Origin of the sequence: Paenibacillus intestini, from assembly GCF_030803945.1 — a bacterium.
GTDB classification, from domain to species: Bacteria; Bacillota; Bacilli; order Paenibacillales; family Paenibacillaceae; genus Paenibacillus; species Paenibacillus polysaccharolyticus.
This window is the reverse complement of the sequence record NZ_JAURUN010000005.1, coordinates 115344-346029: the sequence shown is the minus strand read 5'-3', so window position 1 is coordinate 346029 and position 230686 is coordinate 115344. Positions and strand designations below refer to the sequence as shown.

Here is a 230686-nt window from a genome sequence, read left to right as displayed (position 1 = left end):
TGGATCAGGCATGCAGCTATGGGTGATTTCGGACAATCGTTCCGTTTTAAAATGCCAGTAACAGATCTTATTGGTCAACGGATTGCCAATACATTCTGGCTTGCATTGGCAACACTGATTCTCACATATCTTATTGCTATTCCACTCGGTATCATCAGTGGTCGTTATAACGACACCTGGTCTGACCGTTTAATTACAGGATATACGTACCTGGGTTTTGCAGCACCACTCTTCATTTTCGCTCTGGTCATGGTCTGGATTTTCGGGTTCCGTTTTGGATGGTTCCCGACAGGGGGAAGTGTGGCACCAGGCCTTACACCAGGAACATTTGAATACGTCATAAGTAAGATTCACCATTTGCTATTACCAGCGTTATCAATGGCACTAATCTCCACTGTATCCACGGTACAATATTTACGCAGTGAGATTATTGATATCAAGCACAAAGAGTTCGTAATCACGGCGAGAGCCAAAGGTGCTTCGGAATCCCGAATCTACAACAGACATATTTTGCGAAACTCCCTGTTGCCGATTGCTGCATTTTTCGGGTATGAGATTACGGGGCTGATCGGCGGAACCATCTTTATTGAAAGTATATTCAGCTACCCGGGTATGGGACAGTTGTTCCTGAATTCCATCTCATTACGGGATTTCAGTGTAGTCACAGCACTCGTATTATTATATGGGATTGCTACGATTCTAGGCTCACTGCTGTCTGATATTATTCTGGGATTGGTCGATCCGCGTATTCGCATTAAGTAAGAACTTGAAGATTTCGGGGTGAAAACAGATGAGCAAGACCAATGATGTTATTGTAACTTCGCAGAAGGTTGATAAAAGTCCTTCCGGCTTAAGCATTGTGTGGCGAGAGTTGGTCAGGGACAAAGTAGCCCTCGTTTCGCTCATATTCCTGGGGCTTGTCATTCTTCTTGTATATGGAACCTCTATGATTCTGAATCAGGACGATATTGTTAAAGTTGATTTGTTTGCACTATATGAGCCACCTTCCGCACAATACTGGCTGGGAACAGACTATGGCGGACGAGATGTATTTGGTCAGCTTGTTATTGGGACAAGAAACTCTTTAACTATCGGTATTCTGGTAACCTTAATGACTGGATTTATTGGCATTTTGGTTGGTGTGCTCTCGGGATACTTTGGCGGAATGATTGATAATATGTTCATGCGTGTGGTGGACTTTTTCATGATCTTGCCATTCCTGATGATGGTTATCGCCTTTGTAACGGCTGTACCGAAATATAATATCGTTTCATTCTCGCTCATTATGACCGCCTTCCTATGGATGGGAATCGCCAGATTGATTCGATCCAAGGCGCTTCAGGAGGGTGAACTCGAGTATATTAAAGCATCCAAAACACTTGGATCTTCTCACTTTAAAATTATTGTATCGCAGCTTCTTCCTAACCTAAGTTCGATTATCATTGTAACGATGACATTGAACCTGGCAGCTAATATTGGTCTTGAATCCGGGTTGTCTTTCCTGGGATTTGGTTTCCCGGAAAGCACACCAAGTCTTGGAACACTCGTAAGTTATGCACGTAATCCGCAAACCTTGGAATACAGATGGTGGATTTGGCTACCTGCATCACTACTGATCCTGGTATTGATGTTGAGTATAAATAATGTCGGACAGGCCTTGAAACGTGCGACGGATGCAAGACAAAGAAGAGGTTAAAAAAAGGGAGGAAAGGTTCATGAAAAAGGGATTATTTTCACGAGGACTATTTTTCACGATGATGCTGGTCTTTGTATTGGCGCTTGCGGCGTGCTCCGAGAAAGAAGCAGCAACTCCTGCACCAGGAGCAAAAACAGAAGAAGGAAAAACAGAGGAGAAACCTGCGAAAGAAGAAGGGGTTTACTCTATTGAGGATTTCAGTAATGTCAAAAAGAATGAAGGTACAGCCATTGCAGGTGGGTCACTTACCTTTGGTCTCGTATCCGATACTGCTTTTGAAGGTACATTGAACTATAACTTCTATTCCGGTAATCCGGATGCGCAAGTTTTGCAATGGTTTGACGAAGGTTTGCTGACTTGGGATAAAGACTATGTTTACACCAATGATGGTGCAGCAACATACGAAACTTCCGAAGACGGCAAAACGTTTACGCTCACGATTCGTGACAATGTAAACTGGCATGATGGCAAGCCGGTAACGGCTGAAGATTTGCAGTTTGCTTATGAAGTCATCGGTGGCAAAGGTTATGACGGCCCGCGTTATGATTCCAATTTCACAAGTGTTGTAGGTATGGATGAGTATCATGCTGGAAAAGCAAAAACAATCTCTGGTATTAAAGTGCTGAGTGACAAAAAAATCAGCATTACGTATAAAGAAGCAACGCCATCCCTGTTGACAGGCGGCGTGTGGACATATCCATTAGCGAAACATATTTTTGGTAACATGGATATTGCGAAAATGTCTTCTTCCAAAGAAGTACGTGAGAAGCCAATCGGTTTTGGTCCGTTTAAAGTAGAAACGATCACACCAGGTGAGTCTGTAACGTTTGTTAAAAACGATGACTACTGGCGCGGAACTCCAAAACTGGACAAAGTAACATTGAAAGTAATCAACCCGACAACGGTTGTTCAAGAGCTGAAATCTGGCGGTGTAGATCTGGTAGACTCCTTCCCGACAGACCAGTATAAAGACAATGCGAACCTCTCCAACGTTGAATTCCTGGGTGCAATCGACCGTGCGTATACGTACATCGGATTCAAACTGGGAACATGGGATGCTGAGAACAATAAAGTTAAATCCAATCCTGACGCAAAAATGGGTGATAAAAACCTGCGTAAAGCGATGTGGATGGCTGTAGATAATGACCAAGTAGGTAAACGTTTCTACAACGGTCTTCGCTGGAATGCAACAACACTGATTCCACCTTCTCACCCTGAATTCCATGATTCCAACAATCCAGGTGTGAAATATGATCCGGAAGCTGCAAAGAAATTGCTTGACGAAGCTGGCTATAAAATGGACGGAGAATTCCGTACGAAGCCAGATGGTTCACCACTTGAAATCAATTTTATTTCTATGACAGGTGGCGACACAGCTGAGCCACTTGCACGTTACTATGTTCAATCTTGGGCAGCAATCGGTCTGAAAGTAAACTTGGAAATGATCGAGTTTAACAACTTCTACGACCGTGTAGGTAACACAGGTAAAGATGATCCTAATGTCGATGTGTACCAAGCGGCTTGGGGTGTTGGTATCGACGTTGATCCATCAGGTCTGTATGGACGCGATGCACTCTATAACTTCCCTCGTTTCTCCAGTGAAGAGAACGACAAATTGCTGGCACGTGGTATCTCTGCTGAAGCATTCGACGTAGAGAAACGTAAAGAGATCTACAATGAATGGCAACAATACATGGTAGATGAAGTTCCAGTATTCCCAACGTTGTACCGTGCTGTGGTATCACCAGTTAACAAACGTGTAATGAACTATGCGATTGGTGATGGAACTGGCGTATACTTGAGCGATCTGGCTGTAAATGCAGATAAAGCGGTTGTTGCTCAGTAATTATTAATAAACATGGATTCCAACACTCTGGCATGGGGTGTATGGAGTCCATGTTTTTTTTGTAACCAAAAAATAAAAAAAATTTAATTTTTTCTCAAAAAAGTGCAGACAAAATGCCTCTTTGCTACGTCTATATAGGTAAGAGGTGATGAATCGATGAAAATATGGTGGAAACGCGCAGGAATGTTATTCACTTTACTAGTTATTATATATTTGGGAGTAAAACCGGACATGCTGGTTGGTAAGCCAGGCATTAAAGCCGAGTCGGCTGTTTTGATGGATATGAATTCGGAACAGGTGCTGATGGATTACAATGGCTCCGAAGAGATTGCTCCTGCAGGTATCAGCAAGCTAATGACCGAGCTACTTGTAATGGAGGCTGCAATGAGAGGAGATATTCGTTGGGATGATCCTGTTAATGTTAGTCGTTACGCCAGCTCTGTTGGCGGGAATCAGCTTGCACTCAAACAGGGGGATCGATTCACTGTTCAGGAGTTATTCCAAGTGGTGGCAGTATATTCTGCCAATGATGCTACCGTTGCTTTGGCGGAACATATCAGCGGTTCAGAACATCAATTTGTACAGCGGATGAATCAAAAGGCTGCTGAGATTGGTCTGTCAGGGGATACTCACTTCACCAACTCTACAGGTCTAAGCGAGACTATGCTTGGTCCTTATCGTCCACATAATATCCAGGGTCAAACGTTAATGACTGCGATGGATGCCTGCAAGCTTGCCCAATATTTGCTTAACCATCACCCCGAGATTCTTAAAGTTTCCAATCAAATGCAAGTCTCGTTGCACCAAAAGGGGATCTATATGAGCAATACAAACTGGATGTTATCTTCAATCGGGGGTCCATATGCTTATGAAGGTAATGATGGATTAAAGACTGGATATGACAAGGATACGGGGTATCATTTCGTTGGGACGGCTGAGCGAGATGGCAAACGGCTAATATCGGTTGTATTTGGATCAGATACGAGGGAAGGGCGGTTCGTTGAGACGCGCAAGCTGTTGAATTACGGATTTTCGAACACAAAAGTAAACTAAACATACCACCCGTGTCAAGGAGAGTTGCCGCTGTTCCGAAATGGATAATCATAGTAAAATAGGATACGTATAGTTCCACATTATCCTGTAATTCACTTATAAGGGGGAAAACATTTGAACTCGATTAGCAAAAAAGTGTATGCACTCACGCTGTCCATGGCCATGTCGATTGCCTTGATTCAGCCTGCCGTACAGGCGGCCGAAGCAGTCAAACCTACGGCGGCTGTCTCGGAATCTATCGTTTCCAAGGCAACACAGACACTGCAACAACTGGGATACATAGATGGCACCACAGATGGAATGAAAGAAACGGCAACACCTATTACACGTGCTGAAGCTGCGATTATTCTGCAGCGTGTGCTTGAACTGGATGCTCCGGCAACCCTTACAGGTTTTGCAGACGTTCTGTCCGATCATGCAGCAGCACCAGCCATTTATGCGCTGAAACAAGGTGATCTCATTCAAGGTAATACCAAAGGGTATGCGCCAGATGCTCCGCTCACACGTGCCCAGATGGCTTCGTTGTTCACACGAGCTTTCGAATTGAAGGATAACGGGATACAGGTGATCTACAGTGATGCTGACCAAATCCCGGCTGTACATGCGAATGATGCTGTCCGAGTTAAACAACATTTCATTATCGAAGGTAATGCATTTCATGCAAAACAAGCAGTAACGCATGGGGAATTTGCTAGTGCACTGTACCTTGCCCTAGGGCTTGATGTGAAGAAAGCAGGGGTCACACCGCTTGAGGACTTCTTCAAACAGCCTGCTCAGGCAGGTTTTCAAATGTCCCCTGATGGCAAACATCTGGCTTACATGGAGCCGTGGAACAATCGGATGAACATCGTGGTTACGGCAAATGGTCAAGATAAGCCTGTACGTATTACAAGTGAAACAGATCGCAGTATTGCTAGTTTTGCATGGGCAACGAATGACAAGCTGTTGTATGCAAAGGATGCGGCTGGAGATGAGAACTACCACCTGTATATTACAGATATCGATGGAAAAAATAGCAAAGATCTGACGCCTTATCCAAATACAAGAGCGATGCTTGTCGATCCTTTGGAGAATATTCCAGATGAAATTTTGGTAAGCATGAACAAGCGTGATGCGAGAGTTTTTGACGTATACCGTATCAATATCAAGACAGGGGAGGCAGTTATTGCTGCCGAGAATCCGGGTAACATTACAGGCTGGATGACAGACCATGAAGGAAAAATTCGTGTAGCCATATCCAGTGATGGCAATGTATCTTCCTTATTGTATCGTGATGCGGAGAATCAGCCGTTCCAGCCACTGCTCACAACAGATCTGGGAGATACGTTTGTTCCTGTCATGTTCACAAGCGACAACAAAAACCTGTACGCAGTATCCAATCTGGAGCAAGACAAGATGGCTGTCGTGGAATATAGCCTGTCAACAAAGAAGGTAACCAGAACTCTTTTTGAAAACAAAGATGTGGATGTCAGCAATGTTATTCCTTCCAAAGAAAAAGGCAAGATCCTTGCAGCAGTCTATGAGACAGACAAGGTCAATTATGAGTATTTTGACAACGAGTTCAAGACACTCATGCAGGATATCAAAGCCAAGGTGCCTGGCAAAGAGGTTGGTATTATAAGCACAAGTGATGATGGGCAGGCACTCTTTATATCATACAGTGACAAATCGATGGGCACATATTATTTCTATAATTCCAAAACAGGCAAGCTCGATAAGCTGGCGGATACGGCTCCATGGATTGATGAGACCAAAATGGCAGATATGAAACCAATTACGTTCAAGTCTCGGGATGGCCTGGACCTTCATGGATATCTGACACTGCCACAAGGTGCGACGGCATCGAATCTTCCTTTGGTTGTTCTTCCGCATGGTGGACCTTGGGCCCGGGATTCATGGGGATATATTCCGGATGTCCAGTTCTTGGCAAGCCGCGGATATGCAGTCCTGCAAGTGAACTTCCGTGGATCAACAGGTTATGGTAAGAAGTTTCTAGAGGCAGGCAATAAGCAGTGGGGTAAAGCCATGCAGGATGATCTCACCGACGGTGTGAACTGGCTGGTAAAAGAAGGTACAGTTGATCCGAAGCGAGTCGCAATTTATGGTGGATCATATGGGGGTTATGCGGCTCTCGCTGGCCTGGCCTTCACCCCGGACGTATACGCTGCTGGTGTTAGCTATGTAGGCCCATCCAACATCTTTACACTGCTTAACTCGCTACCGCCATATTGGGAATCAGGGCGCAATCTATTTTATGAACGTGTAGGTGATCCTGTGAAGGATAAAGAGTTGCTTACCGCAATCTCACCGCTCTTCCATGTTGATCAGATGAAAGCACCACTATTTGTTGTTCAGGGTGCCAATGATCCGCGTGTCAAACAGGCTGAGTCCGATCAGATTGTCGAAGCACTGCGTAAACGTGGAGTAGACGTGCCATATATGTTGAAAATGAATGAAGGGCACGGCTTCGCCAATGTAGAGAATCAACTGGATCTCTATCGTGCGATAGAGAAATTCCTAAACCGTCATCTGATGCAGTAAAAAAATAAGAGCTAAGGTTGTTCTCTCATTCCGATAAGGATCAGAGAACAACCTCTTTTTTTAAAATCGTGAGACTGAAGAATACATCATTGAAATGGAATGCAAGTGTTACATAAATTGGGTCTAATCGATATTCATCAATTGACATATAGACTCGCTTTATTTTAAAATGACCAGTGAGTCATTCTTATTCATTCAGGTTTATATAGATGGTATTAAGAGTTGTACGAGAGTGTACAGAATCAGATGAAGGAGGAATCCGGGATGCAAAAAGAAATGAAATGGCCATTGATTCTCTTTGCCGTGGGTGTATTTATGGCCGCGCTGGATAACGGAATAATTACATCGTCGCTGACCACATTAAATGCCTCGTTTGGTGTTTCGCCAACATGGGGTGCTTGGACGATTACGCTATACACGCTTGGGCTTGCAATCAGTGTACCCATTGCGGGTAAGCTGTCAGATCGATTTGGACGTAAAAAACTGTTTCTCATTGAGGTTGCTTTATTCGGAATCGGATCGCTCCTTGTTGCGTTAAGCACTTCGTTTACCTTTTTCTTGATCGCCCGGGTCATTCAGGCGCTTGGTGGAGGCGGGATATTTATCATCGCAAGTTCTTATGTGCTTAGCAAGTTTCCTGCTCAGCGGCAGGGTACAGCTCTGGGGCTACTGGGAGGCATGAACGGCATTGCAGCTATTCTTGGCCCTAACATCGGAGCATTGATCCTTGATATTACAGGCAACTGGCACTGGTTGTTTCTCATCAACGTACCGATTGCAATCCTGCTGTTCATTGCCGGAATCCGTTATATCCAGGAAGAACAGGAGCTCAGCCGGGCAGCTGTCGATTGGAGCGGCATAGCGGTCTTAACAATAGGCGTACTGAGTCTGATGTACAGCTTCAGTAATCTCGACGGTGTGAACATGCTTCAAAGCTTGGCTTCGCCAATGTTTTATAGCTTCTTTCTAGTGGGTGTAGCTGTGCTGGTGATCTTTTATTTTATGGAAAAAAGGTTGGAGGGGTCCGACCGTGAACCGGTCGTTTCCACAAAACTGCTTGGCATAGCGTCCTTCCGCTGGACGTTGCTCATTGCCTTTTTCTCAGGAGCCATTTTGGCCTCTGTTATCTTTATTCCGGGTTTTGTAGAGCAATATCTAGGCGTATCCAGCACAGCTTCAGGCTACTGGTTTACACCGCTCGCACTGGCTTCAGGGATTGGAGCAGGAGGAGGAGGATACCTCGTTGACCGGAAAGGACCAATCTGGACATTGTCGGTAGCTGGCTTGCTCTCTGCGATTGGCTTCCTATTATTCCCGTTGTGGGTAGAGCATATCTGGCAGTTTGTTATTGCGAGTACCCTTGTCGGTATTGGTTTTGGCATGATGCTGGGTGCGCCAGTCAACGTTCTTGTAACCGAACAGGCAGGTGAGAACAATAGAGGTATTGCAGTAGCAACCAGCTCTTTGTTCCGTCAAATGGCGATGGCGATTGCACCGACGATCTTCGCCGGATTCCTGGCACGTTCTTTTTCTAACCTGGGCTCGAACATCCAGTCAGGTCTGGCGGATCGAGGAATTGAAGTACCACCAGCCGCGCTGGAGCAATATGCTTCTGGTGGAACATCAGGAAATGATGTCTCCAGTCTCATGGCGGGGTTGTCCAAGATTCCAGATGCCAATATACGGGAGACGTTGCTTCAGGCTGTACATCAAACGACAGGTCAGGGGTACAATGGACTTTTCTGGTCAGCAGTTATTTTTAGCGTGTTAACCTTGATCGTGGCTCTAGTAACGGGACGTCTTCGTCAAAAAGAGAAACAGAAGCAGCAACCGGAGGGATCGTTGGGATCCACATAATATGTAGAGAGTAAAATGAAAAGATACGGAGGAACAGTGAACCTTTTGTAACCGAAAAAGGGGGCGCTGTTCTTTTCAATTTAACCCGATTGTAACTTTTCATGATGCAGGAATGATTACAATAGAACGAGCATAAGCGGTACTCCGGCCCAAAGAGAAATAAAAGTTTGGAGAACGGCGTGTCATCAGACGTTGCTCACGTTTAATGGGTAGTAATGAATTTCAATTTCGAGAGTGAAGAAGGAATCGACGGATGAAAAGCAGAACTAAAGAAAAGAAGAAAAAAAGTCGCAAAGGCCTCTATATAACACTTATCTCCCTAGTCGTTCTGATCATTGGCGGTTATGTTTTCCGTCAGCAGCTCGCTGTGGCCGCTTTTGACCTGTTTCTGGCGGATACAGTAGAAGCGCAGCTAACGCAATCTTACGTGCCGCAGGAAGGTAATAAAACGCCTGATCCAACGGTATATCGTAAAGAACCATTTTCTGTGTTGCTCCTGGGCTCCGATAAACGAGACTACGAGAAGTCACGCGGACGTTCGGATGCAGTCATCTATGCTGTGGTACGTCCGAAGGAATCTCGGGTGCTTCTGGTATCTATTCCGCGTGACACGTATGTGCAGATCGTAGGAAGAGATGCGGACAAGGACGGGACGGATGATTATGACAAAATCGCGCATGCTTACGCCTTCGGCGGGGAGAATATGTCCATCAATACGGTGGAAAAGTTTCTTGATGCAGACGTAGGTTATTACGCAACGATTAACTTTCAGGGGATCAAAAAGGTGGTTGACGCCCTCGGAGGCATATCACTGCCAATTGATAAGGATATCGTGAACAAAGATCCAAACCATGAAAAGTTCACGGTAAAAGGCGGCAAACCGATCTATGACGGACAGGAAGCACTCTATTACGTGAGATATCGGGAAGACAGTGACTTTAACCGTACGAATCGGCAGCAAATTTTCCTGAATGCTTTTGCAGACAAAATGTTAAATCTGAATCAGATCGCGAAGATCCCTGAGTTATTCCAGATCATGGGGGATAATTTTCAGACCGACATGCAGCCGAACTTTATCATTGATCTGGCGAAACAAGTTCTGACACAGGAAAAACCACAGGTTTCCAGCTTTACGATTTTGAGCGAAGGTATGCGTAAAAACGGCATTTATTATGGGCGTGCCGATGAGAAAGATGTTCAATATGCTAAAGAGCTGATTAAAAACTGGATGGATCAATCGACCCCAGCCGGTGAAGTCATGATTCCTGACCGGCAGAAGATTGAATAGTTAACTCCATACAGATGGTTTGTCTTACACAACAATCAGCAGTACGTTTAAGCGGGCTGCTGTTTTTTTCTTTGTGTGAGGCTTTTCATCGTGTAAGAACTTCATCCTTTTGGAACATCCTTCGTTCTATAACGTATAATATAAGTTGAGCGATCTAGTTGAACGAGAAATAGACAAGGAGGATATATGAGGGTATGAACATCGCGTTTTTTTTGCTACCCAAACAAGAGGTTACATGTGTCACGTCAGACTCTACACTGCGGCAAACGCTGGAACGGATGGAATATCATCGGTTTACAGCAGTGCCTATTTTGAATAAGGAAGGCAAATATATTGGTACGGTTACGGAAGGCGATCTGTTGTGGTATATGAAAAATGCCGAGGGGAAGATATCATTTGAAAACGCTTCAAAATTTCTTCTCAAGGACGTTCCGTTGAGACTTGATATCAAGCCGGTATCCATTGATGCCAATATGGAGGATTTAATTAATCTAGCCAAGGTGCAGAACTTTGTCCCGGTCGTGGATGATATGGAACGTTTTATCGGCATTGTGAGACGCAGTCAGATCATTGAATACTGTGAAGGAATTGTGGCCAAGGAGTCCATGAAAGCTAAATAGTTGATTACTTTTCAGAAATGGCGGGCTTGCAGGGATAATCAAAGCGATTATTACGAATATATATGATAAGACAAACGGGGCTCGGCATCGCACCTGTCATGGAGTTTCGGAGAATTTCTCCGCTTTTGGGGGTAATTTTGCAGGCCCCTTTTTTATGCTATAATCGAGAATAAAGCTTTTTCGGGGGAGAGTGACTTTCGCCAAATGCCTAAAGAACTGGATGTAGCCAAGCGTGCTAAAGTGATTGAATGGCTGAAAACCGAAGTACTTGATCAAGTATCCCGATTATTCAAAGCATTGTGGGAAGGCAGCACGATTCGAATCGGAGATAGTCTTGCCAGTTTAATGATGAGCAGTTACATATTGGGCCGTCGGCTCGGTATTCCATTTAAGGATCTCGATGCTCTGCTTGTAGAGAAATTAAAAAAGCATAAACAGGAAGGTCACCAGCTGGAAGACTGGTACCAGGATATTTCCGCGCTAGAAGATCATATGCGTAAGAGGTGAATTTGTTGAAATTTAGCTTTAAATCAGCTGTCTGGAGTGCAGTGCTTTTACTTTTGCTGCTTTCGCTACTAACTCCTTTATCGGTGCTCTCTATATTTTTTATGATGATTCCGGGAGTTATTTTGTATGCCTCACTATCTGTAAAATCCTTTATTTTGCATCTAGTGCCGGTTGCTATTATTTTGGTGATGGTCCATCCGATTTATCTGTTGTTCATGGTGATCTTGATTTTGCCAGCCATCGCTATGGGTCACGCGTATAAGAAACAAAAATCGGCCTTGTTTGCTCTAATGACAGGTGCCGGAACGATGCTGGCGGAATATTTGTTGTTACTGTTGGTGGGCAGTCTCATTTTCCAATTTGATCTGTCCAGTTATATCAGAGATGTGGTGCAATTAACGATTGAGCCACTCACGAATTCTTCGAATCAGATGATCAATGGTTTCGTTTGGACACCTGAAATGACTGAAGATATCGCGAAACAAACACAGTTAATGATTCCTTTTGCCCTGGTCGTTACGTCGATGGTCATGGCATTCATTACACATATCATTGCTCGTCCGATTCTGAGTGTTATGGGCTTGAACGTATCCAAACTTCCACCTGCAAGAGAATGGCGTATGCCACGTGCATTGATCTGGTATTACTTCCTCGCGTTGATTATTGAGGTAGTATCCAGACAAAACGACGGATCATATTGGAAGATGATTGCGATGAACTTGTCACCATTAATTAATCTTGGTTTCATGATTCAAGCCATCGGTTTCTTCTTTTTCCTCTCATATACAAGAAAATGGAATCCGATTATCCCATTTTTATTGGGAGCGGCAGTGTTTTTCATTGGTCCACTTCGCATTGTCGGAATTATTGATCTGGCGTTCCCGATCCGTGAGGCAATATCGAAATCAAAACGATAGGGTGATGAGTCATGCCTAAATTTCTAAAGAAACGCTGGCACGGCTATTATACCGTATGGGCGTTCATACTGCTGTTGCTACTAGTGATGTTAGTTACTATCTATAACTGGACGCTTGGTTTGATTAGTCTGATACTGGCTTCGGCGCTGGGAATCGTCATGATCAAGGCGGAACTCGCATTCCGCCGCGAGCTTAATGACTATATTAATGGCCTTACCATTCGTATTAAACGTATGGAGGGTGAGGCGGTTAGCATGCTTCCCTTCGGAATTGTGCTGTATAGCGAGGATCGTACGATAGAGTGGCACAACCGCTTCGTTGCAGATATGTTCCATGAGAAGACGGTTGTCGGCAGCTCACTGCTTAACTTGTTCCCACATCTTCCCCAGCCGAAGGAGAAGAAGGATAAGGATGGATCGAAAGAACCTTCCCCCAAGGAATTCCATGATGAATTCCAACTGGATGATCGCTATTACGGTGTAATTCACAACCCGCAGGAGCGGTACGTATATGTGTACGAGATCACCGAGTTAGCTATATTGCGGGATAAATATGAGAACGAACGTATTGCGCTGGGCATTCTTGTTCTGGACAATCTGGATGAGGCTGCTCAAGGCATGGATGACCAACAACGTACAGCGCTGATCGCACGAGTTGCCAGTGAGATTACAGCCTGGGCAAAGCAATATGGCGTGTATCTCCGTCGTCTTTCGTCGGATCGTTACTTGATGATGCTGAATCATAAGTCTCTGCAGGAGCTTGAACAGAGCCGGTTTGTTATTCTGGATGAAGTTAGGGAGATGACAGCCGATCTGAAAGTACCGATGACGCTAAGCGTTGGCCTTGCATCGGGTTCAGACAGCATCAGCGAGATGGGAGAACTGGCACAATCCAGTCTGGATATGGCACTTGGACGAGGCGGGGATCAAGCGGCTGTGAAGTCGGGTCAGCGTTTATCGTTTTACGGTGGTAAGTCCAATGCAGTGGAGAAGCGCACACGCGTCAGAGCGCGGGTTATTGCTCACGCCTTGCGGGACTTGATGCAGGAAAGTGACCGTGTAATCGTTATGGGTCATAAAATGCCGGATATGGATGCCATCGGTGCATCCATTGGAGTATGGAAGGCAGCGAGTCTGTACAACGTTGAGGCTCGTATTGTGCTTGACGGTATGAATCCTTCTATTGAACGGCTGATGGAACAGGTCAACAAGGACGAGAAGTTGTCCAAAGCTTTGATATCACCGGAGCAAGCGACGCAGCTGATGACAGAGCACACACTGCTGGTTGTTGTGGATACCCACAAGGCTTCAATGACGATGGAACCTAAACTGGTGCAATCTGCAACGCGTGTGGTGGTAGTGGATCATCATCGCCGGGGTGAGGAATTTATTAATGATGCAGTACTGATCTATCTGGAACCGTACGCTTCGTCTGCCGCTGAGCTTGTTACGGAGCTTCTGCAATATATTCACGAAAAGGTACAGTTTACTCCACTTGAAGCAACGGCCCTACTTGCCGGCATCACGCTGGATACGAAGCATTTTGCACTGCATACCGGCTCTAGAACGTTTGAAGCAGCGGGCTTCCTTCGTCGCAGTGGCGCAGATACCATTATGGTCCAGAAGCTGATGAAAGAGGATCTGTCAGAATATATTGCTAAGGCAGAAATCATAAAGCATGCTAAAATGGTATATGGGAACATCGCGCTGGCGGTCACTGGCCCTGGCAACAAGATCTCACAGATGATGATCGCCCAGGTGGCGGACACATTGCTGAACATGACCGACGTGGTCGCTTCATTTGTCATCAGTGAGCGAACAGATGGATTAATTGGCATCAGTGCAAGATCACTGGGTCGCATGAATGTTCAGGTCGTTATGGAACGATTAGGTGGCGGCGGTCACTTAACCAACGCTGCGGTGCAGCTTGAAGGAACGCTGGGAGAAGCGGAGAAACGGCTAATGAACGTCCTGGCTGAAATCGAAAAGGAAGAGGGGTTATTCGAATGAAAGTCATTTTTATAAAAGATATGAAGGGTCAAGGCAAGAAGGGGCAAGTGAAGGAAGTATCTGAGGGTTATGCACAGAATTTCCTGTTGCCACGGGGAATTGTTCGTCCAGCAACGGAGGGTAACATGAAGACTCTGGACAATCAGAAGGCAGCGGAAGAAAGACTTAAGCAGGAAGAGAAAGCGGAAGCTGAAGCACTTGCGAAAAAGCTGGAGGCAGAAGTAACGGAACTCAAGGCAAAAGCGGGTGAGGGCGGCCGTCTGTTCGGTGCCATTACGAGCAAACAGATCGCGGAAGCTTTGTCCAAAAAGGGCCTGAAAATAGATAAGCGCAAAATTGAGCTGGATGATCCGATCCGTACGCTCGGTGTAACGCAAGTGATCGTCAAGGTTCACCCTGAAGTGAAGGCAACCTTGAAGGTACAGGTAACGGAGGAGTAAGATGGGCGGCGAAATGTTATTCGACCGGGTCCCCCCGCAGAACCTAGAGGCCGAACAGGCTGTGCTGGGTGCAATTCTGTTGCAGGGCGAAGCTCTGATTACAGCGATGGAACGGGTGCAAACCGAGGATTTCTACGATAAGCCCCATCAATTGATATATGAAGCGATGATCCAGCTAGGTGAGGAAAATCAACCGATTGACCTTGTTACGCTGACTTCGCGTCTGAAGGATAAAGGTGAGCTGGAGGACATCGGTGGCGTTAGCTACCTTGCCAAGCTTGCTCACGGTGTGCCAACAGCGGCCAACGTGGATTATTATGCGCAGATTATCGAAGAGAAATCGATGCTTCGTCGTCTGATTCGCACAGCTACGCAGATTGTAAGTGAAGGCTACACAGGTGGAGAAGATGTTGCAGGTATGCTCGGGGAAGCGGAGCGCCGCATCTTGGAGATTTCCAACAGACGCTCCAGTAGTGGTTTTATCGCCATCCAGGATGTTCTCATGGAAGTGTTCGACAAGGTCGAAACCTTGCATCAGAACCGGGGAACGACAACCGGCATTCCTTCCGGCTTCATCGATTTGGACAAGATGACCGCTGGATTCCAGCGTAGTGACTTGATTATTGTAGCGGCGCGTCCATCTGTAGGTAAGACCGCCTTTGCTTTGAATATCGCTCAGAACGTAGGCATCAGGGCACAAGAAACGGTAGCCATCTTCAGTCTGGAGATGTCCGCGGCACAGCTCGTACAACGGATGATCTGCGCCGAGGCCAATCTGGATGCGGGAGTTCTTCGTACAGGGGAATTCAAAGGCGATGAAGACTGGCAGAAGCTGACCATGGGGATTGCTGCTCTCAACGAAGCCAACATCTACATCGACGATACGCCAGGGATTACGGTAGCTGATATTCGTGCGAAATGCCGTCGTCTGAAAAAAGAGAAGGGTCTCGGTATGATTCTGATCGACTACCTTCAATTGATTAGTGGACGTGGTAAAGCCGGGGAGAACCGTCAACAAGAGGTATCCGAGATTTCACGTACGCTGAAACAGATTGGCCGGGAACTGGAAGTTCCGGTTATCGCCTTGTCTCAGCTTAGCCGGGGTGTAGAGCAACGGCAGGATAAACGTCCGATGATGAGTGACTTGCGGGAATCCGGTTCGATCGAGCAAGATGCTGATATCGTAGCCTTCCTGTACCGGGATGACTACTACAACCAGGAAACCGAGAAGAAAAATATTATCGAGATCATTATTGCTAAACAGCGTAATGGTCCGGTAGGAACCGTAGAATTAGTCTTCTTGAAAAACTTTAATAAATTCGTCAATTACGAGAGGGCACATAATGATGCCTTCGCGATGTAGCGGATAGACTGCGATTACTCTAAGCAGGGGTGCACAGGCTATCCGGTACAACCTGTAATAGGTGAATAGCTCGGTTGTATATCAGGATGTATACCATATATAGCGTCAATCCATTGCAAATGTAAAAGTACCGGTGAGAATGCAGTCAAGGCAACAAGACTGGAATCACCGGTTTTTTACTGTGAAATTCGGTCATAATTCCGAACATTAAGCAAGTGGCATATATAATTGTTCGCCATTTCATTTGACTTTGAAAAAGGGGACTGGTACACTAATATTGCTGCGTTAAAGCAGCGCAAACCTTCCCTTGAATGTAACGGAAGGACATTTTTACTGTCCGTTAGCACGCTTCTCAGTCGGTTTATTGCGTAACATGCCTGCCGGGATAGAGGACGGACAGACCAATACAAAGGTGCGCAAGGCACCCACGGAGGTATGTTAACTATGTCAACGGTAGTTGTAGTGGGAACGCAATGGGGAGACGAAGGAAAAGGTAAAATTACGGATTATTTGGCGGAGAGCGCTGATGTGGTGGCTCGTTACCAAGGAGGTAACAATGCTGGCCATACGATCCTGATCGACAACAAAAAATATAAATTGACGATGATTCCATCGGGTATCTTTTACACAGACAAAGCTTGTGTGATTGGTAACGGTATGGTTATCAACCCGAAGGCACTTATCGAAGAAATTAATTATATTCATGACAACGGATTTACAACGAAAAACCTGTCCATCAGTGAGCGTGCGCATATCATCCTGCCTTATCATATGGTTCTGGATGCACTGGAGGAAGAGAGCAAAGGACCGAACAAAATCGGTACAACCGGCAAAGGCATCGGCCCTTGTTACATGGACAAATCTGCCCGGATCGGTATCCGCATGGTGGATCTGCTGGATGCAGAAGATTTTGAATTGAAGCTGCGTCATTTGGTAAAAGAAAAAAATCGTGTTATCGAGCAAGTATACAACGGTACTCCGGTTGATGTAGAAGAGATTCTGAAGGATTACCTCGGCTATGCAGAAATTCTTCGTCCTTATGTGAAGGATACATCGGTTGTGCTGAATGATTCCATTGATGAGAATAAAAAAGTACTGTTTGAAGGCGCACAAGGCGTGATGCTGGACCTTGACCAAGGTACGTATCCATATGTGACTTCTTCCAATCCGTCTGCAGGCGGCGTATGTATCGGTTCGGGTGTTGGTCCAGCACGCATTCAGCAAGTTATTGGCGTAGCGAAAGCATACACAACTCGTGTAGGTGACGGCCCATTCCCTACCGAATTGCATGATGAGATTGGCGACCAGATCCGTGAGACAGGTCATGAGTACGGAACCGTAACCGGGCGTCCGCGCCGTGTGGGCTGGTTTGACAGTGTGGTTGTTCGTCACGCTCGTCGTGTAAGCGGCATTACAGGGCTGTCCTTGAACTCATTGGACGTTATGACAGGTCTGGATACCGTAAAAATCTGCACAGGTTACAAATTCCGTGGTGAAGTAATCACTCACTACCCGGCGAGCCTCAAAATGCTGGCTGAATGTGAAGCCGTATACGAAGAAATGCCAGGTTGGAGTGAGGACATTACAGGAGCGAAGAAGCTGGAAGATCTGCCGGTGAACACACAGAACTACGTGAAGCGTGTATCTGAACTAACAGGTATTCCGATCGCGATCTTCTCTGTAGGTCGTAACCGTGAGCAGACAAATCAGGTTCTGCCAATCTACGTATAACATGATATATGAATGATAGATCTACCTCCAGTTGTTGCTACTCAGCGGCGACTGGAGGTTTTTTGTGTCTGTTTCGGATATAATCCCGAGATTTCCGTCAATACTGGCTAACAGGATATACGTTGAACGAATGAAATGTATATGGAGGGAGAGAAACAGAGATGAAGTTGCTGATGTGGTTTGTCAAAATGGTGCTTATCGTGTTGCTGGTCAGTTCACTGACGTTGCTTACGACAGGTTTAATCGTGCAATCGTATGCCAAGTCATTGCTAGCCAGTTTTAATATACAGTGGGAAGGTCAGCCCATGGGTCTGATGGGCATGTTCCAAGGGGCCTTGGGAGACAAGCAGTCTAGTGAGGGAGAAAAGTCAGAGGATCCGTCTACGGATCAGCGAGCGGGAACGAAAGAGGAAAAGGCTCCGGAGAATTCAATTTCGGTGATGGGCAACGGAACGACGAACTCCGGAACCTCCAGCAACGATGAAACGGGTGGAGCAGGAGCAAGCGGGGATTCTGGAAATGGAACAGTAGATGGCAACGGAACAGCGGCTGGACGTGACACGTCGAGTGGTCAAGAAGCGAACAGTAACCATGCAAAGGGCAATGATGCAATCGTTGTTACACCGGATGATATTACAGGCGCCAAAAACAAACTGCCGGCGGAGGAAAAAGAACGTATTTTCACTCTGCTGATGAACAAGTTACCCCAAAAGGAAATGCAACAGATCTCAGGAGCGATGGAGGGTGGACTGACCGAGCAGGAACTGCGAGAGATTGAACAGGTGATATCGAAGTATCTTACGAGTGAAGAATACGATGATTTGATGCAAGTACTGCAAGCGGAATAAAAAGGGTCGCGGTACCTTCTTAGCCCCGTATCCTCCAACTAATAACCAGTTAAACTGGGGAAATGTTACATTCATGTTGAAATCCATGATTCTTTCCCCATATAATTGCATGAAATAGTAGAGAACGTACCCAGGAGGAAGAGTATATGAGAATGAACCGTAAAGAACACGATATATAACAACAGAACCTCTCCTTAACACCGGCTCTCAGGCCAAGGAGTCGTGGCCCTCCGTTCATGCCTTTGTACCAAAGGTACGTTGTACCGATACCGGAGAAAAGCATGAAATGGACTATTGGAGGCCTAATAACTATGAAGACATCGAATAATGCAGGTTCTAAAAATACGATAAATACATCATCAATGATGCCGGCTGAACAACTTGCTGCAATGAAGGAACGATTTGAGCAAGGATTAAAGGAAGCAGAACAGCCCTTCCATGGTTGGGATTTTGGATATATTACGGATAGTGGGCGGATGCAGAGTGGTGTGTTGTGCTGGTCTTACGACGAGATGGCACGGAGTTGTATGAAGGATGCGAAGCGAATGCTGGATATGGGCACAGGCGGTGGTGAGCTGCTGTCGAGTCTGCATCCGTTACCGCCATACACTTGTGCAACGGAAGGATACGCCCCAAATATAGCGATTGCGAAGGATCGTCTTAGCCCGTTAGGCGTAAATGTGTATCCTGTAACGGATGATTCTCAGCTTCCTTTTGCAGATGGGGAATTTGATCTAATTCTCAATCGGCATGAATCGTATAATCCACGGGAAGTCTGGCGCTTGCTTTCAGAAGGTGGAGTGTTTCTGACTCAGCAGGTAGGTTGGTCGGATTGCCGTGAGATCAATGATCGATTAGGCATCCCAATGCCATCTGATTATGCTGGATGGGAGCTCGATTTCGCCGTAGATCAGATGGTGAGAAACGGTTTTCACATCTGGAATCAGCGTGAAGCTGCGCCTGTACAGCGTTTCTATGATATCGGGGCTCTGGTTTATTATCTAAACACCATCCCGTGGCAAGTACCAGATTTTACAGTAGAACGATTCCGTGAACCATTATGGGAGATCCATCTGGAAATGGAGCGGCATGGATTCTGGGAAGTGCAACAAAAGCGGTTTATTATAGGTGCAGCCAAGAATAAGTGAAAATGAATCTTGCTTTAAGCGTGATGAGCCTGCCAGACTAAGAATAGGACAAGTCGATTTTAATCCTTCATCAGAGGTATTCTGATGGGGGATTCTTTTGTATTTACATGAAAAATTGAATGCAATTCAGTAGGTCTTAGAACCTAGTCTTAGATTGAGATAAAAAGTACATAGTATAACTGGAGTTGAGGCATAATGGGTGATGGAACAAACGCTCTAACCAATGGATATATCAGGGAAACCAGATAGGACGCGGATTTTTCTTGTGAGGATAAGAGTTGAAATGACTGTAAAACCTGTGTTAAAGTATACGGGTGTAATAAAAGGTTAAAATTTTGACACTTTTAAGAGCACAGCTAAAGTCCTGCTTTTTTAAATAATCATAACAATGAACTTACTTGCATAAGACTCACCATGAGTGAAGTCCGATTCAAATGCGGATTAAGAAGTGCTGAAAAGGAGAGAATCATGAAAGGTTTCAGAGGCAAACGCCAACCGGATCAACACCGGGTACACGAACAATCCGGAGAACACCGGACGGCCGAAGACAAAAACAGCATGAGCATGTCCAACTTCAGTTCAAATAAGAAAAGAATTTTGTCATCGCGCAAATGGATCATTACCGCAACTTGTGGCATTCTGATTGCAGCATCGGTTGGATTCGGAGTTAAGCAATATGTGGCTTCCAATACGGTTCCTTATTATAAGGTTATAGTCAAAGGCACTGAAGTTGGAACCATTGCCAACGAGGCACAACTGCAGCAGTTGTTTGCGAAAAAAACCGAAGAATACCGGGAGAAGTATCCGGATGCAGAGATGGTGCTGAACACAGACGGAATTACAACGGAAACGGTAAGGGCATATAAACCCGAAGTGAACAGCGAGCAAACGCTGGACAAACTGGGCAACATGTTAACGGCTTATGCCAAAGGCGTGGAGCTTAAAGTGAACGGTGAAGTCGTCGGCATTGTGAAGGATCAGGAAACGGCAGACAAGATCCTGCAACAAGTACAGAGCAAATACATACCGGCATCGGCTGTGCGAAGCTCACTGAAAACCAAGTCGGTATCGGCGAATTCTTCTAAAAAAGATAACGGGCCAAGTACAACGTTAAAATCCGTAGACATCAAAGAAGAAGTGACAACGGATACGGTGAAGGCGGACCCGAATAAAATATGGGATGAGTCCGAGGCGGTTAAAGCTTTAACCGTTGGTAAAGACGCGCCTGTAACCTATGTAGTGCGAGAAGGGGATACGATCTCTTCGATCGCAGCCAAATATGAGATTACACAAAGCGAGATTCGCAAACATAACCCGGGTATCAAGGAGACATCCCTCCAGATTGGACAGGAGTTGACTCTGACCGTACCAAAGCCGGCAATCACGGTTAAATCGGTGGAGCAAGTGGTAGAACAGATTGAAGTGAAACCACAGGTTGAGGTGCGCAAAAGTGCTGAGCTGAAGGCAGGTACGACGAAAGTGGTTCGTCCAGGCCAAAGCGGGCTAAAAAATATGCAGTATCGCATCACCAAAGAAAACGGCGAAGTCGTTCGCGAAGAATGGCTGGGTCAGGAAGTTCTCAAAACTGCGGTGACTGAGGTAGTGCTGAGCGGAACTAAAGTGGTTGGCGAAGGCACAGGACAGTTTGCATGGCCTGTATCCAATGCGACGATGAGCAGCAGCTTCGGTCAACGTTGGGGGCGTCAGCACAAAGGTGTCGATCTGGTCGGTAATCGCGATGTGAAATCTGCAGATGAAGGTGTAGTTACTTTTGCAGGCCAAAAGAGCGGTTATGGGAATGTCATCATTATTAACCATCGCAACGGATATGAAACACTTTACGGTCACTTGAATAGCATCAGTGTTGATGTTGGCCAAGTGGTGGAAAAGGGCGACAGTATCGGCGTGATGGGCAATACCGGACGTTCCACAGGAACACATCTGCATTTTGAGATTTTGAAAAATGGTACAGCAGAAAATCCGATGACTTATCTGAATTAAGGATATATCACGATATTGAGTATAGTACACAAGGCATCGCTTCACGATGCTGAGATAAGAACAAGGTCCGCTGTAAAGCTGGCCTTGTTTTTTTGGTGTGAAATATTTCTACAGGAAACGGCTTCCAAGAGGGGGATCGGGATGTGACGGTGCCTCAGGTATGTTAAACTAGAGAGTATAAGTCGTTGACTATATTCAACACACAACATGATATGGACTATAAGCAATACAATAGATTAGAGAGACAGCGCCAGTGGCGGATTAAGCAGGATATAGGGGTGAATTCAGCCGATGCAGGGAAAGATTTTGGTGGTGGACGACGAGCAGCCCATCGCAGATATTCTGAAGTTTAATTTGGAAAAAGAGGGATACGAGGTCATCTGTGCGTTTGATGGTATTCGTGCGGTCGAACTGGCGTTATCCGAGAAACCGGATCTGATGCTTCTGGATCTGATGCTTCCGGGCAAGGACGGGATGGATGTGTGCCGCGAGGTGCGTGCTCATCTGGAGGTCCCGATTATTATGCTGACAGCCAAAGACGGAGAGATCGATAAAGTACTCGGTCTGGAACTAGGCGCAGATGATTATGTAACCAAACCTTTTAGCACACGGGAGTTGCTCGCACGGGTCAAGGCTCAGATGCGCAGACAACAGAAACCTACAGCGATTGTAGAAGCGCCAGAGGAAGAAGGGAAGCAGATCCTGCGGCTGTTTGATCTGGCTTTTGATATGGACATGTATACGGCGTACAAGGGCGGAGAACCGCTTGATCTGACGCATCGGGAATACGAGCTACTCTATTATATGGCCAAGCATTCGGGCAAAGTCATGACACGAGAGCATCTGTTGCAAGCCGTATGGGGATACGAGTATTTTGGAGATGTGCGTACAGTGGATGTGACGATTCGCAGGCTACGGGAGAAGATTGAAGAAAATCCGAGCAAGCCGGAAACGATTCTGACTCGCCGGGGGCTTGGTTATCTCGTGCGCAGTGCCAAAAGCGTGGGGATATAATGGGCCGATTCTCGCAATTTTCGTTCTTTCGAACGATTCAGGCGAAATTAATTATTATATATGTGCTGCTGATTCTAATTGCGATGCAATTGATCGGGGTTTATTTTGTAAGTGCGATGAAGAACTCGCTCACTAGCAACTTTACAGAAGATTTGCAGGCACGGGCAGAGATGCTGTCGGTGTTAGTCGGTCAGACGATGGCTGGTGGAGAAGCGGAGGGTGGAGAGGACAAAACGGAGAACCTGCGTGTCCTGGTAAACAATCTGTTCAACATCAACGGTGCCGAGATTCAGGTGCTGGATGCCAGCGGCAAGGTGCTTACGACTTCGCTAAGTTCACATTCCGATTATATTGGGCGAAAAAATACCCAGACCGTTGTCAGCCGTGCATTGCAAGGCATTCGGGATAATGAGGAATATATCGTAGACGAGGATAATGTCCGCAAAAAAGTCGTGGCCAAGCCGGTTTTAACCGGCGGCAAAATTATTGGTGCAGTCTACATCGCCGCTTCGATGAACGAGCTGTACGCGACGATGGAAGGCATTAACAAGATTTTCATATCCGGTATTCTGATTGCCTTGGTATTAACGGCGGTGCTCGGTGTCATTCTGTCACATACGATCACCCAGCCGATTAAGGAAGTGACAAGGCGGGCAACCGCGGTTGCAGAAGGGAACTTTGATCAGCAGACACCGGTATTTGGCACAGATGAGATTGGTCAGCTTAGCCAGGCATTTAACTATATGACCAGCAGGCTGCGAGATGCTCTTTCCCAGAACGAAGAGGAGAAAGAGAAGCTGACCTCGATCCTGACCAATATGAGTGATGGTGTTGTTGCGACGGATGAGCATGGCAAAGTCATTCTCGTCAACCGCCGTGCCAGCAACATTCTCGGCATGCGCCCATCGGAAATTGAAGGCAGGCACTTTGCTGTCCTGCTGGGTATTGATCCGGAGGACGCGGAAGCACTGGCAAGTGGTTTCACCGGCTCAACATTGCTCCAGATTGCTCCGGCAGGTCAGGAAGAGCCGGTCGTGATTCGCATGACGTTCACTCCTGTACACCGGCGTGAGCTGGGGATCACCGGCACAATTGCGGTACTTCAGGATGTAACGGAGCAGGAAGAACTGGAAAACTCCCGGCGTGAGTTTGTAGCGAATGTATCGCATGAGCTGCGTACACCGCTCACCACGATTAAAAGTTACGCCGAAGCGCTGGATGATGGGGCATTGGAAGACCCGCAGCTGGCGGGACGTTTTGTCGGTGTAATTCAGAATGAGACCGAGCGCATGATCCGTTTGGTGACGGACCTATTGCACCTGTCCAGACTGGATTCCAAGGAAGCGTTGCTACGCAAGCAACCTATCGATATTTTGGAGATGCTGGAGGAAGTCACGGATCGATTCTCCTTCCAGATGCACCAGAAGGACATTCAGTCTGTCTTGTCTGTGGAAAATGATATTCCAGCAGTTCCACTCGATCGGGATCAGATTGATCAGGTTCTGGACAATGTAGTGTCCAACGCATTGAAATATACGCTGGAGGGTGGCACCATTACGATCGCTGCCCGGCGCAGCGATGAGCATACGTTAGCTATCTCCGTATCTGACACAGGTATGGGTATTCCGCAGCGTGATCTGGATCGGATATTTGAGCGTTTTTACCGCGTTGACAAAGCACGCTCTCGCAGCATGGGGGGCACAGGGCTTGGATTGTCCATTGCCCGGGAAATTGTAAAAGCTCACGATGGAAGCATCTCTCTTGAGTCTGAGGTAGACGTTGGCACAACGGTAACGTTCACATTGCCAATGCGTGATAAGGGAGGTGAGCACCTTGAAGGAACGGATTAAATCTCTGGTGCTCGCTTCACTGGTTGCAGCCAGTCTGATCCAGAGTTATTTCCTGATCTATCGTCTTCCTGGGGGCGGTGACTCTGTGGTGACCTCGGAGACAAACTACGTGAAGACCGAAAATATGGGTCAAGAGCGTAATATTGAGGAGTTAATTTTCCCGAATCAGATGATTATTCATCTGGGTCAGGATAAACATACGGTGTTTTACCCTGGCAACACGTTCTATCAATTGATCTATTCCAGGCTGAAAGGCCGGACGTTCGAGGATTTCCAGCGTCGCAATGTGCAGTCGGTGAATTGGGATCAGATTCGTAAGGAGAGTCCCGGCTTTGAGTTGTCGTTTAAGGAAGGCATGCCAGTGGCCTTGTTACAGCGAGTGATGCGCTTAGGAACAGATTCTCTTTTTCAAGGAGAGACAATCAACCGTATCGCTATATATACAACTCCAGATGAGACAAAGGCTCATGCGCTTTTTTTCAGTGCCAAGGGAGATGTGGTCTATGAGGCCACACAGGCGGATTTGACGGTGCAGGATGTGCAGCAACATGTCGATTTTGGGACGAGCTGGACACCGTACACGCTAATGGAAGGCGGATATTATATTCCGACGCAGGCACTGGATACGATTGAGGCAGATGTGCCGACAGGGCAGTTCACGGTAGAGCAGATGCAGCGCAGTCTGTTCACTGATCCAAGCATGACCCGGAATATTCGGGAAAAAGATGGATCAGAGATTTATACCGATAGCAAACGTAGTCTGCAAGTGAAGCAGGAGCAACGCTGGATCAGCTATACAGACCCGGCGGCACCGCCAGCTGGACAGAGTGATGCGTCCAAGGACGCACTGTTTGCGGTTGACTTTGTCAATCAGCATGGTGGCTGGAAAGGGCGCTCACGCATGATGCTCAAATCAGCTGACAACAAAACGAAGTTGCAGTTCCAGCAGTATTACGGCAGTTACCCAATCTTGGATTCGATGCAATTCCGTTTCGGCACGATCAACATGGAAATGCAGCAGGAGACGGTATCTAGTTATGAACGATCTTTGGAATATTTGAACGAAGGTGCGGAGACGAAGAAGTCCATCAAGTTGCCCGGCGGGGATAAACTGAAAAATCTGATCCGCAAAGTAGCGGGTGAAAACCGCAAAGTCGTGGATGTATACCCGGCATATCGTCCATCTGCGATGGAGGACGGGTTGCGGCTGATCCCGGTTTGGGTGATCCGCTTTGGCAACGGTGAGGAAACGACGGTGTCTTAGCAGAACACAAGAAGGATGTTATCCTTCTATAAACAGGAAAATTAGAAGCTGGGACTAAATCGAAAGCATTTATGCGCGGCTGGAATTCTAACGATCACCAGAGACGTTATATGCTAGACTTGCGACGTTTTGAAAACCTAACGATCACCACAGACGCTATTTCGGTGGAAATGAGCTAATTATGGCTGAAAAGTCTGAATTTACGCGAAATAAGGCTTCTCCTGATCGTTAGAATTAAAATGAGCCTGAAATGGGGCAAATAAGGTTCCTGGTGATCGTTAGCCTGAAGGGGCCATCGGCATAGAGGTAAACAAAGCCAAGCCAAAACAAGTCAAACCAAGCCAAGCAAAACCAAAGTCACATAAGACAAAATGAGCCCAAACAAACTCTAAGTAGCTGAACAAGAAGGCGAAACGTGTGACTGGCTACTGGTTATTAGGATACGAGGATGCGTTGGCAACGTGGAAGCAAGGATATATTAGGCGATCAGGTAAATAAGGAGGTGAATGGTCTGGATTGGGGACGGGCGAAAAATGTATTAATATATGCATTTCTGCTGCTGAATCTGGTGCTGGGATATCAGATCTGGATGGATGCACGCGAGACGGCCGGAGCCAATCTGGATTTCACCTCGCTCGCAGATAATACACAGCAGGCGATGGAAGAGAAAGGCATCCAGGTGCTGGCACCGATTCCGAATGAGACGCCGAAGCTGCCGAAGTTGTCCTATGAGTTTACCGAAGAGGATAAGTCGGGGATTGAAGTGGAGCTGGAGGAGCCGGTGGACAGCAAGCTGATCTTCTCGCCAAGCGAGCTGGCGGACGCGCTGCAGGCGGAGATTCCGCAAATCGGCACGTACCGGCTGGATCAGCTGATGGCGGAAGATGGGGCTTTTGTGCTCCACCCGCTGGTGGACGGCAAATGGCCGCTCTTTAACGTGAGTCTGGAGCTGTTCTACAGCGATCAGAAAATCACGGGTTATCATCAGACTCCCGTGCGGATTACGACCGCCGAGGAGAGCGATCAGCAGGTACTTCCGGCGTCAAAGGCGCTGGGAACGCTGATCGAAAACTTTTTGCCAAACAATGCAATTGTGAAAGACATACAGCTGGGCTATTACGGCCAGTTGTTCAATTCAGATATACAGGTAGCGATGCCGGCATGGCGGTTCGTGCTGGAAAGTGGCGAAGTGTTGTACGTGCAGGGCATCAGTGGGGATGTATTCAGTCCCAAGTCAGATAAACCAGGGGAGTAATGCGTTATGGGGATATATTTTACGGTGTTATCCAGTGGTTCGACAGGTAATGCCACAGTCATTCAGCATGGGGGCACTTCACTCATGATTGATGCGGGTCTTAGCGCGAAGCGGCTGGAGGCATTGTTTCTGGAACGGGAGATTTCGGGAACGGAACTGGATGGCATTCTGGTGACACATGAACATTCGGATCATATTAAAGGACTAGGCGCGATGTCTCGGAAATATAATTTACCGATCTATGCAAATACGAATACGTGGGCGGCTTTGGAGAAGTCGGTCGGAGCAATTCCCGAGGAGAACCGGCGGATTTTTGAAACGGGTGAAAAGCATGATTTTGGCTCGCTGCGCGTAGAGTCGTTCGGTATTTCGCATGATGCGGCTGAACCGGTAGGTTATACATTCGACGATGGTAGCGAGAAGCTGTCTGTGGCAACAGACCTCGGTTATATGAGCGACAAGGTTCGCGATGCGATCTCGGACTCGGATGTGCTTGTGCTGGAGGCGAATCATGATGTCGAATTGCTCCGCATGGGGCGGTATCCGTGGAACACCAAGCGCCGGATTTTGAGTGACATCGGGCATTTGTCGAACGAAGCCGCAGGTGCGGCGCTTAGTGAACTGATGAACGGACGTATCAAACGTACGTATCTGGCACATCTCAGCCGGGATCATAATATGATGGATTTGGCTAAAATGTCGGTGCGTGATGCGATGGAAAGCCGTGGCTGTTTTTATCGGGATCATGAGTTCAAGCTCTGTGATACGTATTATGATCGTCCTACACCATGGGATAGGGTGGGTGAGCCATAAAGCTGTCCAGTTCGGCGGCTTTGCGCTCCACTTCCTCGCGTGTGAGGATGCCTTTATCAATAAGCAGTTCAATGATGGTGCTGAGCGCCAGTGTGTTACGATAATGTTCTTCTTTGAGATCAGCCAGCTTGGCCGCCATATGAACTTCGTCCATAGCTGTGAGTGTTCGCGTGCGTTCCATTGTGGAATCCTCCTTCATTCTATGAAGCTTTGAATTGTTCTTTTACTATTATTGTAGTCAGGCTGGGTGGAAAACATTCCTCTTTTTGCCGCTAACATTCTCCGGGCGGGATGTGTATGCTGAAATTGTAGCTGTACCGCTTGTAATTTGGAATGAGTTGGGATGGAAAAAGTTTAATGAATTCGAAAGAATAACGCTTAGCGTATCCCATTTTGTGGTGATAGATAGTATGGACCTTTATTGTTAAGGGAGTTATCGCGAAAATTTACGTTTATTTACGTAATTATGCAACTTTTTGGGATATAAAGTGTTTAGTATATAAGGAGTATTATGATTTTGGCTGTTTTTGCGTATGAAATGGAATCTCGAATCTCGCAATAGGCGAGAGCATGATTGATAGAGCACACGGATGCAGTGCCATCCTGTTGTATATATACGTTCGTTCCGGGCCTTGTTCGGGAATGTAGCGATGTGCAAGACCATTTTGTTAAAAAGCAAAAAGGCATGGGGAAACAGGGAGTTTCACTGGTCATCCATGCAATAACTTGGGCGGCAGTCAGGGTCTTGATGCGTGACAACGAAGGGGAGAGGATCACGATGGGATTGTTTGGAGACGATTTTTATTCAACCAAGGTATCAAGACGCGCCGAACCTGAACAGAAAGGCAAACTTCAGATCATCCGCCCGGGAGGCGGAAAACGCGCACGTGATCGCTGGAGCAATCCGCGTAGATCACGCTCGGAATTCAGTTCTACCGTCAAGGTAGCTGTGATCAGTTCGGTGATTAGCTCCATCGTGACGGTTACGCTGTTCAGCTTCATCAGCCAGCCTGCAACGCAATTACCTCTGGCGAATGCGGCAGGTCAAGGTAGTGGAACTGCACAGACCGCACAGGTCGCTGATCCTTACGACCGCATCATCAACGCGGCGGCAGAAGTACGTCCTTCTGTTGTCAGCATCGTGAATCATAAAACAGGCAGTAGCCTGTCGATGGAAGATTCCGCGCTGGGGTCTGGGGTTATTTTCAAAAAAGAAGATGGCAAAGCCTACATTATGACCAATCACCACGTCGTGGAAGGTGCCAGTGATCTGGAGATCGTGACGGTGGACGGGGAAACACATAAAGCCAAACTGGTAGGTAAAGACCGGGTGAGTGACATCGCGGTACTGTCAACGGACGACAAAGGCCTCGGAGCGGCGGCAGAAATCGGTGATTCCAGCAAGCTGCAACGCGGCCAGACGGTGCTGGCGATCGGTAACCCGCTGGGACTTGGGGGTACGCTGACCTCGGGAATCGTTAGTTACACAGATCGGATTTTGCCTGTATCCATTAATCAGGATGGGGTATATGACTGGGAGCAAAACGTCATTCAGACGGATGCAGCCATTAACGAAGGCAACAGCGGCGGAGCACTGGTTGATCTGAATGGCAAGGTTGTAGGCATCAACACGATGAAAATTTCGGATACCGGCGTTGAGGGTCTCGGCTTCGCGATTCCGATGAACGAAGTGATGAAAACGGTGGATTCCCTTTTGCTGAACGGCAAAGTATCCCGTCCTTATCTTGGCGTGTACACCGTTGATCTGAGCAATCCGTATGCTCCACTGGATGATGATCAGCGCAAGGACCTCAAACTGCCATCCCACGTGGATAGCGGTGTGGTCGTACTCGAGGCTTCCGGCCCGGCATCCGAGGCAGGCATGAAGCTGAACGATGTGATTACGGAATTTGATGGGCAAAAAATCACCTCCACGCTGGACCTGCGGAAATTCCTGTACGATAAGAAAAAGATCGGCGATTCAATAGAGGTCTCATTCTATCGGGATGGCAAAGCGGAGAAAGTTTCTGTGAAGCTGACGGATAAGCCGGAGTAAGGCTTGATGAGTTTATGAAGTTTGTGGGGCTGTGACAGTGGAGCATGAGGTGCAGGTTGTTTCACTGAAATGATCATATGTCATGGAACATGGTCATACTGATAAGGTGATCATGAGTCAAGATGAGAGTGGAGAGAGTGATCAGAATATCTGACCACTCTTTTTATGTTAGTGGAGCATGAGGTAGAAGCTAAGGGTAGGGCAGAACACAACTATATAAGTTGAACTATTCTTTTACACGTTAACGAAGAGGACAGAAAAAACCTGGAAAAGCGAAGCGCTCGCCTGAAAGCTTTCTGCAAGAAAGCTACATCGGAAGCATACGCTTATCACCGGATTTTCCCTTTGGAAAAGGGAATTAAAAAAAATCTGGGGATAACCGCTACTTTCCAGGTTATTCTGTCATCGGAGTGGACTGTGTAAAATCTTTAGTTCAATTTATATAGACAGAAAGACTTGGAGCGAAAGGCGCAGATACATTTGTTCGCCTGTATGGTAAACTGTTCTTAATGTGTTTACATAGATCGTTGTTGCAAATAACAGCTGGATAACGTGTGATCTGGCTAGCTAATCTGAAAATGGAGGGATTCGGAGATGAATCTGTTGAAGAAAAAAGTACTTGGAGGAACAAGCTTGGCACTATCGATGCTGTTGTTATCTGCTTGTGGATCGGAGAGCACACCAGCTGCATCAGTAGATACGAGCGCGTTGCAGGAGAAGATTGCTGGCCTGGAGAAAAAGCTGACCGAGCAGGGAATTAAAAGCGATGAGCAGGCGCAGAAAATTGCTGCACTTGAGAAAAAGCTGAATGAATTTGGTACAGCTGGCGTTGCTGGACAAGGGACGGGTGGCAAAACACCGACAGCTGGAGGAAACAACGGATCTGCTGGAAAAGGAGACGGGGTACTGATTACGTTTGCCCAGTATGAGAAGCTGGAGGTTGGCATGACCGTGGAAGAGGTCATCAATATTCTAGGCGGTGAAGGTGAAGCACTAAGTGAAGCCGAGAACATGGTGGTGTACAACTATAAAGGCACAGCTGGCAACGGCGGCAACGCGGTAATTGCTTTTCAAGGCGGGAAACTGCTTACGAAAGCTCAGTCGGGATTGGAGTAGGCTGGTAGCTGAGGAGTAAGGTTAAGGATAGAGCAAAGGTAACGACAAGGGTAGAGTAAGGATGAAAGTAAGAGCGTGAATGCGCTTGGAGTTAAATTAAAGTTGAAGCATTCCAGCAAGGATACCTGTGGGTGGGTATTGTTGAGGGGGTGCTTTTTTATACGCGGTGGTGTGCCTTGGTATCTTAGGTGCTATAGGAAATAATTCTGGTTTTTGAGTTTGGTAAGACAGAAGAGGGCAAGATATATCTGCTAATGCTAAGAGGAAGGCTTTTCGGTGTAAGAGTGGCAAGTTTTTGCGCCGATCTGCGAGGTGGGGGTTTCTTTTCCGCGGCAGGTGTGATAGAACTGAGAAGTGGCTATCCTGTAATGGGATAAGCGGTTGTGAATCGGGAACATAGCTGGTGACAGAAAGGATGCTTGACGGATGTACGTTGTATGCAAAGAACACGTGGACATTGCCATCGACATGTTTGTGGATGAATATGAGGACGCTCCAGATATCGTGGATCTGAAGGAGACGGAATTTGCCGACTGGGACCCGCCTGCCAAATGCGCTGAGTGCGATCAGCACGCGGAATTCCTTGTCGTTTAGCGTACTGTAGAGCAGGCCGCCAGGGGTGCTATTGGATGTTGCTATGGGATATCGTTGGCATGGCGTAGTAGCGTAGCGGTAGTGCTTCTGGCGTTAGACTTGGTTCGATCCGGTATGAACATCACAGCAAGGTGCAGAGAGAGCGTGTTGAGCGCTCTTTTTGCGTTTGTAGGGAGCGAGCGGCTGTGGCATGGGAGATTTTAAAAGTGGGCGATTCGAGCTGAATAAGGTTTGTGGTGATCGTTAGAGTTTTGGAATGAACTTGGTTTGCATGAACGATGCGATTGAAGCATCTAACATATAGATGGATGGCAAGACGACGATTCAGGAGGAATGATGAGATGTTAATTCAAATTATTGGCGTAGGCAAATTGAAGGAAAAATATTTAACGCTGGGCATTCAGGAATATGCCAAGCGGCTCGCCCCGTACATCAAGTTTCAGATGATCGAGGTCGCAGACGAGAAAGCGCCCGATACCCTGAGCGAAGCTGAGGTGCGGGCGGTAAAAGAGCGCGAGGGCGAACGCATCCTCGCGCATCTGAAGAGCGAGGCGCATGTCGTCGCGCTCGCACTGGATGGCCAGCTCTGGAGTTCAGAGGAGCTGGCTGTAGAGATCGACAAGCTCGGCACATATGGGACGAGCCATGTCGTGTTTGTCATCGGAGGAAGCCATGGGCTCTCCGATGAGGTGTTGCGCCGCGCGAAGCAGCGCTTAAGCTTCGGGCGCATGACCCTGCCGCATCAGCTTATGCGGCTGGTGCTGGTGGAACAGATTTATCGTGCAGTGAAGATAAATCGGGGTGAACCATACCACAAGTAAGGGAGAAATTTCTACATTTTATACTTTCCGAGCGTGGAAGTGTACCCACTTCGTGAGGAGGGACTGCCCTGCCTATTGGTTATAAAGACTGTCACACAAGCAAGTGAGAGTTCTTTCATTAAGTAATCAATTAAATTTTTAATTTTATATGATACCATGTAAACTGAATTTGAATGAAGAGCGAGGAGAAATACTAGGTCTCAGCCCTCAAGCACTTTTTATAAAAAGAAATGTCGCCTAAGTAAGTCTCTATTTTTAATCTATATAGGATTTGAAAAATCTACAGTAAATAAAAGGATAGATATAAGGCCGATTATAAAAAAAGAGGTGATTGTTTGAACTCATCAAAAAATCGCGTCCAATTAATTGATGGGCTACGTGGATTCAGTCTGATAGGCATTGTGTTGGCGAATATGCTGGCTTTCCAATACGGAATGTTTGGACAGAGTGAACCCCAACTGTTAGGAATCGATGGTGCAGACCGCACTCTTCACTCCTTACTTCTTATCACTGTGGTGGGTAGTTTTATGCCGATTTTTGCATTTATGTTCGGTTTTGGAATGATTAAGCTGGCTGAAAGTCTAGAATCACGAGATTTACGACCGAAATACCATTTGGCTCGTCGTTTCCTACTGTTGTTGGTTACTGGGATACTTCACATAACTTATCTATGGGAAGGGGATATCTTGACGATCTACGGTGTACTCGGATTCTTCTTGCTTCTGTTTCTAAATCGAAATCCAAAAACGTTATTTATCTTGGCGTTAATGCTACTCACCGGAGTTGGATTGCTGGATATTCTGAAGTTCAATCCAATGAATCCAATTGCTGATGTATCGACACATATGGAGAGTTATATCATACAGAGTCAGAATGTTTTTGGAAACGGTAGCTACACAGAGATTAGAGATTTTAGTAATAGTGTTAGTCCATTCGGTGGGGAGTCGGATAAAGGGATACTCCTGTTAGCCTTGGTGTTAGCTCCTCTTATGACACTACCAATGTTTCTGCTTGGCATGCGTGCTGCTAGAATTGGTACATTTAATGATCCACTAGCGATGCGATCTATGTATATTCGCCGTGCTTTGTTTCTGCTACCAATCGGTTTGCTGCTTAAAGTTTATAGTGTGCTACGACCCAAATTCAATGCCGAAGACTGGTTGTGCATCGAATTTGGATCGATGTTGGGAGGGATACTGCTCGCACTAGGCTACATTTACTTGTTTGCTCTACTTTATTCTGTAAACAGTCGAGCTAGTATATTCGTCAAGTTCGAGGCGGTTGGTCGTCTCTCATTGACCAATTATCTAATGCAGAGTGTAATCTGTACAACGATTTATTATGGATATGGATTGGGGCTGTTTGGCCGTGCTGGAGTATTTGCTGGAGTGATTATTGCACTCTCTGTATATGGTATTCAATTATTGTTCAGTCATCTATATCTCAAAAAATTTAGTAGCGGACCAGTGGAATATGTCCTAAGGATTGGGACATATATGTCCTTGAGAGGGAAGCCAAGAAAAAAGGAATGAAATCACCAAACTTCTCCAAAAGCAATGTGTTGAATCGTTCTGAAACAAACAAAAGGCTCGTATAAGTAGGATAATTTACTCTCCCTACGTAATTACGAGCCTTTACGTCTAATCTAATGTACATAAAGGATGATAAATAATTGTAATGATTTGGGGTGTCGACATTCTAATTAATATGAAATGGGCAGCCCCATTTGGTCAGAAACTATATAATTCCCCAAATCCTTTAAAGGTAGTAACTGTATTCTTGCTATTTTCAATTGAAAATTTGATATAACAGTTAGTTGCTTTTAAAGTATCTCCAAAAATTTCAGCTTTGAAGCCAACTCCTTTTTTTTCTCCGTATACATCAGTGTATCCCCAAAGATTATCTCCAAAGAACTTAGTTTCAAATATTTCATATTTAATAAGAGGAATAATTTTATCTTTATGATCGTTATACTGTTGAAGATTTAGAGTTGTTCTATAGTCTTTGGTAGATAAGTCGAATTTTTTGCACAAAGAGGTGAATGTGCGTCCATCTACTCTCTCTGAAAAGCTCCAAGTGCATTTTGTGCTAGGCTGAGGTTCAGCTAGGGCTTGATTCTTTTGGATCATCAGATTGTCATCAGCGTGCTCTATTATTTCGTAACCCTTTTGCTCGTTGACTGGCTGTGTACTTATAATTACTTTCCAGTTTTCATTGATATTTTTCATGTTTATTGGTAGGTTTATTATTTCATTGTCTGGAAATTCTAGCTTCACACTATAATTATATTCCTTATCACTAACTCTTTGTTGATCAATGATTGTAAATGAAAGAGGTACTTCTGAAGGATTCTCCAGAGAAGATTTATACTCTTGTTGCTTCTCTTCTAAACTGTTATAACGATGGTCTTCAGTCAATCTACTAAGTCTCTCATAGTCTTGATTAACCGAGGCCTCAAGATACTCTCTCAATATAAATTCCGAAGCTTCACTATTTGAAGTAGACTCATTAGCAAAGATAGTGGTAGAAATTCCAAAGAAAAGAACACAAACAATACTAAATACTTTTAATCTTCGCATGCAAAAAATCGCCTCACAATTCTTTCGAATATGTTTGTTTTAACAACTCTATTGTTTGAGAGAGGAAGTTCAGTGTTTTTTTACTTGTATGGATATTGTAGCTATTCATATAAGCATAAAAATTGGATGCTCCAGTAATGAGTTGTTGAAGAAAATCACGTTCTTCTAAAATAAATTGAGATATAGTCTTTTCTACGTGCAATGGATCATATTTTAGAGTTACTTCTATCAACCTATTATCAATCTTTTTAAAGCATATCAACTTTGGATCGATACCGTATATTCCTTCACCATATTCAAATCCACTTTCAATATAAATTTTTAAGACTGACAAATAGCATCCCCACAAATCTAATCCCCACTGTTCAAATCCAATCAGTAGTTGGTGAGTATCTTGAACAATAACGGCAATATTAAGCTCATTACTCTTCATAGGAATTTCATCACTCTGGCCAACATATAAACTTTCAAAATGTTCAACTGCGACAAAAAGCTCTCGCAACTCTTCAGTCCCCATACAAGAATATACTTCTGGAAGTGATTGTTGCGGTGGAATAAGAAACGTTTGAATGGAAACCATAAGCCCTCCAAATATCGATCCTCTTAACGAAATATATTTATTAAAAATTATTTAGATTCAGCTACGTTCCAGCCCAAAGGATATAAAGTTACTACTTCATAGTCGCTACTAACAACAAGTCTATACTTTTTACCGTCATAAGTACCATCTACTGAAACGTTACCACTGTTGTTTGCGATTATTTTATTTTTATTGTTTTGGGTTTGATTTGCTACTACTGCAATAATACTTATAATATCTCTCATGCTGGTGGTGTCGTTGAAAAATGAATTATATTCTCTGTATCCTAGACCAGTCCAATATTTTGGATGATGTTTGCTTAAGATATGTTCTAATCCTCGGTCACTAGTACCGAATTTAAGTTCCACATATTCATTCGTGCCAATAAGCCAAAATTCCTCAATTAAAGAATTCCGAGTGACTAAGAAAGGAAGTTCATCTTTAAACTCATTTTCGATAGCATTCTCAACATAGGCCTCTGTAACTTTATTATATGTTTTAGTTGCTCCAAAGAGCAATTTAGCTGCCTCCATAACAATCCTAAAGATATTAGCTGGACGAACTTCACTCTGAGGTTGGACACTATTTGAACCTCTAGAGTTTTCTATTATCTCTAAAGTATCACTCTTTATTTTTTCAGTGAGCACTCTTTCAGTGTTGGGATTTGGATCAACTGCACCGTTAGCAAATGTTTGTGGAGTGGATACTGCGAACAAAGAAACACAAAGCAACAGTGATAAAATTTTATTTTTGATCAAGTTATTCTCCTCCTAAATATAATTTTATGAAATACTTACTGTTATTCCCTTTGGATATATTACCATTATTATTTAAATTGTAAATATACAATAAAATACATATATATTAATATATATGTATTTTTAATTTCCATGTAAAGTTACAATATAGTATTTAGAGAAAAAAAGTTCCGTTGAGCAGTTGCAAGTCAAAAGTGATCTTCACACTTATTTTCTTATGTTTTGAAGTAAGAGGCTATCCCAAATAAAATCAGAGCCTCGTTTCAATTAGAGCCTTATTTCCTGATTATCGGAATATAGGCTTCACACAAAAAAGATCCAGTCACCCAAAGTGACTGGACCCTCAATAACAAACTAAATCCCAAACTCAACAATACCCTTCTCCCTTAACTCAAACGGACCTGGTGTAACATCTGCATCCGGTCTTTTTGTGCCGATAAAGTCAGAATCTAAGCGATAGGGAGTGCTGTCGGGTTCCTCGTACTTCATATCGGCGTGATACGTTTTTCCGAGCAGGTCGGTAGTAATCACCATGGCAGAGGTACCTCGAAGCAATTCGGCCTCATTGATCTGAATCTGCACCTTACCTAGAGCAGGATCAATCTCAACGTTTATGCCCTTCTGTTTAGAGACCTTCCCATCGGATTCGTGAGTACTTGGAACCGCATGATTGAGATATACATTGCCACCCATAGCTACCGGGAGAACGGCATTGCCTATAAAGAAATCCTTCGCGGCATCGCCAAGCTCCATAAGCTCTTCTTTGGTGTATTCCCACCACTTCTTATCTTTCACATTCGGATGTTGATCGTAGCCACCAAGTCCCACAGCATGCAGATAACAAATGGAATCGTCCGGCACACCATCCATAACCGTCTTCCCGTTCTCTCCAACGGCATCCCTTGGTTTGAGGGGAAGATGTTCAAAAAAGGTGATTGGAACAGGTTCCTTATTGGCGTCGGCGTCATTATCACCCAAGAAGATATTGTTGTAATACCTGTCATCGCCCCCCGTGATATTGGAGTATCCCGCCATGGCTGTCTCATGAGGGAAGTGATATGGCGTAATCCGTGTGATTTCGGAACGAACGACAAATCGGCCTGCAAATAAATTATGGGCAAATGCCCCGCCCTGAGCCATATTTCTGAAATTCATAGGTGAGAGGAATAGATTGTGATCCACCATATATGGACCATGGCACACCTCAACGAAGAGGTCTTCTGAAATGTTGTCAAAAAATACATTGCGGCTGATCCGAGTGCCCTGTGCCTGCCAGTCAAGCCAAAGCGCTCGGTAACAACTGTACATTATATTTTCGCTAATTTGAGTATCCAGTGCAGCATGCAGTTTAATTCCCGCAACTTCAGCACCGTGTCTGAGCCGTTTATGATGAATATTATAAATCCGATTCTGGTAAATGTGGCTGAAGGCTGCTCCCATATGGCCCACAATACCGGCCTGTTCACAATCATGAACTACATTACCTCGAACGATGTGACTGCCGACGTGATCTTTATGCCAGCCGGAGCGTAATGCGCGTAAAATAACCTCCTGCTCCCGTTGTGTCCCGCCTTTACTACGCTTTTCCAAAGAGTCGGTGTGACCTGTACCCATTTCGGTACCCAGGCTAATACCAACGCATTTGGATTCACTGATTATATTATTTTCAATAACCCAGCCCTTGCTCCAGTGTGGTCCAACCAGACCTTCCTGGTAGTCTGTAGGTGGCGCCCATTGAGGCGAAGCTTGACGCAATATGAAGCCACTCACGGTGATATAGTTCAATCCTGGCTTCTCAGGCCAGAAGCAATAAGGACGTACATTAATTTCTACATTTTCTTTTCTAGGATCTTTTCCGCCAAAATTAGCCCAAATCTTCGTCGTCGTAGAATCGACCTCGGCATACCATTTCAACAGTGAATCCTCGGAATACCTGGCTTCGGGCCAAACCTCCGGATTGTGAACGCTTTCAACATTAGCACATTCATACAATGATTTGCCATCCAAATATACATCGCCGAGATGAACTGGGAAGGGCCCGTCGAACAACCAGTCTCCACTAAGCTCCACTTCAAAGGGATTACGAACGGAAAAGATGGAATTCAGCACTTCTGTGCTCCAAACGTCATTTCCTTCGGACTTCCAGTCGGTAATCCGCTCAGCTCCTGTAATGACGACTTCCCCGTCTCCTGCGGATCGATACACGATTCGATGCTCGGCTGTTCCTCCATTCGCTGGGTTAACCCATTCCCTGTATACTCCCGCATGAACAATAACTGTATCACCAGCCATGGCATGAGCCGCAGCGCGTGATATGGTACGAAGGGGTTGATCTGCTGTTCCTTTTCCCTGATCATTCCCATGTATGGATACATGATATTCCATAACAGCTCTCCTTCTATTTCAAAATGTTTGTTGGTTTCCACTATTATACTAGTAAATAAATGTATTGGGATATACAGGAAGATGGATGTTTTATGAACAGGTGTTCAGGTGACATTGATCTCGTGGGGATGACCCTGAAGAGATAAAGAAGCCACTCCATTTTTGAAGTGGCTTTTTACTTGGCTATTATTTTGAAATCTGCTATTCATACGGTGAACGGCAGCCATCTTATCTTCTACCTAGTGTCTCCCAAATACCATGGAGCCAGGAGTCGAACTCAGCATCTTTGTCGCCCTCGTAAGTATCATAGAGATCCAGACGTGTTTTTTGCAGTTTTTCCTTGAATTCCTCAAATGTGTGACCTTCGGGAAGGCTTTTTTTGATCCGTAGCAAAATTTTGTTCGTACCTTTAAACAGCTCGCCTTTGTTTTTGGCAGGCATTTGTACTTCTTCACCCAACTGTTTGAGCTTGAGATATGCGGCTTCGCGCACTTGGAACACTTGATCATTTTTCAAAACATTCTGCAGTAACTTAATGGTAGGTTCTGTGTCCCAGTTCCCCAATTCGTTCACCGCGTTCAGTCTGTCTCTCCAGCTTGAAGACCGATTAGCCGCTCGTTTGAGCTCTTCAAAGTTCTCTGGTAGTCCGTTAACTGCTCCACTATCATGGTTGTTCGTCAAGATTCAATCTCCTTAATCATCGCCATCTGGCAAATGATGAATGTTATTTATGTGATCCCTATTATAGCACGAACCTGACTAAACTACTCATACGAAGCCGATGGGTTAGCCTAAAACCATGTTCACCCAACTCATAAAGATGTACCAACCCATCTATTCTCCTTGGCCATCTTTTTCTCCTGAATAGAGTTTACCATGTACACCCAACCAATCAATCCGCATAAGACAAAACCAAACGCGTGTAGAGCTCCGTAAATAGGAATAAAGTCGAGTATGGTTAAGGAGTACATATTTTTCAGTAACGGATAGAAGATGGAGATGACAACAACCGTGTAAAAGGCTAGACAAGAAAGGCCTAGGAAGAAGGATGCCTTCATATTCAAAGCGTTTTTCCTTAAGTAAGCCAGGAGATAAGCCGTATAAACCACAATATTACAAGCGAACAAAGCGACACCAACGTACTCGATCGGTTTGGAGAAAATCATACCAAAAGCAATCAATAGCGGTCCGATAATATCGATGGCAACGACCCAGGGATACCAGTTTTTTTTCGCCATAATCCGTCCCAGTGCACCAATGAAAATCGGAACGATCGCAGATGAGAAATGAAAGTGAACCGAGCTCAAGGCATGCGTAGTAACATTGGCATTGAAAAGCTCCACTTGATATTGATATAACGTAAACCATATTCCCCCGATAAAAAAGTAAACGAGTCCCGCACCAATGGCGATTTCCGCTGCTTTTCCTTTAGCCATCACAATCGTGGTCAAGCCATAGATGCCCAGCAGTAGTGTGAACAGTAGCCAACCCAGGGAGAGCATGCCTGGTATTGCCGTGCCTTCGAAACCCCACATCTTATTGCTCATGACGGAAAATAGGGTAAGAAGCGCGGCAGGATATTGAAGCCACTTCATAAGAACAAACATTATTCGTTGCTGTTTATTCTGTGCATCATATCTCAAAAGTAAAATGACAAGAGGGACAATGACAAATGCCGCAAACAGTATGAACTTCTCAACAAGCTGGAATTGGAAGTAATCCAAATAAAATATAAGAATTGTCATGATTCCACCGGGAATTACAGGCATTAACAATGACTTCATTGGTTGCTTCGGAGAACGCTTCATGGCAGCTCCTTTCTAACTATATTTGTTGTATAAACGGCCTATATTCAGTTATGTAGCATTCATTAGAATAGACAGGCAATGCTCGTTTAAGTTTAACACATTTGATTTTCAAAATATTGTCTAGCATATAAAACGAGACCCTCTAGACAACATGGTCAACCTTACCACCACAAGTCACAGCAAGTATTCGAGCAATCCCGTGCAATTGGAAAAATGTTGTTCTTGGATTTCTTTCCCGATGTGCTGCTGTGTCTGAGATCATGGTATCTTATATTCGTCAAAAGAATTAAACGGTTCAACGAAAAGGGGAGATTCCCGTCGAACAGCAATTTTTGAATACAATCGCGACCGAATTTAAGAAAAACCAGAAGGTACTGAATGCCATCGGAGACGAGACTCGGCAGGCGATATTGATGGCTTTGATTCAAGGACCGCAGAAACCTGGCATGCGTGTGGGTGAGATTAGAGTGCAAACACACCTCTCCCGTCCTGCTGTATCGCATCATCTGAAAATATTGAAAGAAGCGCAGATTATTAGCGTTCACAAAGAAGGAACTCGTAACTTTTATCGGCTGGACGCCGGAAGCAAGCTGAAGTCGTTGAAAAACTTGGCGAGCGAGATTGATAAGCTATTTGAACAATGTGAGGAGCCAGCCACAGAATCACGATCCCGAACCAGTGAAAGGGACGATCTTCGATGAAACGTACAATGCAAGCAGCAAACGGAGTCGATATTCCGCAACTCGGATTCGGCCTATATAAGATCAAGCAGGGGGAATCTTTCGAAAAAACGGTTGAAGAGGCGATTCGAATCGGATACCGCCATTTTGATACAGCGAAAATTTACGGGAATGAAGTAGCGCTAGGCCGAGTCATTCAAAAAAGTGACATTCCTCGGGAAGATTTCTTTATTACCTCGAAAGCTTGGACAACGGATCTCGGATATCATGCGACGAAAAAGACATTTGAGCGAACTTGCCAAAGACTAAACGTAACGTATCTCGATATGTATTTAATTCATTTTGCCGGTGCCCATTATGTGGATGCCTGGAGAGCGATGGAAGAGTTATACGACGAAGGCCGGATCAAAGTCATAGGCGTAGCTAATTTTGAGATCAAGCATTTGGAGCATCTTAAGAAACATGCCCGGATTTTGCCCATGGTGAATCAGATCGAGACACACCCGGAATTCCAACAACGAGAGTTGCATGAGTATATGGTGAAAAATCAGATTCTGCACGAGGCCTGGGGCCCGTTAGGTCAGGGGAGCAAAGAACTGCTGGAGCACCCCGAACTGCTTACAATCGCTAATAAACACCGAAAATCGGTGGCACAAGTCATTTTGCGCTGGCATCTGGAGCGGGGAATTATTGCAATCCCGAAATCATCAAATCCTGAGCGGATAAAAGAGAACAGTGAATTATTTGATTTTGAGTTGAATGCTGAGGAGATGGAACACATTCGCTGCTTGGATACGGGAAAAAGATACTCCGTAAGCCCGACAGGTCTTATGGTCCATCCGATTTACATCAAATTAATGAAGCTATTCAGTAGACCGTAATCACTTATAACGAAAGAGCCATCCGACAAAGGATGGCTCTAATCGTACTGTTACAAACAACGCAGAGAAATGTACCACAAACACTAATAATATTGGAGCCGTAAGCTCCTAAAAGAAAAATATCTTACGTTTAGGGACAATGATTTCTAATGTAATGTACTCTTAACGAATTCTGAATCTAAAAAGTGCGGAGACAAATCCATGTAAAACTGCACCTAAGAAACAAAACAATAATACAACTAGCTTGTTGTCCATCTCATTGGTGAAAAAAATAATAATAAAAGCAAATGAAATACATATCGCCAAGGCATAAGTAATAGCTAAGCCTAAGTAGAATTGTACTCCTCTTGTTTGTATCTTTAATTTATCAAATACAACAGAACAAATGTATCCTAATACAAAATATAAAGGAAAGCTGTATAAGAAAAACAATAAGTAAGTGTCACTAAATGATGAATAGGACGAATTGGGAAGTCTTTTATCTAGCGGTACATAAGAGCAAAAGGCCAACAGTAAATTAAATAATAGAGCTGAAATTAGATTAATAAGTGCTCTTTTCATTTGTATATACCTCCTGATAACAAAACAAACTCTTCTCGACATTCTAATTCCAGAAGAGTTTGTTAAACAGTTTTTAGAAATTCGATTTAGACCATTTCTTGTTTGGCATAGGCGGAGCGAGGTAAGAAAGACCCTTGCTTTCAGCTTGGTGCATTGTTTGATAACTCACACTATTATTTCCTATTAAATAAACCTCATGATGGGGTGCCTGATCATGTTCTCCGGCAAGCTTATAATTTCCATTACTGTAGAACTCCCCATTTACAACATAATCGATATCTAGAGCCGTGACTAAGGGATTACCTACTGCATGATTTAATTTGAAAGTTATTTTAGAGCTATTGCTCGTATCAACATTACTTAATTCTATTCCAGAAGAAGATGCAGTACCGCTCTCTAAGAATTTTTTGTTTGAATCGTAACCATGTGTTGTTCCTACAGCCTTAGACAAAGATACGGAACGACCTGCAGAACAAAAACAAATGCTTATGTCCGCTCTTGTTCTAAAGCTACTTCCTGTGGCGGTAAATCCTCTATTGTCTCCTGTAAACCAAGCATATTTAGATAATATATTAGGATTGCTTACCCACGGATCTGCTAAAAAAGTTGTATATCTCATACTCCAAGATTTCGTTGAAGTTGAGCTTTGAAGTGTGGAAAAATCAATTTTATTCGTAGCCAGATTAATATCTGTTGAATCAATCTCTTTTATTAGACTGATTTCATCATAGAATAACATATCTTCTTCAATAGGAGTTAACTTAAGAGAATTCTCTTCAATATACTTTTTAACAGCAGTCATTCTTTCTTCATCAATAAGTTTCTTTCCTACTATGTTATAAGACGTCAAAGAATTCGATTCTATCTCATCTTCTATAACATTATCCTTTACTGTATTGATAAGTTGACCATTCTTGAAAACTTGAAATGTATTAATCCCATCAATATCTTCCCAAATAATTTTAACCTTATTGTCATTTAATACAGTTGTAATGATGAGATCATTCAAATTCTCATTGATATTTTTATCTACTTTATCTGTAGATGTTTGCAATCTTAAATTATCAATAACAGTTCCTTGTTCATCAATTGCCTCAATTTTATAGGAATAGAGGGAACCTGAGTCTAATGAATCTACTATGAAGTTACTATCTGAACCTGAATATATCAATTTCTTATCTTGATACACATTATATGTATTACCAATATCATTCCAATCAAGATGTATCTCATTACTGTAGGGTACGATTGATTCTATCTCTAGTTCATTAAGCCTTTCTGCATTAACCTCCGAGGTGAGTATAAATAGTGATAGTACCAAAGAAAACAAATATAGAAATCCTTTTCTCTTAAACATAAAATACCTCCTTTTTTTACAATATAATACACTTCATTTCTTTGCTTATCAACTTAATTTTGTTTAAATTTGAAATAATGGGAATAATAAAGTAAAATATTGGCGTTTAAGGGTGTAACTTAACTGTGTTGAGAATTAGAGATAGATTCATTTCGGATCGTAGTTAACGTGACTTCTTTCAGATAATTCATATAGTAGAATTACATTATTAATGGCTACTAGACGGAGTAAGTTAAGATAAAAAATGACTGTCCTAAACTTGTTTCTTCATAATAGCACTTAGAATCGTATCACAAGATACGACACAGCCAAACTTTGGTTTCGGCCTAGAAATACAAATCAATTGTACTTGACCTCAATCGGTGTTACGCTGAGAATCGACAACCTCAGGTTTATTCAAACTTACGTTCTGTAACAACCCCAAACAATAAATTACTATTCTAGATACCAAGAAAGGTAACACCATGATCAAAGCCCAAAACTTATCTTTTTCTTTTCCGCAGAAGGAACTTTATAAAGACATTTCATTTACACTCGAAGAGGGCCAACACTGCGCTTTTATTGGCACAAGCGGTAGTGGCAAGAGTACGTTGATTGAAATCTTGATGGACCCGGAAAGACATTTGTTCGAGGGGAAGCTGGAGATCGATCCGGATTGCACAATCGGGTATATGAGTCAGTTCTCACAGGTAGACCCAACGACAGAAATGACGGTTTTTGAATATATCGCAGAAGAATTTATCAAGCTTCAGGATGAGATCACAGCGATTTATGCGGAAATGGCCAACACATCGGATATGGATTCACTGATGGAAAAAGTGCAATTGGCTTTGGACGCACTGGAGGCCATGGGCGGAGATGATTATGAAAACACCATTCATAAACAGCTAAACCTGGCCAACCTCATGAAGCTGAAGGATGCAAGCATATCGTCCTTAAGCGGCGGGGAATTCAAGCTTATTCAAGTCATGAAGGAAATGCTCCACAGTCCGGATCTGATGATCATGGATGAGCCGGATGTATTTCTAGACTTTGAAAATCTCAATGCGTTAAAAAAATTGATTAATTCCCATAAAGGCATGTTACTCGTCGTTACGCATAACCGCTATCTGTTGAATCATTGCTTCAACAAAATCATTCACCTTGAGAACATGGAGCTTCAGGAGTTTGACGGACGATATATCGAGTATAATTTCTCCTTGCTTCAGACGAAGATTGAACTGCAGGAAATCGCAGTTGCTGAAGCGGAAGAGATCGAAAGATACGATGGTGTCATCGAAAATCTCAGAGCAATCGCAACGATTAATTCGGAAGCTTCCAGAGGAAGAGCGTTAAAAGCGAGAGTGAAATTTCAAGAACGTTTGGAAGCGCGCAGAATCAAAGCACCGTTTGTCGACATCAAGCAGCCGAATATTCGGTTTGGCCTGGATCATCAAGTGGAAGACAGCATCGCGATCAAGGTCAATAACTATAGTGTTTCCTTTGATGAACTGGTTCTGCAAGATGTGAACTTCGAGATCAAATCGACAGATAAAGTGGCCATCATCGGCCCCAATGGTACCGGAAAAACAACGTTGCTTCGGGATATTTTTAAAAACAATCAGCCATCCATCGAAATCAATGAGGATCTCAAATTGGCTTATTTATCACAGCTTCAAGGCGAAACGCTCAAAGATTCAAATACAATCCTACATGAATTCATTGATGCCGGGTTTGAAACGTATGATGAGATCAGAGCCTATCTTGTGAACTACGGCTTTGAAGGCGAAATCCTGGATCAAAAGATCGAATCACTGTCCGGCGGCGAAAAAAACATGCTTCAACTGGCTAAAGCTGCCGGGGTGCAAGCTGACCTGTTGCTTCTTGACGAACCGACAAGCCATCTGGATATCTATTCGCAGATTGCACTGGAGAGAGCCATCGAAGAATATCAAGGCGCGATCCTCATGGTTTCGCATGATTTCTATTCGGTCGTCAACGGTATGGATTATGTACTCATTATTGAGAATAAGACGATCAGAAAAATGAGCATGCGCAAATTCAGACAGATGATATACGCCAGTCATTTCGATAAAGACTATTTGCAAAATGAACAAAATAAAAAGGCTGTTGAAATGCAGATTGAATTGGCTTTGAAAAATACCGATTTTGAACGGGCAAAAGGCTTGGTCGATGAGCTGGAAGGCATTATCAAGCAACTATAATCATAGTAGTTGAGGACGGGTACAATTTTATTAATGAACGATGATTTAAAAATAGGGCTACACCCTGTAAATCCATGACCCTATGCGGTTGTGGATTTTTTGCTTTCTAAGGTCTTCTGGCTATTGCTAAAAGCTATGACCAGTCATGCTTTTTTCATATTACAGGTAATCATTTTGATCATGCTATACTCAGGAAACTAAAAGTTAGAAGGAGATTTTTCTATGATACCATTTCGTAACGATCATGTTGGAAGCTTCCTACGTCCTGCGAACTTAAGTCAGGCACGTGAACAATATAAAACAGGCACTATTACATATGAAGAACTAAGAGATGTCGAAGATCAAGAGATTATCCGATTGATTGAAAAACAAAAAGAAAATGGCGTACTCGCGATTACGGATGGTGAGTTTCGCAGAAGCTGGTGGCACTTTGATTTCCTGGGTGGTTTAGACGGTGTAGAGCTGTATGAGGAAATTGATGGACCTAAATTCCATAACATGCAGACTCGCAAGGGCGGAATTCGAGTTGTGGGTAAGGTCGATTTCTCTACGCATCCCTTTGTGGATCATTTTAAGTTTTTGAAAAAACATGCAGGGGACGCCGTGGCAAAACAAACTATTCCAAGTCCGAATATGCTTCTCTATCGATTGGAAAACGGCGCCAACAGCTATACGGATCGGGAGCAATTCCTTCAGGATACGATTGCAGCATATCAAAAGGTCATTCAATCCTTTTATGACGCAGGATGTCGTTATCTGCAATTAGATGATACAGCTTGGGCAGACCTATTCTCAGAGGCTGGTCATGATAAACTGCGCGCTAAAGGGTTGGAACCGGCAGTAGAGTTGAAAACGATGCAACGCATGATTAATGAAACTTTGGCTTATAAACCGGCGGATTTAGTTGTGACGATGCATATTTGTCGGGGAAACTATAAATCCAACTTTTTCTCAACAGGTGGTTACGATTATGCTTCTGAAGTTATTTTTGGAGGCTTAAATGTAGATGGGTTATTTTTAGAATTTGACGATGAGCGCTCAGGTAGTTTCGAGCCATTAAAATATGTGAATCGAACAGATTTGAAAATCGTGCTTGGTTTAATCACATCGAAAACCGGCGAGTTAGAAAATAAAGAGCAGATTAAAGCCCGGATTGCAGAAGCAGCAACTTACGTTCCCCTTGATCAACTTTGTTTGAGCCCACAATGTGGCTTTTCTTCCACCGAGGAAGGCAACATTCTAACTGAAGAACAACAATGGCGTAAACTTCGTTACGTTAAGGAAATTGCAGAGGAAGTATGGAGTTAAGGGAGGGGATTTCATATGACAATTCAAGCAGATCAAGAGACAGTTACAGTTGAAGCCTTCATTAACGGTCAACATGTAAAATCCCTTTCGCAGTTAGCAAAAGAGAATCCGGCCAATCCAACTGAGATCGTAGGTTATTTCCCTGTCACGACCAAAGAACAAGCGGTCACCGCCATTGAAGCGGCGGCAGGGGCTTTTAAAACGTGGAAACAGACCTCCATTGGTGAACGCATTACTCGGATGCGCAAGGCGATAGAGAAAATTAGAGCAGCGGAGAATGATATTGTGCATTTGCTGTCCAGAGAGCATGGTAAGCCTCTGTATGATGCACACGGTGAAATTTTTGTTTCGCTGATGTGGATGGAGTTTGCTTGTAATGAAGCTGCATCCGTTCTGGCGGACGAGGTTCAGGAGCATGACCATGGTAAAACGATTGTATCCTATGATCCAATCGGTGTGGTGGCAGCGATTAGTCCATGGAACTATCCTATTGCTTTATCTACAATCAAGATCGCTCCTGCCTTACTTGCGGGCAACACGATTGTGCTTAAACCGAGTCCATATGCACCACTGGCGGCGGCGAAGGTGGCAGAGATTATCGCGAGTGAGTTCCCGGCTGGCGTAATCAATGTTGTATACGGTGATGCGGATGTGGGCGTTGAACTGACGAGTCATCCTCTTGTGACGAAAATCGCCTTTACAGGTGGAACTGCAACAGCGAAGCATATTATCAAAGCCGCTTCCGAAACGATTAAAGATATGACGCTGGAGCTTGGTGGGAATGATGCGGCAATCTTTTTGGAAAGCTTTGATGTTCAGGATGAGCGAGCGATGCGCCGAATTGTCATCTCTAATTTCTTGACAACAGGCCAAATCTGTATGATTGCCAAACGCGTATATGTACACCGTTCGATTTATAATGAATTTGTGGAAAAATATATAGAGGCAGCTAATCGCTGGATTCGAATTGGTGATCCTTTTGATCCAAACACGACGGTGGGGCCCGTTAATAACCTGAAGCAGAGAGAGTACGTGAATGGTCTGGTTGAAGATGCGCAGAAGCGCGGAGCCAAGGTCATCCCTCTCGGCCAAATCCTGGATCAAAAGCAGTTTGAACAAGGTTACTACCTGCAACCTACACTTGTTTTGGATTGCGATGCTCATGATCCGATTGTTGTGGAGGAACAGTTTGGTCCGACGGTTCCGGTTCTGCCATTTGACGATGAAGAGCAGGTTATTAAACTGCACAATGAGAGCATATATGGACTTACGAGTTCTGTGTGGGGAAAAGAAGAGGATGCCATCTCTTTGGCACGTCAACTCGAAGCTGGAACAACCATGATCAATACAGCTGCTGTGCAGGGGCTTGATGTTCGGTTCCCTTTTGGTGGCTTCAAGCAATCAGGTATTGGCCGTGAATACGGCGCAGAGGGTATTCTTACGTATACGGAAAAACATGTGATCAACGTTCCGAAGATGCTGGATCTTCCATATATACCTGAATAGATTTAATCGAATAACACACCACATCGACAGTGTGCAGGGAATAAATATGATGTGAAATTAGAATTAAACATTGAATGTAGGCTCTTCATTTGCGCTTTGTTTACTGATTGTTAATCAGTAGACAGGGCGCTTTTTTGCTTACATATAAGATTCTTAACCAATATTATAACGCTATAAATGTAGTACTTATTTAATGGAGGCAACTCAGTACATATCATCTCTAAAGGGCAAATATACGGGTGGTCAGAATTTGGTTAGACCTCTAATTTATAATGGTCAGGTATGCCAGTTTCGCCATAAATTTTAGAAATGGAGGAGATTCTCGTATTGAAGCAAAGACGCAATGTAGGTAAACCGCTATTGTCCTTATTTCTGGCAATTATGCTTGTTATGCAGACAGTGATGTTCTCCACTGCCGCATATGCAGAGAGTGTACCTAACGATAATGGAATGGGCGCAGTTAGCGAATCTGACTCGATGAGTATGGAAGAACCAACTTCAGTATCCGAGGCAGTATATGATGTACCCAACAATTCCATAATGCTGGCAGCTGTCCCAATGGATAAAACAGCAGTTTTTATGGAATCTAATGTATCCTTTCCGCTGGAGTTGAAGCAAGGGAATGTGGTCATTGATCTGAACGGTATTATTAAGGGACGACAACCATTTACGCTCAAATCGGAAGGGCTCAAGATACCTGTCAATGGAGATGATGCCAATCCAACGAATGCAGATCCTGAGAAATACATTCAAAAGGGTGACTGGATTGAGCTGAAAAGAGAAGATCACTTCAAGGAAGTCGTGCTTCCAACAGCGACCAGAACCTTGTATGCACAGACTGACTCAGGCACTAAACAACTGGGTACTACCTATTTTACTCCAAATAGCATTCGAGTTGTCTTTGATGGTGATGATAACTTTTTCAATGGTGTTGGACGAGGTGTTACTTTCAGTTTCGAAACGACAGCTGATGCAGATGTAACGGGATTGAATTATGGAGATAAAAAGCCTGTCAACATCTTTGGTAGTACATATCAGCTAGAGAATCCAAATGTTACAGCAGAGTACGGTATCACGTTAACCTCGCCTGGAATGATCAGGTGGGATCAATATAGTTATCGCGGAATTCAACCGGCCCAATTCGTAGAAGGCGCGATTACTTGGCAGTCAACCGTATCCGCATCCGATCAGTTTGATAAAACGATCAAATTGCCATTAGACGGGAAGACATTTTATACGAATCCCTCAGCATATAATACAAACCCTGGAAATTCACGCGGTATTTATATGGAGGGCTCCTTCAAAGTTAACGATCAGAACGTAGCACCAGTTGTTGGAGCAGACGGATCGCTGACTTACATTTTTCCACAGGGAACAGGTTTGGAACCAAAAGTAGAATATAAAACCTGGATTCCTAAGGAATCGTATTATTACGAGTATCGGAATCCACCAACCAATCTGGGACGTAACCACCGGGATATGAATGGTAAAGTGGAACTGAGACAAGACGATAGCATGCTGGTGCAGGCTGGGCTGGAGATGGCCTTTGCTCCCGACTGGATTCAATCCAGTGCTTCATACGATCATGCGAGTGAGACCATTACCTGGAAAGTCACAGTTAACCGATATAACAAAAATGGGTTGAAAGACTTTACGATTACCAATGGTTTACCTGCCGGGCTGAATTTTGTATCGGCTGAATGGCAAGAGGATGGTACCGAATCTGGATTAACACCCATTACACCAGATGCAAACGGTGTGTATTCTTTTGGAAATATTAACGGTAAAGTGGATTTAATTATTAAAAGCAAAGTAATAAGTGGTTCCAGCTTCAGAATCGATCCTCGCGCCAACTGGAATTTGGATACACCGGCTGGTATACAGAACAACGATGTAACGACGGGTAAATGGCCTGTAGCAGTAACGGACGAGGCCATCGTTAACATCGGCGCGCATAATTTCACCAAATCAGGTGCTGTTTCTACAGAGGATTATAACCAAGGTAGCATCACGTGGACGGTTAACCTTGCCCCACAATATGCTCTGCCGAATGCAGCGGTATATGATGTCCTTGTACATGGCGGTAGTTTGGACGTCTTGGACAATGCCGTAGATGTAAGTGGTGAAGTGAGTGCAGAAACCATTGCGAAAATCAAGGCGAATGTAACTTCCGCACAGCTTTGGAAGCAGTATAAGGCAGGAACGCTGAAAACGAGTGAAGCCAATCTGACGATGAAGGCAATCCCTTTAACGGTGGATGGTAAAGTGGTGGCGGATTTAATCAAGGTGACTGGATATACGGATAGTTCCGCATCCTTCAGCTTCCGTGCACTGGAGACCAACCCGGACATCCTTTTCAGACAGGACATCAACGTAGGCAAAACAAGTTCTAATCGCGCTTTGCTCATTGATGGTGAGAACGTAAGACAAACGCAAAACAATGCCAATCTTCACCTGCGTATGCTGAACAAGGATATGCTCTTTGCTTCAAGGCCGTTGAAAGTCGATGGCACACTTGAAAATGTTAGCCCAAATAACGTTAACAGTTACATTAGAAACGATAGTAATGATGCATGGACGATTTCTGCTTATGACCGGACAACCAAGACAGTCACCTTCCGTCTAGGGGTAAACATGCCCGGATATAACACAGAAGAAATGGCTAAAGATGGCGGTAATCGAGTCATTAGTAATATGAAGTTAGTGGACACATTGCCTGAAGGCTGGGAGTTTGTTCCCTTTTCCGAAGGTAAAGACTATGAGCTTTGGAAAGGATATTCCGACAACGGTTCAGGTACAGATTACGGTACGAGAAACGATGCCAAGAACATTATTGAACCAGGCACTGACGCTCATGTCGTAAGCTCCTTCACCCATAATGGCAACGTAGGAACGTTCACTTTCTCTAAATTGGAGAGTCCTTATGTGATCTTGGTGAAGGCAAGACCTTCTAACGAAGCTTTAGAGGAATATTTGAACGAATACACGACGAATGGCACGGACAAGCAAGTGGTATATAACAAAGCTGACCTCCATATGTCTTGGGGTGGAGTAGAAAAGATTGTCTCTGAACAGCGTAAGATTATCGTACCGATCCAGACTCTGGGCAAGTCGGTAACTAAACCTGTTCCAGGTGTGTTGGAATGGACAGTAAACTATACTCCGCCATTTAACATGAAGCAGGGCGTTTATCTGGAGGATACCCTGGGTGCAGGCATGAACTTACGTTATGAAGTTAACGGAAAGCTTGTGCTGACATCACCTAGTATGGCCGTCTACCCTGCTAAACTAACAGCTAGCGGTACTCTGGAACGAGGTGAAGCCCTCGACCTGAGCGATCCTAATAGCGAAGTTCAAGTAGAGGTTGCACCAGGTGCAGAGGGGACTACCGTCCTCAAATTCAAAATGAACAACCCGAATAAGTTTTACCAGTTTGTATACCAAACTGAAGTTGATCCTTCGAAAGCGAAAGCCGGAGACAAAATGGGCAACGAGGTAAAACTGAAGGGCGATGACAGTCTGAGTGCTGTCAGCGCTAGAAGTGAAAGTACACTGGACAGTTCAGACGTAGCAGGTAGTTCAAGCTCCAATGCCTTGTTGCCTCTGAGAAAAGTAGATCCGAATGGAAATCCGTTGAAAGATGTAGAATTTACACTCTATAAAAAAGACAGCGGAACTACAGTGATCAAAGGAAAAACCGATAATTTAGGGAAACTTAATCTTCTATTCCCTGACCCAGGCTACTATGAGCTGAAGGAAACATACATTGATACAAATACTTGGTTGCCTACAACAAAGATTTATCAAGTATATGTAGGTAATACACCGGGAAAACCTCTCTGGGTAGACGGGGTAAAAGTAACCTCGGATCAGCCACTGATTGTGCCAACACCTGCCCAAGGCAAGCTGACCATTACCAATAAGGTAGAAGGCAACGGCAGTGATCCGAACAAAGGGTTTGTATACACTGTGACCTTCACTGGTGAAGGTCAGGACGAAGAGTATGTCTATAAGAAATCGGATAATACGTCTGGAACGCTCAAAAATGGAGACAAGATCGTCCTCAAGCATGGGGAATCTGCAATACTTCCTGCTTTGCCTGCGAATCTGGTCTATACCGTGACTGAGGACGATTATACGACCGTTGATGGCTATACGACCACACCTGATACGAGAGAGCTGTCCGGCTCCATTGTGAACAAAGGTGATCATAAAGCGGACTTCATCAACGAACGAATCGTTAACAAGCTGACTATTAGTAATACGGTCATGGGCAACGGTGGCGATAAGACGAAGGAGTTCGAGTACACCATTCACTTTGAAGAAACAGGCAAAGATGAAAGTTACTCTTACATGAAGTCGGATAATAGTACAGGTACGATCAAGTCTGGCGACACCTTCCGCCTCAAAGACGGAGAGACACTGGATATTTCAGGCCTGCCTAAACATCTGAGATACACAGTTAGCCAAAAAGATTACACAACCGATGAATACATGACTACTCCTGAGGAACGGTATTATTCCGAGGTGATGAAAGGCATGGATGAAGAAGCTCCATTCACGAACGTGCGCGTTTTGAAGGGCGGACTACTCATCAGCAACACAGTGAAAGGCAAAGACGAAGATAAGAGCAAGCTGTTTAAGTACACCATCACCTTCACAGGTGAGGGATCAGATGAGTCCTACGCCTATGAGAAGTCAGATGGCAGCAAGGGCATGATCAAGAACGGCGATAGCTTCGAGCTTACCGATGGCCAGACACTTATTGTGCAAGGACTCCCTTCATCTCTCGAGTATACGGTAACGCAGGACGATTATACGAAAGATGGTTATGTGACAGACCCTGAACGTTTTGTTCACACGGGTGTGATTCCGGAGAAAAAAGCGGCTGAAGCTAAATTTAAAAATACTCGCCCTTATCTGGAAGGTGTACTGCGTGACAACAATACAGGAGAAGTCATTCCGAATGCATCCATCACGGTGACTGATCTGAAGACAGGTGAAGAGCTTCAGATTGAGACGAATGAGAAGGGTGAATATGCAGTCCCAGCCGTAGCTGATACGGACTACACGATCACATATACGAAGTTGTATCGGGTAGGCGGAAGAGATGTACCTGTTAAGTTTACACAAAAAGCAAATGTAAACAGCAGTGTTACAGACGAGACCATTCCAGCGGATATCACTGCTGTAGGTATCATTATGCTCAAACAAATGGACGGAACAACAGAGCTATTTAACAGCTTGCATACCAGCCATATGTATATCTACCTGAAAGACAGAGACGGTAATTATATTACGGAAAATGGTCGTCCTAAGGCTTTTCCAATGGCTTCGAACGGAACGTTCTCCGTGGAAGGCTTAAGCGAACAGAAGTACACCATGGAAGTTCGTTATCAAGTGGAGACGGGTGAGGAGTTGCTCCTCAAAGTAACGCAACTCGACGTGAAAGCTAACGGAGAGCTGAATATTTCTGAGGAATTAGTCGACCCTTACGGTACGGTCTACGATGAAACTACAGGAAATGCGAGCACGGGCAAGAAAATTGAAGGAGCCAAAGTTACACTGTATTATGCGGATACACAGCGGAATAGAGATAAAGGTCGCATTCCGGGTACAAAAGTAACACTTCCAGCGGTTCCAAATTTCCCGCCGCACGACAACAAGAGTCCAGAGCAGGATAGCGATGTCAATGGATTCTATGCGTACATGGTATTCCCTGAAGCAGATTACTATCTGGTTGTAACGAAGGATGGATACGAAACGCACACTAGCGGTACGATTTCTGTAGATTTTGACATTGTCAAATACGATGTGCCAATGAAGCCGATCCGTTCAGGTGGTGGCTCCGGTGGTAACAGCGGAGGCAACACTGGCAACAGTGGAACCGGCAACGGCACTCCAGGAACGAGCACTGGCAACAGTGGGACCGACCCTGGTATCCCAGGAATCAACAACGGTACTCCAGGAACGAGCAATGGGAACGGTGGGACCGATAATGGTATTCCAGGAACCAACAACGGTACTCCGGGAACGAACAATGGGAACAGTGGAACAGATAATGGTGTTCCAGGAACCGATAACAGTATCCCAGGAACTGACACTGGCAACAGCGGAACCAATAACGGTAATCCGGGAACGAACAACGGCAACACCGGAACCAATAGTGGTACTCCAGGAACAAACACGGGCAACATCGGAACCAACAATGGCAACGGTGGAGCGACCAAAGGTGACCAGGTTACGGATAACGTCAGCAACGAGTTGGACGATGCTCCGAAAACAGGGGACAACAGTATATCGCCAATGTTCTATATGATTTTGGCACTGATGTCCTTGATCACGATCGCTTTCTGTCTGCTCGGTAACAAGAAGAAAAAGCACATTTAATGACCGGAAAGGCGGTAAGAACATGAGCAAAACCAAAAAAATTCTTATCGCCATTTCCTCCCTTGTGTTGGTATTCTCTCTCATCGGTATTTCAAGAACGCTGCTGCGAGATTATGCTGAGCAACAGAAAATAGATGAGTTGGCGAACATGTGGGAGGAAGGGTCGAATAAAAACGGAGGGGATGCAATCCCCTCTTTTTTGTTCAATAAGAAGAAAAAGCGAGTCATGCTTCCTGAATTTCAAGTCCTTTACGAGCGGAATTCGGACATTGTGGGCTGGCTGAAGATTAACGGCACTCGAATTGAATATCCTGTCATGCAAAATCCACAGGATGCGGATTATTATCTGGATCATGATTTTGATAAAAAGGAGACCCAAGGTGGCCTTCCTTTTTTGGACAGGCATAGCCAGATCAGGGGTTCAGATATTTTGCTAATTCACGGACATCATATGAAAAGTGGCTGGATGTTTAAAGACCTAATGAAATACAAGAGTGAAAGCTTTTATAAAGAGCACGCTACATTCGAGTTTAGTACGCTTTACGAAAAGGAAGAGTACGAGATTGTTGCTGTGATTCTATCCAAAGTGTATCGTAAATCAGATGACGTGTTTAAGTACTATCAAATTGGGGATGTACAGACGTCCACTGAGTTTGATTCATATGTTCAGAATATCAAAAAACTCGCTCTTTACGACACAGGTGTAAACGCTCAGTATGGTGATAAACTTGTTGTACTGTCCACATGTGAATATTCGACTGAAAATGGCCGGCTAGCGGTAGTTGCTAAAAAGCGTTAAGGTCGATGACCAAACACCAAATGAATGGGTTTCATCTCGCGTGCTCTCTTTAGAGGACGCGACTTTTTATGTTGTCCCCTAACTTTTAATGAAGTTCCAGGAACGAGGTTAAACGTAGGTGGATTAGAGAGGAGTCTTCTTTATAATGGAGATGAGTGTTATACGCGAATAAACAAGTAAATATCAGATTCTGGAGAGGGAGTTGTAAAGTGCCGATAGAGAATCAAGCGAATATGTTGACGACTAGAGTAGAATCTATTCTTTATTATGCCAAACCGTTCTTAACCAGTGAACATAGAGCAGGCTGGATCGGCGGTAATGCACCCGAGTTTTTTGACGACCAATCTGAACTCATCCATGAGGGTAACCAAAAGTATGCTTTCTATCTGAGCCTTAACCATCCCTTCAAACCAGAGAGCATGATCTCGATCTTTATCCCTGAAAATTGTGAAAGCTATCTGGAAAATAACATCTATCCTGATTGCTCGATCAAGGTGATTGAACATCCTGTTTCAGCAGAAAGCATCCAGGGGTCCTTTACTCACAAGGATCTGATAAGACACTCCATCTCACACGGAGAACGAAGCAAGGACGAAGAATCAATGGAGCAGCCCTTTTTGATCAAGGTGGGCGGTAATCCGAGACTGATTCAGGATGAAGACTATTATTTTGCAAAACTCAAAAAAGAGTCACTATCATTCTTTTTCCAAGTCGATGAAGATGGTTATCCCGATACATTGATTCAAGAGGATGGCAATTATCCATTTGGTTTTGGTTCTCTATATATTTTCGCCAAAATGGGTACTGAAATAGAACACCCTGTAGCCGGTTTCTGTCAGTTTTCTTAAGTGCAATAGACCAAAATCGCATGAAATCCTTAACCGTCCTGTTCTCTGCAGCGGTTATTTGGGGAGAGGCGAATTGGAACGTCTCTGCTTCGTGATATGTAAATCCAAAGAGTACCTATAAACGCTACTGACATAACGTTGTCAGTGGCGTTTTTTTATAATCAGATCAGTGCAGCAAGGGAGACAGGTAAGTAACAAGATTTAGGGATAAATAATGTAGAAAATTAGGGAGGATGATCTGTTATGAATTTTGCTTCTGTACGTATCATTACTGACAATGTAGAGGGTCTTATGGCGTTCTATGAACACGTTCTTGGGGTTACAGCGGAGCGCCCTGCACCTGTATTTGCAGAGTTTGTTTTACCATCATGCACGCTTGCCATCGGGCACACCCAGACCACAACATTATTTGGGGTGGACGCTGAAAATGTAGCCGAGGCCATGAATCATCCGGTCATTTTGGAGTTTCATGTTGCTGATATCGAAGCGGAATACGTGCGCCTGAAAACATACATTCATGATTGGGTGCAACAACCAACCACAATGCCGTGGGGAAACCGCTCAATGCTATTTCGTGATCCGGATGGCAACATGGTAAACTTCTTTCAACCGATAACCAAAGAAGCGATTCAACGATTAAATGATAGACATTAACTTATAAATATACGCATAAAATCAAATCACGTCTTGTTTACGATTTTCAATAAATCAGTAGACAGGGCGTTTTTAAATCTGTATTTGGCGGAAAAAAGCAACTCATAACTACGGCAGCGATTCAGCTCCTAAGTATTTCCTTCTTGTGGTAATATAAGTGAGTCAGTACATATTCTGCGCTTTGGGAACGAAAAGATCAGCTTGAGTACGAGACATCAATGGATAGGGAGTGATTTTGAATGAGTCAGTTTCTTCAGATGGGAGCAAATACAACTTTAAGTGCGGCAAAAGGGAGTATCAAGATTAGCCACGAGATTTCGAATCTCATCGATGTTTCACTAACGGCCTTCCTTTTAACGGAGTCCGACAAGGTGCAAGGAGATAGCGGGATCATTTTTTACAATCAACCAACAAGTTCCACAGGTGTAGCCACTCTTTTACCCTCCGAGCAAGCAAGTAATACCAAAGTACATAGAATTGATTTCGATATGGATAAAGTTCCTGAAGGGATAACCAAAATAGCAATAACACTGACAGAGGATCATAACACAGGATTTTCGAATGTGAAAAATCTGACAGCTGAAATATGTACTGATAATACAGTTATTCAGTTATCTCCCTCCAGCTTCACGAACGAAAATGGAATCGTAGTTCTGGAATTATATTTAAGGAATGGACAAACCAAGGCAAAATCAATCTGGCGCGGATTTAATTCAGGGCTTGAAGGATTGTGTAAAAACTATGGTGTTGAGGTTGAAGCGGACGAACCAAGCAAACCTGCTGAGCCTCACATTACTCCAAATCCATCACCAAAAGTGTCTGATTCAATGAGTGGAGCTGCTGCTGATCAGACAAATACCCAATCATCTAAATCATCATTAAATCTTCAAAAGGTAACGGGTAAGATTAACCTCGAAAAAGGGCAAAAGTCAGTACTCATAGATAAAACACCAGAGATTACAGCTACAGTATCATGGGAGACTGGAACGGATTATGATATCTACGCTTTGGTCTACACCAAGGATGGTAAGCAGATTGATGTAGCTATGTTTGGTGCGAAGGGCGTACCGCCACTTCAAAGCTTTGGTAACGGTGCTGTAGAACATAAGGGTGATGTGGGGAGAAGTAACCAAGCCATTAAGACAGAGGTGATCAAGTTAAGATTAAGAGATGATATCCTCGCGGTTGTTCCTGTCGTTTATTCAGCTCAGTCCAATGGGACAGGTTCTTTCTACAGATACAAGGTCTCGATGAGTATAGATAATCATGAGGGAACCTCTGTTACGATCTCGGCTAAGAATGCTAATAACAATGATAAGATATATACCTGTGTACCAGGAATACTGTATAACACACCAGACGGTGTAATCATAAGTCCATTGGAGCTTTATAGTAAGCCTAATTCAGAGAATAGGCCCAAGCTCAAGATGGGATCTTCCAAAATGGTAGAAGTGATCATGGATAAAGGGCCGATGAATGACTATAAATAATCAAATGGTTCGTTCAAGTTAACTGTCCCACAAATCTGTGCATGAAATGTCGGATGTGAACATTCCACTCTTGATATTCTATACCTGAAAGGAGGTCATTTGGATGGATTCGCTGGCCAATCTGAATAGAGCCTTACAGTATATTGAAGATCATCTTGAGGAAGACATCGATCTGAAGGAAGCAGCGAAACGGGCACATTGTTCAGACTATCATTTTTCAAGAATGTTTTCCTTTCTTGCAGGCATTCCGTTGTCGGAATACATCCGGAGGAGGCGTCTGACTCTCGCGGCATTCGAACTTCAAGCTGGAGATTTAAGAATTGTGGATGTGGCAGTGAAATATGGTTATCGATCAGCTGATGCTTTCTCCAGAGCTTTCCAAGCATTGCACGGAATAACGCCATCATCGGTCAGGTCGCATGTGTCGTCTTTAGTAGCCTATCCACGAATGACCTTCCAATTAACTGTTCAGGGAGGAAATGCAATGAACTATCGTGTTGTTGAGAAGGAATCGTTCTATATTGTAGGCATAATGAAGAGGGTACCCATTCAATTTGACGGGGTGAACCCGGAAATTGCATCAATGTGGCAAAGCTTAACCAGTGAAGATATTGGTGAATTGAAACAACTTTCCAATGTTGAGCCACAGGGATTAATTTCAGCTTCGGTGCATTTTTCTGAAGGGCGAATGGAGGAAAGAGGAGAGCTGGACCATTATATAGGTGCTGCTACATCATCCAAGGAGTTTCCTGAGAGATTTGCAAAGTTAGAGGTTCCCGCAATGACGTGGGCCGTCTTCGAAGCGGCTGGACCTTTCCCGGAAACGTTACAACAGGTATGGGGTCGAATCTATTCCGAATGGTTTCCTTCTGCCAGCTATGAAGTGGCGGAAGGACCGGAAATCTTATGGAATGAAGGTAAAGATGTGTCATCTCCCAACTTTAAGAGCGAGATTTGGATACCTGTTATTCCAAGATAATAGAATAGTAGTGCGGTTACTTGTATTTAAGGCCATCCATCAGAGGATGGCCTTAAACGTATGTTTGAACACAGCATGGTAAACCCTGATCCAAGTATAGGGGAATTTTTATAGAGCTATGTAAAGTTCACCTAAGATATTCATTGCCTATATCCCGCATCATTCGAGTGGTATCCTTTTCTTATGTCAGATGCGCACCTGATGAGTCTTAATTGAGAAAAGGAGAAGAAGAGATGAGTAAGGACCACATGATTCGTTCGATGTTATCTGAAAAAGTAAATATGACGCCGAATGGACGTATCGCTGATCAATTAAACCTGGAAGAGTTTGCGGAGTGCCACGAGCTATTTTTTGACAAGATCATGGAAATTCATGTATCTGATATCCAGGGAATTGAGGGCTACGGTGAATTTGATGAGGAATGCAAAACAGAATACGAGAGTTGTAAAGAATTTCTGATCGAAACATTCGCAGAACCTCAAGAGGGCTATTGGTACAATTGGCAGGAGATGTTCGAGACAACGATACTTGATCGTGAATTTTTTGAAACATATTTGCAGGAAATGAAGGATAGAATCCCGTATTGTGAGGGGAAACGCTATTTGGTCTATAACAATACATTCTTCGTTAATCTGATCACGGATGGCAAAACGACGGTTGGATTCCCTGACTGGAGCAGATCCGGCATCGGCGATTTTCTTCTCGATTTTGTAATTATGGATTTAAATAAGCCATACTTGCGTATTCCAGAATTATTATTTGATTACTGCAAAAAAAGGGAGATTGTCATACCCGATTTTCAGGAAAGATTTCTATGTATGGCTTATTATAAAGGCATTGATGTCTTGCGCTGGCACGCATCTATTGATGATACGGAGTCCTGCCGGTCCATTATGAAGTCTATCAGTGAACTAAAAGATCGAATTTACGCTTTATAGATGGTGATATTATGAAATATATCAATGCTAGCGATGTTCTTCCCGAGGAGCTGATGAAAGAAGTTCAGAAGTATGCGGCAGGCAAACTATTGTATATTCCTTCCGGGGAGGAAAAAAAGGGTTGGGGCGAAACGTCGGGTTACCGAACTCAACTCAAAAAGCGCAATCGAATGATCCGAAATAAGTACGCTCATGGGCTCACTGTATCAGAACTTGCGGACGAATATTATTTATCTCTGGACTCCATTAAGAAAATCATCTACTCGAAGCATACCGATGCACAATTAACGTATTCTCCGACACTAGAATCAGCTGTAAGCTATGCCAATACCGGCATGCTTGAAGAATGGATACAATGCTATTTGTTGCTCACTTGCCAGGCCTCTCCCGATGTGCAGGGACTCATAAAGGAAGATGGTTTATACTTTGGAGTGGTGCAGTTTCCATTACGCCTTATTCAGTATGAAGAATTCGATAACGTGGAGAACGTAGCAAGCGAAAGTGATGATACATCGATGTCCCCACCACTTCTTATTCAGTATAGGGAAGGAAAGTTTCATTGCATGATGCAGAAGGGATTGCTCGCTTCGTTGAAACAAAGCAAAATAAATGCCTATCCCTCCATCATTGTATTAAAAGAAAACGCCGAGTATAAAAGATTCATGAAACATTTCGGCAATGTATTCATTTTTGTTAATAAAGTTTGATTTAATAGCTGGGCCATCCTGTAAAGGAGGCCCTTAATGTAATTGGGAAAATGATATTCTTTCTTTTTAATCTACAAAGTTTAGTAGTAAAGCAAACATTGTGCAGTTTATCCTACGCCATCACTTTCTAACAGGGAGTAAAAATTATCGCGGTCTTCATCATCTAATTTGCCAAGCGTCCGCACCTTGACCATTGCATGCCCGCCAAACAGGTCGATCTCTTCGCCATAATTGTTGTAGAGAGCAATCATATTGCCATCCTGATTTATCTCCATATACCCGTAACAAGTTGCCTCAGGCACTTCGCCATAAAAGAGAAAAAATTGGATTTTATCCACGCTGTTCATGTAAAGCTCCTTTCTTAATTCCTCATCAATCTGAACAATATTTTACGTGATATCGGATGAATTGAAAAAAGTGATATTGCCCTGCATATCCGGAAATTCATTACTGTATAGAAAGAATAGAGGGGGGCTCGCTCGTTATATCGCTCATTCGCACATTATTTCTTGACGAGAGGGGATTTGGGGAGTATTATAACGTGCCGGTTTTTACAAGGTCTATCCATAAAAATAAGAACAATCTTACGTCCTGTTTACGGTTATCAACAAACCAGTAGATAGGGCGTTTTTCGTTCGTTAAGTTGAACGTAGCAACAGGCGAGGTATAACCCCAAAAAAGCATCTGGCACCCTCACTCTCTCACAGAGCAAAAATCAAGGGTGCTAGATGTTCGTGATCTGCAAGTTTTTGCGATAGGAGCGCGGGGTTGTACCAGTCTCTCTTTTGAACATGTTGCAGAACTGAGCATCATTCACGAATCCAGCCTCGGCGGAGACATCCGAGATGGACATCTGTGTGCTGGCAAGCAGATGCTTTGCGTAATCCAGGCGTTTGATTAGCATATATCGAGAAGGGGAGGCTCCGTATTTCTCTTTGAACAGATGCCGGAAGCGATCATAGCTATATCCGGACATGTTCGCTAACATCTCGATGGAGAGACGTTGTGTGAAATGTTCATTTATATATGAAAGCACATGTTGGAGTCGATCTCCGGAGAACAGAGGGTACATGCTGTTACCTCCACGATGGAGCAAGTGCAGTAACATATGGTGTAGACGGTCGTTCAGGTAGTCCTGAGCACCTTCACCCCGCCGTGTATATTCCGTGTTCAACTGTAGCATGTAGTTATAGATGTTATGCTCCCGGTCATCCTGATGCATGCCTTGCAGCTCGGCAATTTCGGACAGATCCGTCTGAAATCCAACAAAAAGTACCTCAGCGTCCCCGCGATGATCCTCATCATGCTGTTGGTGTGGCGGAATAAGTGCATAGGTTCCAGCTTGAAAATGGTAGTTATGTTCTCCAATCATGGATGTCCCGTTCCCTTTAAAATAATATACCAACTCATAACATTCATGGTGATGAGGGATGATATGTGTGAACCGGGCATGTTCGGCTCTGACAACATATAGAACTTGATCCATTATTGTTTTCCCCCTAATTTCGACAATTAGCCGAATCGTACAAAAAAGCGACCGAAATCATATAAATATAATGGCTTGATTTTGTTATGATCATACTCATAAACGAATGTTAAACAGAAGTGATAGTTTATACGTTCGGTTATAGCTGTAAAGAAAACGCATTACAATTCAGAATTAGGTTTTAATTTACATGATTTATAAAGCTGGGCTGTAAGCACGACAGATTATCCATGATTTTAACAACAAACAGGGGTGTGAGTAAAGAACATGAAGAAGAATGCGTTGGTAATTTGTATGGTAGCGTTGTTGTTGCTTCTGTCCGCATGTGGAGGTAAGAAGGGTACAACAGGTGAAACGGGTTCAGCAGGAACGGGGAATGGCGGTGAGCAGACCAATCAACTGAAAGTGGTATTGCTGATTCCAGGTACACTGGGAGACAAATCCTTCTTCGACGCTGCTAATCATGGTCTTGAGCTAGTTAAGTCCGAACTGGGCGCTAAGACCAAGGTCATTGAAATGGGTGCAGACAAAACAAAGTGGGAGCCAACGTTTAACGATATTTCTGCTGAGGACTGGGACATCGTCATTTCTGGTGGCTCTGAAATTACAGAAATGTTTAATGCTGCTGCGGAGCAGCATCCGGATAAAACGTTCATTAACTACGATACAGACATCGAGGATGCCCCGGCCAATGTATATAATATGTCCTATTCTACTAATGAAGTATCCTTCCTGGCGGGAGCGGTTGCGGCGCTCACGACCAAGTCGGACATGCCAAATGCAAACAAGGACAACCTGATCGGTTTCCTGGGCGGGATGGACATTCCCGGTATCAATGCTTTTCTCGTCGGTTACATTGAAGGAGCTAAGTACGTAGATCCAAATATTAAGGTCGCTGTATCTTATGCTGGTGATTTCGTCAATCCGGCCAAAGGAAAAGAACTTTCCCTTATTCAATATAACTCGGGAGTTGACGTGATTTTTAACGTAGCGGGCGGTACAGGCCTGGGGATTTTTGATGCAGCCAAGGAAAAAACCAAGTATGCGATCGGCGTGGACTCGGACCAGGCTGCGTTGCTCAAAGAGACAGACCCTGCCAAAGCTAACCTTATCATTACTTCTGCGATCAAAAAGATCGACACTTCGATTTTGGAAGCCGTGAACCAGGCGAAAGAGGGCAAGCTGGAGACAGGAAAGCGCCAGGTGATGGGCTTTGTCGAGAACGGTGTTGGTATTGCGGAGAATGACATCTATACAAGTGTATTCCCTGCTGATCTGCAAGCGAAAGTAGAAGAGATCAAGAAGAAACTTGAAAACAAAGAGATTAAGGTATCCAATGCGATGGGCATGGAAACCTCAGAGATCGAAGCGATCCGTAATAGCGTGAAGCCATAAGATAAGCATAAACATTCGTTTACTGGATAGGATCATCGGAGTGAAATAACCGAGTGTATGTTGTACAGCTGGAGATGTAGTCATGATCATTGATGCATTTTCGGCTGTACATTTTTTGTGCACATTGCTAGTAGAGAGGAGCAACCCGACATGTCCGGCGCACTGTTGGAAATGCGTAATATTTCAAAGGTTTACCCCAATGGGGTGGTCGCTAACAAGAATGTTCAGTTCTCCTTGCAGGAGGGAGAGATTCATGCCATCGCCGGGGAGAACGGGGCGGGCAAGTCTACATTGATGAAGATGATGTTTGGCATGGAAGAGCCGAGCGAAGGCGAGATTTTGTTAAAAGGAAAACAGATCAAGCTTGGCAACCCTCAGGATGCTATTGCGCTTGGAATCGGTATGGTGCATCAACACTTCATGCTCGTTCCTTCCTTCACCGTGGCTGAGAATATGGTGCTCGGCATGGAGCCGAGACGCGGTGTGGGCATTCATTATGCAGAAGCTGTCCGCATGACGGAGGAAACGGCGCGCAAGTACAATCTGTCCGTGAATCCAAGGGCCAAGGTTGAGGATTTGAGCGTAGGGATGAAGCAAAAGGTAGAGATTTTGAAAGCTCTGCTACGTGGTGCAGAAATACTCATTCTGGATGAGCCTACAGCCGTACTAACTCCACAGGAGACAGAAGAGTTGTTCCGAGAGTTGAAGCTGCTGAAAGAAAAAGGACATACGATTGTGTTTATCTCGCACAAGCTGAAAGAAGTGAAAGCGATCTGCGATAGAATTACCATTTTGCGTGGCGGACGTACCGAGGGTGTGCTTAACATTGCAGATGTGACAGAACAGGAAATATCACGGCTAATGGTTGGACGGGATGTTGTGCTTAAGTATGACAAGACGCAGAAGAATTATGGTGAGCCTGTACTGTCTGTGCAGAATTTAGGGGCAGTTGATCCCGAAGGCAAGGCACTGTTGTCGGATATCAGCTTTCATGTTCGTGCAGGAGAAATTGTCGGGATTGCTGGTGTAGAAGGCAATGGGCAAAGTCAGCTCGTAGAAGCACTGACTGGAAGCTTGGGGAACCGCTATGCAGGCGGCAAGGTCGAAATGAAGGGAAAGGATATTCATTCACTCGGTATCCGTGAGATTCGTGGGCTCGGCGTCTCCTACATCCCGGAAGACCGGATGCGCCAGGGGTCAGCTGGTGAGGCAAGTATTGCAGACAATCTGATCTCCACCCGGTACCGTTCGAAATTGCTGAATAGAGGGCCGCTCCTTAGTATGTCATCCATTCAAAAGCTGGCAAGTTCTCTGGTGGAGGAATTCAAGGTTCGTTGCTCCGGCCCGTCACAGCCAATCGGTATGTTGTCAGGAGGCAATATGCAAAAGGTAGTCGTTGCCCGTGAGTGCTCAACCGAACCGGATCTGCTCATAGCAGAGCAACCTACGCGGGGGGTGGACATTGGAGCGGCACAGTTTATCCATCAGAAGTTGCTGGAGCTACGGGATGCGGGCTCTGCAATTGTGCTTGTATCGGCTGATCTGAATGAAATTCTGGAAATGAGTGATACACTGCTTGTGTTATATGACGGCAAGATTGCCGCCCGGTTGGATTCGCCGTCAAGCGTCAGCGAAGAGGAGCTGGGTCTCTACATGCTTGGGATTCGTGAGCAGCAGGAGCAGTATGAGGAGGAGGCTTCCCCATGATCCGATTAAAATATTTTGAAGTATACCGCACGGCAGCAGTCATTCTTATTTCTTTAGCTATTGCATTTATTATTATCTCTCTGGTGAGCAGCCAGCCTGTAGAGACTATCCGCATCTTCCTGTTTGAGCCGCTGTCCACCTTAAGCCGCATGGGCAATGTTGTGGAAATGGCAATCCCGCTCATGTTTACAGGGCTGTCGGTGTCACTCCTGTTTAAAACGAACATGTTCAATTTGGGCGCAGAAGGCATCTTTTATATCTCAGGTATTGTTGCTGCCATTCTGGCTATTCATCTAAGCATGAACGGAATTATGCACCCGATCGTGGCGATTGGAGCGGGTTCGATTGTGGGTGCACTACTCTCAGCTATTCCCGGTTATCTAAAGGCCAAATGGAATGCCAATGAACTGGTCACATCACTGATGTTTAATAGCATCTTTTTTGGAATTGGCTTGTATCTGTTGAATTATCACCTGCGGGATGCCAAGGCGTTCTCGAATGTATCTTATAAATTTGCCGAGACGGCACAGCTGGACAAAATAATGCCAGGCACACGGCTGCATACCGGACTGATCATTGTGCTGGTGTTGATTGTTCTTGCTCATTATTTCATGTATCGCACGAAGTGGGGATATGAGCTGCGCATGACGGGAGCCAACCGCGAATTTGCTGGATACTCCGGTATGAAAACAGCAAAAGTCATCATTCTGGTGCACCTAATTGCAGGTTTTATTGCCGGTATGGGTGGTTCGGTCGAAGTGCTGGGCATGTATAATCGCTTTCAATGGACGGCATTGCCGGGATATGGACTGGATGGTGCACTTGTGGCCATGCTTGCCAAGAACAATCCTCTTTCCGTCATTGGTGCCGCACTCTTCCTCGCCTATATTCGTATCGGTGCGGACCTGATGGCTCGTTTGTCGGATGTGCCTTCCGAGATGATTTCCATTATTCAAGCAGTCATTATTTTGCTGATCTCTGCGGAGCAGTTCTTGAAATTCTGGAAGAATCGGATGCTGCTGAAGGAGGCCAAACTGCATGAATAGCCTGCTGAACGTCATTTTAACGACGGATTTTGCCTTCTCTGTATTACGGGTTACTACTCCGATTTTGTTCGCGGCTTTAGGTGCATTGATCTCCAATCGAGCTGGGATCATCAACATTGGTATGGAGGGAATCATGCTCGTATCCGCACTGGCGGGGGTTGTTGTCAGCTCATACACGGCCAGTGCCTGGATCGGATTACTTGGCGCAGTGCTGTCGGGTACGGCGATTGCCGGAATGCTTGCTTTCTTCACCCTTAAATTCAAGACGCATATTATTCTCGGCGGCGTTGCCATCAATATGTTTGCATCAGGGGGAACGGTGTTTCTACTGTACTTGCTTAGTGGTGACAAAGGTTCATCTACGTCCTTGCCGAGCAAGGTGCTGCCTAGTATAGATATTCCCCTGTTGCAACAAATTCCGGTGCTCGGCCCGATTCTGTCAGGGCATCATATTTTGACATATGCTTCCATTCTAGCCGTTATTGCCGTCTATTATTTATTAAAACGTACGCCACTAGGTCTGCAAATTCGTTCCGTCGGTGAGAATCCGCATGCGGCACAGTCGGTTGGTGTCAGTGTGGTGAAAATTCAGTATATGGCTTTGTTGCTGAGTGGATTCTTTGCCAGTTTGGGTGGTGCCTACATGTCGATGGGATATTTATCTCTATTCACCAGAGATATGATCGCTGGCCGGGGCTGGATTGCCATCGCAGCGGAGTCTATGGGACGCAGTACAACCGTAGGCACAGCCCTGACCTCACTGCTATTCGGTGGAGCGGAGGCACTGGCTAATGCATTGCAGGTGCTCAAGATACCGGCTGAGTTAATCGGTACATTGCCTTATGTAGCCACCGTGATCGGACTAATTGTTTATGCGATTGCTGAGACACGTAAGAAGCGGCGTAAATTCGCACAAAAAACGAACTGAGGAGAGAACAATGACAAAACCTATAATTATTGACTGTGATCCAGGACATGACGACGCAATTGCCATTTTGCTGGCGCTGGCTAACCCAGAGCAGCTGGAGATTAAGGGCATCACAACAGTGGGCGGCAACCAGACCTTAGAGAAGATTACGAATAATGCGCTCAAAATTCTCAGTTTTGTCGGAGCGGATATCCCGGTAGCGAAAGGAGCGAAGGGGCCGCTGTTGGGTTCCTTAGTGACGGGAGAGGAAGCCCATGGTGAATCGGGAATGGACGGCCCTGTACTTCCGCCAAGCCGCTTTCGGGCAATTGAAGAAGGGGCTGTAGAGTTTATACGAAATCTGTTGCTGTCTTCGGATGAGCCGATCACCCTTGTGCCCATTGGCCCGTTGACCAATATTGCTACCCTCATTCGTGCGTATCCTGAACTGAAGTCACGGATTGCGGGCATTTCCATGATGGGTGGAGGCATTGCTTATGGAAATGTAACTCGTACAGCAGAGTTTAACATCTATGTTGACCCGGAAGCGGCCCAAATTGTATTTGAATCAGGAATTCCGATCACGATGAGTGGACTGGATGTGACGGATAAAGCGGCTATTTTTGACGAGGAGATTGAGGCTTTGAAAACACGCGGCCCCGTATCAGTTATGGTTGGGGAACTGCTGGACTTCTACTCGATTTACGGCAAAAAGATGGGTTACCATGGCAATGCCCTGCATGATCCGTGTGCCATTGCATGGCTGCTTCAGCCTCAGCTGTTCCAAAGCAAAATGCTGGACGTGACGATCGAAACCCAAGGAACGCACACACGCGGGATGACCGTGGGCGACTTGCGCACCAAGACAGATCGCGAGCCTAATGTGAACGTACTGCTAGATGTTGACCGTGATGCCTTCATTCGTCTCATCTATGATGCACTTGCTATCCTGGACGCTCGTGTAGAGCAATCTCCACAAGGGGATTCTTAATATGGCAGGCTGGACTGACTTGCGAGAGACGGTGCGACTTGAACTGCTTCAACGGGGTGAGGAAGGCTGTGACACTCAGGGATATATGCAAAAGTGGGACGAGGCCGCTGATGATGAGAGCACGCTGTTGCAACTCTACCGAGAACTGATGGAACTTCAGGTATCGGCTGATTTTCCTTTTGCAGAACCTTCGAATTTGGAAGACATCCGTGCTTTGCGTCCAGAGGGACCTCGCGAGCTTCAAGCGGACTGGAGTGAGCAAGTATGGCGAGATAAATTCTACGGGGCTTGGCTCGGGCGAAGTGTTGGGTGTGCACTAGGGAAGCCATTGGAACACCCCGATTACCTCTACGGTAAGGATGGACGCCCGGGCTGGGAAAATATTGAGCTTTGGTTCAAGGGAGCTGACGCCTGGCCAATTCGAGGGTATACTCCTGAACATTCCCGTGCGGAGCAGGAGTATGGCTTGAGTTTGACAGAACTAGGGCCTTTAAGTGTCCGAGAGAAAATTCGGTTTATGGAGAGCGATGATGATATTCGTTACACGATTCTGGGCTTGCTGTTGCTGGAGGAAAAAGGGCTGGACTGGGATTCGTGGGATATCGGAAAACTGTGGCATCACCGTCTCACATACAGTCAGGTATGTACAGCGGAGACACAAGCATACATGAATTTCGCTCAGGAGACCTCGCACCTGAAATCGGATAAACCTGTAGATTGGGCGCAACGCCAGGAGTGTGTGCGTATGTATCTTAATCCATACCGCGAGTGGATCGGAGCTGCAATCCGTGCTGACGGATTAGCATATGGTGTAGCCGGACGACCTGAACTGGCAGCCGAACTTGGCTGGCGAGATGCCTCCTTTTCTCATGTCAAGAATGGTATTTATGGTGAGATGTTGAATGCAGCGATGATCGCTGCGGCGTTTGTGGAAAATAATAGCGAGCGTATCGTAGAAATTGGACTCAGCGAGATTCCGAAGACAAGCAGACTGGCCGCAGATGTGCTTCAAGGCATGGAGATTGGACTCTCTGCTCGGAACGAGCGGGAATTGGTCAGCAGGATTTGGGATACGTTCAGTCATTATGATGCGGTGCATACCAATAACAATGCTGCACTGGTAGCAGCATCTCTGGTGTATGCTGGCAATGATTTTGAGAAGGCAGTTGTCACGTCTGTTTATGGTGGGCTCGACACCGATTGTAATGGAGCTACGGTTGGGTCGATCATGGGTGCGCGCCTTGGGGCAGCACAGTTGCCCGAATCCTGGACAGCTCCACTAAACGACACGCTGTACGCCGATCTGGTTGGATTCGATCCGGTGTCGATCTCTTCCTGTGCTGAACGCAGCTATCAGGTGTTTTTGAAGCTTCACAATCAAGCGCGTAACTAGGGCGTGTCTTGAAACCTACTGAAGTACATCTTTTACCGCCTTTTCGTCCCTGATGCGTCAGTTTCCTTTGCTTGGAACGATCCTATCATAAAATAGAACTCGAATTAATTATATTAATAGTGTGTAGCCTTAGGATTTTCCTAAGGCTTTTTTGTTGTTCAGTATTTGTTTAGAGACAGAGGTTATACTGAATCTCGCTAATCATCTTTTATATAGAAAGTAGGTCATAAACAATAATAGATTCAGTAGATTGCTTTGTGAATGCACGTTTGTAGATCAGGCACAAGAATTCCCTATAGCAAGTTAACTGGGTTGCATATATGAAAGGGGATTCAGAATTATCTACAGCAAGAAACCAGTTACATTTCAATTTTATATGGAGGCAAAAAGGATATGACCAAAGGCATCAAAAAAATCATTTCTATTGTGCTCACGGTATGTTTAATCCTGGGGGGGAGTGGCCTATCTGCATTATTAGGTTCAGTAGCCTATGCAAATAACGCTCCAACCACAGCAGAGGCAAACTACAAGCAATATCGTGTGAAGTTAATGGCCGATCCGGTCACAGATACAGCACCTGCTGGCTTCGGTACAGCTGCCTCAGATGGAAGGATCTGGACAGACAAAAGTGTTACGGCAGAGAATGATGGTACATTCAATATTCAGTTATCTGCACTAGCACAAGAATATATGACATCCAACTCCACGAATCCAGGCGTTGGCGGTAACAGCAATGCGAACGGATCTGCGGCAGACGTAACTTTTATTTTGGATATGAGTTCTTCAATGGGTACCCGCAGCGGTAAAGAAATAGCGCTCACAGCTGGAGATGCAGGCGTTTATTATCGCGTAGAAGCTATGGCTAAGGCTGCAAATGACGCCATCCGTACAGTCATGAACGCCAATTCCAACAACCGTGTTGCGGTATATTGGTTCGGCGGATCAGCTGATGCTAACCATCTCGGTACATTTATGGAGATGGGACATTACGAATTTAGTTCGGGTCATGGTACAGAAGACTATCTGAAATATGTAGGTGGCAATACTCAAACGGTTACTTTGAACAGTAATCTAATCAAAGATGGTAGTTCCGTTGGAACACAACCTGCAGTTGGACTAGGGCCCGGCACTCCCACTCAGGACGGCATCATGTACGGTGTCTCGAAGACGATGAGTAAGGTGGGAACGAAGGGAGCAGGCCCAAAGCGACAGCCTTATTTATTCCTTCTATCTGATGGAGCGGCAATTCATGCCAAGAAAGCATGGTCTCTTTCGCCGAAAGGCAGTTCATTTGAGACCGATTTTGCCAATGCATTAGCTGAGGCTATAACAATCCCGAATTATAATCAAAGCGGAACGAATGTTAACAAGTATGTGCCAGCTACAGCGGGCGTCGGTTTGGCAAATACAGGTGATCCGGAAATTGCTGCGTTAACCATTCTTACCGGTGCATATATGAAGGATCTTATGGACCGTAAATACACCGAATACAATGGGGGAGAAGCCACTCAGTCCAAAGTGTATACTGTAGGGTTGGGTTCCACAACGGCGATCAATGGACCGTATAACGGTAACGAACCTGTGTATGCGTGGGCAGGACTTGATCCGAAACGAGTCAACGAGAATAAGGAAGATAGTAATTATAACTATGGTACTGCCAAGAACACATATGACAAACTGAGTGCATATGCATCTCAGGGGCCTAATGGATTTAACTATGCCAATTCATTTGTATACAGTAGTTATTACACATTTGCCCCAACGTATGACATTGTGAAATCAGCTTTCTCTGGTTTAACCAATGATGTCGAGGCTACTACAACGATACTTCCGCTTCTCAACATACCGGAAACCACGGATTTGGGGAACGGTGGGGAGACGGCAGATATCGCGAGTGCTATCGTTGTTGCAGACGATATCAGCAATGATTTTGCTGTGGATCTGTCCACGTTAAAAATCGGGGATGCTGTTGCGACAGTAGACACAAATACGAATATAAACGGTGGTACAGCGTATGCATTCGCGGGGTATGGAAGTAAGGCGGTCATTAAAACCGTCGCAGGCGTTAGCAATCTTACATGGTATATTGACGCAGATGATATGCAATCGCATATTTACCGTTTCAAAAACCGGACAAGTCCGCAACCTGGAGACTATAGTGCGCCAGCAGGCGGTTCTTTTAAAATCAGTTATAAAGTAAAACCGACATTTCAGGTAGCACCTGATCAGGTGACGGACATATCCCGTTACATCAATGCGGGCAATGCGAATGACGGAGCCAAGACGGCAGCGTACTTCCACCCACCTGCTGACAGTCCCTATTATCAGGCTTTAACAAGTAAACAGACCATTTCCAAAACGGGTGGAATCGGCGCAACGTATGTAACCGAGGAATCGCTGAATAATGGCAAGGCCATTATGAGACTTGGAAACAACGGGAAGCTTGATTTGCAGATGGGAATTATGAAGACAGGCCCGGCAACCGTTCCAATTAACGGGTCTATAGATTACAAAGTGACCATCTATAACTATACAAATATAGCTATTACAGGGCTCAGCGTCATTAGCGATGGCCAAACCCAAACAGGGATTGATGTTCCAGCCAATGACAGCAAGGTGCTTACTTTTACGAAAACTGCACCGGGCACGCCGCAGACGTTAGATAGCGATAATGCTGTCATTTCAGGAATTAACCTTGCGTCGAATACGGTATCTACGGATGTAACCAACGTGACCACAGCTGTAATCAACACGCATGTTATTGGAGCCGTTGGTGGTACATCTGTAGGGGATGCCACCTATAACATTGGTGATTCTGCAACAATTACAGCTACTCCGAATCAGGGTTATACATTCGCAGGGTGGTATGATAACCCGGGAGGAACAGGAACTCCTGTAAGTACGGATGCAACTTATCAGTTCAATGTTCAGACGAATCAGGATTACTATGCAAAGTTCACAACGCTACCCGTAGCCCATGATGATACTTATAGCGTTGTGAGAGGAGAAACTCTCAGTGTTCCAGTGGAAGAGGGCATTTTGCTCAACGATACGGATAGCGAGGGACGTACACTTACTGCTGCAAGTATCAGTTCAATCAGTGATGAAGGCAAGGGGACACTGAATGTATATTCAAATGGATCATTCACCTTTGTGGCGGAAGCAGAAGCATCGGGTAGTGTGACGTTCACCTACAAAGCTAATAATGGTTCTGCCCTATCGAATGAAGCGACGGTAACGATTAACATTACACCACCTGCACATAAACCAACCGCGAAAAACGACAGCTACAACGTTAGAAGCGGAGACACACTGGATGTTCCAGCGGAGAAGGGCTTGCTCTCTAACGATACCGATGATGAGAATCATCCGCTCACCGTGGACCATGTCAGTTCGCTTAGTGATACGAGCAAAGGTACACTACATGTAAATCCGGACGGATCGTTTACGTTTGTTGCGGAAGCAAATGCATCGGGTAATGTGACATTTACTTATGAGGCCTATGACGGGACAGCCTACTCAAGTTCAGCTACGGTTACCATCACCATCAAAGTGCCGATCACGACTCATGTCATTGGTAATGTTGGTGGCGTAACAGAAGGTGACGGTGTCTACGCACTTGGTGAATCTGCAACGATTAAGGCAGTTCCAGCTTCCGGTTATGCCTTCGCAGGATGGTATGACAACGAGGAAGGTACAGGTACACCTGTAAGTACGGATAAAGTTTATGCATTGACAGTTTCCTCAGCTGGAGACTATTATGCAAAATTCAGTAAGCTGTCTACAGCTGAGAATGACAGCTATCAGGTAGTGAAGGGCCGTACGCTGAACGTTCCTGCGGCAATCGGTATTCTATCAAATGATACCGTTGTAGGGAACGGTACGCTTACTGCCGTGAGCATCAGCTCCCTGAGTGATACAAGCAAGGGTACACTGAATGTTAAAACCGATGGTTCATTTACGTTTGTGCCTGCTGGAGAAATATCTGGCAGTGTGACGTTCACTTATCAGGCTTATGATGGAGTAGGTAATTCCAACGAAGCTACGGTTACAATCACATTTATCAACCCTAGCATTGATGGAACAATCAGAGATAAAGAGACCCAAAATCCGGTATCCGGTGCTACTGTAATTTTGCGCGACCTTGCGGGTAAAGAGAAGGGGCGTACTACGACCGATACAAATGGGAAGTACAATTTCGAAGACGTCGTCATCAATAATTATATTTTGGAAGTTGTGCGTGATGGATATAGCCCGGCGCATAGAGAAGTCTCTGTGTCTACAGCCAATGTGAATGGAAACGGACGTATCACCGAAGATTTTGAACTTGTGGATTACGAGATAACATTAACAGCCAACCCCTCATCCATACTTGGTAATGGTACGGCTACATCCGAATTTAAGACGGTGATAACCGATAAAGAGGGGCGTCCTCAGGCAGGCGTTGAAGTTGTGTTTGAAGTACCGAATACAACGTACGGTCATTTTACCGGAAATACCAATACGATAACGGTTCTGACGGATGCACAAGGCGTTGCTAAGACAACCTTTACTGCAGCGGTTCTTGGGGGTGCGGGATCGGTATCCATACCGCTGACGGCAACCGTAGATGATAGCCAAAAGGGTATCCAGGTTAGTGACACGATCTATATCACGATTACTCCTGGGGTTATTACAGGTGTTGTCACAGACCAGGCAGGACATCCGTTAGCAGGTTCCACGATTAAAGTAAGTAAAGATTTTGACGGAGATGGCATTGCTGATTTTCACGCGGTTGCTATTACAGGAGTTGATGGGGCATACACCATTGCTATACCGCAGGGGAATGTGACGTACGATGTATCGATTACAAAGCTGGTTGAGATCAACGGTCAGCAGAAATCGGTCACGTTTAATCAGAACGTCCCCGTAAACGGAAGTGTGGATGGCCATTCCTTTGATGGAAATAAAACGGTATCAGGTATTGTCCTGGTTGGAAAAACGCAAGGGGAATCCGCAACGCTCGATGGGACTGTGGGCGGTGGCTACAACGTATTGATCAATGATGGCAATGGCGATCATACAGGTCCAGTTGACCACAACGGTATATTTAATATTGACAGTGTGCTCAAGGGCAGCTATACGGCAAAAGTTATCTATAACATTCCGCTTCCAGGAGGCGGGACACAACCTATCGTTGTAGGGCACATGAATGCCGAAATTAATGCAGACGGACAGATTAGCATCAGTGAAGTGCTTATTGACCCGTATGGTACAATTACAGATTCCGTAACAGGTCAACCGATAACCGGTGCTGTTGTTACACTTCATTACAGTAACGGAACAGTTGTTAACTTGCCGCCAGTGAATAACTTCCCACCAGCGGATAATGCCAACCCGCAGACAAGTGATGCGACAGGGCAATATGCCTTTATGGTATTTCCGCATACGGACTATTATTTAACTGCGAAGAGAGCTGGATATAAGGATTTTGATAGCAGAGTTGTTGATCCAAGCCAACCGCTGATTCATGTGGGTACGGATATTGTGCTGTATAACTTTAGCATGACACCTATGCCAACATCTGGAGGAACAGGATCAGGAGCAGGAACGAGTGCGGGTGCATCAAACTCACCGACAACTTCAACTCCACCAGCAACTGTTCCAACAACTACGACGCCTTCGGGGTCTATCGATCTCGCTACAGCGATTCTGGTTGACAAAATGAAGGGTGGCGAAGGAGATACACTTACCTTCACCGTGATCTATGCCAATAAAACCTCGATCGATGCCGATGGTGTGTACATCAAAGTTAAGATCCCTTCAGGGCTAAGTTTGGTGGATGCGAACGGCGGTGTTTTGACAGGCCAAGAACTCAAGTGGAATGTTGGTAAGCTGACGGGAGGAACGCAAGGCAAGCTGACGTTCAAACTCAAGGTTAACGATATGAACGAAGGTGAAGATTTTGGGACCATAACGGCTAGTATAGGCACGGATCACAAGCTTACACTTACGAATACACAAGATGATGCATCCTTGATCAAGGTGATGTTGTATTCTAACCGTTATGAACATAAGCATGCCCGTTACATTATGGGATATCCAGATGGTAACGTTAAACCCGGACGACTCATTACCCGTGCAGAGATTGCTGCCATCTTTGCCCGTACACTGCAATTGCAAGATGAGGTTCGTCACGTACAGTTATTCAGCGATGTTGCTACAAGTTACTGGGGAGCCGATTATATCGAAGCAGTTGTAAACAAAGAGATATTTAAAGGTTATGCAGATAACACGTTCAAGCCAGATCAACCGATCACACGGGCAGAGCTGGCAACAGCCATTGCTCGTTATCTCGGAGTTGCAAGAGAGCTGAAGATGAACAATGTATTGAGAATCAGCTCGTTTACCGATATTGAAGGGAGCTGGGCGGAGCAGTCTATCGATGAGGTATACCGTTTTGGATTCCTATCAGGATACAAAAATGGCTCCTTCCAACCCAACAGTCAGCTTACCAGAGAGGAAGCTGTCAAGATGATTAACGGTATGCTGTACAGAGGTCCATTAACCGGGGTTGAAGCTTCTTATCCAGACAACCGTTTGGGCAGATGGTCATTCGGACATCTTGAGGAAGCGACAAGAACGCATACGTACAAGATCAATCCAGATGGCTCCGAAACGATGTTAAAATACATTCCGGAAGATCTGTGGTAATTCGCGAAAAATAAAAAAGCCGAAGCGGGGATAAACTCCTGCTTCGGCTTTTCATATATTCATTGCGAGTATCAATCAACATAAATATAAGGCTTCTGTCGATCCCCTATTAACGGCCGCCCGTATTGGAAGCCCAGACAGGAATCCAGCTATTCGGGTAATATTCGTTGGTCAGGGTAGTATTGTAGAGAACTAGGTTACCGTCATTTTGCATGACGAAAGTGTCCCCTGTTGTGTTCGTTGGTAACGCGCTTCCATGGTGACCAGGAATCCATGCTGCAGTATTCGCAAACCAGGCATCTACCAGCTTGGTTGTATCTGTTACCAGTACGGTATCCCAGCCCGGGCCATAATAGTATTCATACTTCCCTGTGGCCGGGTTGGTTCCCCAACGATAAGCATATTGATAAACCGTTTGCCACTTCGTTCCATATTTATAGATGACAGGCTTCCCATATTGTTGTTCGAATTTAAACGAAAGTGCTCCGCTTTTACTTGTGCCACTGCTCCATAGAGAAGAGCCGTTCTGGTAGATTACGAAATTCCCGTCATCCTGCCAGATGGCTGAAAACCTGCCGTCTTGGGAGGTAAGATAGTCCCCTTTTTGCATACTCTGACCGATCAACAATTTATCTCCAAGGTAGCCTGCGGAAGCTGTTGTAGGTACAGCAAAGGCCAGGATCAACAAACATGCGATCAAAATGCGGAATGATTTTGGGAAAAATAGCTTTTTCATTGGACACTCTCCTATATTCCTTAGAATGGTTGATGCAAATTGCGTAGTACAACAAACGCTTACGGGTATTGCCGTAATGCAACATAGCGTTCGGTCAGAAGTGGTGAAAGAGCAATCAACACATCCCCCAGTGGTCATTTATGGGACAGCCATATGTACAGTGCTCTCAGGGTCACCTCCTTTAATGGACATCAAATGCTAAAATAGATGGTTTATATCGTTGTGAGCTTAAATATGTTTGGTAGAAGTTGCAGGAAGGCATAGTGGTAGTGAAAGAGGATGATTCATTCATTTAACAGAGTTAGAAAGTGATTACAAAGAGAATATATAACATTTTATTCCACTATAGCAAGAGAAAAATATAAAATACAACATTTTCAATATAAAGAGTTATGTATTCTTTTGTAATTTTTTTTACATAGATTTAATAGAATTGGTCACTTTTATGAATTGAACTATGGTAAAATGTTTCAGGATTTGAAATTGGAGAGGGGTTTGGTTTACTCATGTCTTGGAAAAAAGTTTTGGGGAAAAGCACCATTCGTGTGGCAGCTGCTACATTATTACTCACTCAGCTGTTCGGAGCAGCCGGTTCCGTTTCTGCCGCAGGTAAAGATGTAGAGGTACATTTGATAGGAATCAATGATTTCCACGGCCAATTGGATACAACATCTATGGTTGGTGATAAGAAGGCAGGTTCTGCTCCAATTCTAGCAACCTATCTCAAAGAAGCTAAGGCCAAATATGAGCATTCCTTGCTGTTCCATAACGGCGACTCGGTTGGTGCATCTGCTCCAGTCTCATCTATGGATCGTGATGAGCCTACCATGGAATGGATGAATATGATGGGATTTGATGTAGGTTCTCTGGGTAACCATGAATTTGACCAAGGGATTGCTGCATTGAAGGCTCAAATTTTTGGCGGACTTGATCCAAAAGAAGGTAAAGTAACCCATGCTGGTGCGAAATTTGATTATGTGAATGCAAACGTGATTGAGAACTCCACAGGTAAACCCTTGATTAAACCGTATGTGATCAAAGAAGTAGGTGGCGTCAAAATCGGATTCATCGGACTCGTGACGAAATCAACGCCAAACAAAGTATCTCCAGCGGGTACAGCAGGTGTACGTTTCCTGAGCGCTGAAGAAGAGGTTGAAGCCGTTAATAAATATGCAAAAGAACTGCAAGACCAAGGCGTTGAAACGATTATCGTTCTGGCACATGACCCAGCATCGACCAAAGAAGGGGTAACAACTGGAGAAGCAGCTGATCTGGCAAAAGCGTTGCCTGCAAACTCTCCTGTTGATGTCATCGTTGCGGGTGATAATCACGCTCTGGCGAACGGTGTCGTGAATGGCAAACTGATCGTGCAAGCATACTCTTATGGTACAGCGTTTGAAGATATCAAGCTGATGATTGACCCTGTTACGGGAGATGTAACTGAAAAATCGGCTACCGTGACAACCACGTTCCAAGAGGGTGTAAAAGAAGATCCTGAAACACTAGCAATTATCAAAAAGTCTTTGGATAAGCACCCTGAGCTGACCAAGCCAGTAGGTACAACAGATGGTACCGTTTTGCGTACGGATGCTTACAATAACGAAGCTCCACTGGGCAACCTGATTGCAGATGCGATGCGTCAAGCAGACTTTGGCGATAAAGCAAGTAAGGCTGACTTTGCATTCATGAATCCAGGTGGTATCCGTGCAGACCTGCCAAAAGGGGATGTGACCTTTGCAGATTTGGCTAAAATCCAGCCTTTCGGCAATACACTCGTGAAGCTGGAGCTGACAGGTGAGCAGGTAAAAACGTTGCTACAACAGCAATGGGGAACCAATGCTGACGGTACACCAAATACAAAAACGTTGCAAATTGCTGGTTTGAAATACACAGCCGACTTCAGCAAGCCGGTTACTGAGCGTGTGACGGCTCTTACGCTTGAAGATGGTACACCGATTGATCCTAAAAAATCATACACCGCTGTCGTGAACAATTTCATGGCTGCAGGTGGAGACAACTACAAAGTACTGCTGGATGCAAAATCCTCCTTGGCTGGCCCAATTGATCTGGATGTGTTCTACAAATACATCACAGATACATTCAAGGGTGGCGATATTCAAGCTAAAAAAGAAGCCCGCATTACAAACATCGGTGTCGCTACAGAGCCAGCAGAAACACCAGCACCAGCGAACAATGAACCTATTTCTCGTGCTGAATTTGTCACTGCGCTCGTGAATATGCTGAAGCTTGACGCAGTATCTACAGCACCTGCATTCAAAGATGTTGCTGCGAATGCTGCATATGCCGATGCCATTGCAGAAGCTTCCAAAGCCGGATTTATTCAAGGCTACGGCGGTAACTTCTATCCTGAGCGTGATATCACTCGGGAAGAGGCAGCAACCATTTTGGCGAAATTGGTGAATAGCCCGGCATCCGAAGCGAAAGCGGCAACGATCATTGCTGGCTTCGAAGACGGAAAATCGGTGGCTGCTTACGCGTTGAAACCACTAGCAAAACTGATTGATAAAGGCATTTTCAGTGCAACAGACAAAAAAATGCTGGAACCTAAGCAAGGCCTTTCAGTGAATGATGCCAAAGCGTTGATTCAAAAAGCAGCGGCGGCGAAAGCTTCCTAATTCATCATTGCTACAGCAGTTGCAAACCACTCGCTAACATGGCGGGTGGTTTTTTTTGTAAGGCAAATACACTTTTTCAGCCTTGTCCACGTCTATCCCTCACCAAAATCGCTCTATTGCATCTAATAAACTATCAACAATAAGGAGGTTTTGAGAATGGGAAATCGTAGACCAACAGGTGGGTATGATCCAGTTCAGATTTATAACTCTACTTCGTTTAATGCGTATGGAACGGTCGAGTATGCGTCTATTTTCTGTAGCAATGACCGTTACAGTGTTCAACGTGAAGGGACTTGGCAGTCATCGGGGCGTGGGGTTTGTCTGGTGACTCGAATTACTGCAACTGTGATCACACCGAGTGGAAATATTGAAGCAGAACCTTACACGTCATCAGGAACATCCTACAGCCAGTTCGCGATTATCCAAGTGGGCCCGAATCAGTTCCGGGTAACGCGTGTAGTAAGTTCAGCTAGACGCCGTCGGAAATGTTAATAATATCGGCAATCGGTTGAACAAAGAAACGGATGTTAAGAAGCGACTCTCCAGGTCAACGGGGAGTCGCTTCTTGCGTCGTAACGATTGGAATTAATGCTTCTGATACCACAAGATTCGGCGATACATCGAAGAGTCCTTCAAGTGCCGGAACGGACGAAGGTCAGGGCGGTAATTGCCTTCAATAATCCAGATCCCGCCTTTCTTATCGATTCCAATATCAAAACCGATCTGTCTCAGATCAGGGTAGTGTACCTCCAGGCTCTTGGCGGCCAGCAGAGCAGTGCGCTCTACTTGAAGGAGCAGTTTCCGTCCACCTACACGTGCTAGTTGCAACGCTTTGAGCACAGGAATGGTACGGTTGGTCACATTAGTCACCAGATACCCGCGTGATGCGATCTTGGCGTAGGAACCGGTTACCTTCCAGGCAGATGAAGTTGCTTTTTGACGTTGAACCATGATACGAAGGTCGAACGGTCTTTGCCGAATACGAGCTAAATACAGACGCTGCTGGATGATATACTCACGATCCTTGTCAATTTGATCAAACCAATCCTGTAAATCACTTTTGTTTTGCATGGTAATGATATTATTCTCATTTTGGATTTGATAGGTACCTGTTTTCAGCCGCCGGATGAACACAATATCTCTCCCATAACGTCCGTCGCAGGGTTTCAGTACGACACTTGAATGTTGTAGAAGCATATGGTCTAAGGTTTCTTTCTCAAGCAACTGTGTTTCTGGCAATCGTCTGGCGAGCAAAGGGACATTGCGAAAGGCCCGATACTGTAGCCATTTGTCCCGTTGAAATAACATTGACATCACAGCCTTTAATCAGGGTCAAATCAGGGTCTACGACTCTCATCTTATTTTAGTTCAAACCTGTGTCTGGCATAAGCTGCCATTCGTCTAAATATGAGAATCTTTCCCCTGTCAGGTAACTACAAAAAAATCCTTGATAAAGCTATACATGTTGTCATAGATGGATATAAAAAGCTGTGCTACACTTTATCGCATAAGTTAGTGAATTATTTCACAATACAATCATGAGGGGAAAAGATCTCAGTGGAACTGACAAAAAAGAGATGGATTATTCTGATTGCAAGCTGTTTTATCAACCTATGTATTGGCTCCATTTATGCATGGAGTGTATTTGCTGCCCCAATGGCAGCTTATCTAAGTGGTCTCACAGGACGTACATTGACGCCAGGGGATTTGGCTATTGCGTTTACCATCTGCAATTCAGTCGGACCCATTACGATGATATCGGGTGGATGGATTAATGACAGATTCGGACCCAAGAAGGTCATTCTGGTTGGAGGGATTTTATTCGGGGGTGGTATGATTCTATCGAGCTTTGCCACATCTGTAGGTTTTCTGGTATTTGCTTATGGAATTGTGCTTGGTTTGGGAACAGGAATGGTTTACGGGTGTACGATCAGCAACTCCATCAAATTCTTCCCCGACAAACGCGGATTGGTTGGGGGCGTAACGACGGCTGCTTATGGGTTAAGTTCTGTGATTATTCCTCCGGTCGCCAATGTGTTGATCAGCAACTCGGGGGTAACCTCTGCATTCTTGATCATAGGGATTGCCTTTCTCCTTATTATTTGCGTAGCGTCGTTCTTTATTGAGAAATGCCCGGCTAATTTTGCTCCGTCAGGATGGACACCAAGTGCTGTCCAACTTGCCCGTTCTCCGCGAGAAGAGAAGAATTGGAAAGGCATGCTTGCAAGCCCGATCTTCTACGTGATGATCTTGCTGTTGATCAGTGGAGCTTTTGCCGGACTGATGTGCACCTCTCAAGCTTCACCTATCGCTCAGAAAATGGTTGGTTTATCGGCTGCTGCGGCAACAACAGTTGTATCGATCTTGGCGCTGTTTAACACAGGTGGCCGGATTCTGGCCGGATATATCTCAGACAAGATTGGCCGAATCAATACACTTGCCATTACGTCTCTCTTATCTGTGGCCGGCCTGATCATGCTTTATTTTTCAGGAGAGAACAGTGTAGGTACATTTTATATGGGGATTTCCATGATTGGTTTAAGCTTTGGTTCTTTAATGGGGGTATTTCCCGGCTTCACGGCAGATCAGTTTGGGGCCAAAAACAACAGTGTCAATTACGGAATTATGTTTATCGGATTCGCACTGGCCGGCTATTTCGGACCCTCAATCATGAGAAATGTGTATAGTGCAGATGGCAGTTATCAGAGAGCCTTTGTTATTGCGGCCGTCTGTGGCCTGACCGGATTTATTCTGACCTTCGTATATAAGTGGGCTGTCAGATATCAGAATAAAAATGTGAATAACAACCACAAAGTGACAGTCTGAGCAAAAGTATATCAATAGCATGTGAGTAACCCGAACCTTCCGTTTAATAGACGGGGGTTCTTTATTATTTATAAGGTAGCTGAATGATTAATATATCAGAGTGATATAGTCTGTTACGACTATCACATGTACATGAAAATGTAAAACTTTTTTACCATTAGATTACAAAAGTTCTCGTTTACGCCCCACCTTTTCGATGGTATACTCTCCTATATTCAAGGAAGATATTAACGCTAATATACAACAGATTTTCATGAAAATATGTCGAATTGGGGCTCATTTCGGATGATTATAGCAGAAGAAAAGGACGAAACGATCATCCTCATTCCTTCTCTGGAACCAGATGATAGACTTTTATCCTATGTACGTCAGTTGCGGGATTACGGTTTTATGAATTTGGTCATTGTAGATGATGGTTCTGGTGAGAAATATCAGCACATTTTCGAAGAATTAGAAGATAATGGATGCTCTTTGCTGCGACACGCACAGAACCAAGGAAAAGGTGAGGCGCTGAAGACCGGATTTCGTTACATAGCACAGCATTATGGGCAGGCTCATTACGTAGTTACTGCGGATTCAGATGGGCAGCACGCTGCAGAGGATGTGTATCGGATTGCTCAGGAAGCCAAACGTCGTCCGAATGACTTACTACTCGGCGTGCGGGATTTCAGTGAGGGCGATATTCCGCCTAAATCTTTATTTGGTAATCGGATGACATCATTTATTTTTGCGCTGTTATATGGAAAAAAACTGTCGGATACCCAGACGGGACTTCGTGCCTTCGGTACCGAGTTATTGTCATTTATGCTGGATGTACGCGGCAAGCGATTTGAATATGAACTGCAGATGCTGATCTCCTGTATTCAGTCAGGTATTGGCATTCATACGGTACCCATTCAAGTGATCTATGAAAATGGCAATGCGGGTACCCATTTCAAAGCGATTCAGGATAGTGCCCGGGTGATGGGGGTGCTGTTCTCGAATTTCTTTCGTTTTATATCATCGTCGGTTGCCAGTTCTGTCGTTGATTTGGGCATTGCCTGGTTTTTGATCGATTTCCTGCGCCCCATGATGGGGGATCAGCATTATTTAAGAATTTTGCTCGCGACGGTTATTGCCCGAGTCATCTCGATCGTCGTGAATTATGTTCTGAATCGATATTTTGTGTTTCGCAAGGAAGACAGCCGGGGCAGTCTATGGCGTTACTTAACGTTGTGCGGCCTGGTTATATTGTTGTCGAGTACAGGCGTGTATTTATTCCATACCCTATTCCTCGTGGATGAGAAGGCAGCGAAATTCGTCTGTGATGCCATCCTGTTCCTGCTAAGTTTCCAACTGCAGCGGAGGTGGGTATTTGCAGCAAGGAGGAAGCAGCTGTAGTGCAAAACGAGAAAAGGCAAAATGTATTTTTCATCATCACGATGATCCTCATGACCATCTATCTGATCTGGCGTATGTTCTTTACGCTGCCATGGGGCGAAGGGGTGCTGAATGTCATCTTTGGCATACTGCTCATTATGGCGGAGGCGGTTACGGTCGGCACGACCTTCGAGTTGTTTTTTCAAAAGATGCAAAAGAAACGGGCACAACTCGATTTTCCGGTGATCCCGGACGAATATTACCCGCACGTCGATGTGTTTATCGCCACACATAACGAACCCGTTGACCTTTTGTATAAAACGGTGAATGCCTGTACGTTTATGGATTACCCGGACAAATCGAAGGTACATATCTACCTGTGCGATGATGGTGCCAGACCTGCGGTAGAAGAGTTGGCGAAGCAGTTCGGCATTGGTTATCTAGGGTTTCCTGGTAATAAGGATGCGAAATCCGGCAACCTGAACAATGCACTGAGCAAGACATCGTCTCCACTTATTGCAACCTTTGATGCAGATATGATTCCGCAGCATACGTTTCTGATGAAAACCGTACCCTACTTCATGCTCTCCACGTTTATCGAAGAAAATGGGGAATGGCGCCTTCGCCGTGAGGAGGAGATCGATCCAACCTTTAAGCTGGGGCTGGTACAGACCCCGCAAAGCTTTTACAACCCGGATCTATTCCAGTTCAATCTGTATGCGGAGCAGGGTATTCCGAACGAGCAGGACTTTTTCTCGCGCGAGGTTAACATTCTGCGCAATGCGTCCAATGCCGTAGCCTATACGGGCAGTAATACAGTGATTGCCCGGCAAGGGATGGTAGATATCGGTGGGTTTCCGCTGAACACCATCACGGAGGATTTTGAGACAAGTATCCGTTTGCAGCAAGAGGGGTATATCACGTATGCCACGCAAGAGGTTCAAGCTGCAGGACAGACGACGACCACGATTCCGAGCATGATCAAACAGCGGATACGATGGGCGAGGGGCATCATTCAGAGCTTGCAAAATACGCGTGCACCGATCTCCAGAAAGTTGCCTTTCTGGACGAGAGTGACCTATGTGAGCAGTTTTTTATACTGGTGGTCTTTTTTCAATCGTTTGATCTTTATCTTGTCTCCCATTCTTTTCGCTTTATTTGATTTCCAGATCGTAAATACGACCTTCTGGCAGATTCTGATCTTCTGGTTGCCATCGTATTTCTTCTACAGTCTATCAATGCGTTATCTGTCCAGTAATATACGGAATCAGCGCTGGAGTCAGGTCATCGATACCATCTTCATGCCGTATCTGATCTGGCCGGTTATTCTGGAGACGGTGGGCATCCGCGAGCGTAAGTTCAAGGTGACGAATAAAAATCGTTCAACCGGACGCGAGTGGATTGCCTCGATGAAATATGCACTGCCGCATATTTTTCTGGTGATCCTGTCCATCGCTGCGATTATCCGGTACGTGAATGGCAAGTACGGCATTGCTTTATTTTTCAGCAGTATTATCATCTTCTGGCTCGTTCACAATATGATTGCCTTGTTCTATGCGCTCTTCTTCATGATCGGGCGGCGAGCATACCGGGAGAATGAACGGATACGGGCGCAAGAAGATGTGATCATCCGTTATCCGGACAGCACGCTACGTTACGAGGCCAAGACAGTGGATCTTTCGGAAAATGGCATTGCATTTTATGTGCCGTACCCGATTTATCTACCAGAGCAGAAGACCATCTCTCTGGTCGTCAAATCCAGTCGATATGAGGCCAATCTTGATGCGGTTATCGTATACGTCAAAGCAGATGGCGAAGGATGGCGTTATTCCGCAACGGTGAAACCGCTCAGTGAGGCGGATAACCGGCAGTACATGCAGCTTATCTATGACCGGAAGCATTCGCTACCGGAGCAAATGAACCTATGGGACACTGCATATGACGACATGTTGCGTAATGTGAAAAAACGGATTGTGCAGCCCAAATCGGATCAGCGGAAGATGCCAAGGCTTTCCCTTCATCTTCCCGTAACGTTTACGAATCATGCGAGCTGTACACTGCTCAGCTTTAATTATCGTTTCTTCTCTGCCACGAATCTGCAAGGCAAGATAGCAGAGGGGTCAGAGGTTACCTTTTACACCGAAAGCAACATTGAATTGGTCTTAAAACATACGGGAAAAACAACGGCAAACAAACGTGAAGTGCTTCTCTCCGTAGAGAATATCGATGAGATCTTGGGGCGTGGTTTGATTGATCAGTTACTGAGTGATTTGATTCGTCCACAAGCTGAGCGGTTCACCAAAGAGGGTTAGGAGAGATAGACATGCTGTTTTTGCTTCAACTTGTGATGGGCATTTTACTCATAATATCGATGATCGGTTATATGCAGTTTGTCCGTAAGGTGATGTCCATCCGGTGGGAGTTCATTCCGATATTTGTGTTCTCGGCTATCGCCTGTATCGTCTATTTTGCCGGACTAGCAGGGCAGCTCTTCACGGGCAGCATTGTTGTGCTAGTCACAGGCTTATTGTTGTTTAGAGGCAGAGTGATACAAGCTTTGTACCAGAGTAAACGGGGCTCATGGTCATTATCATTTTCGTTATTTCAATTGAGTTTTTTGAGCGGGGTTTTCATATTTTTGCTCATTTTGTTCCACACGGAGCTTACTCACTACGATAATTTCTCACATTGGGCGATTGTGGTGAAGGAGATGCTCAGTACCAATGCGTTTCCAACACCGAATTCGGACCTGATTGAGTTTAAGAATTACCCGCTCGGCACGTCGTCGTTTATATACTACATCTGCCGATTTATGGGACATGCCCAGCCAATTATGTTACTGGCGCAGGGGTTGCTGATCTTTTCATGTTTCTACGCCATGTTCGGCATCGTGTCAGAGAAAAAACGTTTCCTATTATATGCTTTTCTCGGGTTAGGTTTATCGACCTTATCCTTCTTCAACCTGACGATTCGTATCACCAACCTGCTAGTAGACTTCCTGCTTCCAATCTTTGCACTTGCGATTGTGGCGGTGATATACCAGTATCGTCATGATCTTAAGCGAGCTTGCATCATTATTCTGCCTCTGGCGGGTCTGCTGACGGTGATCAAAAGTACAGGAATCATCTTTGCTGCCGTGGGCCTGATCTTTCTCGTATATGTCTGGCTTACGAATAAGCAACGTGCGAACTGGAAGATTGGGCTCGCTGTACTCGGTACGATTGCAGGGGCATTATTGCCGTATTTCAGTTGGAGCTTGCGTATGGCAACGGTATTCCACGGTGTGAATAACAAGTTCGAGGGAGCAGCTGCGGCCCTAAAGCCGGGTAAAACAGCTGAGCAAAAGTGGGACATCCTGGTGCTCTTCTTGAAGTCTAGCGTGGATATTACATCCAGACCTGTGCTGGGCATTGTTATTTTTGAAGTTGTTGCGATCGCGGCTTCAATTGTAGCCTATGTGGTGCTCAAGAAGAAGTGGAACCTGTGGAAAGTGCTGATTGCACTGAATGTGGTCGTGGTACTGTACTATGCCGGAATTCTGGCACTGTATCTGTTCTCCATGCCTGTGGATGAGGCTGTTCGACTGGCTGGGTTCGAGCGTTATGCATCAAGTATCGTGGTGTTGTTCGCTGGTGGACTGGTGCTTTGTGCAGCCGTTGATATTGAGCGAACGTTCCATTACCGCATTGGTGAGGTTCCTGATTATCAATCATTCAAGACGGTACAGACGAAGAGGCATTATCAACAGGGAATCATCGCGTGTATGGCACTCGCGGCAACAACTCTCTTGTCCGAATATAACGGGATGATCTCGATCAACAAAACGTACGACAAAACCCTTCCCTACGAAGTTCATGCGGTGACAGGGGATCGGTGGTATACGGGCGGCAAAGAGGATCGAAGCAAGTATCTGTTTTACGGCTCTGACCGAGATCAACAGGTCACCAGTTATTACATGCAATACGTGGGTAGATACTTCTTATATGCTCCCAATGTGGACGGTATTGTGCTGTTCTACGAGGATAATATGGACAATCTGCTAAGTAACTACGACTACCTTGTGGTGATTGAGACAGATCTTAACGCGAAAATGTTACTGAAAAAACACTACGGCATTGATATGCAAAAAGGGGTCTATAAGATCACTCGATCCGGCGATAAAATTATGCTGACGTTGCAGTAGCAACAAGAACGAATTAAACAAAAGCTCCACTCCCATGAAACCGGGGAGTGGAGCTTTTTAATATGCAGTGAGCGGAACGACTAGTTAGGTAGCCTTACCCTCGGGTTTAAGCTTTCGCATAAAAGCTTCAATATTATCGATTAGCAGCTTGTTGTTTGGCGAATCGGTCCGGGTAATGATCTCTTTCACCGCATGGACAAATGAGCTTAGGTTGGTCGTGTCAGCCTTTTCAAATCGGTTCGGGATGGGCATGTTATCAGCAGAACGGGCCGCATCCTCACGGTATTCTTTGATCCATGCCTGATTCGTGGAGGCCTGTTTCGCAAAGTTCTGTAGAATGCTGCTCCAGTCCTTGTTGTTTACGATGGCGTCTTGCAACTTATCATAGGTCTGAGGCTGGAATTTACGCATCATATAATTAAGATCCACGTAATCCTCTGGTGCACCAACCGGCCGTTGTGGTGGTGTATCATACTGAACTTGCTTCGTTTCAGGGTTGATCGTTCTGGTTGTGGAGATTGCTCCAATCTGACGGAACGTATTCATGAACTCGGTGGCCTGATCGCCTTTCATGTAGTTGTCCGCTATGTATTGTGCTTGAGTTAGACCCAGTTCGAGTAAAGCGGATCGATCGTCCTTATCTGTTACATCCGTAATCAGGTTAGATTGAATAATGCCATAGACCGTTCCTTTAACCTCAGAAGATTGGCCCTTGAGCAGGCGTTCCAGTGACTCGTTGATCTGAACGGTGCCGAAGTAAACGGCTGAATGGTTCACGACATCCGAGGAGGCAAGCTGTCTGGAAGCGTTACTGATCTCCACGGTATCTATGTCATGAGACAAATCGAACTTCCCCGTAATCATCGTTGGTTGATTTGATGGATTCGCTTGTCCTGTGCGTTGTTGTGAATGAGTGTAGGCATTGAGGTCAAACGGCGTTGTGCTTGAAACCTTCATTCGTAAACACCCCTATTCGTCAAAAATAAATGCTCTAGTTTCCATCTCAGACATGTCTCTTTATGTTATCGGAATAATATTCCATATTTTTAATATAAATGGACAAAAAAAGAGCAACGAACGGTTATCTTTCACCACTCGTTGCTCTCCTTGATTCAATCAACCGCCATAAATACTGTAGGCGAAGTGATACACAATATCGGTCGTATTCACACTTGGGCGACTTGTCACTCTAGCCACCACAGCACAAAGATCATAATAATGTGTGAAGCTTATGGCTCCTGGCAAGTACTGACTGAGGCTACCGGCGGAAGGAGGCAGGGACAACGTTGCTGTGAACTGCCCACTGCTGTTGGTCATAACTTTGGCACTGCGATAACGATTGTTGCTGCTTTCAGACCAGGCATCATTCGCCCAGATGACCTCGACTTCCGTATTAGCAACGGCATAGTTATCGGAAGTAGCCGCAACCCCTGTCACCGTGAAGCTTGATCCTGTGATTCGGTAGTAGCGTCCATAGGCGTAAGAAGGATAATCATTGGGGCCGCCGTTTGAGTTGTAGCCCGTAATGACAATTTTGTCTGCACGTAATACAGGCTGCAAATGCAGTGAATAGTTGGTGTCCGAATAAGTGTTGGTGGTATACACCTTCAAATAATAAGTGCCTGTACCTAACGATACATTACCGTTCGTGGTCGGCATCAAGGCCATTCGATTGTTACTTAAAGCCCCGTACAATTCAGCTTTGTAACCATTCGCCGTTGAAGCCTGGTCCAGCGTGATGCGCATCGCATCATAGTTTCTGCTCTCAGGAACGGTGATTTTGTACCAATCCTGATCAATCTCCGAATTCAATGAACGGGTTGCGAGTGTAGAGCCGCCAACAGCAACGGTAAGCGGATAGGCACGTAGCGCGTTCTCGTCCGTCTCGAAGGCATCATATGTCGAGCTTGTGGAGACCGTCAGGGTAAACGGCTCATTAATGCTGGCACCAACCTTGCCGTAGGCTTCAATTAAGTAGGCTTTGGCGCCGGAAGTGATATTTTTCGTGCCTACATTTTCAGATAAGGTTCTGAACCCGTTCCCGTAATTGTTCAAATATGTCCCGTAGATGGAGTAATCAATAGGATTCGGATTCACTTCCCCGGTGGACATATCGAATTCATAGAGATATAGATCGTAATCAAGCTGCGCAGATGCGGGGGTATCCATCTGTACTTGCAGAATGTGCCCCGGCTGTACATAGATCGGGTATAAATAGCTGGAGGTGCCTTGCTCCTGGATGTAGCCAGTGTATGTAGTGGTCTCAGCTGCAGCTGTTGTGTTATCTGTATCCTCCGATTGCGGAGTAGCCAGTAGACTTTGTTGCTTATGTGTTTTGGAAGTGACAGAAGTTTCATTCAGGTTGACCGTTTCCTTGAGCTGATGTTCCTTCAATGGAGCGGAATCCAACTCGGTGGGAGCCTCGGTCAGCTCAGTGATGATCTCAGTGTCTGGCTGTATGACCTGTTCCGTAATGCGTGCCTCAGGCGAATTTTCTCCCTCAGGATCATTGTTAGCAGAAGCGCTGAAACTAAAAGCAAAGGTAAGAACTAAATTCATGACGATAAGCATGGAGAGTGTCTTTTTCAAAGTGTAAACTCCTCTCTTCTTATAATTTTTTGCTGCAATTCTATAATATACCAAATGTATGTATTTGTTAAGTGATGAATATCATGGTACAGTTGGTCGATTCATCGACAAACATGGGTTTCTATGATAGGCTGGAAGCATCCCAAGGGCATTCTACTTTTCCAAGTAGAGTGCCTTGCTGTATATTATGGGAGTTTACATTTAATGGTTATAAAATGAGGCCGTGTGGAGGTGGTGATGCTATGTTTCTCTCTTTAGCCCCCGTAGGGGAATGTTGGATGATGGTAAGTGAACGTGTACAGAAAATCATAGAATACAGAGGAGCGAACATAGCATGACTACTCTTATACAAGCGGAAACTCGTATCAAATTAAAGCCGTCCAGACTTCAGAATTTGCGCCAATCTGGCCGCCTGCCAGGTATTGTTTTTGGCAAAAACACAGAAAATGAAATGATTCATATCCCGTCGGTACCATTTCAAAAATGGTTGAACCAAGGTGCGTCCGGATTCATCGAACTGCAATTCGAAGAAAAACCTTCACTTACCGTATTGCTGGAAGATCTGCAGCGTGATCCGGTTACACGAGATTTGATTCACGTCGATTTTCAGCAGGTACAGAACGATGAGGTGCTACGTACCAAAATCCCGGTCAAGTTCAACGGAACCCCAGAGGATGCGAAGTACGGCGGGGTTGTGCAGATTCAGTTAGCTACTATTGAAGTGGAGGCTCTACCTCGTCATTTGCCAACCGTGGTCGAGTTTGATATTAGTGCAATGAAAATTGGTCAAACCCTACATGTTGAGGATGCCGAGTTCGCGCCGGAAGTAACGGTGATCTCAGAGGGCAACGAATCACTTCTCTCTGTGATTAAACCTTAATAGGTAAATACTTGCGTAATCGGGGTTATTCTTTAATTACGAGTACATTTTTTTAAATAGAATGTGCTGTAAATATACAGTTGCATTAATCGAAATAAGCTGTATGGGCTAAATGTCCATGCAGCTTATTTTGGTATGACTAAAATAAAATATTTCTCATCCATGGAAGGTGATACAGGAAATAAGCTACAATACTATATATAGAAATTCACGAACAAGGTGGTGAATAGATGAAGGAATTGCATAGTCCAATGAACCGGAAGACCTATTATATATCGATGTTTCTAATGATCCTTCTAATGGTAGCCGGTTTAGCCGTATCTACCGCAGAGCTTCAGGGTATGACCATCGGATATGTCATTCATTTGTTATGTGTTGTGACGATACCTGTATGTCTGCTCATTTACCCCAGATATGAGACATTTGCATTTCGATTGAGCATTATTTTACTTGGGTTTGTCTATTTCTACACGCTAGCTTTGATCTATCCTCAGACGTGGACAACTTACATTATGATCTGTTTGCTTCCAGCACTCGCGATCTTGTTCTATGATTTCAAGTTGTTTTATATTTCGCTCAGCTTGAATACAGTCATGCTGGTGATTGTAACGACGTATATTCACAAGCAAGATAATTTGTATAAATATATACATATAGATCTGGCCGGAAATCTGATTAATATCATTGCGAGTCAACTGCTCCTGTTTCTCATTTTCTATTTAACTTTTGATCGGATCCGCAAACAGGAACTATATTTGGAACAGGTACAACAATCCGAACGTCTCCAAATGGTTGCACATCTAACGGCAGCGGTTGCGCACGAAATTCGTAATCCGGTAACGGTGGTTCGGGGATTCCTGCAGTTGTATCAACAAAATCCGGCCTTCGATGCTGCCGATCGATCCAAGTTCGCGCTGATGATCGATGAGCTGAATACGGTGGAACAGGTGACCTCCCAATTTTTATCCATTGCCAAACCAAACCGAGAGATATTGGTTGATGAGAAAGTACATGTGCAAGAGCTACTTGAGGGGGTAGCTAGCCTACTGGGCTCCTACGCCATGTTGTCCAATAAACATATCGATATCGAGATTGAAGAGGACTGCACGATCTTCATGAATGCCGTTGAGTTTAAGCAGGTGATCATTAATCTGATCAAGAACGCTCTGGAAGCCTCGGATACGGGAGCCATGGTTCATGTAACAGCAAGACTTGTGAAGCAGAAGGTGGAGATCAAAATTGTGGATCAGGGGTGTGGGATGACGGAGGAGGAAGTTAAAGCTTTGGGTACCCCGTTTTACTCGCTGAAAACGAATGGTACGGGACTCGGGCTGATGATCTGCTTCAACATCGTGGAGAAGGTTAACGGAACGATCAAGTATGTGAGTGAGAAGGGCGTGGGTACGACGGTGATTCTGACGTTTCCGGCAACAGACCGCGGCTGAAGGGCACGGAGATTGGCAGATTCCTTGTTAAGAGGAGTAAATAAAAGAAGAGTATAAGAATAAGTATAAAATAGCTCTAAAAAGTGAGTTAAGAAAGGCTGCCGAACGACAGCCTTTTTCCTGTTCTTATTCTTTATTCAACTCTGACCTCAGGAAAACGAAGGATAGCGCTCACCTGCTGCGAACCCTTTGGGCGAGATGTGTTCGATCTCGGCCAATTCTTCCGGTGTGATCGTGACCTGCAATGCACCAAGGTTCTCCTGCAACCGCTCTAGACGTTTCGTACCGGGTATAGGTACGATTTGCTCCCCCTGCGCCAGCAGCCAGGCTAGAGCCAGTTGAGGTGTAGTACAGCCTTTTCGTGCGGCAAGCTGCTCAATCAGCCGAACGACCTCCAGATTTTTATTGAAATTATCTCCTTGGAAACGAGGGAAGAAGCGGCGGTAATCATCCGCAGGCAGATCATCAAACGTCCGAATCTGTCCAGTCAGGAATCCGCGTCCCAAGGGACTATAGGGTACAAAACCGATACCCAGTTCATCCAGCACAGGCAGCACCCCATCCTCTACTTCGCGGCTCCAGAGCGAGTATTCTGTTTCTACCGCCGTGATGGGGTGAATGGCATGTGCCCGCCGGATCTGATCCGCCGTTGCTTCCGAGAGACCGAGAAAGCGGACTTTACCTTCCTGCACAAGTTGAGCCATAGCGCCGACAGTCTCTTCAATGGGGACGTCCGGGTCAACGCGATGCTGATAGTACAGGTCGATGTAATCGGTGCCCAGTTGAAGCAGGCTGGAATCGATTGATTTTTTGACATACGCCGGGTGTCCGAGTACCTTCATGTTTGGAGATACAATGCCGAATTTGGTCGCCAGAATGGCTTGATCACGACGGCCTTTCAGAGCTCGACCAACCAGCTGCTCGTTACCTCCGAACAGTCCTTGTTGCATGAAATGTTCCCCATATATATCAGCTGTGTCGAACAAGGTAACTCCGTGATCCAGTGCACCATGAATCGTACGTATAGAATCCTCGTTGTCAGGCATCATCATGGTACCAAGTCCCAGTGCGGATACCTCAAGTCCAAGTGAACCTAACTTTCTTTTCACCACTCCATTATTATTAAACTCCATCCGATCATCCCTCTTTTCCGCAAATTAAAGAATATAGTACCTTCATCGTTATGCTTAAGGCATGATTCCATTCTAATTCGCAGTTACTACCCCAACCACAGCATGCTAATGCTAGTAACGGCAGTACCAGGATGGCATGAATCTGGTTGTCTTGTATAGGACTACGGTGGTAAATGAAGTGTAGATCATACGATTTGTGAAAGAAGAGGGGCAAGCGCTGTTTAAGATTCCTGTTCCTTGACTGGAGAATAGATGCACAGATGCAGATCCGGGTGATCCAGCGTGAAGGATAACGAATTAATGTCATATGCGATAGCTTGTTCTTGGTCGGGCAGTTGGTAGTAAACGCGCGTAACCCTCTTTGCCTCTACGTGGTGCAGCTCCCATAACGATGCAAATTCAGAACTTTCTTTGGAAAGATCATCTACAAACTTGGGAAACCACGGATCATGTGTATATCTATCATAAGAGGTACGGAATATGGCAACGGAATGTGCCGCCATCTCCTCCCAATTGATAAGGCGAGCGCGCATTTCCGGATCTGTAAATAGGCTAAACATCATGTTCCGTTGTTCTGGAGCACGTGAAGTGTAGTCCAATACGTATTTGTCGACAGATGTGTTCCAGGCAAGCAACTCAGCACGATCATTCGTGATGAACGCAGGAAACGCCATCTGATTCACAATATCCCGCCAAGGTTGAGTGATCTCCGAGGTAATTGGCGGGGCCATTTCAGGTTCATTGCCATTCCATAGGCCGAGCAGATGGGTGTGCTCATCGGGAGACAATTGAAGTGCCCGGCCGATACTCTCGATAACTTCTCGGGAGACGGCGACCTCTCGCCCCTGTTCCAGAAACGTATAATAGGTTGCGCTAACCCCTGCCAGTATGGCAACCTCTTCTCGGCGTAACCCAGGTGTCCGGCGTTGACCATGAGTCTTGGCGAGCCCTGCTTGCTCCGGTTGAAGCCGTGCGCGCCGTGATTTCAGATAATCTCCCAACGTTTTGGCACGCATGCTGTTCAAGTCCACAGGTGACAGATGTGCTGGTTGCGATAGGCCGTTCGTTTCAACCATGACGAGATCACCTCCTGAACTCTTTTTATCCCAAATTGTATTGCTCATGTAAACTTAAAAAAACGTAAATCGTATGGAACTCTACGCCATCCGTACGATATATATTACTCCGTGCCCCATCTAGTATATCACTTGCTACTGGCTCGCGTTGCAAGCATGAGAATACTTACTCAATCTCCATCTCTTTCACTGTTTCTCCCTCCACCAGTTCAGGCTGATAGTAGGTTTGAGTAGGGAGGTCTTTCTTCCCCTGAAGCTTGCGGATAACCCAATCGGCAGCATCACGCCCCATCTGCTCTTGGGGATGAGTGAGTGTGGTCAGCCTGATGTTTGCATTTTTGGCGATGTACGAATTGTCCTGACCAATAATGGACAGCTCATCCGGGATCGAAATACCGAGCTGGCGGCAAGCGTGTACCACTTCCAGCCCAACTTCATCGTTGTAACAAACAATTGCGGTGAGTGCTTCCCGATTTTCTTGCAGATATGCTGTCACGTTTGCGGACAGATCTGTTTTTGATGCGGTATCAAACGAGAGCACATGCTCGGGGTGGAACCTCAGTTTTGCTTCCCCTAGTGCCTTGATGTATCCCTTCATCCGGTACTTGCCCTGCAGATCATCCATTTTGGCAATAATCCCGATCTGGGTGTGGCCTTTGGAGATTAGCTCCTTAGTGGCGAGATAACTGGACTGTACATCATCCAGACAGAAAAAGGGCACCTCTAACTCCTCATAAAATGCATTGATCATCGCAAACGGCACATCCTGCTCCTTAAAAGACAGATAGTACGCAATATTCGGGTTGTACAGATTGCTTTTCGTCGGTTCAACAATCAGACCATCTACGCCGTAAGATAACATCATCTCAAGTGCCTTTTTCTCTTGTGCTACATCATTATTCGTACTGGCGAGCAGAAGCGAGTAGTTGTCCTCATTCAGACGACGCTCGATACCGCGAATAATGGAAGGGAAAATATAGTCCGAGATATAGGTGGTAATGACCCCGATCGTCTTCTTCGAAGTGTTGCCACCTGCTCGCGATCGGTACTGATTGCTGACATAGGTGCCCGAACCCTTTTCGCTGCGTAAAAAACCTTCGTTAGACAACTCCAAAATGGCCTTACGAACGGTCTGACGGCTCACGTTATAACTCTCCTGCAAGGCTGATTCAGTAGGAATCTGCTCGCCGATGCTGTAAGTCCCGGACAGGATATGGCTCTTTATATCATCAATAATCACTTGGTATTTAGGTTTCAATTCGTCCACTTCTTTCGTTGTAACGTCTATATTATATCAATATGGCTCAAGTTGTACGTACATATTCTAGCATGATTCACTTTACTTGCAAGAGAAACCGTACATTTTATTAAATGTTACGTACAACTGACTGCGATTTTGTCGAATTAAACCTTACATTTATAGGGGAAATAAATTAAAATGCGTTGATGTAATTGAATATTTTACAAAAATAGTCCTTTGTGAGTATAACTTCGTTATCTCATTGACAAATGTACGTACAAAAAATATACTAAGGCTGTCAGTACAGGAAAGCGCATTCTTGGAATGCTGAAATAGATTATAGCCACGAACGTAGGTGGTGGATTGCACCTTACGAGGGTGCAGTTGGAATAGATGCCGTTCCACGGACGTAGATGGCGAGCAGAGAGGGGATATGCGGAAGTGACGAGTCATGTGGATGAGAAAGAAGCTATTGCCAAGGGAGCAACCTCACTTGGGATTGAGCTTGGATCAACGCGGATTAAAGCGGTATTGATTGATGAGCATTTTGAGACGATTGCCTCCGGCAGTTATGAATGGGAGAACCTGCTGAAAGACGGCTATTGGACGTACAATCAGGAGGATATCATCACGGGTTTGCAGACGGCGTACCGCGAGTTGAAGCAGGATGTACAGCAGAAGTATGGTGTACCGCTGACGACTGTAGGTTCAATCGGCTTCTCGGCGATGATGCACGGATATATCGCGCTGGATCAGGCGGGGGAAATGCTCGTACCGTTCCGTACGTGGCGTAACTCAACGACAGGTGCGGCTGCACGCGAGCTGACAGAACTGTTGCAATTCAACATCCCTGAACGCTGGAGCATTGCCCATCTGTATCAGGCGATTTTGAACGGAGAGCAACATGTGCCTCAGATTGATTACCTGACCACACTGGCGGGTTACATCCACTGGTTGTTGACTGGCAATAAGGCGATTGGGATCGGCGATGCATCGGGTATGTTCCCGATTGACGAGACAACGCATAATTACCATCCGGCAATGATCAACCAGTTCAATGAGCACATTGCTGGCAAAGGTTATCCGTGGAAGGTTGAGGATTTGCTACCTAAAGTGTACCTCGCAGGTGAACATGCAGGTGCATTGACGGAAGCTGGAGCGAAGCTGCTTGATCCGTCAGGAGAACTGGCATCGGGGATTCCGCTCTGTGCACCAGAAGGTGATGCGGGAACAGGTATGGTCGCGACAAACAGTGTGCGCAAACGGACAGGGAACATCTCCGTGGGCACGTCAGTCTTTGCGATGATCGTTCTGGAGAAGGAATTGTCCAGCGTGTATCCCGAGATTGATATGGTGACTACGCCAGATGGCAGTCCGGTCGGCATGGTACATGCTAACAACTGCTCCAGTGATCTGAACGCATGGGTCGGATTGTTCCGCGAGTTCGCTCAGGCGATGGGCATCGAGGCCGATTCAGGCAAGCTGTTCAGCGTGTTGTTTAACAAGGCGCTTGAGGCCGACCCGGACGGGGGCGGATTGCTCAGCTACGGGTACTACTCCGGTGAAAATATTACAGGGCTGGAACAAGGTCGTCCGTTGTTCGTGCGCTCTCCAGAAAGCAAGTTTAACCTCGCGAATTTCATGCGCACACATCTGTTCAGCGCCTTTGGCGCGCTTAAGATGGGTATGGACATCCTGACCGAGAAGGAGCAGGTGGCGATCGACAGCATTTTGGCACATGGTGGTCTGTTTAAGACACCTGTAGTTGGTCAGCGAATCGTCGCGGCGGTCATGAACGTTCCGGTATCGGTAATGTCTACCGCTGGTGAAGGCGGCGCGTGGGGTATGGCTTTGCTGGCTTCGTACCTGAAGGACAAAGGCGAGCAAGAAACGCTGGATGTTTTCCTGGAGCAAAAAGTGTTCAAGGATGTCGAAGGGGTCGAAGTGGCTCCGGAAGCTGCCGATGTGAAGGGATTTGAAGCATTTATTGAACGCTATCGGAGTGGACTTGCCATTGAGCACGCCGCTGTAGAGCATCTGGTAGAGAACGGAGGAAACTAAACATGTTAGAGCAACTGAAACAAGAGGTATTCGAGGCCAATCTGGAGCTTCCGAAGCACGGACTGGTGAAGTTCACTTGGGGCAATGTGAGCGCAATTGATCGGGAAAGCGGTCTGTTCGTTATTAAACCAAGCGGAGTCGATTATGAGAAAATGAAAGCCAGCGACATGGTTGTCGTCGATCTCGACGGTAACGTGGTGGAAGGGGAGATGAGACCTTCCTCGGACACCGCTACCCATGCCGTTTTATACAAACACTACAAGGAAATTGGTGGCATCGTGCATACGCACTCCACATGGGCAACGATCTGGGCGCAAGCCGGTCTGGACGTACCTGTCATGGGAACGACTCACGCGGATACGTTCTACGGAGCCGTGCCATGTGCACGTTTCCTGAACCAAGATGAGATTGATCGCGGATACGAAGCAGAGACGGGCCGTGTAATCATTGAAACGTTCGAACAACGCGGGCTGGATGTAATGGCGATTCCGGCAGTGCTCCTGCATGGTCATGCACCGTTTACTTGGGGTAAAGACGCCAAGTCAGCCGTGGTGAACAGCGTTGTGCTGGAGGAAGTTTGCAAAATGAACCTGTACGCGCGTCAACTGAATAACTTTGCCAAAGAACTGCCACAAGGTATTTTGGATAAGCACTACCTACGCAAACATGGCAAAGACGCATACTACGGCCAGAAATAATCTGGAACTGTAGAGGTTGGGACGCTGCAATCGGAGTGACCCGGTGTAACTACCCTGCCCAACCCGCAGTTAAATAGAACTTTTTTACACCACTAACGGAGCAGACAGAAGAAAGCTGTAGAAGCGGAGCGTTCACCTTTATCACCGGATTTCTCCTTATACATAAGGGATTCAAAGAAATCTGGGGATAACAGTGATCGAAAGATTATTCTGTCTGCGCAGTGTCCCGGTATAACTACCCTGCCCAACCCGAAGTTGAATAACCTTTTTACACCATTAACGGAGAGTGCAGAACCAATCTGAAGAAGCGAAGCGCTCGCGTTTATCATCGGATTTCCCCCTTAAAGAGGGGAATGGAAAGAAATCCGAGGATAACCAGCGATCGAAAGATGGTACTGCAATCGTAGTGACCCGGTGTAAACCCATCTTATCCAACTATAAACTAACGAAATGAGGATGATTCCATGTCAGCAACAGCAGCAAAAGAGTTTTGGTTCGTTGTCGGTTCACAACATTTGTACGGTGAAGAAGCACTCGGTGAAGTTAAAGCAAACGCACAGAAAATTACAGATGCCCTTAACGCTAGCGGCGTACTTCCTTACCCGCTTGTATTGCAAGATCTGGCTGTAACCGCAGATAAAATCACCAGCATCATGAAAGAAGTAAACTACCGCGACGAAGTAGCGGGTGTAATCACTTGGATGCATACTTTCTCTCCAGCGAAAATGTGGATTCGCGGTACGAAATTGCTGCAAAAGCCATTGCTTCACCTCGCAACGCAATATAACGAGAGCATTCCATGGGCAACCATCGACATGGACTTCATGAACCTGAACCAAGCGGCACACGGCGACCGTGAATATGGCTTCATTAATGCCCGTCTGAGAAAACAAAATAAAATTGTTGTGGGTTACTGGGAGCGTCCGGAAGTGCAGCAACAGGTTGCAGACTGGATGGACGTAGCGGTGGCATACAACGAAAGCTTTAACATCAAAGTTGCTCGTTTCGGCGATAACATGCGTAACGTAGGGGTAACAGAAGGGGATAAAGTCGAAGCTCAAATCCAGTTTGGCTGGACTGTAGACTACTACGGCATCGGCGACCTTGTTGAGTACGTGAACGCTGTAACTGAGCAAGAGATTGATGAATTGATCACACAATATGCGGACCTGTATGAATTCGATTATGGCACTAACAGCAAAGAAGCATGGGAAGCTAGTGTACGTGTGCAAGCAAGCTATGAAATTGCGATCAAAAAGTTCCTGGATAACGGCGGTTACACGGCCTTCACAACGAACTTCGAAGACCTGCACGGCATGAAGCAACTTCCGGGTCTGGCAGTACAACGCCTGATGGCTCAAGGCTACGGATTTGCGGGTGAAGGGGATTGGAAAACAGCGGCGCTGGATCGTTTGCTGAAAATCATGGCGCATAACGAAAACACAGGCTTCATGGAAGATTACACGTATGAAATGGCAGCCGGCCAAGAAGCGATTCTTCAATCTCACATGCTTGAAGTTGACCCGACACTTGCTAGCACAAAACCAAGAATCATCGTGTCTCCACTGGGGATTGGCGATCGTGAAGATCCGGCTCGTCTCGTCTTTGACGGCAAAGCTGGCGAAGGTGTCGTCGTATCCATGGCAGACTTCGGTACACACTACAAATTGCTGATCAATGAAGTATCTGCCTTCGAACCAACGGTTCCTGCACCAAATTTGCCAGTCGCTCGTGTATTGTGGACAGTAAAACCGAACTTCCAAGACGGCGTTAAAGCTTGGATTGAGAACGGTGGCGGACACCACACGGTGGTATCCTTGAACCTGACGACAGATCAGATCGTAACGTATGCGAAGCTGGTGAATCTGGAGTACGTGATTATTAAATAATCATACTGACAAACATGGAATTATATATGGTATATATCGTTCTAGAATAATCACTAAGGTCTTTAATCCACGCCTTGATTCCAATTCCAAAGGATAAATCTCGGTTGTACTCTGCTCATACCTGAAGTATGATCAGAGTATCAGAGATCAAATTCATAAGCGTATTCAACGTTAAAGCGAGCATCTGCTTGCCGTATAAAAGTGTAATTACAGAGGCCGAGAACCTATCTCGGCTCTTTGTTTTATTTTTCGATACATCACATCGATTCCTAAGGAGGTTATTCCAAGATGACACATACATACGAAAGTCTTATCGCGCAGCTAGAGGAATTAGGCATAGATCGTCACGGCACCTTGCTGATGCATTCTTCGATGAAGAGTATGGGGGAGGTGGAAGGTGGAGCAGATACCGTGCTGGATGCGCTGAGTGAGTATATGAAGGATGGGTTGCTCGTTTTGCCTACGCATACGTGGTCTACCATTAACAAAAGTAATCCATTGTTCCACGTGGAAACGTCTTCCTGTTGTGTAGGCATTCTGCCGGAGTTGTTTCGTAAACGTCCTAACGTTGTCCGTTCCTGGCATCCTACACACTCTGTAGCTGCATTAGGGAAGGACGCACAGGCGTTCACACAGGACGATCATCTCTTCGATACGCCATGTGCACGAGGTTCTGCATGGGGCAAGTTACTCGATCGCAAAGCGACAATACTGCTGGTGGGGGTGGACTTGAAGCGGAACACGTTTATTCATGGGATCGAGGAATGGGTGGACATTCCAGGCAGAATGACCGATGAACATGAGATGCTGTATACTGTTTTGCCAGATGGAACTAAAATTTCCGTACCTTCACGCAGACATTGCGGACTATCTTGGTCAGAGCACTTCTGGAAGGTGGATGAGGTGCTGGTTCAAGCAGGCGCGATGCATAAAGGGAGTTTTGGAGATGCCGTCGCAAGTGTCTGTGATGCTGAGAGAACAACCGAGGTGCTTACGGAGATGTTGAAGGAAAACCCGGATATGTTCTCGGACAATGAGCCTTTGGCAGATGTGAAGTAAGTGGAATTGAAGCGTTGATATCAGGTATGAAAAGGGAGTCTGATTTTTATGGGAAGCAAACGGTTTTCTAACGAATTTCATGGAAATAACGGATTAACTGAGGCAAGACACGAGCTTCAACTTCGTTTAATCGTTGCGGAGAAACAGATTTCTGCTAAAGAACCTTTGATGGATCATGAGCTAGTCATGAATAGATTGAAAAGAAAAATAGAAATAGCACGGACGTAGGAGAGTTACCAGTAGTGAAGCTTTTTTTTTCAATAAAATAGATTACGTATTCCGTTACGGGCTGGATGACGCTCAGTTGCAAGCTGGGCGTTTTTTTGACGTGGAGTCTTCAAATAAAACGTTCACAAAAGTGCAAAAAATGAATACGATTTCAATCAGAGGTTGGGCAGACTTCCAGTGAATGGGCTACTCAGCGTATCAGGGGTGTGGTACGATATGGGTAATTTAACCAGAACAAATTCAAAGCCTAGCAGATGTATCTCATATAGTTGTTTGTAGAATGATCCGAAGAAAAATCAAAGTTCAACGTTTGGTAACGTATCAGAATTCCGCTGATAACTATGGAACAGTGTCACTTCCAAGAAGGAGAAGATTTGTGAACCCATTAGTGTGGTATGATCTTTCGTTATTCGTGCTATTGTTTGGTGTGGGCGTGTATGTGTTTGCTACCGTTAGAATTACGAATTTACATAAGGTGTATTTTTTGTTTCACGGTTTGATGATGATGTGGCCTTTCTGTCAATTTGCGAGTACGCTCACCGATGATCCGGGCCTGCAATTATTCTATGTTTTGCTGTCCTTTGTAGCGGTCTCGCTGCTGGGGAGCGGGTGGCTGCTGCTGACGTTATTTATTACCGGTTATGCGGAACGACTGAGCCAAAGGCGGTTGGTATTGCTGTTTGTACCCGCTGTGATCGGAGCGATTGGGGTTGTTGCGAACCCTTGGCATGATTTTGTCATGCCTCTGGAGGGTGGTTATATCGAGCGTGCTTACGGCCCATGGTTCTGGGTGGTCATGTTCATTTTGGTGAGCTATTTCGTGACTTCCCTTGTTATTATGTTTCATGCGGTATTTTTCTCCAAGACACCAGCCATGATTCAAAAGCAGGTCAAAATCACCCTTTGGGGAATTTTTGTGCTGGGTGCGTTTGCCACGTTGGATGCCATCCTTAATGTATTGCTGAGCCGCTGGTTGCCGATTATTCCGGGTCTGACCTCACTGGGTATTTTCCTGTCCGACCTGTTCTTCGTGTATGTAATCAAAAGGTACAACGTGTTCAATCTGGTCTCCATCGCCCATGAGGACGTCATTAATACGATTCCGTATGGCATCCTGGTGCTGGATGAGAACGAAGTGATTGTGGAGGTGAACAAAGCCTCTCGTTTTTTCATAGAACAACATGTAGGGGATGTCTGGGACATGGAGGCATTTCTCGCTGGGGTGTCTGTGGAGGGGAATAGTCGGAAGTTCCTGAACAAGTATCGCTTGAAAAAAATGGAGCTTTGCCAGATCGAAGTGATCGTGGAGAAAGACGGCCAGCTCTGCCACTATATTCTGCAGTCTTCTCCGATTGTGGACTCGGCTCTTGCACCGCTAGGGCACCTGCTGACGTTCCAGGATGTCTCTCAAGAGCGCTTCTATGCTAAAACGATGAACCAGCAGTACAAGACGCTACAAGAGCGCAATGAGGCGCTCGATCTGATTGGTCAGGAGTTATCCGATGCCAACCGCAAGCTGGAAGAGCTGGTGCTGACGGACAGTCTGACGCAGTGTTTTAACCGCCGTTACCTGACGCAACATCTGAATCATGAAGTACTCACGAACCTGCAATATAAAATGCCGTTTTCCCTCATGCTGCTTGATATTGACCACTTCAAAGCTATTAACGACCACTATGGTCATGTGGTTGGGGACGAAGTGCTGGTGCGCACGGCAGAGGCTCTTCGGCAATCAGTACGCAGTACCGACATTCTAACCCGCTATGGCGGAGAAGAATTCATGATCTACCTGCCGCATACGGAGCATGATCTAGCGATTGATATTGCAGAGCGTGTAAGACAGACCGTGGAATCCAACCGTATTTCATTGAATTATGGGATGGGGGAAATAGCAATTACCATTAGCGTCGGTATTCTATCGATTGATGATTTTGCGTATGAGGACGAAGACGTGCCGGAAGATGGCGAACGCTATTTAATTCAGCTATTTGATGCAGTGGACAAGGCGCTGTATCAGGCGAAGCAGAATGGGCGTAATCGGGTGGAGTATGGGGTATTGGCGCGGGGGGTGGTGTGAGTTTTTGAAACTTTAATCTATTTCTCTTGAAAATTAAGGAAGGTGTTCATGATAGAGTGTAGAATACGATTCTCAAGGGAGGAAATTAAAATGTGTGAGAAAAAATATGAGTGATCACTTAAAACCTAGTTACTTAAAGTATGCAGAAGAAATAGGTTTTAGTGTTGCAGATAAGGATTTTTTTTATAAAGAAGATAATGGAGAAATGGTTGTAGTGAAAAGATTATTTATGCAAACTTCACCATCCTCACCTATTGGCCTACGCTCAGATATAACTCATAATGATCCAAATTGGAACTCCTTATGGGGCTACATTCGTACAAGCTCATGGGCGTTTGATGGTGAGAGATCAGATTTAAACGATTTAATCTCCGTCATTGTATCCATAACACTGAGAACAATTAATAACATTTCTTCATCATTATTAACTCAAGATCATCCTCTAACTTACTTAGACGAAACTGATATGTCGAGTGAAATTTATTCTAGATTACTCTCATTTGAAAGACATAATTTAATGCTTTTTCAATCAACTGAGACAACAGATTCTACTGTGAAAAACATAATTGATGCCTTATTCATATCAGGATACATAATGGATAACATTTTTCTGTACTCTTATCCACATACACCTGATTACAGGGCATACAGAGAGAAAGCCGAAAATATAGCAAAATATCTTGATGGAACATATGAACAAGGGAAGCACAATTACATGTCAAGAAGTAAGCCTTTCTGGGGATGGTTTAGGAGTTTTGAATCAAAAATAAGTGTATTTGAAGTGGGAGAAGAAATATTAAGTAGACTTAGTTCTTTGATTTACAATAATTATAATCCTATTAAACTTGATGGAGTAAGCAAGAAAATTATTATTACAGATGGTTTAGGTAATGCTATTAGTTATAAAAAATTAGAGCGTGGGTATGAACTTTTAGAATTCTTAGAAGGAGATATAACCCAATATGAGGTTATCGCTATTGAAGATAGATTTTTCATTTTTGGAAGGGAACATATAATATGTGTCGATGATGATTGTAGTGAAAGATCCTTTAAAGATGAAGTTAATAAAATTAAATCAAGAAATGTAATAGAACGCTCTGTGTTGTTCCCTAAAATGCGATTCATTTGGAACGAGCATATCAATGGAGAGAGATTCGAGTTGTTGATTAGAGATATTTTTACAGCAGATTCGAATGTTAGATGGGTTAAAAGAGTAGGGAGTGGCACACAAGCAGATGGTGGGAGAGATTTAGAGGTTGAGATGATTTTTAAAAAGAAAATACTCATTGATTCTAATGAAACACCTTACGAATTAAAGAAAATTTTAGTGCAATGCAAGGCTTATCGCAAAAGTGTAAATAAAAATAATGTACAGGATATAAGGGACACCATAGATATGTATGGAGCAGATGGGTACTATCTAGTAGTTTCAAGTCAAATTACAAGGCAATTACATGAATACTTAGCAGCTTTACGAGATAGAGGTTTAATTGTAGATTGGTGGAATAGAGAAGATATTGAGGATAAGCTAAGATTACATCCTGAAATAGCTGAAAGATATCCTGATATATTTCAAATAGTCGAATGAAGTAATTTTAAATATATATAAAATCATGCAAAAGCTCATATTCAAAATTTGAATTAAAAAGTCCAAATATTAATAATTAGGGGTTGTTTAAATGATTCAGACGAAGTTGAACTCTAATAGTTTATATAATGCTAAGGATATTGAAAGAATTAAAGAACTACCTGCTCGCTCTGGACATCCAGTCAGGGACGATTTTGAAAGAGATTACAGTAGAGTAGTTCATTCAGCCGCTTTTCGCAGGTTACAATCAAAAACACAAGTAATAGGTGTTGGTGAGGGAGACTTCCATCGTACACGGTTAACGCACTCTATGGAGGTAGCCCAAATAGCAAGGGGGATTGTTTTATCTCTTAATCTTAAATCAAATCATTTAAATAAAGAGCACAAACAAATCGATACATCCCTAATAGAAGCTGCGGCTCTTGCACATGATTTTGGACATCCTCCATTCGGCCACCAAGGAGAGCGTGCATTAAATGAGATGATGTACAAAAAGGCTAAATCCGGTTTTGAGGGGAATGCGCAGACACTTAGAATTTTGACGCGGCTTGAAAGAGGAGTTGGGTTGAATCTGACACGCGCAACATTGCTAGCAATATTGAAATACCCAATTAAATTTGATGAAGCAGTTGAAGAAAGTAGATACAAAGATCTATCACAGTTCAGTCCGCCTAAATCCAATATATATCCAGAAGATTCTGAAATATTTAATTGGCTTTTATTACCTTTTAATGATAAGGAAAAAGATTTCTATCTTACTTTGGAAGCTAAACATACTAAGGAACATAAACAAACTAGTTATAAAACCTTTGAATGTTCAATTATTGAGTTAGCAGATGATATTGCTTATGCAACACATGATCTTGAAGATGCCATGAGATTGGATTTTATTAAGGTAGAAGAAGTTATTGAATTGTTGGAAAATAATAATCAAATTAATGGAGTACCGGCAGTAATTGAAAAGTTTAAAAAGAAAGTTAAAGGTCATTTATCTGAACAAATCAAAGATGCAACAGCTGATTTAATATCTATTTTTATTTCTAGTGTTGAAATTAAAGTTCGGGATGAAATAAAACACCCCCGATTGAAGTATTATGCTTATCATGATAAAGAGATTAGAGAACTTATTAAATCATTTAAGAATTTAGTTTATGCTAATGTAATCAGATTACCAAGAGTACAAACTATTGAATGGAAAGGTGGGCATATTATAAGAGAAATGTTCAATGCCTTCTTTGATGAGATTAAGTTATTACCGTTAGAAGACCAGGAACTAATTAAGAATGGTTACGATAAAGCAAGAGTAGTATGTGATTATATAGCTGGTATGACCGATTCTTATGCATTGAAAATGTTTTCTAGATTATATGAGGCTAGAGAGAGCAGGTTATTTGATATTTAATATGATGTGCGTAAAAGGCCCTCAAGGGCCTTTATGCTTGTATAGAGATAAATCTAATGGAAAGCTAATTTAACTTTATTCAGAATTTCTCTTAAAGTTTCAACTTGAGCAGAGTCAAGTTCGCTTATAATTCCAATATATTCTACAATAGCATCTTTATGAGAAGTGTCCTCGTTGTTTAAAGCTATTAAATCTCCGAATGATATATTTAAACCTAAAATAATTTTTTCTAAAGTATCAATCGAGAAGTTTCTTTCCCCACGCTCTAGTGATCCTATATAAGCATCGTCCAATCCCGATAATTCTGCTAGCTGTTGTTGTGTAAAACCCTTCGCTTTCCGTATTGCTCTTATCCGTTCTCCAACCGAATTACGTAATTTTGTCATATTAACCACCTCTCCTAAAGGTTAGGAGAGTATCGATGTATTTAGCAGAGACTTAAAGGCGGTAAAATCTATTGAAAAAACTGCGATTAAGTACTATATTTGATTTATTGTACTACTTCTTTGGAGTTTCTGAAAGTGAATAAATGAAAGGCTGTATCTTAAAGCACAAATAGCTTTGTTTCATTATCTCTAATATTCATATTATAAGGAGGCTTCCTTTTTTGAGATCATCGATCCTGAAATCACTCAAACCGGACATTATTGTTGATATGCTGGATATGGCTGTGGCTTTTGAAAATTGGAACAAGGTGCTGGAGACGGCGGATGTGTTGTACCAGTGCGCGCAGTGTATATATGAAGAACGGGTGGAGTGTCAGCAGGAAGGTGAGTATAAACTTCATATCCATACGGAACGTCCATTGGTTTATTACATGGGATGGAGTCATATGATGCGAGGTATGGCTTATCAGAAGCTGGGGCAGATCGATAAAGCACGAGGCTTGTATCCAGCAGTATGCAGCATTGTGGTGTATGGAAGGAACGGATGAGGCAGAGCGACAAGTTATGCAGGAGTTCAAACGTAAAGCCGAAATCCATCGGTATGCACTTGAGATTGAAGCAGGACAGGTTGAGTTGCTGGAAGGGTACGTGAACCTGTTGCTAGAGTATCCGGAGGAACGTTTGTCAGGATTGAAGGTGATCACAGAGGCCGCGGTGCGGCATGGATGGCGGATTGATTTTATCATACAGATGATTGAGGAGAAGGTTGATGGGTCAGGAGTGGGAATGGATTTGTTAAACAACGATGATATGTACCATTATTGTTATCAAAGGGCCCTATATGAACAGTGGATGGGAAGTTCGCAGGAGGCGGTGGAACTTATTTTGAAGGCGATGTGTATAGCGGACAGACTGGGACTGGAAAGGCATATTATCAAGTGTACAGCGGCGCTGGAATCTTTGCGAGAAATAGCGACGGAGGAGCAGATTGAGCGGTATCTGGTGTTTTTGGCGGGGATAAAGTAGGGGGCGTTATTGGGTTTACTGAAAGTGGTAGGATGTGCTTGGATGTGGGTATATGCATACAGGACTATAGCACCGATGAGTGGTGTGTCAGATGTCGGGGTATAGGTAAATTCAGGATGTTAGCCGGATGGTTTTACATATTATACTTCTGCTAACATAGGATAATCCTATTTCAGATGAGCGGAGAAAGCGTATGAGTACAATCAAAGTGACCCCTGAACAATTACATCACGTATCGAATCAAGTGGATCAGGCGAGACAGCAGTTGGAGCATATCCAGGATAACCTTTCAAGGCAGATCATGTTCCTTCAGGCCATATGGCTGGGGGTGACGCAGGAGCGTTTTTATGGTGATTTTGCAAGATCACGTACCGTGTTACAGAAAGCACTGGAGAGCATGGTGTATACTTCGAAAGAATTAACGGATATTGCTACGAGGTTTGAGCAGGCAGATGCCGAGAAGGGCAGTCTGGGTGGTGTTATTGGCGCTGTGGGTGCGGCAGCGATGATGCAGAGCTCGGGGAGTGATGCGGGTTCGGAGGATAAAGGCTACCGGATGGCACAAGTGAATGTGTTTGGGAGACTGGTGCAGATGCCTGTGAATGAGGATGGCGTTACCGATCAGGCAGCTCTGCAGGCGTATCAGAAGGATCAGGGGCATTTGGATTTTAAACGGATGCAAGCTGTGGGGACTGAGGAATCAGGGGAGGATATTATTGCCTTGCAGATTAAAGCCTTTGAAAATGGAATTCATCCCTTCACAGGCGAACCAGTGAACGATCGATATGCACAGATGATGGTGACTTCTCTGAAGTTTAGTCAGATTTTAATGGCTTTTCAGATGGTTCGCGGAAGTATGCCTGGGCGCAAAGGCCCGTTTCACTTGCCTTCCTCTCATCCGACTGTGGCGAAGATGAAGAAGAATTTAGAAAAGGTTGAACAGAAAGCAAGTAAAGGCATCGAAAATGATAAAGGTTTGTATCGCAGAACATCTAATACTGGAGCTTTCAAGGACTTGTCTGAGCCAATGCAATTAAGACATGTTGATAAGGTAGCTGAAGATGCAGGGATCGGACTACAAGGTGTTAAAATAGAGATAGTTCGTGATGCAGAGTTGATAGGTAAAGATTTATATGGGTGGGCAGATCCTAAAGGTAACAGGATAGTTCTCTATCCAGATGCATTTAGTAGTAAAGAGAACCTTGTTAAGACATTGGGTCACGAGAGGATTCATATATATCAAACGAAGATATTTGGTAAGCCACATGACCCTGAGACATTGCTTGAGTATGAGAAAGGAGCGTATGGTTCCGAGAGTTCATGGTGGGAGTATTACCAATGGAGGCGAAAATAACTAATGACAGATTCTAAATTTAAAGATTGGATCAGGGTTAATACAGAAATCATCGATAATTACAATAATATATCTAATATTAAATGTCCTAACTGTAAAATGGCAGAAATTAATTATCAGTATGTAGGAGACACGAGTTCAAGAGTAGGTTTTTTAGATCTATGGTGCAATGCATGCCTTCAAGGAATCCACATTTCCCGAACAAAAGTACCCGAACATATAAGCATGATCTCATTTGACGATGTAAATGAGTATAAAAGAGTAGTGCCGAAGTTTACCGTAATAGAACCTTTCTGAAGACTTGGAGTAAATAGCAGGAACCTGGGAAGCTGTAATTCGGAGGGGTGAATCTGAGTAAACGGATTATGGACATTTACTGTATAGATTACGATAGCCAGATGGACAACGGTAATCCTGTGGCTTTGGAGCAGTGGTACGGTAGGCTGCTTAACAAAAAAATAGATGATCTAAACTTAGAAGATGTAAGCCGAATGCTGGGTCAGCGTGTATTTTTGGAACTGGGTATAGAAAAGGCGATGGAAATTTTGTCCGAGGACCCTCTTGCTGGGGAGATGTACGACGGTCATTTGCTAGAGCTCTTGTATGGTATCGAACTGGATGAATTTCAAGATTTGGAACATTTGAACATATTACTCCAGCATATTCATGCTAGTCTTTCACAATTCGAATGGACTCATCAAGAGGAACAAGAAGAGTACGCTGACTTAGTGCAACGGTTTATAGCAAAATTTTGAGAAGAGAATACTATCTGAGATGTCAGATCATAAGGTCACCTTTTGTGCCGAAATTAGAGGATGAATGCTGAGTATTTGCTCCTAAGAACGGAAATGAATAAGAGGTGGTTGGAGTGAATCTACAAGCGGCAATAACAAGGATTAATACGATTAATTGGGAAAGCGTAGGAACGCGTTCTTCCGATATAGAGGCCGATTTAGCGCCGGAGTATCTAAGAAGATTAGCGCTCTTCTTTAGAGATACGTCTACTAAACCTCTACCTCCTTTCACAGCCAATGTTGCTAATATACTTGGGGATGAACAAGAGATTGAAATCTCAAATTATTGCAACGTAGAAGCCATGCGAACACACGGTAGTAACGTGTATGTGTATAAAGTCTTTGAATACTACTTGCAGTTAGCGAAGTTAGCTGATCAGGATCATGCTTATGTTGATTACTTACTTATATATGAACCATTCATCAAAATCTTTGAAAGAGAAGGACTGGTTGTACTCAAGCCAGGAGAATTAAACGTGGTAGGATGTGCGCATATTCCATTAAATCATTGGTACGATAAGTTTATAGATATGGAACCGCTCGACTTAAACAACTTGAAAGGATAATGTTCTGAATAGGTCTTCTTATGGAACTAGCATTGTAGTTTTTGAGTAACAAGACGGATGCAAAGTATATATTGAATACGATTGAGTGAAACCGGAGTGTGCTCAAAATATGTTCACGATTTCATTTAAAGCAATAGATGATTTGGACTCGTTAGAGCAAATGTCTGCAGAGCAGTTTGATCAGGCCAAACAAGATATAGATGGAATGATTGAATTGGATTTCAACGGAAGTACGTATGGTATGTTTTTTGATGATTGCCCATTCGGTAAAGAGAGACTAATCAGATGGTTTGTTGACTTACTGACGGTGGCTCAGATGGTGAGCGTGAATCCGTATGTTGCTTATCGAATTCCTGATAGTGCTCATCTATGGTTGGAGTTTAAAGCACATGGAGAAGAACTGCTAGTTAGCTTAGTGGAAGATACGGATCGTGAAGTAGTTTTGGACTTATTTATTACTGAACCGCTTGAGGAATTCAAGTACTCAACATGGAGTGGGGTTTCTATAAATTTGGAGTCGTTTGTAAAAGAAATCATACGTAATACACATCTGTTTCTGGATTTCATCTCTGAACTCAACGCAAAACTATTGAAAAGTGAGAACGTTGCAAGAATAAGTGAGAAGTTATCTGATTTAGAGCAAGAATCCTCAACGTGAAATATATCAGCAGAACTATATATGCACCAAGAAGTTATCAAGATAATGCGAAAGAGCAATTCTTCATATGAATGATCCCGCATTTGGTGCAGTACAGTAACCCTGAATTAAAATTAAACAAGACAGCTGTTTCTTACATGGATTAGAGGACGAGGGACGGATGAGAAACGATATGTATAACAGATTCGAACTTCATTGAAAATGGGTTGATACTAGCGGTCAGGAAGGTGAGCAACTTCGATTGCAAGATGTTGATTTTCGCGAATTTGATGTTTCTAATATTTGTTTAGAACAGTCATTTATGGCTAGTTGTACTTTTGAGGGTCTGAGTCTTAACAACATGGATTTTCATGCCTCTGTTTTAAGTTCGTCATTATATAAAAATAGCAACGTGATGCATTGTGATTTTTACAAATCAGACTTGTCATATGTAGATTTCTCTAACTCCAATGTGGATACAGTTTGATTTTCAAGAGGCGATCTATAAGAAACACTATTTGATAATGCAACTATTAAAAACAGTAATTTCTCAGCCTGCAACCTCTCTTTAACTGATTTTAGCCATGCCTTATTAGCAGATGTAGACATAAGTGAAGCAAGGTTTGAAGGGGTTTTGTTTTACGGAGTAACGTTAAGAAACATCGAAGGAATAGAAGAGGCCAATTTCCACAGTATTCATATTGGTTCAGCCGATAAACCTCTAATTCTCAAAGGGCAGGAAGCAAGGGACTGGCTTCGCATGAAGGCCGAAGAAAGCATATAGAATCGAAAGTAATCCATCACCTATGTATCTTTTTAATTTGGAGTGATCCATTTGATAAAATATATGAATTTCGATTCCTTCAGAGGATATTTACTTAAGACACTAGATGAGCTGTCTACTTATCATAATGTGGAGCTGGGGAATCACAGCACGTTTATCGTTACTCCTGTCGAAGAGAGGGGGAAGACGTTGAACTCTACAGATGAATATATTCAACGTGGAATACTGAACTATGATAATTTAGAAGGTCGTTTTTTTGATTTCGATTCGGTTATTAAAATGTTAGGTTGCAGAGTTCCGCTATGTCCCATTTGGGTAAAAGTTTCACTTCAAAATCCAGGGGATGAAGCACTTATCGTAGAATTGCAGACAAGCTTGAGATTCCGCAAGCCCAGCTTATTGCAAAATCAAAAAACAGGGCATCCACCATTTATAGCAGTCCTCCCGTCTCAAAACGAATGAATTTCGATGGACGCACAGGCGTCACATTGCCGAGAGAACCCGGACATCTATGACTGGCCTTTTGATGCACTGGAAGGCGATTTTATTGAAAAGGACATGGCGGGATTACTTCTGAAAGGATCACGAGGAGAGGGGTAACAATATGGGGGCTACATTAGCTAAAGGGATCGAGCGTTTGTCTGCGATTTCGTTTCAAATGGATAGCTTTTCTCCCCAAAACTCACATCACATATTAATCAGTGAGTATCTAAGACGTGTGAATGTATTCCTAGACAAGCTGAGCCTATTCCCAGATGGTTATCCCCTATTTAGCTTTGCCAAGATGATTGGAAGAGAGATAGATGCTCATGTGTACCGTGCTTGTCCCCAGTTGGATACACTTCATAATGTCTATATGAAGGCCGTTTGTTATAGCTATCTGGAAGTGTGCGAATTAATCGATCTAGGAGTAGATGATGCGATTCAAAATGCTCATTTGCACGAGCCAATGTTGAAATTCTTCGAACGAGGTGGGACGTTTACTATACGAAAGGGTGAACTGGAAGTAGGTGATGCAGCATATCCACTAATGTATTGGAGAACTCTGGTGATCCCCGTTCAAGATATTAGCGATAATTCCTTGGATCTTATAGATTGTAATGGGCTGGAGGGATAATGATGTCGGTGGGGCTGTATAGATACAGCGGAGAACTAGATGACCGGGAATCGGAACTAACGCTTAGTGAGAATATCTCCACTCAGGACTTTTATGATGAGCACTGGGAGAGAGCTATTCATGAACTGGGCATCTTGATTATACAGGACGGCTCCGAGATTGCCTTTCATCAGCTTGGGGATGCACTGGATGAATTGGAACGTTTGAGAGAATGGGCTATCCAGCGGTTGGAGGGAGCCAATCTGGAGTATATGAAAGGTAGAGTAGAGCATTTACAGCGGATTTTACCGAATGCTTTTTACAGTGAGGAAGTTATTTTGTACATATTCTAGGGTTGTCGGCTTGGTCAACTAGCTCCGGGTCCCTACGGCATTCTTTACGTAGATGAGTGCTAATAAAAAAGACAGGGAAGTATTACTTTTGGAAAGGAGAGTTTGCTTGTGGATGCATGGCTGAGCAATGAGAACCGCGCATATGTTGGTCTTGAGCCTGTTGAATCGCACTGGGATCGGGTGGACATCAAGAAGGGTTACTATGTTTATTTTGATGGAGACGTTATTCGTAAACGAATATCGAGCCTGCCGGAGAGTTATGTGGAAGAAGATGTGTATATTGAGGTGCGAGATCGGCAATTTGTTGTGCCCAAAAACAGCAGGGGCAAGGAGAAAAAATTGACCTACACGACCGTATCCGGCTTCAAGGCAGAAGGTGTTACGTTCTCCGCTGGAATCAGTCCGTATGATGGCAAGAGCTATGTTACAGCTTATAATAAACGTAACAGCGTGAGTCTACCGATTTCGGACTGTTCCCACATGACATCCAAAGCAGAGATCATCTCCTGGCTGGAGCATTTTCCGGGCACCGTGCCAGATGACTATGACCGCAAGCTGGATCGGTTGAAAAATATGCCAAACCAACGTTATCAGGCGGTGCCAGGTGATATTTTCAGAGTAGAGCTGGATCTGCATACCGATGGGTATGTGCTTGTGATTGGCAATCTTCGTCAGATGGAAAAGGATGATTTATTTTCCGAGCAAAGCATCTGGAGATCGGTCATGACCATGCCGCTATTTGTACGGCCCTTCTTATGGAAGACAACGGAGCGTTCCCCTTCGCTAGAGGATATTTTGGCGGCCCCTATGTCGGAGACAACGAGGATTGTGATGGATGACTTTTTTCTGCGCGGAGGATATGAGTTTGTGTATCATAAACCATTGGAGGAAGAGGATATCCTGTTTCCTATAGGGTACGGACCGACAACGAGCGTGACGAATGAGCGTGTAGTCCGTTTGAGCTGGGGCTTGGGCACGTTACATAAACCAGAGGAGCAAACGCCGTTTAGGCTGGAACGGAATTTCATGAATCACGGAGTCTGCTCGGGTCTGACTACCGAATGCTTTGGGCCGCCATCTGAGCGTATGCATGAGAGGGACCTGGCCCATCCGCAGTATGCGAAGGAGCGTAAACTGGCGTTGGCGGAATTCGGATTATCGGAGGACATTACATATGATGAATTTTGCCAGAAAACGGGGGCTATGACGCGCTTGCAGTATATCGATTATGTAAAAAGAACGTATCACATCCCAACAGATGGAGAGAATTAAATCCCTTGCCTCTCATATACAAAAACATACACATCCCAAATCCGCCCTCTTTCGAGAGTCGGATTTTTTTGCGTCCAATCAACCAAAAATATCTTGTCAAAACGTAATCATTACGATAAGATAATACTCATTGTTTAGATGATAATGATTACGATTAACAACCATATGAAACAGAATGAGAGAGGGGCATGACCTTGTTTACGAAAAAAAAGCCTTTGCTGGCGCTAATCTCCTTGGCCCTAAGTGCGGCAGTCTTACTTACCGCTTGCGGAGCATCCACATCTAGTCCGGCAGCGCAAGGCGATACCAATACCCAAGGGAATAAGAACGTTCACTTCCTATATAACTTTTCCACCAGTTCACTTGATCCACATGTGGATTCCAGTTATGTGCCGCTACGTGCGGGCATTACGGAAACGCTCTTGCGTCTGGATGAGGACAATCTGACCGTTGCACCGTGGCTCGCCGAGAGCTGGGAGAGTAAAGATGGTCAGCACTGGACGATTAACTTGCGCGACAATGTGACCTTCCAGAACGGCAAACCGATGACAGGGGAAGCGGTTAAGGCATCTCTGGAGCGGTCGCTGAAAGAGAACGTAGCCATCCAGAATACATTGAAGGTGGATACGATCAAAGCCGAGGGGAACAAGCTGGAGATCACAACAACCCAGCCATTTCCGGAGTTTGCTTCGGAGCTGGTGAACCCGAACACGGCGATTATTGATGTCAGTGAGCCGGATATTGTGAACAAGCCTGTCGGAACAGGCCCGTTCAAGCTGACTTCCTTCACGGCAGGCAGCAAGCTGGAGCTGAGTCGATATGACGGATACTGGGACGGGGCCTCGCCGCTGGATTCCGTAACATTTTCGTTTAATGAAGATGCTAACGCACGTTCACTTGCACTGAAGTCCGGTCAAGTAGACGTCGTCTACCGCCCGGAAGTGGAAAGTCTGGAATCCCTCAAAGCCATCGACGGGTTGAAAGTTGAATCCACATCCACATTCCGCGTGCACCAGTTAACGATGAATATGCAGCGGGAGAGCATCAAGGATGTGAATGTCCGCCGAGCGCTGGATGCGCTAATTGACCGTAAAGGCATTGTCGATACAATCCTGCTTGGATACGGCGAGCCTGCCATTGGCCCATTCTTGCCCTCGTTGCCATTTGCACCTAAATATACACATGCAACAACCGAGACCGGTTCAGATGTGGCCGTGAAGTATCTTGGCGAAGCTGGCTACACCCAACAAAACGGTGTAATGACCAAAGACGGAAAACCATTGAAGCTGACACTACTGACCTATTCGTCACGCGCCGATCTGCCTCTGATTGCACAAGTGTTCCAATCGGATGCGAAAAAGATCGGAATTGATGTGCAGATTCGTCAGATTGATGCACCGGAAGAATACATGGCTTCCAACCGGGACTGGGATATCGCTACATACAGTAATCTGACCGCTCCACGCGGGGATGCGGGTTATTATCTGAATGCGACATATCATCCGAAGGGTGCGCTGAACTTTAGCGGATCGGAGGACCCGGCACTGACCAAGATCATCGACGAACTGAACCTTACCGTTGAACCGCAGAAACGCGCGGAGCTGGCAGAGAAAGCAGCCAATTATGTGCACGATAACGTGCTGAACTCCTTTGTACTGCATCCGGCAACGATTGTGGCCTACAACGGCAAAAAGGTGAAGAACTGGGTCACCACGCGTAGTGAATATTACATGATCACAAACAAGCTGGACGTGATGTAATGTTTCGTATTTTGCTTCGCAAGTTTCTGGAGGTATTTGTATTCCTGCTCTTCATTATGTTTGTAAGCTTCCTGTTCATCCGGCTTGCTCCCGGCGATCCGGTGCTGACCATCCTGAATGTTGAGGAATTATCGGTGAGCAAGGAGCAAGTCGAAGCACTGCGCGAGGAGATGGGCTTTAATGACTCGCTTCCCGTGCAATTTGGCCGCTGGCTGCTTGATTTTGTACGGATGGACTTTGGTGTATCCTATTCAACAGGTCAGCCGGTAATGCAGACACTGATGCGCGCACTTCCGGCAACAGCGGAGCTGACGATCGGTTCACTGCTGGTCATGCTATTCGTGGCTATCCCGCTGGGCTCCCTGTCCGCACTATATCGGGGTAGCTGGATTGATCAGGGTAGCCGCATTCTGTCGATTTTGGGCGCAGCGGTTCCGAGTTTCTGGCTGGGACTCATCCTGATTGACCTGTTCGGCGTGCGATTCGGCAGTCTGCCGACGATGGGACGGGACGGATTTACTTCACTTATTCTGCCATCACTGACGCTCGGACTTGCTATCTCCAGCGTTTATGTACGTCTTTTACGTTCTAGCCTACTGGACTCTTTGAGTCAGGAATTTGTGCGCTCTGCCCGGGCCAGAGGGCTTTCGGAGGGACGTATTTTCTTCCTGCATGCTTTCAGACACAGTCTGCCTCCGGTGATCACCGTATTTGGGGTCAGTCTGGGAAGTCTGATTGGCGGCGTTGTGGTGATTGAAGTGTTGTTTGCTTATCCGGGCATCGGCAAGCTGGTGGTTGATGCCATTCGCCAGCGCGATTATCCATTGATTCAGGGATACATCCTGATCATGGCGGTTGTCGTGTTCCTGGTGAATACGGCGGTAGATCTGTCTTACCGTTATTTAAATCCAGAGATGAAATTGAAGGAAAGGGAGGCCCACCGATGAAAACGATGCCCCTGAGCATGCCGTCAACCAAAACAAAAAAGCACAGCTGGCAGGCCATCATCGGCATGCTGTTTGCATTGCTGGTTATCGCGGCCTCACTCTATGCCTTTCTATATTTGAAACATGATCATACCCTCACCGACCTGCGCAGCAGGTTGCAAGGAATGAGTGCACTTCATCCGCTTGGCACCGACCACTTGGGCCGTGATGTACTGACACGTCTGCTTCTCGGCGGCGGTCAGACGCTGGGTTACAGCCTGTTTGCACTCGGCGCGGCACTGCTTATCGGCATTCCGTTTGGCCTGATCGCAGGTTACAAACGCGGCTGGATCGATAAGCTGTTCATGCGTATTGCAGATGCATTTCTGGCTTTTCCGGACACCATTGTCGCAATTGTACTGAGTGGTCTGCTTGGTGCAGGCATTGGCAATCTGGTGCTGGCGATTGTTATCGTGAAATGGGTGAGTTACGCGCGTCTGGTTCGAAGCACTGTCCTATCCGAGTCGCAAAAGGATTACATCCGTGTAGCCCGAACGAACGGTCTGTCCGATGCACGAATCATGACCAAACATCTGCTACCGCATATTGCAGGTCATGTGCTGGTACTGGCGAGTCTGGATCTCGGCAAAATCATCCTGTTGATCTCATCCTTATCCTACATCGGACTAGGCGCACAGCCGCCGACACCTGAATGGGGAGCGATGCTGAATGACTCGCGTCCTTACTTCCAGTCCAGACCTGAACTAATGGTCTTTCCGGGTCTGGCTATTGTATCGGTTGTACTACTGGCGAATATGCTGGGCGACTACTTGCGAGATCGGTTTGATGTGAAAAAGGAGGTGCAGTCATGATTCTCTCTACCCAGGAACTGAGCATCTTCAGCCGGGAGCGGACGATTGTGGATCAGGTGTCCCTTGCCGTCCGCGAAGGGGAATTCATGGCGCTCGTGGGACAGAGCGGCAGTGGCAAGAGCCTGCTCTCGCAGGCGATCGGACAGCTGCTGCCGCCCAACCTGCGCGCATCTGGACGTATCCTGTTCGAAGGCAGTAATCTGCTCGAACGGAAACCGAAGGAGATGCGTGCACTGCGTGGACGCGATATCTCGTATATTTTTCAGGACTATCAGGGAGCATTTACACCTTTCCGCAGCATTGGCGGACACTTTGATGAATATCAGAAGGTGCATGGCGAGAAGTCTGCTACGATCCGTAAAAAGCGTGCCGCGGAAGCGCTGGAGTCCGTTGGACTCAGCCCGGGGCTGCTTCGCCGCTATCCGTTTCAGCTGAGCGGGGGTCAGTTGCAGCGCGCATCCATTGCTACATCGCTGATGCTCTCCCCACGTCTGCTCATTGCCGATGAAGCAACGACAGCGCTGGATAGCATGTCCGCGCATCGCGTAATGGAACTACTCGCACGCAAGCAAGCCGAGACGGGCTGTGCGATCCTGTTCATTACGCATGATTGGCGGCATGTGCGCCGATATGCGAACCGCTTGTCTGTCATGAAAGAAGGGAAGATTGTGGAATCAGGCGGCAAACACCGGATTCTGGATCATCCCCAGCATGAATATACACGCCAATTGATTGAAGCAGCGCCTGTATTGAGTAATGAATTGAAGTCTGGTTTGAAGGAGGTGGGCGCGGAGTGAGAAGCCAAGCCAGCCAAGTCGTGTTACACGTGGAACAGCTCACCCGCACCTATGCTGGTGCGGAACACCCTGCCATCAACGCTATCTCGTTCACCCTGAATCGCGGCGAATGCCTGGGTCTTGTCGGAGAGAGCGGCTGTGGCAAAAGCACATTGGCCCGCTGTCTGCTTCGTATTGAGGATGCGGACCATGGCTCGATCCAGCTTGGCGGGCAGGATATTGCCCGGCTGGATGGACGCCGTTTGCGTCCGCACCGTCGCAAGATTCAGATTGTTTTCCAGAATCCTTCGGCTGCACTAAATCCGAAACTTACCATTGGAGCATCCTTGATCGATCCCTATGAGCAACTAGGTCGGGATGCGAAGCTCACACACTTCACCTATACATCGAAAGAAGCTTACATCCGTCAGCTACTGGAGGCCGTAGAACTGCCGAGTGAACTGGCGAACCGCTACCCGCACGAGCTGAGTGGTGGTCAGCGGCAACGTGTTACGATTGCGCGAGCCATCGGCATTGAGCCGGATGTGGTTGTGCTGGATGAACCGACGGCTAGTCTGGATGTTATTTCGCAGGGAGCGATTCTGCAGCTACTCACCGACCTTCGTATATCTCTCGGCCTGTCCTATGTGTTCATCTCACATGATCTGGCGGCGGTGCACCGAATGAGCCAGCGAATTATCGTGATGCAATCCGGACAGATCGTAGACCAATTTGGCGCGGATGCGTTGTTTGCCGAGGAACGCCACCCGTATACGAAGGAACTGATTTCGATATTCTGAGGGCACAGCGCGTATGAGCGTGTGGGCTGACTTCTTTCTATAACAAGAGCCGTTATGCGAAGGTTATCATGCATGCGGCTCTTTGTGCACTCTTTTTCACAGCGAATCATAGGCTTTAAAAACAGGCCGTTTGCCTAGCGAATGCAAAGTTCCTTCTTTGCTTTGAACAAATAAATCTTTCAGGCCTATAACCGGGCTAACGAACCGCGGCAAACTAGCGTATACTGAGGGAATAGCAAATATCTTGAAATTGCATATTTAAATTGCTCCATATTATTGATACACTAGTTCAAGGTTATATTCATTCAGACAAGGCGTGAACCCTCGAAGAGTGGGCTTGCAGCCAATGCCAAATCGATAACGCTTACATCCTTTTGGCAAATATAGGATATAAGGACGGTAGACATGAGCCAGGGACAAACGAGTACAGATGTAATCTTGATCGGTGCCGGAATTATGAGTGCAACTTTGGGAACTTTGCTTAAAGAATTGGCACCAGACTGGAATATTAAGGTTTTTGAGAAGCTTGCCACGGCAGGAGAAGAAAGCTCGAATGAGTGGAACAATGCCGGAACCGGGCATGCTGCGCTGTGCGAACTTAACTATACTGTTGAACGACCAGACAAAACCGTAGATATTAGCAAAGCCATTAAGGTGAACGAGCAATTCCAGGTTTCCAAGCAATTTTGGTCCTATCTGGTGAACAGTCGTCTGATTCGGAATCCGAGGGACTTCATTATGCCGATTCCTCACCTCAGTTACGTGCATGGCGAGAGTAATGTGCAGTTTCTGAAAAGACGGTACGACACCTTGTCAAACCATCCGCTGTTCGCAGGCATGGATTTCTCGGACAACCGGGAAGAGCTGGCGAAGTGGATGCCGCTAATGATGAAAGACCGCACAAGTAGCGAGCCGGTAGCGGCGACCAAGATTGACTCCGGTACGGACGTTAACTTTGGTGCTTTAACGCGTATGCTACTGAAACATCTACAGGAACAAAAGGTGGAAGTCCACTATAAACATAGCGTGAAGAACATTAAACGCAAAAGTGATAAGTCATGGGAATTGACCGTGAAAAATCTGACGAGTGGAGCTGTTGAACGTCATCGGGCGAAATTTGTCTTCATTGGCGCGGGCGGCGGAAGTCTGCACCTGCTCCAGAAGTCCGGTATTCCGGAAGGTAAACATATCGGGGGCTTCCCGGTAAGCGGGATCTTCATGGTCTGCAAAAATCCGGAAGTCGTGGAACAGCATCATGCCAAAGTATATGGCAAAGCTTCCGTAGGTGCTCCACCGATGTCCGTACCGCATCTGGATACACGTTACATCGACAACCAGAAGTCACTGCTGTTTGGTCCATTCGCCGGTTTCTCACCGAAGTTCTTGAAGACCGGATCGAATGCAGACCTGATTGCTTCGGTGAAGTTGCATAACCTTTTAACGATGCTTGCGGCAGGTGTGAAGGAACTCTCGCTCACCAAATACCTTATTCAACAACTCATGTTAACGAAGGAACAGCGCATGAAGGAACTGCGTGATTTCGTACCGAGTGCGAAGAGTGAGGACTGGGATATGGTGCTGGCGGGTCAGCGTGTGCAGGTGATCAAGGACACCGTTCAGGGCGGCAAAGGCACGCTGCAGTTCGGAACCGAAGTTGTAACTGCGGCAGATGGCTCCATTGCGGCATTACTAGGCGCATCGCCGGGTGCTTCGACGGCGGTTCAAGTTATGCTGGAGATTTTGGAGCGTTGTTTCCCGCAGCACATCAAGGAATGGGAACCAAAGATCAAAGAGATGATCCCGTCTTACGGCATCTCGCTTGCAGAGAACCTCGATCTATTACGTGAGGTGAATCTGTCTACGGCGAAATCGCTGGGATTGTCGGATGAGAAGCAAGCATTGCATGTGTAAGTGATAAAGTGCTTCATGAAGCCAGAAAATGAATCAAAAAAGCTGAGTCCGGATCAAGTCCAGGCTCAGCTTTTTGTGGTTTGTTTTTCCCGAAAATGAACTTATAACGAATCCATATCGGTCTGGTCAGGGATAAAAAAGGAAACCTTCGTCCCTTGCCCAGGGGAGCTGACGATCTTTAACCCTTGTCCATAGAGCTGATTCAAGCGCCGATGGGTATTGGTTAAACCAATGCCTCCAGGCTTTAGCGGATTCGGTTTAGGCCATGCGAGCGCTCGTTCAATCTGTTCCGGATGCATGCCTGAGCCGTTATCTTCGATCTCGATCAGTGTGCCTGTGGTTTGGGTAACGATGCGAATCCATACCGTCCCGCCTTCCACTTGGCTGAGGACACCATGGCGAACAGCATTTTCAATCAGCGGCTGGATGGTGAGCGGAGGGAGAATCACATCGATGTCTTCTGGAATGTCCCAGACTACGTTTAATCGTTCTGCGAATCGTTCCTTCTCAATGTAGAGATAGGCCTTCGAAAGGTCAATCTCGTGGGTGATCTCCACCATTTTCTCCGAATTCACAAAGTGGAAGCTGGTCTGCAAATATTCAATAAAAGCATCCCCCAATCGCTGCATTCGATCCGTATCGATCTCACTGAGCATCATAATGGAATTGAGTGTGTTAAACAGGAAGTGAGGCTGGATCTGTGCCTGCAAATAAGCGGCTTCCATCCGCAATCTCTCATCAATCGATTGTTTCAACACAATCAATGAACCAATGCGATGTCTCAACTCTACAGCGTCAACAGGCTTGGTCACATAATCAGTAGCACCCGCCATGAATCCGGCATAAATATCAGCAGGTTCGTTTCGGGCCGTTAACAACAGAATAGGAAGCTCAGATACGGAATAACGTTTACGCACGCTCTCTGTCAGTTCATAACCGGACATATGAGGCATCATCACATCGGCAATTAATAAATCCCATGACTGCGTATTCAGAAGTTCAAGTGCTTCTAACGCTGAAGTGGCAGGTTGTATATCATAGGGTTCATTCGACAGCATCGAGATGAGAACACGTAAGTTGACCGGATCATCATCGACAGCGAGAATGCGAGCAGTGGTTTTCCCAGGTAAGACGGGGTTCACAGGAGGTTGCTCTTCATCTAGGCTCACAGCAACCTCACTCAAATGCTGGACACCCCATCGCGAATGCTCCGTCTGATCGGTCTGTTCGGTTAAGGCAGGTGTATCTTTTCGTGGCAACGAAACTTGAAAAGTAGATCCTTGTCCAAGCACGGACTGCACAGTAAGTTCACCATCATGAAGCTCAGTGAGCTGTTTGCTGATACTTAACCCGAGCCCAATCCCACCACTCAAACGTGCTTGAGCAGTACCTTGCTCGTAAGCTTCAAATATTCGTTCTTGTAGCTCCTCGCTGATTCCCGTGCCCGTATCCGAAACTTGCATAATGACGCTATGTTCATCTGCCCTAACCGATACCGTAATGGTACCCTCATCCGTGAATTTGAGCGCGTTATGCAGCAGATTGTACAAGATCTGAACAAGTCGTCTCTCATCTGCCTGAACCAGCGGTAATCCCTCGGGTGTATCTACGATGATCTGGACTCGCTTGCCCTCCGCCATAAATCGGAACATTCCAATGACACCGGATATGACAGAGGCGAGGGATAACGGTTTTTTCTGCAATATGATGCGTTTTTCTCTCAGACGAATGACATCCAGAAGATCATCAATCAATTGCGACATCTGTCTCCCGATATTGACGAGCAGTTTCATGTCTTCCGTATGTTGTCCTCCGGATTGACGCTGTTCGCGCACCGCAATACTTTCGGCAATGTTAATAATCCCATGCAGGGGAGTGCGCAGTTCATGCGCGGTGTTCACCAGGAATTGATCTTTTTGCTGGTCTTCCACTTTGAGCTGTTCATACAGTTTTTCAATTTCAGTGGCATTGCGGAAATATTTTCTGAACCAGTAGGCCGCAAAGCCAAATATGGCAGCAATAACATCGATCGGATAATACACATTGGTGATTTCGTTGTGTGAGTTTACAATTCCCCACAGCACACTGGACATACTGCTCATTGCTGCAAAGAGCAGAAAGCTTGCGTCGCTTTGTTTGGCTGCGGCCATTTTGAAGAACAGGAGCACAGACCAACCAATGGCGAACAAATACAGGAAATCAGGAATTTGAGTATGAAGTGCTTGGTACACAAGCGTTACGGGAGCAATGAGCAAAAATAATAGATATCCTCCTACAATACCGGCATATGCAAGAAAGAGCTTTCGCCCATGATTCGGATTCGCAAAGCTTCTGGCCAGCATAAGAAGGAAAAGCGCAAATGAAGCATATGAAATCGCCTTGGCTTTAACCATCCAAGTGAAGTTCAGTGGTAACCAGTTTAATAACAGCCCGTCATGGTCAGAGACAACCGTCAAGGCCGTAGCCAGTATTAACAAAGAGAACGTGAGCAGTGCCCGCTGCTTCCGGATAAACAGAAACATGACAAAGGCATACAGGCTGTGCAGGAGCAGTATAGCGAACGTGATTTTCTGCAAATCAATGGATAAACCCCGTTCACTTCCGATGGCTTCAGGAGAACCCAAGTATAGAGAACGCGTAATGCCTCCACTGAATGGATCGTCGAAATTGGCTGTCTGCACAAGTAGAGTGAGTTCACTCGTCTTGTCTAGTGCATAGGAAGTTACAAATGCAGTCCTTTCTGGTTTATAGCTTTCGGCATTGCTGGCAGGTTGACCAAACTGGGCAACAACCGTTCCGTTGATCTCAATGATGGATGAGGTCTGAATTTTCTGAGCCCAGAGGGATATTTCCTTCACCGAAGGGTCGAGCAGTATACGAAGCTGGTACGTTCCATATCCGAATGACGAAGCAGAAGGTGGTTGTAACGCCTTGCGCCAGTCACCCGGCACTTGGACCCAGGTGGAAGGCTTGTCCGACCCCATATCTGAATTCGTATGTTTATCTTCTCCGCCATAAATCAATGCATGGGGTGTGAATCCCCATTCTCCATCCAGAGAGATCGGGGAAGTGTCAGCAAAATCCCAACCGCGAAGATCCAACACGCCTTGAACGGGTTCTGGATGATCCGGTATAACAAAAGAGGCGGACCATATCCAGCGAAAGCTAAGTAAAATGGTTAAAAAGACAAGGGACAACACGACATATCTAGGTATTTTTATATTCGTTATTGGTTTCATGGCAGATTTTAATTTCGACAAGTTTCGTCTAACTCCTGCACCGTCATGTTCAATGAGCGTCCTTTTTTTATTTCGAATTTTAGACGTATTACCAAATTGATAGCGTTCGCAATCGAAAGTTTATGGTAAAATTATAGATTAAAGGATCATCAAGTGAGTCGGAGGGCTGTGCATATGAGAGTGATTTTGGTAGATGATGAAAATCTCGCTCTGAGCAGGTTGAATAAATTGTTAGTCGAGAGAGAGGATTGCGAGGTCATCGGTTCTTTTTTGAAGGCAGAAGAAGCGATAGAGCAAATTAAGCAACATCTGCCTGACCTCGTTTTCATGGATATTGAGATGCCGGGGATGAATGGAATTGAAGCAACTGAACGAATTCATGAGGTATCTCCAAGAACGGAAGTTATTTTCACAACAGCATATAACGAACATGCACTAACGGCTTATGGTCTTGAAGTGCTGGACTATATTATGAAACCCGTCACACGGAATCGTTTGGATAAAACGATGAAGATGTATCAGCGCAGGGCTGTACCGGCACCAATGGACGTGATCGAAGACGCAGCAGAGCGAGGAACGTTAATCCGTTGCTTGGGAATGCTTCAGGTGCAGTTGCATCCGAATGAGGCGCCCAAACATCTGAAGTTTAGAACGACCAAAATCAGAGAACTATTCGCGTATTTGCTTCATCATCGCAATAAACCGATCAAGCGTGACACCCTGCTTGAGCTGTTATGGCCGGAGCTCGATGAGAGGAGAGGTATAACTAACCTGCACAGTGGCATTCATCGCTTACGTGGTATGCTGAACGAATTCATGGGTGAGGACCGGATTTCGGTACGCTATCAACAATTTGGTTATATATTGGAAACTGGCGAACTCCGGATTGATGCGGAAGAGTGGGAGAGCCGTCTTAACCGATTGCCTTCGTTATCGCCGTCTACACTTGCCGAGCATCGGTATGTTTCGGATCAGTATGAAGGCAAGTATTTCGGTGAGGGTGATTACGCGTGGGCGGAACTGGAACGTCAGCGATTACATGCGCTCTGGCAGAATCATGCGCTGAAGCTTGCGCAATACTACATTGAATCGGGACACCCTAATGAAGCCCTGATGTTGTACCACCAGATGCAGCAATTTGATCCGATGATGGAGGAGGTCAGCCTTTCTTTGATGAAGTTGTATGATCGGTTAGGCAATAAAGAGCCGGTGGTTGCTCAGTATCATCAGTTGGCAGCAGCATTACAGCAAGAGGCAGGAGTAGACCCTGGCCCCGAAGTGGAATCATGGTATCGGGAATGGAAAACCAGGAATATATGAGCATCTGCTCACTAGGATATTTGGCGTATGGAAAAAATCAATGTGTTGTACCTTGTGACAGCCTCATGAATGAGGCTGTTTTTTATCCCAACGATACTGCCAAGAGTACTTGTTACTCATTGTTACTCGTTGCAGGGGTACTACAGAAACCACTCCGTAGCCTGTTCATTAAAAAATCGGGTCACCTCGGGATACTCGTTCAGATCAATCTCTTGCTGGCGTATGATTTTATTGAGAAAAATGGTGTCTGTGAACATTTTGCTGATGATGAAACGGCATTCCATGGGGGTATCCTGGAAAGCATCTATAAGTACTTGAATTTCGTTAAAATCAAAGAACAGGATATATGAAGCGTAATTTTGAAGCAACACGGTAAAACAGTAATCACGATATGATCTGGAGTTCACCGAAGCACCCTCAGCGGCAACTTCCAGTGTATCTGTATTGGCAGTGGTATCGGAATCCGAATCAGCACTAGCGTTTGTCTCACACGTCACATCCATCATGACATCAGCGAGCAAATCTCTAATGATCTGGCAAAACGTCGCAGGATCATCCTGGTATAGCTTGAGCATTCCATCGACGTCGTTAATGAGTTGAATGGCGGGCTCCAAACTTGTAATAGAAGGTATGATTAACTTGGGGGAACGTCCCTCAATGACCTGTAACAGCTCCAGAGTTAACGCTTTGCAGGCTTGAATCTCTTCTGCTGAGATCACGATATGTTCCGCGTGTTCGTCGCGATGTGTGGTGTAGTGATTATAATAAGCAACGAAATAATCCTTGAGTGGAATGCCCGTATTGGTATGAATCAAGCGTTGTTGGTCAAATGTACAGGCGTATAAAGTCTCATCATTCACCGGATGGGCGTAGAGATAGATAAAGAAGAAAAAGTCGCGCAGCGACTGCTTCTGTGAAGCGTTTAAACAAGTTATGTCATGCAGATGGGACAGCTGGAGGAAGCTATATTTTTTCATCACATCATTCATCTCGCTGTAGGTGTTGTGTGTATTGATGGACAGTGTGCTATCGATCGTGAACAGCAGGTAGTACAGAATCATCTCATCGTAAACATTCAGTTGCTCAAACGTCTCAGCTAATACGGGCTTCCAGTCTGGCTTTGATCCATAGTAGGGGTCTTTAGGACGTAATCGGACGATCCAGCCTGAGAAGGTTTCCTCGGGGTGATCATTAAAGAATAACGCTGCACTGTCATCCTCATATTGACCAAATGCCATTATCATATCTCCGTGTGTGGGTTCCGGGGGGAGATGGAATTTAAGACGAATATAATCATTATATAAAGTGTGGAGTCTCATTTTCGGATAACCTCGTTTCATAAATACGTTTGGATTCCTGTACTTCTGCCTCGCTCTTCATTGTACTCTCTGGTTTCTATTCTTTGCATCCTATTCGACACCTGTTCGAACACTCCCTCTGTATAAATTCATGTCGTAATACTTTTGCCCTGCTCACGGATGCCAAAATCTGAGATGATGAGTTCACCAAAGGTTCGGGTGACGAACTTCGGAACCTCGAACTCTTGGCCTTCAGGCTATGGCGGTCCTTCCTTCTACATCATTGGAGATTATTAGGGTCGCCGCTCTCCTGAAGATTTCAAATCAGAGAGGAGGCGTCCAGGCTATCATATTCCTTCCTTCTCAAGCTAACCACCAAATGTTAATTAGGGATATGGCTTTCCTGGACTCTTTGATCATGAACAATAAAGATGTAAATTACAGCAATATAAAAATAAACAGTATCTATGTGCGCAGAGCCGGCAAATTAATGATCGAGCCTGACCAACAGAGGGTCCAACGATTGCCCAAAAATCTTCTGGCAACAGCGCTCAAAAATATAGAGTCACTTGGGTTTACCTTCTCCAATGAGCTGATGCAGGCATTGCGAACGCTGTCCGAAGAACAATTTGCAGCATTGATTGGGCAGCTGGTCCAAGACCTGAAAGTGATGGTCGGTGCCCATGTGAAGTACAAACCGATGTATGCGGGATTCCCGGAGCAGGTGATGGAGGCAGACGAAGCGGAGCTGTACTTGAATGCTGTTTTTTATTACCTGACACATCATACGCTGGGTGATTTTGAGCCTTCAGCTATGGCTGCTGGCGCGCGGTCTCCTTTCCTGGAGCAAACGAAGCTGAGGATCATTGATCTGGGGAGCAAGCAAGCGTTCCAGAAGCTGATCCGTCAGTTAATCGAAGCGAATGGCTCCATCTCGGATACGGACAAAAAAGATATCAAACACGCGCTGAAACATGCCGATCCGAGTGATGTTGAGACCATGCTGCCTGAGGAGATTCCGTTTAAGGAGAATGTAGGGTTCGTTGTTGCGGTGCTATTGAAATATGAACTGGCAAGCATGGAACGTATCGGGAATTATTTTAAAACGGCAAGCGATGTGCTCCGACTGGCAGTATCCTGGTCGGAGGGGGACGTCAGTCTGGCAACAGCCACGCCTTTTCGTAAATTCAAACGTCGTGAGCGCCGCCTGCTCCTCAGTTTACTGGAGCAATGCGGCTCCATCACGGAGGATATGCTGCGCTACAAGGATCGCTGGATTCGGCTGGGGGAGATTCTGCACCCATCCGAATACAAGCTACGGTATCCGCGGAGCCAGAAAGCCTTCGATATCCTGCGAAATAACAAGTCGTTTACAACCTTTAACGGTAGCGTTGAACTGGCATTCCAGTATCGGAATATTTGGAGCCTGATTGACCTGTTGTCCCAGCGTCCGGGTGAATTTGCACGGAAGCTGGATCATATGTTACGCATAACAGAACATGAAGAATATGTGCTGCTCGCTTTTGGCGAGGTAGCGGGGCAGGTGTCCACGCCGGTGTTATTGCAGGTGAGACAGCATTTCGCACAGCGGAATGAAGCGTCAAAAATGCGAGTGTTTTTTCCGAAAGGCAATGTCGCCAAGGCGGTTGGTATCCCGAATGAGCTACCGGAGCTTGACGAAGCTGTGTGTCAGGAAGTGGTGCAATTATGCGAGCAGGCCCTGATCACACGATTCGCTGAATTCCCTTCGCTCGGGAAGACGTATGTCGATGAGCAGTTGCAGCATTATCTGGTGCCTTTTTCACAGCGTTCCGCGAGCAAAGCCTTACGAACGATTGTGAGAGGAAGCCGTATCCCGATGGGAGAGGGCGACACGATTCGTTTCTTCAGCTGGTGGAAAGAGGGCGAGGTCGATGGTACACCTACAGGGCGTGTGGATATTGACCTGTCTGCGATCATGTATGACAAGGATTGGAACTATGTTGAACATATCTCATATACGAATCTGAAGTCTGTGAAATATAAGGCTGTCCATAGCGGGGATATTGTGACTGCACCTTATGGGGCGAGTGAGTTTATTGATCTGCATATCCCTTCGATTGTGAATTATGGCGGAAGGTATGTGGTGACCACACTTCACTCCTTCACCAGCCATCCGTACTGCAACTTGCCGGAATGTTTTGCAGGCTGGATGATGCGTAAGAAACCCGGCTCGGGCGAAATCTATGAACCATCCACGGTGGAGAACAAGATCGATATTACGGCTGATACGCAGATTGCAATTCCCGTCATTCTGGATCTGGTCGACCGTACGATCATCTGGACGGATCTGGCGCTGACAAGGTATCCGGACTATTACAACAATGTGGAAGGCAATCGGGGAGGCATCGTGCTGATGGGGAAAGCAATGACTTCATTACGCAAACCTCACCTGTATGACTTGTTCATGATGCATGCCAAGGCGAGAGGTGAACTGGTGGATACGAAGGAGCAGGCCGATACCATCTATGCGGTCGATGAAGGTGTGACACCGTATGATATCGAGCAGATTATGGCGGAATATCTGGCTTGATCCGTACAAGGACGGCATGATTTGGAGTGGATTGGGTAATGTGAGGTACTGTGTTGTGTTGGAAGTCCATGAGTATGTATGTGCGAGCACAATTAGCACAACTGGTGAAGAAGGAGCAGTCATAAGGCTGCTCTTTTTTAGGCTGGTTCAGAAGCTATGCAGGAACATATCAATGGGAGAGTCATGTTAACATGACTTCATTTGACGATGAGTTCCATTTTATAGTAACTTTGGCGTGACTATAAGGGGTGATCTAATCTACATGAATAATAACTCAAGTCAAAATACAAGCGTGGATTCCATTCTCGGCCAGTATGCATTTAACGAGCATTCATCGTCCACTGAATTGATCGAGTTCACATTAAAATCATTGCAGAGCTTGTTGCCACTCGCTGGCTTCAAGATTGTCAAATCCCGCAAAGCCCTGGAGATGAAAACGAAGGAATTGTTGATATCCATCTATTTGCAGGCCAATAGACATAATACAGCAGGAACGAGTATAGAAGTTATGCTGCACTGTAAAGTTACGCATATCAAGCATAAGTCCTACACAGGACTGCCGGAAAGTTACTATGAGCATTCGGAGATAAAGTGGTATGAATTATTGGGGAAAGAGGCATTCGAGGGCAGCCTCCTATCGATGATGGAGTACATTACACAACACGAGATTCTATTAATCGAGCAGCTTATATCTGATCCTCAAGGTGTGATAGAGGCAAATAGAATTTTCAGCCCTTATTTTTACTATCGCTATGGGACAGATGCGCAATTTGAACAGGCGAGGCAGCGATACGTTGTGAGTCTAAGCGAAGCGCAGAAACAGCAGTATGACGAGGCCGTCATCAAGTTTCAAGAAGATGTAAACAGTCCGATTAAGCGTGGAGAAGATTGGGCATATTTGACGGTGGCCAAGAAGGAGGGGCGTGAAGTATGACTATTACCCCTGTCATTTTGGTGTTGTTTGCGTTGGTTAGCTATTTCTTTATTTACTTTATGTGTAAAGTGATTAATCCTCAGGCACCCAAAGGATATGTTATGTGGGCTGGAGTTTGTTTTGCAATTCTGACGGTGATGTTGTGTATTCTATTGCTTCTTCTCCCTCAGCTGGTCTAGAGATGCATAAGTTAGCTAAGATCCAGTCCCCGAAGCTTTGGACAGCGGCTAACGATCACAGATAACGTTATTTGGAGCATTTGAGCCTGTTTGAAAATCTAACGATCACAGATGACGCTATTTGCGTTTTTTCAGTGGAAAATCATCGTCTTTAATGCATTTTGGCCGAAATAGCGTCGCTGGAGATCGTTGGATTTCTAAATGTGTGAAAATCAGCCTAATAAGGTCACTGGTGATCGTTAGAGTTGAGCGTGTTGCCTAGGTCGTGTCTTAAACCTCACTGAAATGGATTTTTTCACCTTTCAATCCTGCTGCGTCACTTTCCCTTCACAAGCTGCCCCGGCACGCCTGCGAGAAACTTCCTCCTCATTCCCCTACTGCTTCCACGCATTCGCTTCTTTCACCACTTCTGCACCGCCTGCAGACATGAACTCCTGTACAAACTCATCGAATTCACGGAGTGGTCGCTCACCTGTAATAAATGAGATATAGGCTTTGTTCTTCAATCGGATCAACGAATCGCTATATTTAGACAGTGCGGGTGTGGCGACCTCCAGCGCATTATAAATGCCGTTCTGATCGAGGTGTAGTGTCGAAGCCCATTGTTCCCGTTCTCCCGTCTCTTTCAGCGGAACCGTCATGCCGATATTGGCACCAATCGTATTCTGATACCCGAACATGGTGTCATATGGCGGCATAATGACGATGTTTTTCGGCTCGCCCGGTGTCCAGACCCAGTGTTTATTTTGCACGCCGTAGACCATACTTGCTGCTTTATCTGAATCAGGGTTTGCACTCACCTCATCCAAAATACGAAGGATCATCTCCAGTTTGCCGGGCTCCTTGACCGCATCTGCTCCGATGGCGGTGAAGCTCATTAACATGTCATTTCCTTTGGAGCCACGTTGTCCGTGAGGTCCCATGAAGGGACTGCCTAGTGTGACCCGAGCTTCGGGGAACTTGGCCGTTAATTCTTTTACATTAAAGGTTGCTTGGACTGGACTTTTCACCACTTTACCATCCCGTTCAACATGCCAATCCTCATAATCGCCATCCTGAATCCAGTGGTAGTAGTTACCCATCGAGGTCATCCCGATTTTACCGTTAATAAACGCATGAGACAGATGTTTGTAACCGCCTTTATTCTCGCCAGTGACAAACTCGGGATCGATTACACCGTCCTTGTACCATTTCCGCAGGTAGGTCAGTGCTTCCTTCATATCGGGCTGCAACGCACCAATAACTTTCTTCCCATCCTTCGTGCCGAAGTATAGTTGATCTGCAAAAACAATCTGACCGAAGGCTCCGAATACCACATTCATGCCTTCACTAGATAAACCATACGTGTCCTGGATGCCGTTGCCGTCGGGATCATCAAAGGTAAATGCATAGATAACCTTCTCGAATTCCGCCAGCGTCTGCGGAACGGACAAACCCAGCTTGTTCAGCCAATCCTGCCGATATACCACCGGTGTACGGTAGATGTTCGTTGGATTGATGACAGGAATGCCGTAATACTTCCCGTCTATAACTCCTGCATGTTCATAGGCCGGGGCTTGTTCATGGATAATACGCATGAGATTTGGGGCATATTGTTTCAACGTCTCTACCGGAATCTCGGCAAGCACCCCTTGCTGCTGATATTTCAACAAATCCTGCGGCTGACGGATACGGAAGAGGTCGGGAATGTTACCTTGAGCCAGCTTCATATCAAGAAGCGATTCATATTTGTTGTTTTCCATATTCCAGATGTCCAGATCTACATCAAATTGCTCTTCCACCTGTTTCAACATCTCGGCATCTTGCGGAACGGGCAGATTCTGATGCAACGTCCACGAGATGTGATATTTGGCTTTGCCCGAAGGAGAGGATGGCGTGCCGTTCAGTTCTGATTCGACTACAGCACTGGGTCCGGTCAGCAGATTACAGCCGCCAAGAATAACGCCCGCCAACGTCAGCAGTGCCGTAGTCAGAAACACTCGATAGCGATAAGGAACTTTCGCTCCTGCCTGCTGTTCCTTCACCTTCATCCGATCCATCCTCCTCATCCTTATGATCCGGCTTCGGATATTGCTGCCGAAGAGAGATTGCGTACATAATTGCCCGGTGTACAGCCGTACATTTCTTTGAAACGTTTAATGAAATAGGCGGTTGTGCCGTAACCAACCGAGCTTGCGACCCGGTCAATGGTCATGTTGTTGTTTTCAATCAACAGCTTGGCCTGCTCCATCCGCCTTGATGTTACATAGTCGGTGTAGGTGACACCCATTTCTTCCTTAAAAAGCTTGCTCAGATACTTGGGACTAAGGAATACTTTGCTTCCAACAGCCTCAAGTGAGAGGTCTTCCGAAAGGTTGGCTTCAATATATTGCTTGGCCAGTTCGATGGTGGAGACGGCGCGATCACTGTTGCGATTCTCGGTTTCTTCTATAAATGTAGTGATCGATGCTGTCAGCCAGCTACGGTATGCCAATATATCATGCAGATTTGTATATTCGTGATACAGATCAGGGTGTCCGAACTGCAACGGGTGTTTATAACGAACGTTTTTGGCTGCATCCGAGTAGATAAATACCATATTTGACAGGATAAAATGGCAATAATCCGCGGGGAATTCTCCTTCCCGCATAAGTTCAACCACTTGTTCGATGGTGCTTGCAGCCTCATCAAGTTGCCTGCTCTGAAGTTTGTCTCTGAACTTGGCCAGCAAAGTCTGAGGAATTTCGTCCAGGCTGTGCTCACGCTGAAGCAGGGAGTGATCTTTCAGAATGTGTAGCTCTGGCAAAAGATAAGCGTATTTCATCAAAGCTTGCGCTTCGCTGAAGCTTTGATGAATATCACGGAGATCCTTGACCCAACAGCCTGTAGACAGCTGGATGTCCGGTTGTAACTGCTGACGTGTCTCTGCGAGCAGTAGCTCGGCGAACTTGTCCAATAATGCTTCTGAAGCCACATCCGTACATAGAATGACGGCAAATCGCTTATCTGGCAGTTCTTCTGCAATGAGACGGCTATCTTGCAAGGACAAACATTCCAGCCCATGCATCAGTTTGGCAATGGTCTCAGGCTGTTTCGATGAGCCACTTTCAGCAATCGCTGAACCGGTATTCATCAGCATGCAGCAGTATTCCTTGTATTGTCTTGCGATACCGAGAGCAGCACGTTCCTCTTTCCATGGCCTGTGTTCCGGATTACCTTGCAAAAGGTTAAGCACAGCTTTGTGCCTTACAGCCGCACTGTTCGCATGTACAGTCTCTTCGAGATGATTCACTTGTTCTTTGAGATGAAGAAAGGCATTATCGATCAGGCGAAATTCATTGGTAACCTGATGAGATGTAGTCCCTGAAAGATCTTTAATGCGGCCCACCAGTCGTTTGATCGGACTATAATTCGCGCGTACAAGCACAGCGGATAAAATCAGCCCGATCAACAGCGCAATGAGACAGATCCCGAGAATAAGTTTCTGGATCATGATGGACTGTTCATAGTAGTAGCTGGATGGCGTAGCACTGTAGATCATCCACTGAGTCGATGGTAACGTTTGATAGGAAACCACATATGGTGCATCGCCAATCTTCTCGTCGAAGCTACCTTTGGCGTGGCCTAGCTCAAGCGTCTTCTTCAGACTTGCGGTGTACATATCAGACTGTCCGGCACTTTGTTCTTGCAATCGACTCACTGCATTCCCGGCAGCGTTGACGATTACGGTATGTTGATACTGGGAAGGCATCATATTCTCAATGATTGCATTCACGGCCTCTTCTTTGACATCTATGGCGATAATGACATCACTGGTTTCTCCTGTTGAGCGAAAAGGATAGCTGTGCGCATACGTAAACAAACCATTGGTATTCTCGCTTGTCTGACTGGAGAAAATGTCCTTTGGAATATGACGTACTGGCGTCCACAGGCTGTTATGTTTACTGGTGCGCATCTCCTGAAGCCAGTCCGCATAATACACAGACCCTTCGCTCTGATCTGCTTTATAGCGCAGTCCATAGAGCGAGGAGAGCATAATATTACGTGCAGGATAATAGAGATGAATGCCTTGAACAATATCGGTATTGGCGGCAACCTTGGCTTTGAGCAGTTCTTGCAGGTCTACCACCTGATTTAATTCATTTCGATCCTCCTGATCGGCAAAGAGACGAATATTGGCTGATTTATTAAGAGAGAGGTCAACATACATCTGTTGCACCCGCTTGAGTACGGTTCCTTCAATAGTACGTGCTGTATTTTCAAGAATCAGCTGATTCTTATTTCTTAATTCTTCATTGTAACTGCGTGAGAAATAGATATAGAAAAATGAGCAGATCAGCAGCACAATAACGATGACGATTGAACCATAAGACAGGGCTAGTCCCGCCCATGCAGAGCTCCACTTTTTCATCAAACATTCCTCCCGGCCCAAATTATACACTACCCGAATTCAGTAAGGTTCACGATTTATATTAACTTGATGTAAAATGTTGAGGATTTATGATATTGCGTCGAAATTGATACAATGACGAAATTGTTTTATTGCTGGTTTTGCGGCCCCAATGCTACATTGAGACCGTACCGAGACCAACTATTAAACGATGGGAGTCGACAAATTTGAAAACGAAAGTGATCAAACGCAACAAGAAGAGATTGTTCGCCGCAGCGATGGGAGTCGTTCTTTTATCCAATACCTTTGCCGCAAGCAACGTGCTCGCTGCATCAGATGAGACAACCATTCCATTGCCACCTCAACCAGAGTGGGGATATTTTGTAGACACGTACAAAAATAACACGGGTGCAGGCATGACGGTTAATGGCAACCCAGCCATAGGTACTCTCTCGGAGTTTCTTCAATTATGGACACCGGGATCAGCTTGGAATAACGGTACCAAGCTGAATGAACAGGTATTGGATTACAATATCGATTACGTGGAAAATATTTCTAAAACGCGTACCGCAAAAGATGAAGAGGAAGCTTATTATACCGATCGAAGAAACCAGACGTATGGAGCAGTTGAAGGGCTGGGTGCATTAACGGATGTATATCGTGAGATGTCCGGAACGGTCACTTCTATTACCTATATTCCGCAAGAAGCATTAACAACGAAGTTTTCAGATACGAATGATTCCAACAAAGGAGGAAACTCCGATTCTGAACTTGGGAAAATGGTAGATCTGGTTGGTAAAGTGCGGGGGGACTATGCCTCAACACAACAAGCCAAGAAATTTTACCAATATATGAGACCTTTCCGTTGGAAAGATGATTTATCGATTATTGTACCTACACTTAAAGCTGTGAGAAGCAGCACTCCAGAATCTGATGGCGGATTCCCGAGTGGTCACACCAATGCCTCCTACCTTGCAGCAATCGCACTGGCATATTCTGTTCCTGAGCGCTTTCAGGAATTAATGACACGTGCATCTGAAATGGGAGATGACCGAATTGTAGCCGGAATGCACTCACCGCTTGATGTTATGGGAGGACGTGTACTGGCGACGGCATTTGCAGCTTCGGCTTTGAATGACCCAGACAATCAACAGTTGAAACAAGATGCGTACAAGCAGGCACATGATATCCTGTTGAAACAAAATGGAACAGCAGAAGATCGTTTCACGGATTATCAGAAGAATAAAGAAGAATACACTCAACGTTTAACATATGGATTCCCGCAGATCGATTCAACGAACGAACCTGTTGCTGTACCTAAAGGTGCAGAAGTGTTGCTTGAAACAAGACAGCCTTACTTGTCCGACCAGCAACGTCGTGCAGTACTGGCGACAACAGCTATTGCTTCCGGTTATCCGGTATTGGATGATCCAGAAGGCTGGGGACGTCTTAACTTGTTTGCTGCTGCAGATGGATACGGCGCGTTCAATCATGACGTGAAAGTAACGATGGATGCGGCTAAAGGCGGATTCAATGCACAGGATGTGTGGAGAAACGATATTTCCGGTACAGGTAAATTGACGAAAGAAGGCAGCGGTACCCTGAAATTAAGAGGTAACAACACGTATTCCGGTGGTACAGAGATCAACGGAGGTACATTGGAAGGCGACACGCCTTCGGCATTTGGTACAGGTAACGTTACAAACAACAGCGGTACAGTGACCGAAAGTGTATACGGAAAATGGAACATTGATGGAAACTTCACTCAAGGATCAACAGGGGTGTTGGAACTGAATGTAGCGACAGCTTCAGATGTACTTGATGTGAAAGGTACGATTCAAGCAGCTGGGGAGTTGGATGTGAATTTTGGTAACGGTTATGTACCGGGTGCAGGTACGTTCACACTAGTTACTCATGGCACCAACCAAAGAACGGGTCAATTCTCCTCCGTTAACGTCCAAGGACTTCCGTCAAAATACAGCACACAAGTTGTATATGAAAACAATCGTATTGCTTTAGTTATCACAGATACAACCAACACAGGAACTACACCAGGAAATGGTGGCGGCGGTTCTTCGACTGTACCTTCTACAGGCACACAGCCTAGCCCAGGTACAACGACACCATCGACAGGAACACAACCTGTACCAGGTACAACGACGCCATCGACGGGAACACAGCCTAATCCAAGTACAACGACAAGTCCGTTCAATTCTGGAGTTGTTAACCCGGATAGTTTGCTGAAAACAGTAAGCGATGCTATCGCGGCAACCCAGAATCAACAATTCGCTGTTCGTGATATCGCGAGTCACTGGGCTAACGAAAATATTAACATTGCCCTGAAACTGCGTGTCGTTAACGGTTATGAGAATGGATCGTTCAAGCCGAATGCTCCTGTAACCCGGGCTGAATTTACAGCAATGATTGCACGTGCTTTTGGACTTAGTGAGAATAAAGCAGCAAATAGCTTCAAAGATGCAGGCTCTAACTGGGCTGCTGGATATATCGGTGCTCTGGCAGATAAGGGTGTAATCGGTGGATACACAGATGGCTCCTTCAAGCCGAATGCAACGATCACTCGTGCCGAGATGATTGCTATCATTGCCCGTGTTCTCGATCTGAATGCGCTGGCTACGGATGCTCCGACTAAATTCAGTGATGTAAAAGCCGGAAACTGGGCTGCTGAAGCGATTGAACTTGCTTCATCCGCGAAGCTGGTTAATGGATTGACAGCTTCCGAGTTCGCGCCAAACGGCAAATCAACTCGCGCTGAAGCGGTAACGATCATCATCCGTGCGCTGGAAAGCGACAGCACAATCAAATCATTGATTGCAGGTCTGTAATTCAAATCTCATCCCATCCCATCTCATCCTACTATGTTCGATCAAGATTGCCGGGGCGGTTCGCATATGCGAGCCGTTTCGGTTTTTTTGTTGTGAATGATGCTGTAGACATCTATGTCATCCGAGTTTGTGGTAAAATATGGATTGTTACCTGTACGAATATAACTTACGTAAAGGGCGGGTGCAAAAACCTTCTGTGCGTATTAGCAAGAAGGCTGCCGAGCAGATCAGGAATGGCTGGATTTTTGCTCAATACGAACTTGGAATGGACACCAAATAAGAAAAAGAAGTATTCATAGGGACGGGAAGCTTATCATTGTATGGATATGTAATATAATGGTATTATGATAATGTAACTGTAAGAAAATCGTATCAAAAGGTGTTTTGGGAAAGGAGGTTAATACGCAACGAAGTATTGCAACTATGAGGTATACATCAAACGATGTGGCACATCACAATCCACCGTAGAGGTTGAGCATACATTAAAATGTAAGCGCTTCATAATGTGATGATAATCAGGAGGGATATTCACATGACTCAACGTTTGGTAAAAAAATGGACGAGTATGCTGCTGTTCATCGCCATGGTTGCTTCCGTTTTTGCTTTTCCTGCTTCAAAGAGCCATGCAGCCACCATTCAGGTGACAGACAATGGTTCCCGAATCGAGGTAAATACCGGTTCAGGACTTGTGTATGTGGTCAACAAAACGAATGGAGATATCATCTCGGCCAAGATGAACGGAACGGAGCTGAACAGTAATAGAGGATCACATATTGGTTCAGGTTTAGGATCATCCGCGAATGTGACGTGGAATAGATCACCTTCGGGTTCAACGGTATTAATCACCGTTTCTACCAGTACATTAACGCATTATTATGCTTCGCGCGGCGGCGAGAACATCATCTATATGGCCACCCATATTACGGCACAGCCGTCTATTGGTGAGCTTCGTTATATTTTCCGCGGCAATGGGAGTGTGCTGACCGGTGTGCCGGTGAACTCGAACAACAGGGGTAATACGGGGGCGATTGAAAGTCAGGATGTATTCGGATTCTCGAATGGGCAATCGGCCTCCAAATATTATGGTAATGATCAGGCGAAAGACCTGTCTGTTCGAGGGGTAACGGGCAACGGAGTTGGTGTATTTATGGCGTACGGCAACCGAGAGAAAAGCTCAGGCGGGCCTTTCTTCCGTGATATTCAGTTCCAGAGCGGCTCTGAGACGGAAGTCTATAATTATATGAACTCGGGGCATGCCCAGACGGAGAACTGGCGTCTTGGTCTGCATGGGCCGTATGCACTTATTTTTACAACTGGAGGAACACCTGCCGCACCTGATTTTAGCTGGATGTCAGGATTAAATCTGCAAGGATGGGTGAGCAGTCGAGGTAATGTGGTGTTGAATGGACTTTCTGGCATGGAGGCAGGTTACGCCTACACGATTGGATTTGCGAACAGCAACGCTCAGTATTGGACAAATGCATCATCTGGCGGGTCTGCTACCAGGTACGGCATGATTCCGGGAACATATACCATGACGGTGTATAAAGGTGAGCTTGCCGTATACACGGAAAATGTGAACGTGAATGCGGGACAAACGACAACGGTGAATACCCGCACCATCAACAATGATCCGAGCAAAGCCTCCAGCATCTGGCGGATTGGGAACTGGGACGGGACACCACGGGAATTCCTGAACGGACAGACGATTCCGATTCGTCATCCTTCGGACAGTCGCAACCCAAGCTGGGGGCCGGTAACGTATACTCCGGGCAGTGCAACGAATCGTTTTCCGGCTATTCAATTCCGGGGTCAGAACTCGCCTACAACGGTGAATTTTAACTTGAGTGCGGCACAAGCATCCTCCTCACATGTACTGAACATCGGTATCACAGCTGCTTACAATAATGGCCGACCAAGTGTAACTATTAATGGACGCACATTAAGTAATCCAGCTCCTTCCGCTCAGCCTAATTCACGCAGTTTCACCATCGGCACGTACCGGGGCAACAATACTACCTTTAGCTGGAATATTCCCGCATCTCATTTTGTTAACGGTGCTAATACAATCACCATTACACCAATCAGTGGCTCCAGCGACTTGGGCAACTGGTTAAGTGCAGGTTGGGTGTACGATTGTGTGGAATTGCTGAATTAATCAGGGGTTAACCAAGAACAAGAGTTAACGAAGGAAGCAATAGCTTGAGTGGCCTGACTGAATGGATAACATGAGGTCGGGCTACTTTTTTAGGCTTTTCAATGTTAAATGCCATTGCGATGTAGACCGTTTCCCTCTTCGCTGGAGAAGCGGTTCCGTATAGTGGTATAATTTTCAATACATAATGATGAGAAGAAGGAACGGAGGCACGATGATGAACGAAGAATTATTGGAGCAACTGGAAACTTGGCATGAGCAAGATGAGTACGAGAAAATTGTAGAAGCAGTGCAGGAGATTCCTGCAGAAGAGAGAGACTATGCGCTGGTGAATCACTTGGGCCGGGCCTTAAACAATCTGGAACGATATGAAGAAGCTGTGGAACAATTTCTGACCGTGGCCCAAGAGGGGGCAGATGACCCGCTCTGGCAATACCGGATTGGACTGGCTTATTATTATCTGGAACAATACGACAAGGCAGAGCAAGCTTTTGAACGATCCGACGAACTGGAGCCTGGGGATGAAGATACGCTGGAGTTTCTGGAATGGATTCGAAACCGGGACGATGAGGAAGAAGAGGATGAGGACGCGGACGAGGGCGTAACGGGTGAAGATGACGAAGACGGTGAGTTGAAAAAAACAACAGCCGAAGAGCAACCGGTGGTGATCTCTTCTATACCTTTAGTCCATGATGATCCAGTACCCGTATCCGGTGAATTCTGGAATGACAGTGAATTGGCTCTGGAGCAGTATGTGTCTGATCTGCCAAGCGATGGATTGATTGAATCGGTGGAAGAACAACTTGTATTCCGCTTGCCTGCCTCTTACATTGAGATGATGAAGGAGCATAACGGAGGCATTCCATATAACCGCTTTTTCCCCGTGACAAACGAAGAGTCTGGAGAAACCGGACATGTCGAGATTGAGGGGATATTAGGTATTGGCCGTGAGAAACGCCATTCCCTGTGCGGTGAAGAAGGAAGCTGGGCTGTGATTGAACGTGATGGTTATCCCGAGATTGGGGTGGTCATTGCGAAAGCGCCTGCCGAAGCAGGGGTTGTCATGCTGGACTATCGTTCCTTCGGCAATGATGGTGAGCCAGAGGTCGTCTACGTAGATAAGAACCAGCGAAAGATTACACCGCTCGCACCGAACTTTGAAACGTTTATCCAAGGGTTAACGCGATAAACACTTTGATGAACAACCGGGTTTACGCCTTACGTGCCAAAAGATGAAAAGCAGTTACAATTAAAAAACATCCTAAATGAACGAGAAGCCGCAGGGTGCACCCCCATGCGGCTTCTCGTCTGCGGTGTACCATATGTTGCAATGCCTTTATCTGCCATTGTTGTAGTTTACACTCCTCAATCGCAGATTCGAGGATGTTTTCCCGTACGTTCTTTCGTTATTATGCCGGGAATCCGCCGCCTGGAGGCGGCCATGCGCCATAGAAACGGCGAAGCAGCACAATCTCGCCGAGATGATAAGAGTTATGTGAGGCGATATTGCGCAGTAATCCACCTTTGGTTTCGCCTGGGAAAAAGAGAAGCGGATCATTCAGTTGTGCGGTTTCTGCGATGGATACGGCTTGATCAATTCCGCCCAGGAATGCCTGAATATCCTCTTGCCAAGTTGCTTCATCCTGTGGGCCTGTCTCTACCGGCCAGCTCTCGCTTACGTTGGCTGGCATCTGCGGCTTGCGCCCCTCAACATGCTCCAGCATGAAATTCTGCCAGTAGTGCATATGTTTAACCAATTGATAAATGGTATAGGGCATAGCCTCGTGCGTACGTCCCGCCAGCTCCACATCAATATCGGGCAGTGCTTTGGTTATGCGAATATGTCCGCGCTCCCCTACGAGGGATTTAACAAGGGCTTGTCCAAAACTCTGATTTACATCTGACATGTGTGATCTTCCTCTCTATAAGAACAGGCTCTGGCCTGTCATTATGTCCATTATACAATTAAATTGCAGAAAATTAAAAAGTGGAAACAGGGACCTGATTTGGAAAACACGTATGATATAATAGTATAAATAAAAATCAAGACCTCTGGGTCGAGGAGGAAGCTCCTGTGAAGGTCATTCTGGTTGATGATGAACGCCTTGCGTTGATCGGACTGCAAAAGTTATTAGAGAAAGAAGTAAGCGGCATTCAGATTGCTGCCAGCTATATGAATCCGGCTGAGGTGATGGCAGGTGTTGTGCTGCATCGGCCGGATGTGGTATTTCTGGATATCCATATGCCAGAAATAGATGGAATGGACTTGGGGCGGCGAATTCAGGTCGCGGTGCCCGGTACTGAGATTATTTTTGTCACCAGCTATGATCAATATGCAGTTCATGCCTTTGAACTTCAGGCATTGGATTATGTAATGAAGCCCTTGCAGACGGAACGTCTCAAGCGGACGTTGCAACGTGTGCGGGAGAAGCTTGCCGTCAGATGTGAACAGCGAGTGATGGATACAGAAGTTCCCTTGATCTGCTGCTTCAATCAAATAAGCTTTAAACTGCCAGGCAAAGAGCCGCAGATCGCCAAGTGGCGTACCAGCAAAGCTCAGGAGTTGTTTGCCTACCTTCTACATCATCGGAACCGGGTTATTTATCGCAGTGTGCTGCTGGACCTGATGTGGCCGGGAATGGAAGAAGAGAAGACAGCGCATCAACTCTACACTACGATGTATCATGTTCGTCAGACATTGAAGGCTTGTGGTATGGATATGATTAAAATTCAAAGTGCGCATCTGGAAGCGGGCTACAAGCTTGAAGTGGGGGATGCTCAGCTGGACAGTGAGCAGTGGGAGCAGGAGATGAAAGCATGGAGGGAAGTGCAGCCCGGAACGGTTCAAGCTTATGAACAGGCATTATATCGGTACAAGGGCACCTATTTTGGACAATACGACTTTATTTGGGCTGAACCTGAGCGGGAGAGATTACGTTACCTGTGGTTGTACCATATGAGACAACTCAATCTCTATTATCTCAAGCAGGATGAGAACGAACGTGTAGTCGAGAACATGCAGCAGATTCAGCAGATGTTACCTGACGAAGAAGAAAGCTACTTCATGCTCATGAAACTATATGATGAGATAAATCATGACCTTGGTGTAGAGGAGCAATACCGGCTCTTAATGAGCAGAATGGAGCAGGACTTGGGCATTCCAATTAGTGAAGAGATTCGTCATTGGTATCGTGACTGGAAGCTGGGCTTAACTGAGCCGGGGCAAACGATGGGATGAAGGCACAGGATAAAGGATGGGTAAAGCGTTATCACTACATATGGATAATGTTGGCTATTTTTGCTGTATTGCTAGGTACGCGTTGGGTGTGGTTTCAGTTATTTCCGATTACGGATGAACATCGCGCCGTGAATGGCGTCATTGACTTGCGAGGGGGCGATCTGGAACAGTCTCCTGTGATGTATCTGAACGGAGAGTGGGAGCTGTACTCGCATGAACTATTAACGGGTCAGCAGCTTATGAACGAAGGGGAGAATGCTAAAGGGAAGCTTGTTCGGGTTCCAGGGGACTGGAGGGAGGAGCTTAAACCGGATGGGGGGAATTCACTTGGATATGCGACATATCGATTGCGTATTTTGACTGATCCACTTCAGACATCCGTGACCTTCTGGTTCAAAGATATCCGCAGTGCATCCGATGTCGAGATTAACGGAGAGAACGCTTATCGTATGGGACGAGTGACGGACAATGAAGTGAGCTATGTACCCAGGGGCACGGCTTTTACAGCCACCTATGATCAGGAAGGTACGACATCCATTGAACTGCTTGTTCGTGTAGCCAATTATGACAGCCCTTATAAGGGTGGGATTAGCAAACCTGTCCGTTTCGGCTCGGAAGCTGCTGTAGAATATGCGCGCTGGTGTTCCATTGGTTTTCAACTGGCGATCTTTCTTGTGCTGATGCTGCATGGAATGTACGCCTGTATTTTGTATGCTTTCAATCCGCAAGAGCGGGCCTTGCTGGTTTCAGCTATTCTTACATCTTCGGTTGGTTTCATTATTATGGCTGGTCATGATAACCTCTTGATGCTGTGGCTACCGATAAACTATACATGGGGAGTCAAGCTGCGGGTCATCTGTGTAATGTTGCAAAATGCTTGTATCCTGCTGTTATTCCAGAGACTGGCTCTCGTTCATATCCGAAAAAAATGGCTTCAAATTTATGCAGCTGTCACTTTAGCTTATATTGCTGTCATTCTGGTCGTGCCTATCAGCGTTGTTTATGCGATGAGTCATTACTATGTGATTAACCTGTTCACTATGATCTCAGCGTTCTGGTTCTTTTCAATTGTAGCAACGATGATCTTTAGAGTATCACTGGATCGGGATACGGTCTTCCTGCTTCTAACTGCTGGAGGTATTATATCGAACCTGTTATGGAGTGCAGCGGGGAGGTTCGGGGGCGACATGACCGTTTATTATCCGCTGGATATCGTGTTTGCGATTACGGGATTTTCGGCCTATTGGTTCAAAAAGTATTTTAGAAATGCCCACGAAATTATAGAGTTGAATAAGGAGCTGCAAAAAGGTGACAAGATCAAAGACCAGTTCCTCGCGAACACATCGCATGAGCTGCGAACACCGCTGCACGGAATCATTAACATTGCTCATAATGTCGTTATTCGGGAAAAAAGCAAGCTTGAAGCGCGCAGTGTAGAGGATATGGAGCTGCTTATTACGATCGGGCGCCGAATGTCTCATCTGCTTGGCGACCTGCTGGATGTTGTACGACTTAAAGAGCACCGTATTACACTGCAGTGTTCTCCGGTATCCGTGCAATCTGTTGTGCCTGGCATCATGACGATGCTGGGATACATGGTTGAACGAAAGCCGGTGCAGCTGCAAATGGACATTAAAGAAGGTTTCCCTCAGGTCATGGCCGATGAGAAGCGACTTGTGCAGATTATGTATAACCTGTTGCATAATGCCCTTAAACATACAGAGGGAGGTACGATTACGGTAAGTGCCGAGCTTATTGAGAGCCATGCTCTAATTCATGTTGCCGATACAGGTACAGGTATGGACGAGGAAACGCAAGCGCGAATTTTTCTTCCGTATGAGCAGGGTCCCTATGATGAACGGGACGGACAGGGCATCGGGCTTGGATTAAATATCTGCAAACAGCTTGTTGAGCTGCATGGCGGATCACTGTCCGTGAGTTCCATGCCAGGGGCGGGCTCAATTTTCAGCTTTGATCTGCGGCTGGCTCAGCCAGCCGAGCAGGGAGATCCGCAACCGCAGCTGGCTGAGCCACTGCCTGCCGTGTGGGAGCAAAGCTCCAAGATGATGGAGGAAGCATTAAACGGCTTTGTGTTACAGCATACTGCTTCAGAACATGCCGAATCCGCAGCGGCAGAAGAAATGCCCCCTCTTTTGCCAGAAGGAAAGTCATTCATTCTGGCTGTTGATGATGACCCGGTTAACCTTGAGGTGCTGGTCAGTATTCTTTCTAATGAGCCTTGTCTGATTACAACCGCTCGTTCAGGGCAGGAAGCGCTGGAATTATTAAATACACGCCAGTGGGATTTATTGATTACGGATGTAATGATGCCTTACATGTCGGGATATGAGCTGACCCGGAAGGTGCGTGAGCAGTTTTCCATGTCAGAGCTTCCCGTGCTGCTGCTCACGGCTCGAAGTCAGCCGCCAGACATTTATACCGGATTTGCGTCCGGAGCCAATGATTATATTACCAAACCGGTGGATGCCGTGGAGCTTAAATACCGGATACGAGCACTGACGATGCTGAATAAGTCTATCAAGGAGCGGCTGCGGATGGAAGCGGCCTATCTGCAGGCACAGATTCAGCCTCATTTCTTGTTTAATACGCTGAATTCACTGATGGTGCTGAGCGAGATAGATACGGATCATATGCGCAGGCTGGGAGAAGCTTTTTCATCTTACCTTCGCATCAGTTTTAACTACCTCAATACTGGAGAATTAGTGAGGTTGTCCCATGAGTTGGAGCTCGTCGAAGCGTATCTGTTTATCGAAAAAACACGATTTGAGGACCGGCTGTCTGTTGTCTTGGACATGGAGTCTAATCTCACGCTGCGTCTGCCTCCTCTATCCATTCAGCCTCTGGTGGAGAATGCGGTTAAACATGGTTTATTAAGCCGTACTGCCGGAGGAACGATATGGTTGAGCATTAACCGGTGTGAGGGTTACACCCGAATTGAGGTCAAGGATAATGGCAAAGGCATGCAACCTGAGCAAGTCGCCGCATTACAGGAAGCTCCCTGGAGCAGTAAAGGCGGGATTGGGATCGCGAACACAAACCGTAGATTGCTCCAGCGTTATGGCCGCGGACTAACCATTGTAAGTGAGCCGGGCGAGGGGACCACGGTATCTTTCGAGATTCCTGACAGTGAAACGGAATAACCCGTAGCTACGGAGTTTCGTTTCGGATCGAATAGCTAAACTCCTAACCTCCAAGGAATACTCACGTATGACCAGAATCGTTGAGCGGAAAACCTGCAGGTAGGAGACAAGGATAAAAAAGGCTGTTGAAGTCAAACTTCCAGCCTTTTTATGTTGTTTAACAGTGGAATGACACAATCCCCAAATTTTAAATATTTCTAATGTTTCTCGCGTATGTTAGTATATTTAACATCAGAAGCACGAGCCGTAGCAGTGCGGGCTTGTGAACGTTGCGATAGTAGGTGGATTAAGGGATGCGCAATTGGGTCAAAAACGAGAATGTGCAGATGGTTGCCGTTGCCTTGGCTACGTCCGTAGGTGCACAGTTCAAAATTAATCCCTTTCGGGAAGATTATTTCCGGATCGGCCTCGGGGTCAGCATTCTTTTGTTTTTGCTGATGATTATGCCCCATTTATCTTATATAAAAACAGGAATCCTGACGGGGCTAGCGAGCATAGCTTTCCAATCGGCTGATTTGATTCACCATATACACACCATCTCCGTACTAGAGAGCATGCAAGATAACCTTGGAGCAGGTTTATACTATGTGGTCTTTGCCTATGGGCTAAGCAAGCTCAAACACCGTTTTCATGAAATTCCCCCGCTATTGCTTGGTGGTATCATCACCGGTATAGATTTTTCCTCCAACCTGGTGGAGTTATTCGTGCGAGGTGTGCTGGGCGGGACGAATATTTTTTATATGCGTGAATGGCTCTATCTGCTGATTGTAGGTGGTTTGCGAAGTTACTTTGTCATCGGGCTGTATAACAGTTTTGCGGTCAGACAGATCAGGCTCCTGCATGCAGAACAGGAAAAGCGGATCGAACAGATGTTAAGTGTGAATTCGGGACTGTACGGCGAAGTTTTTTACCTGAAAAAAGCGATGAATACGATTGAAGGTATTACGGCTAACAGTTATGAGCTATATCGTGATCTGCGTGAGCAGGACATGAACGAATACAGCCAGCGAACCCTGGGCATTGCTCAACAGATTCATGAAGTGAAGAAGGATTCGCAGCGGATTCTGGCCGGATTGTTGAAGCTTTATGATAACGAGAAGACGGTCAATATGAGTCTGTCGGAAGTGGTACATTTTGCAGGCAGGGCCAATCGGAAATACAGTGAGATGTTGCACAAACAGGTGAAGATCGAGATTGAACAACAATATGAAGGGGAGTCTCCATACTACATCCCACTGCTTACGGTCATGAATAACTTGCTGGCTAATGCGGTTGAAGCAATTGAGCAGGAGGGCATGATCCAAGTACGGGTGTTTGAACAGGATGCGGATGTGCATTTTGTGGTGACCGATTCGGGAAAAGGTGTACCTGACGCGAAGCGCGGGGTTATTTTTGAACCCGGTTATACGACCAAGTTTAATGAAGTGGGCATTGCTGCCACAGGTATTGGTCTCTCCCATGTACGTGATATCGTTCAGTCGCTGGAAGGACAGATTCAGGTAGAAGGTGCTCCATCTGGAAGGGGTACGGTGTTCACAGTCATGATCCCCAGGGTCAATCTAATGAAGGAGGCCGATGCCCATGACACTTTCGATCCTGATCGTGGATGATGATGTGGTGAGCCGCAGCATGCTACAGTATATCATCGAGAATTGTGGAACCGGGGAGCTTACGGGTATGGCCGAGGGCGGTCTGGAAGGACAGCGTATGATTCTGGATCTCAAGCCCGATGTCGTATTGATTGACCTGTTGATGCCAGATCAAGACGGGATTGAAACCGTGGCGAACCTGAAGCAGAGCGGCTATAACGGCAAATTTATTATGATCTCACAGGTGGTCAACAAAGAGATGGTGGGAGCGGCCTACCAGAAGGGGATTGAGTTCTTCATTCACAAACCGATCAACCGGGTGGAGGTAGAGCATGTGCTCAATAAAGTGAATGAGCAATGGAAGTATGAGCGTTATGTACAGGAGATCAAACAGTCCATGGCTCGCCTGAATCTGGTAGAAGCTCCGGCCCTGGCTCCTGCTCAGACCCGAACGGTGCGAGATTCGGCGCGAAGCATATTAATGGATCTGGGCATCATCGGTGAGAGTGGGAGCAAAGATATCATAGCCCTGATGGAGTACGCTATTGAGCAAAAGCAGGCCTCTGAGCTACCGCCGCTGAAGGAATCCTATGAAGCTGTGGCTCAGAAGTACAAGCTAACGCCCAAGGAAGTGGAGAAGGAGTGCAAGGCGATGGAGCAGCGCATCCGCAGAACGGTTCTGACGGCACTGACAAATCTCGCCTCCATTGGGCTTACGGATTACAGCAATCATAAATTTGAGCATTATGCGCCGCTTTATTTTGATTTTCAGGACGTGCGTATGAAGATGCGGGCGATGGAAGAAGAGCAGGCGAGCGACAACAAGAGCAAGGTAAACATCAAGAAATTCCTGCAAGTATTCTACATGGAGACAGTAGAGAAAATAAATAGCTAGAATAGTAAGTGAATAAAATCCATATCACAGCGCAGGTATGTGTAAGTCAAAATTCTAGAGACCCTTTCCAAGGGTCTTTTTTTATTTTTGTGTTATATAAAGTTACATAAAACGAGGGTTTTTCATATAATTATTTAGAGTTTTGTACAAAAAAGTAGTCAAAAACAACATTGTGTTAATTTATTTTTCATATGTTGTTAATAAAATGTGTAGGATTGCGTAAGTTCTCGTAGGTGTAGAAATACAATACGTACATAAATACAAATGATCGATTCGGTCGATTCCAATCTAATCAGGAAAAGGGGTTTTTCCATGAAAAAGGTAGCATCCATCGTTATGGCTTCAGTTCTTGCTCTGGCACTTAGTGCCTGCGGCACAGCAAAATCAGGAGAAGACAGCAGTGCCCAGTCTGCAAGTGGATCGGCAGTAACCAAATATACATTTGGTACGGATGCAACATATCCTCCGTTTGAGTTTCAGAAGGATGGAAAATACGTTGGGATCGACATTGACCTGATGAATGCCATTGCGGCAGAAGAAGGCTTTGAGGTAGAGATCAAGCCGATGGATTTCAAAGGTATCATTCCAGCCATTACAGCAAATCAGTTGGATGGCGCAATTGCAGGCATCAGTATTACGGATGAGCGCAAAAAGGTTGTAGATTTCTCCGAACCGTACTATCAAGCTGGACTGTCCTTAATCGTGAATGAGGATAACAACGACATTAAGAGTCCGCAGGATTTGAAAGGTAAAACAATTGCGATCAAAAAAGGAACGTCAGGTGCGAATCTCGCTGATGAATATGCGAAGACCTATGGCGCAACCGTGAAATATTTTGATGATAGCCCATCCATGTATCAGGAAGTAGCGAATAAAAACGCGGATGCGACACTCGAAGACTTCCCGGTGGTTTCTTATAAAATCGCTGTGGACCCTAACTCTAAACTTAAGATTGTTGGTGACCGCTTGAACGGTGACTTCTACGGGATTGCTGTAGCTAAAGGCGATGCTGAATTGCAGAAGAAGATCAATGACGGACTGAAAAAATTGCAGGCAAACGGCGAATACGACAAGATCGTTGAAAAATATCTAGGAACAGCAGCGAAGTAGAAAGGAACGGTGGTACGGATGGATTCCTCCTGGCAAGTCATACTGGATGCATTGCCTCTTCTGTTAGAGGGAACGGTCGTTACGTTAAAAATTGTTGTGATCTCACTCATCTTTGCAATGGTGATTGGTCTGATCTCCGGCTTGATGAGCACTTCCCTGAATCGGTTGTTGCGACTGGTGGCTTCGCTTTATGTGGATATCATCCGTGGCACACCGCTTCTCGTGCAGGTATACTTCATTTACTTCGGTCTGCCGGTGTTTCTGGATATGCGCATTCCGGCCATGACGGCAGGCATTATCGCGATTAGCTTAAATGCTGGTGCATACATCTCGGAGATTTTCCGGGCAGGGATTGAATCTATTGGCAAAGGGCAGCATGAGGCAGCAAGGTCATTAGGCCTGAGTCGTTTCAAAACCATGTGGCTCGTGGTACTGCCGCAGGCAACCCGGCGTATGATTCCTACTTTTGTAAACCAGTTTATTATTACGATTAAGGATACTTCGTTATTATCAGCGATAGGGATTGCGGAGCTTACACAGAGCGGGGAAATTATCGTTTCCGCGAACTTCCGGGCATTTGAAATCTGGGGTACAGTCGGTGTGTTCTATCTGATCATTATTGTGCTGTTATCCCGGGCATCCCGATTCATTGAAAGGAGGTATGCAATCCGATGATTATTGTAGAGAACTTAAGAAAGCAGTTTGGTGCGAACGAGGTGCTGAAGGATATCTCCACAACGATTCGGGAGCAGGAAGTAGTATGTGTCATTGGCCCTTCGGGGTCTGGCAAAAGTACATTCTTGCGCTGCCTCAATCTACTGGAGGAGGTCACGTCAGGCAAGGTCATGATTGGCGAGGTGGAAGTTACCTCCCCGAAGACCAATATCGACGAGCTACGCATCAATGTGGGCATGGTATTCCAGCAGTTCAATCTGTTTCCGCATCTGACCGTGCTGGAGAACATCATGCTGGCGCCCAAACATATCCGGAAGCTGAGCAAAGCCGAAAATGAGAAAAAAGCAATGGAACTGCTTGGTAAGGTAGGGCTGTCTCAGAAAAAAGATGCCTATCCCGATCAGCTGTCCGGTGGACAGCAACAACGTGTAGCCATTGCGCGCGCACTCGCCATGAATCCGAGTGTGATGTTGTTTGATGAGCCTACCTCGGCTCTTGATCCCGAGATGGTCGGGGAAGTGCTACAAGTCATGAAAAACCTTGCGCATGAAGGCATTACGATGATTGTTGTGACACATGAGATGGGCTTTGCCCGTGAGGTCGCAGATCGGGTGATCTTCATGGACGGCGGTTATATTGTCGAAGAAGGCACGCCAGAGGAACTTTTTCAGAATACGCGTCATGAACGAACCAAGGCATTCCTGGGTAAGGTGCTGTAACGCGCAGAAGAGAAGCCGGAAAAGGCTACCTTTTTCCTCCGATAATCAAAAATAAATGAACATATCCCTTACGGGCAAACCATGGACTTGAGCACATCTGATATGATGAACTTAAACAGGGTTGCTTGCAGGGGATTTTTGCTGTTGTGCATAATAATTATAAAAGGTCTATATAAGTAGGAGTGTCCGTGTAAACATATAGATAGATTCATCAGTTGTGTCAGTACATATCATGACCAGGGAGGGCATGGGTTTATGGAGCGAATAACTCAGATGGATAAAGTAATCTTCCGAGCACATCTGATACAGGCCATCGAAGAGATTAGGGAGCGGGACCAACTGGAGTATGAAGAGATGGGCTTGCTCATTGAACCTGCTCCCGAACTGGACAAATCGCTGAACGGTGCAGACGAGATGATGCGGCTGGTTGTGCTTGCTCCGCAGAATGTAGAGCATCGGCAATTTACAGTGGATGAGGCCGTGGATCTCCTATGCTGGCATGCCCCGTTGGTTCCTCTATGGATTGATGTTTCATTGGTGGAAGTTGAACAGAAGCAGGCAGTGTTTAGACTGGTTTGCAGTCCGCGTCTACGCAAACCCACACAGCTTCTTCATGCGGAAACAGGGCATGCTCCATTCCGGGTGGTAGTATCCGATAAGTGAGAATATAACCATGAATTGAACAGGAGGGTTTCTATGAGTAACAGCTCCAATGGAGAATTAGAGGTCGTCGCTATTTCGGATTTACAGCATGTAAAAATACACGGTAGAACTACGACCGGGCGGTCACCATTGACCTTGTTTTGGACAGGTAGTGCAGTTGAATTGAACGTACAGGGTGCGGAATTTTGGGTTGAAATAGAATCTTCCTATGATCTGCTTGAGCCCTGGATCAGCATTGTTATCAATGGTGTTCCGGTAAGCCGTCAGATGTTAACCAGGGGTAGAGCCTGGATCTGTGTATTCCGTGGCATGAATCCTAATGCGGTCAAAAATGTGCGTATCATCAAGGATGTACAGGCGATGAGTGGTGACCTGAACAACAGTCTGCAGTTTCATGCGCTGAAGGCGGATGGCATGTTCCTACCTGTAGAAGAGAAACCTCTTAAAATCGAGTTTATCGGAGATAGCATTACCTCGGGAGAAGGAGCAATTGGGGCGAAGACAGAAGAGGACTGGGTACCCATGTGGTTCAGTGCACTACACAATTATACGTTCATGACGGCTGAGGCCTTAGATGCAGAGTATCGTGTCATCTCTCAGAGCGGATGGGGCGTGCTGAGTAGTTGGGACAACAATCCGAATGGCAATATTCCGGCGTATTATGAACAGGTCTGCGGTCTGCTGAAGGGAGAGCGAAATGAGCAACTTGGCGCGTTAGAGCCACATGATTTTAGCTCTTGGCAGCCTGATGTTATTGTAGTCAATCTGGGTAGCAATGACGATGGTGCATTCCAGTCTCCAGCGTGGACAGATCCACTGACCGGACAAGTGTACAAGCAACGCCTCAACGGAGACGGGACGTATCATGAGGCGGACTTGGCCAAGTTCGAGAATGCAGTGGAGCGCTTTCTGATCAAGCTGCGAAAAAATAACCCGCAAGCGCATATCATCTGGGCGTATGGCATGCTTGGATCTTCTCTGCTTCCCGCCATCTACCGTGCGGTGGATGCCTATCACGGGCAAACAAGAGATCGTGCTGTGTCGATCCTTCAGTTGCCAAATACGACCGAGGAAACGATCGGCGCAAGGTCACACCCTGGCGATCAATCACATCGCCGGTCGGCTGATGTTTTAACAGAGTACATTCGGCGAATTCTATAATATACAAGTTGTGTAAATGAACTCTCCAACTTATATCGATTCTCCCAATGGTTGTTATATACCCAAGGGTAACGAAAGACCGCGTAGCAGGACGCTATGCGGTCTTCTTCGAGTTGTTTTTATTGAGTCTGGTCGTCTAATTCTAATCAACCATCTGTTGCAAGACTTCACCGTACCTCATATCGGATGGAAACGATCTGCCCAAGCGTCTGGGTACGAATCGTTTTCAGCAGGGTCGGTACGGTGCCCATTGGAAATAAGGGAATACCTTCACCCAGTACTTTCGGGATAATAGCCACCTCAATCTCATCCATTAACTGTTGCTCCATCACAGATTGAACAAGCTGGCCTCCGCCTAAAATCCAAACATCTCCCTCGAAAGACTGTTTCAGCTGGGGAATGAGTGTTTTTACGCTCTCGGTTGTGAATTGTACATGCGGTGCAGGTGGGTGTTCTGAGCGAGAAAGCACATAAGTCGGACGATCTGCATAAGGGAAGTCTCCCGGCATGGTAAGCACTGCCTCGTACGAGGAACGTCCCATAACCACACTGCCAATCGTTTCATAGAATGTGGCATAGCCGTTATCGCCGCCATCACCTTCCACATCAAGCAACCAATCGAACGTACCATCCAATCGGGCAATATATCCATCCAGGCTCATGGCAATGTAAAGAATCGTTTTTGAATTAGAAGTATTCATCGTTCATCGCTCCCTTCCTGTGATACCTGTAAGATACACCATAACTATGACAATACTTGACGTAGTTTAAATGCTTATTTACTTAAAGTACAGCCAAGGAGGGAGCTTGGAAGCATGGATAAGCAATGAACTACCGCACCGTTTATCCCTGGAGCGGGCTATGTTTCATTTCATAGATTTTCTGGAGTATATGCAGGTTTTCTTCCTTCGCCGCATCGGACTCGGCATGTACATAACCCTCGACAAGTCTGTATCCGAACACGAACAGAATCATCTCGTGTACACAGTGGTCGGCGAGTGGAGGAGCATCGGCATATTCCGCAAAGCCCTTATAATACGCAGGAACACAGCGCTGATAATATTCCACCATATGCTCAATATCGCACTCATCGGCAACCAGGCTTGCGATATCCTCTCCAAAGTATCCCCACCCCGATGTATCCCAATCGATGAGCGCGATGTTCCCATCGGCATAGATCAGATTGGTCACCCAGAAATCCCGATGGTTTAACACAAGTGGCAACTGTTCGATACGAGCGAACATTTCGTCCGAGTGTTCATCCATATCAATCAACATTTGCCGGATATGGGGTGGGAATTCGCAGTCTTCAGAACGGATGTAATTATAAACGACAGGCCATGAGCGATAGTGCAGATACGTATTTTTCATGAGATCGGCATGGCTCAGGTTGTTCAGACTCTTCAGCACTGCGGGCTGTTCTGCGTATAGTTTACCTTGATAACGCCCTAATTCCAGCGCAGCCTGTTCAACCATTTCAATAGACAGATCCAGACCGGACACACCATCGATATATTCCAGCCACAGTTGAAATTCATTTTCCTCGGCATTCATCTCCGCGTAATAACATTTGGGCCAGCGGAAGGTCCCCGAGAATGTTGTTCCGAGGTCAGACATGTACAGATCATATTCCCGGCGCCAGGAACCGGGATCATTATAACGTTCCCATTGTTTCTGAACCTTCAGTACAAGTTGGTAAGGAAACTTTTGGTCATCTTCGGTTTCGGCTGTTCCTGTTACCAGATTGACGTTACCCACAGTTCCGCCATGCAGAGTAGTTGTATGATATTCCGCTACAATAATGTTCTTCTTAAAATATTGGTTTAAAACATGAGTTAACGTTTGCATCTTTATTTTCGTCATCTTCGTCTTATTCATTTCTTCCGACCTCCGCTTTTGTTGGTTTGTTTACTCTGAATCCTGTTGATTTTGTTTTTTGCTCTTTTTTCGATGAGGTAGTTCGTTTTGTGTTGTACATACTTGTTCTCTGACTGCTGGGAAATATAATTCTCCCACCGTTCATGCTGTAATGAACCGTCTGCGAGTGCTGAGAGAACTGCACATCCAGGCTCGGTCTGATGGCGGCAATCAGTAAAGCGGCACTGAGCGAATAATGCTTCGACATCGGCAAAGCTTGCATGAATACCTTCATCAGCATCGAAAAGCCCAAGCTCACGCATGCCAGGCGTATCAATAACCATTGCGCCCGAAGGCAACATAAAGAGTTGACGATGTGTTGTGGTATGGCGTCCACGGCTGTCGTCCTCCCGTATCGCCTGCACTCTCATGACGTCATTTTCAATTAATGCATTGAGCAGAGAGGATTTACCCACGCCAGACATGCCGAGAAATACAACGGTTTGACCTGGTGCTAGATAAGTGTCCAGTTCGTTCAGCCCCAAGCGAGTATGACTGCTGATCACGTGAACAGGTACATCGGAGATCCTTTGTTTAACTTCCGTGAGCATGGCATGATCTTCTGTAACGAGGTCTGCCTTAGTCAAAATGATGACCGGTTTACCGCCGCTTTGTCTGGCTTGTGTCAGGTAACGCAGAATGCGATTCACATTGAAATCTTGGTTCAACGAAGTCAGGATAAATACAACATCGAAATTGGTCGCGACAACCTGCTCCAATATCGTTTTTGCATAGCCTGCAGCATGGCCTGCATAGTCTGCACGTGAGAATTTGGACCTTCGGGGCAGCACTTTAACAATCAGGGAATCACCGATATCGTTGTAGCGCAGCAGGACAAAATCCCCCACACAAGGAAAGTCAGTTGGCATATCCGCCTGATAATAAAATGAACCTTTCAATACTGCGGTGACTTCACCGCGCTCTGTCATGACCGTGAATTGCTCCCGCCGAAGTTCTGTAATTCTTCCAGGTAATAATCCATCGGGGACCTCTTCTGTTTCGATATATCCGTAGGTTTTTAAATTCATCATGGGTATAAGGTTAGCTCCTTTAAATGTTGTTTTTGGACGCAAAAATGCCGCAAACAAGCAGCCTCTTACGAAGCTACTGTTCTGCGGCATCAGGACGCAAAAAAGATACGACCTTCATCGTATCTGCAAACAGCAATATTCACGAAAGGTTACTTTGGATGGCATAACAAAGAATACGGGAGTCATCCCGCTTTTTTCAGATATGCCAGCTATTCGGTTTTAATACTGAACCACCATATTCGTATAAGTAGCAGTCATATAAAACCTCTCCCTTCGTGTAAGGAACTTGCTTATCGCTAAGCTGTCTTTACCATAACCTGTAATGGAAAATAATTCAATGTTGATTTTATGCAAATTTCAAAATTTTATAAACTACACTATGTTTCTGACTCCGTGATAAGCGTGTGAATTTTGCTTAAATTCGATTTGAAGTAGGTTGTAAACGACCATTCCTTATAGTTGTGCGGTACTTCAATATCATCTATAGATTGTTTGGTCTTCACGGCTTCTGTCACCAGAGCCAGCATATCGTGAATATATCCTTTTACATCATGAAGCTCTTGCAGAGAGCATACCTCTCCATGCCCGGGAATGATTGTCTCCACCCCAAGCTGCTCGATCTGTTCCAATATACGCCGCCACTCCTGCGGGTTGGCATTAGCCAAAACCGGATGGTGTTTGGACAGGACCAGATCTCCTGTAATAACGATTTTCTCTTCAGGAATATACAGGATGGTGTCACTCTGGGTATGTCCCCCACCAAATGTAAGGAGTTGAACGGTACATTGACTACCGTGAATGACCATCTGTTGATCAAAGGTTATCGTGGGAACGGAATGTACCAGATCGGGAAGCATCTGCATAAACTCACGGTCACTGGCATTATCCCAGGCCATCTCTCGTTTTAACTTTTCATCGGTCTCTTGCTGCAGTTGTATTTCTTGTTGATGAATCGCCTGATTCATCTGCTCCGTATTCTCCCGATATTGAGCTATTCTTTGTCTTGAAAAGGTATCCATAATCTCGCGGGTAGCCGTTGTCGAGATGATGAGAGCTTCGGGTACAAACACTTGATTTCCAGAGGTGTGATCACTGTGCCAGTGTGTATTCACAACGTAAGTTACCAGTCTCCCTGTAATAGAAGTGGCTGCTTCTTTCAGGTCTGATGCGGCCTGCGGGGTTAGGAAAGTATCCACGACCATTGTTGCATCGCCCAGATCAATGATGGTTGCATTCCCTAATGATCCTGTTCCTGGAACCGCAATGGCCGCAATGACGTGATCCGTAACATGTTTTAATTCAAAATGCTTGGAGCCTCGAAAGGCTGCAATCTTGTCTCTCAACATCATCTCTCCTGTCTTGGACGACTATAAATGACGAAGTGCCCTTCACTGGCAGATTCGCCACCTACCCAGCCTACAGGCAGTCCTTGATTTTTATAGATATTAAACATCTCTTCAAAATACGGATGTGGCTCCTTGCATAACAATCGCGCTCTCGCAATCTGAAATAGATCACTGCTGATAATATCAGCAAGGTGGTTAAGTTGATCAGGCTTCAGGCCCAATTCCGGGGCCTGTCCCTCTAATTTTTTCTTCATTATGCCGTAGAAGTCTTGCTCTTCTTCATACATAATGAACGCTCGGGCAAGTGACTTCTCCTGATCACCAGAGGCGGGCGGAATATCTCCTGAGGCATCTGCGGTGATGTCTAATAGAAAATAATAAGGTAGTTCTACATCTTGATCCTGGTAAAATAGCAAGGCTTCCTCTAGATTCGTAAACGGATTTGGTATCTCAGAAGCGACTTCGTCTGTTGTAACGCCATCGGTAACGGGGAAATATGCCCTTTTCAATACATCGCCATGTTCTATGTAATCAATAATCTCACGTACATTTACAGGAAAGATTTCTTTACTGGTCATTGTTGGTCTCAACTCCCGACATTTAATGGTAGATGCCTTAATATTCTACATCTATGTGCGGAGAGCCTGCCTGCAAAGCAAAATCATTCAAGGATGCTATAACGTCTTCGCGTTCGTGGAATAGCTCGGATATGTTACAATTTTTCTATGACAAAAAATGACGTAGTTTAGGTGGGGATATGATGAATCAACGCAGGCTGGCGATGATGCGCCTCATGGATTCCAGACATAAGTTCACGGCTCGGGAGCTGGCAGAACGATTCGAAGTATCGGTTCGAACCATCCAGCGTGATCTGGATGCATTACAGGCGATGGGCTTTCCCTTATACACGGAGGTAGGTGTTAACGGTGGATACCGTGTGCTGCCCAATCGCATTTTGCCACCTCTGCAGCTGACGCAGCAGGAAGCATTAGGTTTGTTTATGATGCTTGAATATTTGGAGATGGTTCCTGATTTTCCGTATGGTTCGATTCGTGGACATCTGGCAGAACAGTATTTCTCTACACTGCCTTCGGATGTACAGGAACGGATTGTAGGGATGAGAGAGCATATTGCATTTATGCAGCATCCGGGTGAGCATCACGATTCCCTTACATCGGATCTGTTAACAGCCGCAGTCGAGAAGAAAGTGATTTCATTTTTGTACAACGCTCGCAGTGGCTGGAAAAAGGTGACCGTCAATCCCATAGGCATCTATTATGAGCAGGGGTATTGGTACATGCCTGCACGGCATAACGATCGCGTATTGTTATATCGTGTGGATCGAATAAAGCAGCTTACAGTGCTGGGTCAGATGGATGAATCTGTACCCACACTAAAAGCATGGCTGAAACAGGCAGCGCACACGGATGGCGAAGAGGTTGTACTGCAATTTACAGCATTCGGGGCGAGAATAGCCGCGTCGGATACATTATTCAAGACCGTATCAGATCAAGAGTGGCGCGGCGTTGTGCCACATTCGGAGTTTGCTTTTACAGCGCGTAGGCTACTCTCCTATGGACCCGAGGTCAAGGTGATATCTCCACCAGAATTTCAAGAGCAGGTCCGTACGATGCTGGAGCAAAGTGTAGCGCAGTATAAGGAGGATTAAAGGATATCAGTTTCCTATATGGAAGATATAGGAGTGTAATTTGAAATGCCGGGGCCTGATTTTACGTAATTTTATATCGATTCAGCGAAAGGGGGGCTACCATGATTCGATTCATAATAGGTTTCACGACACGCTCTATGCAGAGTCCATGCGAGGAACAACGGCGGTTGTTTGCATAGAGCCTAATATCCATTCCCGCCATCATTGACACGATGAAGTCAAAAGTTTCTTCGTAAGACTCTGCTGCCTTAAAGATTAACTTTTTAAGGAGTGGAGTACGATGAAATATGTGAATGCGGATGCCGTCCTTCCGAAGGCATTGCTCGAGGAGATACAACGTCATCTTCCTGGTGGATTAATCTATATTCCGAGGCCTAAGGATACCCATAAGAAATGGGGGGAGAATTCAGGCGGTCGACAACTGATTCGGGAGCGGAACAACGAAATTCGCCAGAAGTTTGCTACGGAAGCAACGATCGATGAGCTTGCAGAGCAATATTGTTTATCCATCGAGAGTATTAAGAAAATTGTATATTGTAAAAAGCGAAGCGAAATAGAAATAGAAATGAAATGAGATTGGATGAAAAGGAAGTCACATTCGAGCCATCGGATGTGGCTTTTTACTATGTTTTTTCAATGAGTAGACATGTGGATGTACAGAATGATTAGAAAACGAATATTACATATCTGTCCACCGCCAGCATTCGTACAATAGAGTCCAGAGGGCACGTTTACTTATTTAGAGTAAGGAAGCGGCCGTAACCAGTGGAAGGAACGGTGATTTAGATAAACATGAACATCCAAGTGGAACTGACAAATCAGGATAAGGCATATATCATCAAAAACATGTATCCGTTATACCTGCATGACCTGTCTGGACATTATGGGTTGCAGGAGGCACATCGACCGAATGTACATGGTATTTACGAAGCGAGTTCTGACTACCGAACATTACAAGACCAATACGATGTGCAAAATATATGGTGGGAAAAGCCGGGCTGTCTCTATCCTTTCCTGATCATGGCTGAGGACAGACCTGCTGGATTTGCAATGGTGGCAACACCGCCTCACTGTGCGCCAGGCATCGATTTTTTCATGCATGAATTTTTCCTGTTGCAGCCGTATCGGGGAATGGGTATCGCGGAGAAGGCGGCTGTAATGATCTTCGCTATGTTTAAGGGCAACTGGGAGATATTCACCAATCCAGGGGAGAAAAACAAAACGGGTCAGCATTTCTGGCGCAAGACGGTAGCGAATTATACGCAAGGATTGTACGAGGAAGAAGTAGCCTTAACCGCAGATGCAGACGAGGATGGGCGCAAATTTATCTTTCGTTTCTCGAATCATAGGTTCAATTGATGGGTAGACAGACTATTTCTTGTGAAGGAAATAGTCTGCTGAGCATGGAGAAAGATGAATTTGAACATCATTGTTGCTTAGAAATTCAATCGCCCAAACGTAGCATCTGCTTTTGTAGTCGTATTGCTGGCGGTATTCACGGCATCCAGTTGCAACACATAATCATAATGTCGGATGTAATATCCCGGTTGGCTGTATGATTGCAAAGATACTTTGGTGCCGTCTGCCCAGCCGGGGCTGATCAGGAACGTGGCATCGCCTTTATATGCAGTGGTGTTTGTGAAGGCTTCAAGTACAATTTTATTACTCGCATTACGCTTCAGGAAATAACCAGGGTAGTTGATTGCCTCCAGCGAAACACCTGTAGAGCTGGCAAGACCCGGTACAACGCGGAACTGGGCATCCAGAGCGGGGGTGACATTTGCATCAATGCGAGCAACATAGTTGGCGTGACGGATCATGCGATCCGGTACATTGTGTGAAGCGAACTGGCTGTAGCCTGTAGCTTCAGGTGTGGATGGGCCCAGCATTTTGACTTCATGCAGTGTTGGGGTGTACCAGTTGCCCGGATTGTTCCACAAGACAGCGTTGACCATATTGATTCGCACATAGCGTGCCGTGAAATGCACCGCATCCGTGGTGAAACCATATGTCAGATTGTTGGTGCGATCCAGCGTGGAGTAGTTTACACCATCGTTGCTAATCTCGATTTTGTATTTGTAATATCCCTCGGAACCTTTATACATAAACCACGAAGTATCTATCTCCGTAATGGTCTTTGGTGCTCCAAAATCAACCTGCCACCACGCAGGCCAACTGTTGGAAGAAGCCACCCACGAGGTCTGATAGTTACCGTCATTGACAAGGGAAGGCGACGAGCCAGAAGCCGTCGAGCTAGCGGAGGCTGTCTTGCCTTGGGCATGATTGACGAGAGCAGGTAACGTGATCTGACCTGTTGCCGCATCAATATTCCATGTGGTATACCATTCCAGTGATGCCGTTCCATTGCCGTCATTCAGCGTGAGGGGCAACCAGATATGTTTGTGCTCGCCCAGATTCATCGGATTCCAGCGATCCGCCATATAGATATACGAAGTGGTGCTGCTGCCCTGAATCGTGGCAATATCATGGATCTGGGAGCCAAAGGCAGACGGGTTGCCATAAGGCGTTAGTGCAGACCATGGCCCGGTCATTGAAGTAGCTGTAGCGTATGCACCCTGATTCGGATACCAGCCGGCCGCTTGGGAGGTGAAGAGGTAGTAGCGGTTTCCTTTTTTCACAACAGCCGGGGCCTCGCGGTATGCATTCTCGAACAACCATCCTTCGAAAGATTGTATCCCTGTATAACTTGCATTCATTTTAAAAACAGCCATCGTATCATTCGCACCGCCGTTTTTACGGGAGGCCGTTACGAGATAACCTGTGCCGTCCGTGTCCACAAAAACAGTCATGTCACGAGATTCATAATCAAGCGGGCGGAAGCTGCCTTCATACGTAAATTTGCCATTGGGTGTACTGCTTGTGGCTACCGCAACGCGGCCGAGATTATAATCTGTACCGTTCTCATAATGAGCCCAGAGTACATACTGCTTGGTGGAGGCATTATAGATCACTTTGGGACGTTCAATCTTGCTGGAGGCGAGTTCCGTCGCGGAGTCTTTGGTCAAGATGGCATTGCTAAAGGTCCAATTTTTCAAATCCGTTGAGGTGTAGACGTTTACGCTGTCAAACTTACCACCCACCGCGTGTTCACCATACAGATAATACATTGAGCCTACCTGCAGGATATTACCGCTGTTGGCGTGAATGGGATTGCCAGCCGTATCAAGCCAATCGGTACCATTGGTAATTGCTACACTTGCCGCGTTGCTTCGTTCAGGATGTAGACCAAACATCGTTAATGCGAGTGTGAAAACCAGAAGCCAGACCGTCTTACGTTTTCCCATTACGTACACCTCCATATAGATTAGAAAATAATTAAAGCGCTTTCAAATCTATTGTAGTTGATTTACAATATTTAGCAAGTGAACAATTCAGAGATTGCTGAACATAGCAACATCTGTTGGTGAATAAGCGGTAAGAGCATGAATTCTGCTCCAATTGTCCGTGATATGAAGCCAAAGATCAGATGAAGTCGTATGTAAATGGTAGTATGTTTGTAGGAAGATGAAGGATAAACACATATAGGTGCTGGAGGTGCTAGATTGCTATGAATGATGCCGTATGCTATGAGGTGAAATCGATAGAAGACTACATAGCGATGATTGAAGAGTTACCGAATGGTCAGGAGGGGTATTATTATCGCGGAGAAAACAGGAGATATGCCACTCAATCCTCGTCTTTACTTCGATCAGGAATAGCGCGATTGCTTCGAGATAACCCGGAATATTATGTGGATGCAGTAAACGATTATGTTCGAGATATGGCAGATCAAGCGGGAGAGTGGGAGCGCGAGCATGTGTTAGCCTGGTGTCACCATGAGGGTCTGCCTACGAACTTGCTGGAACTTACAGCGTCTCCGCTACGTGCGTTGTACTTTGCCTGTTTGAGCCGCACCGATCATAGCGAGGAGCCGAGTCAGGCGGGGTACGTATACGGTTTTGCGAGAGAGAATACAGCCGACGTGACTGAACTGATATTGGAGAATGTGGAAATGAAGACATCTCGTTATAACTTGATTGAGGATATGGGCGATGACCCGCGATGGATAAATCTGCTGTCGGATCACGATAAAAAGGGATTTCACAAGCCTGATCTGGCCCAAATGCCTTACCTGATTTATCAGGCACCGTATAAGTATAGAGGCTCAGACGAACCGAATGGCCTATATTTCTATCAGTTGTTTCAGACGGTTCCCTCATCGTGCAGTCCGGAATTTTCTTTTGAAATCATGCAACAGCAGTACACACCTGCGCTGATCGTTAAAGTACTCAATCAAACAGAGATTCGAGAGCAGCTTCATCACCGTTTGGGACTGTACAAGTGATTGAGGTATCGCCCGAATATAAGAGCAAGATTGTGATTGTCGTCTCGTGATATAACTGTCCTGAGCCTTTGAGAAGGTCAGATTATTCATTGAAGGGGATGACGTTATGAACGAGACATGCAGAAGACTGGAAGGACAAGTAGCCGTAGTAACAGGTGCGAGCAGAGGTATTGGCCGGAGTATTGCGATCCGCCTGGCACAGGAGGGGGCATACGTTCTTGTGCATTTTGCAACAAGGCAGGCGGAAGCGGAGAGTGTGGTGCGGCACATCATAGACCGTGGTGGACAGGGGCAGGCCATAGGAGCTGATTTAAGTACGCTGGATGGCATTCATGCATTGTTTTCCAAGATCGATGCTGCTGTTCAGAAGCATGGGCAAGAAGGCAAGTTGGATATTTTGGTGAATAACGCTGGCATAGGACAGATCCTTAGCCTGGAGGAAACGACGGAAGAATCTTTTGAAGATGTCATAAGAATTAATGTAAAAGCACCGCTATTTGTGACACAGCAGGCCGTCTCTCGGCTTCGGGATGGAGGGTGTATCATCAATATATCCTCTTTTGTTACACGCGTATCTTCCCCAGGAGTGTTTGCTTATAGTATGACCAAAGGGGCCATGGATACGTTCACGAAGCTGCTAGCCAAAGAACTGGGAAGCCGCCAGATCAGGGTTAACGCCATACAACCAGGTATCATTAACACCGAGATGAATGAAGGAACACTTGCGAACCCACAGGGACAGGCGTATGCAGCCGGGCTCTCTGTAATGAATCGCTGGGGAGAACCCGAGGATGTGGCTGATATCGCTGCATTTCTTGCCTCGGCGGATAGTCGCTGGATGACAGGACAATGTCTGGATGCCAGTGGTGGCTCACACTTATAATTTCTGACCATGTATTTCTTGGATTGGAGGAGAAACGGTTATGGATCGCTTTGTGATCAATGCGAAGGCTCTAGTGGTCTTGCAGAAAGAGGACGGAGACGCGGTTCTGGTCAAAGGCGGGATCACTGCTGATGGTTTCGAAGTCTTATCGACCTACCCCAACGGCTGGCTGACATTTGCCTATCTAAAAGATTATCAGGGTATATGGTGGTTCAATGCACGTACGAACAAGGCCAGTTTGTTCAGTCAAGATACGGAAGCATTCCATGTCGTGCACGAGGATTACAGTTCTGATTCGCAGCATGTCTATCTGGAGGACAAGCCCGTTTCTCCCTCCGATCCAGGCAGTTTTGAGCTGTTGCCAGGGACGCCTTATTTTGCAAAGGATAAACATCAACTATACGTCAAAGACAGCCAGCATTTTCATGTGTTCGATGAAATTGATACAAGTTCAGCCATTGCGCGGCATGATTACTGTACGGATCTGGATCATTTGTTTCACTTGTCGAGCGGCCTTCGTTACGCCAATGAATATAAATATGAGATCGTAGATTGGCTCCGGGAGCATTACCCAGATATACCGGGCTGGTGGCGGACTAACTACGCTCATCATGCAGATGATGCGATGCAGCTTACGGGGGATTGGTATGCCACGGCTACCTCCGTATTCTATCGGACAGAGTCCGGCGGTGGGTACAGGCGAGATGCTAAAGACACCTTCCATTTGGTTCGCAGTGCGGATCGAAGTTCATTTGAACCGCTAGACGAACAGTTTGCGCGTGATCGGAATTGGGTTTATTTTCAGTGCCGTATCATCCGTGAAGCAGATCCGAAGAGCTTCGAGTCACTTGGAGGCCGATTTGGTCGAGACAAGCAGCATGTTTATTATAACGGGTATCGTGTTGAGGGAGCGGACGTATTCACATTTGAATTGTTAGGCGGTACGGAGCATCTGGGTTTATCCAGAGATCAGAACGACGTATATCATGCGCAGTATGCGCGTACGAGTCAGCCTTTCGGTCATCCTGATGATGTACTTCAACGGATCAAGGGAGCGGATGCGGCAAGTTTTGAAGTGCTCACACCATCCGGTAGTTGGGCTGTAGATGCGAATCAGGTATATCTGTGGGGCATAGTCAATAAAAAGATAGACCGTGCTAGCTTTACTCATTTGCTCGAAGCTGATCCCCAGAGCTGGGCCAAGGATCGAAATAGTCTATATAATGCGAATGGCAAACGTACCGTAAAAGGCATCGATGGAGCATCTTTTGTCATGTTAAACCCATATTGGGGCAAGGATGATCAGGCTGTGTTCAGTTTTGTGACAGGAGGGGTATACAAGACGGCGGATGCTGGAACCTTTCAGGTGACGGATGATCAAGGTAGTGCGGAGGATAAGCTGTTTCGGTATTCTATCCACGATGGAGCGGTGCGTAAGAAGAAAAAGTAGATCTGAATATTACGGTGTAGGGATTTAAAAATGAGATAAGATCTATAGTCATCCTAGATGGAATGGCATTTGTTATATGTAGATAAAAAACCAGGGACAGACTTCAAAAGTCTTTATCCCTGGTTTTGATTTGATTCATAAGCGAAGAAATGGATTTGTTTCTTCTTTCGTTGTTCGTTGTTTCGTTGCTTCTTCGTTAATTTTTGTGACCTTTACGTACCTTAAGTTGCATACGCTTGATCGTAGTATGCTGCATAACTTCCAGGACAAGTGGACCTTTACCATTCAGAATTTCCACATCCGTCACGTTATCCAGAATCGTGATAATCCCGATATCGTCTGCACTTACGCCTTCAATCTTCGCAATCGTTCCTACAAAATCAACCGCACGAAGTTTTTTCTTCTTACCTCCGTTGAAATTCAGCTTCATGATCTGCTGGTTCAACTGCTCACGCTTGTCCTTTTTGCGTTCAGGTGCGATCTTGAGGCGTTTCTCGAATGCTTCCCGGCAGCGATCTACCTCATCTTCTGAAGGGGCTTTGACCACAGGAATCTCAAACCCAATGTAGGATTCGATCTCCGCAAGACGTCTGCCATCCTTTGGGGTGACCATAGTGAAGGCTCTTCCTGTTTTCCCTGCACGGCCCGTGCGGCCTGTACGGTGTACATAGCTTTCTTTTTCAAGCGGGATATCATAATTGATGACATGGGTGATGTTCGTGATGTCAATTCCACGCGCGGCAACGTCAGTGGCGATCAGATAACGGAATTGTCCACGTCTGAAGGCATTCATCACTTCAATTCGCTCATCTTGCTCCATACCGCCATGGATACGATCTGCCGGATAGTCCAAATCAGCCAACACGCGGAACAGCTTATCGACATTCTCCTGTGTGCGGCAAAATACAATACAGCTGTCTGGGTTTTCTGTAATAAACAAGTCCTGAAGCAGTGCAGTTTTGTTCACTTCCGACGTGCGAATCACGGCATGTTCAATCGTTGCTGTAGTCAGTCCGCTAGCTTTAATCTCGATCTCTACAGGAGTATCCATGTATTGACGTGAAAGCTTCGCTACATCTTCCGGGAACGTTGCGGAGAACAGCATCGTTGTCCGTTCCTGCGGTAGTGCCTGAATAATCGCTCGCACCGTCTCGATAAAGCCCATGTTCAGCATCTCATCTGCTTCGTCAATGACCAGATATGCGATGCGATCCAGCGGCAGCGTGCCCCGTTCAATATGATCCAATACTCGGCCTGGTGTGCCCACAGCCACATGGGTCCGTTGTTTCAGCTCGGCTTTTTGAATGTGAAAAGGAGATTGTCCATACAGCGCAGTTGCTTTAATACGTTTAAAGCGACCAATGTTGGTGATATCTTCGTTGACCTGCAGGGCCAGCTCCCGTGTGGGGGTCAGAATCAGGGCCTGCGGTTTATTCTCGTTCCAGTCTACCAGCTCGCAGAGTGGAATACCGTATGCGGCTGTTTTGCCGCTGCCCGTCTGTGATTTTACCACAAGATCCTGATTCTCCAGTGCAACGGGAATAACCCGGGTCTGAACTTCGGTGGGATTCTCGTAACCCAGACTGTCCAGTGCTTTGACGATTTCTTCCCCCAAGCCATAATCTTTAAAATACTGCTTACTCATCATTTACCTCTTTTGCGTTTAGTTTTGAAATGCCGTCTGCTCACGTTATTTTGGTCTCGGTAACCATGTTAATGATCTTACTTACCAGCATTGCACCGTACATGTAACATATACCTGCCTATTATACTCTATGTGCACGGGAAGCGCGTGGAAAATAAAGAGACTCAACTTCTGAATATCGGAGCACCCCTATATACCGGTGAAAGTAGTTACGGTCATTGTCCGCACCCGCATTATTCTAACGATCTCAGATTAGCTTATTGGAACGATATAGAGCGTGTTGGAATTGTAACGATCACCAGAAAGCTTATTTTGCTGAAAACACGATAAGAACATCCGATCTCACTTCATTTTGCCCAAATAAGGTCTCCTGAGATCGTTAGAAAATAAAAACGCGTAAAATCGCCTAAATAGCGTGTCTGGAGATCGTTAGATGTGCAACGTTCCACGTGAAACGATTTGTATCATTCCACAAAGAGCTTCCTCGAAAGTGAACTCAAAATAATAAAAAGACGATACCTCCATCATTACATGGGTGTACCGCCTTGATACATACAGTGTTATTTTAGAATACTCACATATTTGTCGTAAACGTATGCCATCTGTCCATTCAGCTTCACTTTGACCCAGCCATAGGCATGGCCTGTGCTAACTACTTCAAGTATCGTACCTTGTGGTACAGAAGTAATCACTTTAGATTTGGAGGATGCACCCGCACGTACATTCAGATGAGTGGCTGTAACCCTCGCTTGTTTGCCTGGAGCTGTGACACTTGGCTTGCCATTGTCCGAAGAAACAGGTGGTTTACCTGGTTTTGGAGTACCTGGTTTTGGCGCTCCAGGTGTAGGAACCGGAGTTGGGTTCGGCTTCGCTGGAGTTACCGGTTTCTCCGGTGCAGGTGCTGGAGATGGGGAACCCCCGCCATTGTCTTTACCTTCTACTGCTTTGCGAGCCTTGTTCAACTTCTGGTAGAAAGCACCTTTCGTTTTTACGCCTTTGAATTGTGCTGCATCTATCCCTGCTTTGGAAGAGAGAGCTTCAATCTCGTCCGAAGTTACAGCATCCAAAATATTAATGGAGGCAATATTGGTGTACTTGCCATCTTCCGTTGTCGGCACATTCATAATACCGGCATTAATCAGTTCCACGACATCTGCACGCTCCGGTGCAGTCAGGTCTACGCCAGTGATTTTCCAATGTTGCTGAATCTTCGGTTCGTAGACACCTTTCATCACGTCTTTCAGATATGCGATAGACAGATTACGGATCGTGCCTTGAATCTCACCAAAGGCTGAAGCATCCTTGGAGGACCAGAGTTGCTTGAACGTACGTCCTTCAAGCGCCCCGCCTTTGGCAATGAGTGCTTCCATCCGATAAGCATTCATACCGAGCTTGAGCGTATCACCCTCCTGAACGGCTTTTCCATTACTGTATTTCAAATTCGTGATTCGACTGCCATATGGCTTGGTCAGATCAATCTCATAGGTCACACCGCCGAAGAAATCATCGGTGCTGTACTTGGAAGCACGTCGCTTCGGATCAAAGCTGATGGTTACATCCCCTGGGCGAGTGGAGTTAAAGTATCCCGCAGACCATTCCATGTAATCCTTAAGATCTCGTCCGGTCACTTCATATACCGTCACTTCACCAAAAGTGTACTGGTAGTTAAACGCAATATCTTTTTTCTTGATCGGGCCAACGTCCAGCTTGGCTTTGTCATTATCAATCTGATGGGCAACAACGTCAGCATCACTGTAATGGAGCATGACCTCGGTGAAAAAATCAGACAGCGGCGTTTCCTGAATCTGCACGGCAGGGATGCCTTTGATCTCATCCGCCGGAACCAGATTCATTCCTTTCAGTTCCGCGACCACGATATTAGCATCGGCACGAGCGAACTCGTGGAACAGATGCAGTGTTTTTTCCAGAGAAGGATCGGAAACTTCATAAGTGCCGTCTGCTTTTTTGACAGCGAGTGCCTTGGCTTCCTTGCTCTTCAACACAACCTTGCCGTCCTCTTTGGCAAATGTCAGGTCAATACGTGACATGTGTGTACCATATTTGTTGGGTTCAGAGATCAGCACGCCGTTTACAGTCTGTGATTCAATCAGCTGATGCATATGTCCGGCAAAAATAGCAGCCAGTTCCGGGTTGGCATTGGCGATGTCCGTGACGCCGGTTCCCGGTTTGCCGTTCTCGTTATCCAGTCCCATATGCATGAGACCAACCATCACATCCACTTTGCCTTTCAGCTCAGCAATGGCTTTGCGAGTCTCTTCTACAGGGTCTTTGACAATGACACCATCCAGGTGATCGGTTCCTTTTTCAAATTCAGTAATCATCGGGGTGTTCATACCAATCACGCCTACTTTGATACCATCGCGCTCAATAATGGTATATGCAGGCATGTAACGGTCGCCGTTTTCTTTGAAAATGTTACCGACAAGCGCCTGGCCTTTGAACTGAGAAGAGATTTTCTCCAGCACGTCCAGGCCAAAGTTGAATTCATGATTCCCCATAACCCAGGCATCATAGTTCATTTCGTTCATGGCCACCATCATCGGTGACTGGGGCTGATCATTGAACAGCTCAGCTGAGTTGTCCTGAATCATATCTCCCGCATCGAGCAGGATGGTGTTAGGGTTCTCAGCACGAACCTTTTTTACCATCGTATAGAGCTGTGTCATGCTTCCGGCAGGGTTAGGGCCATCCAGTGCGTAGTCCCATGGCATAAAGCGACCATGAATATCAGATGTGCCAAGCAAAGTAATCTTAGTCTCTGGATTTGCTTCAGCTGCGTGAGCATATTCCGAAGCGAGCGGCGCGAGCAACAGGGAAGTGCCTAATAGAATGGATAATGACCAACTAGCAAAACGTTTTAAACCATGTGTGCGCATGTGTAATCCCCTTTGTGTTTGAATATTTGTAATGATATGTATCATTCCATACTAGAGAAACATCAACGCAATGTAAACGCTGATGTAACATATATGTTCGATACAGTTGCGTAAAGCAGAGAAAAAAGATAAAGCAATAGGAAGTATACTTTTCAAAGTAAATAGTATGTTTTATATGTGTATAAAACCAAAATTATCCATTATGATGTCCTTGTAAGCGCTTTATAAAATAAACCAAACCAAGGAGGAATATTATGTTGAAGTCCAAATGGTTTAAGACGGTAGGTACGCTTGCTCTGGCAGGTGTGCTGGCCGCGTCAGTCGCGGTGGGCAGTGTCAGTGCCGGATTGGCTAAAGGCAGTAAATTCTTGGGGAATATTATAGCTAACCAGGTACCTAACAATTTCAGTCCGTACTGGAATCAGGTGACGCCGGAGAACTCCACGAAGTGGGGTGCGGTAGAAGGTACGCGTAATGTGATGAATTGGGGCCAGGCAGATATGGCTTACAACTATGCGAAAAACAATAAAATGCCTTTCAAATTCCACACCCTTGTTTGGGGAAATCAGGCACCTAACTGGATGAATGGCCTTTCTGCAACAGATCAGAGAAACGAAGTAATTCAATGGATCAGAGCTGCAGGACAACGCTACTCTCAGTCGGAGTTTGTTGACGTAGTCAATGAGCCGTTGCATGCAAAGCCAGCCTTCCACAATGCGATTGGTGGAGATGGACAGACGGGCTGGGATTGGGTCATCTGGTCATTCCAACAAGCAAGACAAGCCTTCCCGAATTCCAAGTTGCTGATCAATGAATACGGCATTATCGGTGACCCTGCGAAGGCAGATCGATATATCCAAATCATCAACCTTTTGAAAAACAGAGGTCTCGTTGATGGCATCGGTATTCAAGCGCACTACTTCAATATGGACAATGTATCTGTGAACACGATGAACACTGTTCTGAACAAACTGCAAGCAACAGGCCTTCCAGTGTATGTATCTGAGCTGGACATGACTGGCGATGACAATACCCAATTGCAACGTTACCAACAGAAGTTCCCTGTACTGTGGAAGCACCCGGCTGTTAAAGGTGTTACGCTGTGGGGTTACAACGAAAACCAAACTTGGACTAGTGGTTCCCACCTGGTAAGAAGCAATGGCACAGAGCGTCCTGCAATGCAGTGGCTGAAAACCTACATGGCGAACAATCCATAAGCCCAGGTACAGACCTTGGAGTGGGCATTTGTATAAACTTTAGTAAAAGTACAATCACAGGCAGAATGGATTCACTCTACCCGTTTGAAATCAGTTAACATGCATTATCCCCTCAAAAAAGATCCTGTCCCACTACGATGTGGGACAGGATCTTTTAACTTGCATCAGTATCATGCCATGTTTGCGTTTCTTGCCGTTCATACGGTGTTTTAATTCGCTGTAATCACCATACTGTTAAAGGAATCGGCTTCTAACTGCACATGAACCGTGTGTCCTTCGGCGAACGTCAAGTGAAGGTCACGGCGATCCGGGAACGGATTGTTAACAACGATAACGAGGCTGTTATCCGGGTTGCGGAAAGCAACGGCTTTGCCGCTCCATGCTCCAGACAGACCCAGCCGGCGAGCGCCATTAACGATATGATGAGCAAAATGTTTCATGACATAATACTCTGGATTACGAGTGACGTCCTTACTTGCAGGATCAACAGTGATCATTGAATTCTGCTCCCAGCCCCATGTGCTACGTCCTTTAGGCTCAAGCACCATGTTCCAATAGATATAGGCGTTGACGCCATTACTGAAATAGTGTTGATAGAGGTTATATACGTGCTTGGCGTAGTTCCACGAGTTGTTCCCATCCCCGCATTCATTCTCGGTCTGCATGTAACGAAGCTCCGGATAACTTGCTACGGTACGTTGAATGGCGTGTTTGCCTGCCCATTGATATCCGACTCCTTTGATATAGGAGTAGGCTTTGGGATCGCTGAGCACCAGTCCGGCATATTCATCGAATCCGGTTGTTTTCTTTTTCATCAGTTCTTCCCACGGATCAGGCGCATTAATCGTACCCAGCCAAATTTCGGTGTCCAGCCCATGTTTGTCAAAAGCCGGCCCTAGATAATCAGCGATAAATTCACGCAGTTGCTCGCCTGTCCACATACAAGACGGGAATTTCTGGTCGGCGATCACTTCGTTCTGCACATGCACCTGATGAATCGTAATGCCCGCTTCACGGTAGGCTTCAACAAACTTCACGAAGTAAAGAGCATAGGCTTCGAGAATTTCCTTTTCCCAACGCAATGTTCCATAGTTGTAGGCTTTGGGGAACTTCATCCAGGTTGGTGGACTCCATGGCGATGCGAATAATTGCAAATCCGGGTTATAACTCAAAGCCTCCTTGATATAAGGGATCAGATATTTGAAATCTCGTTCGATGGAAAAATGGTCCATGGCCACATCTCCGTCTACTTCGTTGTGGCTATACCACTGCTCTGCATAATCACTCGCGCCGATCGGCAGGCGACAGATCGTGAACCGATGTTCCCCTTCCGGGTGGAACAGGGAATGCATGACTTCGTGTCGCTGCTCGTCACTTAAATGGGCCAAAGCCAAATAACCAAGCTCATTGAAGCAACCACCGAACCCTTCAACAAGCTGATGCTGTTCACCGGTTAATTTTAAGTTAGCGCTTTCATTGGTGGCTGAAAACGATAACTGGTTCCACGGCTCTGTAGGTGTAGTCGAAAATCCATTAAACGAAAATGTCATATGATGATCCTCCTCGTAGGCTGGTGAGTAATCCTCTTGATTACGTTTAGTATACCAACTTCCACTGCAAAAGCAGATGTGCTAATCCGTGCAATATTTACCCTAATCCAAGGTGGTTCGTTTGGAAATGAATCATTATGGAGTGGGAGGGAGTGGCTCACTACACCCATAACACTTATGTTGGCCACAATTAAGGGCTCATCATATAGTTAGCGCGATATACCCTATTCCTCAGAATACAGAAAAAATCCCCGCTAACAATGCAGCGGGGATATGGTTATTTGTTTTCAAAGATCAGAATCGTTTTACTCTTGGCGATATATCCAATGGTTGTATGAAGCTTCTCTGAAATAAATCGAATGGGAACATAGGCATTGCCATCCTTCATTAACAGCGGAGCATCATTCATGATGAGTTCATCGTTAATGGTGACCTGCTTGTTGCTTACGCCCCAGCGAATGATTTGATCCTCTTGTGTAATGACTGCTTCGCGTGTACCGTTATTCCAGTTCACACGAGCATTTAAATGCTCGGATACAAATCGAAGAGGCACATACGTCCGGCCTTCATTAATAAAAGGAGCCGCCCCCAGTTCGTACGCACGGTCGCCCACATATGCCGTGGCAGATCCTTCGATCAGGCGTTGAAAACGCCCCTGTGGCGTACGTTTCTGCTCTCTGACATTCATCTGGTTGAGTAGCTGCATCGTGTGGCTACCACTTGTCACATCCAGATAATTGTTATGTACAGTAAGCCCGGCAGTAGCCGTCTCTGTCATCACATTTGATGTGCTTAAGGACATAGAAGTGGAAGCAGAGATGTTGTCTACGCTTTGTACATCTGAGTTATCGGGTGTGAAGGATAATTCCGAGATTGGTGTCAGATCCCATATCCGGTTATTGGATAACTTCAAGACGTTTAGTTTGGTTAACTCGCGCAGCGGCTCCAGATTATAGATCTGATTGGACTCCGCATTCAGCTCCGTTAAGTTTGTTAATGTTGCGATGTCACTCAGTTGCTGGATCTGGTTACTCGAGATATCCAGTTTCCGCAATCCTGTCATGTGGCTCAGGGGTGCCAGGCGAGATATATGGTTACCTGCCACATTCAGCTCACGCATGGTATCTGGCAACTCTGTGAGAGCATCAAGTGCCGAAATATGATTGTTCGCCACATTCAATTGCGTCAACTGAGTCTGTTCCGCAAGTGGTGTAAGATCGGTTATATCATTATTTGAGATTTCGAGCCATTTCAGCGAATGCAGCTCTGTTAGAGCATTCAGGCTTAAAATCTGATTGCCGCTGGCATGCAGTGTATGTAGTCTGGGAAATTCTCGCACAACGTCAATGGAGGATATCGAATTGTTACTGATATATAGACGTCCCAGTTGCTGTAATGCAGCAAGAGGCTGAATGGTTGTAATGTAATTGTTTCGGACGTCAATCTCGCGAAGCTCCGTCAGGTGTTCCAGTGGTGTGAGATCGGTAATTTCATTACCGTACAGACGCAAATGGGTCAAATTCACGGCATGTTCCAGCCCGGAAAGACTCTGAATGCCTGCATTGCTCAGATCCACCACACGAAGCTGCTTCAGATCTTTAGATGTGAGGGGTTCACCTACAGGAATATTTAAAATTAGCTTGAGTCCTTCCTCTAGCGCAGAATCTTTAATGAGGGAATGATCCGAATCCGTGGTGGTGTATGCCATTGCTTGCCCCGCCGTACCTATACTTAGAATACATATCAACAATACAAGTGTGATTCTCTTCATTACATGCCTTCCCTCCAAATCATAACGTCTCTAGCTTATTAACCCATCTTGGGATTATAGGAACAGTAATTTTATAACGTTTATCTATCTATACTTTTATTCTATATGACAAGGGCCATGCCCTGCACTTTTTCAGCATAACTTTGTGTAAATTATAAAAATTTGCATGGTGATCAACATATTTGCATCACACTGTATTCAACCTCTTGATGAAAAGGGTAAGGATGTACAGAGGTTATATGCGGAGAGGGAGATGTATCGATGAGGAAAGCAATGATCATTAGCAATCCGTCGTCAGGCAAGGAAAAAGCAGAGCATTATGTATCCCAGGTTCGGTCTATTCTGGAAGTCAGTCAATATGCAGTAGTGGTGAACGAAACAGCCGGGGAAGGCGATGCTACCCATTACGGTCTACATGCCTGCAAAGATGGATGTGATCTGGTCATCTCGATCGGGGGAGATGGCACATTACATGAGACGATTAATGGTATGCTGGACCAGGAACATCGTCCTCTTTTAGGTATCGTTCCACTGGGAACGGTGAATGATTTTGCAAGGGCGTTACATATCTCTCTTGACCCGGAGGAAGCGATCGAGCAGTTACGTTCGGAACAGACCCGGTTGGTCGATCTCGGCATGGTGAATGGGCGACTGTTTGCCAATGTGGTGGCTGCCGGCTCCTTGGCGGAGGCGTTATTCTCTGTTTCGTCCGAGGAAAAATCAAAGCTGGGATCATTCGCTTATCTGAAAGAAGGATTGAAGGATCTGGTAAACACACCGGCAAACGTTCTGAAGATCGAATATGACGGGCAATTCTGGGAAGGAGAGTCACCGCTTTTTGTGGCGGCCCTTACTAACTCGGTCGGAGGATTCGAAAAATTGTCACCGGATGCAGAGGTAGACGACGGACTGATTCACTGCTTTGTGATTCAAAATATCGGTGTATTCAACAGCGTGACCTTAGGCACTTCTTTGTTCTTCGGCAATCTGAAGGACCATAAGGACGTGCACTATTTTACAGCCAAAGAAGTTCATGTTCGCTCGGACGAAACCATTCGTACGAATGTGGATGGAGAGGAAGGCCCTGCTTTACCGGTTGATATCCGTGTATTGCCTGGTTATATGAAGGTGATCGTGCCGGAAAAAGATTAACGATTACTGCCCAAGGCTGGGCGGTATTGCTTATAACAAATCATTTCTCCATATAAATGTGGGGAAAGTCTATTGAAACCGATTGCAGATATATGTCACAATCATAGACGGAAGACAGGCATGGACATGCATATATGGATATGTATCAGGGTCTCATGCACACAAACTATTTTTGAATATGGAGGGGAAACATCTTGAGAACCATTAAACTGGGCAGCAGTGCACTCGATGTGCCTGTAGTTGCTGTAGGCTGTATGCGAATCAATTCATTAGACAGTAAGGACGCGGAGCATTTTGTACGTTCTGCTATGGAAATAGGCGCGAATTTCTTCGATCACGCTGATATTTACGGCACAGGAACATGTGAGGAGATTTTCGCCGATGCTGTGCAGATGAATCCCCAGATTCGTGAAAATTTGATTCTTCAATCCAAATGCGGCATTCGCAAGGGTATGTTTGATTTCTCCAAAGAGCATATCCTGAATTCGGTGGATGGTATTCTGCAACGTCTGAGAACGGAATATCTGGATGTGTTGCTCTTGCACCGCCCGGATGCACTTGTTGAACCGGAGGAAGTGGCTGAAGCATTCGATCAATTGGAGCGTGAGGGAAAAGTGCGCCACTTCGGCGTATCCAACCAGAACCCGAACCAGATCGCATTGCTCAAAAAATATGTCAAACAACCTCTGGTAGCCAACCAGCTGCAGATGAGTATTACCAACACGACGATGATCGATAGCGGCATCAACGTGAATATGGAGAATGACGCTGCGGTGAACAGAGATGGCAGCATTCTGGATTACTGCCGTCTGCATGATATTACCATTCAACCGTGGTCTCCGTTCCAATACGGATTCTTCGAGGGTGTCTTCCTTGGCAATGAGAAATTCCCGGAATTGAATGCAAAGATCGATGAGATCGCTGCGAAGTATGACGTGAGCAATACGACCATTGCGATTGCGTGGTTGCTTCGTCACCCTGCCAAGATGCAACCTGTGACAGGCACAATGAATATTGGACGTCTGCAAGATTGTGTGAAAGCAGGTGAGGTTCACCTCACTCGTCCAGAGTGGTATGAAATCTATCGTGCTGCAGGGAATGTACTGCCTTAGGTCACATTAGATTGAGTATGGAATAACACTGTGAAATACGCTGAATGCGTAATGATATTCGGACAAATGACACGAGCCTGTCTGGCTCGTGTTTTTTTGTGCAGTTGGGTCTTGGAAGAACAGACCATTTCGATATAAAATATAGATACATATTTTATCGCTCTAAAAGGATTAAAATGTAATTAATACAAATTAGTTGAAATTATTTTATTGTAATGCAAGTATATATTACATATAATTACTTTTGCATGTACCTGTAATCTCGCTTTTTGTGTTTTTATTTTGGAGGGTGGTGTTCCCTTGAAGCCGACAACAACCACGATACGCGATCATTTAGCAAGCTATCTGAAGCGTGAACAGATGTCGATCAGTTTATTTTCAGAGCTGTCCGGAATTAATTCTGGCACACTCAGCAACATTTTGAATAAGAATCGACCTATCTCCATGCAGCAGCTGGACCGTATTACGGTAGCTATGAAGCTTGCAGCGGGCCATTTCTATGAGTTGTATATTGATGAGTGCTTTGTGCACGCAACGCCGGATTGGCGGAGGTTAGGCCCTTTTCTGCATCGATGTGCTGAACTGGATAAGCTGGACTGTATCGAAGAGGTCGTTCGTCTGATGATGGATAATCTTTCGTATATCCCGATGTTATTTGATGTGGCGGAGGAGTTCTATCATGCTGGTAAATGGAAACCGGCAACTCTCTTATATGAAACAATCGCTGAAAGTGAGAAGATGCAACATTCCGAGCGGCTTGCGCTCTGTCAGTATCGTCTGTTCAAGCTCGGACTGTCGAATGATCAGCAGCGGAATGTTATTATTGCGGCTCAATTTGAATATTATGTGGATCGACTGGATGAACGCTATCAACTGGATGCATTAAATGAATTGATTAATGCGTTCGCCTCACTTCATCGGTGGAGTAAGGTGCAGGAGTTATCAGAGAAACTGCGGGTGAAGGCAACCATTCACTATGAATTGAATGGGAGAAAGAAAGCGGAAGAAACGAAACGACCTATCATTTTTTATGTTATGTATGCTTATTTGGCATCGGGAAGTGCGTATTTCCATTTAGACAACTATGAGATGGCCCTCAAATATGTTTCGTTATACACCGATTCCTCTTGGGTCAAAGGTCCGGATCATGAAGAAATGGTTGTTATTCAACAATTTCAGGAATGGGCTGAAGGGAATCGTTATATATATCAATTAATGGCTGGACAGTTCGAAATTCTTCCTCAGTATCTGGCCTACATTTCAACAAAAGAGAACGAGATCTTTCCTGCGCTATGTGATATTGTTACTGCGGCGAATCGATACGATATGGATATCGATGATGTGTTAGAAGAGTATGCACCGCATTTTACTTATCAGGAGCAACGGAACCGAATTGGAAAAGTCAGCAAGCAGGTTACGGATGATCGTTACGTCCGATTATTGGCTGGATTGGGCAAGTATTATCTGAAGAGGGATCACTTTGCACAAGGTTTAAATTTTGTTCTGGATAGCTTAAGATTTGCTATTGAAATTAGTGATGGACGAGGTATGCTTAGAAGTGTCGGACTATTCGAACAATACAGGGATTACGCGTCCGATACTGCTATACAGCAATACAAAATCTTGATTGGTGAGGTGCAAAAAATCAATGAAGAAAAAACTGGCTTTGCTGATAGTTACTTGTAGTATCGCGGTGAACATCCTGCCGACCGTTACCGGGCCATCTCCAGTCAAGGAAGATACCCCTCCTCCAATCTACCGAACGAATGATCACGGTTTAGGGACATAAGCCTGAGCCACAGAACGCTTCTGAATAACTCAGAGGCGTTCTTTTTTGTATGTATAAACGGTCCAGTAACGCATAGAAGAGCATATCTGTCATACCCTCATTAAACTACCGATTGGCATAATAAGCTAAAATATGACAAAAGGAGGGGGTGCTATGGATCGTATGGAATTAAAATCACAGATCGAAGACGCGAGACAACAGCTACATCAGATACAACTGCAATATGGCAGTCTGCTTCATCCTGAAGTGATCAGACAATCCGTAGTCCTTGACGCTCTCCTGAACCAATATAACCGAATCCGTGTGGAGAAGTTGATCAATTAACAAGGGTCTATTTACATTTATGTTCTTGTATACTATAGTTAGTTACATGAGTAACTAACCGACTAACTAATTAAGAAAAGAAAAAATTGACCCCCATATAAGACACACGCAAATCATTATTATGTATGAAAGTTGGAAACAGATGAAATCGACCTTGGATGAATCCCAGCCTATTTTTCATCAGATCGCCATGATGATCATGGATGATATTGTGGAAGGCAGATTGAGAGTGGAGGAGCAGGTTCCCTCGACGAATGAACTTTCACGCTTTTACAATATTAATCCGGCTACGGCGCGAAAGGGGCTACAGGAGTTGGTAGACAAAGGCATCATATACAAACAGCGAGGTGTGGGAATGTTTGTTGCCAAAGGAGCCAGGGAAGCCTTGCTTGTTGAACGAAAGCGACATTTTTACGAAGAATACATCAAACCTTTACTTGAAGAAGCCAGACGTATTCGGATGGATGAGGACATGATTATTGATCTGATTCGCGGTAAGAAGGATAAGGAGAGTGAAATATGATTCATGTGGAGCAGGTATGTTACAGCTATCAAAAGAGTAAGCCCTCTATTCTGAACAGTGTCACCCTGCATGAGAATGAACCTGTAATTGGTGCAATTTGGGGAAGGAACGGTGCTGGTAAAACGACGCTAATGAGTCTGCTCGCCGGACACAACCGCCCTGACAGTGGCACCATTCAAATTATGGGTCAGGACCCGTACAATAATCTGTCTGCTCAAGGGCATCTATGTTATATCCAGGAGAATCATCCGCTCGGTAAAAACTGGACAATGAATGATCTGGTCAGCATCGGATCACATTTCCATTCACAATGGGATCAACAACTTGCCAAGCGGCTCATCGATGTTTTTGAACTGCCGTCCAAACAGAAAATGAGTAAATTTTCGAAGGGCATGAAGACAGCCGCTCAAATAATTCTGGGGCTGTGCAGTAACGCCAGTGTGACGATTATGGATGAGCCTACGAATGGACTCGATGCCGAGAAACGAAAACTTTTCTATGAAGCATTATTGGAAACGTATGAAGATAACCCTCGTCTGGTTCTGATATCAACACATCATATCGAAGAGGTACAGCCTTTGTGTGAAACCCTGATTGTGGTACATCAAGGTAAAGTGTTATATCATCACCCCATGGAGGAGATGCGCGAACGTGGAGTTCTTCTAACAGGGTTAATTCAAGATGTGGAGATAGCCTCTGCAGGTGCTAATATTATTGATTCTGCTCGTATGGGTACAACCGGCAAAGTGATGATTGATGATATGTATTCGAAGGAATGGGTAGCCAAGGCTCAACATCATGGGCTTTCCATTGAAAAAGCAACGCTCCAGGATTATCTGGTGAATGTAACGCGGAAGGAGGAGGTGAGAGCATGAATGCAGTAAAAGGAACGAATCGGCTAATTTTAGATGACATGCGTTTATATATGCTGATCTTTACATCCATTGCGCTTGGGTTGACAGCAGTCTATGTCGCGATTGGTTTTCTGTTTCATGTCAGTTATGCCTCACAATTATTTGGGCCGATGTATGGAGGGATCTGTACTTTTGCCATTGCGGGTCTAATCACACTCTACCCGGTGGCCATTGGTATGGGCAGTACACGGATTCAATTCATGAAATCTTTCTATATGATGGGAGCCTGTATGGTTGTGGGCACGATGATCATTCTGCATGTGATCTATGGGGTTGTTCATCTGCTGAATGTCGGGGGATGGCTACAGGTCACGTTGTATCAACCGGGAATGCTCTATTCTTCGAGTTATCTTGTGTTCCCATACCTGTGGATTGACATGATGCTGGGGCTCTTGGTACTCGGTCTATCTGTTTTCTTGACGGTTTGCTGTATTCGGCTGGGCCTGCGTAATTTCCTGATTCTGTTGTTTGGCTTTGGTCTGGTGCTGTCGCTGGTGGTTGCATTTGGAGATATGAGACAATTCACGCTCTGGATTGCCTATCAAAATCGAATGCTCGTATTTACGGTGCTGGGTGTAATCGGTGGCGCGCTGCTTCTGTCCACCTATCCCATGATGAAGCATGCTCCGTTGGTACGCAAAGGCAGCAAAGACTAACTGTGATGAATTACAGAGTTTAAGCCGTTAGGGGAACGCAAATGAGGATGTTCAGTAATAATCACACCAGTAATTAGACACGAGGGATAAGAAAAACACGAGGACGTATGCTCGCCTCGTGTTTTTCTTTGTCGTCTCTTATGGGTTGTACTTTAATCTAAGCGTGAGCTTGCGGTTTGAATCCTTCCTCTTCAAGATACTCGCCAGCCTCGCCGCGTGATTCAAAAGCCATCTCCAGCTCCGAATCAGCATATACACACCACATATCATTGTCATATTTTAAAGTAAGTGTGTGTCCCTCTTCATTGATCCAGATACCACCGCTTGATGACAGGATAACCGGGGCAGATTCTTTAGGGGGGGGTACGTTCTCAGTCACTTCAACTGCGTCTGGATTATGAGACATCGCTTCGAGTGTTGCATCCAGCAATGTACGCAGATCTGCTTCGGAGTAATCACGGACATTGACGAACCCTTTTGCATCCGTCTCGTAGTTTGGCAATAACCCTGCATAGATATAACCGTTACCGTTCGGGTGAATATGGAGTGCTACAATTTTTTTCTCGTAGGCACTGTCCTCGTAGTGGAAGTTCACACGACCCAGAGAAACATTTTTGCGCTGCAGCTGTGGGTACGACTCCAGAATTTCAAGCTTTTGTTCAACGTTAAGCATATGTGCCTCCTGTTACTGTTAGGTAGTGGGATTATACCACAGGTGAAGGCTGGAAACATCCTATCTTCTGTCCGTGCAAGACGGCGTGGTATGAACACACCTCATCAGTATAATCCTTATGCTCCTGTTAAAATACGTTGCCCAAGTGCTTTCAGGTTCTCCATAACTTGCAGATAAGGATAAGGCCCGTAGCTGATTCGTGCTACCCCTAGTGTTGCCAAATGTCTGAGTGAAGGTTCGTTGGAGGTTACCATCACGTTGACGGGGATTGGCGAACGGTCACATAGTTCCTGAATCCAATGCTGATCCTGTAAACCTGGAATGAATATACCGTTTGCCCCTGCTTCCGCATATGCCTCGGACCGTGCAATTGCTTCGTTAACTAACACTTCATTATGTTTCTCAGGAACTTGTTGTAGAAATAGATCGGTGCGTGCATTGATAAAAAGGGGAATGCCTGCCTCACTTGCAGCTTCGCGAGCAACGGATAATCTCAGACATTGTTCTGTGACACTGTATAAGCCTTCACCATGTGGTAACTGGTCCTCGATATTAATGCCAACTGCCCCATGTTCAATAATTTGCAACACGTTTTGCTTCACTTCTGACACGGACCTGCCATACCCTCCCTCTATATCGATGGTTACAGGCAGATCTACGCTCTTTGTAATACGTGAAAGATTAGCAAGCACCAATTGGAACGGAAGGGCTTCACCATCCTGTTCCCCATGAGCAGCGGCAACAGACCAGCTTCCTGTAGCAATAGCTTTGGCACCTGTAGATTGAATGGTCTGCGCGCTCCCAGCATCCCACACGTTCACCAGTAAGAGTGGTTGTCCCTTCACATGATATTGATGAAATTGTTCAGCTTTTTCTTTCTGTGTGCAATGGTTGTTTTTCATTTTGGCTCACTTCCTTTATAGAAATAGATAAGGTGCTGTTACTGAAAATTCCTACTGTAATGACATCTGTCTCTCGTGCTGAAGCAGCCAATTTTTCCGTGTCAGTCCACCTCCATATCCGCCCAATTCACCACTTGCGTTAATCACACGGTGACAAGGAATGACAATAGCTAGCTGATTTGCCCCGTTCGCTTGGGCTACGGCCCGGCATGCAGAAGGTTTTCCAAGGGCTTTTGCGATCTCCTGATAAGATCTCGTTTCCCCGGCCGGAATGGCTAATAACGCATCCCATACCCGCTTCTGAAATGGTGTTCCTAAACAGAACAATGCCGTGTCGAAAGTTGTCCTTTTGCCGTCGAAATATTCATTTAATTCCCGTTCAATGGATCGAATAGGTGCTGTTGTGCCAGGTACAATCGCAGATTTGGTGCGCTTGCGCAGGCGTTCCACCTCGCGTTCCAGCCCTCGGCGATCAATGAATTCGAGTAAATATAAAGCTTGCTCATCCGCTACAGCCATCATGGGGCCAAGTCTGGTATCGATCCAGGCTGCCCTTAATACCCGTTCGTTATCTACATGTGTAGGTGCAGCTCCCATAATCCTTGAAAAGGCATCCCGGAATCCACTGCTGGATTCATATCCGGTGGAGAGTTGGCTATCAATGACAGTGCGCCCTGAACGAATATGTTTCAGTGCTAGTCCCATACGCCGTGCGCGAGCGTATTCGACAAAGGTCATCCCGAATCTTTTTTTGAACTGACGGCGAGCAGTAGATTCATCAATGGATAGTGCCCTGAAATCGTGCCCCTTCCAGCGTTTTTCCGGCTCCTTCTCGACAGCCTCCACCAACATGCGAACCACATCCGAAACTTGATTGGGATGAGATAAAGGACGGCATCGCTGGCATGGACGAAATGACGCAAGCAGGGCTTGCTGAGCGGTCTCATAAAATTCGCAGTTCTCAAATTTAGGTTTCCGAGCCGGGCAGGTGGGACGACAGAATACCCCCGTTGTTTTAACACCGACATAGAATAAGCCTTCATATTCTGAATCTTTAGCGATCAGTGCCTGGTAATACTGTTCCTTCAGATCTGCAGAGATCATAAACCGCACGTCCTTACTCCAGTAGAATCATAATCTTTCCCTTATTATAGGGCAGAATCACACGTCCCATCGCCGAAAATCAGGCATCTATTCTCGAATTGAAACTTTTGTTCAGTCGGACCGATCATTGTTCAGAATTTGTTTAGAATGAAGTGATAACATAGACCTATGTATACGATTAAAAGCTAGTAATATGTGCCTATTTGGCTTTAGAGAGAGATGAAAATTATGTTGTTAAGTGAAGTTATATAGGCAAGCAAGTTGAAGATTGACGAAAAAGGAAGATAACAATCGGGGGTCAGATGGAAATGAAGTATTCCACGTACAAAAGCATTCATGAACCTGAGCAGGTTCTAAGAACCAAGCCGGAATTCTCATATGAAAAACACGCTTCAAGGCTCTTTCTACGAGATCAGATCACACGCCCGGCGATGATTAAGCTACTCATTACGATGAGCGTATTTATTGCTGGTTGCAGTGTAGTATTCAAGGCATCGGCGGGAGATCAGCCTGTGCTACTGAATGAACAGGTTGTTGTATCTTCGGGAGATACCTTGTGGAGTATATCTCTTGCGAACAAACCGGATCAGATGGATACTCGGGTTTATGTCGAAGCACTGAAAGATACAAATCAGTTGTCACACGGAAACATTCAGACAGGACAAGTGCTGGAGTTACCGCAATTGCAACATTAATTACAAGAATTGATACACGTCTGATTCCCATCTTTTTGTATGAAAACTCATACACTCATCACTGCAAAAGAACAGGTGCAGTCTGGAATTTTAAAATCATTTACATATTATGGAGCTTCATGAGGGACGATATGGTGTAGTGATGAATAAGGTTCTAATCTGTGTGTGAGAAGGATGCAAGAAGAACGAAGGGAGAAGATGGAGTATGAAACAGGGGATCAAGAGATCTGCACTGTATACTGCTGTGTTATGTATGGTCATTGTTATTAGCGCCTGTGGCGCCAAAAATAATAAAGAGTCTGTACAGGAGCATGCTTACCCGCAATCCAAGCAACCGATCGAGGAAGCTGGACAGGGATCTATACCTAATGCAGAGGCCAAAAACAAAAATGATCAGAATAGCGCAAAAGGTGAAGAGGGCAAGATGCAGACGCAGTCTAACGCTGCGGCAATGTCAGAGAATATTGATATTGTCATTGATCAATCGGATAAACCGAGTGAAGGCAACAGCTTTGATTTTGCGATCAAACAAGTGCCCAAAGGTTACAGCCTAACGGAAATGCGCTGGACATCCAACACGGTAACGATTGTGAATACGATGCAGGAAGCGATCGAGCATGGCGGGAACGGAGAAGACGGCTTTTATTTTAGCGGTAATGGACAGTTCTCAGGCTTTATCTATTCGGACGAGATGAAAGGTGAACGCGGAAAAGCCACATTTGTCTTTACCAATGATGAGGGTGACATGCTGATGTCCGAGAAGGAGATTCATTTGAAGTAGACGTAGTTAAGTATAGAAGTGGATGGATTCAACTCCTTCGTTCGTAAAGAACGGGGGAGTTTTATTTTACAACTGGGATTTGCTCATGTGGTATAAAATTTCAAATGCAAGCTATACTAGAGTATTGAATATTGTTTAATTTGATTTAAATTGATTTAACTTGGTTATTGAATTTGAGAGAAGAATGACATAATATAGGAGTGTGAGGTGAAATGATCATGTCTATTACATATAGTGAGAAGAGTCTATTTAACAAAAATTCAAATCAAATTGCTAAGGAACTTGCATTTAGGTTAGGTGATTATGAAAACAGCGTTCTGCTGTTTAAAGTTCTTGCACATTCATTGCGTAATAATGAGACTCTTATGCAAGAGTTAGATGAGGAAATCTTCGAAAACCATGAAGCTTTCCAAAAAGGATTCGAGCAATTGCTACAGCACGCATTAATTGTCGCGACAGATAAGGATACAAAGCTTGTATCCCCCTCAGGGAAAAAAGAAATCGCTGAAGAATATACTCCCAGCCAATTAGCCCAGTTTTTCGGTGTTAGTGTCATGACGATTCACAATTGGCTTAAACAAGGCAGATTCATTGGTGTTCAAAAGGCGGCTGCTAATAAACATAATAAAATAGCAGATGATACAGCCTTTAGGATGACATCAGGGAATGTCGTTACTATTCGTGATGTTGTAGATATGTGGAGAAAACAGGAGAATGAATCTATAACCAAAGAAGAGAACAACTTGGAATATTACACTCGTCAAATCTCGTTTTATGAAGAAAAATACAGTGGTGAATTTGAACAAACGCTCGGGACTAAAAGTGAACTGACATCTGAGGAAGAAACCGATGCTCAAGTTTGGCAACACTTGCTTGGGAGGCAGAGACTTGAGTTTGAAGATAGCGAAAAGTAACTTTAAATTCATAGAGAAAAACTTTTCGGATATCATCTCCGAAATTCGAGAAAATGCAAATGGAATTCGAAGTGATAGAAGGAGTATTAGAAAAACAATCCTATTTCATGATTTCTCCAAATTAATTTGTATTGAGGAATTGGATATGGATCGATGTTTCATCGAGTTATATTGGTATGATTGGTACGATAGCAACAAACAATTGATCATGAAATTCCACGCTCATAAACACCCAGAAGGTACGCATTCTTCTGTAACAAAATATGATCCATTCCATATTCACTCTGCTGATGATGAAAGACATCATAATGAGAAGTTTCATGAATTAAATGATATTCTTGAATTTATTCGATTAAGACAACTGAGTTTGAAACGCTAAATTGTAGCAAGGCCTCCTCCATATCCTTTTTTCAGGGTGATGAGAGAGGCCTTTTGACATATCTGATAACTACATAAATTCAAAGAAATAACGAACGACGTGGAACATGACCGGCGAGGTATAGGTGAGACTGTCGACCCGGCTGAGATAACTTTTTTTGAGTGCATCCGACTTGTTGTCATCCCCGATGAGCAGATCCCGTTTCAGCACAGATACGGTGAGGCTGCCGAAGAATCCGGCAAGGCCGATCAGTGCTCCGATGAACAGGGAAAACTGCCAATCAAATGGTGTCAGGTAGGGATAGATGAAATAGGAGGCCGCCGTCGTGACTAGGAATGCACACACAAATCCTTCCCATGTAATAAAAGGATTCGCTGTAGGCACCACTTTTCGTTTGCCCAGATAAAGAGATACGAGATAGTGCACCACATCATTAAGCTGTGTTAGCACAACGAGGAACAACACCAGTTTCGATCCGTACTCGGGTGAGGCAAACGGAAAATAAGCGAGATGACTTAATCCAAACACCATGAGCATGAGTCCCCACTGGGTGGAGCTGACACTGCGCAGGAATCCGATCGTTCCCTTGTTGATCAGACGTGGCATGGGCAAGACGAGAAATACATAGAGCGGAATAAAGATGATGAACATGCCATACCACCCAATGTATATCCAGTAAAATTGCACCGGGATTGCGAGATACGCCCATAGAAATAGACGGCGGTCGGCTTTGCGGGTGTTACGGATCATGGAGAAGTATTCCTTCAGCGAGAAAAATGCCAGCACCATGAGCGAGATCAGCGAGACGATGGGATTAAAAAGGGTAGCAAGGCAAAAGATGGCCAGCATGCCCCACCAGGTTTTAATTTTTGTTCCAATGCCCGAATAATCCTTGTCTGGCTGCAGTTTGGCAATCACTTTGTACACAATATGTATAACGAGTAGAGCTGCGAAAATCAGAGTTAATGTCAGTAGAGAGCTGTTCATGTACGAAGATCACCTGCTTATTCAATGTAAGATTCCATTATAGGGTACCTATGTTATTATGAAGGAATAGTGCCAACTTGATAAGGGGAAATATGAGGATGACCGATGAACGTTCGATTTATATTTTGCTGACGAATACAGGTACGTTGTTTACAAGAGTCATTCAAACTTACACCAAAGCACCGTATAATCACGCCTCCATCTCGTTCGACCGGGAATTAACGGAATTGTACAGCTTCGGTCGCAAACATCCGAGCAATCCGCTGAACGGTGGGTTTGTGAAGGAAGATATCCAGACAGGGACGTATAGTAAATATCCGAATACGACATGTGTCATCTATGAGCTTCGGGTCTCGGAGCGTGAAGTGGAAAAAATGAAGCGGGTGCTACACATTTTCATTCGTAGCCGCCAGAAATATATGTACAACCTGCTGGGCGTTCTTGGTATTACACTCAAGGAGCCGGTGGAGTTCAGCAACTCCTATTTTTGCTCTCAGTTTGTAGCCGAAATCCTGCAACGCTCAGGCATCAAGCTGTGGAACAAGCTGCCTGCGCTGGTGACCCCGGATGATTTTCGCCAGTGCGAGCAGTTGAAGCTGGTGTATGAGGGGAGACTGAGGGAATATCAGGTGAAGACGGACCGTTAAGCAGGAATTTCACCAATTTTTTTTTGAAAATGATGAATTTTGACGAAAAATATGAAGGAATCCACTCCGTTTTCAACTAAGGAGTGGATTTTTTTCCTTTTATTATCATTTATTGTTCAGAATCTGTTTATTGTTGTGTTCTAAAATAGGTCCAAAGATATAGGCATAAGGATCAAACATGAAATGAGAGGAGAGCGAAGCCTTGTTTAGAAAGATCGTAAGTTTTTTGTTGGTGGCTGTAATGTTGCTTCAGATTGTAAGTCCTGGAGGTGTGGTGAGTGCTCGATCTTACCCATACGAACTTTTAAACATGGAGAGACAAGGGTATGATGATTCCAACCCGGGCGAGAAAATAGCTAATGTTCGTCATTTGCTTGAGGATGGAGAATTGCTGGAACTGCCTCAAGGTTACGCAACGTTAAGCGAAGATCAAAAGAATGAGATTGCAAGAGGCATGATTATGCTGATTCCACTAGATGTGCAATATAATAGTGACAATCAGGCTGTATATGCATTTAATCTGATTTATAACGTCAGTGTAATACCCGGACTGTTCGAGATTGAGACCTTAGGCCAAAAAATGGATCAGGTATACAACTTGCTAGGGAAGTGGAACTCCTATTTCCCCGGTGTCGACAAGTCAGAATGGACACAAGCTGCATCTCGTTATATGCATCTGAATGGTGCGGATTGGACAATGTTTATTGATAATATATTGGTATACAATATTGTTTTCAAAAACAGTTCTGTTACGATCTACCATAATAGCCAGCTCGCAATGTTATATGAGAAACTTAATGATTACAAAGAGATAAATAAAGCAACGGATATCAACAGTATGAACGAGGCGATTGACTCACTTTTTAAAATATATACATTTATCAAAAACTACGCAATTTTTAGGCCAGATCTGAACTTACCACCATTTGTTTTTAACATGGGGAAGATGTCTACAATTCAGAATGACGACGAAAAAAATGAACTGGCTCAGTGGATGCTTGATCACAAGCAGGATGGCTATGAAACGGTATCTGATGTGCAAAAAGCATTTGATGCGTTTTTTGAACCAGGACTGAGAAAGTACAACGAATTAATAAAAGTAGCAAAAGGCAACGCAAACAACTTTTTAGCTGATGCTGTTGAACTATTGAGTGATGAAAGTTTCATAGATGCGCCTGGTTTCAAGCAACTATCCTCAGAGGATCAGAATGATATCGCAGTTTATATGCTTAATTTAGATCCACCAACCAGTGAAGGGTACGCCAATAAAGAGCAAGTTGAATACCTCGTGCAGCTAGCTTTAAAGGCGGTTGAATTCATTCATGACATTGGTGGACCGGATGAAATGAATTCACTTGATGAACTATATGCGAAGCAAATGCAACAAGTTAACTATCTGGATCAACCTGCCCCTGACAGTATGTTTTATCAATTTGTTGGTAAATATTCTGAATTCTCAGGCATTGAAAAACGTATCACAGCGGCTATGCTTGAGCTACAACTTAAAAAGGGTCCGTCGTCTGTATTCAAATTATTAACTTCTCTCGATGATGAAGCAAGGTTCACCCCCTTAATTAACAAGGCGCTGACCACTAATGAAATGTTGGGTTCGATGTTCCAATTGAGACAAATTCAATCGGAGATTGCGGACTACAACAAAAACCTAGAACATCCTAAAATGAGCTTTCCGATAGATGTAGAGAAAATAGATGGAATCAAGAAAGATATACAAAAGTCAAATGCACTGGCAGATCACATGATTGCGGAGCGGCCAGATGGGGGGTACGAATCCTTTGTTCAAATCCAGACCTCATTTGACAAATTTTTCTCCAGTGATAATAACACGGATGTATTGTCTGTCTTGAACGCTGCGAGGAAAAGTGGAAATAAAACAGCCATGCGCGAGGCTATGGAAGATCCGGCTTTAGAAATTAAATTTCCTGACGGCTACGAAAATTTAAACCCACAGGTTAGAGATTTCATTGCAGGATTCTTGATCCAATACGTCAGTGAAGATTACGAGAATAAAAATCAGGTTCAACTCATGATTGAACTTGGCATGTTGGCACAATCTGTTTGGGAACAAACGGAGCTTACTGCTTTGAGCAATAAACTGGATCTACTTGCACAAAAGATGGTAGATATATCAGAGTACTTTAACGACCAAGAAGCAGAAGAGTATGGAAGCATTGGTCAAAAATATTTGAAACTCACTAATAAAGTAGACAAAAATGTTTTTGCTTATAAATATCTGTATTCGATGGCCTATGAAAAGTTGGAAGGACTCTACCAAGGAGATATCGTGGAACCAATGGTAGTGTTAGGGCTTTTGACTGCCCCGTATCAATCTATTGAAAAGGCCACCAAAATTGATCCAATGAGTCAGTGGCTCCAAAGTGCTATGGAAGCTCAAATGGAGGGTGAGGCTTTCTTCGAGAAGTATGCTTTTGATCGTACGGGTGCCCTCGACCTGTCCAAAAGAGCAGAGCTTAGCGTGGAAGATCAAAAGGAATTGGCACAATGGGTACTTGATGAACAAGACAGCTATGAGGATATTGGGAATTTACAATATGTAATTAATCGTTTCTTCACTGCCCCTAATGTAAAAGGGGACGACGTTAAAAACGAAATAACGGGTCTGAATGATACGATGGAAATTTCATTCGATGGCAAACTGAATTGGATTGATCTGGCTTCCATTCAGAAGTTGGATTTTAGCGGTAACAAAACAGTATGGGTTCGTCATAAAGCCTTTAGTGATGAGTTGCCAGGACGTGCTGTAAAAATTGACTTTACAGCCAACGGTGACAGCGGTAATGGGAATGGTTCCACACCTAACCCGGGCAACAACACAGGTGGTAGCGGTGGCAGCGGATCATCTGCACCAGTGACGTCCACACCTGCACCAACGACCAAGCAAGAGCAGATTGTCGTGGATGTGAATGGCGTTGACGGCACAAACCTCACCAAGACTCCAATCACACGTACAACCGAAACCAACGGCACGGTCAAAGATTTGGTCAAAATGACAGATGCGATTGCCAAGGAATCGGTTGTAAAAGCGAAACAATTGGGTACCAATACGGCACGTATTGTGATTCCAGATACCAAAGACGCTGTGTCCGAGACACGTGTGGAAGTTCCGAAAACAGCTGTCAAAGATCTAAGTGACGGTTCGATGAAACTGGAAATCTCGACAGAGAATGCATTCATTTCGGTACCTGCACAGTCCATTGCCGGATTCGATCAAGACTTGTATTTCCGTATCGTTCCGCTCAAAAAGGAATCCGAACGCAAAGAACTGGAAGAGCGGGCGAAGAAAGAGCAAGTGATTCAGCAAGTTGCACCAAATACGAATGTTCGTGTACTGGTTCGTCCGGTTGAGATTGAAACGAATATGCAGAGCCGTGAAGTGACGCTGACTTTGCCACTGGGCAATAGCCTGCCAACCGATGCGGCAGCTCGTCAGCAGATCTTGGATAACCTGGCTGTGTACATTGAACACAGTGATGGCACGAAAGAACTGATACAAGGCAAACTCGTGAAGCTGGCTAATAACAGCGAAGGCATTGAGTTTACGGTAACCAAATTCAGTACGTTTACACTGGTTGTCGTCGATGGGCTGAAATCTTCTCAAAAGACAAATCAGCCATACATCCAAGGTTTCGGTGCCGATTTCCGTCCAGATGCGTTCGTTACACGTGCACAGATGGCTGCAATGCTGGCTCGTAATCTGCCGGGTGAAACAGCAACAGCTACGGCGGCGGGTACAACCTTTGCCGATGTAGCCGCAACACATTGGGCAACGAGTGAGATTCAAAAGGCACAGGCCGCAGGTATCATGAACGGTCTCAGTGACACAGCGTTTGTACCGGAAGGTTCGATTACGCGTGCACAGATGGCAACAATCGCGTACCGTTGGTTGCAGAAGCAACAAACGAACGCTGTAACAACAACGGATACCACAGGAACAGCACCAGAAGCCACTTCCTTTACGGATGTAGCCGCTGATCTGTGGGCAGCCGATGCGATTGCCTATGTGCAGTCCACTGGTCTGATGACGGGTTACAATGATGGTACATTCAAACCAGACAGCAAACTTACCCGTGCAGAAGCGGTAAAAGTGCTGAACGTCCTGTTCAAACGTACACCGCTGACGGGAGTGGCCACGCCATCCTTTAGCGACGTGCCTGCAACTCACTGGGCATATGCAGATATTGAAGCAGCGGCACAGAAGTAATAAAAAAGACTTTTTTTTCTAATTAAACTATATAGTGGTTAAAGGGCTTCACCACCGTATTTTTCAGGTTTAATAACCTTGAAAATAGGTGGTGAAGTCTTTATTATTTCCTGGTTCACTTAAAATCAAGTATATATTAGATGATTCTTTATATTTAAATAAATATGAGCATATAGTATTATTTACAAATATAAACAATTTTTATATAGTTAAACATAAGAGGGGGTAATCTATCGGAATGAATGTTTTATTAGCTGTAAGCCTGCTCGTAAACATCGAGTTTATGGTTGGGAGTCTAAAAATTTAAAATTGAGGTGACGTATGAGAAAGCTAAAGATCTTAATAATGGCAGTTGTTTTTCTAACGGGATCACTTCTGCAAACAAGTGTATTTGCTGAAAATAATACATCACAAGTTTTAGATGTAGTTACTAGGGGCCAAGGAATTTCCCTGACAGTTGATGCCTTTAATGAATCTATGGTTGGTCAGGTGGAAAAAAGGAAATCACTCGAGAGCCAAAAATTGCTAAAGAATTATGATTTGAAACTCGATAATTTTATCTTAAGTGGAGGAAATGTTTCAATTGATGTGACTGTTGGTGAAGAACAAGTTCAATTGTTTGGATTGTTGCATGCTAGTTATAAAGTTCAAAATGGTATTAATAGTATTGTGGGAGATTTGACAGATGAAACAGGTAGATATTCGGTTTTATTGTTTGAGATTTTTAATGATAACAAGAATGATAACCTTTTAATTAACCGTGATTTACAGGAAAAGCCTCATTTAAAACTATACTTACTTGATGGCGATAAAAATATTATCCTTTTTGAGACGGATTTACCCGAAGCATTGAGGGGTTTAGACGTGGGCTCTTTTGCCGAGAAAGAAGACAATAAAAAAGAAATGTTTTGGTTCAAAGGGCTAGCAGAGCCTGAAATGGTTAAAGAAATCACAACAACTGAAACCTCAATAGCAGAGGCTTCTGGGAAAACAGATTTGGATTTTGCACCGATGGCATTGAATTCATTCTCTACATGGACTAATCCTACAACATATTATACTTCATTTTATGTGGGGACAGATTATACACAATGTTGGTCTTTACCATATCTTAGCTACAAACATGTAAATGTCACCTCATCCGACTCCACATGGATTGCTCAATTTAAGATTGCAGAGCACACTAAGGTTGGAAATTACACATACTATGGAAACAATGTGTTCGAATATAAAAATTTAAAGATTGCCTTTGGGTCAGGTGATTATTCAACTATGATTAGGACGTTCCAGCAAGGAAGAATTTACGATAATTCAGCTTTTAATGGAGGGTTGAAAAAAGTTGGTGATAAAATCGCTACTAGTCTTATTAAAAAAACATTAAGTGCTGTTCCGTATGGGAGTACAATCAATGATGTAATAGGGTATATAAACACTGCAACATCTACATCAGGAGAGGTTACACTTGGCAGTCAAGGTGTTAGCTTATCAGGAAGCCCAGTCTCTGCTGCGGGTGAAAAACTGGCTAGTAAATTTAAGTTAGAGGAATCTACAGACCACAGTGGACGAACTGATAATGGACATTATTTCACTTATCAGGTTGTACTTAATTACGAAGGAAACGGATCTTCAAAAAATACCACCGGCAATCTACAACTGAAATTTGACGTATTCAACTCTCAGACTAATAAGACAACACCAATATCTAAAGATTTCACCCTTGCTTACAGGGCATCAAAATAAATATGGTATACTTGTAACTTGAAAAAATATAATAATTATGCCGGGAATGATATTCCCGGTTTTTGGCTTATCGTACCTAACGTAAACAAGCATGAGAGGTGAAGGGATGCAGCTTAATAAATTTGTTTCTATTATGTTGCTCATCGCGGTTGCTTTAGGCTTCACACTAGGATGGTACCTCAATTCGAGCAGTGAACGGGAGACGTGGGAGCCAGATCAGATGAATCTTTATCGCGCTGAAGAACAGAAATCAATTAATAAAAAAGAAGATCCGCAACTTTTTGATCAGCTTCTCTCTTTAATCGTATTTGAAAAAGGAGAGATGATGTCAGGTGGCAATGCTCCGTTATCAGAAGATGAGGTCAATGATATAAAAAAGAGTGGCGCCATAGAATATATCTATAATGAACCAATTACAATACAGATGAACAATGGCAATAACTCTGCAGAAAAAGTGGAATTCAAATCGATCCTTTTTCCTGTAGATGATAAGTGGAATGGTGCATGTTACATTCAAACAACGGATTCCAAATATTTGTATTTTGAATCAAGGCCAAGTTTATCTTTTATACTCAGACATATGTAGGTTTCAAAAGAGCTGTCCCCAAAGCCATTCATCGGCTGGGTACAGCTCTTTGTTGTATATGCTTATTTTATAATGGATTAATCTCAATCTCATATCTGCTGCTAAATCTATTCTGCTAAGATCCGACATCTTTAAGTCTATGCTCAGCAGGGCTAGTCCTGCTGTTCCGGTATTTCTGATTTTTGTTCATACAGCTTACCCTCTCGTAGCCGATCCACGAAACCTTGAAGCCAGACATAGTATTGCTCTGCATGCTGGAGTTTGTGCAAATCTCGTAATGCCTCTTCCCGTTCTTGTGCAGTTGTATGTTCCGCTAGAATCATGGTTGTCAGGTCAGGGATCACCTCGCGGATGCCTTCCAGCATCACATCCACTTCCCGCTGCAGCTTTAATCCGAAGAAATTTTGAAACGTGCGAAAGAAGTCAGTCTCCGCCACATATTGATCCTGCCGCTCCTTTTTCTCGTCCAGCTTATAGATCATTTGAGACTCGGTTAACGAACGAACGGCATAGCTCATATTGCTTTTGCTCATATTCATAGAGGTTTTCATCTCTTCCAGCGTCATCGGACGGTCTTCGAAATACATCACACCATACAATTTACCAAACGTATGATTAACCCCATATAAGTCCATCGTATTGGCAATCGCCTCGATGACTCTCTCCCTCAGTGCAGACCGATCAGGTAACGATAAATGATTCGGGTTCCCAGCAATTTCTTTTCCCACAATGTCACCTCGGCAATAGAATAAACGTTTCCACGAACATATTCATATTTTACATGACTCCTTCGAATTTTAACACAACCCCGAAATAGATTTTTCAATTCGAATGTACAATCATTTTTGTACAGAAGATTAAACAAGCCAATATATATCTATAAATTGCCAATTGTTAAAGAAAATTTGGACAATAAGGAGTGGGGGAATTGCGTTTGAAATGTTGGAGGGAGTCGGAGGCGGTTCTATTCACGTTGCCTGCTCTAATCCCGCTGTTGATTTTCTGGCTGGGGCCTCTGGGATACATCGTATATCTCAGTTTTACGGACTGGGACTTCATGAGCCCGGACAAGCTGTTCGTCGGGTTGGATAACTACACGTACCTGCTAACGAACTCTGAATTCTATCGATCTTTGAAAGTTACGCTGTTGTTCGGACTCGGGAGTGTGATCCCTACGATTGTGGGAGGACTTGCACTAGCGATGCTGATGAATAGCAAAATGAAATCATCCGGTATTTTTCGCACATTACTCTTCTCACCATGGGTGACACCAACGGTTGCCGTATCCATCGCTTGGTCATGGATTTTTGAACCGCAAGTGGGACTAGCCAATCTGATGCTGGGCTGGGTAGGAGTATCACCGATCGGATGGCTCCGCGATATGGATTGGGCACTTGTTGCTGTATTGATTGTAACCTTGTGGAAGTCCATTGGTTGGGCGATGGTGTTCTATCTGGTAGCTCTAAGGAATCTGCCTTCCGATCTGCTTGAAGCAGCCTCGATTGACGGGGCGGGAGCTTGGGACAAGTTCAGAAGCATTACGTTGCCGCTGATCTCACCAACGACCTTTTTCCTTTCGATCATTCTGACTATTCAATCGCTACAGGCTTACGACCAGATTAACGTCATGACTCAAGGTGGACCTGCTGGATCAACTCGAACCTTGCTGTATATGTACTATCAGTCTGCTTTTGAATCGTTTAACGTCGGAGAAGCTTCATCGATCGCTGTAGTTATTATTCTGATCTGCGTGCTGTTATCGGGAGTTTCCTTCCTACTTGGCAGACGCCTGGTGCACTACTAATGACAATGACCATGCCCAAAAGTAACACTAGCCAAATGAAGCCCAGAGAGATGCATAAGGCATCCCGTAAAAAAGTAAAAATCAGTGCCATCCTTCGCTATCTGGTGCTAGCTATTATTGCACTTGCCACTGCCTTTCCGTTCTATTGGATGGTCATTAGCGGATTCAAAACAAATGATGAAATCTGGCAGTTCCCGCCGACCTTCTGGCCGGAGACATTTCTGTGGCAGAACTACGTGGATGCCTGGAACGCCGCACCGTTTGCACGGTACATGCTGAACAGCACCGGGGTCGCCATAGCGATCTGTCTGCTCCAGATTGTGAACTCCAGCATGATGGCATATGCCCTGACTCATATGAGATTCCGCCTCAAAGGAACGTTGACCGCCATCATTCTGGTGGGTTACATGATCCCGAGCACAGCCGTATATCTGCCAGGTTACTTGGTGTTAAGTGAGCTGAATCTACTGGATTCCTACACGGGCCTGATCGTATCCAACTGTGTCAGTGTGTTCTCCATTTTCCTGATTCGTCAGGCCTTTATGCAGGTGTCTCATGAACTCGTAGAAGCCGGACAGCTGGACGGGGCATCACACTTCCGCATTCTCTGGACGATTATTGCACCGCTCGTTCGCTCCAGCTTCGCCGTGATGGTGCTGATTACATTCATCGAACAGTACAACAACTATTTCTGGCCAATGCTTATCACCAAAAATCCTGACCTACAGCTGGTATCTGCCGGGCTGCGAAGTTTCTTCGTGGAAGGCGGTGCCTATGGACTGGCTTGGCCGCAGATTATGGCTGCAAGTGCGTTTACCATCGCACCTTTACTTATTCTTTTCGTGTTCACCCAGAAAACGATTATGCAGAGTGTGAACATGACGGCTGGCGTAAACAAGAATTGATATGCTTCACCTTTTGTCTAATAAAGTCACCCAAAAACAGGAGGAACAACAATGAATTGGAGCAAGTCAGGCATGACTTTGAAAAAGAAACTGAACCTGAGCTGGAAAGGTGGCATGTCGCTGGTACTCGCCGCAAGCTTCGCTTTAATAACTGCTTGTGGAACACAAGCCCCGGCAGAATCGAATTCAACAGCGGCTGCTAGCGGCGGCACGGACACTCAGGCCAAAGCGCCGGTGGAGATTGAGTTTTGGTATGGTCTGGGCGGTAACCTGGGCGACAATATGAAGAAGAAAATTGATGCTTTCAACGCTTCGCAGAATGAAGTGGTTGTAAAAGGGATTGTACAAGCTGATTACACGGAGACTGAGCAGAAACTTCAAGCGGCCATTGCGTCCAAGAAAGTACCTGCTGCCGTTCTGAGTGCCAATATTGACTGGGCCCGCAAAGGTTATTATGTACCTATGGATGAGATGATCGCGGCTGACCCGAACTTCAAAAAAGACGATTTTATTCAAACGTTCCTGGAACAAGGGAATGTAGATGGCAAGCAGTTCTTTTTACCGATGTATGGCACGACTCAAATTATGTACTACCGTATGGATACGTTCAAAGAGAACGGAATTGACCCGGCAAGCCTGACGACATGGGAGAAATTTGCCGAGGCTGCCGCGAAGATGTCCAAAAAAGAAAATGGAAAAACCACTTTCTACGGCTGGGAGCCAATGTGGGGCAGAGATAACATGATCGATGCTGTTATGGGCAAAGGCGGCAAAATTCTGAGTGATGACGGTAAAACGGTGATGATCGACTCCCCTGAATGGATCGAGACATGGGAACTGTTCCGTAAATGGATCAACGAAGACAAAATTATGGGCATTCAATATGGCGGTCAAGGCTGGGAGTATTGGTACAAGACTATTGACGATGTGATGAAAAATAAAGCGGCTGGATACACCGGTTCAAGTGGTGACCAAGGCGATCTGGATTTTAAAATCGTTGCGGCCATGCAACAGCCAGGCTGGGAAGGCATTGGCGAAGGTAAACCTGTAGCGAGTGCAATTCTTGCAGGTATTCCGGCAGCAGCTAGTCCAGAGCAACAACAGGCAGCGTATAAATGGCTGACGTATTTCTCCAAAACCGAGAACACCGCTTCATGGTCGATGAACACAGGTTACATTGCGGTACGCCAATCTGCACAGCAAGATCCAGACTTCAAGAAATTCAGCGAAGAGCATCCACAGATTACGGTGCCATTGCAACAGGCAGCACATGCTTCAGCTCCATTCCGTGATCCAACAGGCGGCAAAATTAATGATGCCTTGAAAGAAGCAGCGGATAAAGTACAGATCAACAATGTTCCTGCAGAGCAGGCGCTGAAGGAAGCCAAAGAGAAAGCACAGAAAGAACTGGATCGCATTGCAAAATAACGGAGGACGCGTGAGGTTTGATCCGTTTTGCAGTGAATTCCTTTTCATCTTCTCTCATGTATAAGCTTTAGTGCCTAAGGAAAAAGGGCGGTACACCACGTACCGCCCTTTCCATTCATTACGATCACAGACAAGGAGTTTAGTCCATGCAAGAGAATAAAGTAGACGATAGAACACAGGTGCAGGTTGAAGCCATTCTGTTTGATAAGGATGGGACGTTGCTTGATTTTACAGGCATGTGGGGGTTCTGGACAGATTGTGTGTTGAATGATTTCAGAGAACAACTGCTTATTCGTGGTCTAGAGATGGATGAAGCCGATCTTCCAAAGATCTGGGGCACATTTCACGATGAACAGGGACGGATGAACGGTTATGATATCCGGGGCCCGCTCGCCATGGGTACGATGGATGAAGTATATGCCGTGCTGACGTGGCATGGATATCGTGCAGGACTCAGCTGGGCAGAAGCCAAAATGATCGTAAGAGCATGCCTCGCACAGGCCGAGGAAGCGATGGAGGTACATCGTCCGGCGCATCCGCTGCCCGGTGTAAGAGAGTTTTTGGAGCAGTCACGGAATCAGGGGTTGAAAATGGGCGTAGTGACAGCCGATGAAACGGCAAATGCAGTCAAACATCTGCAATGGATGGGGCTGGAGGATTACTTTGACATCGTCATTGGCACAGATCTGGTGGACCGCGGTAAACCGTTTCCTGACATGTTGCTACTTGCTTGTGAGCGACTCGGTGTACAGGCGCAGCAGGTCATGGTGATTGGGGACACGGACGGGGATATGGAGATGGCAAGAGCTGCTGGAGCAGGCTACAAGATTGGCATTGGTGAGTCTGGGAAAATACAACTGGCGGATCGCACAATCCAGACGTTCCATGAATTGCTCTCCGGTGGGTTAGGCCGATGACGAGTAGTCAGACTTATCTGGGCTGGGTGTTGCTGGCACTTGCCATTGCTCTGGAACTGAGTGCCACGATATTACTTAAAGTGTCGGATGGTTTCTCCAGATTGTGGCCTTCCGTGATGATGTTTGTGTGTTACGCCGCAAGCTTCACCTTTCTGAATTATGCCGTTAAGTATATGCCGCTGGCTGTGGCCTATGCGATCTGGTCAGGCGTGGGGATCACGATGATTGGCGTGGTGGGGCATTATTTCTTTGGTGAACGACTGCGGCTGACGTCGATGGTATGGATCGGTTTTATTTTGATAGGCATTATTGGACTGAAATGGAGTGATTCGTAATGAGTACTACTGAGCAGCCACTGGCTACCTTCCAGGTGATCACGGATACACATGTACGGGACGAGGCAGATCATATTCATAACCGGCATCTGGAGCAGGCGCTTGCAGATATAGCTTCGTTTAGCGATGGAAGCAGTGGCATTATGCATGTGGGTGATGTAACCGACCGCGGCTTGCCGAGCGAGTATCGGGAATGGCAGCGAATCTGGGAGCAAAATGCGGAGAAGTTGCCAGAGATACGTTTCACGGTGGGTAATCATGATATTGGTGCAGTCATCTGGCAGAAGCCGCCTCTGGTTTTGCTTGAGATGAATGAAGGTCAGGTAGCGGAGATCCTGGAGCAAGATGCGGAGTTAGAGCATCCGGTGAAACAGACTGCGGAGGAGTCAGCGGCGCTGATTCAGCAACTGGCTGGCAACCAATTCGTGCTACCAGGGCAGACCGCACATGAAGGGGAAATTCACGCAGACATATCCGCTAGAGCCGAAACCATTACCGTCGCGGGATTATGGCATCGGCGTTTGATTGATTTTGAAGTGGCGACAGGAATGAAGGGAACGTACCACGATCATTGGATCGATGGATATCATTACATCTTTCTCGGTACGGAGCAGCCGCATTCTAAGGACTGTGAGATGTCGTCTAAACAACTGGAATGGCTGGATGCGAAGCTGGGTGAACAGGCTATGCCAGATCATCCCATTTTTATCTTTATCCATCAGCCGTTAATGGACACCGTTGCGGGATCGCTTCAGGCACAAGGCTGGTATGGCGTGAATCAGGATGCTGAATTGAAAGCCGTGCTTGCCAAGTACCCACAAGCGATTCTGTTTTCCGGGCATACGCATTGGCAGCTGAAAGCACCGCATACGATGTATGATGGTGCAGGCCAAATGCCAACCATGTTTAACGCCTCCTCTGTTGCCTATCTATGGACGGATGAGGATGAACATTTGGAGGGTAGCGAAGGGTTGCATGTTGAGATTTACAAGGATCGAGTCGTTGTGAAAGGGCGGGACTTCACTGCCGGGAAATGGGTTGAAGGCGCTGACTATACAGTGCGATATCCAGTAGTGGAGCGTTAATCATCATTTTTTGTGAAAAGAGGGCGATTGATATAATCGTAATTGAAGCAGAGTTGTGTATATACATGACTCTGTTTTTGTCTCAATTTTCACTGCAATTTCATCAATATTAAATATTGTATTTTTTGGGATATACAAGGTATTATTAACATATCCTTTTTGGGGAATGAAATAACTGTTTTGGTAAGGGGATGGCTTACCTTGAGGCATACGAACTGGAATTTATATAGAAAATGGATGTTACCTGTGATTATATCTGTGTTAGGCATTATTATTTTTAATACTTTTAATTTTCTGCTCAAAAGCATAGTTGCTCTTGCTGAAAAATTTTATAGTACGGGATATACATTCGGAGAATTTTTAGATCGAATTTTTTAATCCAACTCAAAAGAGGGCATGACCCAATGTATCCATTTGGGCAAAGTTGTAAATGGGTATGCCGAAGATTTATACTCAAATATATACACATGGTTAGCCCTCATAAAGCTCTAATCATGGTTACCAATGAATGTATTTAATCACGGAGAGGATGTAGAAGCGGAATGCGAGAACTTCAGGTTCAAACGAAATATGGTACGGTTCAAGGCGAGCTTTTACACGGTGCAAGTGTATGGAAGGGGATTCCATATGCGAAGCCGCCAGTAGGAGAGCTGCGTTTCCGAGCTCCGGTACAGCCCGAGTCATGGGAAGGAATCAGACAGGCGACCGAATTCGGGCCTGAGAATATACAACCGCGTCGGGATTCAGAGTGGATGGGCGGGCAGAAGCCGCCAGAGTCAGAAGATAGTCTGTATCTGAACATCTGGGCACCCGAAAAAGAAAGCAGTCAGCCTCTTCCCGTTATGGTCTGGATTCACGGGGGATCGTTCGTAACCGGATCAGGCAGTCTGCCTGTATACGATGGCACACAACTAGCCGTTCGTGGCGATGTTATCGTGGTGACGATTAACTATCGTCTGGGGCCGCTAGGATTCCTGCATATGGCTCCGCTGGGTGATTCCTATGTATCCAATGCAGGCCTGCTGGATCAGGTAGCTGCGCTGCAATGGGTGAAAGATAACATTACTGCCTTCGGCGGTGATCCGGGTCAGGTTACGGTGTTCGGCGAATCAGCAGGTAGTATGAGTATTGCCGCATTAATGGCGATGCCAGCAGCCAAAGGGCTGTTCCAACGTGCCATCATGGAGAGTGGTGCTTCGCAGCTCATGCCGTCTGAGCAAGCTTCGGCTTTGCGTGAGGGCATGTTGAAGGTTCTTGGTGTGGACCGAGACAACCTAGCTAAGCTGAACAGCATTCCGGTAGAGCAGATTATGGCGGCAGCAGAAACGGTGAAGCAGCAGAGCGGAGCAGGCATGGCCTTGTTGTTCCAACCTGTGCTCGATGGTGAGACTTTGCCTCAAATACCACTTCAGGCTGTTAGTGAGGGTTTCGCACAGGATGTCTCTGTACTTATCGGCACAACACTGCATGAGGGATCGTTATTTATTCAGCCGGATGTACCATTCTCGAACGAAATTGATATGGTGCAGGGTGTCGACTTCATGACGCCGGATCTGGAGAATCGCGCTGCTATCGCGGAAAGTTATCCGAAGACAGCGGATGGACAAGCTCAAGTCATGACGGATATGTTCTTCTGGCGGTCAGCACTACAGTATGCATCTGCACAGCAGAAGCATGCCCCGGTGTGGATGTACCGTTTTGACTGGGTGATGCCGGAGCATCCCCTTCTGAAAAGAGCGATCCACAGCATTGAGATGTTCTTTGTATTTAACACGCTGGATACGCTGAAATTCATGAAGGCTGTGCCGGATGAAGCGGCTAAAATGCTTGCTCTCAAGGTACAGGATGCCTGGATTTCCTTCGCGAAAAACGGCAAGCCGGAGACAGCAGGAATCGAATGGCCTGAATATCGTGAGAATCGGGCGACACTCATTTTCAACCATGAGATCGAGGTTGTGCATGACCCGGAGGCGTCCAAACGCGAACTGCTGGGGGTTAAGTAAGACATCCTTCATTTCACAAGTCTGATGTTATGCAGAGAGTTCAACAAATTTACAGATTTCAGTATTAATTTCGATATCAGATTCGGTATCCGAAAATTCAAAGGCGGCCTCATGGATTCACCATGAAAGGCCGCTTTTTTGCCTATGTGATCGTCCCTGTAAGAGAGAGTACACTTGATTTATTATTTACGCGAGGCTCGCGTACGAGAGACTTCGTCGAAGTAGAAGGAACGTTTTCCACCCGAGAAAATTACAAGCAACACATGGATGAACAGAATGATATACACGAGGAAGTACACTATGCTGATACCGAGCGAAATCCAGACGAGATAAGGCTGAATGACATCTTCCTGATAGTTAGGGTATGCATATTTACTTACCAGTTGAATAACCGTTAACAGAAGCCACGGAGCATAGATAGCAATCAATCGTTTCAATAGTGTTGAAAGCGTCGGAGTACCCGTTTGACGATCGACATATCGGAACCGGAGAACGGCAGAGCCTGGTGTAACTCCGCTTTGAACCCATGGGATAAAGAACAGAACAATAACCATCGCCGTGGACGTATTTAATACATCCTGGATATCGTTGGACAAGGTGAAGATTGACATGAGATTGGTGATAATCACCACCACAATACCATCGATCAGCAGTGCGAGCAGCTGTGGTACAGGATAGACGCGGTTTTGCTCCACGATTTGCTCACTCTTAGCTTGAATACTCTCACGTGACGGGAACAAGGCCAACACTAGCGGGGCTGCGAAAAATCCAATCACTGCACCGGAGGTGTTCAACATCAGATCATCCACATCGAACAGTCGGTAAGGACAACTGAAATATCCGTATAACCCGGTGAGTTGGGTGACTTCGAAAAATAAGGAAAGCCCGAAACCAGCGACGAAGGCATGTTTCCAGAACGCCCTCTTTTGCCAGAAGTACCGGATATATACCCCCAGTGGCATGAGCAGTAATACATTGAACAGCACTTGCAGGAAAGCTCGGCCCTTAATCATGTTGATCCACGTAGAGGGTTGAGACCAGATGATCGGTGTTTCCCTCATAATGTCTTTCACAAACATAAAGGGTTGAAGGTTGTAATACACCGCATTCGCTGCGTGGCCAGCACAGTTATTTCGAGTCGCGGGAAGCGGCAGGATCACCAGGCAGTAAGCAGCCATGAGGAAGAAAATAAAAGAAAAGCTGACGGCAAACCGAGACCAGCTGAAGAAGCCGTCTTTGCGATAACCATAGATTAACCACGGCACCAGCAGAAACATGGAAGCAATGACAAAGATGATAAACGCGGTCTGAATGGGGAAAACATAGGATGACATAAGCAGAAACTCCTTTGGCATGGAAATACAAGCAGAGGACAATGTCCGTAAGGTTTATAAAATGATTTCGTTACACTGTTTGGATACTTATATATTAAGCGGATTTCCTTAAAGCAAGGGTAGAATCAAGTTTAAATTTGGTTTAAATTCGGTGTGTGTGGAACCTTCCCTATAAGTTAAACCGTGTTGCAGTGATCCATCGTATGGAACAAACGGCCCAAATCCCGTATACTTGCATGTAAGCCAATTTTAGAATGGAGAGTTTAATACATATGTCTACTTTGCCTAATTGTCCGAAATGTAATTCGGAATATACGTACGAGGACGGAAATTTGCTCGTTTGCCCGGAATGTGCGCATGAATGGTCTTTGGAAGCAGATCAAGGGGACGCTGAGGAATCCAAAGTTGTGCGTGATGCCAATGGAAATGTACTGAATGATGGGGATACTGTTACGGTCATTAAAGACCTCAAGGTGAAAGGCAGCTCACTCGTCGTGAAACAAGGAACCAAGGTGAAGAATATTCGTCTGATCGATGGAGATCACGATATTGATTGCAAGATCGATAGCTTGGGTGCGATGAAGTTGAAGTCCGAATTTGTGAAAAAGATCTAGGCTGCTGTCGTTCAGGGACTGCACTGTACGTGAGTTCAAATATACTTGTCTTCATCCATGAAGAACGTTCATTTCTGCATTGCTGTGGAAGTGAACGTTCTTTTTTGGCTGTGCTGAAAGAAGAAGAATGAACCTTTGAAGGATCGGCTTTGTCTATAGATTTGAAAAGGCTGATGCAGAGAAAGGAGGAGAGTTGTTTGACTGAAAAAGAACTGTTCGAAATGTACAACAAAGATGTGTACCGGACGTGTTACTACATGCTCCATCATGCGCAGAATGCGGAAGATGTATGCCACGACGTTTTTATTACCGTCTTCCGTCAGGATTGGAGGAAGGTAGATTACATGAAAACATGGCTGATGAAAATCACAGTGAATCATTGCCTTAATTTTATGAAAAGAGAGCATGCATCCAAGCAACGGGAAAAAAGGCTTTTTATGCTCACGCCGCAACGAACGGTTGATCCGGTTGACGAGGTGGCTCAGCATGCGGAGGAATCGGATCTCTGGGAACAATGGGTTCAGGAGTTGCCTGAGAAAATACGTTCAGCCATTCTGCTACGCTATATGAACGAATTCAGTTTATCGGAAACGGCCGAAACGCTGGAAGTTCCGCTGGGTACGGTGAAATCAAGAATATATAAGGGAATTCGCCTGCTGAGGAAAAAATGGGAAAAGGCGAGTAAACAATATCAGAAAGGGGAAGTGTACAGTGAAACATACGGAAAAAAGATTGTCTCATCATCTGAAAAATGATGCGGATATCCATTATCCTGATTTTAATGCCATGTGGGATCAGATCCAAAAGGATCAAGAACGTTGCCCTGAGCTTCATGCTTCAGCGAGGAAAGAAAATGTACGTCGGAACCTGAGATGGAAAAAAACCACACTGATCGGAACAGCAGCCGTTGTTCTTATGGCGACACCTGTATATGCAGCAGTACACTATGACTGGTTTGACCTGTTGGATCACCGGAGTGGTATCCAGAATGCGCTGCAAAATGGACTTGGACAGAAACTGAATCAATCGGTGACAGTCGGCGGGGTAACATTAACACTCGATACTGCCTTCACTGATGATAATCGTACCGTTATTTTGTATACCTTGAACCCCGGTAAGTACAAAGGGGATACGGTAAGATTCCCTTCGATCGGCCTGCGGGATGAGACGGGGAAGCAAATCGAAGGCAGGTATTATCATGATTTTGATCAGACGAACGGAGTATACAAAGGTTATTTTGAAACGGAGTGGACACCGTCAGCAAAAGAGGCCAATGTTGATTTCACAGTAAATGGAATCCAGGTGTTGGCTCCCGAGGAACAGGCAATTAACCTGGATCTTTCCCAGCGGCAGTCACAAGGGTTTGATATTCATAAAGACGGCTTGGGTAAACTTGCAGTGAGTGTGTTCAACGAGAAAGATAATCAAGTGATGCTGTCTACATCGTTAACGTTTGACCAGTCTGATGTCCGTGAGTATGCTTATCCTTTTTTGAAGATTTATGATCAGAAAGGACAGACATTAGATTCGGTTGCACCGAGTATAAACGGTAAGCCAGGAGCACATGGTGAATATATATCAGAACAGTTCTATAACCTGGATACGTTAGAGCAGCAAGCCTCATCTTATGTACTCGCGTATCATAAAGAAGAAGGTAGAATGGATCAGCCCCTGAATATCGGTATACGATTAGATAAAACGGAGATGCTTAGCGGCACGAGCAAAAGAGTGTTGAATCTCCCTCTGGGCCAGCAATCTGAAGGGGTACTCGTAAAGGAGGCCATCATTACACCGACACAAATCCGGGTGATTCTTGCTCAGGATCGATCCATCTTGCAACTGCCCTATTTGAAATATGATCTGGATGTGAATGGCACCCGGTTGGAAGGTAACGTATGGATGTCAGATCATTCAAATCAAATGGAACTGCGTTTTGAAGTAAACCCAGGTCTGAAGATTAATCCGGATACCCCAATGACTCTGTATGCCCATCATCAAGTCCAATATATTGAGGGTGAGTTCGAGCCGGTTACTTTACCTGCAATTGGTGAGAAGCCACAAGTTATGGATTCAAAGCTTGGTGGTTATACAATCCATTGGACATATTACCTTAAGGACGGGGATTTGTATGTGGAGAGGTATAGTGATGATCCACGTTTCGGGGGGATGAATCAGACCTTTATGCTCTTAAAGGGTGAACGAAGCTATGGTATGCCCACCAAGACCCAGTTTGCAGGCGACGGAGACAATCAGGGCATTGATCGGTATGAGAAGTATACATCGGATACGGCCGTTGTATATCCTTGGATGTACAGTATAGAAGAACCGGAAGCTAAAATAGCTGTACCATTAGTGGAAGAGATGCAAAAATAAGAAGGGTTGATGTAATACGGTTTGTATTTTATAAATGAGTGAACTATTCTGGTTTATTGTGAATTTAGAGTTGACAGTAAATATTTAGGAGAACTATACTTGGTAAAATTAAAATAACAAACGCAATGATCAGGAGTATTAAGGTATATGGCGTGGTTCAGAGAACTGTCAATTCGGTGAGAGACAGTCCAGCCTGTCCCCAACTCACCTGTGAGCGGCAGGATCGAATGCGTTCCACGTAGATTCTGACGAGTAACCTCCGTCATCAGGTCATGAGATGTTATGGAAGGATAGGTTGGTATAATCCTGTCTATGAACAAAAAGAGTGGTACCGCGAAGGTCAGACCTGTCGCCTCTTAGCTGAGGTGGCAGGTCTTTTTGATGTTCTGTCAAGCTTAATTCCAGAGAAAAGGGCAGGTGCACAAGAGATGGATAGAGATCGAGAGCGCATTATTCAATATTATTCCGGTTTTGATGAGTGGGGCAGGCTGGAGCGTGAACCCATTGAATTCATCATTAACATGCATTATATTCGCGAACATCTTCCGCCAAGCGGTCTGATTCTGGATAACGGTGCAGGGCCGGGGAAATATGCGATGGAACTCGCCAAACGGGGATACCAGGTTACCTTATCGGATCTTACACCTTCATCCGTAGAACAAGCACGAGAAAAGGCCGAAGCGTTTGGGCTGACACAGCAGTTTGAGGGATTTCATGTATTGGATGCGACTCATCTGAACGGGATTGCCGTTGAAACCTATGATGCGGCGCTTATGCTGGGGCCGCTCTATCATCTGCAACAGGAAGAAGCGCGGGAGGCGGCAGTGCGTGAACTTTATCGGGTAACAAAGCCGGGAGGCGTTGTATTTGTGGCGGTACAGACCCGGATGCGGATGAGCATCAACTCACTGCAATCGCCGCATCATTGGAGGCCCAATGATAGCATGGATGCGATCCGATCTTTTGTAGAAAGAGGCACATTTGATCATCAGGATCAGGGCCGCTTTACGGGAGCATACTATTTTCATGTGCAGGATGTTGTGCCGTTCATGGAACAGCAGGGCTTCGAGACTGTTCAGCTGATTGGTTCCTCCAGCCTTAAAGCAATGATCACGGATGAACAGGAGCACTATTGGAAGGAACGTGGCGAGGAGCAAGAACTGCTTCAATACTTGATCGAGGCGGCCAAAGACCCTTCCATTCTGGGAATCTCGTCTCATCTGTTGTATATCGGAAGGAAGTTGTAGAAGAAAGGTGCCCTCTGGAAACAGAGGGTACTTGTGTTTTTGCTCAAAATAGTTCAATATAAAGATATATAACAAAAGGTGATCTACTTACAATAGGTTAGATAAACGACGGATCGCTTCATACACAGGGAGGAACATATCATGGAAATCGGAATTAGTACATTCGTGGAAACAAACCCGGATGTTAATACAGGAGAAGTAATTAGCCACGCGCAGCGTATTCGTGATGTTGTGGAAGAAATCGTTTTGGCAGATCAAGTGGGTCTGGATGTGTACGGTGTAGGGGAGCATCATCGTTCGGACTATGCGGCTTCATCCCCGGCAGTCATTCTTGCGGCGGCAGCTTCGCAGACGAAAAACATTCGCTTGACCAGTGCGGTAACCGTGTTGTCGTCGGATGATCCAGTACGTGTGTTCCAGGACTTTGCGACATTGGACGGTATTTCAAATGGACGTGCGGAGATTATGGCAGGGCGTGGCTCATTCATCGAGTCCTTCCCATTGTTCGGCTATGATCTGGGCGACTATGATGAATTGTTCGACGAGAAATTGGACCTGCTTCTGAAACTGACGGAGTCGGAAAAAGTAACCTGGTCAGGCAAACATCGCCCTTCCTTCAACAACCTGGGCATCTATCCGCGTCCAGTGCAGGAGAAGCTTCCGGTCTGGATTGGCAGCGGCGGTAATCAGGAATCGGTTGTCCGTGCAGGTCTGCTCGGATTGCCGCTGGTGCTTGCCATTATCGGTGGTCGTCCAAAACAATTCGCCCCTCTGGTGGAGCTGTACAAAAAAGCAGCCGCACATGCCGGACACGACGCTTCCAAGTTAACCGTTGCTTCCCACTCTCATGGCTTTGTTGCCGATACAACCGATGATGCGGTAGAGAAGTTTTTCCGCCCTGCACAAGCGGTAATGAACCAGCTGGGACGCGAACGCGGATGGGGACATTATGGCAGAGAAACATTTGATGCGGCACGTAGCCTGGAAGGTGCGCTGTACGTAGGGGATGTGGACACCGTCGCTGAGAAAATCATCTATCTGCGCAAAGAGGTTGGCATCACCCGTTTCATGTTGCATACACCACTGGGTACACAGCCGCATGATGAGGTTATGCACGCGATCGAACTACTGGGCAAAGAAGTAGCGCCGAAAGTTCGTGAGGAAATTGCACGCTGGGAAGCGGAAAATCAGGAAGCACGCTAAGCCGGCTGTAGATGATAAAAATGATCTAAATTGATCTATTCAGTACACCGAAATAGAGTAGCAAAAGAAAAAGGAGCCTGTCCTAAGCGTATTACGTACGCGAGCGGACAGGCTCCTTTTACGTTTAATTTTAACCGTTTCTACATGCAGCAATCTTGTATTTATCCATTCGCAGATTTGTTCACAAGAGAGCCTATAACCATAGCTAACGTATGATCATAGAGGGTTTTGGCGGCTTCTTCGTTTTCAATATGTCCTCCCAGGTACAGATGTATCACACCATGTAAGGGAGCCCAGATCATGCGCACCGCAAGCAGGGGATCTTGCACCTGAATCATTCCTTGTTCAATGGCTGACTCAACTAACCCAGACACCTGCTTTAGTGCAGTCGCTGTTCCCTGTAACGTCTCTCCGTCCGGTTTGAATTCGGAAAAAGAACCTCCAAACATCAGCTGATAGAAGCTGGATTGAGAAATGCCGAAGTCCCAGTAGACGTAGGCCAGATCACGGAAATATTGTTCGAACGATGCTTGCCGGGGAACAGCTTCAAAATGCTGAGCCATAACAGAGCATCCCTCTAAATATAGATGTTTGGCTAACCCTTCTTTTTTGCCAAAAAGGTTATATATGATCTTAGTAGAGCATTCCATGCGTTCGGCTACGCGGCGTACCGTGACGGCTTCGGGTCCATGCTCTTGTAATAAAGCAGCAGCAGCATGCACAACATTTTGCCGAAGATTATCCGAGTGCTGCAGTCTGGCTTCCTGAAAGGTTGTTACCGTATGTGCAGATTCCGTGGAACCCGAATGTGTATCCTTCATTGATTTCATCCTCATAACCGTATTGTTGTTAAACAGAGACTGCGACGTTTCCTTTGCTTAAGGTCATTCTACTGTTTTACGCCAGATCACGTCAATTTAATTGGATTCTTGAAAGTAAGCACTACATTCTGAAGTTGAGTTAAACAGATTGAATTTGACAGGATCATGAATATTGGTTACGATGATTCTATAAAGAAACAGTGTTTCCAATAGAAAACATGTGTTTATATTCATGCAAAGGGTGGATGAGAAATGATAAAACAACATCAATGGGCACTTATTACAGGAGCTTCTTCAGGAATAGGTGAAGTTTTTGCACTCGAAATGGCTTCGAAGGGTAACCATGTTGTGCTAGTAGCAAGAACGGAGTCTAAGCTGGAACAATTGGCAGAACGAATCAAACGTACATATCAAGTAAGGGCAGAAGTGATCGTATCGGATCTCTCCGAATTAGACGCGCCACAGAAGGTATATGAGGAATGTCAGACACGGGAAATACAGATTGATATCTTGATCAATAACGCTGGATTCGCCACTCATGGTTACTTTGAACAATTGTCGGGTTTGCGGCAACAGGATGAGATTATGTTGAACGTATTAGCTTTGACAAACATGACGCATCTTTTCTTGCCAGGCATGTTAGAGAAGGAGAATGGCACGGTTATTAACGTGGCTTCGACGGCAGCTTTCCAACCCGATCCGTTTATGGCGGTGTACGGGGCGACAAAGGCATTTGTACTTTCTTTTACAGAGGCGTTATATGAAGAAAACTGGAAGCGTGGGGTTCAATTTTTGGCACTATGTCCGGGTTCAACCGAGACGCCGTTCTTTGATGTGGTAGGTGCTAGTGAAGCTTCTGTAGGCAAACGGGATACACCTGAGCATGTCGTGGCAGTGGCCATGAGGGCGCTGGAGAAAGGCAAGCCATATGCAGTACCAGGAACCCGGAATTACTGGACAGCACAGTTCTCCCGCCTCATGCCACGCAAGTCCATGCTGCGCATTGTCGGAAGCATGTTAAGACCACGATTCTAAGATTGCAATTTAAAGCTACAAGCCTGAATTAAGCATAGAAGATGAACATTTTAGGCCAGAATGCCCTTGGCCCGAGCTTCCTTAATCCAGCTTGGAAATTCATTGAGCAGACGATCATACAATTCTTCATCGCTGATTTTCGAGATGTCGTCTAGTGCGAAGAAGTTAGCGTTATCAATGAAACGCCCTTCCATCTCATCGAGATTTTCCAAAACACCGTAATTGGCTCTACCTAAACCAACGAATTGCCAGAACAGATTTTTGGTTGAGCTTTCGGTAATCAATCGCTTGATTTTTCCTTTTTGACTAACCCCGCCATCGCTAAAAAAGATAATATACGTTGGAATCTTTACATTGGGTTCCTCGATGGTGTACTTATGAATGACATCTTGCATTACAGGAGGTTCGTTATTGGTACCGCCTTTGCTACCCAGCTTATATGTACGTTCAATATAATTCTCGAAATCTTTGGCGGTAACGCTAGGGGCACGTAAGAAGTCTTTGGCGAAGAACCATACGTCTAATTCTCCGTTATCATCAAATGCGGATGCAATCGCCAGTATCCGCTCAAAGGCTTCTTGCACGATGCCTTTACGATAAAGATGGTACATGGAGCCTGATGCATCGAATACAACGGCAACACGTGCCTGAATAGGTTCAACCTTTTTCTTTTGGAGAGACAGGGTTACTTTATGCTTGAGCAGATCGATTTTGGTTAAGTTCAGTGGTGGAGGGCTCGGGACTGATTCAGCAACAGGTAATGTGGTTTGGGAAGAGGCTGCTGCCACTTCAGCTTGTGCTGTGAGCAGAGCTTGTTCGGCTTCCGAGGCTTCGTTACTTTCAATCTCTACCCCGAAGGATTCTGCCAGCGGCTGTAATCCACCAAAGAAACCACGTCCGATGGCCCGAACTTTGAATTCGTCACGATACTTGTAAATTTCAATGAAAATAAGCGCTGTTTCTTCCGTGGCCTGCGTAATCTCATACGTAATCTGCTGGGAACCCGCTTGAACAACCGCCTGGCATGTACGAACATCGGCGAATGTATGTCCCGCATCAAGTGTAGCCGTGAACACACATTTTTCTACAGAGGCCTGCCGCAATTTATGCGTATCCAGTACAAAAGTAGACTGCCATTCCTCTATCTGTTGCAAACGAACGCTGTTATGCGGGTCAGCCTCCTGATTGTAAAATACAAAATAGTCGTCAGAGGGAACTTTTCCTGCTTCGTTTACCATGAAACAGCTAACATCCAAGGCAGAGGGGGCGGATGTGCACTTGATCGTAACCTGAAGCTGAGCGCATTCGTTGATGTTGGTATTCTGGCCTGTGTTTAATTGTATGAACGAATCTGTCATAGTCGGCTGCGCCTCTTTTCTCCAAAATAGTGGTGGAAAACAAACAGTAACAAGATAGATTCTGAACCATATGTTTCCACAAGTCAATGATTTCAGATATGCGCCTAGCCCTCCTCTGACTCGTACTTTTCCCGATGATTTTTCATCATTTTCACGTAGTCGGGATCTTTCTTCGCTACCTCCCACTGCGCTTTGAAAATGGCTGCTGCTTCCGCCTTCACGGGGTCATTCTGATAAGGCAGAATGGAGCCATCCTGCTTCGAATATTTGCGCCCACCTTTATGATTGGTATAACGTCTCGCCCGAGTGTATCCCATCTGTAAAAACTTGCGAGCCATATCCATGCCAATGAAATCTCCCTTTTTCTTATACTGCAAAAATAGTTCATAGATCTTCTCCGATGACTCTGTCGCAATCTCAGGTGTTTTGAACCGCCAGTGCGGCAGAATCTCGCTTTTGTAGGGTTCCACCATGAGCACCCCTTGCTCGCCCCGGCCAACGGTATATAATTCAGGCTGCTTGCGCAGATCGAGTTCCTCGTAATTGAGACTGTAGTCAAATTTTTTCATCGGGATATCCTCCTTAGGAAATGGTTCGTTTACGCTCCCCACATGAGCATCGTATGGTGACGTTATTGTGCCCTTTTTCCTTTTTACCCCGATTCTGATGTAACATGCACGGTTAATGGGGAATAATAGAAGGAAATGTCAGGAGGGATAACGCGATGGGCATGTCGGGTAGATATGTGGTAGTAACCGATGAATTGTTGAATTCCATTCATTCGGGAGAGGTTAGTGTGCATGATTGTCAGGTTGATCTGGATGTTGATAAAACGTGGCAGATGCTACAGTTTACGTTGAATGGTAACCTCGTAGATGGAGAACCTCCACTAAGTTATGTTGTGCCGCTCGCTAGTAAACAGTATTTGGGGAACTATTCGGATATGGATCTATTCTTGATTAATAACAAGCAGGTTCTAGAGGCTTATATGGCATTGGAGCAACTTACCCCTGAGGATGTGAGGACGCGTTTCAGCTTGGACAAGATGCTTGCTGAAGGGGTATATCCCGTAATGGAAGGTTGGGACGAAGAGGAGACTTTTCAGGAGATCGTGCAAACGATTGATCAGATACAGGCTTTGTTTCAAGTGACCGTAGAGAACGGCAACGGGATTATCTTTTATGTGTTCTGAAAGGGCTCTTTCTAAAGGGATGAATTCCGATCTGTGTGCATTTATGGTTTGGAACAATGTTTGATTCATATGCCATCCGGTTATTGATACACACAAGGCAGTGCCTTGATGATATTCCGCTGAAGAGAGGGAGAGCGATTATGACACAAAATCAGAACGAAGAGAACAAAGCGATTCAAGACGATGAACCGGATCAATTCGAGACCCCTGTAACACCGGCAGATGAAGTGGAAGAGGAAGGGTCTACGGAGGATCAGGAGCAGGAATAGTCTGAAAATAATACATGAAACAGCATGTTTCCACGCGCATGTTATGACATATGAGTGATAGAAGAACCAGAAGGTCGGACGTGTTCCGGCCTATTTGGCCTATTTTTATGCGTATCCGTTTACATTACTTCCAAGTGCCCTCATAATAAGGAATGAACCATATTTTGCTAAGGGGGAGATCCCAATTATGAGCGGAAAGTTAAGACAATGGATGGCAGTACCGCTTGTCCTGTTACTGGTTATTCTTACAGGTTGTCAGGCCGTGGGCGGAGTAGATGTTGGCCAAGCCATGGTCAATAACACCAATGTAAAATCCGGTGAAACCAAACAATCCATGCATATTAACATAGAACCGGACAAACAATTCGCAACCGACGAAGACCTCGAAATGATTAAACGAATCAATTCCATTTCACTCAACATTGATCATGCCAAGATGAAGGATACGACCACGGCATCGATCAAAGGATCAGTGAGCATCGAAGGAACGAAATTGCCTTTCCATCTGTCTATGGACAAGTCGGGCATGACCATCGATGTTGATGGTGCACAGAAACCGGTTTACATATCTCTGGATACACTTGGGGGAGCCGAGACGATGCTGCTTCCTATAGATACAAAAGAGCTGGAGAAACAGATGCAAGAACTTTCTCCAAAGGTATTAACTTTTGTCATGAAACATCTGTCCAATCCGAAAAACATATCCGTTACCCCTGTTCAGGAAGCCGTTAATGGTGAAACATTGTCTCTGAACAAGCTGCATATGGAGATTAACGGTGAAGAGCTGCTTGCGATGGTTAAGCCGTTCCTGACAAGTATTTCTAAGGATGAGCAAGGTCTCAAACAGTTGATTGGAGACTTGTATGATGTACTGTACCCTGTATTTGAAAGTTATATGGGCTTGGAAGGTATAGAAGGAGAAGGTATGGAAGACGATGAGATGACTTCTATCTTGCCAAAATCGAAGGAAGAAGCAGTTACATCCATCTATGCCATGATCAAAGAAGGTTTGGACAGCATTCTGGTGAACTATGATCAGGAACTGAACAACCTGCTAAAAGATACACCGGAGCTGAAAACAGTATTTGGCCCTGAAACCAAATTGAATATGGACTTTTTCCTGGATAGTAAACTCGATATTCGCAAACAAAAGATGTCTTTGAAGGTGGCTGTGCCTGCATCAGAAGACTTGCCAGTGCGTTCTGTAACGGTTAGCGCAGACAGTGAGCTATGGAATATCGGCGGCGTAGTCACTGTGGATGAAGTGGATGCTTCCCGTGGTGTGATGGAACTGACCGAAGGGGAAGTTACACCGGGTCAGGTGCTTCGAAATTTTGATCCAAACTCATTTGTCTACCAACTCCTGAAAAATGAGATGAAGATTACAACCAAAAGTATCTTCCTCTATCCGGAAGACGAAGAAGTTGGAGCAATAACGGTCAAAAATACAACCTTTGTGCCGCTTCGGTATCTGTCCGAGCAATTGGATGCAGAAGTGAAATGGACGAAAGGCTCGAAACAGATCGTTGTCATTGACGACATCACTGGAGACGAGATCGTACTGACGGTAGATTCTCCGAAAGCAACCGTTGCGGGGCAAGAAGTCACGATGGTGGAATCCGCCTTTGTTGGCAAAAACGGCAAGACTTATGTGCCGCTACGTTTCATGGCAGAATCACTTGGGGCCACGATTGAAAAAGAACAAGATACAGGCTGGATTTTCATTGATCGTCCATAATACAATGTGGATCGTTATAAACGATGCGTGAATTGAAAGGGGATTTCAGAGAATGCCAGATTTCTCGTAATGATGTAGAAAAGAACAAGGCGCAAAAATTCCGTTAGACCAACACGGGATACGTCTGTCCTTTTTTGACCCATTACGAGGAGCTTCGGCGTTTGATCTGAAAGGATGAAACGACAAGGGAGTACCTCTATTGAAGGTGCTCCTTTTTGTCGTGTCATCACAAAATAATCCCTAAGAGGTGTTCTATATGAATCATCGTTTCACGATTGTTGCTAATTCGGTAATGTTACGTCCCTTTACCTTGCAAGACCAAGCCGCGCTGGCAACCTTGACACATCAGCCTGAAATTACCGACCTGTTACCCGATTGGAAGATGACAGAAGAGCAATTAAGTGAATTTTTGCAGTTTGTTGTAGGGAGTTATGAACAGTTTGATCCGCAGGATGTACGGATTATGCTTGCGGTCATTCATCAGGAGAGTCAGCGGTTGATCGGTTGGTGCGGTGTGTTTCCTAACGATATGCTTGATCCGTCTGATCGTGAGTTAGCTTATGCCATTTCACGCGATCACCGCAACAAAGGTTATATCACGGAGGCGGTACAAGCGTTGACAGCATATCTATTCGAACATACGTCGTTAAACCGGATTGTGGGCATTGTGAAGACATATAACCCGGCTTCTCGCAAAGTGCTGGAGCATACAGGCTTCCAGTGTGTGAATCGGAGACGTCTATCTGATGGGGAGGTCTATGATTATTTTGAACTTTATAGCACAGATTCCAATGGGAAAGCCAATGGACGGATTAAATCTAAACCATTATCAATAAACCTGCGCCGAGCAGAACACGAAGATGCCGTTGTGCTGACAGAAATCTGCACGCGTGCTTTTGATCATGCCATGCATGTCTGGGCGAATGGAGAGCAGGACTTGGATAGCAATCTTTGTCCTCCGGGTTATAACGCCGTTCGTCTCCATGAATATGTCATTCGTGAGTGGGACTACTATGTAGTGGAAGCGGATGGCTGTGCAATCGGTGGCGTGAGCATAAATGTGCTTGGAAAGGGAATCGCAAGGTTGGACAGAATCTATATCGACCCTGTCTTCCAAGGGCGCGGAGTAGGCTCACAAGTGATCAGACAGATTGAGGCTGTGTTCCCGCATATCCTGCACTGGAGGCTGGAAACTTCTAGTCGGCAGACGAGTAATCATCACTTCTACGAAAAGCTCGGTTATGTTCGCATGTATGCCTCCGATGCAGAGTACGGTTATGAGAAGAAGATCGTTACCAGGAGCGGGCAGGATGATCCAATTCAGGAGCATGAACATGTTCAAGCCAATTTGGATTCGATGTGGTACAGCTCCAGTACAATGAGGAACAGCCGCATCACCGATTGTAATCTGAGTGGAAGCAAACTAACGAACCTGAATATGACGGAAATGTTGCTTGCAGATTTACGTTTAACAAATACCAAGTTTGAATTCTGTGCTTTGGACGGGGTTCAGTTCCAAGATACACATCTTGGTGACGACCGTGTGCCAATGCAGTGGAGACATTGTGATTTGGGAGGCAGTCGTTTTGTCGACTGTGATCTTTCAGGTGTTGAGCTTGAGGCCTGCCAAGTGTCAGGAATGAAAATTAATGGGATTCCCATCGAGAAATTAATGGAGGCATATGAGTTGTCGAAGCCATGTTAGAGTCTAATTTGAAAAGGGTATTGAAATATGGATGATCTAAAAAATCATTAGGAGGTCTATACCATGACAGAACGGTTCACCAATAAAGTGGTCTTGATTACAGGAGGTGGCTCGGGGCTTGGCCGGGCGGCTGCAGTAGAGGTCGCGCGAGAAGGGGCAAAGCTATCTCTGGTGGATGTTAACATGAAGGCACTGGAGGAGACCAAGCGGGTAATTTCGGAAGAAGTGAACGGAGCTGAGTTTCTGTTGATCGAGGGAGACGTAGCCAATGAGGAAGCGGTTAAGAACTATGTTCGGGATACCATGGTCAAGTTTGGGCGCATCGATGCCTTTTTCAACAACGCGGGTATTGAGGGCAAGCAGAACCTGATCGAAAACTATGAAACCGAGATGTTCAACAAGGTAATCGACATTAATTTAAAAGGTGTATTTTATGGCTTGAAACACGTGTTGCCTGTGATGAAAAAGCAAGGCGAAGGCTTTATCGTCAACACCTCCTCCGTGGGTGGTATTCGCGCTGTGCCTAATCAGATCGCTTATGGGGCAAGTAAACATGCCGTTGCAGGCATGACCAAGGATGCTGCGATTGAATATGCAGAGCATGGTATTAGCATCAATGCAGTAGCTCCAGGAGCCATTTTGACAGACATGGTTATCGGTTCATTCAAACAGATTAACCCAAATGACTGGGAGTCGGCGTCCAAAGAGTTTGTAAAGGACAACCCGGCCAAACGTCTGGGTGATCCCAAGGAAGTCGGACGTTTGGTCGCATTCCTGCTGTCCGGTGAATCGCCATTTATCAACGGAGCCATCATTCCGATTGACGGTGCACAATCTGCCAAGTACTAAATCAGTCAGGATAAGATCATGAAAACATAAATGTGCCCTTACAAGCCATATTAGTGCTTGGAAGGGCATATTTTGTTGTTTAGATTTCATCGAATGACATTTTTACTGAATCCGGTGCTGCCAGCCGTATAACCCATCCTCTGATAAAATGCATGCGCGGCTTCACGATCCGCACGATTGCCGCTGTTTAGCGACAGAGAGTCCGCCTGCTGTTCGGCCGCCCACTGCTCAGCTGCGAGTAGAAGCTGACGGCCGATACCGGAGCTGCGGTAATGCTCATGAACAACCAGTGCCATGATGCGGCAATGTCTGCCGTTCTTTTCATATGAATAGGATGTCTGCATGCCAATCAGTCCCACTACACGTCCGCGCACTTCGGCTACCAACGTTGTAAAATTGGCATCAGCAGCGATATGAGCATATCTTTCCTGCATCTCGGCGTAGGTTGTGGGGTATCCCAGTTGATCCATGAGAATAACCATCTCCTGTACATCCTGTTTGGTGCTATGCCGAATATTTACATCGAGACTCATACACGCGACAACTCCCCGGAACGTTCTTTAAGAGACAGATCAATGATGGTGTCGAGCAACTTGGCAAAAGAAATCCCCGCAGCGGCTGCACTTTTGGGTAGCAGGCTGTTTCGAGTAAGCCCCGGTAAGGTGTTTACCTCCAGCATGTAAGGCACCCCATCCCGAATGAGCATATCCACCCTGGCGTAGACACTGCATTTGAGTACGTTGTAACAGGTTAGCGCAGCGGCTTCTACGCGCTGATGTAGCTCAGAAGGTAGTTGCACGACCTGCTCATCCGCACCGTTATCATCATACTTGGCAGCATAATCAAAAAAGGCAGCATTGGCACGAATCGAGATCACGGGTAGCATTTTACCGTCTACAATGGCGCAGGTAATCTCTTCACCCTCAATATATTGCTCAATCATTACACTGTCATCCCAGGCAAGAGCAGCCTCTACTGCGGCAGGCAGGGCTGATGGCTCATGAACGATCTGTGTTCCAATGCTGGAGCCGCCTGAGTTGGGCTTGACGACCACCGGGTACGTTAAGTGCTGGACAGCCACAGAGGACAGATCTTGCATTCGATTCACTTGAAGCCAGTCTCCCGTGAGTACTCCGGCTTGCCGCATGAGCTGTTTGGACATGTCCTTATCCATGCATACGCTACTTGCAAGTACGCCGCAACCTGTATAGGGAATGCCTAGGGATTCAAGCGTGCCTTGCACCGTACCATCTTCCCCGTATTTTCCGTGCAGGGCAAGCAAGGCTACATCGATTCCATCCGATTTGTCGATCAAATCCCGTTTGGAATTCAGCTCAATCGGTACGACCTCGTATTTACTTCTGTCCAGATTCGCAATCATCTCCTGTCCGGTGAGCAGGGATATATCCCGCTCTGAAGATGTACCGCCCATAATAACGCCGACTCTCATGTGAAAATCCTCCTTAATGTTATTAAATCAATTCATCATGCTCGCAACCGTTTCCCCGATTATACGGATGCCTTTGCGGATGTTCTCGTCACTGACTCTGGAGAATCCAAGCCGCATGGTGTGGAGCCCTTGACCGGGCTCCAGATAAAAGGTATCTCCGGGAGTAAAGGTTACCCCGTTTACTTTACAGGCAGCTAGCAACTCTCTTGTTCGTACCTCTGTTGGAAATTGCACAAACAGATGCAAACCGCCTGCTCCGGATATTTGACACATCGGCAGATGCCGTTTGAGACAATGCACAGCGAGTTCATATTTTCGCTTGTACTCTGTACGAGCCCGTTTTAGGTATTTTTCAAAATTGCCGTTGCTCAAATATTGATATAACAGGGACTGATCCAGAGTAGACGTATGAATACTGCGCGCCCGCTTCATGCTTTCCAGATAATCGATCAAGGTAGCATCCGCGATAATCCAGCCCACACGCAGTCCGGGGAACAATACTTTGGAGAAGCTGCCGAGATAGAGAAGGCCGTTACCCTTACCCATACTGGCGATCAAGGGTGAGACATGGGAGCCGGAATAACGAAGCTCTTCGTTAAATCCATCCTCAATGATCGGAACTTGATATTCGTTCATTAGACGTATAATTTCAGTTCGTTTTGCAGGCGAAGTCACGATTCCAGTCGGATTGTGATACGAGGGCACAAGATATGCCAGATCATATGCATTTCCAGCCAGTTGTTGCTCTAGCTGCTTCAGATCCAGGCCATCCGGTTCCATATCGATACCGGTTAGTTGAAACTGGTGCAACTTCAGGTTTTTGATCGCCGTGTGATGTGTAGGATTCTCACAGAGTGCTTTACCGCTCTTCTTGCGCAATGCCCCAAGGACCAGGTCAAATCCCTCCGTAAACCCGTTCGTAATCAAAATATCCTTACCCGTAAGGTCGACCCCTTTGTTTTCCATGTAGTTCATCAAATAATTCATGAGCGGTTTATATCCTTGCGCGTAGCCGTAATTAAGTAAAACTTCTCCTTCAAGTGACATGCGATCCAGGAAGGCCCGTTTCACATTTTGAAGATCAAACAGTTTTTCATCCGGCGCAATGCTGGTAAAGGAAATTTCGCCGCGCTCGGCTCCTGAGCCATGTTTCATCAGATCATATTGCTCTGCCTGGATTGCATAATCGCTAACCTCCGCCGTCCAGTCTAGTTGCCAATGGATTGCATTGGTCTGCTGCGTCTCAATAAGTGTGCTGACGTAATTACCCTTTCCTTTGAGCGCATAGATCAACCCTTCTTCTTCAAGCTCTGCGTAGGCGAGCAGAATGGTGCTTCGGCTTACCTTCATCAACGTGCTCAGCTCACGGGTTGAAGGCAGTTTCTGATTGGATTGCAAACCGCCTTTTAACATTAATCGTTTCAAATAATCTTTGACTTGTATATATACAGGGCGGTCCTCCGTCAATTGCAGATCGGAATACATCCCATCACTCCCTCTACTGGTATCTTGCCATATTATAAACCCAGCAGAAAGAACCACGATACCTTTGTTTCGTAGCTAAGGTGGCCTGAGTTGTACGCACAACGGGAAAAAGCCCTGGCTCATATGCCGGGCTGGAGGTGAAGCCTGTTCAATTCTAAGGGTGTAATACTATTCTGTTCTAGCTACAGTTGAATGTTCTGACTAGTCTCTAGAAATACCTGTCTATATAATTCTAAGTGGATCAACTTCCTATGCTATATGCTTTGTCTATATTATTCTAATTCTAGATGATAAACTTGATGCTGTAATAAAAAGAAATCTTAAAAGGCTAATTATTGCCACTCAATGCTTGCTGCAATAGGTTTTCGTAAAGATGGTGATTCTACAATCTACTTCAAAGCTACGGTTCTTACTAACTGTACTCTTCTCGTGTGCACGTCACCGAATTCAGTATGAAAAAGATGAAACATGGTAGGCTCTATAAAACGAGCGTGGATACAAAGACATATGTCTTAGTGCCCAAATTCTTCCTCATACCCCTATAGTACCACTTTGAATCAGGGAAGTTAACCTTTTTTTTGAAATATTTGTCGCAAAAGCGAAAATTCCGTGAAATGTACTTCTTTTAACTCGAAATGGTGTCGGATTATGATATGTGTTAGGATGTATTTCTATAGAATATAAGGAAGTGAAATGGATGATTCAGATTACGGTTCCTACACCAGATGTGACCATTACCAAGCAGGAAAATCCGCAGTTAAGCCACATTTATGGATTTACTGATTTTCACCTGATTACGCGGGAGCAAGGCGGAATTTACATGTTTTATAATGCCGCAGGTGAGTTGTTATTTGTCGGGAAAGCGCGAAAATTAAGACCGCGAATCAAAAAGCATTTTGAAGATACAGTATCTCCAATGAAGAATCACCGCGACGAAGTCACAAAGATTGAAGTTTGTTTGGTAGAAGATCCAATGGATCGTGAAATTTATGAGACCTATATCATTAACACGATGCGGGCGAAGTATAATGTAGACAAAGTTCTATATAAGTAAGTAAACAAGTTTATTTAAGGTGCACAAGCAAGAAAGTAAGCTTGAATGCATTTAGGACATATGTCCTAGGTTCGTGTGCAGGTGGACAGGATGTGATCCATGGATTGCATCCAACTCCATTCCCTTTGCAAATATAGTTCTACGTAACAAATATAGAAGCTAAAAAGTTCACTTTTCAAGGAAGTAGCACTAGAAAATGGGTTTCACAGATTTACCCAATACATAAGAAGAGGTGATTGTGTTGATCGGTCGTAGCGGTAATCCTACACTTAAGGACAGCACGTTTGAGAACAGAGGATATGGAGGGGATCGGTACCAGAACTACATGACGATTAACGGCACGGTGAACAAAGCGTTCATCACGTTGATCATTTTGCTGGGCAGTGCATTTGCAACCTGGATGATGTTTTTCAAAGGACAAGAAGTGATGCCGCTTGCATATGGCGGGTTAATTGTCGGTTTTATTTTGGCGCTAATTATTTCGTTTAAACCGGTGGTATCTCCATATCTTGTACCGATCTATGCGGTAGCAGAGGGGATGTTCCTGGGTGCACTTTCGGCAAGTTATGAGTCCTTGTACAACGGAATTACGTTACAAGCTGCCTTGCTAACCATGGCGGTGTTTGTTGCCCTGTTAACAGCCTATAAAACGCGGTTAATCAAAGCAACAGAGAACTTCAAGTTAGGCGTAGTGGCTGCAACGGGCGGTATCATGATTATGTATTTGCTTAGCTTTGTGCTCGGTCTGTTCGGCATCACGGTTCCATATCTTCATGAGAACAGCCTGATTGGTATTGGCATCTCGGTTGTGATTGTCATTGTTGCCGCGCTTAATCTGGTACTGGATTTCGATTTTATTGAAGGTGGTGCAGAACAAGGGGCACCCAAGTATATGGAGTGGTACGGTGCCTTCGGGTTGATGGTCACGCTAGTTTGGCTTTACATCGAGATTCTTCGTCTGCTCAGCAAACTGCGGAGCCGCGACTAGAAGCACTGCTCAGCAGTGAGCCGAGCTATAAGATTGTGTCTGGTTTGATTGTGTTGCGTTGGTAACTTAAAGGGCTGCGTCAGGTCAATACAATAGACCTGAGCAGCCCTCTTTGAGTTGTTCGGCTTGCGGGCGGTTATTACCGTCGAGAAAGCTGGACCGAAGAGGACATCAAGAGCCGAATTATTGAACTTCGGTTTGCTCCGCAGGAGCGTTTACATACAGGAGATACTGTGATTGGCTATGCTCCAACTGCTCATCGGTTACATGAGATACATCATGAAGTGAATATGGAGGTAGGTAGTCTGCTCCAACATAACGTGCCAGTGCCTCCAGAGGCCGTAATAGCTCTTCAATCGTGAAGCGGTTGGTTCCGGCTGACTGATAAGATTCAGCTGTACCAAAAGTCGAAACGGCTGCGCCTATCTGTTTTCCTTGCAGCTTGCCCCCGTCAGGCCCATAGGCAAATCCGGCTTGAAGCACGGTGTCGAACCACCACTTCAGAAGTGGCGGGCTACTATACCAATACAACGGGAATTGGAAGATGATGCGTTCATGCTGCTCTAGTAGCAACTGTTCATGGCTTTCATTGATCGTTCCTTTGGGGTACTGGCGGTATAAGTCGTGCACGGTAATATGATCATGCTGCTGTAATTCTTGTACCCAAGCCTGATTAATCCGTGATGAGGCCAGATCGGGATGAGCGACAATAATTAACGTTTTCATAGTTATCTCTCCATTCTGCGGAAGTTGTGTTCGCCCTTACATCATAGTCAACTAACTTTATAAAAGTAAGTACGCACTTTTTAGTTCAATACTTACAAAGTAGTAAGTAAGCTGAAAAAGGCAGCCCCGCATGTTCATCATGCATAAGGCTGCCTTTTTGGATGTACGCTTACAGCTTACGGAGGAGACTAGGGATGGTCTAGCGATCCGCTGATAAGGGAACAGAGATTGGAGCAGGGGACTCCAGAGGGAGTTCTGTTGCGAACTGACTGCCCCACTGCTGTAGAAGACGGACGGCTGGCGTTAATTGTTCACCCAGTTCCGTTAAAGCATATTCTACTTTGGGTGGCACGACAGGATAGACTTTGCGGTTAACAATTCCTGCCTGTTCAAGCTCACGAAGTTGTTCAGCAAGCATCTTGTGGTTAATCCCGTCAATGAGCTTCTTCAATTCCCCGTATCGCTTTGTGCCATCCATTAGTTTGCATATTATTGTTGTTTTCCATTTTCCAGAGAAGAGAGAGACTGAAAGCTCAATTGGACACTGGTACTGCTTGCCATTGAATTCATATTGAATAGCAGACATTCTCTAACGACACTTCCCTTCTGGTAAGTTTTGCACGAAAAAGTGTGTACTTATCTTTTGTAAGTATATTTTGTATGCTTAGCGTTGTAAATAGAGATTATGGAGGTGGAAAGATGCGCAGGACGTTATTGGTTTATTTGGTTTCTCTGGCAGCGTTTTTTGGTCCATTCACACAAACCCTCTACTCGCCGTTGTTGCCAGAATTAGCAAATAAGCTTCAAACCTCTCAAGACGCTGTTAATTTATCAATTGCCATTTATCCGATATTTTTTGCTTGTATGCAGCTCGTTTACGGTCCGTTACTGGATCGATATGGAAGGCGTAAAATGTTGTTGATCGGATTTATGTTCTATGTATGTGCCACGATTGGCGTAGCACTATCTGATACGGTCACACAATTAATTATATTTCGAGCGTTGCAGGCTATTGGAGTTGCTGTTGGTTCGGTAGCAGCCATTACCATCATCGGAGATTTGTTTGAAGGAAAAAAACGGGGACGATCTATGGGGATCTATCAAATGCTGGTTGCACTCGGGCCTGGTCTGGGGCCAGTCGTAGGGGGCATTGTAGGACAACATTACGGCGTGGATCATTTATTTTGGCTTCTGTTTGCAGTGAGTTTATCGTTTTGGCTCATTTTGTTTGTGGGTTTGCCGGAGACATGGACGCCCCGTGTTAATGGGGGACAATTTCGGCTTCGGCAGATGACCGCGGTACTAAATCACCGCATCGGACTGGCAATTGTTGTACTAGGTTCTGTACAGTACGCAGTCTTCTATACGTTACTTGTGCTGCTTCCGAATATTTTGATCGAGGGATATGACCTGACGCCAAGCGGCATGGGTTGGCTGTTTATGCCTATATCGGTCTGTATCGTCATCGGAAGCATGATTGGCGGACGTCTGCAGGAGTATGTCGAAGCCAAAAAGTTGCTGTTGTTGTTAGCGGTCTTTAATATGATGTCCATACTGTTGTTCGTAGTGACAGCGTCACTGTCGATTTCCATACTGGCGATAAGTTTAGCCATATTTGGTTTGACTCTTGGATTATCGCTGCCCGTTCAGATTACGATACTGGCCGATGAAATGCCGAATCATCGAGCAAGTGCAACGGGAGTCTACAACTTTTTCCGCTATGTCTGGATGACAATTGGGCCAATAGCAGGTACGTCTTTCTATCGCTTTGGCTACAAGATTGAATTTTTAGTTTTCGTTCTCATTTTTGTCGTTGTCCTTTTCTTTATGTATTCTCGGTTCTTTGGGAGGACCAAAGAGTCCCGTTCTATGGAAGCCTAACGGTTCCATTTGAAGCGGAAGGACTAGTAATGACTATGACTACACCGCCCGCGCTCAAATACGTTACTTGCAGAGTTTCTTGGGGGGAGGCCCTGTACTTTGCTTCAATCCCCTCTCCCAACTGGGCTGGCATAATCATAAACACAAACACATCATCTCCCAGCGTTAGCGTCTTCCACTAGCTTGGTATACATCTGATCCAACGTCACAACTTCCGGTCTCATTGGCAGTTCACCATCGGCGGTGCAGGCAGCCAGCATATGCTTTGCATCCAGAGGCTGGCTGTAGAAACGATGGGGCATGACGCGTATGTTCTGATCACCTTCTGCATCGCTGCTCAGTTGCTCCCCTTTTTGCTGCAGCTTTCCTGTTAACTCTGCGTGCCCAGTTTGCGTGCAACACCAACAAAGATCGCCAACCTGTTGCCCTTGTACATACTGGCTTGGGAGAATAGCAAAAGAATCCAGCGGTAGCGACAGACCTGTGCCTATAGCTTTAATGTAGCTCTCCTTTAGCGTCCACAGGCGATAGAAGGTATGCAGCTGTTGATCGGCAGGCTGTGCTGCCAGATACGTATTCTCTTGTGGCGAGAAGAAACGCTCTGCGATCTGCAGGTCAATCGGTGCTATTTTCTCCACATCGACACCGAGTTCATCTTTACCTCCAGCAATCAGTGCAATCCAATCGCCGGAGTGCGAGACATTAAATTGTACATCAGCTTCGTGAGTAAGGGCGGGTTTTCCATATTTGTTACGGGTAAACGTAATCTCTCTATGTCCCAGGCCGGTCAATTTGCTTAACTTCACACGGGTCAGCACTTCACCTAGCACTG

190 protein-coding genes and 1 pseudogene (2 of these 191 only partly in view) are annotated in these 230686 nt (G+C 45.4%); 141 read left to right on the top strand and 50 right to left on the bottom strand.

Features of this window, described 5'->3' with window-relative positions; genetic code table 11:
- From opp4B to J2T16_RS16450, 22 genes are all read left to right on the top strand, one after another.
- Nucleotides 1-762, top strand: partial view of an oligopeptide ABC transporter permease gene (gene opp4B / locus J2T16_RS16555; RefSeq protein ID WP_154889655.1) — the 3' portion only. The gene continues 201 nt to the left of window position 1, outside the view; the window shows 762 of its 963 coding nt (coding positions 202-963); its start codon lies off the left edge, out of view; it ends in the stop codon at nt 760-762.
- Between the two features lie 28 nt (nt 763-790).
- Entirely contained in the window at nt 791-1696 is a 906-nt protein-coding gene (locus tag J2T16_RS16550; RefSeq protein WP_123067009.1) for an ABC transporter permease, read from the top strand.
- Between the two features lie 19 nt (nt 1697-1715).
- Complete coding sequence (locus J2T16_RS16545; RefSeq protein WP_221787668.1) at nt 1716-3542, top strand: oligopeptide ABC transporter substrate-binding protein; 1827 nt, start codon at nt 1716-1718, stop codon at nt 3540-3542.
- A 156-nt stretch (nt 3543-3698) separates the two neighbouring features.
- Nucleotides 3699-4595, top strand: coding sequence for a D-alanyl-D-alanine carboxypeptidase family protein (locus tag J2T16_RS16540; RefSeq protein ID WP_154960421.1), 897 nt, complete (start codon nt 3699-3701; stop codon nt 4593-4595).
- Between the two features lie 114 nt (nt 4596-4709).
- Complete coding sequence (locus J2T16_RS16535; RefSeq protein ID WP_499018796.1) at nt 4710-7136, top strand: S9 family peptidase; 2427 nt, start codon at nt 4710-4712, stop codon at nt 7134-7136.
- A 246-nt stretch (nt 7137-7382) separates the two neighbouring features.
- The gene (locus J2T16_RS16530; protein ID WP_441005018.1) at nt 7383-8993 is read left to right on the top strand and encodes an MFS transporter; all 1611 of its coding nucleotides are present in this window, start codon (nt 7383-7385) and stop codon (nt 8991-8993) included.
- A 253-nt stretch (nt 8994-9246) separates the two neighbouring features.
- Complete coding sequence (locus J2T16_RS16525; RefSeq protein ID WP_090923577.1) at nt 9247-10281, top strand: LCP family protein; 1035 nt, start codon at nt 9247-9249, stop codon at nt 10279-10281.
- Nucleotides 10282-10475: 194 nt separating this feature from the next.
- The gene (locus tag J2T16_RS16520) at nt 10476-10901 is read left to right on the top strand and encodes a CBS domain-containing protein (protein WP_090923576.1); all 426 of its coding nucleotides are present in this window, start codon (nt 10476-10478) and stop codon (nt 10899-10901) included.
- Nucleotides 10902-11105: 204 nt separating this feature from the next.
- Nucleotides 11106-11408, top strand: a complete 303-nt coding sequence (locus J2T16_RS16515; RefSeq protein WP_090923575.1) for a MazG-like family protein — start codon at nt 11106-11108, stop codon at nt 11406-11408.
- Between the two features lie 5 nt (nt 11409-11413).
- Nucleotides 11414-12325, top strand: coding sequence for a DUF2232 domain-containing protein (locus J2T16_RS16510; RefSeq protein WP_090923625.1), 912 nt, complete (start codon nt 11414-11416; stop codon nt 12323-12325).
- 11 nt (nt 12326-12336) lie between these two features.
- A complete protein-coding gene (locus J2T16_RS16505; protein ID WP_090923574.1) occupies nt 12337-14334 on the top strand; it encodes a DHH family phosphoesterase in 1998 nt (665 codons plus the stop codon).
- Nucleotides 14331-14774: a 50S ribosomal protein L9 gene (gene rplI / locus J2T16_RS16500; protein ID WP_090923573.1), complete on the top strand. Its 444-nt coding sequence runs from the start codon at nt 14331-14333 to the stop codon at nt 14772-14774. Before J2T16_RS16505 ends, rplI begins: the two co-directional genes overlap by 4 nt.
- A 1-nt stretch (nt 14775) precedes the next feature.
- Complete coding sequence (dnaB, locus tag J2T16_RS16495) at nt 14776-16137, top strand: replicative DNA helicase (protein ID WP_090923572.1); 1362 nt, start codon at nt 14776-14778, stop codon at nt 16135-16137.
- A gap of 444 nt (nt 16138-16581) precedes the next feature.
- On the top strand, nt 16582-17868 hold the full coding sequence (locus J2T16_RS16490) for an adenylosuccinate synthase (RefSeq protein ID WP_499018795.1): 1287 nt from the start codon (nt 16582-16584) through the stop codon (nt 17866-17868).
- Between the two features lie 161 nt (nt 17869-18029).
- Entirely contained in the window at nt 18030-18716 is a 687-nt protein-coding gene (locus tag J2T16_RS16485) for a hypothetical protein (RefSeq protein ID WP_499018793.1), read from the top strand.
- Nucleotides 18717-19105: 389 nt separating this feature from the next.
- Entirely contained in the window at nt 19106-19864 is a 759-nt protein-coding gene (locus J2T16_RS16480; protein WP_499018811.1) for a class I SAM-dependent methyltransferase, read from the top strand.
- A 468-nt stretch (nt 19865-20332) separates the two neighbouring features.
- Nucleotides 20333-21865 (top strand): peptidoglycan DD-metalloendopeptidase family protein, encoded by a 1533-nt coding sequence (locus tag J2T16_RS16475; protein ID WP_154960427.1) that lies wholly within the window; start codon nt 20333-20335, stop codon nt 21863-21865.
- 291 nt (nt 21866-22156) lie between these two features.
- A complete protein-coding gene (gene yycF / locus J2T16_RS16470) occupies nt 22157-22879 on the top strand; it encodes a response regulator YycF (RefSeq protein WP_154889677.1) in 723 nt (240 codons plus the stop codon).
- Nucleotides 22879-24729: a cell wall metabolism sensor histidine kinase WalK gene (gene walK / locus J2T16_RS16465; RefSeq protein ID WP_499018792.1), complete on the top strand. Its 1851-nt coding sequence runs from the start codon at nt 22879-22881 to the stop codon at nt 24727-24729. The genes yycF and walK overlap by 1 nt, the downstream gene beginning before the upstream one ends.
- On the top strand, nt 24713-25993 hold the full coding sequence (locus J2T16_RS16460; protein ID WP_154960430.1) for a two-component system activity regulator YycH: 1281 nt from the start codon (nt 24713-24715) through the stop codon (nt 25991-25993). Before walK ends, J2T16_RS16460 begins: the two co-directional genes overlap by 17 nt.
- 511 nt (nt 25994-26504) lie before the next feature.
- Nucleotides 26505-27248, top strand: coding sequence for a two-component system regulatory protein YycI (gene yycI / locus J2T16_RS16455; protein WP_090923623.1), 744 nt, complete (start codon nt 26505-26507; stop codon nt 27246-27248).
- Between the two features lie 6 nt (nt 27249-27254).
- Entirely contained in the window at nt 27255-28061 is an 807-nt protein-coding gene (locus J2T16_RS16450; RefSeq protein ID WP_090923565.1) for an MBL fold metallo-hydrolase, read from the top strand.
- Here J2T16_RS16450 and J2T16_RS16445 read toward each other — a convergent pair.
- Nucleotides 28030-28242, bottom strand: a complete 213-nt coding sequence (locus tag J2T16_RS16445) for a hypothetical protein (protein WP_090923564.1) — start codon at nt 28240-28242, stop codon at nt 28030-28032. The genes J2T16_RS16450 and J2T16_RS16445 overlap by 32 nt on opposite strands.
- Nucleotides 28243-28839: 597 nt before the next feature.
- Between J2T16_RS16445 and J2T16_RS16440 the strand changes: the two genes are divergently transcribed.
- From J2T16_RS16440 to J2T16_RS16420, 5 genes are all read left to right on the top strand, one after another.
- The gene (locus J2T16_RS16440; RefSeq protein ID WP_154890313.1) at nt 28840-30117 is read left to right on the top strand and encodes a S1C family serine protease; all 1278 of its coding nucleotides are present in this window, start codon (nt 28840-28842) and stop codon (nt 30115-30117) included.
- Nucleotides 30118-30711: 594 nt separating this feature from the next.
- The gene (locus tag J2T16_RS16435) at nt 30712-31233 is read left to right on the top strand and encodes a hypothetical protein (protein WP_260510742.1); all 522 of its coding nucleotides are present in this window, start codon (nt 30712-30714) and stop codon (nt 31231-31233) included.
- Between the two features lie 426 nt (nt 31234-31659).
- Nucleotides 31660-31827, top strand: a complete 168-nt coding sequence (locus J2T16_RS16430; protein WP_090923561.1) for a CxxH/CxxC protein — start codon at nt 31660-31662, stop codon at nt 31825-31827.
- A 341-nt stretch (nt 31828-32168) separates the two neighbouring features.
- Nucleotides 32169-32648 carry a 23S rRNA (pseudouridine(1915)-N(3))-methyltransferase RlmH gene (rlmH, locus tag J2T16_RS16425; protein ID WP_154889685.1) on the top strand — a complete coding sequence of 160 codons (480 nt, stop codon included), beginning with the start codon at nt 32169-32171 and terminating at the stop codon, nt 32646-32648.
- 335 nt (nt 32649-32983) lie between these two features.
- Nucleotides 32984-34180, top strand: coding sequence for a DUF418 domain-containing protein (locus J2T16_RS16420; RefSeq protein WP_154889687.1), 1197 nt, complete (start codon nt 32984-32986; stop codon nt 34178-34180).
- Between the two features lie 198 nt (nt 34181-34378).
- Here J2T16_RS16420 and J2T16_RS16415 read toward each other — a convergent pair whose 3' ends face one another.
- The 6 genes from J2T16_RS16415 to J2T16_RS16390 all read right to left on the bottom strand — a co-directional run bounded on the left by J2T16_RS16415 (nt 34379) and on the right by J2T16_RS16390 (nt 40758).
- Nucleotides 34379-35227 (bottom strand): hypothetical protein, encoded by an 849-nt coding sequence (locus J2T16_RS16415; protein ID WP_154889689.1) that lies wholly within the window; start codon nt 35225-35227, stop codon nt 34379-34381.
- A gap of 13 nt (nt 35228-35240) precedes the next feature.
- Complete coding sequence (locus J2T16_RS16410; RefSeq protein WP_154889691.1) at nt 35241-35807, bottom strand: hypothetical protein; 567 nt, start codon at nt 35805-35807, stop codon at nt 35241-35243.
- A 47-nt stretch (nt 35808-35854) separates the two neighbouring features.
- Nucleotides 35855-36565 carry a hypothetical protein gene (locus J2T16_RS16405; protein ID WP_154889694.1) on the bottom strand — a complete coding sequence of 237 codons (711 nt, stop codon included), beginning with the start codon at nt 36563-36565 and terminating at the stop codon, nt 35855-35857.
- 354 nt (nt 36566-36919) lie between these two features.
- Nucleotides 36920-38950: a DUF1565 domain-containing protein gene (locus tag J2T16_RS16400; RefSeq protein WP_499018791.1), complete on the bottom strand. Its 2031-nt coding sequence runs from the start codon at nt 38948-38950 to the stop codon at nt 36920-36922.
- 228 nt (nt 38951-39178) lie between these two features.
- Nucleotides 39179-39631 carry a HEAT repeat domain-containing protein gene (locus J2T16_RS16395; RefSeq protein WP_154889698.1) on the bottom strand — a complete coding sequence of 151 codons (453 nt, stop codon included), beginning with the start codon at nt 39629-39631 and terminating at the stop codon, nt 39179-39181.
- 131 nt (nt 39632-39762) lie between these two features.
- The gene (locus J2T16_RS16390) at nt 39763-40758 is read right to left on the bottom strand and encodes a YndJ family transporter (protein WP_499018790.1); all 996 of its coding nucleotides are present in this window, start codon (nt 40756-40758) and stop codon (nt 39763-39765) included.
- Between the two features lie 311 nt (nt 40759-41069).
- On the opposite strand from J2T16_RS16390, the gene J2T16_RS16385 reads away from it, so the two are divergent.
- Together J2T16_RS16385 and J2T16_RS16380 are read left to right on the top strand one after the other, a co-directional pair.
- The gene (locus tag J2T16_RS16385; protein WP_499018810.1) at nt 41070-41459 is read left to right on the top strand and encodes an ArsR/SmtB family transcription factor; all 390 of its coding nucleotides are present in this window, start codon (nt 41070-41072) and stop codon (nt 41457-41459) included.
- Complete coding sequence (locus tag J2T16_RS16380) at nt 41456-42319, top strand: aldo/keto reductase (protein WP_336121516.1); 864 nt, start codon at nt 41456-41458, stop codon at nt 42317-42319. Before J2T16_RS16385 ends, J2T16_RS16380 begins: the two co-directional genes overlap by 4 nt.
- A 162-nt stretch (nt 42320-42481) precedes the next feature.
- On the opposite strand, the gene J2T16_RS16375 is transcribed toward J2T16_RS16380, so the two are convergent.
- Entirely contained in the window at nt 42482-42880 is a 399-nt protein-coding gene (locus J2T16_RS16375) for a hypothetical protein (RefSeq protein WP_154889704.1), read from the bottom strand.
- Nucleotides 42881-42953: 73 nt separating this feature from the next.
- Entirely contained in the window at nt 42954-44237 is a 1284-nt protein-coding gene (locus J2T16_RS16370; protein ID WP_154889706.1) for a hypothetical protein, read from the bottom strand.
- Between the two features lie 464 nt (nt 44238-44701).
- On the opposite strand from J2T16_RS16370, the gene J2T16_RS16365 reads away from it, so the two are divergent.
- The 11 genes and pseudogenes from J2T16_RS16365 to J2T16_RS16315 form a co-directional block, all read left to right on the top strand.
- Complete coding sequence (locus tag J2T16_RS16365) at nt 44702-46441, top strand: ABC-F family ATP-binding cassette domain-containing protein (protein WP_499018789.1); 1740 nt, start codon at nt 44702-44704, stop codon at nt 46439-46441.
- Between the two features lie 222 nt (nt 46442-46663).
- Nucleotides 46664-47749 carry a 5-methyltetrahydropteroyltriglutamate--homocysteine S-methyltransferase gene (locus J2T16_RS16360; protein ID WP_499018787.1) on the top strand — a complete coding sequence of 362 codons (1086 nt, stop codon included), beginning with the start codon at nt 46664-46666 and terminating at the stop codon, nt 47747-47749.
- Nucleotides 47750-47764: 15 nt separating this feature from the next.
- Nucleotides 47765-49255 (top strand): aldehyde dehydrogenase family protein, encoded by a 1491-nt coding sequence (locus tag J2T16_RS16355; RefSeq protein ID WP_154889712.1) that lies wholly within the window; start codon nt 47765-47767, stop codon nt 49253-49255.
- 327 nt (nt 49256-49582) lie between these two features.
- On the top strand, nt 49583-55645 hold the full coding sequence (locus J2T16_RS16350; protein WP_499018786.1) for a carboxypeptidase-like regulatory domain-containing protein: 6063 nt from the start codon (nt 49583-49585) through the stop codon (nt 55643-55645).
- 22 nt (nt 55646-55667) lie between these two features.
- Nucleotides 55668-56444: a class B sortase gene (locus tag J2T16_RS16345; protein WP_499018785.1), complete on the top strand. Its 777-nt coding sequence runs from the start codon at nt 55668-55670 to the stop codon at nt 56442-56444.
- Nucleotides 56445-56653: 209 nt separating this feature from the next.
- The gene (locus J2T16_RS16340; protein ID WP_499018784.1) at nt 56654-57292 is read left to right on the top strand and encodes a hypothetical protein; all 639 of its coding nucleotides are present in this window, start codon (nt 56654-56656) and stop codon (nt 57290-57292) included.
- A 243-nt stretch (nt 57293-57535) separates the two neighbouring features.
- Entirely contained in the window at nt 57536-57946 is a 411-nt protein-coding gene (locus J2T16_RS16335) for a VOC family protein (RefSeq protein ID WP_308723248.1), read from the top strand.
- 239 nt (nt 57947-58185) lie between these two features.
- Complete coding sequence (locus J2T16_RS16330; protein WP_221787646.1) at nt 58186-59436, top strand: TerD family protein; 1251 nt, start codon at nt 58186-58188, stop codon at nt 59434-59436.
- Nucleotides 59437-59539: 103 nt separating this feature from the next.
- Complete coding sequence (locus tag J2T16_RS16325) at nt 59540-60415, top strand: AraC family transcriptional regulator (RefSeq protein WP_221787645.1); 876 nt, start codon at nt 59540-59542, stop codon at nt 60413-60415.
- Between the two features lie 260 nt (nt 60416-60675).
- Complete coding sequence (locus J2T16_RS16320) at nt 60676-61353, top strand: hypothetical protein (protein ID WP_499018781.1); 678 nt, start codon at nt 60676-60678, stop codon at nt 61351-61353.
- Nucleotides 61354-61364: 11 nt separating this feature from the next.
- Nucleotides 61365-61622 (top strand): annotated as a pseudogene (locus J2T16_RS16315) (CD3324 family protein); the annotation flags it as partial.
- A gap of 545 nt (nt 61623-62167) precedes the next feature.
- Here J2T16_RS16315 and J2T16_RS16310 read toward each other — a convergent pair.
- Nucleotides 62168-62407, bottom strand: coding sequence for a hypothetical protein (locus tag J2T16_RS16310; protein ID WP_221787642.1), 240 nt, complete (start codon nt 62405-62407; stop codon nt 62168-62170).
- Between the two features lie 377 nt (nt 62408-62784).
- Complete coding sequence (locus J2T16_RS16305) at nt 62785-63546, bottom strand: helix-turn-helix domain-containing protein (RefSeq protein WP_499018779.1); 762 nt, start codon at nt 63544-63546, stop codon at nt 62785-62787.
- Nucleotides 63547-63813: 267 nt separating this feature from the next.
- On the opposite strand from J2T16_RS16305, the gene J2T16_RS16300 reads away from it, so the two are divergent.
- From J2T16_RS16300 to J2T16_RS16270, 7 genes are all read left to right on the top strand, one after another.
- A complete protein-coding gene (locus J2T16_RS16300) occupies nt 63814-64941 on the top strand; it encodes a BMP family ABC transporter substrate-binding protein (RefSeq protein ID WP_154889727.1) in 1128 nt (375 codons plus the stop codon).
- Between the two features lie 150 nt (nt 64942-65091).
- On the top strand, nt 65092-66648 hold the full coding sequence (locus tag J2T16_RS16295; RefSeq protein WP_154889729.1) for an ABC transporter ATP-binding protein: 1557 nt from the start codon (nt 65092-65094) through the stop codon (nt 66646-66648).
- A complete protein-coding gene (locus J2T16_RS16290) occupies nt 66645-67694 on the top strand; it encodes an ABC transporter permease (RefSeq protein ID WP_154889731.1) in 1050 nt (349 codons plus the stop codon). Before J2T16_RS16295 ends, J2T16_RS16290 begins: the two co-directional genes overlap by 4 nt.
- The gene (locus J2T16_RS16285; protein WP_154889733.1) at nt 67687-68622 is read left to right on the top strand and encodes an ABC transporter permease; all 936 of its coding nucleotides are present in this window, start codon (nt 67687-67689) and stop codon (nt 68620-68622) included. The genes J2T16_RS16290 and J2T16_RS16285 overlap by 8 nt, the downstream gene beginning before the upstream one ends.
- A gap of 10 nt (nt 68623-68632) precedes the next feature.
- The gene (locus J2T16_RS16280) at nt 68633-69592 is read left to right on the top strand and encodes a nucleoside hydrolase (protein ID WP_154889735.1); all 960 of its coding nucleotides are present in this window, start codon (nt 68633-68635) and stop codon (nt 69590-69592) included.
- A gap of 1 nt (nt 69593) precedes the next feature.
- Nucleotides 69594-70985 (top strand): ADP-ribosylglycohydrolase family protein, encoded by a 1392-nt coding sequence (locus J2T16_RS16275; RefSeq protein WP_221787641.1) that lies wholly within the window; start codon nt 69594-69596, stop codon nt 70983-70985.
- A gap of 393 nt (nt 70986-71378) precedes the next feature.
- On the top strand, nt 71379-77678 hold the full coding sequence (locus J2T16_RS16270; protein ID WP_221787640.1) for a cadherin-like domain-containing protein: 6300 nt from the start codon (nt 71379-71381) through the stop codon (nt 77676-77678).
- 109 nt (nt 77679-77787) lie between these two features.
- Here J2T16_RS16270 and J2T16_RS16265 read toward each other — a convergent pair whose 3' ends face one another.
- Nucleotides 77788-78414, bottom strand: coding sequence for a hypothetical protein (locus J2T16_RS16265; RefSeq protein WP_221787639.1), 627 nt, complete (start codon nt 78412-78414; stop codon nt 77788-77790).
- Nucleotides 78415-78920: 506 nt separating this feature from the next.
- Here J2T16_RS16265 and J2T16_RS16260 point away from each other — a divergent pair.
- Nucleotides 78921-81050: a 5'-nucleotidase C-terminal domain-containing protein gene (locus tag J2T16_RS16260; protein ID WP_221787638.1), complete on the top strand. Its 2130-nt coding sequence runs from the start codon at nt 78921-78923 to the stop codon at nt 81048-81050.
- Nucleotides 81051-81206: 156 nt separating this feature from the next.
- Complete coding sequence (locus J2T16_RS16255) at nt 81207-81542, top strand: hypothetical protein (RefSeq protein WP_090923530.1); 336 nt, start codon at nt 81207-81209, stop codon at nt 81540-81542.
- A 93-nt stretch (nt 81543-81635) separates the two neighbouring features.
- On the opposite strand, the gene J2T16_RS16250 is transcribed toward J2T16_RS16255, so the two are convergent.
- Nucleotides 81636-82358: a YheC/YheD family protein gene (locus tag J2T16_RS16250; RefSeq protein ID WP_221787637.1), complete on the bottom strand. Its 723-nt coding sequence runs from the start codon at nt 82356-82358 to the stop codon at nt 81636-81638.
- 249 nt (nt 82359-82607) lie between these two features.
- Here J2T16_RS16250 and J2T16_RS16245 point away from each other — a divergent pair, with 249 nt between their 5' ends.
- The 4 genes from J2T16_RS16245 to J2T16_RS16230 all read left to right on the top strand — a co-directional run bounded on the left by J2T16_RS16245 (nt 82608) and on the right by J2T16_RS16230 (nt 89418).
- Entirely contained in the window at nt 82608-83876 is a 1269-nt protein-coding gene (locus J2T16_RS16245) for an L-lactate MFS transporter (protein WP_090923524.1), read from the top strand.
- Nucleotides 83877-84161: 285 nt separating this feature from the next.
- Entirely contained in the window at nt 84162-85256 is a 1095-nt protein-coding gene (locus tag J2T16_RS16240) for a bifunctional glycosyltransferase family 2/GtrA family protein (RefSeq protein ID WP_221787636.1), read from the top strand.
- Nucleotides 85256-87547 carry a glycosyltransferase family 2 protein gene (locus tag J2T16_RS16235; RefSeq protein ID WP_090923520.1) on the top strand — a complete coding sequence of 764 codons (2292 nt, stop codon included), beginning with the start codon at nt 85256-85258 and terminating at the stop codon, nt 87545-87547. The genes J2T16_RS16240 and J2T16_RS16235 overlap by 1 nt, the downstream gene beginning before the upstream one ends.
- Before the next feature lie 11 nt (nt 87548-87558).
- Nucleotides 87559-89418, top strand: coding sequence for a hypothetical protein (locus J2T16_RS16230; protein WP_154985726.1), 1860 nt, complete (start codon nt 87559-87561; stop codon nt 89416-89418).
- A gap of 84 nt (nt 89419-89502) precedes the next feature.
- Here J2T16_RS16230 and J2T16_RS16225 read toward each other — a convergent pair whose 3' ends face one another.
- Together J2T16_RS16225 and J2T16_RS16220 are read right to left on the bottom strand one after the other, a co-directional pair.
- The gene (locus tag J2T16_RS16225) at nt 89503-90375 is read right to left on the bottom strand and encodes a hypothetical protein (protein WP_221787635.1); all 873 of its coding nucleotides are present in this window, start codon (nt 90373-90375) and stop codon (nt 89503-89505) included.
- Between the two features lie 159 nt (nt 90376-90534).
- Nucleotides 90535-92007 carry a hypothetical protein gene (locus tag J2T16_RS16220; RefSeq protein ID WP_154985724.1) on the bottom strand — a complete coding sequence of 491 codons (1473 nt, stop codon included), beginning with the start codon at nt 92005-92007 and terminating at the stop codon, nt 90535-90537.
- A gap of 334 nt (nt 92008-92341) precedes the next feature.
- Between J2T16_RS16220 and J2T16_RS16215 the strand changes: the two genes are divergently transcribed.
- The gene (locus J2T16_RS16215; protein ID WP_154985723.1) at nt 92342-92887 is read left to right on the top strand and encodes a 50S ribosomal protein L25; all 546 of its coding nucleotides are present in this window, start codon (nt 92342-92344) and stop codon (nt 92885-92887) included.
- Nucleotides 92888-93117: 230 nt separating this feature from the next.
- Entirely contained in the window at nt 93118-94332 is a 1215-nt protein-coding gene (locus tag J2T16_RS16210; protein ID WP_221787632.1) for an ATP-binding protein, read from the top strand.
- A gap of 149 nt (nt 94333-94481) precedes the next feature.
- On the opposite strand, the gene J2T16_RS16205 is transcribed toward J2T16_RS16210, so the two are convergent.
- The 3 genes from J2T16_RS16205 to J2T16_RS16195 all read right to left on the bottom strand — a co-directional run bounded on the left by J2T16_RS16205 (nt 94482) and on the right by J2T16_RS16195 (nt 97799).
- Entirely contained in the window at nt 94482-95444 is a 963-nt protein-coding gene (locus J2T16_RS16205) for an aldo/keto reductase (RefSeq protein ID WP_154890317.1), read from the bottom strand.
- Nucleotides 95445-95686: 242 nt separating this feature from the next.
- On the bottom strand, nt 95687-96541 hold the full coding sequence (locus J2T16_RS16200) for a helix-turn-helix transcriptional regulator (protein ID WP_154889764.1): 855 nt from the start codon (nt 96539-96541) through the stop codon (nt 95687-95689).
- A gap of 166 nt (nt 96542-96707) precedes the next feature.
- On the bottom strand, nt 96708-97799 hold the full coding sequence (locus J2T16_RS16195) for a GntR family transcriptional regulator (RefSeq protein WP_090923506.1): 1092 nt from the start codon (nt 97797-97799) through the stop codon (nt 96708-96710).
- Between the two features lie 423 nt (nt 97800-98222).
- Between J2T16_RS16195 and J2T16_RS16190 the strand changes: the two genes are divergently transcribed.
- Both J2T16_RS16190 and J2T16_RS16185 read left to right on the top strand, forming a co-directional pair.
- Entirely contained in the window at nt 98223-99842 is a 1620-nt protein-coding gene (locus J2T16_RS16190; RefSeq protein ID WP_499018777.1) for a xylulokinase, read from the top strand.
- A 2-nt stretch (nt 99843-99844) separates the two neighbouring features.
- Complete coding sequence (locus J2T16_RS16185; protein ID WP_090923505.1) at nt 99845-100540, top strand: L-ribulose-5-phosphate 4-epimerase; 696 nt, start codon at nt 99845-99847, stop codon at nt 100538-100540.
- 92 nt (nt 100541-100632) lie between these two features.
- On the opposite strand, the gene J2T16_RS16180 is transcribed toward J2T16_RS16185, so the two are convergent.
- Nucleotides 100633-100869 (bottom strand): hypothetical protein, encoded by a 237-nt coding sequence (locus tag J2T16_RS16180; protein WP_221787626.1) that lies wholly within the window; start codon nt 100867-100869, stop codon nt 100633-100635.
- A 135-nt stretch (nt 100870-101004) separates the two neighbouring features.
- Between J2T16_RS16180 and araA the strand changes: the two genes are divergently transcribed.
- The 6 genes from araA (at nt 101005) to J2T16_RS16150 (ending at nt 108783) form a co-directional block, all read left to right on the top strand.
- Nucleotides 101005-102429: an L-arabinose isomerase gene (gene araA / locus J2T16_RS16175; RefSeq protein ID WP_154889766.1), complete on the top strand. Its 1425-nt coding sequence runs from the start codon at nt 101005-101007 to the stop codon at nt 102427-102429.
- Between the two features lie 288 nt (nt 102430-102717).
- Nucleotides 102718-103488, top strand: a complete 771-nt coding sequence (locus J2T16_RS16170) for an AAC(3) family N-acetyltransferase (RefSeq protein WP_499018776.1) — start codon at nt 102718-102720, stop codon at nt 103486-103488.
- Nucleotides 103489-103536: 48 nt separating this feature from the next.
- Nucleotides 103537-103716, top strand: coding sequence for a hypothetical protein (locus J2T16_RS16165; protein ID WP_154889770.1), 180 nt, complete (start codon nt 103537-103539; stop codon nt 103714-103716).
- Nucleotides 103717-104092: 376 nt separating this feature from the next.
- A complete protein-coding gene (locus J2T16_RS16160; RefSeq protein ID WP_499018775.1) occupies nt 104093-105793 on the top strand; it encodes a histidine kinase N-terminal 7TM domain-containing diguanylate cyclase in 1701 nt (566 codons plus the stop codon).
- A gap of 94 nt (nt 105794-105887) precedes the next feature.
- Complete coding sequence (locus J2T16_RS16155) at nt 105888-107381, top strand: restriction endonuclease (protein ID WP_499018774.1); 1494 nt, start codon at nt 105888-105890, stop codon at nt 107379-107381.
- Nucleotides 107382-107472: 91 nt separating this feature from the next.
- On the top strand, nt 107473-108783 hold the full coding sequence (locus J2T16_RS16150; RefSeq protein WP_499018773.1) for an anti-phage deoxyguanosine triphosphatase: 1311 nt from the start codon (nt 107473-107475) through the stop codon (nt 108781-108783).
- Between the two features lie 53 nt (nt 108784-108836).
- Here J2T16_RS16150 and J2T16_RS16145 read toward each other — a convergent pair whose 3' ends face one another.
- A complete protein-coding gene (locus J2T16_RS16145; protein WP_499018772.1) occupies nt 108837-109178 on the bottom strand; it encodes a helix-turn-helix domain-containing protein in 342 nt (113 codons plus the stop codon).
- 212 nt (nt 109179-109390) lie between these two features.
- On the opposite strand from J2T16_RS16145, the gene J2T16_RS16140 reads away from it, so the two are divergent.
- The 19 genes from J2T16_RS16140 (at nt 109391) to J2T16_RS16050 (ending at nt 124096) form a co-directional block, all read left to right on the top strand.
- Nucleotides 109391-109717: a hypothetical protein gene (locus tag J2T16_RS16140; protein ID WP_499018771.1), complete on the top strand. Its 327-nt coding sequence runs from the start codon at nt 109391-109393 to the stop codon at nt 109715-109717.
- A complete protein-coding gene (locus J2T16_RS16135) occupies nt 109701-110195 on the top strand; it encodes a hypothetical protein (RefSeq protein WP_499018770.1) in 495 nt (164 codons plus the stop codon). Before J2T16_RS16140 ends, J2T16_RS16135 begins: the two co-directional genes overlap by 17 nt.
- Nucleotides 110196-110388: 193 nt before the next feature.
- On the top strand, nt 110389-111549 hold the full coding sequence (locus J2T16_RS16130; protein WP_499018769.1) for a WXG100 family type VII secretion target: 1161 nt from the start codon (nt 110389-110391) through the stop codon (nt 111547-111549).
- A 344-nt stretch (nt 111550-111893) separates the two neighbouring features.
- The gene (locus J2T16_RS16125; protein WP_336121562.1) at nt 111894-112304 is read left to right on the top strand and encodes a contact-dependent growth inhibition system immunity protein; all 411 of its coding nucleotides are present in this window, start codon (nt 111894-111896) and stop codon (nt 112302-112304) included.
- Between the two features lie 113 nt (nt 112305-112417).
- On the top strand, nt 112418-112909 hold the full coding sequence (locus tag J2T16_RS16120; protein ID WP_499018768.1) for a hypothetical protein: 492 nt from the start codon (nt 112418-112420) through the stop codon (nt 112907-112909).
- A 109-nt stretch (nt 112910-113018) separates the two neighbouring features.
- Nucleotides 113019-113567, top strand: a complete 549-nt coding sequence (locus J2T16_RS16115; protein WP_499018767.1) for a hypothetical protein — start codon at nt 113019-113021, stop codon at nt 113565-113567.
- Nucleotides 113568-113868: 301 nt separating this feature from the next.
- On the top strand, nt 113869-114033 hold the full coding sequence (locus J2T16_RS16110; RefSeq protein ID WP_434349249.1) for a pentapeptide repeat-containing protein: 165 nt from the start codon (nt 113869-113871) through the stop codon (nt 114031-114033).
- Between the two features lie 45 nt (nt 114034-114078).
- The gene (locus tag J2T16_RS16105; RefSeq protein WP_418792783.1) at nt 114079-114330 is read left to right on the top strand and encodes a pentapeptide repeat-containing protein; all 252 of its coding nucleotides are present in this window, start codon (nt 114079-114081) and stop codon (nt 114328-114330) included.
- A 189-nt stretch (nt 114331-114519) separates the two neighbouring features.
- A complete protein-coding gene (locus J2T16_RS16100; protein WP_336121565.1) occupies nt 114520-114792 on the top strand; it encodes a hypothetical protein in 273 nt (90 codons plus the stop codon).
- A gap of 6 nt (nt 114793-114798) precedes the next feature.
- Nucleotides 114799-114930, top strand: a complete 132-nt coding sequence (locus J2T16_RS16095) for a hypothetical protein (protein WP_261771735.1) — start codon at nt 114799-114801, stop codon at nt 114928-114930.
- 4 nt (nt 114931-114934) lie between these two features.
- Nucleotides 114935-115447 carry a hypothetical protein gene (locus tag J2T16_RS16090; protein WP_336121566.1) on the top strand — a complete coding sequence of 171 codons (513 nt, stop codon included), beginning with the start codon at nt 114935-114937 and terminating at the stop codon, nt 115445-115447.
- 2 nt (nt 115448-115449) lie between these two features.
- Nucleotides 115450-115779 carry a hypothetical protein gene (locus tag J2T16_RS16085; protein WP_336121567.1) on the top strand — a complete coding sequence of 110 codons (330 nt, stop codon included), beginning with the start codon at nt 115450-115452 and terminating at the stop codon, nt 115777-115779.
- 108 nt (nt 115780-115887) lie between these two features.
- Complete coding sequence (locus J2T16_RS16080; protein ID WP_336121568.1) at nt 115888-117051, top strand: immunity 26/phosphotriesterase HocA family protein; 1164 nt, start codon at nt 115888-115890, stop codon at nt 117049-117051.
- Between the two features lie 194 nt (nt 117052-117245).
- A complete protein-coding gene (nikA, locus tag J2T16_RS16075; RefSeq protein ID WP_499018766.1) occupies nt 117246-118811 on the top strand; it encodes a nickel ABC transporter substrate-binding protein in 1566 nt (521 codons plus the stop codon).
- Entirely contained in the window at nt 118811-119758 is a 948-nt protein-coding gene (gene nikB, locus J2T16_RS16070; protein WP_154889796.1) for a nickel ABC transporter permease, read from the top strand. Before nikA ends, nikB begins: the two co-directional genes overlap by 1 nt.
- Complete coding sequence (gene nikC, locus J2T16_RS16065; protein ID WP_499018765.1) at nt 119755-120609, top strand: nickel transporter permease; 855 nt, start codon at nt 119755-119757, stop codon at nt 120607-120609. The genes nikB and nikC overlap by 4 nt, the downstream gene beginning before the upstream one ends.
- On the top strand, nt 120606-121406 hold the full coding sequence (locus J2T16_RS16060) for an ABC transporter ATP-binding protein (protein WP_499018764.1): 801 nt from the start codon (nt 120606-120608) through the stop codon (nt 121404-121406). Before nikC ends, J2T16_RS16060 begins: the two co-directional genes overlap by 4 nt.
- Entirely contained in the window at nt 121403-122185 is a 783-nt protein-coding gene (locus tag J2T16_RS16055; RefSeq protein ID WP_154889802.1) for an ABC transporter ATP-binding protein, read from the top strand. The genes J2T16_RS16060 and J2T16_RS16055 overlap by 4 nt, the downstream gene beginning before the upstream one ends.
- A 405-nt stretch (nt 122186-122590) precedes the next feature.
- Nucleotides 122591-124096: a malate:quinone oxidoreductase gene (locus J2T16_RS16050; RefSeq protein WP_154889804.1), complete on the top strand. Its 1506-nt coding sequence runs from the start codon at nt 122591-122593 to the stop codon at nt 124094-124096.
- A 101-nt stretch (nt 124097-124197) separates the two neighbouring features.
- On the opposite strand, the gene J2T16_RS16045 is transcribed toward J2T16_RS16050, so the two are convergent.
- Nucleotides 124198-127356 carry a hybrid sensor histidine kinase/response regulator gene (locus tag J2T16_RS16045; RefSeq protein WP_499018763.1) on the bottom strand — a complete coding sequence of 1053 codons (3159 nt, stop codon included), beginning with the start codon at nt 127354-127356 and terminating at the stop codon, nt 124198-124200.
- Between the two features lie 153 nt (nt 127357-127509).
- Between J2T16_RS16045 and J2T16_RS16040 the strand changes: the two genes are divergently transcribed.
- Nucleotides 127510-128655 carry a response regulator gene (locus J2T16_RS16040; protein ID WP_154985706.1) on the top strand — a complete coding sequence of 382 codons (1146 nt, stop codon included), beginning with the start codon at nt 127510-127512 and terminating at the stop codon, nt 128653-128655.
- Nucleotides 128656-128795: 140 nt separating this feature from the next.
- Here the strand turns inward: J2T16_RS16040 and J2T16_RS16035 are convergent, their stop codons facing one another.
- Nucleotides 128796-129893, bottom strand: coding sequence for a hypothetical protein (locus tag J2T16_RS16035; RefSeq protein WP_499018761.1), 1098 nt, complete (start codon nt 129891-129893; stop codon nt 128796-128798).
- 478 nt (nt 129894-130371) lie between these two features.
- On the opposite strand from J2T16_RS16035, the gene J2T16_RS16030 reads away from it, so the two are divergent.
- The 3 genes from J2T16_RS16030 to J2T16_RS16020 all read left to right on the top strand — a co-directional run bounded on the left by J2T16_RS16030 (nt 130372) and on the right by J2T16_RS16020 (nt 133638).
- On the top strand, nt 130372-132525 hold the full coding sequence (locus J2T16_RS16030) for a TerD family protein (RefSeq protein ID WP_499018760.1): 2154 nt from the start codon (nt 130372-130374) through the stop codon (nt 132523-132525).
- A 262-nt stretch (nt 132526-132787) separates the two neighbouring features.
- Nucleotides 132788-133459: a hypothetical protein gene (locus J2T16_RS16025; RefSeq protein ID WP_499018759.1), complete on the top strand. Its 672-nt coding sequence runs from the start codon at nt 132788-132790 to the stop codon at nt 133457-133459.
- Nucleotides 133456-133638 carry a hypothetical protein gene (locus J2T16_RS16020; protein ID WP_154889812.1) on the top strand — a complete coding sequence of 61 codons (183 nt, stop codon included), beginning with the start codon at nt 133456-133458 and terminating at the stop codon, nt 133636-133638. Before J2T16_RS16025 ends, J2T16_RS16020 begins: the two co-directional genes overlap by 4 nt.
- Before the next feature lie 374 nt (nt 133639-134012).
- On the opposite strand, the gene J2T16_RS16015 is transcribed toward J2T16_RS16020, so the two are convergent.
- Both J2T16_RS16015 and J2T16_RS16010 read right to left on the bottom strand, forming a co-directional pair.
- Nucleotides 134013-135668, bottom strand: coding sequence for an extracellular solute-binding protein (locus J2T16_RS16015; protein ID WP_499018758.1), 1656 nt, complete (start codon nt 135666-135668; stop codon nt 134013-134015).
- A gap of 20 nt (nt 135669-135688) precedes the next feature.
- Nucleotides 135689-138028, bottom strand: coding sequence for a helix-turn-helix domain-containing protein (locus J2T16_RS16010; protein WP_499018757.1), 2340 nt, complete (start codon nt 138026-138028; stop codon nt 135689-135691).
- Nucleotides 138029-138249: 221 nt separating this feature from the next.
- Here J2T16_RS16010 and J2T16_RS16005 point away from each other — a divergent pair, with 221 nt between their 5' ends.
- From J2T16_RS16005 to J2T16_RS15995, 3 genes are all read left to right on the top strand, one after another.
- Nucleotides 138250-140850 (top strand): S-layer homology domain-containing protein, encoded by a 2601-nt coding sequence (locus tag J2T16_RS16005; protein ID WP_499018808.1) that lies wholly within the window; start codon nt 138250-138252, stop codon nt 140848-140850.
- Between the two features lie 532 nt (nt 140851-141382).
- Nucleotides 141383-143008, top strand: a complete 1626-nt coding sequence (locus J2T16_RS16000; protein WP_221787571.1) for a rhamnogalacturonan lyase B N-terminal domain-containing protein — start codon at nt 141383-141385, stop codon at nt 143006-143008.
- Between the two features lie 214 nt (nt 143009-143222).
- Complete coding sequence (locus J2T16_RS15995; protein WP_308723277.1) at nt 143223-144194, top strand: SMI1/KNR4 family protein; 972 nt, start codon at nt 143223-143225, stop codon at nt 144192-144194.
- A 220-nt stretch (nt 144195-144414) separates the two neighbouring features.
- On the opposite strand, the gene J2T16_RS15990 is transcribed toward J2T16_RS15995, so the two are convergent.
- On the bottom strand, nt 144415-144912 hold the full coding sequence (locus tag J2T16_RS15990) for a DinB family protein (protein ID WP_154889823.1): 498 nt from the start codon (nt 144910-144912) through the stop codon (nt 144415-144417).
- A gap of 167 nt (nt 144913-145079) precedes the next feature.
- On the opposite strand from J2T16_RS15990, the gene J2T16_RS15985 reads away from it, so the two are divergent.
- From J2T16_RS15985 to J2T16_RS15945, 9 genes are all read left to right on the top strand, one after another.
- Entirely contained in the window at nt 145080-146243 is a 1164-nt protein-coding gene (locus J2T16_RS15985; RefSeq protein ID WP_499018756.1) for a response regulator, read from the top strand.
- Between the two features lie 179 nt (nt 146244-146422).
- Nucleotides 146423-149404, top strand: coding sequence for an ATP-binding response regulator (locus tag J2T16_RS15980; protein ID WP_499018755.1), 2982 nt, complete (start codon nt 146423-146425; stop codon nt 149402-149404).
- 293 nt (nt 149405-149697) lie between these two features.
- Nucleotides 149698-151014: a sensor histidine kinase gene (locus J2T16_RS15975; protein ID WP_221787567.1), complete on the top strand. Its 1317-nt coding sequence runs from the start codon at nt 149698-149700 to the stop codon at nt 151012-151014.
- Nucleotides 150986-151888, top strand: a complete 903-nt coding sequence (locus J2T16_RS15970; RefSeq protein WP_499018752.1) for a response regulator — start codon at nt 150986-150988, stop codon at nt 151886-151888. The genes J2T16_RS15975 and J2T16_RS15970 overlap by 29 nt, the downstream gene beginning before the upstream one ends.
- Nucleotides 151889-152200: 312 nt before the next feature.
- On the top strand, nt 152201-152998 hold the full coding sequence (locus J2T16_RS15965; protein WP_221787566.1) for a transporter substrate-binding domain-containing protein: 798 nt from the start codon (nt 152201-152203) through the stop codon (nt 152996-152998).
- Between the two features lie 18 nt (nt 152999-153016).
- The gene (locus J2T16_RS15960; protein ID WP_336122768.1) at nt 153017-153673 is read left to right on the top strand and encodes an amino acid ABC transporter permease; all 657 of its coding nucleotides are present in this window, start codon (nt 153017-153019) and stop codon (nt 153671-153673) included.
- On the top strand, nt 153670-154392 hold the full coding sequence (locus J2T16_RS15955; protein WP_499018748.1) for an amino acid ABC transporter ATP-binding protein: 723 nt from the start codon (nt 153670-153672) through the stop codon (nt 154390-154392). Before J2T16_RS15960 ends, J2T16_RS15955 begins: the two co-directional genes overlap by 4 nt.
- 255 nt (nt 154393-154647) lie before the next feature.
- Nucleotides 154648-155055, top strand: a complete 408-nt coding sequence (locus J2T16_RS15950; RefSeq protein WP_336121584.1) for a hypothetical protein — start codon at nt 154648-154650, stop codon at nt 155053-155055.
- Nucleotides 155056-155088: 33 nt separating this feature from the next.
- Nucleotides 155089-156216: an SGNH/GDSL hydrolase family protein gene (locus J2T16_RS15945; RefSeq protein ID WP_336121585.1), complete on the top strand. Its 1128-nt coding sequence runs from the start codon at nt 155089-155091 to the stop codon at nt 156214-156216.
- A gap of 167 nt (nt 156217-156383) precedes the next feature.
- Here the strand turns inward: J2T16_RS15945 and J2T16_RS15940 are convergent, their stop codons facing one another.
- The 5 genes from J2T16_RS15940 to J2T16_RS15920 all read right to left on the bottom strand — a co-directional run bounded on the left by J2T16_RS15940 (nt 156384) and on the right by J2T16_RS15920 (nt 161088).
- Complete coding sequence (locus J2T16_RS15940; protein ID WP_221787563.1) at nt 156384-156917, bottom strand: dihydrofolate reductase family protein; 534 nt, start codon at nt 156915-156917, stop codon at nt 156384-156386.
- Between the two features lie 142 nt (nt 156918-157059).
- Nucleotides 157060-158094, bottom strand: a complete 1035-nt coding sequence (locus J2T16_RS15935) for an aminoglycoside phosphotransferase family protein (RefSeq protein WP_260510735.1) — start codon at nt 158092-158094, stop codon at nt 157060-157062.
- Nucleotides 158091-159164, bottom strand: coding sequence for a ribosome small subunit-dependent GTPase A (gene rsgA, locus J2T16_RS15930; RefSeq protein WP_499018744.1), 1074 nt, complete (start codon nt 159162-159164; stop codon nt 158091-158093). Before rsgA ends, J2T16_RS15935 begins: the two co-directional genes overlap by 4 nt.
- Before the next feature lie 377 nt (nt 159165-159541).
- Nucleotides 159542-160507 (bottom strand): MBL fold metallo-hydrolase, encoded by a 966-nt coding sequence (locus tag J2T16_RS15925; RefSeq protein ID WP_336121587.1) that lies wholly within the window; start codon nt 160505-160507, stop codon nt 159542-159544.
- Between the two features lie 2 nt (nt 160508-160509).
- Complete coding sequence (locus J2T16_RS15920; protein WP_499018742.1) at nt 160510-161088, bottom strand: hypothetical protein; 579 nt, start codon at nt 161086-161088, stop codon at nt 160510-160512.
- A 182-nt stretch (nt 161089-161270) separates the two neighbouring features.
- Here J2T16_RS15920 and J2T16_RS15915 point away from each other — a divergent pair, with 182 nt between their 5' ends.
- The 3 genes from J2T16_RS15915 (at nt 161271) to J2T16_RS15905 (ending at nt 163538) form a co-directional block, all read left to right on the top strand.
- Nucleotides 161271-162179 carry a helix-turn-helix transcriptional regulator gene (locus J2T16_RS15915; protein WP_154889852.1) on the top strand — a complete coding sequence of 303 codons (909 nt, stop codon included), beginning with the start codon at nt 161271-161273 and terminating at the stop codon, nt 162177-162179.
- Nucleotides 162180-162459: 280 nt separating this feature from the next.
- Nucleotides 162460-162753, top strand: a complete 294-nt coding sequence (locus J2T16_RS15910) for a CD3324 family protein (protein WP_154889854.1) — start codon at nt 162460-162462, stop codon at nt 162751-162753.
- 218 nt (nt 162754-162971) lie between these two features.
- The gene (locus J2T16_RS15905) at nt 162972-163538 is read left to right on the top strand and encodes a GNAT family N-acetyltransferase (protein ID WP_336121590.1); all 567 of its coding nucleotides are present in this window, start codon (nt 162972-162974) and stop codon (nt 163536-163538) included.
- A gap of 77 nt (nt 163539-163615) precedes the next feature.
- On the opposite strand, the gene J2T16_RS15900 is transcribed toward J2T16_RS15905, so the two are convergent.
- Complete coding sequence (locus J2T16_RS15900) at nt 163616-165484, bottom strand: AbfB domain-containing protein (RefSeq protein ID WP_499018738.1); 1869 nt, start codon at nt 165482-165484, stop codon at nt 163616-163618.
- A gap of 287 nt (nt 165485-165771) precedes the next feature.
- Here J2T16_RS15900 and J2T16_RS15895 point away from each other — a divergent pair, with 287 nt between their 5' ends.
- The 3 genes from J2T16_RS15895 (at nt 165772) to J2T16_RS15885 (ending at nt 168857) form a co-directional block, all read left to right on the top strand.
- Nucleotides 165772-166524, top strand: a complete 753-nt coding sequence (locus J2T16_RS15895; protein WP_336121591.1) for an FRG domain-containing protein — start codon at nt 165772-165774, stop codon at nt 166522-166524.
- A gap of 106 nt (nt 166525-166630) precedes the next feature.
- Nucleotides 166631-167407: an SDR family NAD(P)-dependent oxidoreductase gene (locus J2T16_RS15890; RefSeq protein ID WP_154889862.1), complete on the top strand. Its 777-nt coding sequence runs from the start codon at nt 166631-166633 to the stop codon at nt 167405-167407.
- Nucleotides 167408-167447: 40 nt separating this feature from the next.
- Nucleotides 167448-168857, top strand: coding sequence for a DKNYY domain-containing protein (locus J2T16_RS15885; protein ID WP_499018735.1), 1410 nt, complete (start codon nt 167448-167450; stop codon nt 168855-168857).
- Between the two features lie 196 nt (nt 168858-169053).
- Here the strand turns inward: J2T16_RS15885 and J2T16_RS15880 are convergent, their stop codons facing one another.
- Both J2T16_RS15880 and J2T16_RS15875 read right to left on the bottom strand, forming a co-directional pair.
- Nucleotides 169054-170502, bottom strand: a complete 1449-nt coding sequence (locus J2T16_RS15880) for a DEAD/DEAH box helicase (protein WP_154890327.1) — start codon at nt 170500-170502, stop codon at nt 169054-169056.
- Nucleotides 170503-171062: 560 nt separating this feature from the next.
- The gene (locus J2T16_RS15875) at nt 171063-173399 is read right to left on the bottom strand and encodes a 5'-nucleotidase C-terminal domain-containing protein (RefSeq protein WP_499018733.1); all 2337 of its coding nucleotides are present in this window, start codon (nt 173397-173399) and stop codon (nt 171063-171065) included.
- Between the two features lie 254 nt (nt 173400-173653).
- Between J2T16_RS15875 and J2T16_RS15870 the strand changes: the two genes are divergently transcribed.
- Nucleotides 173654-174616 carry an endo-1,4-beta-xylanase gene (locus J2T16_RS15870; RefSeq protein ID WP_154889866.1) on the top strand — a complete coding sequence of 321 codons (963 nt, stop codon included), beginning with the start codon at nt 173654-173656 and terminating at the stop codon, nt 174614-174616.
- Between the two features lie 209 nt (nt 174617-174825).
- Here J2T16_RS15870 and J2T16_RS15865 read toward each other — a convergent pair whose 3' ends face one another.
- Nucleotides 174826-176166, bottom strand: a complete 1341-nt coding sequence (locus J2T16_RS15865; RefSeq protein WP_499018731.1) for a glycoside hydrolase family 30 protein — start codon at nt 176164-176166, stop codon at nt 174826-174828.
- A gap of 277 nt (nt 176167-176443) precedes the next feature.
- Complete coding sequence (locus J2T16_RS15860) at nt 176444-177937, bottom strand: leucine-rich repeat domain-containing protein (protein WP_499018729.1); 1494 nt, start codon at nt 177935-177937, stop codon at nt 176444-176446.
- A 261-nt stretch (nt 177938-178198) separates the two neighbouring features.
- Between J2T16_RS15860 and J2T16_RS15855 the strand changes: the two genes are divergently transcribed.
- The 7 genes from J2T16_RS15855 (at nt 178199) to J2T16_RS15825 (ending at nt 184407) form a co-directional block, all read left to right on the top strand.
- Entirely contained in the window at nt 178199-179089 is an 891-nt protein-coding gene (locus tag J2T16_RS15855; protein ID WP_499018727.1) for a diacylglycerol/lipid kinase family protein, read from the top strand.
- Between the two features lie 194 nt (nt 179090-179283).
- A complete protein-coding gene (locus J2T16_RS15850; protein ID WP_336121594.1) occupies nt 179284-180201 on the top strand; it encodes an aldo/keto reductase in 918 nt (305 codons plus the stop codon).
- A gap of 300 nt (nt 180202-180501) precedes the next feature.
- Nucleotides 180502-181887: a helix-turn-helix domain-containing protein gene (locus J2T16_RS15845; protein WP_312027583.1), complete on the top strand. Its 1386-nt coding sequence runs from the start codon at nt 180502-180504 to the stop codon at nt 181885-181887.
- Between the two features lie 256 nt (nt 181888-182143).
- On the top strand, nt 182144-182314 hold the full coding sequence (locus J2T16_RS15840) for an aspartyl-phosphate phosphatase Spo0E family protein (RefSeq protein WP_090921152.1): 171 nt from the start codon (nt 182144-182146) through the stop codon (nt 182312-182314).
- Nucleotides 182315-182456: 142 nt separating this feature from the next.
- Nucleotides 182457-182837 (top strand): GntR family transcriptional regulator, encoded by a 381-nt coding sequence (locus tag J2T16_RS15835; RefSeq protein ID WP_221787682.1) that lies wholly within the window; start codon nt 182457-182459, stop codon nt 182835-182837.
- Nucleotides 182834-183712, top strand: coding sequence for an ATP-binding cassette domain-containing protein (locus J2T16_RS15830; RefSeq protein WP_221787526.1), 879 nt, complete (start codon nt 182834-182836; stop codon nt 183710-183712). The genes J2T16_RS15835 and J2T16_RS15830 overlap by 4 nt, the downstream gene beginning before the upstream one ends.
- A complete protein-coding gene (locus J2T16_RS15825) occupies nt 183709-184407 on the top strand; it encodes a hypothetical protein (protein WP_221787525.1) in 699 nt (232 codons plus the stop codon). Before J2T16_RS15830 ends, J2T16_RS15825 begins: the two co-directional genes overlap by 4 nt.
- A gap of 157 nt (nt 184408-184564) precedes the next feature.
- Here the strand turns inward: J2T16_RS15825 and J2T16_RS15820 are convergent, their stop codons facing one another.
- The 3 genes from J2T16_RS15820 to J2T16_RS15810 all read right to left on the bottom strand — a co-directional run bounded on the left by J2T16_RS15820 (nt 184565) and on the right by J2T16_RS15810 (nt 187086).
- Entirely contained in the window at nt 184565-185080 is a 516-nt protein-coding gene (locus J2T16_RS15820) for a hypothetical protein (protein WP_221787524.1), read from the bottom strand.
- A gap of 116 nt (nt 185081-185196) precedes the next feature.
- Nucleotides 185197-185982 (bottom strand): isocitrate lyase/PEP mutase family protein, encoded by a 786-nt coding sequence (locus tag J2T16_RS15815; RefSeq protein WP_221787523.1) that lies wholly within the window; start codon nt 185980-185982, stop codon nt 185197-185199.
- 51 nt (nt 185983-186033) lie between these two features.
- Nucleotides 186034-187086 (bottom strand): bifunctional transcriptional activator/DNA repair enzyme AdaA, encoded by a 1053-nt coding sequence (locus J2T16_RS15810; RefSeq protein ID WP_221787681.1) that lies wholly within the window; start codon nt 187084-187086, stop codon nt 186034-186036.
- Between the two features lie 308 nt (nt 187087-187394).
- Here J2T16_RS15810 and J2T16_RS15805 point away from each other — a divergent pair, with 308 nt between their 5' ends.
- From J2T16_RS15805 to J2T16_RS15790, 4 genes are all read left to right on the top strand, one after another.
- On the top strand, nt 187395-187781 hold the full coding sequence (locus tag J2T16_RS15805) for a LysM peptidoglycan-binding domain-containing protein (protein ID WP_260510731.1): 387 nt from the start codon (nt 187395-187397) through the stop codon (nt 187779-187781).
- 205 nt (nt 187782-187986) lie between these two features.
- A complete protein-coding gene (locus J2T16_RS15800) occupies nt 187987-188562 on the top strand; it encodes a hypothetical protein (RefSeq protein ID WP_221787522.1) in 576 nt (191 codons plus the stop codon).
- 218 nt (nt 188563-188780) lie between these two features.
- On the top strand, nt 188781-189476 hold the full coding sequence (locus tag J2T16_RS15795) for a helix-turn-helix domain-containing protein (protein WP_221787521.1): 696 nt from the start codon (nt 188781-188783) through the stop codon (nt 189474-189476).
- Complete coding sequence (locus J2T16_RS15790; RefSeq protein WP_221787520.1) at nt 189451-189855, top strand: toxin-antitoxin system TumE family protein; 405 nt, start codon at nt 189451-189453, stop codon at nt 189853-189855. Before J2T16_RS15795 ends, J2T16_RS15790 begins: the two co-directional genes overlap by 26 nt.
- Before the next feature lie 69 nt (nt 189856-189924).
- Here the strand turns inward: J2T16_RS15790 and J2T16_RS15785 are convergent, their stop codons facing one another.
- Nucleotides 189925-190842 carry a phosphatidate cytidylyltransferase gene (locus J2T16_RS15785; protein WP_221787519.1) on the bottom strand — a complete coding sequence of 306 codons (918 nt, stop codon included), beginning with the start codon at nt 190840-190842 and terminating at the stop codon, nt 189925-189927.
- A gap of 98 nt (nt 190843-190940) precedes the next feature.
- Here J2T16_RS15785 and J2T16_RS15780 point away from each other — a divergent pair, with 98 nt between their 5' ends.
- From J2T16_RS15780 to J2T16_RS15765, 4 genes are all read left to right on the top strand, one after another.
- The gene (locus tag J2T16_RS15780; RefSeq protein ID WP_499018722.1) at nt 190941-191489 is read left to right on the top strand and encodes a hypothetical protein; all 549 of its coding nucleotides are present in this window, start codon (nt 190941-190943) and stop codon (nt 191487-191489) included.
- Between the two features lie 202 nt (nt 191490-191691).
- Nucleotides 191692-195729, top strand: coding sequence for an S-layer homology domain-containing protein (locus tag J2T16_RS15775; protein WP_499018721.1), 4038 nt, complete (start codon nt 191692-191694; stop codon nt 195727-195729).
- Between the two features lie 345 nt (nt 195730-196074).
- Nucleotides 196075-197469: a hypothetical protein gene (locus J2T16_RS15770; protein WP_499018720.1), complete on the top strand. Its 1395-nt coding sequence runs from the start codon at nt 196075-196077 to the stop codon at nt 197467-197469.
- Between the two features lie 133 nt (nt 197470-197602).
- Entirely contained in the window at nt 197603-198055 is a 453-nt protein-coding gene (locus tag J2T16_RS15765) for a hypothetical protein (RefSeq protein ID WP_499018718.1), read from the top strand.
- A 152-nt stretch (nt 198056-198207) separates the two neighbouring features.
- On the opposite strand, the gene J2T16_RS15760 is transcribed toward J2T16_RS15765, so the two are convergent.
- Nucleotides 198208-198783 carry a GbsR/MarR family transcriptional regulator gene (locus J2T16_RS15760; RefSeq protein ID WP_336121598.1) on the bottom strand — a complete coding sequence of 192 codons (576 nt, stop codon included), beginning with the start codon at nt 198781-198783 and terminating at the stop codon, nt 198208-198210.
- 200 nt (nt 198784-198983) lie between these two features.
- On the opposite strand from J2T16_RS15760, the gene J2T16_RS15755 reads away from it, so the two are divergent.
- The 7 genes from J2T16_RS15755 (at nt 198984) to J2T16_RS15725 (ending at nt 206532) form a co-directional block, all read left to right on the top strand.
- Complete coding sequence (locus J2T16_RS15755; RefSeq protein WP_154889888.1) at nt 198984-199859, top strand: carbohydrate ABC transporter permease; 876 nt, start codon at nt 198984-198986, stop codon at nt 199857-199859.
- Between the two features lie 50 nt (nt 199860-199909).
- Nucleotides 199910-200764: a carbohydrate ABC transporter permease gene (locus tag J2T16_RS15750; RefSeq protein ID WP_221787513.1), complete on the top strand. Its 855-nt coding sequence runs from the start codon at nt 199910-199912 to the stop codon at nt 200762-200764.
- A gap of 51 nt (nt 200765-200815) precedes the next feature.
- On the top strand, nt 200816-202192 hold the full coding sequence (locus J2T16_RS15745; protein WP_341181387.1) for an ABC transporter substrate-binding protein: 1377 nt from the start codon (nt 200816-200818) through the stop codon (nt 202190-202192).
- A 146-nt stretch (nt 202193-202338) separates the two neighbouring features.
- Nucleotides 202339-203109 (top strand): HAD family hydrolase, encoded by a 771-nt coding sequence (locus tag J2T16_RS15740; protein WP_336121601.1) that lies wholly within the window; start codon nt 202339-202341, stop codon nt 203107-203109.
- Nucleotides 203106-203444 carry a DMT family transporter gene (locus J2T16_RS15735; protein WP_336121602.1) on the top strand — a complete coding sequence of 113 codons (339 nt, stop codon included), beginning with the start codon at nt 203106-203108 and terminating at the stop codon, nt 203442-203444. The genes J2T16_RS15740 and J2T16_RS15735 overlap by 4 nt, the downstream gene beginning before the upstream one ends.
- Nucleotides 203444-204529: a metallophosphoesterase family protein gene (locus J2T16_RS15730; RefSeq protein ID WP_499018714.1), complete on the top strand. Its 1086-nt coding sequence runs from the start codon at nt 203444-203446 to the stop codon at nt 204527-204529. The genes J2T16_RS15735 and J2T16_RS15730 overlap by 1 nt, the downstream gene beginning before the upstream one ends.
- Before the next feature lie 542 nt (nt 204530-205071).
- Nucleotides 205072-206532: a carboxylesterase/lipase family protein gene (locus J2T16_RS15725; protein ID WP_499018711.1), complete on the top strand. Its 1461-nt coding sequence runs from the start codon at nt 205072-205074 to the stop codon at nt 206530-206532.
- Nucleotides 206533-206714: 182 nt separating this feature from the next.
- Here the strand turns inward: J2T16_RS15725 and J2T16_RS15720 are convergent, their stop codons facing one another.
- The gene (locus tag J2T16_RS15720; RefSeq protein WP_336121605.1) at nt 206715-207866 is read right to left on the bottom strand and encodes a VanZ family protein; all 1152 of its coding nucleotides are present in this window, start codon (nt 207864-207866) and stop codon (nt 206715-206717) included.
- A gap of 272 nt (nt 207867-208138) precedes the next feature.
- On the opposite strand from J2T16_RS15720, the gene J2T16_RS15715 reads away from it, so the two are divergent.
- From J2T16_RS15715 to J2T16_RS15695, 5 genes are all read left to right on the top strand, one after another.
- Nucleotides 208139-208480, top strand: a complete 342-nt coding sequence (locus J2T16_RS15715; protein ID WP_090921192.1) for a zinc ribbon domain-containing protein YjdM — start codon at nt 208139-208141, stop codon at nt 208478-208480.
- 197 nt (nt 208481-208677) lie between these two features.
- Nucleotides 208678-209235, top strand: coding sequence for an RNA polymerase sigma factor (locus J2T16_RS15710; protein ID WP_154959535.1), 558 nt, complete (start codon nt 208678-208680; stop codon nt 209233-209235).
- The gene (locus J2T16_RS15705) at nt 209192-210853 is read left to right on the top strand and encodes a DUF4179 domain-containing protein (RefSeq protein ID WP_499018708.1); all 1662 of its coding nucleotides are present in this window, start codon (nt 209192-209194) and stop codon (nt 210851-210853) included. Before J2T16_RS15710 ends, J2T16_RS15705 begins: the two co-directional genes overlap by 44 nt.
- Before the next feature lie 428 nt (nt 210854-211281).
- Nucleotides 211282-212100: a class I SAM-dependent methyltransferase gene (locus J2T16_RS15700; protein ID WP_499018706.1), complete on the top strand. Its 819-nt coding sequence runs from the start codon at nt 211282-211284 to the stop codon at nt 212098-212100.
- A gap of 141 nt (nt 212101-212241) precedes the next feature.
- Nucleotides 212242-213303, top strand: a complete 1062-nt coding sequence (locus J2T16_RS15695; RefSeq protein WP_090921199.1) for an LLM class flavin-dependent oxidoreductase — start codon at nt 212242-212244, stop codon at nt 213301-213303.
- A 161-nt stretch (nt 213304-213464) separates the two neighbouring features.
- Here the strand turns inward: J2T16_RS15695 and J2T16_RS15690 are convergent, their stop codons facing one another.
- Nucleotides 213465-214124: a TetR/AcrR family transcriptional regulator gene (locus J2T16_RS15690; RefSeq protein WP_154889906.1), complete on the bottom strand. Its 660-nt coding sequence runs from the start codon at nt 214122-214124 to the stop codon at nt 213465-213467.
- A gap of 252 nt (nt 214125-214376) precedes the next feature.
- Between J2T16_RS15690 and J2T16_RS15685 the strand changes: the two genes are divergently transcribed.
- Nucleotides 214377-215159 carry an SDR family NAD(P)-dependent oxidoreductase gene (locus J2T16_RS15685; protein WP_336121608.1) on the top strand — a complete coding sequence of 261 codons (783 nt, stop codon included), beginning with the start codon at nt 214377-214379 and terminating at the stop codon, nt 215157-215159.
- A 50-nt stretch (nt 215160-215209) separates the two neighbouring features.
- Here J2T16_RS15685 and J2T16_RS15680 read toward each other — a convergent pair whose 3' ends face one another.
- Nucleotides 215210-216517, bottom strand: coding sequence for a VWA domain-containing protein (locus tag J2T16_RS15680; RefSeq protein ID WP_308722574.1), 1308 nt, complete (start codon nt 216515-216517; stop codon nt 215210-215212).
- A 104-nt stretch (nt 216518-216621) separates the two neighbouring features.
- Complete coding sequence (locus tag J2T16_RS15675) at nt 216622-217086, bottom strand: DUF4385 domain-containing protein (protein ID WP_336121609.1); 465 nt, start codon at nt 217084-217086, stop codon at nt 216622-216624.
- Between the two features lie 155 nt (nt 217087-217241).
- Here J2T16_RS15675 and J2T16_RS15670 point away from each other — a divergent pair, with 155 nt between their 5' ends.
- The 5 genes from J2T16_RS15670 (at nt 217242) to J2T16_RS15650 (ending at nt 222270) form a co-directional block, all read left to right on the top strand.
- Complete coding sequence (locus J2T16_RS15670) at nt 217242-217709, top strand: DUF1877 family protein (RefSeq protein ID WP_499018702.1); 468 nt, start codon at nt 217242-217244, stop codon at nt 217707-217709.
- A gap of 140 nt (nt 217710-217849) precedes the next feature.
- Entirely contained in the window at nt 217850-217978 is a 129-nt protein-coding gene (locus tag J2T16_RS15665; RefSeq protein ID WP_261769298.1) for a hypothetical protein, read from the top strand.
- A 187-nt stretch (nt 217979-218165) separates the two neighbouring features.
- A complete protein-coding gene (locus J2T16_RS15660; protein WP_499018700.1) occupies nt 218166-219716 on the top strand; it encodes a copper amine oxidase N-terminal domain-containing protein in 1551 nt (516 codons plus the stop codon).
- 256 nt (nt 219717-219972) lie between these two features.
- The gene (locus J2T16_RS15655; RefSeq protein ID WP_499018699.1) at nt 219973-221421 is read left to right on the top strand and encodes a GNAT family N-acetyltransferase; all 1449 of its coding nucleotides are present in this window, start codon (nt 219973-219975) and stop codon (nt 221419-221421) included.
- A gap of 63 nt (nt 221422-221484) precedes the next feature.
- Nucleotides 221485-222270, top strand: coding sequence for a glucose 1-dehydrogenase (locus J2T16_RS15650; protein ID WP_221787486.1), 786 nt, complete (start codon nt 221485-221487; stop codon nt 222268-222270).
- Nucleotides 222271-222356: 86 nt separating this feature from the next.
- Here J2T16_RS15650 and J2T16_RS15645 read toward each other — a convergent pair whose 3' ends face one another.
- The 3 genes from J2T16_RS15645 to pdxR are packed head-to-tail and all read right to left on the bottom strand — an operon-like array spanning nt 222357 to nt 225205.
- Complete coding sequence (locus J2T16_RS15645) at nt 222357-222803, bottom strand: GNAT family N-acetyltransferase (protein WP_499018697.1); 447 nt, start codon at nt 222801-222803, stop codon at nt 222357-222359.
- On the bottom strand, nt 222800-223720 hold the full coding sequence (locus J2T16_RS15640) for a D-alanine--D-alanine ligase (protein WP_499018695.1): 921 nt from the start codon (nt 223718-223720) through the stop codon (nt 222800-222802). The genes J2T16_RS15645 and J2T16_RS15640 overlap by 4 nt, the downstream gene beginning before the upstream one ends.
- A 27-nt stretch (nt 223721-223747) precedes the next feature.
- Complete coding sequence (pdxR, locus tag J2T16_RS15635) at nt 223748-225205, bottom strand: MocR-like pyridoxine biosynthesis transcription factor PdxR (RefSeq protein WP_499018693.1); 1458 nt, start codon at nt 225203-225205, stop codon at nt 223748-223750.
- A 697-nt stretch (nt 225206-225902) separates the two neighbouring features.
- Here pdxR and J2T16_RS15630 point away from each other — a divergent pair.
- A complete protein-coding gene (locus J2T16_RS15630; protein ID WP_090921395.1) occupies nt 225903-226259 on the top strand; it encodes a nucleotide excision repair endonuclease in 357 nt (118 codons plus the stop codon).
- A gap of 241 nt (nt 226260-226500) precedes the next feature.
- Nucleotides 226501-227247 carry a Bax inhibitor-1/YccA family protein gene (locus J2T16_RS15625; RefSeq protein ID WP_221787678.1) on the top strand — a complete coding sequence of 249 codons (747 nt, stop codon included), beginning with the start codon at nt 226501-226503 and terminating at the stop codon, nt 227245-227247.
- 183 nt (nt 227248-227430) lie between these two features.
- On the opposite strand, the gene J2T16_RS15620 is transcribed toward J2T16_RS15625, so the two are convergent.
- Together J2T16_RS15620 and J2T16_RS15615 are read right to left on the bottom strand one after the other, a co-directional pair.
- A complete protein-coding gene (locus J2T16_RS15620) occupies nt 227431-227973 on the bottom strand; it encodes an NAD(P)H-dependent oxidoreductase (RefSeq protein ID WP_499018691.1) in 543 nt (180 codons plus the stop codon).
- A gap of 199 nt (nt 227974-228172) precedes the next feature.
- Nucleotides 228173-228559 carry a winged helix-turn-helix transcriptional regulator gene (locus tag J2T16_RS15615; protein WP_221790055.1) on the bottom strand — a complete coding sequence of 129 codons (387 nt, stop codon included), beginning with the start codon at nt 228557-228559 and terminating at the stop codon, nt 228173-228175.
- A gap of 113 nt (nt 228560-228672) precedes the next feature.
- On the opposite strand from J2T16_RS15615, the gene J2T16_RS15610 reads away from it, so the two are divergent.
- Complete coding sequence (locus J2T16_RS15610) at nt 228673-229854, top strand: MFS transporter (RefSeq protein WP_221790053.1); 1182 nt, start codon at nt 228673-228675, stop codon at nt 229852-229854.
- 152 nt (nt 229855-230006) lie between these two features.
- Here J2T16_RS15610 and J2T16_RS15605 read toward each other — a convergent pair whose 3' ends face one another.
- On the bottom strand, nt 230007-230686 hold the 3' portion of the coding sequence (locus J2T16_RS15605; RefSeq protein WP_499018689.1) for a 4'-phosphopantetheinyl transferase family protein. The gene runs 133 nt beyond the window's last position; only the last 680 of its 813 coding nucleotides appear in the window; its start codon lies beyond the right edge, outside the window; its stop codon occupies nt 230007-230009.

Coding starts and splice junctions, on each gene's coding strand:
- J2T16_RS16550 (WP_123067009.1), top strand. CDS start 791: ATGAGCAAGACCAATGATGTTATTGTAACTTCGCAGAAGGTTGATAAA.
- J2T16_RS16545 (WP_221787668.1), top strand. CDS start 1,716: ATGAAAAAGGGATTATTTTCACGAGGACTATTTTTCACGATGATGCTG.
- J2T16_RS16540 (WP_154960421.1), top strand. CDS start 3,699: ATGAAAATATGGTGGAAACGCGCAGGAATGTTATTCACTTTACTAGTT.
- J2T16_RS16530 (WP_441005018.1), top strand. CDS start 7,383: ATGAAGGAGGAATCCGGGATGCAAAAAGAAATGAAATGGCCATTGATT.
- J2T16_RS16525 (WP_090923577.1), top strand. CDS start 9,247: ATGAAAAGCAGAACTAAAGAAAAGAAGAAAAAAAGTCGCAAAGGCCTC.
- J2T16_RS16520 (WP_090923576.1), top strand. CDS start 10,476: ATGAACATCGCGTTTTTTTTGCTACCCAAACAAGAGGTTACATGTGTC.
- J2T16_RS16515 (WP_090923575.1), top strand. CDS start 11,106: ATGCCTAAAGAACTGGATGTAGCCAAGCGTGCTAAAGTGATTGAATGG.
- J2T16_RS16505 (WP_090923574.1), top strand. CDS start 12,337: ATGCCTAAATTTCTAAAGAAACGCTGGCACGGCTATTATACCGTATGG.
- rplI (WP_090923573.1), top strand. CDS start 14,331: ATGAAAGTCATTTTTATAAAAGATATGAAGGGTCAAGGCAAGAAGGGG.
- dnaB (WP_090923572.1), top strand. CDS start 14,776: ATGGGCGGCGAAATGTTATTCGACCGGGTCCCCCCGCAGAACCTAGAG.
- J2T16_RS16490 (WP_499018795.1), top strand. CDS start 16,582: ATGTCAACGGTAGTTGTAGTGGGAACGCAATGGGGAGACGAAGGAAAA.
- J2T16_RS16485 (WP_499018793.1), top strand. CDS start 18,030: ATGAAGTTGCTGATGTGGTTTGTCAAAATGGTGCTTATCGTGTTGCTG.
- J2T16_RS16480 (WP_499018811.1), top strand. CDS start 19,106: ATGAAGGAACGATTTGAGCAAGGATTAAAGGAAGCAGAACAGCCCTTC.
- J2T16_RS16475 (WP_154960427.1), top strand. CDS start 20,333: ATGAAAGGTTTCAGAGGCAAACGCCAACCGGATCAACACCGGGTACAC.
- yycF (WP_154889677.1), top strand. CDS start 22,157: ATGCAGGGAAAGATTTTGGTGGTGGACGACGAGCAGCCCATCGCAGAT.
- walK (WP_499018792.1), top strand. CDS start 22,879: ATGGGCCGATTCTCGCAATTTTCGTTCTTTCGAACGATTCAGGCGAAA.
- J2T16_RS16450 (WP_090923565.1), top strand. CDS start 27,255: ATGGGGATATATTTTACGGTGTTATCCAGTGGTTCGACAGGTAATGCC.
- J2T16_RS16445 (WP_090923564.1), bottom strand. CDS start 28,242: ATGGAACGCACGCGAACACTCACAGCTATGGACGAAGTTCATATGGCG.
- J2T16_RS16440 (WP_154890313.1), top strand. CDS start 28,840: ATGGGATTGTTTGGAGACGATTTTTATTCAACCAAGGTATCAAGACGC.
- J2T16_RS16435 (WP_260510742.1), top strand. CDS start 30,712: ATGAATCTGTTGAAGAAAAAAGTACTTGGAGGAACAAGCTTGGCACTA.
- J2T16_RS16430 (WP_090923561.1), top strand. CDS start 31,660: ATGTACGTTGTATGCAAAGAACACGTGGACATTGCCATCGACATGTTT.
- rlmH (WP_154889685.1), top strand. CDS start 32,169: ATGTTAATTCAAATTATTGGCGTAGGCAAATTGAAGGAAAAATATTTA.
- J2T16_RS16415 (WP_154889689.1), bottom strand. CDS start 35,227: ATGCGAAGATTAAAAGTATTTAGTATTGTTTGTGTTCTTTTCTTTGGA.
- J2T16_RS16410 (WP_154889691.1), bottom strand. CDS start 35,807: ATGGTTTCCATTCAAACGTTTCTTATTCCACCGCAACAATCACTTCCA.
- J2T16_RS16400 (WP_499018791.1), bottom strand. CDS start 38,950: ATGGAATATCATGTATCCATACATGGGAATGATCAGGGAAAAGGAACA.
- J2T16_RS16390 (WP_499018790.1), bottom strand. CDS start 40,758: ATGAAGCGTTCTCCGAAGCAACCAATGAAGTCATTGTTAATGCCTGTA.
- J2T16_RS16380 (WP_336121516.1), top strand. CDS start 41,456: ATGAAACGTACAATGCAAGCAGCAAACGGAGTCGATATTCCGCAACTC.
- J2T16_RS16375 (WP_154889704.1), bottom strand. CDS start 42,880: ATGAAAAGAGCACTTATTAATCTAATTTCAGCTCTATTATTTAATTTA.
- J2T16_RS16370 (WP_154889706.1), bottom strand. CDS start 44,237: ATGTTTAAGAGAAAAGGATTTCTATATTTGTTTTCTTTGGTACTATCA.
- J2T16_RS16365 (WP_499018789.1), top strand. CDS start 44,702: ATGATCAAAGCCCAAAACTTATCTTTTTCTTTTCCGCAGAAGGAACTT.
- J2T16_RS16360 (WP_499018787.1), top strand. CDS start 46,664: ATGATACCATTTCGTAACGATCATGTTGGAAGCTTCCTACGTCCTGCG.
- J2T16_RS16355 (WP_154889712.1), top strand. CDS start 47,765: ATGACAATTCAAGCAGATCAAGAGACAGTTACAGTTGAAGCCTTCATT.
- J2T16_RS16345 (WP_499018785.1), top strand. CDS start 55,668: ATGAGCAAAACCAAAAAAATTCTTATCGCCATTTCCTCCCTTGTGTTG.
- J2T16_RS16335 (WP_308723248.1), top strand. CDS start 57,536: ATGAATTTTGCTTCTGTACGTATCATTACTGACAATGTAGAGGGTCTT.
- J2T16_RS16330 (WP_221787646.1), top strand. CDS start 58,186: ATGAGTCAGTTTCTTCAGATGGGAGCAAATACAACTTTAAGTGCGGCA.
- J2T16_RS16325 (WP_221787645.1), top strand. CDS start 59,540: ATGGATTCGCTGGCCAATCTGAATAGAGCCTTACAGTATATTGAAGAT.
- J2T16_RS16320 (WP_499018781.1), top strand. CDS start 60,676: ATGTTATCTGAAAAAGTAAATATGACGCCGAATGGACGTATCGCTGAT.
- J2T16_RS16310 (WP_221787642.1), bottom strand. CDS start 62,407: ATGAACAGCGTGGATAAAATCCAATTTTTTCTCTTTTATGGCGAAGTG.
- J2T16_RS16305 (WP_499018779.1), bottom strand. CDS start 63,546: ATGGATCAAGTTCTATATGTTGTCAGAGCCGAACATGCCCGGTTCACA.
- J2T16_RS16300 (WP_154889727.1), top strand. CDS start 63,814: ATGAAGAAGAATGCGTTGGTAATTTGTATGGTAGCGTTGTTGTTGCTT.
- J2T16_RS16295 (WP_154889729.1), top strand. CDS start 65,092: ATGTCCGGCGCACTGTTGGAAATGCGTAATATTTCAAAGGTTTACCCC.
- J2T16_RS16290 (WP_154889731.1), top strand. CDS start 66,645: ATGATCCGATTAAAATATTTTGAAGTATACCGCACGGCAGCAGTCATT.
- J2T16_RS16285 (WP_154889733.1), top strand. CDS start 67,687: ATGAATAGCCTGCTGAACGTCATTTTAACGACGGATTTTGCCTTCTCT.
- J2T16_RS16280 (WP_154889735.1), top strand. CDS start 68,633: ATGACAAAACCTATAATTATTGACTGTGATCCAGGACATGACGACGCA.
- J2T16_RS16275 (WP_221787641.1), top strand. CDS start 69,594: ATGGCAGGCTGGACTGACTTGCGAGAGACGGTGCGACTTGAACTGCTT.
- J2T16_RS16270 (WP_221787640.1), top strand. CDS start 71,379: ATGACCAAAGGCATCAAAAAAATCATTTCTATTGTGCTCACGGTATGT.
- J2T16_RS16265 (WP_221787639.1), bottom strand. CDS start 78,414: ATGAAAAAGCTATTTTTCCCAAAATCATTCCGCATTTTGATCGCATGT.
- J2T16_RS16260 (WP_221787638.1), top strand. CDS start 78,921: ATGTCTTGGAAAAAAGTTTTGGGGAAAAGCACCATTCGTGTGGCAGCT.
- J2T16_RS16255 (WP_090923530.1), top strand. CDS start 81,207: ATGGGAAATCGTAGACCAACAGGTGGGTATGATCCAGTTCAGATTTAT.
- J2T16_RS16250 (WP_221787637.1), bottom strand. CDS start 82,358: ATGTTATTTCAACGGGACAAATGGCTACAGTATCGGGCCTTTCGCAAT.
- J2T16_RS16240 (WP_221787636.1), top strand. CDS start 84,162: ATGATTATAGCAGAAGAAAAGGACGAAACGATCATCCTCATTCCTTCT.
- J2T16_RS16230 (WP_154985726.1), top strand. CDS start 87,559: ATGCTGTTTTTGCTTCAACTTGTGATGGGCATTTTACTCATAATATCG.
- J2T16_RS16225 (WP_221787635.1), bottom strand. CDS start 90,375: ATGAAGGTTTCAAGCACAACGCCGTTTGACCTCAATGCCTACACTCAT.
- J2T16_RS16215 (WP_154985723.1), top strand. CDS start 92,342: ATGACTACTCTTATACAAGCGGAAACTCGTATCAAATTAAAGCCGTCC.
- J2T16_RS16210 (WP_221787632.1), top strand. CDS start 93,118: ATGAAGGAATTGCATAGTCCAATGAACCGGAAGACCTATTATATATCG.
- J2T16_RS16200 (WP_154889764.1), bottom strand. CDS start 96,541: ATGGTTGAAACGAACGGCCTATCGCAACCAGCACATCTGTCACCTGTG.
- J2T16_RS16185 (WP_090923505.1), top strand. CDS start 99,845: ATGTTAGAGCAACTGAAACAAGAGGTATTCGAGGCCAATCTGGAGCTT.
- J2T16_RS16180 (WP_221787626.1), bottom strand. CDS start 100,869: ATGATAAACGCGAGCGCTTCGCTTCTTCAGATTGGTTCTGCACTCTCC.
- araA (WP_154889766.1), top strand. CDS start 101,005: ATGTCAGCAACAGCAGCAAAAGAGTTTTGGTTCGTTGTCGGTTCACAA.
- J2T16_RS16170 (WP_499018776.1), top strand. CDS start 102,718: ATGACACATACATACGAAAGTCTTATCGCGCAGCTAGAGGAATTAGGC.
- J2T16_RS16165 (WP_154889770.1), top strand. CDS start 103,537: ATGGGAAGCAAACGGTTTTCTAACGAATTTCATGGAAATAACGGATTA.
- J2T16_RS16150 (WP_499018773.1), top strand. CDS start 107,473: ATGATTCAGACGAAGTTGAACTCTAATAGTTTATATAATGCTAAGGAT.
- J2T16_RS16135 (WP_499018770.1), top strand. CDS start 109,701: ATGGAAGGAACGGATGAGGCAGAGCGACAAGTTATGCAGGAGTTCAAA.
- J2T16_RS16130 (WP_499018769.1), top strand. CDS start 110,389: ATGAGTACAATCAAAGTGACCCCTGAACAATTACATCACGTATCGAAT.
- J2T16_RS16115 (WP_499018767.1), top strand. CDS start 113,019: ATGTTCACGATTTCATTTAAAGCAATAGATGATTTGGACTCGTTAGAG.
- J2T16_RS16110 (WP_434349249.1), top strand. CDS start 113,869: ATGGCTAGTTGTACTTTTGAGGGTCTGAGTCTTAACAACATGGATTTT.
- J2T16_RS16095 (WP_261771735.1), top strand. CDS start 114,799: ATGGACGCACAGGCGTCACATTGCCGAGAGAACCCGGACATCTATGAC.
- J2T16_RS16090 (WP_336121566.1), top strand. CDS start 114,935: ATGGGGGCTACATTAGCTAAAGGGATCGAGCGTTTGTCTGCGATTTCG.
- J2T16_RS16085 (WP_336121567.1), top strand. CDS start 115,450: ATGTCGGTGGGGCTGTATAGATACAGCGGAGAACTAGATGACCGGGAA.
- nikB (WP_154889796.1), top strand. CDS start 118,811: ATGTTTCGTATTTTGCTTCGCAAGTTTCTGGAGGTATTTGTATTCCTG.
- nikC (WP_499018765.1), top strand. CDS start 119,755: ATGAAAACGATGCCCCTGAGCATGCCGTCAACCAAAACAAAAAAGCAC.
- J2T16_RS16060 (WP_499018764.1), top strand. CDS start 120,606: ATGATTCTCTCTACCCAGGAACTGAGCATCTTCAGCCGGGAGCGGACG.
- J2T16_RS16050 (WP_154889804.1), top strand. CDS start 122,591: ATGAGCCAGGGACAAACGAGTACAGATGTAATCTTGATCGGTGCCGGA.
- J2T16_RS16040 (WP_154985706.1), top strand. CDS start 127,510: ATGAGAGTGATTTTGGTAGATGATGAAAATCTCGCTCTGAGCAGGTTG.
- J2T16_RS16035 (WP_499018761.1), bottom strand. CDS start 129,893: ATGGCATTTGGTCAATATGAGGATGACAGTGCAGCGTTATTCTTTAAT.
- J2T16_RS16030 (WP_499018760.1), top strand. CDS start 130,372: ATGAACAATAAAGATGTAAATTACAGCAATATAAAAATAAACAGTATC.
- J2T16_RS16025 (WP_499018759.1), top strand. CDS start 132,788: ATGAATAATAACTCAAGTCAAAATACAAGCGTGGATTCCATTCTCGGC.
- J2T16_RS16020 (WP_154889812.1), top strand. CDS start 133,456: ATGACTATTACCCCTGTCATTTTGGTGTTGTTTGCGTTGGTTAGCTAT.
- J2T16_RS16015 (WP_499018758.1), bottom strand. CDS start 135,668: ATGAAGGTGAAGGAACAGCAGGCAGGAGCGAAAGTTCCTTATCGCTAT.
- J2T16_RS16010 (WP_499018757.1), bottom strand. CDS start 138,028: ATGAAAAAGTGGAGCTCTGCATGGGCGGGACTAGCCCTGTCTTATGGT.
- J2T16_RS16000 (WP_221787571.1), top strand. CDS start 141,383: ATGACTCAACGTTTGGTAAAAAAATGGACGAGTATGCTGCTGTTCATC.
- J2T16_RS15995 (WP_308723277.1), top strand. CDS start 143,223: ATGAACGAAGAATTATTGGAGCAACTGGAAACTTGGCATGAGCAAGAT.
- J2T16_RS15990 (WP_154889823.1), bottom strand. CDS start 144,912: ATGTCAGATGTAAATCAGAGTTTTGGACAAGCCCTTGTTAAATCCCTC.
- J2T16_RS15980 (WP_499018755.1), top strand. CDS start 146,423: ATGTATCTGAACGGAGAGTGGGAGCTGTACTCGCATGAACTATTAACG.
- J2T16_RS15975 (WP_221787567.1), top strand. CDS start 149,698: ATGCGCAATTGGGTCAAAAACGAGAATGTGCAGATGGTTGCCGTTGCC.
- J2T16_RS15970 (WP_499018752.1), top strand. CDS start 150,986: ATGACACTTTCGATCCTGATCGTGGATGATGATGTGGTGAGCCGCAGC.
- J2T16_RS15965 (WP_221787566.1), top strand. CDS start 152,201: ATGAAAAAGGTAGCATCCATCGTTATGGCTTCAGTTCTTGCTCTGGCA.
- J2T16_RS15960 (WP_336122768.1), top strand. CDS start 153,017: ATGGATTCCTCCTGGCAAGTCATACTGGATGCATTGCCTCTTCTGTTA.
- J2T16_RS15955 (WP_499018748.1), top strand. CDS start 153,670: ATGATTATTGTAGAGAACTTAAGAAAGCAGTTTGGTGCGAACGAGGTG.
- J2T16_RS15950 (WP_336121584.1), top strand. CDS start 154,648: ATGGAGCGAATAACTCAGATGGATAAAGTAATCTTCCGAGCACATCTG.
- J2T16_RS15945 (WP_336121585.1), top strand. CDS start 155,089: ATGAGTAACAGCTCCAATGGAGAATTAGAGGTCGTCGCTATTTCGGAT.
- J2T16_RS15940 (WP_221787563.1), bottom strand. CDS start 156,917: ATGAATACTTCTAATTCAAAAACGATTCTTTACATTGCCATGAGCCTG.
- J2T16_RS15935 (WP_260510735.1), bottom strand. CDS start 158,094: ATGAATAAGACGAAGATGACGAAAATAAAGATGCAAACGTTAACTCAT.
- rsgA (WP_499018744.1), bottom strand. CDS start 159,164: ATGATGAATTTAAAAACCTACGGATATATCGAAACAGAAGAGGTCCCC.
- J2T16_RS15920 (WP_499018742.1), bottom strand. CDS start 161,088: ATGACCAGTAAAGAAATCTTTCCTGTAAATGTACGTGAGATTATTGAT.
- J2T16_RS15915 (WP_154889852.1), top strand. CDS start 161,271: ATGAATCAACGCAGGCTGGCGATGATGCGCCTCATGGATTCCAGACAT.
- J2T16_RS15910 (WP_154889854.1), top strand. CDS start 162,460: ATGAAATATGTGAATGCGGATGCCGTCCTTCCGAAGGCATTGCTCGAG.
- J2T16_RS15905 (WP_336121590.1), top strand. CDS start 162,972: ATGAACATCCAAGTGGAACTGACAAATCAGGATAAGGCATATATCATC.
- J2T16_RS15900 (WP_499018738.1), bottom strand. CDS start 165,484: ATGGGAAAACGTAAGACGGTCTGGCTTCTGGTTTTCACACTCGCATTA.
- J2T16_RS15890 (WP_154889862.1), top strand. CDS start 166,631: ATGAACGAGACATGCAGAAGACTGGAAGGACAAGTAGCCGTAGTAACA.
- J2T16_RS15885 (WP_499018735.1), top strand. CDS start 167,448: ATGGATCGCTTTGTGATCAATGCGAAGGCTCTAGTGGTCTTGCAGAAA.
- J2T16_RS15880 (WP_154890327.1), bottom strand. CDS start 170,502: ATGAGTAAGCAGTATTTTAAAGATTATGGCTTGGGGGAAGAAATCGTC.
- J2T16_RS15875 (WP_499018733.1), bottom strand. CDS start 173,399: ATGCGCACACATGGTTTAAAACGTTTTGCTAGTTGGTCATTATCCATT.
- J2T16_RS15870 (WP_154889866.1), top strand. CDS start 173,654: ATGTTGAAGTCCAAATGGTTTAAGACGGTAGGTACGCTTGCTCTGGCA.
- J2T16_RS15865 (WP_499018731.1), bottom strand. CDS start 176,166: ATGACATTTTCGTTTAATGGATTTTCGACTACACCTACAGAGCCGTGG.
- J2T16_RS15860 (WP_499018729.1), bottom strand. CDS start 177,937: ATGAAGAGAATCACACTTGTATTGTTGATATGTATTCTAAGTATAGGT.
- J2T16_RS15855 (WP_499018727.1), top strand. CDS start 178,199: ATGAGGAAAGCAATGATCATTAGCAATCCGTCGTCAGGCAAGGAAAAA.
- J2T16_RS15840 (WP_090921152.1), top strand. CDS start 182,144: ATGGATCGTATGGAATTAAAATCACAGATCGAAGACGCGAGACAACAG.
- J2T16_RS15835 (WP_221787682.1), top strand. CDS start 182,457: ATGAAATCGACCTTGGATGAATCCCAGCCTATTTTTCATCAGATCGCC.
- J2T16_RS15830 (WP_221787526.1), top strand. CDS start 182,834: ATGATTCATGTGGAGCAGGTATGTTACAGCTATCAAAAGAGTAAGCCC.
- J2T16_RS15825 (WP_221787525.1), top strand. CDS start 183,709: ATGAATGCAGTAAAAGGAACGAATCGGCTAATTTTAGATGACATGCGT.
- J2T16_RS15820 (WP_221787524.1), bottom strand. CDS start 185,080: ATGCTTAACGTTGAACAAAAGCTTGAAATTCTGGAGTCGTACCCACAG.
- J2T16_RS15815 (WP_221787523.1), bottom strand. CDS start 185,982: ATGAAAAACAACCATTGCACACAGAAAGAAAAAGCTGAACAATTTCAT.
- J2T16_RS15810 (WP_221787681.1), bottom strand. CDS start 187,086: ATGATCTCTGCAGATCTGAAGGAACAGTATTACCAGGCACTGATCGCT.
- J2T16_RS15805 (WP_260510731.1), top strand. CDS start 187,395: ATGAAGTATTCCACGTACAAAAGCATTCATGAACCTGAGCAGGTTCTA.
- J2T16_RS15800 (WP_221787522.1), top strand. CDS start 187,987: ATGAAACAGGGGATCAAGAGATCTGCACTGTATACTGCTGTGTTATGT.
- J2T16_RS15795 (WP_221787521.1), top strand. CDS start 188,781: ATGTCTATTACATATAGTGAGAAGAGTCTATTTAACAAAAATTCAAAT.
- J2T16_RS15785 (WP_221787519.1), bottom strand. CDS start 190,842: ATGAACAGCTCTCTACTGACATTAACTCTGATTTTCGCAGCTCTACTC.
- J2T16_RS15780 (WP_499018722.1), top strand. CDS start 190,941: ATGACCGATGAACGTTCGATTTATATTTTGCTGACGAATACAGGTACG.
- J2T16_RS15770 (WP_499018720.1), top strand. CDS start 196,075: ATGGCAGTTGTTTTTCTAACGGGATCACTTCTGCAAACAAGTGTATTT.
- J2T16_RS15765 (WP_499018718.1), top strand. CDS start 197,603: ATGTTGCTCATCGCGGTTGCTTTAGGCTTCACACTAGGATGGTACCTC.
- J2T16_RS15750 (WP_221787513.1), top strand. CDS start 199,910: ATGCATAAGGCATCCCGTAAAAAAGTAAAAATCAGTGCCATCCTTCGC.
- J2T16_RS15745 (WP_341181387.1), top strand. CDS start 200,816: ATGAATTGGAGCAAGTCAGGCATGACTTTGAAAAAGAAACTGAACCTG.
- J2T16_RS15740 (WP_336121601.1), top strand. CDS start 202,339: ATGCAAGAGAATAAAGTAGACGATAGAACACAGGTGCAGGTTGAAGCC.
- J2T16_RS15735 (WP_336121602.1), top strand. CDS start 203,106: ATGACGAGTAGTCAGACTTATCTGGGCTGGGTGTTGCTGGCACTTGCC.
- J2T16_RS15730 (WP_499018714.1), top strand. CDS start 203,444: ATGAGTACTACTGAGCAGCCACTGGCTACCTTCCAGGTGATCACGGAT.
- J2T16_RS15725 (WP_499018711.1), top strand. CDS start 205,072: ATGCGAGAACTTCAGGTTCAAACGAAATATGGTACGGTTCAAGGCGAG.
- J2T16_RS15720 (WP_336121605.1), bottom strand. CDS start 207,866: ATGTCATCCTATGTTTTCCCCATTCAGACCGCGTTTATCATCTTTGTC.
- J2T16_RS15715 (WP_090921192.1), top strand. CDS start 208,139: ATGTCTACTTTGCCTAATTGTCCGAAATGTAATTCGGAATATACGTAC.
- J2T16_RS15700 (WP_499018706.1), top strand. CDS start 211,282: ATGGATAGAGATCGAGAGCGCATTATTCAATATTATTCCGGTTTTGAT.
- J2T16_RS15695 (WP_090921199.1), top strand. CDS start 212,242: ATGGAAATCGGAATTAGTACATTCGTGGAAACAAACCCGGATGTTAAT.
- J2T16_RS15690 (WP_154889906.1), bottom strand. CDS start 214,124: ATGAAGGATACACATTCGGGTTCCACGGAATCTGCACATACGGTAACA.
- J2T16_RS15685 (WP_336121608.1), top strand. CDS start 214,377: ATGATAAAACAACATCAATGGGCACTTATTACAGGAGCTTCTTCAGGA.
- J2T16_RS15680 (WP_308722574.1), bottom strand. CDS start 216,517: ATGACAGATTCGTTCATACAATTAAACACAGGCCAGAATACCAACATC.
- J2T16_RS15675 (WP_336121609.1), bottom strand. CDS start 217,086: ATGAAAAAATTTGACTACAGTCTCAATTACGAGGAACTCGATCTGCGC.
- J2T16_RS15670 (WP_499018702.1), top strand. CDS start 217,242: ATGGGCATGTCGGGTAGATATGTGGTAGTAACCGATGAATTGTTGAAT.
- J2T16_RS15665 (WP_261769298.1), top strand. CDS start 217,850: ATGACACAAAATCAGAACGAAGAGAACAAAGCGATTCAAGACGATGAA.
- J2T16_RS15660 (WP_499018700.1), top strand. CDS start 218,166: ATGAGCGGAAAGTTAAGACAATGGATGGCAGTACCGCTTGTCCTGTTA.
- J2T16_RS15655 (WP_499018699.1), top strand. CDS start 219,973: ATGAATCATCGTTTCACGATTGTTGCTAATTCGGTAATGTTACGTCCC.
- J2T16_RS15650 (WP_221787486.1), top strand. CDS start 221,485: ATGACAGAACGGTTCACCAATAAAGTGGTCTTGATTACAGGAGGTGGC.
- J2T16_RS15645 (WP_499018697.1), bottom strand. CDS start 222,803: ATGAGTCTCGATGTAAATATTCGGCATAGCACCAAACAGGATGTACAG.
- J2T16_RS15640 (WP_499018695.1), bottom strand. CDS start 223,720: ATGAGAGTCGGCGTTATTATGGGCGGTACATCTTCAGAGCGGGATATA.
- pdxR (WP_499018693.1), bottom strand. CDS start 225,205: ATGTATTCCGATCTGCAATTGACGGAGGACCGCCCTGTATATATACAA.
- J2T16_RS15630 (WP_090921395.1), top strand. CDS start 225,903: ATGATTCAGATTACGGTTCCTACACCAGATGTGACCATTACCAAGCAG.
- J2T16_RS15620 (WP_499018691.1), bottom strand. CDS start 227,973: ATGAAAACGTTAATTATTGTCGCTCATCCCGATCTGGCCTCATCACGG.
- J2T16_RS15615 (WP_221790055.1), bottom strand. CDS start 228,559: ATGTCTGCTATTCAATATGAATTCAATGGCAAGCAGTACCAGTGTCCA.
- J2T16_RS15610 (WP_221790053.1), top strand. CDS start 228,673: ATGCGCAGGACGTTATTGGTTTATTTGGTTTCTCTGGCAGCGTTTTTT.